The sequence below is a fragment of the Pseudomonas sp. PAMC 25886 genome (assembly GCF_000242655.1).
Taxonomy (GTDB): domain Bacteria; phylum Pseudomonadota; class Gammaproteobacteria; order Pseudomonadales; family Pseudomonadaceae; genus Aquipseudomonas.
In genome coordinates this window covers 1-226,345 of record NZ_AHHC01000050.1, presented here as the reverse complement: position 1 = coordinate 226,345, position 226,345 = coordinate 1, and the positions used below count along the sequence as shown (strand labels likewise).

The window sequence follows — 226,345 nt, the reverse complement described above, 5'->3', positions numbered from 1 at the left end:
GCGAGTTCCAGGATGACCTGGTACTGGTTGACCTCGGTCTGGTACTCGCTGATCTGCCGCTGGCCAAACGCGTCATACAGCGCGTTGTCCAGGTCGCGGGGAGTGAAGCCATAACGTGCGGCCTCGTCGCGGTCCAGGGTAATACGGGTGACGTTTGCGTCCAGTTGCAGGTCATGGGACACGTCGCTGAACAACGGGAGCGTTCTCAGTCGATCAGTCAACCGCGTGGTCCAGGTCGCGAGTTCGCCGCTGTCTTCGGCGCGCAACACATACTGGTATTGCGCTCGTGGCTGGCCGGCGCTCAGGTTGATGTCTTGCACGGCGCGAAGAAATACCTGGATACCGGGCACCTGTGCCAGTTGCGGACGCAAACGGTCGATGACCTGGCTGATGGTTGCATCGCGTTGCCCGGGGTCGTTGAGGACCAGCCACATCCGGCCATTACTGATGGAGTCGGTGATGCTGCCGCCGACGGCATGGTTGAAGTCGGTGACGTCCGGGTCCTGGCTGACGATAGCGGCCAGTTGCTGATGTTTATCCAGCATGTCCTCATAGGAAATATCCGCCGAGGCCTGGGTCACGCCCTGTATGAACGCCGTGTCTTGCAGGGGGAAGAACCCCTTGGGAATCATCACGAAGCTGGCAACGCTGAGCACCACACTCGCAAAAAACACCCCGAGCATGCTGCGCTGATGCCCCAGCGCCCAGGTCAGTGCGCGTGCGTAACCGTTACTCAGCCACGCGAGAAACCCCTTGTCTGGCGGCCGGTGTGCGGGCGCATTCATAAACAGTGATGCCAACGTGGGGGCCAGCGTCAGGCAGAGCACCACGGAAATCAGAATGGCGGCGGTGGCGGTGAGCGCGAACTCGCGAAACAGTCGGCCGATCACCCCACCCATGAACAGCAACGGGATAAATGCGGCAATCAGCGACAGGCTGATGGAGCACACCGTGAAGCCGATTTCGCTGATGCCCTTGAGCGCGGCGGTGCGTCTGTCTTCACCGCGCTCCAGGTGTCGGTGGACGTTTTCGATGACCACGATGGCGTCGTCGACGACGAATCCGACCGCGATGACGATGGCCACCAGGGTCAGGTTGTTCAGGCTGAAACCGGCCACATACATGACCGCACACGTGGCCACCAGCGAGATACCGAGTACGGCGGTGACGATCAGGGTTGCCGACCATTGGCGCAGGAACAACGCCATCACCCCAATCACCAGGACAATTGCGATACCCAGGGTCAGTTGCACTTCCTGCAAGGATGAACGGATGGTACGCGTACGGTCGTTCAGCACGTCGACCGTCACATCGGCCGGCAGTGATGCGCGTAGCCGGGGCAGTGCTTGCCGGATGCTGTCAGCCGTCGCGACGATGTTGGCGCCGGGTTGGCGAAGAACCACCAGCACCACCCCGGACTGTCCGTTGGGCCAGGCACGGGCATAGTCATTTTCAGCGCCCAGTGTGACATCGGCGACGTCACGCACGCGTACGGCCGAGCCGTTGCGATAGCTGACGATAACGTCGCCATACTCGGGGGCCGAAAACAACTGGTCATTGACTTCCAGCGTCGACACACGTGTGTCACCGAACAACGCGCCCTTGGGCAGGTTGACGCTGGATTGCCGCACGGCTTCGCGGATGTCCTGCAGGCTGACGTTGGCTGCCGCCAGCGTCTCGGGGCGCGCCTGGATACGGATCGCCGGGCGGCGCTGGCCGACCACGATGACTTGGCCGACTCCGCCGATCTGGCTGAGTTGGCGCGACAGCACGCTTTCGGCAAGGTCGCTGACATCGATCAACGAACGGCTTTCGGACACCACGCTGATGATCAGCACCGGTCCATCCGCCGGGTTGACCTTGCGCCACACAGGCAAGCTGGGCATGTCACTGGGCAGGCGTGCCGAAGCGGCGTTGATCGCCGCCTGGACTTCCTGGGCAGCGGTGTCGATATCCTTTTCCAGGGTGAATTGCAGGGTCAGCGTCATCTGGCCGAGGGCACTGGTGGACGTCATCTCGGTAATGCCGGGCACTGAACTGAACGCCACTTCCAGAGGCGTTGCGACTGACGAGGCGATGGTCTTGGCACTGGCGCCGGGCAGGCGTGCGGTCACCTGGATTGTCGGGAATTCGGCTTCCGGAAGGGGCGCGATGGAGAGGCGCGGGTAGGCGATCAACCCCAGTAGCAACAGGGCAACACTTAACAAAAGGGTGCCGGTGGGGTGGTCGATGCACCAGGTGTAGACCTTGCGCGCTGCCATCAGAAAGCGGCTCCGCCATCAGACAAACCGGCAGTTTCGGCCGCGTTGAGTATCTGCACCGTGGCGCCGGGACGCAGTCGCGAATAACCATCCTCAACGATCAGGTCGCCGGGTTGCAGGCCTGTGACCACGGCGATAGAAGCATCGGCGTACGTCACCTGCACGGGCTGGGGCGCCGCCTTGTCCTCGGTGATTCTCCAGACAAAGGTGGTTTCCTGGCCCTGGCGCAGTGCGCGTTGTGGCACCACCAGGGCGTTGCTCAACGTGTCGGTTTGCAAGTTGATGACGACTGACTGATCCGGCCAGAGCGCCCCTTGTGGGTTGGCAAAAGTGCCCTTGATACGCACCGTCCCGGTGGCATTGGATACCCGGTTGTCGATCAGTGATAACTGCCCCTCGCTCAACAGGGTGCCGCTGTCGCTTGCATAGGCACGCAAGCTCGCTGCGGTTTGGCTGGCATCACCCAGCAGTGCCTGCAATTGCCCCAGCATGGCCTGGGGCAAGGCGCTTTCTATACCGATGGGGTCCAGTTGCACGACGGAGAACAAGGGCTGGGCATCTCCTGCCCGTACATAGCTGCCGGGGTGAATATTGCGAATGCCGACGTGTCCGTCGGTCGGCGACTGAATCCGCGTATACGACAGCTGCACCTCGTTGGCGGTGACGATCGCGTCGCGGCTGTGCAGGCCGGCGCGTAACTGGGCCACCAGTGCGGTTTGCTGGTCAAGGATTTGCTTCGAAATGGCCTGGCCGCTGGCCAGGGCGCGATAGCGCGCGAGGTCGCCATTGGCAGAGGTCAATTGTGCCTGGGCCATATCCCGTTCCGCCCGGGCTTGTTGCAGGACGGCGAGAATCCCTCGATCGTCGATCTGTGCCAGCAGCTCGCCCTGGCGGACGAACTGGCCTTCGCTGACGGGGACGTCCAGCAGCAGGCCGTCGACTTGAGGCCGGATATCGACACTGCGCAGTGAACGCACATTCCCGATGGCCTGGACGATCACCGGTACGTCGCGCTGCCCCACGCTTGCCGCGCGGACCGGGACGGCGGCAGGGTCGGGAGGCGGCGCGGCGTCCGACATGTCCGGGGATAGCCAGTGCACGGCAAGCCCTATCATCGCGAGGCTGGCAATTGAAAAGACAAGACTGAAAAACGTCGAGGATGTGCGGTGTTTCGGCATAACGGCAACTTCCTGTGCGAGTGGAGTTCACGCCCGAAAAACGCTTTCACCTTGAATGCCAGGTTGGCCCTGCGTAGTACTGCGCGCATTCCCAGGGTGGGGCATTCTGACCCTGGCGGAAAAAAGCGACGACTGGCCATTCGGCTAGGTAGCCGCCTGGATACGCATGGGCCCCACAGGCTTGACTTGACGATAACGACGCTTGAACCACATGCTCCCTGTCCCACGATAAAAGGACCGCTCATGGACAACAGCCCCGTTCGCATCCACACCGAAGAGTTGCTCTCGGATAACTGGTACGTGCTGAAAAAGTACACTTTCGACCTGCGCCGCCGCGACGGCAGTTGGCAGTCCCAGACCCGTGAGATCTATGACCGGGGCAATGGTGCGACCATCCTGCTGTACAACCGCGAGCGGCGCACGGTGTTGCTGATTCGCCAGTTCCGCATGCCGACTTTCGTCAATGGCTACCACGGCTACCTGATCGAATCCGCCGCCGGCCTGCTGGACAATGCCAGCCCCGAGGAACGCATTCGTCTCGAAGCGGAAGAAGAGACGGGCTACCGTGTGGGCCACGTGGAAAAAATCTACTCGGCCTTCATGAGCCCGGGCTCGGTGACCGAGCGCATCCACTTTTTCATCGGCGAATATTCGCCTTCCGACCGGGTCAGCGATGGCGGCGGGCTGGAAGATGAGGGTGAGGATATCGAGGTGCTGGAGCTGGGGTTCGAGGCCGCTCTGTCCATGGTGCAAAGCGGTGAGATCGTCGACGGCAAGACCATCATGCTGCTGCAGTATCTTGAGTTGCGGATGTTGAAAGAGGGCTGGTGATGGCGCGTCGGTTTTCCCTGGCGTTGGCGGTGTTGCTGGCGGGATGCAGCGGCGTGAGTGCGGCGCCGGTGCCCGTCGGCGACGGCGGTGTTCCTGCGTTCTATACCTGGGCCGACAAGGTGCCTGCATCACCCGGGCAGATGCTGCGCAGTGAGCCGTTGACGGCTCGGCAAAGCCTGGCCGATGCCGGGCAGAACCTACGGATCCTGTACACCTCCACCGATGGTCTCGACACCGGCAAACACCTGGTCGTCTCCGGTGCGTTGTTCCTGCCCAAGGGCACGGCGCCGCCGGGTGGCTGGCCGCTGATGGCGTGGGCCCACGGCACGGTGGGCAGCGCTGATGTTTGCGCGCCGTCGTTCGCCGGTCGCAGCCCGCGGGACACGCGCTATCTCAATTATTGGCTGGGGCAGGGTTACGCCATCGTCGCCACGGATTACCAAGGGCTAGGGACGCCTGGGTTGCATCCGTATGGGCTGACCAGCCCGCTGGCCTATGGTGTGCTCGACAGCATCCGTGCGGTGATGGCCGGTGGTTTTGGGCTCTCCAGAAACGTCGTGGTGTTCGGCCAGTCCCAGGGCGGGCGTGCCGCGTTTGCCACGGCGGTCTACGCCAAAGACTACGCGCCTGAGTTGAACATCGTCGGCGTGGTAGCCACCGGTACGCCTTACGCGGCCACCCATAAGACCGGCGACAGTGCCGAGCTGGAAAAAGCCCGCAGCTCGGTGGTGCCGACCTTTGCCTACAACCTGTTGCGGCTGAGTACGGCCACCTTGTTTGATCCGTCGTTTGTCCCTGCCGACTACTTGAGCGAGCGCGCAATGCCAGCGTTTGAGATCAGTCAGCGCGATTGCTTGCATGCCATCGAGCAGCGGGTGGTGGCGGATAAACTTACCTTCAACGACAGCTTCAAGCGCTCGCCCAAAGCAGCCCTCGACAGGGTCTATCGCGAGTCGGCGTATCCAACCCTGAAGACGGACATTCCGGTGTTTGTCGGCACGGGTGGCAACGACCGGGATGTGTTTGTGCCGGGGCAAAAGGCCTTGGTCAGGGACGCCTGCAAGGCAGGCGACCGGATCGAATGGCATTTCTATCCCGAGCTTGATCACTCGGCCACGGTGAATGGCTCGCTGGCGGATTCGACGCCGTTTGTGCGCCGGGCGTTTGCCGGTGAAGTGATCCCCGGCAACTGCGGGTTGTAGCAGCAGGAGCCGCTCGGCTCCTGCGACGGCCTTCAGGCCAGCTTCACGTCCATGGTGATCCGTGCGGTAAACACCAACTTTCCTTCCGCATCGAGCATGTCCACCGGCACCACTTTGTCACCCGCCGTCAGCCAATCAATCCCCTCGCCATTGGCGGTCGCGGTGACGCTGCTTTTGGCCTTGGCCAGGTATTCCACCGTCATCCCCTTGGGAATCCAGCGTGCGCCGGTTGGCACGGACACATCCGTCATTGTCCCGGCCGCCAGTTCCGCGGCGTTGCACATGGCGATCGCATGCACCGTCCCCAGATGGTTGGTGACGGCCTTGCTGAACGGCACCTCCACCGCCGCCAACCCCGGGCGTAGCTGGGTGATCAACGGATTGATGGTGCTGAAGTAGGGCGCCATCTGGCACGCCAGTTTGCTGAATGCTTCGGGGCCGACGCTGTTGAACATACTCAGGTACTGACTCATGAGGTGCCTCACTGAAGGTCTGAATTTACGGAATGTTGTTCCGTTACAGAATAATATTCTGTGACGGAACAGTATTCTGCCCATGGGAAATCTGTCAAGCTGCGCCGACGTGTCCCTCTCAATGAATGAGTTCGTGTTCAGCATGCAAACCCCGGATCTGCTCCAGCGCTGCTTCCCAGGTCGAAGGGCCGAATTGAAGCGCGATATCTTCAAGACTGCCCTCGACCTGTTCAACGAGCAGGGCCTTGAAGCCACCACCATCGAGATGATTCGCGCCGGGTGCGACACCAGCGTTGGCGCGATCTACCATCACTTCGGCAACAAGGAAGGGTTGGTTGCCGCGCTGTTCTTCACTGCACTGGATGACCAGGCCGAATTGCGTGCGCGCTACCTGGAGTCGGCCAGGACGGCGAAGGAGGGCGTGTACGCGCTGGTCCACAGCTATGTGGATTGGGTGGACAGCGAACCGCAGTGGGCGCGTTTCCAGTACCACGCGCGTTTCGCCGTGACCAAGGGGCCGTTCGCCGCCGAACTGGAAAGCCGCAACCAGTCGCGCAATGCAGTGCTCAAGGAGTGGATGGCGCTGCCCGGGCGGGGTGATCAGCTCAAACAATTGCCCGCAGAGCTTTGGCCGTCGCTGATCATCGGGCAGGCCGACAGCTACTGCCGTGCCTGGCTGGCCGGGCGGGCGACCAGCAGCCCGCGGGTTTACCGCGAGGTGCTGGCCGAGGCCGCGTGGCGTTCGGTGGGCGGGGTTTAGCCAGACTCACGCACACGGCACCGGCGTCATCGCCACCTGATAGCGCTCATCAAAATCCTCCGCCAGCTGCGCCAGCGTCACCTCGCCCAGGCGCTGCAGCAGCAACGCCTGGGCGTCATCAAAGGCCTGGTTCAGTGCTGCGTTGACGGCCTGTTCCACCAGGCACTGCGGGTGATCGGTGGACAGGCCGACGGCAAAGATCGACGACGTGCCGAGGGCGTTGTGGATGTCCAGCAGGGTGATCTCACTCAAGGGCTTGCCGAGCATCCAGCCACCCTGATGGCCTTTTTCTGAGCGCACATAGCCCTTTTCCTTGAGCAGGCCGAGGGTACGGCGCACCACCACCGCGTTGGTGCCGAGCATCTGCGCGATGGTGTCCGAGGTGGCGCGTTCCTCGTGGCGGCCCATGTGGATCAGCACGTGGAGCATGCGCGAAAGCCGGGTGTCGTTTCTCATCTGCAAACCTCAGGAATTCCTGCGCGAAAGTATCGTTCGTAACGATTGGAGTTGCGAGACTCTTGACGAAGTATTTTTATGTAACTTATGGTGTGTCGTGACTGCCCGGCAACCGATGCTCGGGCCACCAGAGAGGTCATCTTCATGGTTTACGACGTGATTATCGTGGGCGGCAGCTACGCCGGAATGTCGGCCGGCCTGCAACTGGCGCGGGCCCGGCGCAAGGTGCTGGTGATCGATGCCGGGCAGCGGCGCAACCGCTTTGCAGCCACCTCCCATGGCTTCCTCAGCCAGGATGGCCAGCCGCCGGAGATGATCGCGGCTGAAGGGCGAGGGCAGTTGATGGAGTACCCAACCGTCACTTGGGTGCAGGACACGGCGGTCGAGGCGACTCAGGGCCCGCAGGGTTTTGTGGTGCAAACCCGGTGCAATGGCAGCTTTAACGCTCTGCGGCTGATTCTCGCCTCCGGAGTGGTGGATGAATTGCCCGAGGTTGAAGGCCTGCAAGAGCGCTGGGGCAAGTCCGTATTCCACTGCCCGTATTGCCACGGCTACGAGCTGGACCAAGGCCGCATTGGCGTGCTGGCGACCTCACCGCTGGCGATGCATCACGCCATGCTGCTGCCGGACTGGGGCACCACCACGCTGTTCACCAATGACGTATTTGTGCCGGATGCCGAGCAGCAGGCGCAACTGGATCGGCGCGGGGTTCGCGTCGAAAGCCAGGCGGTGCGGCGGATTGTCGGTGAGCGGGCGGACGTGGAATTGGCAGACGGTCGGGTGATCGCGCTGGACGGCATTTTCACGATGTCCCGCACGCGCATGGCCAGCCCGTTGGCCGAGCAGTTGGGGTGTGAGTTTATCGAAGGACCGACCGGGCCCTATCTGCTCACCCACGAAACCCGCCAGACCTCCGTGCCCGGCGTGTTTGCCTGTGGTGATGCCAACCTGGCCGGCGGTTCGGTCGCGCTGGCGGTGGGCGAGGGCGTGCGCGCCGGGGTGGGCGCGCACTTCTCGATGATCTTCAGCTGAGGTCAGCGCACCAGGCAGGGCCGCTTGTTATCGAACGTCCAGCCCGGAATCATGAACTGCATCGCCACGCTGTCATTGCGCGCACCCAGGCCCATGCCTTTGTACAGTTCATGGGCGTGGGCCACGGCGTCCATGTCGATGTCGACGCCCAGGCCCGGTTTGGCCGGGACCTTGATATGGCCGTCGACAATCTTCAGCGGCGCCTTGGTCAGGCGCTGGCCGTCCTGCCAGATCCAGTGGGTGTCGATGGCGGTGATCTCTCCCGGCGCGGCGGCGGCCACCTGGGTGAACATCGCCAGGGAAATGTCGAAGTGATTGTTGGAGTGTGAGCCCCAGGTCAGGCCCCATTCGTGGCACATCTGCGCCACCCGCACCGAGCCTTGCATGGTCCAGAAGTGCGGGTCGGCGAGGGGAATATCCACCGACTGCAACTGGATGGCGTGACCCATTTCCCGCCAGTCGGTGGCGATCATGTTGGTGGCGGTGGGCAGCCCGGTGGCACGGCGGAATTCGGCCATGACTTCGCGCCCGGAGTAGCCGTTTTCCGCGCCGCACGGGTCTTCGGCGTAGGCCAGTACGTGATGTTGGTCGCGACACAGGGCGATGGCTTCTTTCAGTGACCAGGCGCCGTTGGGGTCCAGGGTGATGCGCGCGTCGGGGAAACGTTCGGCCAGCGCAGTGACCGCCTCGATTTCCTCGGCGCCGCGCAACACGCCGCCCTTGAGCTTGAAGTCATTGAAGCCGTATTGCGCCTTGGCCGCCTCTGCGAGGCGCACGATGGCTTCGGGCGTCATGGCCTGTTCATGCCGCAGGCGGAACCAATCCTCGGCGTGCGCTTCACTGCGATAGGCCAGGTCGGTCTGCTGGCGATCACCGATGTAGAACAGATAGCCAAGCATCTTCACCGCGTCGCGCTGCTGGCCTTCACCCAAGAGCGCGGCGACCGGGACTTCGAGGAATTGGCCGAGCAAATCCAGCAGTGCAGCCTCCATCGCGGTGACGGCATGGATGGTGATGCGCAGGTCAAACGTCTGCAAACCCCGGCCCGCCGAATCCCGCGCGGCGAAGGTCTGGCGCATGGCATTGAGAATGCTCTGGTACTGGCCGATGGGCTTGCCGATCACCAGGCTGCGGGCGTCTTCCAGGGTCTCGCGGATGCGTTCGCCGCCGGGCACTTCACCGACGCCGGTACGCCCGGCGCTGTCGGTGAGGATCACGATATTGCGCGTAAAAAACGGCCCGTGGGCGCCGCTGAGGTTGAGCAGCATGCTGTCGTGGCCGGCCACCGGGATAACCTGCAGGCCGGTGACGACCGGGGCGCCGTTGGCGTGGTGCTGGTGTTCTGTGTTCATGGGGTATTCCTTATTTGCTCAAGACGGGGGCGGGTTGCAGCACGCTGCTGGTGGTCGGGCCGGGCAGGGTTTTGGCGAAAAACACCAGGATCGCCGCGAGGATCGACGTGCCCGCCAGGCCATACAAACCGCCCTGGATCGAACCGGTGGTCTGTTCCAGGAAACCAAAGGTGGTAGGCGCGACAAACCCGCCGAGGTTGCCGATGGAGTTGATCAGCGCGATCACCGCTGCAGCGATCCGCGCATCGAGGTAACCCTGGGGAATCGGCCAGAACAGTGAAGACGCCGACTTGAAGCCGATCGCCGCGAAGCAGATCGCGATAAACGCAAAGATCGGCCCGCCGGTGGTGGAGAGGAACATACCGACCGCAGCGATCAACAGTGCAGCAGCGACCCACGCCTGCTGGAACTTGAACTTGCCCGCCAGCGCGGCAAAAGCGTACATCGCGATGATCGAAATCAGCCACGGGATCGAGTTGTAGAAACCCACCTGGATGTCGCTCAGGTCGCCCATCTTCTTGATGATGCTCGGCAGCCAGAACGTGGCGGCGTAGATCGTCAGCTGGATGCAGAAATACAGGGCGCAGAACAGCATGATCTGGCGGTCCTTGAGCAGTTTGCCCAGGGTTGGCTTGACCGTGGTGGCGGCGTCACGCTCACGTTGTTCGCGGTCGATTTCGCCCACCAGCGCATCCTTCTCTTCAAGGCTCAGCCACTTGGCGTCGTGGGGCTTGGAGTCGAGCCAGAACCACACGAAAAAGCACAGCAGCACCGAGGCCATGCCTTCGATGATGTACATCCATTGCCATCCGTGCAGGCCCAGGCCGGTGATTTGCAGCAACACGCCAGACAAGGGGCCGGAGATCAGCGAGGCGAGGGCCGAGCCGCTGAGGAAAATCGCAATCGCCTTACCGCGTTCGACGCCGGGCAACCAGCGGGTGAAGTAGTAGATCACCCCGGGGAAGAAGCCGGCTTCGGCCACGCCCAGCAGGAAGCGCAGGATGTAGAAGTGGGTTTCGTTCTGGATAAACGCCATCAGCGTGGCGGTGATGCCCCAGGTGAACATGATGCGGGTCAGCCAGATACGCGCGCCGACTTTTTGCAGGAGCATGTTGGAGGGGACTTCGAACAGCGCGTAGCCGATGAAAAACAACCCGGCGCCGAAGCCGTACGCGGCTGCACCAATGCCCAGGTCGTGCTCCATATGGGTACGCACAAAGCCGATGTTGACGCGGTCGATGTAATTGACGATGAACATGATCACGAAGAGCGGGAGCACATGGCTCTTCACTTTCTTGATCGCGCGGGCCAGGACCGGGTCGGTGGCAGGCGCAGCTGTCGCAGGGCTTGAAGGGGTCACGAGGTAAAACTCCCACTGATTATTGTTGTGCGGGGGATAGGCTCGGGTTGCCGGAGTTGTCTGACAACTTGATAGACATCATACAACTGCAATTTCAGAGATAGCAACACTTTGTAGGTGCAAGCTTGCACGCCGTAAACGTTAACGATTACGCGTTTATATTGAAGGATCACGGTGTGGCGGGTTTTTTCGCGAGCCAGCTCGCTGCTACAGGTATTTGTTTGTTGTCATACAAGTAGGTGCGCATAAAAATGCTAGTATCGCCAGGCGCCCCTGAACGGAATTCCTGATGCAAACCCCAACCTCGGCACCTCATCGCAAGCGCTCCCCGGGCCTTGCCCACGACATCGTCACCGCGCTGACCCAGCAGATTCTGTTGGGGCAGATGGCGCCGGGTGAGAAGCTGCCGTCCGAGTCCGCCATCGTCGGCGAGTACGGCGTCAGTCGCACGGTGGTACGGGAAGCGCTCTCCAAATTGCAGGCGGCCGGGCTGGTGGAAACCCGTCACGGTGTCGGCACCTTTGTGCTGGAGCGCGACGAACGCCAGGGCCTGCACCTGACCCACGACACCGCCGCCAGCGTGCGCGGCATTCTTGAGTTGCGCATGGGCCTGGAAACCCAGGCGGCCGCCTTGGCAGCCCTGCGCCGTACCGACGAACAACTGCAGCAGATGCGCCAGGCGCTGGATGATTACCAGGATTCACTGGCGAACAACGACAGTGCCGTTGAGCCGGATGTGCGGTTCCATCGACTGATCGCCCAGGCCACCGGCAATACCTATTTCACCGACGTGATTTATCACCTGGGCAACTCGGTGATCCCGCGCACCCGGATCAATGCCGAAGAGCGCGGGGATGTGGACTTGATGGCGTTGGGGCGTATGGCGAACCTTGAGCACGAAGCGATCCTGAAAGCCATCCGCCGCCAGGACCCGGACGCCGCGAGAGCCGCCATGCTGCTGCACCTGAGCAACAGCCTGGAGCGCATGACTGGGGAGTGAAGGTCAGGCTTGTTCGCCCGGTTCGCCATCCACCAATTGTTGGAACAACGGCGTCAGCAGATTGATCAGAACCTCCGGATCGGCCTTGGCCAGTGCCGACAGCCCGAGCATCTGGCGCATCACCTGAAAGCCCGAGACCAGCGCCATCACCAGGGCGGCGCGCTCTTCGTGGTGCTGGCCCTTGAGTGCGGCGGCCATGGTTGCTTGATGGCCTTTTTCTACTTGTTCCCGACCGATCACCGCTGCCCGCTTGCTCGACGCCGAGTGCAGCATGATCAGGAAGCCTTCCAGCGGCGTACTGCCGCTTTCAGTGATGCTCACCAGGGCGCTGGCGAGGGTGCGGCCGAGGTTTTCCGAGGCCAGGTTATGCTCGGTGAGGATGATCGGGCTGGCCATGGTGTCGGCGATCACTTCGGCAAACAGCTGTTCCTTGGAGCCGAAATAACGGTTGACCAGCATCGCCGTCACGCCCGCGCCGGCCGCGATTTCCCGCACGCCGGCACCGTCGTATCCGGACTCGGCAAACGCCTTGCGCGCCGACAATAAAATGGCTTCGCGGGTAGCGGCTGCGTTGCGGCGTCGGGGCGTCTCGGGGGTGGGCGTCGGCATCGGGATCCTGGGAGGTGTGGGGGCGAACCCCCACAGGGTACAGCGTCTATTTGCTGTCGAGGAAGTCCAGCAGTGCCGCATTGAACAACGTCGGGTCTTGCAGGAACGCAAAGTGGCTGGTGTTCGGCAGAATCAGCAGGCCTGCGCCCGGAATCGTCGTGGCCATGTATTCGGTGTGCTCACGCTTGATCGCCTCATCATGGTCACCGTCGACAATCAGGATCGGCGTCTTGATGGACGCCAGTTGCGCGTCGGTCCAGTTCGGTTGGCTGGCCCACATGTGGCTGATCTGCTCGACAAACGCGTCGTACTCTTTCGGCGTCGGCGATAGCTTGCCGTACTCCTTGCCGGCCCGTTCGATGAAGGCGGCGAAGGTCGGGTTCTTCTCCACGCCATCCTTGACCCCGGCGGTCTGGGTGTTGGCGGCAAAGGCAAATACCTTGTTGATACGGTCGGGATGACGCAGCGCGAGGTCGATGCCGATGATCGCGCCATCGCTCCAGCCGACGATATCGGCGCGAGGGATTTTCAGGGTATCGAGCACGGCGACCACATCGTCGGCCATCAGGTCGTAACCGTAGGGCTTCTCGTCCCGCGAACTGCGCCCGTGGCCACGGCTGTCGAGGCTGATCACCGTGTGCTTGGCCGCCAGCGCTTTCACCTGGTTGCCCCAGTAGTCGGAATTGGACAAGCCGCCATGCAGCAGGATCACCGGCGAGCCGTGGCCGGTTTTGGTGTAGTAGACCTTGATGCCGTTGACCGCCGCATAGCCGGTCTTGGCGCCGGCAATCGGTGCCGGGGTGGGTGGCAGGGTTTCCCAGCGTTCGGCGGCCTGGGCCGCAGAGAAAGACAGCAACAGGCAGGCAGCTGCCAATAAGCGACGTGACATGGCGATTCCTTTTTGCAGTGATCCATCGGGTGGGTAAACGCTGGACTCTAGCACCGGCCAGGCCCGGCCCAAACGCATTTTTGTCTATCGAAAATGCCGCGCTCAAAGAAAAAAATGCAGTTATATCAATGGAATAAAAACGTCTATAGCGCCTTGTAGTGGATCAGGCTGCGGGCGCAGTCGATCACGGTTGTACGGGCGGGGCGGGTTTGCCAGCCGAACAGGTGCCGGGCTTTTTCGGCGCTATGGCGATGGGCCCGGCCCAGGTGCGGGGTGAGGCCGCGCAGCAGCGGGTCGAAGCGTGCCAGCACGCGCAACAGCCAATCCGGAATATCGCGGGTGGGTACCTTGCTCGCCGCCGCGCCCAATTCGGTGCGCAGCAAGCCGGATAGCTGCGCCATCCACAGGAATTCACCCACTGCCAGAAACCGCTGTGAAGCCGCCTCCGGCAGGGTCATGGCGCGGATGTGCAGTTCGGCCAGGTCGCGAACGTCCACCACCTCGAACCCCAGGCGCGGGTTGCCCTTGGCCCGACCCTGCAGCAGGCGGGCAATGACCTGGACTGAGCCGAGGTTGTCGGCGCCCATGATCGGCCCGAACACCGCGCCCGGCAAAATCGTGGTCAGTGTGGTGCTGCCCGACTGCTCGGCGATGAAGTCCCAGGCAGCCCGTTCGGCTTGGCGCTTGGCTTGCCGGTAAGGGGTGACGTTGGTTTCGGCGGGGTCAAACCATACGGACTCGTCGCTCAGGCTGTCGGGGCCTTGCAGCGGCGGGGTGGCAACCGTGGCGGCACTGGTCATCACCACCCGACGCACGCCAGCCCGTGTGGCGGCCCTCAGGATACGCAGGGTGCCGTCGCGGGCCGGGGTGATCATCTCGTCAATGGTTTGCGGCGCGTCCAGGCCCAGGGGGGAGGCCACGTGCAGCACGTAGTCGCAACCGCGCAGAGCGTCGTCCCAGCCGTCGTCACGGGTCAGGTCGGCGGCGAAGCAGCTCAGGTGAGTGGGGTCCACGGCAAGGCGGCTCAAGGCGGCGCGCAACGCCGGTTCCCTGGACAGGCTGCGCACGCTGGCGCGTACGTGATAACCCTGTTGCAACAGGCCCGCGATGCACCAGCCGGCGATATAGCCGGTGCCACCGGTGACCAGGACGGTTTCTGCCATGTGTTTCTCCAGCGTGTGGGAAGGGGTGCCGGACCCACTCTAGGACTGAAAAGGGAATAAGTCTACAGATGTATACAAAATAGTGCGGGCAGGGTTATTTTCTTCAATACCCCAACCGGATCGCGCTTTACCGTAGTCCCGTCGTCACCCATCACAAGAAAAAGGAACCGCAATGAGCTTGATCATTTCCATGGCCGCCTTCGCCCTGGCCACGTCCATCACGCCGGGACCGGTGAATGTGGTGGCCATCAGTTCAGGCGCACGCTTCGGGTTTGCCGCCAGCCAAAAGCATGTGGCCGGGGCGGCGCTGGGGTTCACCTTGCTGCTGGTGCTGATCGGCCTGGGGTTGCATGAGGTGCTGGTGCGCTGGCCGCTGCTGACCCAAGTGATTCAATGGGGCGGGGTGGCGTTCCTGTTGTACATGGCCTGGAAACTGGCGGTCGACGATGGGCGCCTGGAGGCCGACGGCACAGCCACGGCACCGTCGATGCTTTATGGGGCGATCATGCAGTGGCTCAATCCCAAGGCCTGGCTGGCGTGTGTGGCGGGGATGGGCTTGTTCGTGGCCGATGGCGATGCGCAACAGGTCTGGCTGTTTGCGACGATCTACCTGGTGATTTGCTACCTGTCGGTGGCGTGCTGGGCTTACGCCGGGACCTTCCTGCGACGCTACCTGAGCAACCCCCAGGGCATGCGCCTGTTCAATCGCTCGATGGCCGCGTTGCTGGTGGCCAGCGTGGGGTATCTGCTACTGGCCTGAGTCAGCCGCGGTATTGCCCCGGCGTCGCCGCCAGGTGCTGTTTGAACGTGCGCTGGAAATGCGCCTGGTCGGCGAACCCGGCGGCCAGTGCTACGTCGGCGATCAGCTCTCCATTGCGCAACCGGGTGCGGGCAAACTGGATGCGCCGGTTGACCAGGAACGCGTGGGGCGTCATGCCGTAATACTGCTTGAACGCGCGGATCAGGTACGACGGCGACAGTTCGGCGGCTTGGCAAATGTCCTCCAGCTTCAGGGCCTCGGTGCAGTGTTCGCGAATGTACTCGGCGGCCCGTTCCAGCTTGTGATTCACCTCACGTACCGGCGTTGTCGACGGGTTGAGGCGTTGCTGGACCTCGGTGAAAAAACTCACCACGGCGCTCTGCTTGTGCAGGTGTTCGGCCTGCTCGTCGACCAGGACTTCATACAGTTCGATCAAGCCGTCATATAGCACGACGTCACGGGTATGAGTGGCGGTAAAGGCGCGAAAGCCTTCGTCGCTGCTGAAACCGAGCTGGTGCTGCAGGTCCGTCAGCCAGGCCGTGTCGATGTACAGCATGTGATACGACCAGGGCTGATCGTAGAGGGGATTGCAGGCGTGGACATCGCCAGGGTTCATCAGCACCACCGTGCCGGCGCTGATCTGGAAGGTGGACTGGCCATTGATGTACAGGCTTTTGCCAGCGGTGATTGCGCCGATGGAAAAGTGTTCATGGGAATGCCGGGTATAGCAGACCTTGCGCCCATCGGAGATGGTCCGGGCCTCGATAAAAGGCAGGGCCTCATCGCGCCAGAAGCGTGGTGCCCGTGACAGTGGGTCAATGGCGTTCAGCGACATGTCTGCAGCTCCATCCCGAGCAAGATCGAGCGCAGATCATTACACAGCCATGGGCGCAGCCGCCATGGCCGTCAGGTCAGAAATCCCAGCGGGTCGCCAATTGCAGGCTGCGCGGCTCGCCGTAAAAACCGGTGCCGAAGTTGCCAAGGCCGGTGTAGTACTTTTTGTCGAACAGGTTTTTCACGTTCAACGTGGTGCTCAGGTGCTCGTTGAAGCGATAGCGCGCCATGACGTCCACCAGGAAGTAGCTGTCCTGGGTAATGCGTGAGTTGTGGCCGAAATTCACCGCGTCATTGGGATCGGGCTGGAACACGTTGCCGAAGAACTCGCTCTGCCAGTTTACGCCGCCGCCCACGGTGAGGTTCTCCAGGGCGCCGGGCAGGCGATAGGTGTTGAACAGCCGCACCACTTGCTGGGGTGTGGTGGTTTGCAGCACAGAACCGTAGACATAGTCACCGTTGGCGTCACGGGTGTGCTGATAGGTATAGCCCGCCGAGACGTTCCAGCCGTCCAGCACTTCACCGGCCAGTTCGACTTCAAAGCCCTTGGTGGTGGCGCCGGCAATCGGGCGATACACCGAGTCGGTTTCAAACCCGGAGACGTACTGCGCGACGTTGTCCTGTTCGATGCGGAACGCGGCAAAGCTGGCGTTCAGGCGGCCGTCGAAAAACGCCGCCTTGAGCCCGGCTTCATAGGTGTCGCCTTCAATCGGATCAAGCAACTTGCGGTCGGCGTCCTTGCTGTTTTGCGGCTTGTAGATCTTGGTGTAGCTGGTGTAGACCGACCAGATGTCATTGAGGTCGTAGACGATGCCGGCATAGGGCGTGACGATGCCGGTCTGGCGGTAGGTGAGACGGTTGTCAGCCTTGGTCGGGTCATAGAAGTCGGTGTTGTCGGTGCCGCTGAAATTGCTCACACGGGTGCCGAGAATCACAGACAGGTCGTCGGTGGGTTTCAAGCGTGTGGCCAGGTACGCGCCGGTCTGGCGCTGCACGATGTCGTTCTGGCCGCTGCGGGGGATGTCGGGTTTCGGGTATTCACCGCGCCAGTCATAAATGCTGCCGCCCACCGGCGGGTAGACTGAGCCGTATACCGGCACGTCCTGTTTGGCCCGGCTGGCCATGAAGCCCATGATCAACTCGTGCTCCCGACCGAACAGGCTGAAGGGGCCGTTGAGGTTGATGTCCAGGGTGTTTTGCACCTGGTCACCCTTGTACTTGCCCATGAACATGAACATACCGTCGCCGGTGGCCTGGTCCGGGTTGCCGCCGCTGGCGGAGGCGAGCAGGGTGTCGTGCTGGCTGCGCTTGCGGTCCAGGCTGACTTTCAGCGACCAGTCGTTCGCCAGCTTGTGTTGCACCGAGGCAAACAGGGTCTGGTTCTGGAAGTCGCGGCGGCTCCAGTCGGCGGCCGGGTTGAAGGAGCGCGAGAAATCGGTGCGCGAACCGTTGCTGAAGTACATCGGGAAGCCGGTCCAGCTGGCGCCTCGGGAGCGGGTGTCTTGCTGGTCTATGCCGAAGGTCAGCAGGGTGTCGGGCGTCAAGTCGGCTTCGAGGATGCCGTAGGCGATGTCCTTGGTGTTCTGGTAGTGATCCTGGTACGACTGGCGATCCTGGTACACCCCGACAAAGCGCCCGCGCACGTTGCCGGAATCGGTCAGCGGCCCGGAAATATCGCCTTCGGTGCGGTAGTTGTCCCACGAGCCGAACGTTTGGGTGACCGAAGCCTTGAACTCCCGGGTGGGCTTTTTGCGAATCAGGTTGACCGTGGCCGAAGGGTCGCCGGAGCCGGACATCAGGCCCGCCGATCCCTTGATGATTTCCAGGCGGTCATACACCGCCATGTCGGTGCTGGTGGTGCCATAGTCATACACGCCGTCGTAGGTGGAGTTGACGCCGTCGTACTGGAAGTTGGTGATCGGCAGGCCACGGCTGGAAAACTCCCAGCGTTCGCTGTCGTAGTTCTGCACGCTCACACCGGGCGCGCGGCGCAGGGTGTCGGCGATGCTGGTGGAGCCCTGGTCGTCCATTTGCTGGCGGGTGATGACCGTCACCGATTGCGGCGTCTCGCGCATCGACAGGGCAAGGCCGGTGGCCGAGGCCATGGCGCCGGTGGTGTAGGAGTGGGTGTCTTCGGTGGTGGCGCCCAGGCCTTCGCCGGAGATGGTGGTGGCGCCCAGCTCCAGGGCGCCGGTGTTGGCCGGAATCGATTCCAGCACGTATCCGTTGTTGCCCTGGGACAGGGCTTGCAGGCCGCTGCCCTGCAACAGGTGCTGCAAGCCGCTGGCCGGGGTGTAGCTGCCATTCAGGCCCGGGCTGGTCTTGCCGGCTGCCAGGCTGTTGTGACCGACGATGAATATCCCGGACTGCTCGGCGAAGCTGTTCAGCACGTTGACCAAAGAGCCCGCCGCAATGCTGTAGTTGCGGGCGGCTTCCTGGGTGGATGGAGCTTCGGCGGCCTGCACGTTGAGCGCGCCCAGGCACACAAAGGTGGTGGTAACGGCCAGCGCCAGGGGGCGCAAGGCAAAGCGAACGGGTTGCGACATGAACATTCCCTTTGGATCAAATCGATCGGCTGATTGAAAGCATCTGCTGGGTTAACCGAACGAGTTGTGGGAAAGGGAACTGACGGCTGAAAGTTTTTTATGCGGTCGGGTTTTTGGGCCTGACCGTGGCCCACCACGGCATGAGCGTGTCGACCCGAATCGGCAGGGCGGCCTGTAGCAGGCGCAGGGCGTGATCGCTGTCCTTGAGCGGGAACGCGCCCATCACGGGCAAGTGGGCCACGGCCGGATCGCACCCCAGGTGGCCCGGGCGATAGCGGTTGAGTTCGGCGATCAGTTGGCCAAGCGGGAGGTTGTCCGCCAGCAACACGCCACGGCTCCAGGCTTCGCGGGTGGCGGACGCCGGTAAGCGGGCGGTGAACCCGTCACGGGTGAAGGACACTTGTTGCCCGGCCTCGGTGATTTGCACCTGATGGCTCGCGGCGGTGCGCACTTCGACCCGGCCCTCAAACACATTGAGCAGCGTGCTGTCGCCGTCCTGCAGCACGCTGAACCGGGTGCCCAGCGCCCGCAGGCGGCCCTGTTCGGTCTCCACCAGAAACGGACGGCCTGGGTCCCTGGCGGTCTCGATCAGTACTTCGCCAAAGCGCAGGTGCAGCAAGCGCTGCACGCTGTCGAAACGCACATCCAGGGCACTCAACGCGTTCAGCCACAGGCGGCTGCCGTCCTCCAGCACGGCCTCGCGGGTTTCGCCGCCGGCGGTGGCGTAATCGGCACGCCAGCCGCCCACCCGCCGGGGCAGGGTGGTGTTGCGCCAGGCGCCCCATGCCAGTGTCGAGCCGGCGCACAGCACCAGAAGCGTCTTGAGGGTTTGCCGCCGGGAACTGCGCAGGGCGCGGCTGGCGCCATGGGCTTGTTCGGCCAGCGGCGCAAAGCGCTGGCTGACCCGCTCTACATAACCCCAGGCGGCCTGGTGCTCGGGACTTTGTCCAAGCCATGCCTGCCAGTGCTGGGTCGCGTCTGGCTGATCCTGCAGGCGCACGTACCACTGGGCCGCCTGTTCCAGGCTGGCGTGGCTGAGTTTTCCGGGGCCGTTCATTCCACCAGCATCCCGTCCAGCTCCGCTTCCAGCACTGCGCAATGCAGCAGTGCCTGGGCCATGTACTTTTTCACCATGCGTTCGCCCACCCCGAGCTGAATGCCGATCTGCTTGTAGGGCAGGCCCTGCAACTGCGCGAGCAGGAACGCTTCGCGGACCTTGTGAGGCAGGCGCGCGAGCATGGCGTCCACTTCGTACAAGGTTTCGACAATGATTACCCGTTGCTCCGGCGACGGCTGCAACGCCACCGGCCGATCCGCGAGGCTTTGCAGCCACGCGTGTTCCAGTTGGCGACGGCGCCAGTGATCGATGCACAGGCCCCGGGCGATGGTGGCCAGGTAGGAGCGCTCCCGGGTCTCGTCGGCCTCGGCGGGCGGGCGCTTGAGCACCCGGATAAAGGTGTCGTGGGCCAGGTCCGCTGCATCCCAGCGATTGCTCAGGCGCCTGCGCAGCAGCCCCAGCAGCCAGGAATGGTGATTGCCATAGAGGTCGCTGAACGAGGAGGGCGAGGTCGACACAGTATCCATCTGGCGCAAAAGCCTTGGGGTAAATAAGAATTGGTCGCGATTAAACCAAAGGGCCGGGCACGGCGCAAATGATATTGGTTTGCTTTTGCACTGGCTTAGCCAATGCGCTGCTCGGCGACCCAGGCGGTCGCCAGGTCGATAAAGGCCCGCAGTTTCGGCTGGCTCTGGGTTCGGGCGGGAAAATACAGGTACAGCCCGCTGCTGGGGGGCACAAAGGATTGCAGCACTTGCACCAGCGTGCCTGCGGCCAGGTCGTCCAGCACTTCAAAGTCACTCACATAAGCCAGGCCCTGGCCGGCCCGGGCGGCGGCGATCATCAGGTTGCGATCATTGACGATTAGCCCGCCTTGAACGCCGACGGTGAATTCCCGGCCCGCCCGCTCAAATTCCCAGCGGTGCGCGGTACCGGCGGTCAGGAAGCGATAGCCGATGGTTTGATGGGCGGTCAGCTCTTCGGGCGTCGCCGGTTTACCGGCCTTGGCGAAGTAGTCGGGAGCGCCCACCACCGACCAGTTCAGATCCGGTGTGAGGCGCACGGCAACCATGTCCTTGTCGATGGATTCTCCCAGTCGAATCCCGGCATCGAAGCCCTCGGTCACCAGGTCCACGGTGGCGTCGTCCAGGGAAATGTCCAGCACCACATCCGGAAATGCCTCACGAAAGCGTGGGATCAACGGCTCGATCAACAGCTTGCCCGACAGGCGCGGCACCGTCAGGCGCAGGGTGCCCATGGGCCGGTCGCGGTAGCCGCTGAGGGCCGCCAGGGCTTCGTCGATTTCCCCGGCGGCGGGGCGCAAGCGGCTGTAAAGCGTCATCCCGGCTTCGGTCAGCGCCACCCGCCGCGTGGTGCGCTGAAACAACACCACGCCCGTGCGTTTCTCCAGAGTTTTGACCGCATGGCTGACAGCCGTCGGCGTGACCCCGAGGCGCGCCGCGGCCTGGGTGAAGTTCTTCAATTCGGCGACGGCGAGAAATTCGGTCAGGCCATTGAATGGATCAAGGTTCATCGGATTTCCATTATGAAGTTCAGTTTCATAGTGCTTGTAGCACGAGAGGGTTTTTCAGGCTAATGCGGCGGCGTACCTTGGCTTCACATTCACTCCATCAGGTACGGATCATGACAACGGCACATTCCTTCAAGCGTGTTTGGCTGGTGACCGGGGCTTCCCGGGGCATCGGTGCAAAAATCGTCTCGGCAGCGCTGGCCCACGGCGATGCGGTAGTCGCGACCGCCCGTAATGCTCAAGCGGTGATTGAGCGATTTGGCGAGCAGCCCGGCCTGCTGGCGGTGCAGCTGGATGTGACCCACGAATCCCAGGCCGCTGACGTGGCCCGCGCCGCTGTCGAACACTTCGGGCGTATCGATGTGCTGGTCAATAACGCCGGTTTCGGCTTGTTGGGCGCGGTGGAGGAGGCGTCTGCCGATGAGATTCGTCGGCTGTATGAAACCAATGTGTTCGGCCTGCTTAACGTCACACGCGGCGTGTTGCCCTTTATGCGCGAGGCGCGCAGCGGGCATGTGATCAATATCTCGTCGGTGGGCGGCTTCCAGTCGGCGCCGGGGTATGGGGTTTATTGCTCCACCAAGTTTGCCGTCGAAGGCTTGAGCGAAGCATTGCATGGCGAACTCGCGCCGCTGGGCATCAAGGTCACCGTGGTTGAACCGGGGTATTTCCGCACGGACTTCCTCGACAGCAACTCCCTGGTGGAGTCGCCGGCGAGCATCGAGGACTACGCCGCTACCTCGGGCGAGGTGCGCAAACTGGCCAAGGTCTACAACCAGCAGCAGCCCGGCGACCCGGACAAGCTGGCGGTGGCCATGCTCAAGCTGGTGGAGGCTGAACAGCCACCGCTGCGCCTGGCATTGGGCACTGATACCTTGCGGGTGACCGAGGCCAAGCTGGCCTATGTCCAGCAAGAGCTGAGTGCCTGGCGGGGGCTGTCGGCCTCTACGGACTTTTGAGGGCTGAATCAGTCCTGAGTTTCGAACCAACCGGGCGCGGTGGGAGCGTACACACCGCGCTGCGGCCAATACGAATCGGTGCGCAGTACGGTGAGCTCTCCGGCCTGCGCCCAGGTGGAAATGAAAATTTCCAGGGAAAGGTCCCCTGCATTCAGGTCGTTCTGTATCTGACTGGCACTGTCAGGCGATGCGGGGCCCATCATGCCGCCAAATACAAACTCTTCAATGGAGTTGCGTGAGGTGTACTTGATCAAGGCGCCCTCGGTGCTCGCCCAGTAGGCCTCGCTTATATCCAGGCCATAGGCCCTGAGCTGGAAGAAGAACTCAAAGGCCTGCGGGTGGAAAAAAGTGCCGGCGGCCGGGTAGGGCTCCGGCGTTGGAGTGAGATCCGAGTGCCGGGGACGGAAGTAAATCCCTCGCGGCACATAGCCTTGGGGCAGCGCCGGGCGTCGAGATGCCTGCGGGGAAAAGGGCCCGATGTAGCGGTAGTCAAGCGTACTCCCGGACAGTCCGATGCTTGTGACGTAAGTGTCATGTAGCCGGTTCTCTAGAACAATTCCGATGATGGCCAGATCGTAGGCTTCAAGCTCTTGGGTCATGGCGTGCACAGCGTCGTCGGCGTCGATAAAGCGTTGCCGCATGACTGGCGTGAGGGAGCGATCATTGATCAGGGTGGGGGTTGCAGGTGCCCAGTCGGCCGGGATCCGGCCGTGGCGGGTCCATGAGCCATGAGGGTGCAGTACGCGTAATTCGCCCGCCGCTGCCACTTGCCGAATGAACGCTTCGGGGCTCAGGGTGCCATTGGCCAGGGCGCGATGCACCTGGCAGCGGCTGCCGCCGAACGGGATGAGGACGTCGAGAAGGTGTTTTTCTTCTGGGGTGCCCAGGGAGGTGTATTGAAAAAGTGTCGCTTCCTGGGTGTAGAAGTAGGCGGACAGGTCGGGGTGCTGGAGCAGTTTTGACAACAGGGCGAATATCAATTCGGGCGAGACAAACAGACCCTTGCCGTTCAGAGACAGGACGCTGCTGTCGGAGCGGTTGCGCAACGGTGCGAAGTAGACGCCGCTGATGGTGTAGTCCGTTGGCAACTCCACCACTCCCACATCATTGCCCGGCAACAGGCTCTCGATGGCAAAGCCCGGGTCATTGATTGCCAGTGGGTAGGTGGGCACCACATGTTTCTCATGGGTGTGGGTCAGCAACAGGCCCGCGCTGAGTGTATGGGTGGTTGAGTGGGGCAGGTGTTGCAGTAACCAGTTCAGTGCTTCTTCCGGCTTGAGGAAAGACGGCCCCAGGCGCTCGGCATTGATCAAGTCGTTGCCTTGGTGCAGCGGTTGCCATTTGGGCGAAACGTCGCCCACAAAACGCCACAGTTGGCTGGCGCGGATGACTTGCAGGCGTCCGGCGCCGGCCACTTGTTGAACGAAGCTCAACCGGCTGGCCGTCCCGGCAGCCAGCTCCTCGCTCAGGGGGCTGATCTTGCCGTTGGGTTCCTTGGGGGTGACGCGCAGCAGCAGGGCCTGGGTCAGGTCGGAGTCCGTGGGGGTAAACTTGAGCAGCGAACCGTCCGGATTAGACAAGTAACAGGCTGCTCCCGGTGTCTGCTCGTAGAGCTTGATGGCCGCATAAATGTCGCCGGTGGAAAAGGAGTTGATTTCCAGCGGGTCGGTGAGGACGTCGGGGTGGGAATGATAAATGCCCACCAAGTCCAAGTGGCGGGGCCGTGTTGGGTGTCCGGCTGCGGTCCTGGGATAAACCTCGGCCGGTGTGAAACTGAAAGTCGAACCGCTCAAGGGCGTTGTGGCAATAAACCGCTCGCCGCGTTTGAAGATATAGCCGCCATACTCTCGATCTCGCTGCTCGCCAATCAGTGCATGGGCGTAGGCGACGACGTCCTCGTCGCTGATGAATTCCGGCGTGTAGGTTGGGCGAAACGTCGGAGGTGAAACGGGTTCTGGTGGGGGCATGGTGACTTCACTGTGTGATAGATGAAGTCGAGCAGTATCAACAGCGTGAACCGCATGCAGTCGGTACTTATGTAGCCGCGCCCCGGAGCACCCGGGGCACGTGCGAAGAGGTTACTGCGGGGTGGCGGGCACCAGAAACGCCGCCTCCAGCAATTGCCGCGTGTAGGCATGCTGGGGGTTGGCGAAGATCGCAGGTGCATCCCCTTGCTCCACCGCCTGCCCGTGCTTGACCACCATCAACTGGTGACTCAAGGCCTTGACCACCGCCAGGTCGTGGCTGATGAACAGGTAGGTCAGGTTGTACTTGGTTTGCAGGTGGCGCAGCAGCTCTACCACCTGGCGCTGCACGGTGCGGTCGAGGGCCGAGGTGGGCTCATCCAGCAAGATCAGGCGGGGCTTGAGCACCAGGGCCCGGGCGATCGCGATGCGCTGGCGTTGACCTCCAGAGAATTCGTGGGGGTAGCGATGCCGGCTTTCCGGGTCCAGGCCTACTTCCTTGAGCGCGGCGATGATCGCTGCTTCCTGTTCGGCCGCAGTGCCCATCTTGTGGATGCGCAGGCCTTCGCCGACGATCTCGCTCACGCACATGCGCGGGCTCAGGCTGCCGAACGGATCCTGGAACACCACCTGCATTTCCCGGCGCAGCGGGCGCACCTGTTGCTGGCTCAGTTTGTCCATCTGATGGCCTTCGAACCGAATGCCGCCTTTGCTCGCGATCAGCCGCAAAATCGCCAGGCCCAGAGTGGATTTGCCCGAGCCGCTTTCACCGACGATGCCCAGCGTCTGGCCCTGGGGCAGGCTGAAGTTGATGCCGTCCACCGCCTTGACGTAGTCGACGGTGCTGCGCAAGAAGCCTTTCTTGATCGGGAACCAGACTTTCAGGTCCTCGACTTCCAGCAACGGCGGGCCGATTTCATTGGTGGCAGGGCCGCCGCTGGGTTCCGCCGCCAGCAGTTCCTGGGTGTATGGATGTTTGGGCGACTGGAACAGGGTTTCGCACTCGGCCTGTTCGACGATGCAGCCTTTTTGCATCACGCATACCCGGTGGGCAATGCGCCTGACCAGGTTCAGGTCGTGACTGATCAACAGCAAGGCCATGCCCAGGCGCGCCTGCAGTTCCTTGAGCAACTCCAGGATCTTTAACTGCACCGTGACGTCGAGTGCCGTGGTCGGCTCGTCCGCAATCAGCAACTCCGGCTCATTCGCCAGGGCCATCGCAATCATCACCCGCTGGCGTTGGCCGCCGGACAGCTCATGGGGCAGGGCCTTGAGGCGCTTGTGGGGTTCGGGGATGCCCACCAGTTCGAGCAACTCCAGGGTGCGTCGGGTGGCGACCTTGCCGGTCAGCCCCTTGTGCAGGCCGAGCACTTCGTTGATCTGCTTCTCGATGGAATGCAGCGGGTTCAACGAGGTCATCGGCTCCTGGAAAATCATCGCAATGCGGTTGCCGCGAATATGCCGCAGGGTCTTTTCTTTGAGCGTCAGCAAATCGTGGTTGGCGTACTGGATCGTGCCCGAAGGGTGGCGTGCCAGCGGGTAGGGCAGCAGGCGCAGGATCGAGTGCGCCGTCACCGACTTGCCCGAGCCGCTTTCGCCCACCAGCGCCAGGGTTTCGCCGCGCTTGATATCGAAGCTGACGTTGTTCACCACCCGCTGGTGGCTGTTGCCTACGACGAACTCGACAGAGAGGTCGCGGACTTCGATCAGATTGTCCTGATTCATCTCATTTCCTCGGGTCGAAGGCATCGCGAGCGGACTCGCCGATAAACACCAGCAAACTCAACATGATCGCCAGCACGGCAAAGGCACTCATACCCAGCCACGGCGCTTGCAGGTTGGATTTACCCTGGGCCACCAGTTCGCCAAGGGACGGCGAGCCGGCGGGCAGGCCGAAGCCCAGGAAGTCCAGGGCGGTGAGGGTACCGATGGCACCGGTCAGGATGAACGGCATGAAGGTCATGGTCGAAACCATGGCGTTGGGCAGGATATGCCGGAACATGATCGCGCCGTTCTGCATCCCCAGCGCCCGGGCCGCCCGCACGTATTCCAGGTTACGCCCACGCAGGAACTCGGCGCGCACCACGTCTACCAGACTCATCCAGGAAAACAGCAGCATGATCCCCAGCAGCCACCAGAAATTGGGCTGCACGAAACTGGCGAGGATGATCAACAGGTACAGTACCGGCAAGCCGGACCAGATTTCCAGGAACCGCTGGCCGGCCAGGTCGACCCAGCCGCCATAGAAGCCCTGCAACGCGCCGGCGATCACGCCGATGATCGAACTGAGCACGGTGAGCGTCAGCGCAAACAGCACGGAAATCCTGAAGCCGTAGATCACCCGCGCCAGCACATCGCGGCCCTGGTCATCGGTACCCAGCAGGTTGTCCCGCGACGGCGGGGCCGGGGCCGGAACCTTCAGGTCGTAGTTGATGCTCTGGTAGCTGAACGGGATCGGTGCCCACAACGTCCAGGCATCCTTGGCTTTGAGCAGCTCCTGGATATAGGGGCTTTTGTAGTTGGCTTCCAGCGGGAATTCGCCGCCGAAGGTGGTCTCCGGGTAGCGCTTGAGGGCCGGGAAATACCAGTCGCCGTCGTAATGCACCGCCAGTGGCTTGTCGTTGGCGATCAACTCGGCGCCCAGGCTCAGGCCGAACAGGATCAGGAACAGCCACAGCGACCACCAGCCACGTTTGTTGGCCTTGAAGCGCTCGAACCGGCGACGATTGAGGGGGGATAGATTCATCTCAATGCTCCCGGCTGGCGAAGTCGATGCGCGGATCGACCAGGGTGTAGGTGAGGTCGCCGATCAACTTCACCACCAGCCCCAGCAGGGTGAAGATGAACAGCGTGCCGAACACCACCGGATAATCGCGGTTGATCGCCGCTTCAAAGCTCATCAGGCCCAGGCCGTCGAGGGAAAAGATCACTTCCACCAGCAAGGAACCGGTAAAGAAGATGCCGATAAAGGCCGACGGGAAGCCGGCAATCACCAGCAGCATCGCGTTGCGAAACACATGGCCGTACAGCACGCGGTGGTTGGTCAGGCCCTTGGCCTTGGCGGTGACCACGTATTGCTTGTTGATCTCGTCGAGGAAGCTGTTTTTGGTGAGCAGCGTCATGGTGGCGAAGTTGCCGATCACCAGCGCCGTCACCGGCAGCGCAAGGTGCCAGAAGTAATCGAGGACCTTGCCGCCCCAGCTCAACTCGTCAAAGTTGTTGGAGGTGAGCCCGCGTAACGGAAACCAGTCGAAGTAACTGCCGCCGGCGAATACCACGATCAGCAGGATCGCAAACAGGAACGCCGGGATCGCGTAGCCGACGATGATCGCCGAACTGGTCCACACGTCGAAATGGCTGCCGTGTCGCGTGGCCTTGGCGATGCCCAGCGGGATCGACACCAGGTACATGATCAGCGTGCTCCACAGCCCGAGGGAGATGGACACCGGCATCTTTTCCTTGATCAGGTCGATGACCTTGGCGTCACGGAAGAAGCTGTCGCCAAAATCCAGCCGGGCGTAGTTCTTGACCATGATCCACAAGCGTTCCGGCGCCGACTTGTCGAAGCCGTACATCTTCTCGATTTCTTTCACCAGCGCCGGGTCCAGGCCCTGGGCGCCGCGGTAGCTGGAGCCGGCCACCGAGACTTCGGCACCGCCACCGGCGATACGGCTGGTGGCGCCTTCAAAGCCTTCCAGCTTGGCGATCATCTGCTCCACCGGGCCACCGGGGGCGGCCTGGATGATCACAAAGTTGATCAGCAAAATGCCGAACAGGGTCGGGATGATCAGCAGCAGTCGGCGAACAATATAGGCCAGCATCTCAGTCGCCCCCGCTCGCCGGATCGGCGGTCTGGTTGGTGTCCAGGGTTACCGCAGGTTTGGCGTCGGGTTTGCTCCACCAGGTGGCGGTGCCGACGTCATAGCGCGGTGAGACTTTCGGGTGGCCGAGGTGGTCCCAATAGGCCACGCGGAAGGTCTTGATGTGCCAGTTGGGGATCACGTAGTAGCCGAATTGCAGCACACGGTCCAGGGCCTTGGCGTGGGCCACCAGGCTCTTGCGCGAGTCGGAGTCGATGAGTTCTTCCACCAGTTGGTCGATGGCCGGGTCTTTCAGGCCGATGTAGTTGCGACTGCCGGGTTTGTCGGCGCTGGACGACTTCCAGTACTCACGCTGCTCATTACCCGGCGAGGAGGACTGCGGGAAGCCGCCCACCACCATGTCGAAATCCCGCGAGCGGATGCGGTTGATGTACTGGGAGACATCCACCCGGCGAATCACCAGGTCAATCCCCAGGTCGGCCAGGTTGCGCTTGAACGGCAGCAGGATGCGTTCGAACTCGGTCTGGGCCAGCAGGAACTCGATGGTCACCGGTTTTCCGGTGGTGTCGACCATCTTGTCATCGACGATCTTCCAGCCGGCCTCTTGCAGCAACTGATAAGCCTCGCGCTGCTGGGTGCGGATCATGCCGCTGGCGTCGGTCTTCGACGGCTCGAAGGCATCGGTAAACACCTGGGGCGGGATCTTGTCCCGCAGCGGCTCAAGAATTGCCAGCTCGGCCGGGCCGGGCAGGCCGGTCGCGGCCATCTCGGAGTTTTCGAAATAGCTGCGGCTGCGAGTGTAGGCGCCGTTGAACAACTGCTTGTTGCTCCATTCGAAGTCCAGCAGCAGGCTGATGGCCTTGCGTACCCGAACATCCTGGAACATCGGCTTACGGATGTTGAACACGAAGCCCTGCATCCCGGTGGGGTTGCCGTTGGGGATTTCTTCCTTGATCAGGCGGCCCTGGGCGACGGCGGGGGTGTTGTAGGCGTTCGCCCAGTTTTTCGCGCTGATCTCCAGCCAGTAATCGAACTGCCCGGCCTTCAGCGCTTCAAGGGCCACGGTGTTGTCGCGGTAGTAATCGGTGACGCGGTAATCGAAGTTGTAGAAGCCCTTGTTGATCGGCAGGTCCTTGGCCCAGTAATCCTTGACCCGCTCGTAGCGGATCGAACGCCCGGCCTTGACCTCGGCCACCTTGTACGGGCCGCTGCCCAACGGAATCTCCAGGTTGCCCTTGGAAAAGTCCCGGGTCTCCCAGTAATGCTTGGGCAATACCGTGAGTTGCCCGAGGATCAGCGGCAGTTCGCGATTATTGGTGCGCTTGAACTTGAACAACACGCGCAGCGGGTCTTCGGCGACCACTTCATCGACGTCGGCGTAGTAGGTTTTGTAGATCGGCGAGCCGTCTTTCATCAGCGTCTGGAAGCTGAACACCACGTCTTCGGCGCGGATCGGGTGGCCGTCGTGAAAGCGCGCTTCGGGGCGAATGTAGAAGCGCACCCAACTGTTGTCCGGGGCCTTTTCGATCTTGCCGGCTACCAGGCCGTATTCGGTGATGGGTTCGTCCAGGCTTTGCTGGGCGAGGGTGTCGTAGATCAGGCCGATGTTGTCGGCCGGCACGCCTTTGCTGATGAACGGGTTGAGGCTGTCGAAGCCGCCCATGCTTGACTCGCGGAAGGTGCCGCCCTTGGGGGCCTCCGGGTTGACGTAGTCGACATGCTTGAAATCGGCGGGGTACTTGGGTGGTTCGTTGTAGAGGGTTAGGGCATGTTGCGGGGCCGCATTGGCGGCGCCGCACAACAACAGGCTGCCAAGGATCACAGTACGCAAAGGTATCATTGGGCTTTCTCCGAAGCTTTCAGCCACCACGCGCTCAGGCCCAGGCTGTAGGGCGGCGTGGTGACGAAGGCGAACCGGTTGCGGTACGCCAGGCGATGATAGTTGAGGTACCAGTTGGGAATACTGTAGTGCTGCCACAGCAGGACGCGGTCGAGCGCCCGGCCGGCGGCCAATTGTTCTTCGCGGGTTTGCGCCGCCAGCAGTTGGTCCAGCAGATGGTCGACCACCGGGTTGGCGATGCCTGCGTAATTCTTGCTGCCCTTGACCGCCGCCTGGCTGGAGTGGAAATACTGCCACTGCTCAAGGCCGGGGCTGAGGGTCTGGTTGAGGGTCATCAGAATCATGTCGAAGTCGAATTGATCGAGGCGCTGTTTGTACTGTGCGCGGTCTACCGTACGCAAGCGGGCATCGACGCCGATGCTTGTCAGGTTTTCGACATAGGGCTGCAGGATGCGCTCCAGGTTTGGATTCACCAGCAGGATCTCCAGGCGCAGCGGCTGGCCGTCACTGTTGAGCAGGCGTTGCCCGGACAGCTTCCAGCCGGCGTCGGCCAGCAACGCGAGGGCGCGGCGCAGGGTGTCCCGGGGGATGCCGCGACCGTCGGTCTGGGGCAGGCTGAAGGGTTGGGTAAACAGGTTGGCCGGCAGTTGATCGCGATAGGGTGAGAGCATCAGCCACTCATGACCGGTGGGCACGCCGGTGGCGGAGAATTCGCTGTTGGGGTAGTAGCTGAGGGTGCGTTTATAGGCGCCGCTGAACAGGGTGCGGTTGGTCCACTCGAAATCAAACATCAAGCCCAGGGCTTCGCGCACCTTGGCCTGGCTGAAGGTCGGGCGCCGGCTGTTCATGAACAGGCCCTGGCTCTGGGTCGGAATCTGGTGGGCGATCTGCGCCTTGATCACATCGCCACGGTTGACCGCCGGGAAGTTATAGCCATTGGCCCAGTTCTTCGCCTGGTGCTCGATATAGATATCGAACTCGCCGGCCTTGAACGCTTCGAAAGCCACGTCGCTGTCACGGTAAAACTCCACCTCGACCTTGTCGTAGTTATAGAAACCACGGTTGACCGCCAGGTCCTTGCCCCAGTAATCCTTGACCCGTTCGAACACCAGCTGGCGTCCCGGCGAGACCTTTGTGATGCGGTAAGGCCCGCTGCCCAGCGGCGGCTCGAAGGTGGTGGCCTTGAAGTCACGGTTTTTCCAGTAATGCTGGGGCAATACCGGAAGCTCCCCAAGGCGCAGGATCAGCAACGGGTTGCCGGCACGCTTGAACACAAAACGAATGCGATGCCGATTGAGAATATCGACCCGGGCGACTTCCTGCAGGTTGGTGCGGTACTGCGGGTGGCCTTCGGTCAGCAGCGTGCGATAGGAAAACGCCACGTCGTAGGCGGTAATCGGCTTGCCATCGTGGAAGCGTGCTTCAGGGCGCAGGTTGAACACGACCCAACTGCGGTCCTCGCTGTATTCCACCGACTGGGCAATCAGGCCGTAGCTGGACGTCGGTTCATCGCCGGACGGCGCGTACTGGCCGGTGCCGACCATCAGCGGCTCATTGAGCTCGTTGACGCCGTATTGCAGGAAGTTGGCGGTGGAGACCGGGCTTGAGCCCTTGAAGGTATAAGGGTTGAGGGTGTCGAACGTGCCAAACGCCATCACCCGCAGTGTGCCGCCTTTTGGCGCTGCAGGGTTTACCCAGTCGAAGTGGGTGAATTTGGCCGGGTACTTGAGCATGCCGAACTGCGCATAACCGTGGCTCTCGGTAATGGTCGCGTTCGCGGAAAAGCTCAAGGCCAGACTTATTAGTAGAAGGAGGGGACGCTTCAAGTCAGAGATCCGATCCAGGCGGCTTGGGCTTTATGAGCCGTACAGTAACAGCTTGTTCCGATTGGAAAAAGGCTGGTGCCGTGGGAGGAAGACTACAGGCTTGGGGGGTGATAAGGAGGGCGAACAAAAAAGGGGGAACGGTCGCCCGTTCCCCCCTGTATTTGCTGCTTAGCGTGGCCCGGAAACCACCAGCATCTGCCCGGGCTTCAGCGCCTGGCCAGTGCGCGGGTTCCAGCGCTTGAGATGTTGCATCTCGACGTTGAAGCGCTTGGCGACGATGTACAGCGAGTCGCCTTTCTTGACCTTGTATTGCACCGGCTTCTTGCTGTCGGCCTTGGCCACCAGCTTGCGGGTGTCCTGCATCACCAGGGTCTGGCCGACCTTCAGCGCCTGGCCATTGAGCTTGTTCCAGCGCTGCAAATCATGCACATCGACCTTGTTGGCCTTGGCAATCAGCGTCAGGTTATCGCCGCTGCGGACCTTGTAGTTGCGGGTGCGACCGGCAATGGCCTTGTGCTCAACGTCGTCGAACACCGGCTTTTTCGGGCGCATGCTCAGCAATTCTTCCGGCTTCATCGCCGAAAGGCTGCTGGCCAGCAACTGCGCCTTGGAGGTGGGCACCAGCAAATGCTGCGGGCCGTCCAGGGTGGTGCGCTGCTTCAGGGCGGGGTTGAGCTGGAACAGTTCGTCTTCGTCAATCTCGGCCAGCGCGGCGACCCGTGACAGGTCCATGCTCGTTTTGATTTCTACCACTTCAAAGTACGGCGTGTTGGCAATCGGGTTCAGGTTGACACCGTATGCCTCGGGGGCCAGCACCACCTGGGACAGCGCCAGGAACTTCGGTACGTAGTCCTTGGTTTCCTGGGGCAGTGGCAGGTTCCAGTAGTCTGTCGGCAAGCCGAGCTTCTCGTTACGCTCGATGGCCCGGCTGACCGTGCCTTCACCTGCGTTGTAAGCCGCCAGGGCCAGCAGCCAGTCGCCGTTGAACATGTCATGCAGACGTGTCAGGTAGTCCAGGGCGGCGGTGGTGGAGGCGGTGATGTCGCGGCGGCCGTCGTAGGCGCGGGTCTGGCGCAGGTTGAAGTAGCGCCCGGTGGCGGGAACGAACTGCCACAGGCCCACCGCATCGCTGCGGGAATAGGCCATCGGGTTGTAGGCGCTTTCAATCACTGGCAGCAGCGCCAGTTCCAGGGGCATGTTGCGCTCTTCAAGGCGTTCGACGATGTAATGAATGTAGAGGCTGCCGCGTTCGCCGGCGTTTTCAAGAAAGGAAGGGTTGCTGGCAAACCACAATCGTTGCTGTTCAATGCGCGGGTTGACGCCTAACCCGTCCTGCAATTGAAAGCCCCGGCGCATGCGTTCCCAGACATCCTGGGGCACTTCCGGGCTTGGCTTCTCTGATAGCCAAAGGGGTTTTTGCTTGATCTTGGCGGTAAGGTTTGGCTTGGGTTGCACGGTGGATTGTGCGGCAAAATTAGTCGATTGGCAGCCCGCCAGAGTAGCGGACACAGCCACCGCCACGGCTTGAGCCAGGCGGGTCAATGCGTCTGAATGGTTGGTTTTACGAATAGATGACGACATTGGCTGGAAGTAAGTTCCGGGCAAAAATGTCGGGCGATTCTAGAAAGCGCTTGGGTTGCGGTCAACCATTCAGAAATTCCGTACTAAATTCCGCGCGCTTAGAACGTATCTTTCCAAGACCTCAAGCTAGCAAACACCTCGCTCCCGGCCCGGTTATCCCGGCCATTCCGTTCGTCCGCTTTTTCTTTAACGGATGTTTCAGAGGTCCGCAAAAAAGGGTTAGTGAGTTTTTCCAGGGCCAGGTTCGAGGGCAGCGTCATCTCGCCGTTGGCCCGCAGTTGCCGGACGTTCTCCACCCGTTCGGCGATATCCGCGTTATGCGGTTCCACGGCCTGGGCGAATTTCAGGTTGCTTTGTGTGTATTCGTGGGTGCAGTACACCAGCGTGTTCGCCGGCAATGCCGCGAGGCGCTCCAGAGAGGTGTGCATTTGTTGCGGGGTGCCTTCGAACAGGCGGCCACAACCGGCGGCGAACAGGGTGTCACCACAGAACAGCACGCCCTGGTGATAAAAGGCGATATGGCCGAGGGTGTGGCCGGGTACGGCAAACACCTGGAAGTCCCAGCCCAGCACGTCGATCCGGTCGTTATCCTGGAGTGCGACGTCCCGCGCCGGGATCTTTTCATTGGCCGGGCCGTAGACCGTGGCGCCCGAAACACGTTTAAGTTGCTCGACGCCGCCGACATGATCATGGTGATGGTGAGTCACCAGGATGTCGCTGAGGGTCCAGTCGGGGTGCTGCTGGAGCCAGGCCAGCACGGGCGCGGCATCACCGGGGTCGACCACGGCGCAGCGCTTGTTCGGCTGATCCTGTAACAACCAGATGTAGTTATCGGTGAAGGCGGGCAGGGCACTGATCTGTATCATTCTTTGATTCGCCAAGCTGAACACATTGGTGCATCTTAGAACTTCTTGGCGAGTTGGAGAATGCAATGACTGATAAAGCGTTCGCCCAGGCCGATCCCGAGTGGCTGGCACTGATCGGTGCGGCCCGTGAATGGCTGTCCGGGCCTATCGGGCAATTTTTGCTGGATGAGGAGCGGCGCATGCTCGAAGACGAGCTGGGCCGGTTCTTTGGCGGTTACCTGGTGCATTACGGTCCGTCGGCACAAACCCCGCCGTCGGCGCCTCAGGTGCAACGCAATGTGCGCCTGGGGGCGCCGTTGCCGGGTGTTGAAATCGTGTGCGAGGAGCAGGCCTGGCCGTTGAGCGAGCATGCCGCCGACGTGGTGGTGTTGCAGCATGGGCTGGATTTCTGCCTGTCGCCCCACGGTTTGCTGCGTGAAGCGGCCAGCAGTGTGCGCCCAGGTGGCCATTTGCTGATCATCGGTATCAACCCCTGGAGCAGTTGGGGGTTGCGCCACGTGTTCGCCCACGACGGGCTGCGCCAGGCGCGCTGCATCTCGCCGTCGCGGGTGGGTGACTGGTTGAACCTGCTGGGCTTTGCGCTGGAGAAACGCCGCTTCGGGTGCTATCGTCCGCCGCTTGCGTCTGCCAAGTGGCAGGGCCGGCTGGCCGGCTGGGAACGCAGGGCCGGTGCCTGGCAATTGTCCGGTGGTGGTTTCTACCTGTTGGTGGCGCGCAAGATCGTCGTTGGCCTGCGCCCGGTGCGCCAGGTGCGCCGCGAACCGATGGGCAAGCTGGTGCCGATGCCGATGGCCAAGGTCAATCGCAAGCAGAGCGAGCAATAAACATACCTTTTTTGATTTCAGGTCGAGCCTCTCGACCTCGGGCCCTTGTCGGTCGATTATCGGCAACCCGCTTTGATGGATCCCGCTTTGATGGATAGTGAAATGACCGATAGCGTAGAACTCTTCACCGATGGCGCCTGCAAGGGCAACCCCGGTCCCGGCGGATGGGGCGCCTTGCTGGTGTGCAAGGGCGTGGAGAAGGAACTGTGGGGCGGCGAGGCCAACACCACCAACAACCGCATGGAGCTGATGGGCGCGATTCGCGGCCTTGAAGAGCTCAAACGCCGTTGTGACGTGTTGCTGGTGACCGACTCCCAGTACGTGATGAAAGGCATCAACGAGTGGATGGTCAACTGGAAGAAGCGCGGCTGGAAGACCGCCGCCAAGGAACCGGTGAAAAACGCCGACCTGTGGCAGTTGCTTGATGAGCAATGCAACCGCCACAACATCACCTGGAAGTGGGTGCGCGGGCACATCGGCCACCCGGGTAACGAGCGGGCCGACCAGTTGGCCAACCGTGGCGTGGATGACGTGCGCGGCTACAAGCAGAGCTGATGCCGGCTGACGTGTTAAGATCCCGCCCCTTGAAATGTACCAAACCGTTGAGAGCTGAACCCTGATGGCCATCCGATCTGTTGTACTCGATACCGAAACCACCGGCATGCCGGTGACCGACGGCCACCGGATCATTGAAATCGGCTGCGTCGAACTGATGGGCCGCCGCCTCACTGGCCGGCACTTCCACGTCTACCTGCAGCCGGATCGGGAAAGTGATGAAGGCGCCATCGGCGTCCACGGCATCACCAACGAATTCCTGGTGGGCAAGCCGCGGTTTGCCGAAGTGGCCGATGAGTTCTTCGAGTTCATCAACGGCGCGCAGCTGATCATCCATAACGCGGCGTTCGACGTTGGCTTCATCAACAACGAATTTGCGCTGATGGGCCAGACCGATCGGGCTGACATTACCCAGCACTGCTCGATCCTCGATACCCTGATGATGGCGCGTGAGCGTCACCCGGGCCAGCGCAACAGCCTTGATGCATTGTGCAAACGCTACGGGGTCGACAACTCCGGTCGTGAACTCCACGGCGCGTTGCTCGACTCCGAGATTCTCGCCGACGTTTACCTGACCATGACCGGCGGCCAGACCAGCCTGTCCCTGGCCGGCAACGCGTCGGATGGCAACGGCTCGGCAGAAGGCTCGGGCAATCGCCCTTCGGAAATCCGCCGCCTGCCAGCGGATCGCCAGCCCACCACGATCATCCGCGCCAGCGAGCAGGACATGGCCGAGCACGCGGCGCGTCTGGAGGCGATCGCCAAATCTGCCGGCGCCCCGGCGCTGTGGACCCAATTGACCCAGCAATAACCGTCACCCCAGTGCCAGCCCCTGGCTGGCCCTGATCAAGTCATACGCCTTGCGCGCAATCGGGTTCGCCGTGTTCGGGCGGATCCACAGGTAATACGTCACCTCTGGCATCCTCGGCAGCCCATCGTTTTCCCCCAATACCCGCATGTCCGGCCCGAGCATTTCCATGCTCCGTGGGGTCACGCCCAGCCCTGCGCGGGTGGCGGCCTTGATCCCGATCAGGTTCGACGCCAGATACGCCTGGCGCCACGGGATATTCGCCCGTTCCAGCGCCTCCAGGGCATAGCGTCGATAGATACTCGGCTCATCCACCAGAATCAGCGGCAGCGGTTCGCTCGGCGAATGAATGTATTGCGCCGAACAGATCCACCACACCGGCGAAGTACGCAACGCAAAGCCTTCCAGGTTGGCGTCGGCGCGGGTGGAAATCACCATGTCGACCTTGCCCCGGTGCAAGTCATCCATCAGGAACGGGCTGCGGCCCACGTCGATTTCCAGGCGCAGGCGCGGCGCCGAACGGGCGATGTGGCTGAGGATCGGCGGCAGGATGGTGTCGGCGATGTCATGGGGCGAGCCGATGCGTAGCACGCCGCTGAGGCTGCTTTCCCGCAGGGAATTAAGCACCTCGTCATTCAGCGACAGCATCTGCCGCGCATGCCGTAATAACTGCAAGCCGGGTTCCGTCAGCTGTTTTTGCCGGCCGCGTTTCTCAAACAGGCTGACCCCCACTTGCTGTTCGAGGCGCTGCATATGCTGGGTGACGGAGGATTGCGTGCGTGCCAGATGGGTGCCGGCTTCGGCAAAGCTGTGGTGGTCGACCACGGCAATAAAGGTGCGGAGCAGTTCGAGATCGAGGGTCGACATGGCCATTCCAGGGCGTTTTTTATATCAAGGGTGCGAAGATAAACATTACAGATGTTTATGTTTTGTCGCGTCGAATTTTTACGAGAGCTAATGATTTCGAGTATATGGCCAAAAAGCAGCGCGTCCATATACGGGAAGTTATAACGATATTAGATATTTGAATTTCCGTTACCCCGGCACTCTCCCTAGCATGCCCCCACATCAGGTCGGGGTACGCCGATCGCTAATGAGGGGAGTTCCATGGGTTTTGTGCGCGCGGCGGTAAAACGAAGGTTGCCTGTGGTCCTGGGCGCATTGATTGCCCTGGGCGGCAGCGTGGTGGCTCAGGCCGATGCGACCCTGGACAAGATCCAGCAGCGCCATGTGCTGGTGGTCGGCGTGCTGCTCTCCGGCGGGCCGTTTGGCGGTATCGACCCTACTACCCAGAAGCCCAAGGGCTTGAACGTCGACCTGGCCAACGAGCTGGGCCGTCAGTTGGGCGCCGAAGTGCAACTGGTGCCGGTATTGCCGGCCAACCGCGTGCAGTTCCTGCAACAGGGCAAGGTCGACCTGCTGATCGCGAATATGGAGTGGACCGCCGAGCGTGGCGACATCCTCGGTTTCGTGCCGACCCCGTTCTACAAGATCGGCGGCACCGCAGCGGTGCTCAAGGACAGCAAGATCACCCGCTGGGCAGACCTCAAGGACCAGCCGGTGTGCACCTCCCAGGGCAGCAGCTACGTGAAGCCGCTCACCGAGCTCGGCGCGCAGATCAAGGCCTTCAAAAGCTCCTCCGAATCCCTGTTGGCCCTGCGTGGCAACAACTGCGTCGCCGCCGTGCATGACTCCACGCTGGTCAACCCGCTGATCAACGACAGCGCCGAATGGAAGGATTACCGCACCATCAGTCCCGAGTTGAATCCCGCACCGTCGGTGATCTGGACTCGCCGTGGCGAGAGCGACACCCAGGCCAGACTCGACCCGATCGTCAAGGAACTGCACCGCAGCGGCTGGCTGATCGACGCCCAGACCCGCAACCACATCACCCCGGCTTCCCCGGCGCTGGTGGAGTTGCAGAAACAGTTCAAGGGCGCCTGAGCATGCGATTGAAATCCCTGACCGTTCTCGGCCTGGCCCTGTGCGCAAGCCTGGCCCACGCCGACGCCACCCTCGACAAGATCCAGCAACGCCACGCCATCAGCGTCGGCGTGATTCTCAGCGGCCCGCCGTTTGGCACCATCGACCCCAAGACCGGCGAACACCTGGGCTACAACGTGGAGTTGGCCAAGGGCCTCGGCCAGGCGCTGGGTGTGGAGACCAAGACCGTTTCGGTACTGGCCCCCAACCGCGTGCAGTTCCTGCAGCAAGGCAAGGTCGATGTGCTGATTGCCAACATGCAGTACACCGACGAGCGCGCCGAGATTCTCGACTACGTGCCCACGCCCTATGAAGAGGTCGGCGGCGCGGCGTTGATCCGCAAAGGCGCCGGCATCACCCAGTGGGCCGACCTCAAGGACAAGCCGGTGTGCGTGTCCCAGGGCAGCAACTTCATCAAGCCGTTGCAGGAAACCTACGGCGCGCAGATCAAGGCGTTCCGCAGCCAGTCTGAATCCCTGTTGTCGTTGCGTGGCAATGGCTGCGTGGCGGCGGTGCACGTCAGCCCGACCATGCACGCGTTGCTGGACGATGCCGAATGGTCCGGCTATGAGATCCCGTTGCCGGGAGATCTGATCCCTTCCAAATCGGTAATCTGGATCCGCAAGGGCGAACATGATACCCGGGCCAGGCTCGACGCCATCGTGCGCGACTGGCACCGCAGCGGCTGGTTGATTGCGCTCGGCGAACGCACCGGCATGGCTCCGTCCCAAGCCCTGCGTGATTTGCATGAGCAGTACAGCCATGAGTGAACCGCTATTTGCCACCCTGCAACAACTGCTCGGCACCGCCCACGTGCAGCGCAGTGACGAGGCTGCCCAGTACCTCACCGACAAACAGGGCCGCTACACCGGTCAGGTAGTCGCGGTGGTGCACCCGGCCAATACCGAAGAAGTCGCCGCCGTGGTGCGTGCGTGTGTGGCCCTGGAGGCGCCCATTGTCGTCCAGGGCGGCAACACCGGCCTGATGGCAGGCGCCACGCCGGACGCCAGTGGCCGCGCGGTATTGCTGTTGCTCGACCGCATGAACCGGGTCCGCGTGATCGACACTGATAACGACACCCTGACCGTCGAAGCCGGCTGCATCCTGCAAAACGTCCAGGACGTGGCCCGTGAAGCCGGCCGGTTGTTTCCGCTGAGCTTGGGCGCCGAAGGCAGCTGCACCCTTGGCGGCAACCTCGGCACCAATGCCGGCGGTACTGCCGTGCTGCGTTATGGCAATACCCGCGAGCTGACCCTGGGCCTGGAAGTGGTGACCGCCGAAGGCGAAATCTGGAATGGCCTGCGCGGTTTGCGCAAGGACAACACCGGCTATGACCTGCGGGATTTGTACGTCGGCAGCGAAGGCACCCTCGGGATTATCACTGCCGCGACACTGAAGCTGTTCCCGTTGCCCAAGGCCCAGGCTACTGCGCTGCTGGCCTTTGATGAGCTGGCCCAGGCGGTTGCATTCCTGTCCCATGCCCGCGCCGGTTTCGGTGCGAATCTCACTGCGTTCGAACTGCTCAGCGCCGATTGCCTGGCGCTGCTGCGCGAACAGTTTCCCGAAGGCCCGCAACCGTTCCTGAAAGCCAGCCAGCCCTGGTTCGCCTTGTTGGAGCTGTCGGATAACCACGGCGAAGCCCACGCCCGTGAAGCCTTCGAAACCGTCCTCGGTGAAGCCTTCGAACAGTCATTACTGGCCGATGCACTGATCGCCGAAAGCCTGGCGCAAAGCGAAGCCCTGTGGCTGCTGCGCGAAAACATGAGCGAGGCGCAGAAGCGCGCCGGGCGCAATATGAAGCACGACATCTCGGTGCCCATCTCGCAAATCGTCGCCTTCGTCGCCCATACCGATGCGCTGTTGCAGGCGCATTTTCCCGGGGTGCGCAACTTCACCTTCGGGCACCTGGGGGACGGCAACCTGCATTACAACGTTGCCCATCCGCTGGACTCGACGGTGGATGCGCACATGCGCAACTACGCCGAACTGAGCCTGCTGGTGCACGACAGCGCCCACGCCCACGGCGGCTCTATCAGCGCCGAGCACGGGATTGGCCAGCGCAAGGTCGGCATGCTGGGCCGCTACAAAAGCCCGGTGGAGCTGGACCTGATGCGCCGCATCAAACGCGCCCTCGACCCGAAAAACCTGCTCAACCCGGGCAAAGTCCTGGAGGTGCAGCCATGACCGTTCGCCTGTCCAGGCGCGTGCAGCGGGTGTCGCTGTCGGCCAACGCGGCAGCCAAGTCCCGCGCCACGGAACTGCGTGACGCCGGCCGCGACATTCTTGACCTGACCACCGGCGAGCCGGATTTCGATACCCCGGAGCACATCAAGCAAGCTGCCTACGCCGCCATCGCCGCGGGCGCCACCAAATACACGCCGACACCCGGGGTAAAAGCCTTGCGCGTGGCGGTGCAGCGCAAGCTGGCCGAAGAAAATCAGCTCGACTATTCGCTGCCCAACATCGTGATCGCCAACGGCGCGAAACAGATCATCTTCAACGCCTTCGCCGCCACCCTCGACGACGGCGATCAAGTGCTGGTACCCACGCCGTATTGGCCGTCGTTCCCCGACAGCGTGCGCTTCAACGGTGGCGAGCCGGTGTTTATCGAGTGCGGGCTGGAGCAGGGCTGCAAGTTGCTGCCGGCGCAACTCGAGCAGCACATCAACGAGCGCACCCGCTGGCTGATCCTGAACGGCCCGGGCAACCCGAGCGGTGCGGTCTACAGCGAAGCTGAACTGCAAGCGCTGGCCGAGGTGTTGCGTCGTCATCCCCAGGTGCTGGTGCTGCTGGATGAGCTCTACGAACACATCCGCTTCGACGGTCGCCCGGCCCAGAGCCTGCTGAACGTCGCGCCGGATTTGCAGGACCGCTGCCTGTTGGTGGGCGGCGTGTCCAAGACCTACGCCATGACAGGCTGGCGCATCGGTTTCGGCGCCGGGCCGCAAACCCTGACCAACGCCATGGCGGTGGTGCAATCCCAATCCACCTCCGGTGCGTCTTCCGTCGGGCAGGCCGCCGCGTTGGCCGCCTTCACCGGCGGGCTGGGCTTCTTGGCCGAGCAGGTGGCGGCCTATCAACTGCGCCGGGACCTGCTGATGATGGTCCTCGGCACCGTTGACGGCCTGGAAGTGCTTGAGCCTCAAGGCGGGTTCTTCGTGTTTGTGCGCTGCGCCGGCCTGCTCGGCCGCTACCGCCCGGACGGTCAGCCGTTGAAGGATGACGGCGATGTCGTCGCGTACTTGTTGGAGGAGGGCGTCGCCGGTGTGGCGGGCAGTGCTTATGGCCTGTCGCCGTGGTTTCGCCTGTCCATCGCCACGGCGACTGACAGCGTGGCCGAGGCCGGCCGCCGTATCGCGGTCGCCTGCGGCAAGTTGCGGGGCGTCGAATGAGTCATTGGCTGGAGATGTTTGTGCACTGGGCCGCCGGCATCGGCCTCAACTACAACTTCCTGCTGGATGCCTATCAGCGTGGCACCCTGGCGCAGGGCGCGTTGACCACCGTGTTGTTGTGCCTGTTCACCATCGTCGGCAGCCTGCTGGCCGGGATCAGCCTGGCGGCGCTGCTGACCTCGGGCAACCCATGGCTGGCCAAGCCGGCGCGGGTGTTTATCGAAGTCACCCGCAACACCCCGACCCTGGTGCAGCTGTACTGCGCGTTCCTGGTGTTGAACATGCTGCTGACCCAGGCGGTCGGCGCGGCCAACCCGCTGACGCCGTTTGCCTGGGTCGTGATCGTGATCTCCCTGCATAAAGGCGCGTTCCACGCCGAAGCCCTGCGCGCCGGCATCGAGGCGGTGCCCGCGGTGACGCTGGAAGCCGCCAGTTCCCTGGCCTTCAGCAGCCGCCAATTGCTGTGGAATGTGCAGTTGCCGTTGGCCTTGCGCTTTGCGTTGCCGTCGCTGATCAACAACCTGATCGACCTGGTGAAAATGACCGCCGTGGCCTCGGCCATTGCCGTGGGCGATATCACTTACGCCTCGATCATGATCTGGACCCAGAGCGACAACGTGCTGGAACTGATGATTTTGATCCTGAGCTTTTTCGGCTTGCTGAGCTTTACCGTCAATTGTGTGGGGCGCTGGCTGGAAGCGCGCCTGAGGATGCCCGGCTATGGCCATTGATTCATTCCCGGTGCTGTCGGCGTTGCTGCAATGGTCGCCGGCGCTGGTCAGCGGTTTCGGCCAGAACATCCTGATCAGCCTGGTGGCGATCGGACTCGGCTCGCTGCTGGGCCTGATGGTGGGCGCACTGGCCATGTCGCCCTTGCGCCTGCTGCGGTTGCCGGCGCGGGTCTGGGTGCAGGTTTTCCGCAACGCGCCGTGGCTGGTGCTGATCTACTTCACCACCTACGTGTTCCCGTTCGAGATCCATATCGGCAGCAGCTACGTGTCGTTCCCCGACTGGGTCAAGGTGACCATTGGCCTCGCGTTGCCGGCCAGCGCCAACGTGGCGGAGATCTTTCGCGGTGCCATCGGCTCGATCCCCAGTACCCAGTGGGAAGCCGCGCGTTCACTGGCGTTCACCCGTGGCCAGATCTTCCGCTCGATCATCCTGCCCCAGTGCTTCAAGCGCATGTTGCCGCCGTGGATGAACCTCTACGCGGTGGTCACCATGGGCACCGCCCTGGCTTCGCTGGTGGGCGTGCACGACGTGATCGACACCGCGCAGATCGCCAGCAACACCGTGAACATGACCGGCTTTACCGTGGTGATCTACCTCAGCTTGCTGGTGTTGTTCTTCGCCTATTGCTACCCGATTTCCCGTTTGACCCAACGCCTGGAGCGCCGTTATGCCTTCTATTGAACCCCTGGTCAGCCTGCGGGACTTGCAGCTGTCGTTCGCTGACAACCGGGTGCTCAAGGGCATCGACCTTGATGTGCATCGCGGCCAGGCGGTGTCGATCATCGGCCCGTCGGGCTCGGGCAAGTCGACCATCCTGCGTTGCATCACCGGCCTGTTGCAGCCCCAGCGCGGCACCATCCGCGTCGGCGAAACCCGGGTCGATACCCTGACCCAGGAAGCCCAGCGCATCGAGTTGCGCAAGCGCGTCGGTTTTGTGTTCCAGCAGTACAACCTGTTCCCGCATTTGTCGGTGCTGGAAAACCTGGTGATCGCCCCGCGCAAGGTGCTCGGCCGCAACCGCGCCGACGCCGAGAAAGACGCGCGGGCGCTGTTGGCCAAGGTGCGCATGGAGCACAAGGCCGATGCCTATCCCGGCCAACTTTCCGGCGGGCAGCAGCAGCGGGTGGCGATTGCCCGCGCGTTGGCGATGCGCCCGGAACTGATTCTGTTCGATGAAGTGACCTCGGCCCTGGACCCGGAAACCGTCGGCGAAGTGCTGACGGTGATTCGTGAGCTGACCGAAGAGGGCATGACCTGTGTGCTGGTGACCCACGAGATGCGCTTCGCCGAAGAGATCAGCGACATCGTCTACTTCACTGAAAACGGCGTGATCGTCGAGCACGGCAGCGCCGAGCAAATCTTCCAGCGCCCCACCAGTGAGCGCACCCAGGAATTCCTGCGCCATGCCTTGGGCGATCCGGGCCGCCGTCCGCCGATCGCCAACGATCCGTACCTGTTGACCAACCTGAGCCGCTACACCCTGTCTGTCTAATAAGAGGAACCTCGTCATGAGTACCGCAAACCGTGCCGCCGTTATCGAAGACTTCCTGCAGCAGATCCGCGTCATCAACCAGCGTGGCGTAGACCGCGCGGCCCTGGTGGAAATCGTCGGGCTGCTGGAAACCCTGGCCGAGCGCCGGGACCTGTTCAACTTCAGCGAATTCCCCGCACCGGTGCCGGGGCAGGGCAGTACTGCCTTCCGTTATCGCCTGAACGACGATGGCGACACACCGACCCTGTACCTGAACTCGCTGCTGCCGGGCAAAAGCACCATCCCCCACAACCATGAAACCTGGGCGATCATCAGTGCCGTTGAAGGCCAGGAGATCAACTACGTCTATGGCCGCAACGATGAAGGGCGTGACGCAGGCTTCACCACCCTGACCCTTGAGAAAGAAGTCATCGTGCAGCCGGGTACTTCCATCTCGTTCCTCGGTGAAGACCTGCACGGGATTCGCGTCGAGGGTGAGCAGCCGACCTTGCACTTCCACCTGTATGGCTTGCCGCTGGAGTCCCTCAATGGCCGTTATGGCGTTGAAGCCGACGGCCGGATTCTCAACTACAACGCCTCGCAGATGGCCCCGTCGATCAAGGCCTACGCATGATCGACCTGTATTACTGGCCCACCGGCAACGGCCTGAAAGTCGGCATCCTGCTTGAAGAGCTGGAAGCAGAGTACCGCCTGATTCCGGTGAACATCCGTGAAGGCGCGCAGAAACAGGAAAGCTTCCGGCGCATCAGCGCGAATGGGCGGATTCCGGCGATTGTCGACCACACCCTCGACGTGCCCCTGAGCCTGTTCGAGTCCGGGGCGATCCTGAATTACCTGGCCGACCAGGCCGGGCGTTTCCTGCCGCCCGCCGGCACCGCCGAGCGCCAGAAAGTCCAGGAGTGGCTGTTCTGGCAGGTGGGGCACATCACTCCGTACCTGAGCCAGTTGCAGCTGTTCAAGGAGAAGGCGCCGGAACCGATTCCCTTCGCCCTGGACCTGCTGAACGCCGAAGCCACGCGCCTGTATCGGGTGCTGGAGCAACGCTTGGCCGAGGTGCCGTACGTGGCGGGCGAGTATTCGGTGGCCGACATGGCGATCTTCCCGTGGATCCAGCCCCTGCGCCAAGGCCAGGACCTGGCGGACTACCCGAACATCCAGGCCTGGCGCTTGCGGATCAAGGCGCGCCCGGCGGTCCAGCGCGCCTATGCCAAGGGGCGTGAAGTCGCCGCTGGCGAGCGCTCGTTGGCCTTGCAGTAATTCATCTCTTTTTTGCGGGACTTTCATGAGCCAGACCATCACACCCGGGCAATTGCAACAATGGCTGTTCGACGGCCAGGAAATCGCCCTGTTTGACGTACGCGAGCACGGCCAATACGGCGAGGCCCACTTGTTCCACGGGGTGAACCTGCCCTACAGCCGTCTTGAACTGGAGGTGCAGCGCCTGGCGCCGAATCCTCAGGTGCGCCTGGTGATTTACGACCAGGACGGCGGCGAGGTGGCTGCCCGGACAGCGCAGCGCTTGCAGGCGTTGGGTTACCGCCATGTGCATGTGCTGCAAGGTGGCGCGGACGGTTGGCAGGCAGCGGGCCTGCAACTGTTTGCCGGGGTGCATGTGCCGTCAAAAGCTTTTGGCGAATTGGTGGAAGAGGCCAGCCACACGCCCCACGTCACCGCGCAGCAACTGGCGGACTGGCAGGCCAAGGGCGAGCCGCTGGTGGTGCTCGACGGCAGGCCGTTCGATGAATACCGCAAGATGACCATTCCCGGTTCCATCTGCTGCCCCAACGGTGAACTGGGCTACCGCGTGCACGACCTGGTGCCGAATGAGACCACGCCGATCGTGGTCAACTGCGCCGGTCGTACCCGCAGCATTATCGGCGCCCAGACGCTGATCAACCTCGGCGTGAAGAACCCGGTCTATGCACTGGAGAACGGCACTCAGGGGTGGTACCTGGCGGATTTCAAGCTGGAGCATGGCAGCACCCGGCGGTATGCCGATCAGGTCTCCACTGATCTGGTGCAGCAGCGCGAGGCTGCCCGGCAATTGGCCGCGCGGGCAGGGGTGGTCAGTGTGGTGGCGGATCAGGTTCGCCAGTGGGCGCAAGACCCGTCCCGCAGCCTGTTCCTGTGTGATGTGCGCACCGCCGAAGAGTTTGCCGCCGGCAGTTTGCCGGGGGCGCAACATACCCCAGGCGGGCAGTTGATCCAGTCCACCGACCTGTACATCGGCGTGCGTCAGGCGCGGGTGGTGCTGGTAGACAGCGACGGCGTGCGTGCGCCGATTGTCGCCAGCTGGCTGCGGCAATTGGGACATGAGGCTTATGTGCTCAAGGACGGTGTCCAGAGTGGCCTGGCGTTACCGGTCAGGCAGGCTGTGCCGTTCAAGGCGTTGCCATTGATCTCGGTGCAGGCGCTGGCCGATGCCCTGAAAGACGATGCCGTGGACCTGGTGGACCTGCGCCCGAGCATGATCCATCGCAAGGGCCGGATTGCCGGTTCGCGCTGGTCGATTCGCTCGTTGTTGGCCGCCGGTGCGCGGCCGTTGGTGCTGCTGGCGGATGACCCGGCGCTGGCCGCGTTTGCCGCGCTGGGGTTGGGCGAAGAGGTGCACGTGCTCGACGGCGGCTATGCCGCCTGGGTCGCAGCCGGTTTGCCGGTGATCGAGGATGCGCAGACCCCAGCGGATAATCAGTGCATCGACTTCCTGTTCTTCACCCACGACCGCCATAGCGGCAACAAGGATGCCGCCCGCCAATACCTGGCCTGGGAAATCGGCTTGTTGGCGCAGATGAGCGAGGCGGAAATCGCCAGCCTCAAACCATTGGCGCCCGTATCGCGCGTGCGCACCCGGCTGATTCATGCGGCACGTACCGAAGGCGGCAATGGCGGCCGGGCGGTGAACGTCCCCATCACCCGTTTGAGCACCGTGCTGTTCGACAACCTCGCCCAGATGCGTGACGCGCGTTCCCGGCGCGACAGCGAGCGTGTCCTGAGTTACGGCGCGCGTGGCAACCCCACCGCGTTCGCCCTGGAAGATTTGGTCACCGAACTCGAAGGCGGCTATCGCACGCGGCTGTATGGCACCGGCCTCGCCGCTGCGGCGCAGACGTTCCTGGCCTACCTGCGACCCGGCGATCATGTACTGATCACCGACGCGGTGTATTCCCCGGTGCGCAAGCTGGCCCGCGAGTTCCTGCAGCCATTCGGCATCGAAGTCAGCTACTTCACCCCGGACGGCAGCGGTCTGGAAGCGCAGTTACAGGCCAACACCAAAATGGTCTATGCGGAAGTGCCGGGTTCGCTGCTGTATGAACTGTGTGACCTGCCCGCGATAGCCGCACTGTGCAAGCCGCGCGGGATTCTGCTGGCGGTGGACAACACTTGGGGCTCGGCCTACTTGTACCGGCCGCTGGCGTTGGGCGCCGACATCTCGATCATGGCCCTGACCAAATACCTCGGCGGCCACAGTGACGTGATGATGGGCAGTGTCTGCACCAGCGAAGCAGCATGGCCGGCCCTGGCGAAAATGAGCGACACCTTTGGCGATGCGGTGAGTGCCGACGATGCCTACCTAATCCTGCGTGGCGCGCGCACCTTGGCTTCCCGGCTGGACGTGCACGAGCGCCAGGCGCTGGCGATTGCCCAGTGGTTGCAGGCGCAGCCGCAGGTCAAGCGAGTGTTTCATCCGGCCTTGCCCGAGCACCCTGGCCATGCGCTGTGGAGGCGCGACTTCAGCGGCAGTAACGGTTTGCTGTCGTTTGAACTCACCCGCGCGGATGCCGGTTACGTCGAACGGTTTATCGACGGCTTGCAGCTGTTTGGCCTGGGTGCGTCCTGGGGCGGTTTTGAGAGCCTGGTGACCCTGGCCGATACCCAGGACCGCCAGAGCGTCGCTGACCGTGGACTGAACCCGGTGGTGCGTCTGCATGTGGGACTGGAGGATGTGGAGGCGTTGATCGAGGATTTGCAACGGGGGTTCGTGGCGGCGGGGCGTTGAGTCCCGCTCCATGACAATTTGCGTCCGACCATAGGTGCCAATCGAACTTTGTGTTTAACTTCGGCACCTGAAATTCGTTTCACTACCACCACTAGAAGGATTCCGTTCATGGCTCAAGTTACCCATAAAGGCAACCCTATCCAGGTCGACGGCGACTTGCCACAAGTCGGCGCCAAAGCGCCAGCCTTTACCCTGACTGCTGGCGATCTGTCGGACGCGACCCTGGCTACCTTTGCCGGCAAGCGCAAAGTGCTGAACATCTTCCCAAGCATCGATACCCCGACTTGCGCGACTTCGGTTCGCAAGTTCAATGCCCAGGCCAACAGCGTGGACAACACCGTGGTGCTGTGCATTTCCACTGACCTGCCATTTGCCCAGGCACGCTTCTGCGGCGCCGAAGGCCTGGAAAACGTGAAGAACCTGTCGGACTTCCGCGATGCCGGTTTTGCCGTTGACTACGGCGTTGCGATCGCCGCAGGCCCGCTGCGCGGCCTGACCGCCCGTGCCGTCGTGGTGCTGGACGAAAATGACAACGTGCTGCACAGCGAGCTGGTCAGCGAAATCGGCCAAGAGCCGAACTACGAAGCAGCCCTGGCTGTTTTGAAGTAACTGTTACTACGCATTACTGTCGTTTTGCAGTAACACGCGTGATGCAGTATTACGGCCTGGCCTAGTCCAGGCCGTTTTTATTTGTGCTTCAGAGGCTTAGTCAGATAGCGAATGGACTAAGCAAAGAAGTTAAAAGTTGTAATCCAAGGTAAATAGCCGGTAAAGGCGCTTTTCTTAACGCGCCCCAGTGCTTATCTTTCAGCCTCCCAAAGAAGAAGCTCTCGCGCCCAATGGTTGATCACTCCATGCAATCCACCCCTCGTCACTCCCGCCGCTGGCTGTTCGGCCTCCTCGTGCTGCTGGTCATTGCCGGCCTGTGCTGGAAATTCTGGCCTGGCAGCCACAAAGACAGCGCCGAGAAGAAGCCCGCCGGGCATGCCGGCAAGTCGGGCATGATGCGTCCGGGCTTTGGTGGTTCTACCGGCCCGGTGCCGGTGCGCGTGGCGCCTGCGGTGCTGGGTGAGTTCCCGGTGTATTACAAGGCACTGGGCACGGTCACCGCATTGAACACCATCAATGTGCGCAGCCGGGTAGGGGGAGAGCTGGTCAAGATCGCCTTTGAAGAAGGGCAGATGGTCAAGGCCGGTGACCTGCTGGCGGAAATCGACCCGCGCAGTTACCAGAATGCCTTGCTCCAGGCCCAGGGCACGTTGCTGCAAAACCAGGCGCAGCTGAAAAACGCCCAGGTCGATGTGCAGCGTTATCGCGACCTGTACGCCCAGGACAGTATCGCCAAACAAACCCTCGACACCGCCGAAGCGCTGGTGCTGCAGTACCAGGGCACGGTCAAGACCAACCAGGGCGCGGTGGATGACGCCAAGCTCAACCTCGAATTCACCAAGATCCGCGCCCCGATCACCGGGCGTGTCGGCCTGCGTCAGGTGGACGTGGGCAACCTTGTGGCGGCCAACGACACCACCTTCCTGGCAGTGATCACCCAGACCCAACCGATCAGCGTGGTCTTCACGTTGCCGGAAAACACCCTGGAAACCGTACTGGCGCGTTATCACGCCGGCAACAAGCTGCCGGTGGAAGCCTGGGACCGTGGCGATGTGGCCCTCAAGGCCAGTGGCCTGTTGCAGAGCCTGGACAACCAGATCGACGTCACCACCGGCACCCTGAAATTCAAGGCACGGTTCGATAACAAGGACCAGGCACTGTTCCCCAACCAGTTCGTGAACGTGCACCTGCTGGCCGACACCCTGCATAACGTGGTGCTGGCGCCGTCGGCGGCGATTCAGTTCGGCAACACCGGCACCTTTGTCTACGTGCTGGATGGCGACAAGAAGGTCAAGGTACGTCCGCTGGTGATCGGTGATTCCGACGGCGACAACACCGTGATCAAGCAAGGCCTCGCCGCCGGCGACCGCGTGGTGCTGGAAGGCACCGACCGGCTGAAGGACGGCAGTGAAATCGAAGTGGTCAACGACAGCAGTGAAGTGCCGACCACCCCGACCGAACACCTCCAGGGCCAGCCGGCAGCCAAGACGCAGCAAGGCCCGGCTGATGCCGGCAAGGCGCAAAAGGGCGGCGCATGAACCTCTCGCGGCTGTTCATCCTTCGCCCGGTAGCCACTACCCTGAGCATGCTGGCCATTGTTTTGGCCGGCGTGATCGCCTACCGCCTGTTGCCGGTCTCGGCCTTGCCCCAGGTAGACTACCCGACCATCCGGGTGATGACCCTGTACCCCGGCGCCAGCCCGGACGTGATGACCAGCGCGGTGACGGCGCCCCTGGAGCGTCAGTTCGGGCAAATGCCCGGCCTGACCCAGATGGCGTCCACCAGTTCCGGCGGCGCCTCGGTACTGACCCTGCGGTTCAATCTCGACATCAACATGGATGTCGCCGAGCAACAGGTGCAGGCCGCGATCAACGCCGCCACCAACCTGCTGCCCAAGGACCTTCCGGCACCGCCGGTGTACAACAAGGTCAACCCGGCGGATACCCCGGTGCTGACCCTGGCCATCACCTCCAAGACCATGCTGTTGCCCAAGCTCAATGACCTGGTCGACACACGCATGGCGCAAAAGATCGCGCAGATCAGCGGCGTCGGCATGGTCAGCATTGCCGGCGGCCAGCGCCAGGCCGTGCGGATCAAGGTCAACCCCGAGGCCCTCGCGGCCAACGGCTTGAACCTGTCGGACGTGCGTACCCTGATCGCCGCCTCCAACGTCAACCAACCCAAGGGTAACTTCGACGGCCCCACGCGGGTGTCGATGCTCGACGCCAACGACCAGTTGGTCTCGCCCAAGGAATACGCCGAGCTGATCCTGGCCTACAACAACGGTGCGCCGTTGCGGCTCAAGGATGTGGCGCAGATTGTCGACGGTGCCGAAAACGAACGCCTTGCGGCCTGGGCCAACGAAAACCAGGCGGTGTTGCTGAACATCCAGCGCCAGCCCGGGGCCAACGTCATCGAGGTGGTGGACCGGATCAAGGCGCTGTTGCCGAGCATCACCGACAACCTGCCGGCGGGCCTGGACGTGACGGTGCTGACTGACCGTACCCAGACCATCCGTGCCTCGGTCAAGGACGTGCAACACGAATTGCTGATCGCCATTGCCCTGGTAGTGATGGTGACGTTCCTGTTCCTGCGCCGCTTCAGCGCGACCCTCATTCCGTCCATCGCCGTGCCACTGTCCCTGGTGGGCACCTTTGGGGTGATGTACCTGGCCGGCTTCTCCATCAATAACCTGACGCTGATGGCCCTGACCATCGCCACCGGCTTTGTGGTGGACGACGCCATCGTGATGCTGGAGAACATCTCCCGCTATATCGAGGAGGGCGAGACGCCGATGGCGGCGGCGCTCAAGGGCGCCAAGCAGATCGGCTTCACCCTGATTTCCCTGACCCTCTCGCTGATCGCCGTATTGATCCCGCTGCTGTTCATGGCCGATGTGGTCGGGCGCTTGTTCCGTGAATTCGCCATCACCCTGGCGGTGGCGATCCTGATTTCCCTGGTGGTGTCCCTGACCCTGACGCCGATGATGTGCGCGCGGTTGCTCAAGCGTGAACCCAAGGAAGAAGAACAGGGCCGCTTCTACAAGGCCAGCGGCGCCTGGATCGACTGGCTGATCGAAGCCTACGGGCGCAAGTTGCAGTGGGTGCTCAAGCACCAGCCGCTGACCTTGCTGGTGGCCATCGCCACTCTGGGCCTGACCGTGGTGCTGTACCTGGTGGTGCCCAAGGGTTTCTTCCCGGTGCAGGACACCGGTGTGATCCAGGGTATTTCCGAAGCGCCGCAGTCGATCTCCTTCGCGGCCATGAGCCAACGCCAGCAGGAGTTGGCGAAGATCATCCTCGAAGACCCGGCGGTGGAGAGCCTGTCCTCCTATATCGGGGTGGACGGTGATAACGCCACCCTCAACAGTGGCCGCCTGCTGATCAACCTCAAGCCCCACGGCGAACGGGACCTGAGCGCGGCGCAGATCATCACGCGCCTGCAGCCGCAACTGGACAAGCTGGTGGGCATCCGCCTGTTCATGCAGCCGGTGCAGGACCTGACCATTGAAGACCGCGTGAGTCGTACCCAATACCAGTTCAGCATGTCCTCGCCGGACGCCGAGTTGCTGGCCCTGTGGAGCGACAAGCTGGTGCACGCCCTCAGCCAGTTGCCGGAACTCTCCGACGTTGCCAGCGACCTGCAGGACAAAGGCCTGCAGGTGTACCTGGTGATCGACCGCGACGCCGCTTCGCGCCTTGGCGTGACGGTATCGACCATCACCGATGCGCTGTATGACGCCTTCGGCCAGCGGCAGATTTCCACCATCTATACCCAGGCCAGCCAGTACCGCGTGGTGCTGCAGGCCCAGTCGGGCGAAACCCTCGGGCCGGCCGCCCTGAACCAGATCCACGTGAAAACCACCGACGGCGGCCAGGTAAGGCTGTCGAGCCTGGCCCATGTGGAACAGCGCCAGGCACAGTTGGCGATCGCGCATATCGGCCAGTTCCCGGCGGTGATGATGTCGTTCAACCTGGCCCCCGGCGTGGCGCTGGGCAAGGGTGTGGAGCTGATCAACCAGGCCCAGAAAGACATCGGCATGCCAGTGGGTGTGCAGACCCAGTTCCAGGGCGCGGCCCAGGCGTTCGAGGCGTCGCTGTCGAGCACCTTGCTGCTGATCCTGGCGGCGGTGGTGACCATGTACATCGTGCTGGGGGTGCTCTACGAGAGCTACATCCACCCGATCACCATTCTCTCGACCTTGCCGTCGGCAGCGGTAGGGGCCTTGCTGGCCTTGCTGCTCAGTGGCAACGACCTGGGGATGATCGCGATTATCGGCATCATCCTGCTGATCGGCATCGTGAAGAAGAACGCGATCATGATGATCGACTTCGCCCTCGACGCCGAGCGCAACCAGGGCCTGGACCCGCAAACCGCGATCTATCAAGCGGCGCTGTTGCGTTTCCGGCCGATCCTCATGACCACCCTGGCCGCGCTGTTCGGTGCCGTGCCGTTGATGCTCGCCACCGGTTCCGGTGCTGAGTTGCGCCAGCCCCTGGGCCTGGTGATGGTCGGCGGGTTGCTGGTGAGCCAGGTGCTGACCCTGTTCACCACACCGGTGATCTACCTGTATTTCGACCGCCTGGGGCGTCGCTGGCGCAAAGAACCCGTGCGCCTGGAGCCGGTTGAGTCATGAACCTGTCCGGACCTTTCATTCGCCGGCCGGTAGCGACGATGCTGCTGAGCCTGGCGATCATGTTGCTGGGCGGCGTGGCGTTCAACTTGCTGCCGGTGTCGCCGTTGCCGCAGATCAACTTCCCGGTGATCGTGGTCTCGGCCAGCCTGCCCGGGGCCAGCCCCGAGGTCATGGCCTCTACGGTGGCGACGCCGCTGGAACGCTCGTTCGGCGCGATTTCCGGCATCACCACCATGAGCAGTTCGTCGAGCCAGGGTTCGACCCGGGTGATTCTCGCGTTCGACTCCAACCGCGACATCAACGGCGCCGCCCGGGAAGTGCAGGCCGCCATCAACGCCTCGCGCAACCTGCTGCCCAGCGGCATGCGCAGCATGCCCACCTATAAAAAGATCAACCCGTCCCAGGCGCCGATCATGGTGCTGTCCCTGACCTCGGACGTATTGCCCAAGGGCCAGTTGTACGACCTGGCCTCGACCATCCTGTCCCAGAGCCTGTCCCAGGTGCCGGGCGTAGGTGAAGTGCAGATCGGCGGCAGCTCCTTGCCCGCCGTGCGTATCGAACTTGAACCCAAGGCCCTCGACCAGTACGGCGTGGCCCTGGACGATGTGCGCAACACCATTGCCAATGCCAACGTGCGCCGGCCCAAGGGCTCCCTGGAAGACAGCGAGCGCAACTGGCAGATCCAGGCCAACGACCAGCTGGAAAAAGCCAAGGACTATGAGCCGCTGCTGATTCGCTACCAGAACGGCGCGGCCCTGCGCCTGGGGGATGTGGCCAAGATCAGCGACGGCGTGGAAGACCGCTATAACAGCGGCTTCTTCAACAATGATTCGGCGGTGCTGCTGGTGATCAACCGCCAGTCCGACGCCAACATCATCGAGACGGTCAAGCAGATCAAGGCCCAGTTGCCAGCGTTGCAGGCGGTGTTGCCGTCCAGCGTCAAGCTGAACCTGGCCATGGACCGTTCGCCCGTGATCACCGCGACCCTGCACGAAGCCGAGATGACGTTGCTGATCGCGGTGGCGCTGGTGATCCTGGTGGTGTACCTGTTCCTCGGTAACTTCCGTGCTTCGTTGATTCCTACCCTGGCGGTGCCGGTGTCCCTGGTGGGCACGTTTGCCGTGATGTACCTGTTCGGGTTTTCCCTGAACAACCTGTCGCTGATGGCGTTGATCCTTGCCACCGGCCTGGTGGTGGACGATGCCATCGTGGTGCTGGAGAACATTTCCCGGCATATCGACGAGGGTGTGCCGCCGATGAAGGCGGCGTACCTGGGGGCCAAGGAAGTCGGCTTTACCTTGCTGTCGATGAACGTATCGCTGGTGGCCGTGTTCCTCTCCATCCTGTTCATGGGCGGGATCGTCACCAGTTTGTTCCGCGAATTTTCCATCACCCTGGCGGCGGCCATTATCGTCTCGCTGGTGGTGTCGCTGACCTTGACCCCGATGCTCTGTGCCCGGTGGCTCAAGCCCCACGTCCCGGGGCAGGAAACCGGTTTGCAGCGCTGGAGCGAGAAGGCCCACGCGCGCATGGTCGCCGGTTATGCCCGCAGCCTCGACTGGGTGCTGCGCCATCGGCGCCTGACCCTGCTCAGCCTGTTGGTGACCATTGGGGTCAACGTGGCCCTGTATGTCGTAGTGCCGAAAACCTTCATGCCCCAGCAGGACACCGGCCAGTTGATCGGTTTTGTGCGCGGTGATGACGGGCTGTCGTTTGGCGTGATGCAGCCGAAGATGGAGATCTTCCGCCAGGCCGTGCTGAAGGACCCCGCGGTGCTGAGCGTGGCCGGCTTTATCGGCGGCAACAACGGCACCAACAACGCGGTGATGCTGGTGCGGCTCAAGCCCATCAGCGAGCGCAAGATTTCTGCCCAGGGAGTGATCGAGCGTTTGCGTAAAGACGTGCCGCTGGTGCCGGGCGGGCGGCTGTTCCTGATGGCCGACCAGGACCTGCAATTTGGTGGCAGCCGGGACCAGACCACTGCGCAGTATTCCTACATCCTGCAAAGCGGTGACCTGGCCGCCTTGCGCCTGTGGTACCCGAAAGTGGTCGCCGCGTTGCGCGAGTTGCCGGAGCTGACCGCCATCGATGCCCGTGAGGGGCGCGGCGCCGCGCAGGTGACGCTGATTGTCGACCGTGACCAGGCCAAGCGCCTGGGCATCGACATGAGCATGGTCACGGCGGTGCTGAACAACGCCTACAGCCAGCGGCAGATTTCCACGATCTATGACAGCCTCAACCAGTATCAGGTGGTGATGGAGGTCAACCCGAAATACGCCCAGGACCCGATCACCCTCAATCAAGTGCAGGTCATCACCTCCACGGGCGCGCGTGTGCCGCTGTCGACCATTGCGCACTACGAAAACAGCCTGGCCGATGACACCGTGCGCCATGAAGGGCAGTTCGCGTCGGAGAACATTGCCTTCGACATGTCCCCCGGCGTCACGGTAGAGCAGGGCACGGCCGCCATCGAGCGGGCGATTGCCAAGGTCGGCCTGCCGGAAGACGTGATCGCGAAGATGTCCGGTACCGCCGACGCCTTTGCCGCCACGCAAAAAGGCCAGCCGTTCATGATCCTTGGCGCGCTGTTGGCGGTGTATCTGGTGCTGGGGATCCTCTACGAGAGCTACATCCACCCGCTGACCATTCTCTCGACCTTGCCTTCGGCAGGTGTGGGTGCACTGCTGTCGATCTACGTGCTGGGGGGCGAGTTCAGCCTGATCTCGCTGTTGGGGTTGTTCCTGTTGATTGGGGTGGTGAAGAAAAACGCGATCCTGATGATCGACCTCGCGCTGCAACTGGAGCGCCACGACGGCATGAGCCCGCTGGAGTCGATTCGCGCGGCCTGCCTCGTGCGGTTGCGGCCGATCCTGATGACCACCCTGGCCGCGATTCTCGGCGCCTTGCCATTGCTGCTGAGCACCGCCGAAGGCGCGGAAATGCGCCAGCCCCTGGGCCTGACGATTATCGGCGGCCTGGTGGTGAGCCAGATCCTGACCCTTTACACCACGCCTGTGGTTTACCTTTATCTCGACCGCCTGCGCCACCGTTTCAACGGTTGGCGCGGAGTGCGTACCGATGCTGCCCTGGACACTGCGCTATGACCGATTCAACGTTTCCCGCTGTGCAACGCCTGGCCTTGACGCGCGGCTCCAAGCTGCTGAGCCTGGCCCTGTGCGGCGTGATGCTCAGCGCCTGCGCTGTCGGCCCGGATTACAAACGCCCCGAGTTGACCGAGCCGGCCCAGTACAAGGAAGCCCAGGGCTGGCGTCAGGCAGCCCCCAGCGACTCGTTGGCCCGCGGCGCCTGGTGGGAGTTGTACGGCGACCGGCAGTTGAATGAGCTGGTAGAAAAACTCAACAGTTCCAACCAGACCGTAGCCCAGGCCGAGGCGCGCTATCGTCAGGCTGCATCGCAGGTGCGCAGTGCCCGTGGGGCGTTCTTCCCGACCGTCGACCTCAGTGCCACCAAAACCCGGGCCAGCCAGGGCACTGGCAGCAGTAACGCCAGCCTGAGCAGTTCCAGCAGCGGTATCCGCGACACCCTGAACACCCAATTGGGCGTGAGCTGGGAAGCCGATATCTGGGGCAAATTGCGCCGGGGCCTGGAAGCCAATGAAGCCAGTGCCGAAGCCAGCGCCGCGGACCTGGCGGCAATGCGCCTGAGCCAGCAGTCGGAACTGGTGCAGGATTACCTGCAACTGCGGGTCATGGACGAACAGACCCGTTTGCTGCAAGCCACGGTAGACACCTACCAGCGCTCCCTGCAAATGACCCAGAACCAATACCGCGCCGGTGTCTCGGGCAAGGACGCCATCGCCCAGGCCCAGACCCAGCTGAAAAGCACCCAGGCCAGCATGATCGACCTGATCTGGCAGCGCGCGCAGCTGGAAAACGCTATCGCCGTGCTGATCGGTGTGCCGCCGGCCAACTTCAACCTGGCGGTGAGCAAGGACATTCCGGCCCTGCCGCAGATTCCGGTGAGCCTGCCGTCGCAACTCCTGGAGCGCCGCCCGGACATCGCCCAGGCTGAGCGCTCTGTGATTGCCGCCAACGCCAATATCGGCGTGGCCAAGACCGCCTACTACCCGGACCTGACCCTGAGCTTGGCCGGTGGTTATTCCAGCAGCACCTACGCCGACTGGATCAGCCTGCCGAACCGCTTCTGGTCAGTGGGGCCGAAACTCGCCATGACCTTGTTTGACGGTGGCCAGCGTTCGGCCGAAGTCGACCGCGCCGAAGCGTCCTATGACGAAACCGTGGCCAAGTACCGCCAGACCGTACTCGACGGTTTTCGCGAGGTGGAAAACTACATGGTCCAGCTCAAGGTCCTGGAAGACGAGGCGGTGGTCAGTAACGAGGCCCTCGACGCCGCCCGGGAATCCCTGCGCCTGACCCAGAACCAATACAAGGCCGGTTTGATCGCGTATCTCGATGTGGTCACCGTGCAAGCCACGGCCCTGAGCAACGAGCGCACGGTGCTGACCCTGCTGCAAACCCGGCTGGTTGCCAGTGTGCAACTGATCGCTGCATTGGGCGGTGGCTGGGATGGGCAGATGCAGTTGAGCGACAAGAAATAGGCACCGGTCTGGCAGGTGTTCGGGCTTGTGTGGGAGCGGGCTTGATCGCGAAAGCGGTGGGTCGGTTGATACATCGTTGACTGGCACTGCGCCTTCGCGAGAAAGCCCGCTCCCACAGGGTTTTGCGCTGTTTTTGAGCCAGCCGATTGGCGTCAAATTTTGAATGATGGCTATACGACAATATTTCAGGTGTACAAGAATTAATCTCGCTACAATCCCTGACTTTTCAGCCCGGCACGGATGCCGTTCGGCCCATTGGTCACGAGAAGTCCCATGCTCACCGGTAGTTATTCCCCCGCCCTCGTCCTGATTTCCCTGTTTGTCGCGATCCTTGCGTCTTATACCGCGCTGGACCTGACCGGCCGCATTGCCACGGCCAAAGGGCGTGCCGTCTACCTGTGGATGGGCGGTGGCGCGCTGGCGATGGGGGTGGGTATCTGGTCGATGCACTTTATCGGCATGCTCGCCTTTCGCCTGCCGATCAGCCTGGGTTATGACATCGAGATCACGGCGCTGTCATTGCTGATCGCAATCCTTTCCAGCGGTTTTGCCCTGTGGCTGGTCAGTCAACCGCGTTTGCCGGCCTGGCAGCTCGGGTTTGGCGCCTTGATCATGGGCGCCGGCATCAGCGCCATGCACTACACCGGGATGGCCGCCATGCGCATGACGCCCGGTATCGACTACGACCCCACGCTGTTCACCGCCTCATTGCTGATTGCCGTGGGGGCTTCGGCGGCGGCCTTGTGGATTGCCTTCAACCTGCGGCGCAACACGCCTTACGTGCGTTTGGCCCGGGGCGGTGCGGCGATGGTGATGGGCGTGGCGATCGTTGGCATGCACTACACCGGCATGGCGGCTGCGCGTTTCGCCGATGGCAGTTTTTGCGGCGCGGCCCTGAACGGCTTGAGTGGCAAGGGCCTGGACAACCTGGTGCTGGTGACCACCCTGGCGGTATTGATCATTGCGCTGCTGACGTCTCTGCTGGACGCACGCCTGGAAGCCCGCACCGCAGTGTTGGCGGACTCGCTGACCCAAGCCAACCAGGAACTGACCCACCTGGCCCTGCACGACATGCTCACCGGTTTGCCCAACCGCACCTTGCTTGCCGACCGGATTCAACAAGCGATACAGCGGGTGAACGAAGAGGGCGGTTGCTTCGCGCTGATGTTTATCGACCTGGACGGCTTCAAACCGGTCAACGACGCTTTCGGTCACCACATGGGCGACCAGTTGTTGCAGCAAGTGGGCCTGCGTCTGCGGGAAGACTTGCGCAGCCAGGACACCCTGGCCCGTATCGGCGGTGACGAGTTCGTGTTGCTGGTGCAATTGGGTCAGCCTGACGATGCGTTGCGCCTGGCCGAGCGCCAGGTGGGTCTGATCAACCAGGCCTTCCGCGTCGCCGAGCATGAGCTGAAAATTTCCGCGAGCATCGGCATTGCGCTGTTCCCCGGCAACGGCGCCACGCCTCAGGAACTGCTGATGAACGCCGACGCGGCGATGTATCACGCCAAGGGCATGGGCAAGAACGGCTATAGCTTTTTCGACGTCTCGATGAACACCAACGCGCGCAAGCAACTGCAACTGCTGCAGGATTTGCGCAACGCTGTGGAGCACGAGCAGTTCCGGTTGTACTACCAGCCCAAGTTCGACGCCATCAGCGGCCGCCCGGTCGGTGCCGAGGCGCTGCTGCGCTGGGAACACCCGCAACAGGGGCTGTTGTTGCCGGACAAGTTTATCGAACTGGCGGAAAAGACCGGGCTGATCATCCCCATCGGCGAATGGGTGCTCAACGAAGCCTGTCGCCAGATGCAGGTGTGGTACGCCCAGGGCTACCACGACTGGCGCATTGCAGTGAATCTGTCGGCGTTGCAGTTCTGCCATGCCGGGCTGGTGAAGAGCGTTGCCAATGCCCTGGAGCGTCACCGGTTGCCGGCCAACAGCCTGACCCTGGAAATCACCGAAACCACCGCCATGAGCGATGCCGATGCGAGCATGACGGTACTGCAGAAGCTTTCGGACATGGGCGTCGACCTGTCCATCGACGATTTTGGCACCGGCTATTCGAGCCTGATGTACCTCAAGCGCCTGCCGGCCAATGAGCTGAAAATCGACCGGGGGTTTGTCCGCGACCTCGAGCACGACAGCGACGACGCGGCGATTGTCTCGGCCATCGTCGCCCTCGGCCAGGCCCTGGGCCTGCGCATTGTGGCCGAAGGCGTGGAGACTGACGTACAGCAGAATTTCCTCACACGGCTGGGCTGCGATTCGTTGCAGGGGTATCTGCTGGGGCATCCGTTGCCGGCCGAGGGGTTCATGGCCGACATCCAGAGTGCCGAGCAGGTGGTGCGTGCGCATTCGGTGACGTGAGCCCATGCAAAACCTGCGGGGCGCAGGTAGTATTGGATCCATCAGCTCACGTTGAATCAGGAGACCTTACACATGGATAAAGTCGTCGTCATCACCGGCGGCAGTCGTGGGATCGGCGCTGCCACGGCGTTGCTGGCCGCTGCCCAGGGCTACCGCATCTGCATCAACTACCAGGCCGATGAGGACGCTGCCCACCGCGTACTTGAGCAAGTGCGCGCTCTCGGGGCCCAGGCCATTGCGGTACGGGCCGATGTCAGCATCGAAGACGAAGTGATCGGCCTGTTCCACCGGGTCGATACCGAATTGGGCCGGGTGACCGCGCTGGTCAACAACGCCGGTACCGTCGGGCACAAGTCGCGGGTCGATGAGATGTCCGAGTTCCGCATCCTGAAAACCCTCAGAACCAACGTGTTGGGGCCGATCCTGTGTGCCAAGCATGCGCTGCTGCGCATGTCGCCCAAGCATGGCGGGCAGGGCGGCAGTATCGTCAACGTGTCGTCGGCCGCCGCGCGTCTGGGCTCGCCGGGGGAATATGTCGACTACGCCGCATCCAAGGGCGCGCTGGACACCTTCACCCTCGGGCTTTCCAAGGAAGTGGCGGGTGAGGGGATTCGGGTCAATGGTGTACGTCCCGGCTTTATCTACACCGACTTCCATGCCCTGAGCGGCGATCCCGACCGGGTCAGCAAGCTGGAGCCCGGGATTCCCATGGCCCGTGGCGGGCGTGCTGAAGAAGTCGCGGAAGGGATTATCTGGCTGCTGTCGGACAAGGCGTCCTATGCCACCGGGACCTTTATTGACCTGGCGGGCGGTCGCTAGGTCTGTGCTCGTTGTGGCAAGGGGCAAGCCCTTGCCACACGCTCAGTAGCTCAGTAGCCGGCCCAACGCAGCACTGTGTAGCCCCTGTTCGAGAACTCGCTGAGTAGCCTGGCCTCCGAGTTGTCCTGGGTGCTATAGCCTGAGTCAGAAAAGCCATCTACCACCCCGTTTCGAGTGTGACTGGCGTTCAGCTTGCGGTCGTTGAGGTTGTCAATGAACCGCAGCACTTTGTCCAGGTTGTAGGCGGCATCGGCGCGTGAGTCTGGATCCGGATTGGCTTCGGTCCAGTCGCCGACTTGCCGTTTGAGGTCATCGCCTATGGCCAGGTGATCGTAACGCCGAAGGAAACCGCTTAGCACCAGACTCTGTTCGATGATCCTTTCTGCCGAACGAAGGTCGCCGACAGGCAGACCCATTGGGCCGGTCATCTCACGTACCTGGCCTTGTTCTGCGGCACGCATGTAGTTGGGAGGGATCGGTAGCAGCCTCAGGCCGGCTGGAGGGGAGATCTTCATCGATTACCTTTGATTTGAACCAGAGAACGGACATTTCCTGTTCAACGAAATGCCGCGCTCCTGTGTGGTCCGGCACCCTGTTTGGTTCCAAGACTTTAAAACGAACGCACAATCTTCCCCAGCGTTTCCATCGCCTTTTCACACGACTCATCCCAAGGGCTGCCGTAATTCAGACGAATGCAGTTCCTGAAGCGCTGCGTCGGCGAAAAAATCGGCCCCGGCGCGATGCTGATGCCCTGGGCCAACGCCATCTGGAACAACTTCAATGAGTCGGTCTGTTCCGGCAATTCCAGCCACAGGAAGTAACCGCCGGCGGGCTGGCTGACCCGTGTCTGCGCCGGGAAATAACGCGCGATGGCGGCGAGCATGGCGCTTTGCTGTTCTTCCAGCGCATACCGCAACTTGCGCAGGTGCCGGTCGTAGCCGCCGTGTTGCAGGTAATCGGCAATCGCCGCCTGGGCCGGCATCGAGGCGCACAGCGAGGTCATCAGCTTCAGGCGCTCGATCTTCTGCGCATAACGCCCTGCGGCGACCCAGCCAATGCGGTAGCCGGGGGCCAGGCTTTTGGCGAAAGACCCGCAGTGCATCACCAGGCCTTCGGTGTCGAACGCCTTGGCCGGTTTCGGAGCCTGTTGGCCGTAGTACAACTCGGCGTACACATCGTCTTCGATCAGCGGCACCTGATGGCTGCGCAGCAATTCCACCAGTTCCTGTTTTTTTGCCTCGGGCATGGTTGCGCCCATGGGGTTCTGGAAGCTGGTCATGCACCAGCAGGCCTTGATCGGGTAGCGTTCCAGGCTTTGGGCGAGCACCTTGAGGTCAATGCCGTCGCGCGGGTGCACGGGAATTTCCACCGCCTTGAGTTTCAGGCGTTCCAGTATTTGCAGGCTGGCATAGAACGCCGGTGCTTCGATGGCTACCAGGTCGCCCGGTTCGGTCACGGCTTGCAGGCACAGGTTCAGCGCCTCAAGGGCGCCGTTGGTGATCAACAGTTCTTCCATCGGCAGCATCAGCCCGCCGACCATGTAACGCAGGGCGATTTGCCGGCGCAGCTGCGGGTTGCCCGGCGACATGTCGGTGACCACCATGCGTGGGTCCATTTCCCGGCTGGCGCTGGCCAGTGAGCGGGCCAGGCGCTGCAGCGGGAACAGCGTCGGGCTGGGGAACGCCGAGCCGAACGGCACGGTTTGCGGGTCTTTGATGGAGTCGAGCACCGAGAACACCAGTTCGCTGACGTCCACTTCGGTGGTCTCGTGCACGTGGGCACTCACCGCCGGCTCGGAAAACGGGCTTGGCGCATGGGTGTTGACGAAGTACCCGGAGCGTGGCCGGGCGCGGATAAGCCCGCGACGCTCCAGCAGGTAGTAGGCCTGGAACACCGTGGACGGGCTGACGCCATAGGTCTGGCTGGCATAGCGCACCGAAGGCACGCGCTGGCCCGGGCCGAGGACGCCGGAGCGGATCAGTTCTGCGATGTCGTCGGCGAATTTTTCGTAGCGTTTCATTGGGGCCTAGTGCTTTGAACAGATTTTGCTGATTGAACACAGATCAAAAGGTGGGAGTGGGCTTGCTCGCTCCCACATTTGATCTCCAGTGTTTCTGAAACCCGGTTTTTAACGATTCAACGGCGCCACAAACCGGCTATCCGCCGCGCTGTAAACCCATGGCTCATCCACGTCCGTTACCTTGAAACGGATGGTCTGGGAACTGCTGACCGGCTTCTCTGCGGTCATCGCCACCGACACCGGAACATCGGTGATTTCCCCGGGCGCCAGGCTGATGTCGGTCTTGCCCTGCAATTGGAAGCCGTCTGCATCTACCAGCTCCAGGCGGTAATCCTGGCGCTGCTGGGTCTTGTTGATGACCTTGAGGCTGTAGATATTCTCGATCAGGCCTTCACTGTTCTCGCGGAACATCCCGCGGTCCTTGGTGACGTCCAGCGACACCATCGGCCGTACGACCAGGGCCACCACCAACGCCCCGATCATCACCAGCAACACGGCACTGTAGCCGATCAGTCGCGGCCTGAGCAGATGGGTCTTGCCCCCTTGCAACTGATGTTCCGAGGTATAGCTGACCAGGCCGCGGGCATAGCCCATTTTGTCCATGATCGAATCACAGGCGTCGATGCACGCGGCGCAGCCGATGCATTCCATTTGCAGGCCGTCGCGGATGTCGATGCCGGTGGGGCATACCTGCACGCACAGTTGGCAGTCGATGCAGTCACCCAGGCCGACGTCCGCCGGTTGCACATCACGTTTGCGCGGGCCGCGGTGCTCGCCACGGGCCACGTCATAGGAAATGGTCAGGGTGTCCTTGTCGAACATCACACTCTGGAACCGCGCATACGGGCACATGTGCATGCACACTGCTTCGCGCAGCCAGCCGGCGTTGAGGTAGGTGGCGCCGGTAAAAAACAGCACCCAGAACAGGCTCACGCCGCCCATCTGCCAGGTCAGCAGTTCTTCGGCCAAGGGGCGGATCGGCGTGAAGTAGCCGACAAACGTCAGGCCGGTCAGCACGCTGATGCCCAGCCACAGGGTGTGCTTGGCCGAACGCCTGGCCAGCTTGTTCAAGCTCCAGGGCGCGGCTTGCAGCTTGATGCGCTGGTTGCGCTCGCCTTCGGTGACTTTTTCGCACCACATGAACAGCCAGGTAAACGAGCTTTGCGGGCAGGTATAGCCGCACCACACGCGGCCTGCGAACACCGTGATCGCGAACAGGCCGAACGCACAGATGATCAACAGCGCCGACAGCAGGATGAAGTCCTGGGGCCAGAACGTCGCGCCAAAAATGTGGAATTTGCTTTCAGCCAGGTCCCACAGAACGGCCTGGCGTCCGCCCCAGTTCAGCCACACGGTGCCGAAAAACGCCAGGAACAGAAAGCCCGCGCCCACCACGCGCAAGGTTCGGAACAGGCCCGTGAAGCTGCGGGTGTGAATCAGGTTGTCGCTGGAGGTGGCCTTCATCTTCTTTGGATGCGCAGGCTCATACATTTCTACGGTTCGGACGGGGATTCTATCGCTCATGGTCTTTCGCTCATCAGCCTCCATCAGGCAGATGAACTATGACCGGCGCTCTGTTTGCATAACAGGCTCAGGTATGGCGATTAAAAGCGGATCAGATGGGCCTTTGATGCGCGCCTGCGACAATGTGCTGCACCCTGTGGCGCGTGGGGTGCAGCACTTTTGCGGGGGGGATGATCCAGGTCAATCAAATCACCGAATCACCGTCGGTGGCCTTCAGATGCTTACGGCCGTCGGTGGCACCTGCGACGGTCAAAGCGTCGGCTTCTGCTTCGGTGATGTAGACGCGATCGCCGTTCAACTCCACGGCTGACATGGACTTGGCGCTGTCGGTAATCACCGTGACATCGGTGGCGGGGAGGCTTTGTTCGTCGCCGTGCTCATCGACCTTGAAGTAACAAGTCTGGTTTTCGATACGTACGGGCATGGTGCTGTCCTTTTCCAGGGGTATTGAGGGTTAGGCGTTGCCCGTGGATGAATGGTTCTGCGCAACTGACTGACGGTCGGCGTTGTCCATCCCGTATCGACCCTTGAAAGGACACGACCATGGACGCTTGGTGGCATGAAGTCTGGCAAACCCTGCAAGCTGAATTTGCCGACATTGGCGATGCCCGGCAACTGACACAGATCACCGTACGGTTGTTGATTGCGGCCATTCTGGGCGGCATTCTGGGTTTTGAACGTGAACAGAAGGGCAAGGCCGCCGGGGTGCGCACCCATATGCTGGTGGCCATGGGGGCAGCGCTGTTCGTGTTGGTGCCGAATTTGTCCGGCTCCCAGGCCGACGCCATGAGCCGCGTGTTGCAAGGTGTGATTGCGGGCATTGGTTTTCTCGGCGCCGGTACCATCCTCAAGGGCAAGGAAGACGAGGAGGGCCAGCACGTCAAAGGCCTGACCACCGCCGCCGGCCTTTGGATGACCGCTGCCATTGGCGTCGCGGCCGGGATGGGGCGTGAGTCGACGGCGGTGTTGAGTACGGTGCTGGCGCTGATGGTGTTCAGCGTGATGCCAAGGATCGTCAGGTTGCTGGAGAAGGATTAGCTGGAGCCCGGCCTTGCGTTGAGGTTGCTCTGGCTCAATCCGTCGCCTTGGTTCAGGTCACGATATCGCCAGGTTGCAATCGCCCATGGACATGCACCATCAGGCTCTCTCCCGCGTGCTTGCCGCGCACGCGCAATGTGCTGAGGTCTTCTTTCGGGTCGTACGCAATGGAATATTCTCCGGCGTATAAAGTGCCAGCCTGCACTTCCACCTGCCTGAGCGGCAACCCCAGCTCCTGGCGAATGCCCGATATATCCACTTTGTCTTTGCCGCTCTCGAAGTCCATGATCTGGTCGGGGTCCGTGGGCCAACTCGATTCGCTTACGTTGCCATAGACAAAGACATCGGAACCTTTGCCGCCCCATAACGTGTCGGCCCCTTTGCCGCCCGCTATCACGTCATCGCCGGCGCCGCCATGGAGTTCATTGGCAACGTCGTTGCCGAGTATCAAGTCGTTGCCCTGGCCACCTGTGGCATTTTCGATGACCGCGCCGTAAGCGATCCCCACGTTTCGATCCGCCCCGCCTACATTGGAAAAAGTACCTTCGTTGAGGTTGATCTTCTGGTCTGTCTTGTAGCCGGAGAAGTCCAGCGTGTCGTTGCCACCGCCGTCCCAAATGGCGACCCTCATCGTGTCCTTTTCCGAGTTGAGCCTGAAGGCGGCGCGATTGGCATTTGAGTTGAAACCGTAGGTCGTGTCGTCTTTGCGGGTTTCGTAATTGGCGCCGTATTTGCCCTGCATGGCCGCGATGTCGTCAATCATCGGTGTCTGCGGCGGATTGCCGTGGTGATAGGTGCTCATGATGGAGTGGGTTTTTGAATCTTCCTTATAACCGAGCTTTTTCTCCCGGTACTCCTTGCCATAGTTGCCTGGGTGGTCGAGGCCTATTGCGTGACCAATCTCGTGGATCAGGATGGCTTTGCCGGCGGGGCCTTCGGTGTCCTTGGGTTTTGTCCAGATTTGGGCATTCGGGTCGCTGGCATTCGGGTGGACGGTATGGGGGGCAAACGGCTTGAACTCTTTGTTGATTTTCGTCTTGTTAAAACTGCCAAAGGCAATGTGGCCTTCACTGTCCTTGTCTTTGGGCCCTTCGACAAACTTGAGGTTGGTGACATCTGACCAAGTATTCAAAGCATCCCGGGTCTGGGTTTGCTGTTTTTCATCGATGTTGCTAACGCCCTGATAGTTGCCTTGTTCGCCCTGAGGCTTTTTGGATGCAGGCACAAATGAATAAGTGACCCGTGTCGTGCCATCGCTGTTCTTGTCATTAAAGCCCTTATGCGAACGCGTCAACGTCTGGGTCGCTTGCTCCGAGGTCTTGGACTTCAGGCCATTACGCTCTATGTCGCCCCCGCGATCATCCCGGTGCTTAAAGTCTTCGATTTGTTGGTATGCCGTACTGCCGGACGGCTGAGTTGTGCTTATCGACATGGTCTTGTCTCGCGTTAAGGGTTGCCAGGCCGCCAGGTACCGGGGCCATTGCGTGACAAGACTGATGTCCGTAGAGCGGGGGAGCACTAAGAAGTGTCCCTGTGAGGTGTGGGAAGTTTCGTATATCAGGTGAGGTGGGGAGGGTTTGCCATGCTGCCAGCCCTCTGGAGCATGGCGCTCCCCTGTGGTTCATACCAGGGTTTACACAATCACCGGTGGCATGGTCGTCGGCGGTTCCTCCACCGGTGGTGGCTGAGTGCCAGGCGGTTCCTGCTCGGGAATCGGGTCCGGTTCGGTCGGTGGCAGGGTGGGCGTGTCAATGTTCGGGTCCGGGGTTTCAGCCGGGATCGGGATATTCATCGGTGTGGCCTCCTTTGTGCTTTGCTCTATCGGTGGACAATCGGGCGACGGATTTGATTCCCCGCCCGATGGCGGCATATTCACCTGAACTTTTCATCCGCCGGCACGCTCGGAACCTATACGGCCCTGCTCAGGGAGAGCGGTGCCGTTTCAGAATTTGGATCAGGCACAAGAGCGTCCACTGGGCGTTAAGGGGAGATGCTCGATGACTGCTGAAACACTGACGCACGATGATTCAACCTCTACGTTACCGCTGTCCCAGGCACTGTTGCTGCCAAGGATTGCGATTGAAAGCACCACCCCGGTCATCGATGGCGGCGAGTTTGCCGTCAAGGCTGTGGTCGGCCAGCGCGTCCAGGTCGCCAGCAAGGTGTTTGCCGACGGCCACGACAAGCTCGCGGTGCTGATCCGCTGGCGCCCGCGCAGTGAAGAAAGCTGGCACAGCGTGGTAATGACCGATGTTGGCAACAACGGCTGGGAAGGTGCGTTCACCGTGACCACCCAGGGCCCGCATGAGTATTGCATCGAAGCCTGGATCGACACGTTTGCCAGCTTCCGCTACGAATTGAGCAAGAAACACGAGGCCGGTGTGCCCGTCAGCCTGGAATTGCAGGAAGGCCGCAGCCAGGTACTGCAAGCCGCCGAGCGCAGCGACAACGAATTGCGCGACCGCCTGATGCTGCTGCACCACGAACTCTCCGGCCTGCTGGAAACCGAGCAAGTCGCGCTGTTCCTGCACGAAGACAGTGCACACCTGATGACCCAGGCCGACCACCGCGCCTATTTGAGCATCAGTGCGGTATACCCGATTGATGTAGAGCGCGAGGCGGCGCAGTTTGCCAGCTGGTACGAGCTGTTTCCCCGCTCGATCACCGATGATCCTGCGCGCCATGGCACCTTTAACGATGTGCACTCACGGCTGTCGATGATCCATGACATGGGCTTTGACGTGCTGTATTTCCCGCCGATTCATCCCATCGGCCGCAGCCATCGCAAGGGCAAGAACAATTCCCTGACCGCCGGGCCGGATGATCCGGGCAGCCCGTACGCCATCGGCAGCGAAGAAGGCGGCCATGAGGCCATCCATTCGCAGCTGGGCACCCGCGAAGACTTCCGTAACCTGGTCAAGGCCGCAGCCGAACATGGCCTGGAAATCGCCCTGGATTTTGCCATCCAGTGCTCTCAGGACCACCCGTGGCTCAAGCAGCATCCGGGCTGGTTCAACTGGCGGCCCGACGGCACGATCAAATACGCCGAGAACCCGCCGAAGAAGTACCAGGACATCGTCAACGTCGACTTCTACGCCGCGGACGCTATCCCCAGCCTGTGGGTCGAGTTGCGCGACATCGTGGTCGGCTGGGTGGAAGAGGGCGTGAAGACCTTTCGTGTCGACAACCCCCACACCAAGCCACTGCCGTTCTGGCAATGGCTGATCAGCGATGTGCGTTCCAAGTACCCGGAGGTGATCTTCCTCGCCGAAGCCTTCACCACCCCGGCGATGATGGCGCGCCTGGGCAAGGTCGGTTACTCCCAGAGCTACACCTACTTCACCTGGCGCAACACCAAGGCCGAGTTGAGCGAGTACCTGAGCGAGCTGAACGAATCCCCGTGGCGCGAGTGCTTCCGGCCGAACTTCTTCGTCAATACGCCGGACATCAACCCGGGTTTCCTGCATGAGTCCGGCCGCGCCGGCTTCTTGATCCGTGCCGCGCTGGCCACCATGGGTTCCGGCCTGTGGGGCATGTATTCCGGCTTTGAACTGTGCGAAGCGGCCCCGGTGCCAGGCAAGGAAGAGTACCTGGACTCGGAGAAATACGAGATCCGCCCACGGGACTTCACAGCGCCCGGCAACATCATTGCCGAGATCGCCCAGCTCAACCGCATCCGCCGACAAAACCCGGCGCTGCAGACGCACCTCGGGCTGACGCTCTACAACGCGTGGAACGACAACATCCTGTACTTCGGCAAACGCAGCGAGGACGGCAGCAACTTTATTCTGGTTGCCGTGAGCCTCGACCCGTTCAACGCCCAGGAGGCCAATTTCGAGTTGCCGCTGTGGGAGATGGGCTTGCCGGACGACGCCCAGACTCAGGGCGAGGATTTGATGACCGGCCACCGTTGGACCTGGTACGGCAAGACCCAGTGGATGCGGATCGAACCGTGGCACCAGCCGTTTGGTATCTGGCGCATTACCGTTTCCTGAAGCTGATTGAGATCGTTCCCACGCTCCGCGTGGGAATGCAGCCCCGGACGCTCTGCGTCCCCAAGCGTGACGCGGAGCGTCGCAACAGGCATTCCCACGCAGAGCGTGGGAACGATCAGCGACCCCACGAATTTTCCAGGAGTTTCCAATGGCGAAGAAACCCAAGGCTGCCACCTTTATCAAAGACCCGCTCTGGTACAAGGACGCGGTGATTTATCAGGTTCACGTCAAATCCTATTTCGACTCCAACAACGATGGTATCGGTGACTTTCCCGGGCTGATCGCCAAGCTCGACTACATCGCCGACCTCGGCGTGAACACCATCTGGCTGCTGCCGTTTTATCCCTCGCCCCGCCGCGACGACGGCTACGACATCGCCGAATACCGTGGCGTGCACAGCGACTACGGGACCATGGCCGACGCCAAGCGCTTTATCGCCGAAGCCCACAAACGCGGGCTGCGGGTGATCACCGAACTGGTCATCAACCACACCTCGGACCAGCACCCGTGGTTCCAGCGTGCGCGCAAGGCCAAGCCCGGCTCGGCCGCGCGGGACTTCTACGTGTGGTCCGATGACGACCAGAAATACGACGGCACCCGGATCATTTTCCTCGACACCGAAAAGTCCAACTGGACCTGGGACCCGGTCGCCGGCCAGTACTTCTGGCACCGCTTTTATTCCCACCAGCCGGACCTCAACTTCGACAACCCGCAGGTGATGAAAGCCGTGCTGTCGGTGATGCGCTACTGGCTCGACATGGGCATTGACGGCCTGCGCCTGGACGCCATCCCGTACCTGATCGAACGCGACGGCACCAACAACGAAAACCTCCCGGAAACCCACGACGTCCTCAAGCAGATTCGCGCCGAGATCGACGCCAACTACCCGGACCGCATGCTGCTGGCCGAAGCCAACCAGTGGCCGGAAGACACGCAACTGTACTTCGGTGACAAGAAGGGCGATGACGGCGACGAATGCCACATGGCCTTCCACTTCCCGCTGATGCCGCGCATGTACATGGCGCTGGCCCAGGAAGACCGTTTCCCGATCACCGACATTCTGCGCCAGACCCCGGAAATTCCGGCCAATTGCCAGTGGGCAATCTTCCTGCGCAACCACGATGAACTGACCCTGGAAATGGTCACCGACAAAGAACGTGACTACCTCTGGAATTATTACGCCGCCGACCGCCGCGCGCGGATCAACCTGGGGATTCGTCGCCGCCTCGCGCCGTTGATGGAGCGTGACCGCCGACGCATCGAGCTGCTCAATAGCCTGCTGCTGTCGATGCCGGGCACGCCGACCCTGTACTACGGCGATGAAATCGGCATGGGCGACAACATCTACCTTGGCGACCGCGACGGCGTGCGCACCCCGATGCAATGGTCCATCGACCGCAACGGCGGCTTCTCCCGCGCCGACCCGGCGAGCCTGGTGTTGCCGCCGATCATGGACCCGCAATACGGCTACCAATCGGTCAACGTCGAAACCCAGACCCAGGACCCGCACTCGTTGCTGAACTGGACCCGGCGCATGTTGGCCGTGCGCAAACAGTCCAAGGCGTTTGGTCGCGGCAGCCTGAAAATGCTCTCGCCGAGCAATCGCCGCATCCTGGCCTATACCCGTGAATACACGGGCGCCGATGGCAAGAGCGAGATCATCCTCTGCGTGGCCAACGTGTCCCGCAGCGCCCAGGCGGCGGAGCTGGACCTCTCGGCGTTCGCCGGCATGGTCCCGGTAGAGATGCTCGGCGGCAACGCATTCCCGCCCATTGGCCAGCTGAATTTCCTGCTGACCCTGGCGCCGTATGGCTTCTACTGGTTCGTGCTCGCGGCGGAAAACCAGATGCCGAGCTGGCACGTGGAGCCGGCGCAAAGCATCCCGGACTTCACCACCCTGGTGCTGAAAAAGCGCCTGGAAGAACTGCTCGAAGCGCCATGCCGCACCACCCTGGAACAAAATGCCTTGCCGGCGTGGCTGCCCAAGCGCCGCTGGTTTGCCAGCAAGGACACGGCGATTGATAGCGTGCACATCGCCTACGGCGTGCGTTTTGGCGACCCGCAGCACCCGGTGTTGCTCAGTGAGATTGAAGTCACCAGTGCCGGGCAGGTCAGCCGTTATCAGTTGCCATTCGGCTTCCTGGGTGAAGACCAGTTCACCAGCGCCTTGCCGCAACAACTGGCGCTTGCCCGTGTGCGGCGGGTGCGCCAGGTCGGTTTGGTGACGGACGCGTTCAGCCTCGACACCTATATCCGCGCCGTGATCCAGGGCTTGCAGGCCAACACCGTGCTCAGTTCCACCGACGGCGAGATTCGCTTCGAGCCCACGGCGCAGTTGGCCAAACTGGAATTGAACGACGAATCGGAAGTGCGTTACCTCGCCGCCGAACAGTCCAACAGTTCGGTGGTAGTGGGCGGCAGCCTGGTGCTCAAGCTGATCCGCAAAGTCAGCGCGGGTGTGCACCCGGAGCTGGAAATGGGCGCCTACCTGACGGAAGCCGGCTACGAACATATCTCGCCGCTGCTGGGCTCGGTGATACGCCACGACGCCGATGGCCAGGACAACCTGCTGATGATTGCCCAGGGTTACCTGAGCAACCAGGGCGATGCCTGGGGCTGGACCCAGAACAACCTGGAGCGGGCGATTCGCGACGAACTGGCAGAAGCCATGTCCGAGCAGGAGCAGCACTACAACGCTCTTGGCGAACTGGCGGACTTCGCCGGCTTGCTCGGCCAGCGCCTGGGTGAAATGCACCAGGTGCTGGCCGCGCCGACCACTAACAAGGCCTTCAAACCCGAGGTTACTTCCCTCAAGGATAGCCAGGGCTGGGCCAGGCACGTGGGTGCACAAATCGACCGCGCGCTGCAGTTGCTCAAACAGCATCAAACCCAGTTGAACCCTGCTGACCAGGCATTGGTCAGTGCTTTACTGGAGCAGAAAAAGGCGATTGCCAGTCATGTTCAGGACCTGGCGAAAGCCACGGTGGGCGGGTTGCGCATTCGCGTGCATGGCGACCTGCACCTGGGCCAGGTACTGGTGGTCAAGGGCGATGCCTACTTGATTGATTTTGAGGGCGAACCGGCGCGACCGCTGCATGAACGTCGCGGCAAACACAGCCCGTACAAGGACGTGAGCGGGGTGCTGCGCTCGTTTGATTACGCGGCGGCCATGGCGGTGAATGTGCAGGGCGTCGACCAGTCGCCTGAAGCCAATGCGTCCCGGCAGCGGGTCGCGGATCGCTATTTGCATGAGGCCAGACAGGCATTTATCCAGGCCTACCACGCGGCCACGACTACACTGGGCCATGACTGGCAGGATGCCAAAGGCCAGGACGCAGCGCTGGCGTTGTTCAGCCTGGAGAAGGCCGCGTACGAAGTGGCCTACGAAGCAGAGAATCGCCCGAGCTGGTTGCCGGTGCCGTTGCAAGGTTTGCACGGGCTGCTCAGCGGGTTGAAACCAATATCGAAAACTGCACGCGGTGGGGAGACGTCATGAGTTTTACAAGCAAAGAACCGCTGCAGCCAAAGTTGACTGCGATGCCAGCGTCCAAGGACATCGAGGCGCTGGTGCGCGCAGAGCACCATGACCCGTTTTCAATCCTCGGGCCCCATGATGACGAGCAGGGCGGCCAATTCATTCGCGCCTTCCTGCCTGAAGCCTTGAGCGTCCAGGTACTGGCCAAGGACAGCGGCGAGCACATCGGCAGCCTCGACGCGACTCAAGTGCCAGGCCTGTTTGTCGGGCATTTCGGCAGCCGCCAGGCGTACCTGCTGAAGATCCAGTGGGCCGGCGGTGAACAGATCACGGAAGACCCTTACAGCTTCAGCCAGCTGTTGCTGGGCGAGATGGACCTGTACCTGTTCGCCGAAGGCAATCACCGCGACCTCAGCAGTTGCCTCGGTGCACAGGTGACCAGCGTCGACGGCGTCCAGGGCGTGCGCTTTGCGGTGTGGGCACCGAATGCCCGCCGGGTGTCGGTGGTGGGTGACTTCAACGTCTGGGACGGGCGCCGTCATCCGATGCGCCTGCGCCACCCGTCCGGGGTCTGGGAAATCTTTATCCCGCGCCTGCAACCGGGCGCCGCTTACAAATACGAAATCCTCGGGGCTCACGGGATTCTGCCGCTCAAGGCCGACCCGATGGCCCTCGCCACGCAGATGCCGCCGGACACCGCCTCCAAAGTCGCTTCGCCGCTGCAAGTCGACTGGCAGGACCACGACTGGATGCAGTCCCGCGGCGAGCGGCAAAAGCCCAGCGCGCCGTTGTCGATCTACGAGCTGCATCCCGGCTCGTGGCAGTGCGAACTGGATGAAGTCGGCGAAGTGGCCCGCCAGTACACGTGGCGCGAGCTGGCCGAGCGGTTGATTCCCTATGTGCAGCAACTGGGTTTCACCCATATCGAACTGATGCCGATCATGGAGCACCCGTTCGGCGGCTCCTGGGGTTACCAGGCCCTCTCGCAATTTGCCCCGACGGCGCGCTTCGGCTCGCCGGATGATTTCGCGTTTTTCGTCAACGCCTGCCATCAGGCTGATATTGGCGTGATCCTCGATTGGGTGCCGGCGCATTTCCCGACCGATACCCATGGCCTGGCGCAATTCGACGGCACTGCGTTGTACGAATACGCCAACCCGCTGGAAGGCTTCCACCAGGATTGGGACACCCTGATCTACAACCTCGGCCGCACCGAAGTCCACGGCTTCATGCTGGCGTCGGCGTTGCACTGGCTCAAGCATTTCCATATCGACGGCCTGCGGGTGGATGCCGTGGCGTCGATGCTGTATCGCGACTATTCGCGCAAGGCCGGCGAATGGGTACCGAACCGCCATGGCGGGCGGGAGAACCTCGAAGCCATCGACTTCCTGCGTCACCTCAACGACGTGGTGGCCCTGGAAGCCCCCGGCGCGCTGGTGATCGCCGAGGAATCCACCGCCTGGCCGGGCGTGAGCCAGCCAACCCAACAGGGCGGCCTGGGTTTCAACTACAAGTGGAACATGGGCTGGATGCACGATTCGCTGCACTACATCCAGCAAGACCCGGTGTACCGCGCCCATCATCATAACGAGCTGAGTTTCGGTTTGGTGTATGCCTGGTCCGAGCGCTTTATCCTGCCGATTTCCCACGACGAAGTGGTGCACGGCAAACACTCGCTGATCGACAAGATGCCCGGTGACCGCTGGCAGAAATTTGCCAACCTGCGGGCCTACCTGAGCTTCATGTGGATGCACCCGGGCAAGAAGCTGTTGTTCATGGGCTGCGAGTTTGGCCAATGGCGTGAATGGAACCACGATCAGCAACTGGACTGGTACCTGCTGCAATACCCGGAACACCGGGGCGTGCAGAAGCTGGTGGGCGACCTCAACCGCCTGTACCGCGAAGAGCCCGCGCTGCATGACCAGGACGACGCGCCTCAAGGCTTCCAGTGGCTGATCGGGGATGACGCCATCAACAGCGTCTATGCCTGGCTGCGCTGGAGCAAGGACGGCCGGCCGGTGCTGGTGGTGGCCAACTTCACACCGGTGCCGCGCGAGGCCTACAAGGTCGGCGTGCCGTTTGCCGGGCGCTGGAGCGAGGTGATCAACAGCGACGCCGATACCTATGCCGGTTCCAACTTCGGCAATGGTGGCGGGGCGTTTACGGAGGATGAGCCCAAGCATGGGCAGCCGTTGTCGCTGTCGTTGAACCTGCCTCCGTTGGGTGTGTTGATCCTGCGGCCGGAAGGCTGATGCCCAGACGATAAAGGCTAAATTTGGGAGCTGGCTTGTTGTGGTGAGGGGGCTTGTCCCCCGTCGGGCTCACCACAGCAAGCCCGGCTCCCACATAGAGGATTTGTTGTTTCTTAGAAATCGACTTTCAGCCCAATCGTGCCCTCCCGCCCATTGAGCGAAAGGCTGTCCAGGTTCCGGTTGTACCCCACCTCGCCATACACCGTCACTGAACTGCACACCTGCAGCGTCGCCCCGGCGCTCAGGTCCATCGTGGTGGATTGCTGGTCGGTATTGATATCTGTCGACCGATTGAATGTGACGGTGTTGGTGCCCGCGCCGGCATGCCACACATTGGCCCGCACATAAGGTTGCACCGGCATCCCGCCCACCCTGTAGTCGCCCCGCAAGCGAACGCCGACGCGTGTGGTGACGTTCGTGTCGGCCTTGAACGAAATATCCGAAATGCCATCGTTCTGGCTGTCCAGCCAGGTACGGTGAATGATCACCTGGGCCTGCGGTTCCACCTCCCAATGTGCGGACACGGCGAACGGCATGCCGACTTCTGCCGAGCCCGCCACGTTATGCCCCTTGGTCTGCAATTTCACGCCCCGACTGGATTCGTCGTGGCCGTCGAACCAGGTGCCCATCACCACCAGGTCCAGGTAAGCACGGTTGGCGCCCATCAGGGTCCAGTAGGTACCCAGGCTGTCGCCGCGCAGGGTAATGTCGCCGGTGTCGGTGTTCTGGAAGCCACCGGCAAAGCCCTTCACATTCCCGGTCAGGCGGCTGTGGCCGACAAAGAATCCGATGCGCTGGTTCAGACCATTGTCCGAGGTCCAGGCGTAAAGGTCGGTGCCCACCTGGAAGCCCGACAGCGAACTGTCCAGGGTCGGGCTCACGGTACCGGAGAAAGACTGGCGCGTGCTGCTGCCAAATACCCTGGCCCAGCCGGCAGGTGCCGCACCGGTCGGTTGTGGCGGGCCCTGGTCACCCATGCGCTCGTGATACGTACTCAACATGCCCTGGACGATTTGCTGCACGGCGGGGAACAGCACGGAGTAGTCCGCCACTTCCGGGCGGTAGATGGGAATGGGTTCTTCACCCGGGAAAATCCCCGGCGTGTCCGGTGTTCCGTCGGCCGGAACCGGTGGGAAGATACCGACGTCGGGTGGGACTGGTGGAATGATGCCGCCGTCGGGGGGGACCGGTGGAATCACACCCACAGGCCCTTCCGGGGTAGGAAGTGGCGGTGCTTCGATGGCCGAACGCAAGTACCAGTTTTGCGCAGTGCCGGGGGTGACGCCGCCTTTGTACAGGTAGTACTCGTAAGCCCCGGCAGACACTGCACCGCCTCTCAGGGAGAACGCCAGGTCACTGGCCGTCGCCCCGTTGGCCGCCTGGACCACCAGGATGCCGTTCTGCACCGTCATGGCGCCCGGGCCGGCGAGGTTGGTCACGTTGATCGTGGTGCTCCCTTGCATGGCGCCTGTGTTCACCACCAGCTTGTCGCTGGGCGCGTTGTCTCCGGCCAGGACACTTTGCAGGGCCAACTGTCCATGGTTGCCGGTGTAGTTGCCGTTGATGGTCAGGCTGTCGGTGGCGCTGGCGCTGTTGCTGGTCATGTCGATCAGGCCGGCGTTGTTGACGTTGACGAGTTGGCCGGGAGTAAACGGGCTGATGCTGCCCTGGGTGACCAGCAACGTACCGACATTGATGTTGAGGGTGCCGGTGTGGGTGCCGGCGTCGCCGAGGGTGAAGGTGCCGCTGCCCAGGGTAAAAACCGAGGTGTTGTTCAGGGTCACGGTTTCCCAGTTGGCATAACGCGACGGTGTGGCAGCCCGGGTGTTGTCGAACGTCAACGAGTCATCGCCCAGGCCGCCATCCAGCAGGGGCGTGGAGGCAATGATCGGCTCCGTCAGGCTGGTCAGGAATGCCCGGTCGGTACCGCTGCCTGTCACGATGGGGCCGTGAATCAGCCCGGCGTTTTGCCAGGTAAAAATACTGTTGCCATTGCCGGCCTGAACACCGCCGGTGATATCGCCGCCCTTGACGATGATGTCGTTGTCGCCGTTGCCGACGCGGATCTTGCCGCCAATGCTGCCATTGGCAACGGTGATCTCGTTGTTGCCATTTCCGGCCGTCATGTCGCCGTCGATTCGGCCGGTGCTCAGGGTCGCTTTATTGTCGCCGTCGCCCTGGGTCACGGACGCAATGGTCCCGCCACTCATGGCAAAGTTATTGCTGCCCAGTCCCTGAATGACAGCCCCGGCACTGCCCTGGCTGATTTGCACAATCCCGTTGCCGGCGCCCTGGATGATGCTGCCGGTCACCGTGCCGCCGAACAGTTGGAAGATATTCGCACCGTCGCCCATGTTCACCGTGCCATCGACGCTGCCCGAGTTCATGGTCACGAGGTCACGCCCTGGCCCGAATGTCACGTCGCCATTGATCACGCCAGTGCCGGCGGCGGGAAACAGCACGGTGTTGTTGCCGGCGGTGTCGACAACGCCTGCGCTGGTGCCGCTGCTGCAGGTGAAGGTGTCGTCACCGACGGTGGGCACCAGGGTGCAGTCGGCGAGCGAAGCCAGCGGCCATCCCGCCAGCAAGGCTGAAGAGACAATTCCCAGGTGCATCAGGGTAGCAAGCCGTGCGGTCATGATCTGCCCTCGCTGGATGCCGTAGGGGCAGGCGTGGGCTTTCACGTTAGCGCTGCACGGGCAGCGCCGCTACTGTGAAAAGTAACAGGTACAGACGAGTAGGCCGCAGCTACAGGAACACGATCTCGTACGGTTCGCGCATCCGTTCCAGCAGCACCTGCGCGAGGATCGGCGCCAGGCCGATTTCCGGGTCACCGGCCAATTGGCTGGCGTAGGCGTGGGCAGCATGCAGCTTGCGGGCGACGCTCCAGGTGTCGAGCCTGACCTTGCGGGCGCGTTGCCAGGGGATGGCGGCGGTTTCCCGGACCGGCCAGTGCCACGCCCAGATCGGCAGCTCGTGCAGGTGCACGCCCTTGACCGCGCAGGCTTTGGCGGCGGCGCGGCCGACGGCGTCATGGTCGTCGTTGCCGTCGTTGCGCCAGGTAGTGAACACCACGTCGCCGGGTTGCAGGTAGCGCGCAATGAACTGGCTCATTTGCTGTTCCCGCGCGGCCAGGGCGTTGTCGGCAAAGCCGCCGCGAATCCATTTCAGGCTGTGCAGGGGCACACCGAGCCGTCGCAGCGCCTCGACACTTTCCTGGGGGCGGACCACGCTCAGGCGCTTGGCCGGCCACACGGTAGAGCCCGGATGGCTGGCGCTGCCGTCGGTGATGGAGATCAGTTGGAGGGCGTATTCGCGGGTGCTGAGCAATTGCAGCAGGCCGCCACACGCGATCACTTCGTCGCCGGGGTGCGGGGCGATGACGACTACGCGGCTGCCTTCGGGCACCAGGGTTGCGGGGTTGATAGCAGGGATTTGCGCGAGTTGCGGGGCGCTGTTCCAGATTTGCGCGGGGCCCCGGCGGCTGTCGGTTAACGGTGCAGGTTTCATGGGTGTCACGTCCTTGTTCATCGGTGGTGCAGGCCGTACCCCGTTGTCGGGACGGCTCTTGTTGATACACAAGGGTCGGGCAACCGACGCTTGCGGCGCGACGGCGTTCCAACCCTGGATTGCCGTGCAAGGAATACTGATGATAGTTACGAATCGTCGCTTTTACATAGCCGGATGTCGCTATTTTTTCAGGAGGCCTGCATCAGGCTCTTGAGGTAATCCCCAAAGCCGCCCTGGGCGCGGCAATCCAGGCGGGCGCTGGTGATCACCTGGGGCGAGTGGCTCCAGGCAATGGACGCGCCGCAGCGCTCCAGCTGGCGCACCAGCTCGACGTCTTCATGGCACGGCAGGGGTTCGAAACCGCCGGCTCGCACGTACGCACCAGCGCTCACGCCGAGGTTGGCGCCATGAATATGCCGATGCCCGTCCCGCGCCTCATAGGCCTGGTGATAGCGGATCTGTGCCGCCGGGTCGAAGCCTTCGCTCCAGGCGTCCACCGTCACCGTGCCACACACCGCGTCCACCCCCAGGGCCAGTTGCGCCACCAGCCAATCGGGAGCCACGCGGCTGTCGGCGTCCGTGCAGGAAATCCAGCGCGCGCCGTTGTTCAGCAAGTGCCGCGCGCCCACGCCGCGCACGTGTCCCACGTTCCGCGCCTGCACTTCAAGGCTGTGCACCTGGTATTCGCGGGCGATGAGGGCGCTGCGATCGCTGCAGCTGTCGAGCACCGCCAGAATCTGCACCTCTTCACCCAGCAGGCCCGGATGACTGGCCGCGACCATCGCGGCTTTCAGGCATTCAGGCAGTAGTGTTTCTTCGTTGTGCACGGGTATCAGGATGCCGATCATCGCAGCCCCTCCAAGGTTGCAACCGTGGTGCCGTCACGGCTCCACAGGTCCAGTAGAAAATCGCTTTCGTGATGCTGTATCAAAGGCGGCATGCCCAGGCGCTGTCCGAGGCGCGCATGCACCTGATCCGCCGTTTGCGGGCAGCCTTCGATGGGTGGTCGCCAGTGGCAGGCGAGGATTTGTCCGTCAGGCGTCAGCGAGGCGAGGGCGCGATCAATCAGCCCGTCGAAGTCCTTCGGGTCGAGGTAGTAGCACAGCTCGCTGAGCACAATCAGCTCGAACGTCTCGCTGGGCCACTGGTCCGGCAAGCGGCTCTGCTGCACCGTGGCATGGCTGAAACCGAGCAACCGCGCCTGTGCCAGGCTGACGGCGGCCTGCGCGGTGTCACAGCACAGCAGGCGGTCGCAGCGCGTGGCCAGCTCGAAGCTCAGCTCACCGTTGGCGCAGCCGGGTTCAAAGATCGAGGCGTAGCGCGGCCGGGTCAGCGCCGCGAGGGTCAGTGCCCGCTTGCGGCGTTCGTACCAGCGTTGGCGAAAGGCCCAGGGGTCGTCGTTGCCGGCAAACAGCTCATCGAAGTAGGGCGTGGCGACGCTCATACAAACACCACTTCAAAGGGTTGCAGCAGGCGCTCCAGCACGTAGGGTGCGAGCACCGGCGGCAGGCCGATCTGCGGGTCACCTTCCAGCTGGCTGGCAAACGCGTGGATCGCATGGCGTTTGCGGGCCACGGCTTCAGGCGTGAGGAGGATTTTGCGCGCGCGGTGCCAGGGCACCTGGCTGTCTTCGGGGGTCGCCCAGTGCCAGGTCCACACCGGCAGTTCCAGCAAGGTCGCGCCCACGGCCCGGGCCGCCTTGGCACTGGCACGGCCCACGGCTTCATGGTCGCAATGGCCGTCTTCGCGCCAGGTGGTGAAGACCACGTCGCCGGGCTTGAGGTAGCGTTGGATGAATTGCCCAAGGTCCTCTTCGCCAGCCGCGACCTGGCTGTCAGAAAAACCGGCCCGCAGCCACTTCAGGCTGTGCAACGGCAACCCCAGTCGATGCAGCGCCTGGGCCGATTCCTGCGGCCGCACCACGCTCAGGCGCTCCACCGGCCAGCGACGCGAGCCCGGATGGCTGGCGCTGCCGTCGGTGACGGAGATCAACAGCATGGGCCGGTCCAGGGCGGCAAGGCCTTGCAGCAGGCCGCCGCAACCGAGCACTTCATCGTCCGGATGAGGCGCAATGATCACCGCGCGGCTGCCCTCGGGCACCAGCTCGGCAATCTCGACACAGGCCAGTTCGGCCAGCCGCGAGGAGCTTTGCCACAGGTGCAACGGTGTGCCCTGGCCGACGATAGGGTTGGTTTTCATAGTTGCCACTGCCCTGTGGTTTGTTCAGCGATTTGTTGGCCGAGGGCGCCCAGGTCACGCTCGGCGTGGCTTTGGCGGATGTACACCGGCAAGTCCGCCATCAGTTGGGCAAAGTGCGGGTCCTTGCAGTAAGGACCGGCGCCCAGCGCACGGCCGACGTGGCGCACCACCTGGTCGACCGAGTCTTCGATACAGGCCCGCGCCTGCTGAGCCAGCAGTTGCGCATTGGCCTTGGGTTGCCGGTCGATCTGTACCGCACTGTTGCGCAGCACGCAGGCGGCGCTGTGCAGGGCACTGTCGACCGCGCCCAAATGGGCCAGCGCGTGGGGCTCCTTGCTGCGGGCACAGTGTTCGCGCAAGGCTTCTGCCAGGCGTTGGGCGGCGCCGTACCAGCACGCCGCAATACCGATCCCGCCCTGCCAGAAGCCGGGCCGCGCCAGATAATCCCCGGGGCCGCCCACGGCCAGCCCGGTGGCCCGATCGAAAATCACCTCGACACTGCCCGTCGCCGCCATGCCCACGGCCTGCCAGCCGTCATCGGTCACGGTCACCCCAGGCTGGTCCATTTGCACCGCCACCAACTGCTGGCGATCCTCGTCATCCCAGGCTGTCAGCAAACCATGGCTGACCACCGCCGCGCCGGAGCACCAGGCCTTGCGGCCTTCCAGTACGAGCCGATGGCCGTCGCGCCGCACCCGCACCCGGGCCGTGGGCGGCTCGGCCGCCCACATGCCCCACGTACTGCCGATGGGCGGGAGCTCGCTGCCCAATTCGGCGATGATAGCGAGGGCGTCAGTATGCCCCTCGAACAGTTTGCACAGGCCCAAGTCATGGCCCGCCACCTGGGCCAGGCGACTGAACCGTTGCAGGGTATCGCCGCTGCCGGGCCGGGGCAGTTGGTCCAGCCCGGTCTCCACCAGCGTGCTTAGTGCTCGGCCCAGTGCCGCCGTGTCCGGGTAGCCTGGGGTATGTTGCAGGAAATCGTGTAAATCCATTTCACACCTCGTCCTCATGCTGCAGTTCAAACAGCAACAGCGACCGCCCGGTGACCGCGTATTCGTGGTCGAAATCAAAGCGCTCCTGGCCACGCACCGCCGGCTGGTTGGTGTCGAGCATGCAGGTCCAGAAGCCGCCATCCGGTACCGGTGGCAGGCGGAAATTGACCATGTCGTGGTGGGCGTTGACCACCAGCAACAAGGTGGCATCGGCCCCGGGGCGACGAATCCCGGTTTCCTGGGCGCGGCCATCCATCAACATGCCCAGGCAGCGGCCATGGCTGTCCTGCCATTGTTCGGTGGTCATTTCATCGCCGCTTGGCGCCAGCCAGGTCACGTCCTTGACGCCGATGTCTTCGTTGTAGTCGCCTACCAGGAAGCGCCCGCGACGCAGGATCGGGTACGCCAGGCGCAACTTGATCAGGCGCTTGACGAACTTGAGCAGGGCCTTGCCGTCTTCATCCAGTTCCCAGTTGATCCAGCCGATCTCGCTGTCCTGGCAGTAGGCGTTGTTATTACCGTGCTGGGTACGGGCAAATTCGTCACCGGCCACCAGCATCGGCGTGCCCTGGGCCAGCAGCAGGGTGGCGAAGAAATTGCGCATCTGGCGCAGGCGCAGTGCGTTGATTTCCGGGTCGTCGGTGGGACCTTCGACACCGTGGTTCCACGACAGGTTGTTGTTGCTGCCGTCCTGGTTGTTCTCGTCGTTGGCTTCGTTGTGCTTGTCGTTGTAGGACACCAGGTCGTGCAGGGTGAAACCGTCATGGGCGGTGATGAAGTTCACCGAGCTGTAAGGGCGCCGACCACGCTGGTTGAACATCTCGCCCGAGGCGGTCATGCGCCCGGCGAAGTCGGCCAGTTGGCCGTCGTCGCCTTTCCAGAACGAGCGCACGGTGTCGCGGAAACGGTCGTTCCACTCCACCCAGCCCGGCGGGAAGCCGCCGACCTGATAGCCACCGGGGCCGCAGTCCCAGGGCTCGGCGATCATTTTCACCTGGCGCAGCACCGGGTCCTGGCGGCAGGCCACGAGGAAGCTGTGGCGCTCGTCGAAACCGTCGCGGTAGCGGCCGAGGATGGTTGCCAGGTCGAAGCGGAAACCGTCGACGTGCATCTCGGTGGCCCAGTAACGCAGCGAGTCGGTGACCATTTGCAGCACGCACGGGTGACTCAGGTCGAGGGTGTTGCCGGTACCGGAATCGTTGATGTAGAAGCGCTTGTCATCCGGCATCAGGCGGTAGTACGAGGCGTTGTCGATGCCGCGCATGGACAGGGTCGGGCCTTGCTCGTTGCCTTCGGCGGTGTGGTTGTAGACCACGTCCAGAATCACTTCCAGCTTGGCTTCGTGCAGGTGCGCGACCATTTCCTTGAACTCGGCAATCTTGCCGCTGGCCAGGTAGCGCGGGTCTGGCGCGAAGAAGGCAATGCTGTTGTAGCCCCAGTAGTTGGTCATGCCTTTTTGCAGCAGGTGCTGGTCGTTGACGAAGGCATGCACGGGCAGCAGTTCTACCGACGACACGCCCAACTGGCGAATGTGCTTGAGCACGTCATCGACCATCAGCCCGGCGCAGGTACCGCGCACTTCTTCAGGCACCGAAGGGTGGCGCATGGTGATGCCGCGCAGGTGGGTTTCATAAATGATCGTGCGATCCCACGGCGTGCGCACCGGCTGGTCGTTGCCCCAGGTGTGGGCCGGGTCGATGACTTTGCACTTGGGCACGAAGGGCGCGCTGTCGCGTTCGTCGAAACTCAGGTCGGCGTCTGGATGCCCGATGGTGTAGCCGAACAGCGCCTCGGACCATTTGAGCTCGCCCACCAGTTGTTTGGCGTAGGGGTCGATCAGCAATTTGTTGTGGTTGAAGCGATGACCGTTGGCCGGGTCATAAGGACCGTACACGCGATAGCCGTAAATCAGCCCTGGGTGGGCGTCGGGCAGGTAGCCGTGGAAGGTCTCGTCGGTGTATTCCGGCAGTTCGATGCGTTCCAGCTCGACTTCGCCGCTGTCGTCGAAAATGCACAGTTCGACTTTGATGGCGTTGGCCGAGAACAGTGCAAAGTTGACACCCAGACCGTCCCAGGTCGCGCCGAGGGGGAAGGGCAAACCTTCACGAATCCGCGACGGCTCGTTTTCCGGCGTCGAGTTGGGCTTGTTGGGTTTGCTCATTGAGATGCTCCTGCAAGTAGATTTTCCGGGCCGAACGAGGCCGTTCCGGCGTGAAGCCAGTTAAATATCGGTGTCTGGATAGCCTCCTGCGGTGCGGGCGCAGCCGCAGGAGGGGCTTTGGCTCAGGGGGCCTTGGGCTTCTTCGCCGCAGCGGGTTTTTTCGGCGCCGGTGCCGCGCCTGGCTTGGGTGCGGCGGCCGGTTTGGCCGCGGCAGCCGCTGCCGGCTTGGCTTTTGGCTTGGCCTTGGCGGCGGCCTTTGGCGTCTTGGATGGCGTCAGCGCTTCGGCTTCTGCCAGTTTGCGCGCCATCTCCCAGTGTCGCGCGTCCTCGCCGTGGGGTTTACCTTCAGACTCCCAGATCTGATGCGCTAATTCGCGTATGCGTTTGTCTTCAGTACTCATCACAATGCTCCTCGCAGAAAATTTTCAGCTTTCTTGACCATCAGGATTGATAAAGACATTGACCGGGAAATCCCCCAGGGCAGCGCTGATCATGAGCTCCTTGTTTGGTGTGACTGCGCCTGTTCGGAAAAGTCCCTTCCAATTTTGGGTTGGGGCGGCGAACGGTAATCTGACCCGGGTATCGCCCCAAATCTGCGCGTTGATCAGGGGGTACACACCGTTTTCAAGCAGACGGTGCGGCCAGCGTGGCACCACCACCAGCAGCTGTTTGCCCTGGTATTCGCGGTAGAAGGCGACCACCCGTTCAGCGTGTTCGCCGACCACTTCCAGCGGCTCGTAGCTGCCCTGGCGAAACAGTTGCGCATGCGCCTTGCGCAATGTCAGGACCTGGCTGATCACCGCCTGTTTTATACGCCCGTCATGCCAGTTGAACAGCAACTCGCCGATGTCCGGCGGTGTGTGCAGCCCCTGTTGCCGTGCGTGAAAGTCCACGGGCCGGCGGTTATCCGGGTCTACCAGGGTGAAGTCCCAGAACTCATCGCCCTGATACAGATCCGGCACCCCCGGCACCGTGAGGCGAAGCAAGGATTGCGCCAGCCCGTTGAGCGCACCCGCCGGGGCGATGGCCTGGGCGGCGTCGCCGATGGCGTCGCGCAGGGACTTGCCGGAGTCCTCCAGCAGCAGCCGTGACAGGAACGCTTCGACACCTTGTTCATACAGCTCGTTGGGTGCGCTCCAACTGCTGTTCAACTTGGCTTCACGCAAGGCTTTCTGCTGCCACTGCCAGAGACGCCGGTGATAGTCCGCCAGGCCCTCGGCATCGTCGCGGTGCAGGTCCAGGGGCCAACTGCCCAGCAGCACCTGATAGAGGATCAGTTCGTCACCCGCCGAAGGCGTCTGCCCATCGCTGCGCAGGCGGGCGGCGAGGGGGCGCCATTGCTCCACCTGTTCGGCGTACCACTCGGCGCATTCGCTGAGCACGGCCAGGCGCGCGCGGGTGTCTTCGCCGCGCTTGTGGTCGTGGGTGGCGGTGGCCAGCAGGTTGTCGGGGAACGTGCGCAGGCGTTGCTGATTCACGGCATGAAAGTCGTCCAGCGATGCGCTGAATTGCTCGGTGCTGAAGCCCACGTCATTGCGCGACAGCAACACGCCCGAGCGATAGAACGCGGTGTCTTCCACTGCCTTGGCCGCTGCCGGCGATGTCAGTTGCTGGAAGCGTACGCAGGCGTGCTTGAGCATTTTGCGTTCGCGGCCCAATGGGCGGTCGCGCCAGGGTTGGCCGCCGAGCCATTTTTCCAGGTAGTCGAGCACTGGCCAGTCGGCTTCGCTCAAGGTGCTGCGGGCACCGGCCAGGGCTTGCAGGAAAAACACGTCATCCAGTTCGCTGCGGCCCCGGGCGCTGATGTAGGTGCGGTATACCGGGAAGTGCACGATCAGTTCCTGCAACGCCCGGCGAATCGCACCCAGGGTCAGGTCGCGGCTCATCACATCGTCCCGGGCCACTTGCAGCAAGGCCTGGGCCACGCTTTCAAAGTCGCCGGCGAGGGAGCCGTTGAGGATCTGCTGACGGGCGAGCCAGGCTTCTTCGATAAACGAAGAGGGGCGTTCGGTGTGGCGAGTCCATAACTCAGCCAGAGGCTCGAAGCCTTTGGGTTCGTGTTGCAGCAACGACAGCTGGTTCATGAATTCGTAGCCGGTGGTGCCGTCGACCCGCCAGTCTTCGCGCAGGGTCTCGCCTTCGCCGAGGATCTTCTCGACGAAGATCGGCAGGTGCCGCCCACCCGCCAGGGAATCCACCCGGCGCCGCAGTTTGCGGCAGTAACCACGCGGGTCGGCGAGGCCGTCGATATGGTCGATGCGCAGGCCGTCGATCAGGCCTTCGCTGATCAGTTGGAAGATCTTGCCGTGGGTGGCTTCGAACACCGCGCTGCGTTCAACCCGCAGGCCGCCCAGCTCGTTGACGTCGAAGAAGCGCCGCCAGTTGATATCGTCCGCCGCCGTGCGCCAACTGGCCAGGCGGTAGCTTTGTTGTTCCAGCAGGGTATGCAGGCGGGCAAAACCGTCGGGCTGGCGCGCGTCGTAGAGGCCGAGGTTGTCTTCGATAGCCTTCAGGGTCTCGGGATTGCGGGCCGCCTCAGCCAGCTCCCGTTTCAGCGCGACCGCCTGAGGGTAGGCGTCCGGCTGGTAGGCCAGGCTGCTGAAACGGTCGGCCAGGGCCTTGATGGGCACCAGGTCACCGTATTCCCGCGGGCAGATCGGAAAACGGTGTTCGTAATGCTCGACGTAGAAGCTGCCGTGCTGTGGGTCGAAGCGCAGGGGCAGGGCACCGGATTGCAAGGCTTCGCCGTAGTCGCTGCCGAGGAACGGCATCAGCAATTGGCCTTTGAGCAGCGGGTCCGGCGAGTGCCATTGAATGTCGAAGAATTCGCTGTAGGGGCTCAGTCGGCCCCATTCCAGCAGGTCCAGCCACCAGGGATTATCGGCACCGCCGACGGCCATGTGGTTGGAGACGATATCGAGGATCAGCCCCATCTCATGCTCGCGCAGTGCGGCTACCAGACGGCGCAGCGCCGGTTCGCCGCCGAGCTCGGGATTGACGGTGGTCGGGTCGACCACGTCATAGCCGTGCATCGAGCCGGCGCGGGCGCTCAGCAGCGGCGAGGCGTAAAGGTGGCTGATGCCCAGTCCGGCGAAGTACGGCACCAGCGGCACGGCGTCGTCGAGGGTGAAGCCCTTGTGAAATTGCAGGCGTTGGGTAGCCCGCAGGGTCAATGGCTTCATCGGTCACGCTCGTGGGCCTGGAGGCGCGCCACGGCCAGCAGCTCAAGGCGGCGGGCGGCGTTTTCATCGTCGAGCAGGGTGGCTGCATCGCCCGCCAGGCGGCGCCGCCAATTCGGGTGGGTGTCGGTGGTGCCGGGCAGGTTGGCTTGCTCCTCAACCCCCAGGGCATCCTCCAGCGGCAGCAATACCAACGGTGCGCGGGTGTGGCCCAGGTAACGCACGCTGGCGTCGATGATGTGATCGGTTTCGTTGCGCACTTCATCGGTGAAGTTCTGCGGGTCCTGGCTCAAGGCCTGGCGCAGCGCCTGGCGTTCCCGCAGACGGTGGTCGCTCCATTGTTCGACGGTGGGAGCATCGATCAGCCCCAACTGGATATTCCAGTCGATATCGCGGCTGTGCCACCAGCCGTTCAGGGTTGGCAGGTCGTGGGTGCTGGTGGTGGCCAGCGCGTTGTCCGGCCAATCCAGAATCGGCTTGAACTGGCCGTCGTGGTCTTGCTCGAACAGCAGCACGCGCATGCCAAGGATCGAGCGGGCGATAAGTTTTTCCCGCAGGCCGTCGGGCACGGTGCCGAGGTCTTCACCGAGGACGATTGCCTGGTGGCGGCTCGACTCCAGCGCCAGGAGCCGCAGCAGGTCATCCACCGGGTAATACAGATAAGCCCCGTCCCGCGGCGAGGCATCCATCGGGATCACCCACAGGCGTTGCAAACCCATCACATGGTCGATACGCAGGCCGCCGGCATGGGCAAAGTTGGCCCGCAGCATTTCGATAAACGCACGAAAGCCGTTGCGCTTGAGGCCTTCCGGGGAAAACGCGGAGATGCCCCAGCCCTGGCCGGCACGGTTGAGAATGTCGGGTGGTGCACCCACGGTGAGATCTGCCAACAGTTCATCCTGGCGGCTCCAGGCCTGGCTGCCGCCGCCGTCCGCGCCCACCGCGAGGTCGGCGATCAACCCGACGCCCATGCCGCTGCCGCGCGCCGCTTGTTGCGCACGCTCCAGGCAGCGGGCGATCAACCATTGGTTGAACGCATAGAAGCCGATTTCATCCCGATGGGTTTCGGCGAATTGCGCCAGCGCCGGGCTTTGCGGGCTGTGCCAGTCCTCGGGCCAGTGACGCCAGTCGAGGCTCTCGCCATTGGCTGCACGCTCGGCTTGCACAGCTTCAAAGCGGCAGTGGTTTTCCAGGGCTTCGCCGCCGGCCTGGCGGAAGCTCAGGAAGTCGGCGTGCTGCGGGTGGTCGCCCTGGCGAAAGTCTTCATACAGGGTGTGCAACAGGCGCTGCTTGGCTTTGGCGGCGGCCGGCCAGTCGATCAGGCTTTGCTGCTCAAGGTCTTGCAGTTCGTCGGCCAGGCCGCTGGTTTCGATGGCGGTTTGCACCGCACGTTCGCCGAGGATGCAGCCGGGGGAGGCGTACAAACTGTTGAGGAACAGCCGGCTGGACGGGGAATACGGGCTGAAGCGGTCGGTGTCGGCGCTGAACATCGCGTGCATCGGGCTGATGGCCAGGGCATCGGCGCCACGTTCGGCGGCGGAACGGGCCAGTTGCTCCAGTGCCTGGGTGTCACCAAAACCACCGTCGCCTCTGCGGCGCAGGGAATACAGTTGGGCGCTCAGGCCCCAGGCGTGGGCGGTTTCGGTGTCGACCGCTTCAGCGACGGTGTAGCAGTGAGTCGGTGCCACGGCCAGGGTGAAATGCTGGTCGGCGATATGCACCTGCTGGTAGCCGACCGGAATCGACCCGGGCAGCACCGCGTCATCGTCCAGCTTCAGGTCGAGCACGCTGGCGTCTTCGAGGTGAATCTGGCACGGCGTGCCGGGGGCGAAGTAGCGCGCCAGGTCCAGGCCGGCACCGCTGTCGACGGTCATCAGCGGTGGCAGGTGCTTGTCTTGCTGCACGCGTTCCAGGTCCAGCAGGCTGGCTTCGATGGCGGCATCGCTGTCGGCCGGGTGACCCAGGCCTTTGAGCACGGCGCGCAGGGCGTCGGGTTTGACATGTTGCGGGCGGCCATTCGCGTCGATCCAATCGACGGCCAGGCCCGCTCGGCTGGCGAGTATTTCCAATTGCGCGTCGCTCAAGGGTGCTCTCCAACAGGGGAATGGGTGAGGCTGACGCGGGCACTGAAGGGGGCCAGTTGTTGGGCCCCGCTGGCCTGCGTCACAAATAGGAGGTGCTCGGCCGCTGGGTAGTTCAGAGAATCGGCGCTCAGGTTGAGGTCGATCTGCAGCAGGCTGCCATTGCCCAGGCGCCAGCGCGCCGTGACCGCGCCCACCGCCAGTACGTGCGCACCCAGGGCTACGCTGCCCGGCAGGTGCGGCACGATATGTTGGTGGCGCAGGCTCAGCAGTTGGCGATAGAGCTGTGAGTCCCCGCAATCGGCGAGGGCGGGTGCCGAGCGGCGGAAGGTTTGCAGGGAATTGGGATCGGGAATTCGTTCGCGGCGTTTCGGGTCGCTGAACGCGGCAAAGTCGGCAAACTCGTTGCGCCGGCCTTCGCGTACCGCCTCGGCCAGTTCGCCGTGGTGGTCGGTGAAGAACAGGAACGGCTCTTCGGCGTTGACTTCGTCGCCCATGAACATCAACGGAATCATCGGCGACATCAGCAGCAAGGTCGTCGCAGCGCTCAAGGCCTGGGGCGAGCACAGTTGATGCAGGCGTTCGCCCAGGGCCCGGTTGCCGATCTGGTCGTGGTTCTGCAGGAACAGCACAAAGGCACTGGGCGGCAGGTGGCCACTGGGCTCACCGCGTGAGTGGCCGTGGCGGGTGGTGTGGCCCTGATAGATGAACCCTTCGCTCAGGCAGCGGGCCAGCTTGCCGGTGGGGTCTTCGGCAAAGTCGGTGTAGTAGGCGTCGGTTTCGCCGGTGAGCAGCACGTGCAGGGCGTTGTGGCCGTCGTCGTTCCACTGCGCATCGAAGCCGCGCTCCAGCAGGCTGGCTTGGTTGTATTCGTTTTCCAGCACCAGCCACACATGGCGTCCCGCGTCGACTTGCTGGCGCACGCGTTCGGCCAGCTCCTCCAGGAATTCGGGGTCGTTGATGGCATGTACCGCGTCCAGGCGCAGGCCGTCAAAGCGGTACTCCAGCAGCCACATCAGGGCGTTGTCGATGAAGAAATCCCGAACTTCCCGGCGATCAAAGTCAATGCCGGCGCCCCAGGGCGTGTGCACGTCTTCGCGGAAGAAACCTTTGGCGTAGGTGCCGAGGTAATTGCCGTCGGGGCCGAAGTGGTTGTAGACCACATCCAGGATCACCGCGAGGCCGTGGTGGTGGGCGCTGTCGATCAGCTGTTTCAACTGTTCGGGCGAACCGTAGGAAGATTGTGGTGCGTAGGGCAGGACCCCGTCGTAGCCCCAGTTGCGTTCGCCGGGGAACTGGGCGATGGGCATCAGCTCAATGGCGGTGACACCCAGCTCCGCAAGGCGCGGCAGTTGTTTCTCGACCTCGGCGTAGCCCCCCAGCACGCCCACGTGCAGCTCGTAGATCACGGCTTCGTGCCAGGGCCGGCCTTGCCAGTGGCTGTGGCGCCACTGATAGGCCAGAGGGTCGACGACCACGCTGAAGCCGTGAACGTCCGTGGCCTGTGCCCGGGAAGCCGGGTCGGGAACGTCCTGTTCACCGTCGATGCTATAGCGGTAGCGTGTCCCGGCGGGACATTGCAGCTGCACCACAAACCAGCCATCGGCCTGGGGCAGCATCGCTACCGATTTACCTTCTTCAAATTCAACGCTGACATAAAACGCGTCAGGTGCCCACAAGGCGAAACGGGTGTGTTCCGCATCCAGCATGATCGCGCCGTGGGGCCATGTTTCCAGAGTCCTTGACGGCATCTATGAAGACCTCTTTTTTAATTTTTCCCCGATCTTCCCAGTGATTTCGCCACCAGTTGTTCGTAAAGTTCGGCGTAGGGTTCCACCGCCTTGCACCAGTTGAACGGTGCGGCCATGGCCCGGCAACGCATGGCGTTGAGCAGGCCGGGAAATGCGAAGACCTTGAACGCACGGCTCAGCGCCGCTTCGTAGCTCTCGACGGTGGATTCGTTGAACAGGAAACCGGTGACGCCATCCTCGATGGTGTCGGCCAAGCCGCCGGTGTTGCGGGCAACGGGTAGGGAACCGAAGCGCTGGGCGTACATCTGGCTCAGGCCGCAGGGTTCATAACGGGACGGCATCAGCAGGAAGTCGCTGCCGGCGAACATGCGCCGGGCATCGGTCTCGTTGAAGCCGATGCGCACGCCAATCTGGCCTGGAAAGCGCAGGGCTAGGGCGCGCATGGCTTGTTCTTCTTCAGGCTCGCCGCGACCGATGATTGCGATCTGGCCGCCATGTTCGACGATAAAGCTTGAGACCGCTTCGGTGAGGTCCAGGCCTTTTTGGTAGACCAGGCGCGACACCACGGCAAACAGTGGGCCGGTGGACTCTTCCAGGCCGAACAGGTTGCGTACATGGGCGGCGTTCAGCGCCTTGCCTTCCCAGTCACCGATGTTGAAGGGGTGGGTCAGGTGCGGGTCAGTGGAGGCTTCCCAGCTTTCGTCGATGCCGTTGGGAATGCCGCTGAGCAGGCCTTGCTGGGTCTTGCTGGCGAGGAAGCCGTCCAGACCGCAGCCGAATTCGGGGGTGGTGATTTCCTGGGCGTAGGTCGCGCTGACCGTGGTGATATGGCTGGAATACGCCATGCCGGCCTTCAGGAATGACAGCTTGCCGTAGAACTCCATGCCTTCCTGTTGCAAGGCGTGTTCGGGAATTCCCAGTTCCGGGCACGAGGCCAGGCTGACCACACCCTGGTAGGCGAGGTTATGAATGGTGAACAGGGTCGGGGTACGTGACCCGCGCCAGTGCATATAGGCCGGCGCCAGGCCAGCAGGCCAGTCATGGGCGTGCACCAGGTCCGGGCACCAGTGGATCTGCGCCAGGTTAGCGGCAATATCGGCGGCGGCCAGGCCCAGGCGGGCGAAGCGAATATGGTTGTCGGGCCAGTCGCGGCCGTTGTTGGCGCCGTAGGGCGTGCCTTCGCGCTCATACAACTCGGGGCAGATCAGCACGTAGATGACCAGGCCATCCTTGAGGTCCATGCGCCCGATCTTGCACGGTGGCAACGCAGCGTGGCCGCCCAGCTCACCGATGATATGAATGGGGTTGTCGCTATCAAGCACCTGCGGGTAACCAGGGATCAGCACGCGCACATCGTGCAGGTGCGCCATGGCACGGGGCAGGGCGGCGGACACGTCACCCAGGCCGCCGGTTTTCACCAGGTCAGCCAGCTCGGACGTCACGAACAATACTTTCTTGCGATTGGGATTCTGACTTGGGACCGGCCGCAGCGTGTTCGGCAGGTCGGCCAATGAGGTCGGCCCGCCAACCGGCTGACTAAAACGCTCTCCCTGAGTATCTACAGCGGCACTGATCATAGTTCTCTCCCATGTATTGGTCGGCTGATGGCATATGGCAATCAGCGAAGGTTGACCGCATCCTGCGGCCAGGCGCACAAGCGCTACACAGACTGGCAAGGCTTATGCCAGTTGTGTTGGAGTCTTAAATAGAGTGGATGGACGGGCATTCGGCGTGAACCGTCAGCGCTCGCCTTACCTTAAACCTGACCTGCGGCAGAGTTCGAAAGTTTCGATTTTTTGCGGGGTTTTTGTTTTGGAACGGACCCATCGGTCATGAGTCTAGGACAAGATCCCGGAGCCTGCGGGGTCTGTGGGTGATTTTGTAGGACAAATTTTTTTTCATGTACAAAAGCGCCCACTTCCTGGCCACCAGGAAGCGGGCGCTCTTAATTGGTGCGTGGAGTGATCAGGACAGCGGGCGAACGGGCACCCCTTTGGCCCACGCTTGAATGTCTTCAATCATCTGTTCGTAGAACTGGCGGTAATTCTGCTCGCTGACATAACCGACGTGTGGCGTGGCCAAGACATTCGGCAACTGGCGGAACGGGTGCCCGTCCGGCAACGGCTCCTGGGCGTACACATCCAGGGCAGCGCCTGCCAGCCGGCCATGGGTCAAAGCGTCAATCAGGGCCGCCTCATCGACAATCGGCCCGCGCGACGTGTTCACCAGGTGCGCAGCAGGTTTCATCCAGCCCAGCGCCTCGGCGTCCACCAGCCCGCGGCTGCGGTCACTGAGTACCAGGTGAATCGACAGTACATCCGCCTGTTCAAACAGTTCGCGCTTGCTGACCCAGGTTACGCCGGCTTCGGAGGCGCGTTCCGGCGTGAGGTTTTCGCTCCAGGCAATCACCCGCATGCCAAATGCCTGGCCGTATTTGGCGATCTTCTGGCCGATGCTGCCCAGCCCGAGAATCCCCAGGGTCTTGCCGTACAGATCGCCACCCAGGCCCACTTGCCAACCGCCTGCCCGCAGGGAATTGGCTTCGGCCAGCAGGTTGCGGGTGGAGGCCATGATCAGCGCCCAGGTCAGTTCCGGGGCGGCGTGCTTGTAACTGTCGGTGCCGCACACCTGGATGCCCAGGGCCTTGGCGGCGGGAATGTCGAGGGCGGCATTGCGCATGCCGCCGGTCACCAGCAGCTTGAGCCGGGGCAAACCTTGCAGCAGTGCCTGATCGAAGGTGGTGCGTTCGCGCATCACGCAAATCACCTCGAAGCCCTGCAAACGCTCGATCAAGGTGGCGGTGTCCGCCGGATAGTCGTGGAGGAAGTGCACCTGGCCCACCGACGCCAGGACTGACCAGTCCACCACGCCACTGGCCACATTCTGCCAATCATCAATCACTGCGATCTGTACCGACATTCACGCGTGCCTCGAAAAGGTTGGATTAGAGGGCATTCAGCCCTTGCAACAGTGCCTTGTGAAACTGTGCCGGCTCTTCCATTTGCGGCGCATGGCCCAGGCCCGGGAATTCCACCAGGGTGGCGTGGGGGATCAGCTTGGCCACTTGCTTGCCTAACACGGCGTAGTTGCCGATCTTCGCCTTGACCGCCGGTGGCGCGATGTCTTTGCCAATGGCGGTGTTGTCGGCGGTGCCGATCAGCAGCAGGGTGGGCATCTGCAGGTCCTTGAACTCGTAGTACACCGGCTGGGTGAAGATCATGTCGTAAATCAGCGCCGAGTTCCATGCCACCTGGGTGTGGCCGGGGCCCTTGTTCATGCCGGCGAGCATCTGCACCCAGCGCTCGTATTCGGGCTTCCAGTGGCCGGCGTAGTAGGTGTCGCGCTCATAATTGCGGATGCCGTCGGCGGTCAGTTTCAGCTCGCGCTCGTACCATTGGTCAACGCTGCGATAGGGCACGCCAATGGCTTTCCAGTCTTCCAGGCCGATAGGGTTCACCAACGCAAGCTGTTCGGTTTGTTGCGGATAAAGCAGGGCGTAGCGCGTGGCAAGCATGCCACCGGTGGAATGGCCGAGGAGCGTGGCCTTTTGAATGCCGAGTTTTTCCAGGAGTTGGTGGGTGTTGATCGCCAATTGCTGGAAGCTGTACTGGTAATTGTCCGGCTTGCTGGAGGTGCAGAAACCGACCTGGTCGGGAGCGATCACCCGGTAGCCGGCGTCGCTCAGGGCCTTGATCGAGGCATCCCAGGTGGCGCCGCAGAAGTTCTTGCCATGCATCAGCACGATGCTGCGGCCATTGGCTTTGCCCTTGGCCGGCACGTCCATGTAGCCCATTTGCAGGGATTTGCCCTGGGACTGGAAGGTGAAGTGCTCCACCGGATAAGGGTATTGGAAGCCTTGCAGTTCGGGCCCGTAGGTCGGACCCTCGGTGGCGGCGAAGGCGGGAAGGGCGCTGCCGAGCAGCAGGCCGGCGACGCAGAATGAGCGGATGTTGGGCATGGGGACAGGCTCCGGAAACAGTGCCCGGATGCTGTGGCGGGGGGATTAACGGGAGATTAAATCCAGTGCAGGGTCAGCAGGGCCAATACCCCGTAGCGCGCACCTTTGGCCAGGGTCACCAGCAGCAGGAAACGCCAGAACGGTTCGCGCATCACCCCGGCCACCAGCGTCAGCGGGTCACCGATGATCGGCACCCAACTGAGCAACAATGACCAGTGGCCCCAGCGTTGATAGTGGGTCCGGGCCTTTTCCAGGTGTTTCGGGCTCACCGGAAACCAGCGTCGTTCCTTGAAGCGTTCAATCGAACGCCCCAGCAACCAATTGACCAGCGAGCCCAATACGTTGCCCAGTGTTGCAACCCCAAGCAGCAGCCACAGGCTGTAATGCCCGCTGATCAACAGCCCCACCAGCAACGCCTCCGACTGCATCGGCAACAGCGTGGCAGCGCCGAAGGCGGCGAAAAACAGCCCCAGGTAACCGGCGAGCATCAATCAGCGGGCCGGGTAGTCAGCCACGACGACGTCTTTGCCTTCACGGGTCAGGCCGATCACCTGGTAGGCATCGCTGCTGCCGTCCATCTCCATGCCCGGCGAGCCCAGCGGCATGCCCGGCGCCGCAATGCCCAGCAAATCGTCGCGCTTGCGCAGGGCCAGCACCTGATCGGCAGGCACATGGCCTTCGACGAACTTGCCGTCGATCACCCCGGTGTGGCACGACGCCAGGCGCGGCGCCACGCCCAGGCGTTGCTTGACCTCACTCATGTTGGCTTCCACATGGTCATTGACTTTGAACCCGTTGCTTTCCAGGTGGGCAATCCACTTTTTGCAGCAACCGCAGTTGGCATCGCGGTGCACATCAATCGGGATCAGCTCGGCGGCCTGGGCCAGGGGGCTCATGAGCAGGGCCGACAGCGCGGCCAGTCGCAGGGTGGTTTTCATCGTCATCTCATCAGGTAAAGGGCAACAGCCGGGCATTCTCCCTGCTTTTCAGCTAAGGGTTTTCCGGGAGTGTTACGAGGTTTTACGAAAAACCGACAGCACCAGAATAACGGCCTGGTGCTGTCGAAAAACTGAGGGGGAGATGACGGTTTTGTCAGGTAATCGAGGATTCCAGGCGCTGCTTGAGTTGATCAAGGGCCTGGTTGGACAGCGCGACCATGCGTTCATGCAGGGTGGTCAGTTGCAGTTCGGTTTCATAGGTCAGGATGCGCTTGAACAGCGTGCCGCTGCCCCGTGTTTGCAGCAGATAGTGGATACAGCCGTCGACGGCCAGGGACGTGAATGCGGTCTTGAACTCCCGCGGTCGCTGCGCAATCTGCACGCGATAGCTCATCGGCACCCGCACACCCAGCAGGTCGATGGTTTCGGTAAAACGGTGGCCGCTGGGTAATGAACCGGTGGTGCCGGTGTCGGCACCCAGGGACGTCGGATGCCATTCATGCCAGCGATCCGGTTGGGTGACGTAGTCGTAAACCGCTTCGATAGGGACTTGGATAAAGCGTTCCTGACTGATCTGCTCAGTGCGGATCGGGTGCTCAACTGCGTGCATGACACACCTCCTGTGTGGCGAGACTAAGCACTTTGAGCTGTCAGAATAGTCCGGCTCCCGCACATTGCACGGGAGTCGGCAGGCTATTTTTCAACGCACCTTGAAGCGTCCCATCAACGCAATTACCCGGCCATTTGCATCCAGCAGGCTCTGGGTGTTGTGTTCCGTGGCGTGGCCGCTTTGCACCAGTTCTTCGACCATGTGGCGGATGTGCACCATGCTGCGGTTGATTTCCTCGGTCACCGCGCTTTGCTGTTCGGCAGCCGTGGCGATCTGGGTGCTGAGGTTGTTGATATGGCTGACAGAGCCGGCCATCTCGTCCAGGCCCGTGTTGACCCGTGCGGTAGCGTCTGCGGCGGACTGGCAGCTGGCCTGGGTGGCTTCCATGGCGGTCACCGAAGAGCTCACGCCGCTGGTCAGGCGCGCGAGCATCTCGTTGATTTGCGAGGTGCTGGCCTGGGTGCGGGCGGCGAGGGCACGGACTTCGTCGGCGACCACCGCAAACCCCCGGCCCTGTTCGCCGGCGCGGGCGGCTTCGATGGCCGCATTGAGTGCCAGCAGGTTGGTCTGGCCAGCGATGGCGCCGATCACACCGAGGGTTTCGGTAATGCGGGCGGCGTCCTGGCGCATGTTTTCCACGGTGTGAGTGGCGCTGGAAACCTCACCGATCAACGCGCTGACGCTGCGCGAAGCTTCCCCGACCACCACCCGCGAACGGTCGGCGTGCTCGTTGGCGCGCTGGGTGAACGCGGCGGTTTCGGCGGCGTTCTCGGCCACGGTGTCGGCGGTGGAGCTCATCTCGGTGATGGCGGTGACGGTCTGGTCGGTTTCCGAGGCATGGCGCACCAGGATCTGGTTGGTCTGGGCCGACGTCTGCTGCAACTGCGCCAGGCTCGACGACATGGCGCCGGTGGCCTGGGTCACTTCGCCGATCATGTTCTGCAGGTAGACGATAAAACGGTTCACCGAATGCCCGATCGCCCCCAGTTCGTCCTCGGCGCGAATGGTAATGCGCCGGGTCAGGTCGGCATCGCCGTTGGACAGCGCGTCGATATTGGTCTTCAGCGCGGTCATCCGTTTTATCAATTGGCGGATGGCATACACCTGCAACAGCACCAGCAGCAGAATCATCGGGATTTGCAGCATCGCCAGGGTGCCCAACACGTCATCCCGCTGGGCGGTGATCAGTGAAGTCGGGAGTGCCGTGGCCAGGAACCACGGCGTGCCTTCGATCGGGCGCATGAAGAAAGTGCTGGCCACGCCCTGGTTGTCGAACTCACTGCGCTGCAGGGTCTGATCGCGATGGGCCAGGCCCGCGCTGACCTGGGCGGCAAAGGCTGAGGTGCCGACCAGTTCGCTGATGTTTTTCAACACCACCGGGCTGCTGAGGCGCGTGCTGTTGCTGATGATCTTGCCGTCGCCTTCGACGATCAGCATTTGTCCGCCGAGGTCTTTTTCCTTGCTGGCCACCAGGTCGTTGAAGAAGCCCAGGGTCACGTCGATGGTGGCGACGCCGTACGCCGCGCCGTCACGCTGGATCGCCATCGCGCAGTTGGTGCGAGGCTCCTGGCTGGCGTCATCCTTATAGGCTGCCGCCCAGGCGCACTGGCCACGGGGTGAGGCGAGCCCGCCCTTGTACCAGCTCTGGTCGTAATAATTGGGGGCCGCGTCGCTGTTCCAGAAGGTATTCACGGCCAGCTTGCCCGAGGCATCGCGGTGCCAGAAGGTGCTGTGCTTGTTACGCCCCGGCGTGCGCTGGTTGGGCAGCGGCCAGATGCCGCCGCCGAACACTTTCAGTTCGCCGTACTGGTCCACCAGGCCGGGCAGCACCTTGTCGATGGCGTCGCTGTCCAGCAGCGGGATGGTTTGGGTGATGCTGCGTTGCTGGGCCTGAACCTTGTTCAGCTCGCCCTGGATCTGCTCGGCCACTTCGGCAATGCGATTGAGGGCCACCTGTTCTTCGGTGTGGCGCAGCTTGGGGGCCACCAACTGTCCGATGCCCACCACCGTCAATACGAATAACAACAGGACGAACAGCACCAGAAACAGGGTGTAACGGGCTTGGATAGAGCGCAATGAGGGCATGGGGTCGTCCTTACGAAGCGTTTATTGTGCGACGCGGCTTTGTTAGAGCTTCGAAGGGCTATCGGCTTGGGAGGGAGGAGCTTTAGGTACTATGGTGCAAGAAAGTAGTACGAATAAATAAAACCTGTAGGAGGCTTCTATTTTGGGTGGCCGGGGTGTTTGATGCGGGCTTGAATCTGCGACGGATCCCCCGGTAAAACATGGACGAAATCATCTATCAGGTGGTGAATTGGCTGAGCATTGAGCACCACACGCGCAGAGGCACCACCAACAACTACCTGGCGCTTTTATACCTGGCCGTCACAATTGGCGGCGTGGTAGTCGCCAGGGAGCTTGCCGCCAAGCGCAAGGCCCTCAAGGCACGCGCCACTGAGGCGTTAACCACTGCGCCATTGACCGCCACCTCGTTTACCGAGGAAGACGGCCTACCGGTCAAGTGCACGGGCACCCTGCGACAGGACGCCGACGGCTATACCGTCAGCATCACGCGCAACAGTGTGGAGTCCCACAGCGAGCGGTTGCCTTCGCTGGACGAGGTTGATACCTGGCTGAGAGCCCACACGCCCTTCATCCTGTCGGACTTTCGCAAGCACCCTTGAGGGGGGTTATTTGTCGAGCATCTGCATCACGGCTTCCGGGTAACGCAATCCGGCGGTTGCATTGGCCGGGAAGATCGCCTCCAGCGCCGCCAGCTCGGCCGGGCTCAGCTTGACCTCCAGTGCGGCGACGTTCTCTTCGAGGTACTTGCGTTGCTTGGTGCCGGGGATCGGGATCAGGTAATCCCCTTGCGCCAATACCCAGGCCAACGCCAGCTGCCCGGCGGTCACGCCCTTATCGGCGGCCAGTGCCTGCACCTGTTCCACCAGCAACAGGTTCTTCGCAAAGTTCTCGCCCTGAAAACGCGGGCTGAAGCGGCGGTAGTCATCCGCTGCAAAATCGTCCGGGCTTTTCAGGGCGCCGGTGAGGAAGCCCCGGCCCAGCGGGCTGTACGGCACAAACGCAATGCCCAGGCGCTGGCAGGCTGCCAGGCAGCCGTTGTCTTCCTGGTCGCGGCTCCACAACGAATATTCGCTTTGCAGGGCGCTGATGGGATGAACCTTGTGCGCGCGCTCCAGGGTGGCGGCCGACGCCTCGCTCAAGCCCAGGTAACGCACCTTGCCTTGCTTGACCAGCTCGGCCATGGCGCCCACGGTTTCTTCAATCGCCACGTCGGGGTCGATGCGGTGCTGGTAGTACAGGTCGAGGGTTTCCACGCCCAGGCGTTTCAAGGTGCCGTCGATGGCATCCCGAATGTATTCCGGGCGGCCATTCACGCCGCGTATCGTGGGGTTCGACGGGTCGCGCACGATGCCGAATTTGCTGGCAAGGAACACCTGGTCGCGCTTGCCGGCGATGGCCTTGCCGATCAGCGCTTCGTTGGTGTGGGGGCCGTACATGTCGGCGGTGTCCAGCAGGTTGATCCCCAGTTCCAGGGCGCGATGCAGGGTGGAAATGGCTTCGGCGGTGTCGGTGCCCGTGGTGTAGAAATCGGTCATGCCCATGCAGCCGAGGCCGATGGCGGAAACCTGGGGACCGTTTTTGCCGAGTTGACGAGTGTGCATGGGTCCAGCTCCTGTGTGGGGAAGGGCTCCATTGTTGCCCTCGACAAAAGCGGGATAAACCGGCTAAAACCACTATCACTATTATGAAATTCTAAACAATCCTCGAAGGAAACCCGCCAGTGGACCGTTTTAACGCCATGCGTGTGTTTGTGCGGATCGTCGAACTGGGCGGCTTTGCCAAGGCCGCCGACAGCCTGCAGCTGCCGCGCGCTTCGGTGACGATTCTGATCAAGCAACTGGAAGCCCACCTTGGGGTGCAACTGTTGCAGCGCACCACGCGCCAGGTCAGCCCGACCCTGGACGGTGCCGCCTACTACCAGCGCTGTGTGCGGCTGTTGGCCGACCTTGAGGAAACCGAAGCGGTATTCTCCACCAGCCGGCGTAACCCGCGCGGCACGTTGCGCATTGATATGCCGTCGGGGATCGGGCGTTTCCTGGTGATTCCGGCGCTGCCCGAGTTCACCACCCGCTACCCGCAGATCGACCTGGAAATCGGCCTTAACGACCGCCCTGTGGACCTGATTCGCGAAGGCGTGGATTGCGTGTTGCGCGGTGGCCTGGCGCTGGACGAGTCACTGGTGGCCCGGCCGCTGGCAATGATGGATCAGGTGACCTGCGCCAGTCCCGGCTACGTGCAGCAGTTCGGCCTGCCGTCGACACTGGATGATTTGGCCGGCCACCGGGTGGTCGAGTACTTCTCCAGCACCAGCGGCAAGCGCTATGGCCTGGAGTTCCAGTTGGGCAATGACATACGGTTGGTGGACCTGCCCAAGCAAGTCGCCGTAAACAGCGCCGACGGTTACCTGGCGGCCTGTGAAGCGGGTTATGGCTTGGTGCAGACGCCTTACTATCACGCGGTTCGCCAGTTGGAAGCGGGCACCCTGGTGGAGGTGCTGGCGGACCTGCAACCACCGAAGTTGCCATTGACCGCGCTGTACCCGCCGCACCGCCAGTTGTCGCAGCGGGTGCGGGTATTTGTCGATTGGCTGGTGGAACTTTGCGCCCGGCCGGGCAACGGGTTGCAGCGTCAGCCTTGAGCTTTGCGATAGGCGCCGGGCTGAAAGCCGGTGACCTTATGGAAGGCGCGGGTGAAGGCGGCCACCGATTGATAGCCCACGGCCAGGGATACGTCTGCCACGGTCTGGTCCTGCTTGAACAATTGGCAGGCATGGCGCACGCGCATCATCAACAGCACTTGCCCCGGCGACTGGCCGCACAGTTCATTGAAGCGCTTGAAGAACGCCGAGCGCGACAAGCCGGTGCAGGCCGCCATGCTTTCCAGGGTCCAGGGATCCGCCGGCCGTGCGATGAGTTGTTCCAGCAGGCGCGCGAATGCCGGTTGCCGGGCCAGCGCCGCGAGGCCGCCGAGTTCGGTGTTGTCCAGTACCTGTTGGCGCAGCACATACAGAAACAGCAGGTGGCACAGGCGCTCCAGCAAGGCGGGCGAGGGCGCGGGTGTGCGCTCGCATTCCTGCAGGATCAGTTCGAACAGGTTGCGTGCGGCCGTCAGCGAAGGGTCGCCCGCCCGCAGAATGATCCAGGTGGGCAGGGTGTCGACAATCATCGCCGACAGCCCGGATTGAAAATGAAAGAACCCGCACACCAGGCCCACGCCGTCGCTTGCCTGGCTGTCCAGCGGCAGCATTGGCTTGCGCGGGCATTCCTGGGCGCCGTCGGCGGTGCCATCGCTGGACAAGCGATACGCCAGGTCCCGCAGCAGGAACACCGCGTCGCCGTTGTTCAGCGGGTAAGGGGTGGAGTCGCCATCGATGTGCATCCAGCAGTGGCCCTGCACCACCAGATGAAAGCTCGCGCTCGCCAGGCCGTGGGTGCTGGCACGCCAGTCGCCGCAGTAACGCCCGACGTGAAACAGGCTGGTGTTGAGTTCGAGGCTATCTAATAACCAATCGACGAGTGAACTGGACGAATTCATCTAATGGAAAGACTCAAGAGCAAGTAATCGCTACTTTAGACTATTGAGCGGATTTTTTATAACCAACAGACTTGGTACACGAATCCATGAGGAGACCACTCCATGTCCCGCGTACCGATGCTAACCCTGGAAACCGCCCCTGAAGCGGCCAAGCCCTTTCTGGAAAATGCCCTGAAGGGTTCCGGGTTCATCCCCAATCTGCTGGCGGTGCTGGCCAACGCCCCGGCGGCACTGGAAACCTACGTCACCGTGTCCGGCCTAAACGCCAAGTCGGACCTGAGCCTGGCCGACCGTGAAGTGGTGCAGTTGATTGCCGCCACGATCCACGGTTGCGATTTCTGCGTCGCCGGGCACACTGCCGTAGCGCGCAACAAGGCCAAGCTGCCGGAAGACGTGATCGACGCCTTGCGCCAGCGCGGTGAATTGCCCAACGAGCGTTATGAGACACTCGCCGAGTTCACCCGCGAAGTGATCGCCACCCGCGGTGATGTCAGCGACGCCGGTTATGCCGCGTTCCGTGAGGCGGGTTACACGGACGGTCATGCGCTGGAGGTTATCCTGGGCGTCAGCCTGGCGACCCTGTGCAACTTCGCCAACGTGTTCGCCCGTACCCCGCTGAACCCGGAGCTGGCGCAATACCGTTGGGAAAAACCGGCAAGCTGAAGGCGCGCAAGCGTTCGCGATGGTAAACATGCTGTAACAAGGAGAAACATGAATGCTTGACCCAATCTTGAGCCGTTGGCTCGATGTTCAAGCGCAGGCCCTGGATGTGGGCAGTTGCGATCCGCAGGAAGTGCTGCCACGGCTGGCAGAGGCCAATGTATTACGTATCGGTGTGCCCAAGGACCTCGGTGGCCTGGGCGGCGATGTCACGGGCGCAGTGGAAGCCATTGCCGACGTGGCCAGCCATTCCCTGGCGTCGGCGTTTGTCTGCTGGGGCCAACGCTCGTTTATCGAGTACCTGCTGCAAAGCCCGAACCAGCGGCTGCGCGAGCAACTGCTGCCGGACCTGCTGAGCGGCAAGCTCGCCGGGGCGACCGGGCTGTCCAACGCGATGAAGTTTTTGTCTGGCATCGAGACGCTGCAAATCAGCGCCGAGCCGACGGATGACGGTTGGAACCTCAATGGCCGCCTGCACTGGGTGACCAACCTGCGCAAGAACGGGTTTGTGGTGGCAGCTGCCATCGAGCATGCCCAGGGCGGCGCGCCGTTTATCCTGGCGATTCCCGATTCGGTGAGCGGCTTGCAACGCTCCCGTGACCTGGAGCTGTTGGGCCTGCAATCAAGCAACACCGCCGCCCTCGGCTTTGAAGCCGTGGAACTGAGCCGCGACTGGCTGCTGCATGACGATGCGCGCAAGTTCCTGCCGGCGGTGCGCCCGGCGTTTCTCGGGTTGCAGTGCGGCATGTCCATCGGCCTGGCCCGGCGTTCGCTGGCTGAGGTGGCCAATCACTTGGGCTCCAGCCGCACCGTATTGCGCGAAGAACTGGAAGTGCTGCGTACCTCCCTGGAGCAGGCGGTCAACGACCTCAAGAAAGGCCTGCTGAGTGGCCGTTTCGGTACCGAGCCGGTGCCGTTGTTCCGCCTGCGCATTGCCCTCGCCGAAATTGCCGCCAGCGCTGTTCAGCTTGAGTTGCAAGCCAGCGGCGGCAAGGCCTACCTGACCGCCCACGGCAGCGGTTTTGCCCGGCGCTGGCGCGAGTCGGCGTTTGTGCCGATCGTGACCCCGAGCCTGGTGCAGTTGCGCACCGAGCTGAACCGTCAGGCCAATCTATGAGCCAGGCGGTATTGCACGCCCAGGGGATTTGCCTGGGGTACGCGGGCAATTCGGTGCTGGAGGGTTTCGACCTGCAGCTGCAGCCGGGTGAAGTGGTGTCGATCCTGGGCCCCAGCGGTGTTGGCAAGTCCAGCCTGCTGCGGGTGCTCGCCGGTTTGCAGGCGCCCCAGGGCGGCAGCATCAGCCTGCTGGGCGAGCCATTGAACGGCCCGCATCCACGGGTGGCGGTGGCGTTCCAGGACCCCAGCCTGCTGCCGTGGCTGAGCCTGGAAAAGAACGTCGCCTTCGGCCTGGACTTTGCCCGCCAACCGCACCTGAGTCCTGAAGAGCGCCGCCAGCGGGTCGACCACGCAATCAACGCCGTAGGCCTGGAACACGCCCGGCAGCAATTCCCGGCGGCGTTGTCCGGCGGCATGGCCCAGCGCACCGCGTTGGCGCGTTGCCTGGCGCGCCAGCCGCAGGTGTTGCTGCTGGACGAACCCTTCGGCGCCCTGGATGAAGTGACCCGTGCCGACATGCAGCACCTGCTGCTCAAGGTTAACCGCGAGCAAGGCTCGGCGGCGGTGCTGATCACCCACGACATCGACGAAGCGCTGCTGCTGTCCGACCGGATTCTGCTGCTGGGTAACCGCCCGGCGCGGACCCTCGGTGAATGGCGCATCGACCTGCCGCAACCGCGGGAAGAACAGGTAGAAGCCATCGGCATCCTGCGCATCGAGATTCTCAAAACCCTACGGCAGGCGAGCCGCACTAACCCCCAACCCACTGAACTGCTGGAGCCTTGCCATGTGTCTGGATGACCTCACTCACTCGCGCCGTGACTTTCTCAAACTCTCGGCCGTGCTCAGTGCCGCCGGTGCCTTGCCACTGCTCAGCAGTTTGCAGGCCCGGGCGGCCAGTGAGCCGGACGCACCGGTACGTATCGGCTACTTGCCGATCACCGACGCCACGCCGTTGTTGGTGGCCCACAACAATGGCCTGTTCGAAGCCGAGGGCATCAAGGCCGAGCGCCCGGTGCTGTTGCGCAGTTGGGCGCAGGTGATCGAGGCGTTTATCTCGGGCCAGGTCAACGTGATTCACCTGCTGTCGCCGATGACGGTGTGGGCGCGTTATGGCAGCAAGGTCCCGGCCAAGGTCGTGGCCTGGAACCACGTGGGCGGCTCGGGTTTGACCGTGTCCCCGGGCATTACCGATGTGAAGCAACTGGGCGGCAAGTCGGTGGCGATTCCGTTCTGGTACTCGATCCACAACGTGGTGGTGCAGCAGTTGTTCCGCGACAACGGCCTGACCCCGGTGGCGCGTGCCGCTGGCAGCGCGATTGCCGCCAATGAGGTCAACCTGATCGTGTTGCCGCCCTCCGACATGCCGCCGGCGCTGGCCAGCAAGCGCATCGACGGCTACATCGTCGCCGAGCCGTTCAACGCCCTGGCCGAAAACCTCAACGTGGGCCGGGTGCAGCGCTTTACCGGCGACGTGTGGCGCAACCACGCGTGCTGCGTGGTGTTCATGCACGAGCACGACCTGACCAACCGCCCGGAATGGTCGCAGAAGGTGGTGAATGCCATCGTCAAGGCCCAGGTCTGGACCCGTGACAACCGCGAAGAGGCAGTAAAGCTACTGTCCAAGGACGGCGAAAACCGCTACACCCCGCACGCCGAACCGGTGCTGCGCAAAGTCCTCGCGCCGGCGGCCAGCGACCGTGCCGCGTACCTGGCCGATGGTGCGATCCAGCACGCCAACTGGGACGAGCACCGCATTGACTTCCAACCGTATCCATTCCCCAGCTACACCGAGGAACTGGTGCGCCGCTTGAAGGACACGCTGATCGAGGGCGACAAGAAATTCCTCGCCGACCTGGATCCTGCCTTCGTCGCCAAAGACCTGGTGGACGACCGCTTCGTACGCAACGCCATCGCGGCGGTCGGCGGCATGAAAACCTTCGGCCTGCCGGAAGGCTTCGAGAGAAACGAGGAGATTGGCGTTTGAATCACGGCAAAACCTTGGGACTGCCGGGCTGGTTGCTCGGCTTGAGCGGGCTGGCAGGGTTGTTGTTGCTCTGGTGGCTGGGGGTGAAGGTATTTGGCAGTACAGACGGTTTGTCTGCGCGGTTCTCGCTGTCGGCGACCTTCGCCAGCCTGTGGGAATTGTTGGGGCGCAGCGAGCTGTACCTGAACATCGCCGTGAGCCTCAAGCGAATCTTTGTCGGGCTGTTCCTGGCGTTGCTGATAGGTGTGCCGTTGGGCTTGCTGGTGGGCAGTTCGCGCAAGCTGGAAGCGGCGACCACGCCGGCCTTCCAGTTTTTGCGGATGATCTCGCCGCTGTCGTGGATGCCCATCGTGGTGATGTTGATGGGCGTGGGCGACCAGCCGATCTACTTCCTGCTGGCGTTCGCGGCGGTGTGGCCGATTCTGTTGAATACCGCGGCGGGTGTGCGTCAGCTTGACCCGCGCTGGCTGCAACTGAGCAAAAGCCTGAGCGCCACGCGCTGGGAAACCTTGCGCCGGGTAATTATTCCCGGGGTCATGGGGCACGTGCTGACCGGCGTGCGCCTGGCCATCGGCATTCTGTGGATCGTGCTGGTGCCGTGCGAGATGCTCGGGGTCAGTGCGGGGCTGGGTTACTACATCCTCGACACCCGTGACCGGCTGGCTTACTCGGAGCTGATGGCGATGGTGCTGCTGATCGGCTTGCTGGGCTTTGCTCTGGATGCGTTTGCGCGGTGGTTGCACCAGCGTTGGGTGCATGGCGCCAACAGTTAGGCCTGGCCCTTCAAAACAAACCCGACTGGATGTCGGGTTTGTTGTTTATGCAGCGTGATCAGCGATGGTAATACCCCGGTCCGCCGTCGTAGTAGCGATGGTCATGCCACCCGCCACCGCCGTGGGGGAAAATAATGCAGCCGCTCATGCTCAGCATGATCAGCAAGGGAATCAGCAGTGTGATTCGACGAAGCATTTCCAAATCCTCTAGGGTACTCACAGGTTCAATCAGGCGTTGGACAAGCCAAAGTTTTTCATCGCCTGTAACATGAGACCCCGCCGACCCCATTCCATCCCCGCCAAAGGGTATGCGCTTGGTGTGGCAGTCGATACAAAGTGGATACAATTTTTCAGCTTCAGGAACCCGTCATGACCCAAAAGCAACGTTTGAAATACTCGATTCTGATCTCCCTGGTGGTGCTGGGGACGATGTTTGGCCTGTCCTACCTGCAGAACAACGGGGTCATCAGCGAAAAAACGTTCCAGTACATCGCCATTGCCGTGGCGGTGACCGTGGTGGTGATCAACGGTGTGATGCGCCGCAAGGTCAAGCCCAACCTCTGAGTCAGGCCCGGCCTTCCAGGACTTTGGCAGCCTGCTCGTGCAGGCTGTAGCTCTTGTCGGCGTTCAGGGTGATTACGCCTTCGGTGCACAGGCGCTTGAGCACCTCGCGCACGCTGAGAAACGACAACGGGATGCCCAGCTCCAGCAAATGGCTGTGCACACCGCGCACGCCGAGGGTGCGCTGGTTGTCGGCAGCGGTCAGCAGGGCGTCGATGACCTTCAGCCGGATCAGGCTGGTGCGCAGGCCAAAGCACTTGAGCAAATGACGAATGCGCTGGTTGCCATGTTCCGGCGCCTTGCCGAACGCCTGGTTGCCGGAGCCAAAAGCGCCGTCATGCATGGATGAGTGTCCTTCCGTGGGCAGTTGCGAGTTGTACATGCAGAAACTCCTTATCAGAGCCTGATCAGGAAAATGATGGTGCTCTTAACTAATAAGACGTACGAGCAGCCGAAATCATGAAGCGCGGGATGTAGAAATTTTGTCGGTAACATCCCGGAGACATATCGACATGTCTGAATAAACGCCTGCGGCTGCTAAATTATTCCCGGTTTTTACGTCTTAACTGAGGTGTTGGCGAAGCTGTCCCTCGTCACGGTGTTTAATTTGGCTGTGGAGTCTGCGTGATTATTACCAACGGGTTGTTCAGGGTGTGCGTGGCGGGTGCGTTGCTGGGGCTGAGTCTTTCGGCCACGGCGCGGGTGCAGGAGCAGCAGGCCACGGCCGAGATCCGCCGCACCGGTTTTGGTGTCCCCCATATCCGGGCCAGCGACGAGCGCGGGCTGGGGTTTGGCATCGGCTATGCCTATGCCCAGGACAACCTGTGCCTGCTGGCCAATGAGGTGGTGACGGTCAACGGTGAGCGCGCCAGGTACTTCGGCCCCGAGCAGGCGACCCTGGAAGGGCGCAACAACCTCGCCAACGACGTGTTCTTCACCTGGCTCAACACGCCCGAGGCGGTTGCGGCGTTCTGGAAGGCACAAACCCCTGCAATGCAGCAGCGCATTGAAGGCTATGTGGCCGGCTACAACCGTTACCTCAAGGAGCGTACCGCCCAAGGCTTGCCGGCGCAGTGCCAGGCCGCATGGGTACGGCCCATCACGCCGCAAGACCTGGTCAAGCTGACCCGTCGTTTGCTGGTGGAAGGCGGCGTCGGGCAGTTTGCCGAGGCCTTGGTGGGCGCCGCGCCGCCGAATGCTGTCGCTCAAAGGGATGCCAAGGCATTTGAGGTCGCCGCTGCCAACCAGCAGCGTTTCGCCCTGGACCGTGGCAGCAACGCCGTTGCAGTGGGCCGCGACCGATCATTCAACGGCCGTGGCATGTTGCTGGCCAATCCGCATTTTCCGTGGGTTGGTGGCATGCGTTTCTACGAGATGCACCTGACCATTCCCGGCCAACTGGATGTGATGGGCGCCGCCTTGCCGGGCCTGCCGGTGATCAACATCGGCTTCAACCAGCACGTGGCCTGGACCCATACGGTTGATACCTCCAAACACTTCACCCTGTACCGCCTGACCCTGGACCCGAAGGACCCGACCCGTTATCTGCTGGACGGCAAATCCGTGCCCATGGATAAAACCAACCTCAAGGTGACGGTGAAAGCCGCCGACGGCAGTACCCGGGAAGAGTCGCGCACCGTCTACAGCTCGCAATTCGGCCCGATGGTGCAATGGCCGGGCAAGCTGGACTGGGATAAAAAATATGCCTTCAGCCTGCGGGACGCCAACCTGGGCAACGACCGGGTGCTGCAACAGTGGTACGCGATGAACCGCGCCGCGAACCTCAAGGAACTGCAAACCTCGGTGCACACCCTGCAAGGTATCCCGTGGGTCAACACCCTGGCGGCGGACGACCAGGGTCAGAGCCTGTACATGAACCTGTCGGTGGTGCCCAACGTCAGCGCGCAAAAACTCGCGCAGTGCAGCGACCCGCGCGTGGGGCTGCAGTTCATCATGCTCGACGGCTCCCGCAGCGCCTGCGCCTGGGACGTGGACCCGCGTGCCGCCCAGGCCGGGATCTTCCCGGCCGATCAGCAGCCGCAACTTGAGCGCACCGACTACGTGCAGCACTCCAACGACTCGGCATGGATGGTCAACCCCAAGGCCCCGTTGACCGGCTTCTCGCCGGTGATCAGCCAGGAGAACATCGGCCTGGGCCCACGTGCCCGTTTCGCCTTGCAACGCTTGCAGGAACTCGACAAGCAGCCGATCAAGGTCGTCGACTTGCAGAACATGGTCATGGACAACCAGGTGTACCTCGCGAGCCAGGTCATGCCGGACTTGCTGAAATTCTGCGCGGGTGCCGATGCCAGCGTGAAGTCGGTGTGCGACAGCCTGAAAAACTGGGACCAGCGCGCCAACCTAGACAGCGGCCTGGGCCTGGTGCACTTCATCAACCTGGCAGAGCAACTGGCGCAAGCGCCCGACGCGTGGAAGGTCGGCTTCGACCCGGCACACCCCTTGACCACACCGCGTGGGCTGGCCATTGAACGGGCAGGGGTGGCCAAGGCACTGCGCGAGGCGATGCTGGCGTCCGCCGCCGACGTGGCCAAGCGCGGGCTGACCGCCGACAGCCATTGGGGTGATATCCAGGTCTCGGGACAAACACCGATCCATGGCGGCCCGCAGGAACTGGGCGTGTACAACGCCATGCAAAGCGTGCCCCGGGCGGATGGCAAGCGCGAAGTGGTCAGCGGCAGCAGCTACTTGCAAATCGTCACGTTCGACGAGAAGGGGCCGCAAGCGGTTGGCGTACTGGCGTTCTCCTTGTCCAGCGACCCGGCGTCGAAATACTTCAAGGACCAGACCCTGGCGTTCTCCGAGAAAAAACTCGGGCCACTGCCGTTTACCGAACAGCAGATCAAGGCTGATCCGCTGTACCAATTGCAGGTTGTCCGTGACAAGGAAGAAGCCGGACGGTAGGGTAGGCCACCGGCAATGGCCGCCCCTTGAGAGAATATTTTTTGAAATCAAGGGGTTGCAAGCCCTGGCAAATGAGTACATAATTGCGCCCATCGAACGCACTGAAGCATTAAAAACTTCAATGTTTTCAATGAGATAGAGTAGAGGCAAGCTTCACATAGCCCACTCAAGTTTGTATGCGGTGAATGTCGGTTGTAAGGCATTGATCGTTTGAGGCCGAGTAGCAAAATGGTTATGCAGCGGATTGCAAATCCGCCTACGCCGGTTCGATTCCGACCTCGGCCTCCACTCTTAAAACCCCGTAGATCAATGATCTACGGGGTTTTTTATTGCCTGCGATTTATGATCCGTTCCGCAACTTTTGACATGTGTTCCGCAACCTCGATTCAAACGGGGCTCAAAATCAACGGCTCTGGTGCCAAGGGCTCTATACATCAGTACAGAAAATCAGCGATAGTCTGCATCCAGGCTTGCAAATTCCACTGACCAGCCGCCAATCCCCTAAACGAATTGCGTAGTTGTTCTTTAGGTCGTTTATATCTACTAGGGATGAATGATGTATAGCGCTCCAGAAGAGCTAAGTAAGGTTGCTGAACGTGTGAGATCTGAAGGGCCTCAAGAGTACTCCGTTCGTACTCTCCTAAGTTGGTATCGGTACGAGCGTCGCAGTCGCTATATTGTGGACGCTATCAGAAAGAATCTGGAAGAATTAAAATTAACTACCGATCCAGATATTGAGTACGCATACCTTGATGGGCCTCTTGTATTTCATTTGGTAGAAGAACCTGAAATTATCGCCAGCCAGTTTTCAGACCTGCATGAAGAGTCTTTGGGTAAAGTTGTAACTGAGGAGCCTGAGGATCCTACTCAAAGAATTGGGAAGCTACCATCTGCTAACCTCAAACTAATATCTGTTGGGCCGAATGCCACCGTTTCTGAAGCAGTTACGCTGATGCTGCTCTATGACTATTCTCAGCTCCCGGTTATGCAAGGTGATCGATCACTTAAGGGCGTTGTCACCTGGAAGTCTATTGGCTCCATGCTCGCGCTTAACCGTCCGTGCGTAAACGTCAGGGATTGCCTCGACGAGGCGGTAGTTATTAATGCGGACAGCTCACTTTTTTCAGCAATTCCGACAATCGTTGAACGTGCTTTCGTTTTGATCGAAGCTAGCGACAAAACGATATCTGGCATAGTGACGACAACTGATTTAAGCCTTCAATTCCGTCAGCTCGCCGAGCCATTCTTATTGCTCGGCGAGATCGAGATGCACCTTCGTCGCTTAGGTGATGGGAAGTTTACAAGGGATGATCTGTCCTCACTAAAAGACCCAGGAGACATGTCTCGAGATATAAACAGTTTGTCCGATCTTACTTTTGGAGAGCATGTTCGATTACTTGAGAATCCCAGCCGCTGGTCTACCTTGGGGCTGAATATAGATCGCGCAACATTTGTCGAACGCTTGAAGGAGATAAGAGACATTCGTAACGACGTGATGCACTTCGATCCAGATGGTACTGCCCCAACAGAGCTAGAGAAACTGCGGCAATTCGTGCGATTACTGGATGCACTCAGCCCACCACAGTGATTTAGGTACGAGAAAGTAGCGAAATGTTATTTGGTTGGCTTTACGATCTCACCCACTCGTCGATAGACCTTCTTGGTCATCTTTTCGGTGGTGTGCCCAAGTAGGCGGCTGGCGTGTGTCAGCTCGATTTCGCTGGCTGCTTTTGGGCGGATGTCTTTGAACTGGAACTGGCGGATCAGCACTGCCAGGTCAGAGTCACCGTCGGTGCCTGCTTTGATGGCAGCTTTCTCGCGAGCTTCGTCCCAGCGATTGCGCAGCATCTGCTGGCTCATCCGAAGGCCGGATGTGTTGGTGATAAGTCTCGATGTTTTTATGCCGCTGAGGGCCCGGCGTTCCTGCAGGTCATTGATAAAGGCGCTCAGCCCGGACTGTACACCTTCATCCTCCAGCCGTAGACGAAGTTTCTTCGCGGTCTTGCCCTGTTTGACCATCAGGAACTCGGCGTTTAAATCAGTGGTGGCCACTTTCAACACGTCGGCGGGGCGCTGACCGGTCAAGTAGGCGAGGTCCATGGCATCTTTGAGTTCTTGCACGGCTGCGTCATACATGGCATTCCACACGATATCGCCGGCGTAGTAGTCCCGCGGGGTCTCTTTGTTTCGACGCACACCGAAGCAAGGGTTGGCATTGTTGGTCAGCAAATACGACACCGGGCCTCTGGCGGCCAAGCTCGGCAACACCCCGGAAGCTGACGGTGATGGTCAGCGCTACCGTGGCCGTGGGCTGATCCAGATCACCGGTCACAACAACTACCTGCGCTGCAGCCTGGCGCTGTTCGGTGATGAACGATTGCTGCGTACACCGGAGTTGCTGGAGCAGCCGCAATGGGCGGCAGAGTCGGCGGCGTAGTTCTGGTCGGTGAACGGGCTGAACGCGCTCGCGGATCAGGATCAGTTCAACACCATCACCCGCCGCATCAATGGCGGCCTCAACGGCCTGGAGGATCGGCTGCGGCTCTGGGGCCGGGCGAGGGCAGCGTTATGCGTCTCCTCGACCTGATCCCTGCGCAGTTCCGCATCGCTGCCATCGGTGTGTTGTTGCTGATGGTGGCCGCAGGATCTGCAGCATTGGCCTGGACTGCACAGGATTGGCGATATGGCCGCGTGCTGGAGCGCCAAGCCCGGCTGCAGGCGGACACCCTCAGCGATATATCCCAAGCATCTGCTGAGGTGCAGCGTACCGAGCAGGACAAGCGCCTGGCTCTGGAGCTGCGGCTGCAGAACAAAGATGAAACCCACTACAAGGTATTGACCGATGAGCAAACCAAGCAGGCTCGCCTTCGTGATCGCCTGGCTACTACTGAGCTACGGCTGTCAGTCGTACTCGCCGCCACCGAAACCGCCGGCAGCTGTTCAATGCCACCCACCACCGCCACCGGCCGCATGGTTCATGGCACCACAAGAGCCCAACTTGACCCAGCGCATGCTCAACGAATTATTGGAGTCACCGATACCGGCGACCGAGGATTGATCGCCCTGCGGGCCTGTCAGGCTTACGCAAATGAAGTCTCTACACCGAAGGAAAAATGAGCGGCCGGGTAGGATGCGTCAACATCCAACCCGGCCACCTTCCTCGCAGATCGTCCCTGCAAGTCCAGCCAAGGCTCCTGCTTCGTGCACAAAGCGGAGCGAGCCTAGAACTGTTTATCTATACAGCAAAGGTCTTGCTTTTTATGTCTACACCCATCATCCCTTGGATGGGCGGCAAACGCCGCCTGGCCGACCGCCTTATCCCGCTTTCCCCACCCCACGAATGCTACGTTGAAGTCTTTGCCGGCGGCGCCGCGCTCTACTTCATGCGCCCCCAGGCCGCGCCGGTTGAAGTACTCAATGACATCAACGGCGACCTGGTGACGCTCTATCGCGTCGTGCAGAACCACCTGGAGGAATTCGTGCGCCAGTTTAAATGGGCGCTCAGTTCTCGGCAGGTGTTCGAGTGGCAGAAGATGACCCGCCCGGAAACCCTCACTGACATCCAACGCGCCGCTCGATTCTTCTACCTGCAGCACCATGCGTTTGCCGGCAAGGTGACCGGGCAGACGTTTGGTACCGCTACTACCGGCCCTGCGATCAATCTGCTGCGGATTGAGGAAAATTTATCTGCAGCGTGGCAGCGTCTGTCAGGCACCTATGTGGAAAACCTGGGCTGGCTTGAGTGTGCCGAGCGCTACGACCGTGCCCACACCTTCCACTACATGGATCCGCCTTACTGGCAGACGGCCGGTTATGGCGTGGATTTTCCCTTTGAGAATTACGAGCGAATGGCTGACTTTATGAGGCGTTGCAAGGGGAAGGTCATGGTAAGCATCAACGATCACCCGGACATTCGCCGAGTGTTTGAAGGCTTCCATTTTGAAACAGTCGACATCCGCTACAGCACCACAAACCAACGGCAGGGAAAGGCCGATGTCAGCGGAGAATTGGTGATCATGAATTGGGAGCCAGCGGTGTTAGGTGGATTGTTTTAATTCTATAACGCCTCATAGAGGCGTTATTACTTTTACTTAGATAGGGCTTCACCAAACGTGATGGCAACTTTTTTTGCTTCTAGCCTAGCTTCGCTTTTGCTTGGGGCGGAATCTATAGTAGAGAAACTTACGTCGTGACTTAGCATGATTTCAAAGTCTGGGGACGGTTTTTCTTCTTTGATGCGTCCCCATTTTATAAGTTGGTATGTCAGCAGCCAGTAGCGATCCTTGTCATACTCTGTTTCTAAGGAGTTTATGAATTCTATACTTGACCCGTAGTGTTCCTCGAACCCTTCCAGTAGAAGCATGCCAGTGCAATCTTCTGATTCAATTACTCTGGATCTCAGTTCTGGGTAGACTTTTAGATTCAATTTTTTTAGATAGTGGATGGGCCAGCAAATACCGTCAGAACGTCTAGTTCGGCAGTTTTCTATGGCTATCGAGTTTAGATGTTTTTCATAGTTTTCCGGATTGATGTGTGTGCTTTCAAGTAGTGTGTCCAGTAGTGGAAGAAGATGTGGGTATATGAAGGAAAGGTTAAGTAGGTAATGTGTGACTGGTTCGTAAGCATCGGCTTGCAGTCTGTTAATTATTGATTTTGTAGCATATTTTATGATGCTGCCATCTGGGTCTTTTGAGTTGAGGTGTACAGCAAGCTCAAGATGTTTTATTGCTTCGAGTGAGCTATGCTTGATACCGACTACTTCGTCGGTTGCTGTGCTAAAAAAACCGAGAGGACTTCTTGATTGAAGCTCGATTACCCATTCTGAATTGACAGTTGCTGGGAGCTCTCGGATGTGTGTTTTTCTGGTGTTGAGGCTAAGTTTATATTTTCTTAGTTCTGCGTCTAAGTCATTTATGAATTGAATGGCGAGTTGATGGGTTTCGCAGTAGCAAGTGTAATCGTCAATGTATCTATAATATTCGTATTTTTTGGATAGTGTTTCATCTATTCGTGTTAAAATTATTTCAGAAATAAAATTTGATGCTGCGGGGCCGATACCAACACCCTGTGTCTCGCCTCTTCGTATGTTTCTATAGGCAGCATCGATTTTATTAAACCAAAGGCCGCCTGCTTTATTTTTTTTTTGGAGTGATCTAACCCCATAAGTGCCCATGGTATTGCGTGGGTGTAGATACTTGGAAAGCAATTGGTGATATCTGTTTGAACCCTAAATTTCTTTCCGAAGCTCTGATTTATTAGTCGTTCTGATTTTTCAATGGGGTCTTCATAGTCCATGATTATCAACTTCCCGCACTGATGTTCAGTGGGTTTGATAAGGCTATGGGTGTTGTTATAAATGTCAACTTGCTCTATTATGTTTTTTTCGTTTTCCGCGAGTACTTTGCAAAGATGCGAATAGGGGGCCGGGTGTGGAATAGATAATGGCCTGGTGGATAAGTTGTGCCTAGTGAGTCTGAATTCAACTTGGTCGTATCCATCTCTCCTCAGGGGTATGTCGGCGAGTGCTATTGCTACCTCGGGAGTAAATTTGGTTGAGTGTAAGGATGGAATGAACTCGCACTCATCTTTTTGTGTGGGGAAATAGCTCCATCTAGTGAGAGCTTCCAAAAGGTAGCCTTCTGGCAGTTCAGTTTTGTCCATTTTAGAACCCATGTTCTCTGGTTGTGGTGGAAGTGTCGTAGTTAATTATTTGGATTTTGGTCGAGTTGTTGGGGATTGTGCTGTTCGTATAACGTCCTCAGTTTTTCCACCAGGATTGACGGTCGTTGCTGATGGGCCATTGCATGACAATTAGGGCAGAGTGGCACAAGGTCTTTTTTGGGATCAACATCGTACTCGTCAGGTCGAGTGGAAATGTCTACTCTGTGATGAATGTGAATGTAGTCTCTACCAAGTTCGCCGTATCGTTTTAAAAACTCAAGTCCGCAAACAAAGCATTTGCATCCAAAGTGTTCAATGCATTTTTGACGGGCGATCGGGTTCCTTTCGATGGTAGTTGATGTAACGGAATTTCTTAATCCCTCTTTATATATCGATTTTTTGGCAGCAGCAGAGACAGAGCATGCCACCAACGTCCAGCGGATGTTTTGCCCCTTGAGAACTGGGGAGTCTGAACCATTCCATAGGTCATCTGGTTTTATGCTTGTAAGGCATGCTGGCCGCTGATGGCCATAGCCCTTGATTTGTCCTGCCCCAGCCTCATATAAATATGGTCCAATGACTTCAAAAACACAGACTCTTTTGCTTTTTGCATTCACGATAACTAAATCGCCTGCATCCATATTTTTATAAAGATTCCATAGGCTTGGACCACCCAGATGAGAGTTTTCTATAGGGTGATATTCTACTGCAATCAACGAAGCAATTTCAGAGGGGCCAGAAACATCTACGTTTCGTAGATCACCAATTTTGCTCCAGCCAATCGCAATACGATTACGTAGTTTCATTTCTTCTATAGCACCATCTGGATCTTCGTGATGGGCTATTAGTCGCCATACTTTCATCAAGGTTCTCTAGTGGGATTTAACGTTAGATGAAATGGAGCAGAAGCCGTCCGATGGAATTGGTCATATCTCGTGCAAATAGCGCTAGCCATTTGTGTGCATCATCAGAAAAGTGAGACTCGCTAAAGCCGTTTCGCGAGTTAGCCACTGCATTGGTCAAGGTCGGGATGGCATTTACGATTTGCTCTGGGAAGGGCCCGCGTTCCTTCAGCTTTTCGGTGATGTCATCCTTTACTGCCTTGCATAGCGGCATGAGGTCAGAGAGATCTGACTTGGATGGGACATGTTTGCGTACATATGTCTTATAGAGACCTTCAAGACATGTGTAGGCAAGCGTAGTCGCTCGGTTGTAATGCTGAGCATCAATGGCGTGGTCAATATCTCTGAGGCTGTTGTTCAGCTTCTCCGAGTTCCAGAGGTCAAGGGGGACCACGGTGGTGGGCACAGCATAGCCGCCACCAAAGACAATGGCTCTGATGGCATCCACTTCCTCCTTGGCATGGGGCTCTAGGTCATCGATGAAAAGCCGAAATAGCTGGAAACGCTGTTGCTCGTTAAGCCCTTGGATGATGTCCCAGTAGAACGACTTCCGAGAGGTACTTTTGCTTTGGCGCTGCAGCATCGGAATCAATTGCTCGTAGCTAGGTATACCTGGGTCAACCTGCTGAGCCATTCTGAGGAAGCTTGGGCCGCTGCAATAGGTCGGTGTACCGCTCTTATCCAGAAGGATGAAGAGCCGGTTGTAGGCGGCAATCCAATTCACAGAGGATGTGTTCATGCGTCGACCTCTTTTGAGTTTGATCATTGTAGGCATTCCAATAATGATCATCACTCTTTTTGCGAGAATACAAGAACAGAAGCACCTATATCCATGAAAGGTAGCATGAAGACGTTGCTTAAAATTTGCTACGGGTTAAAGAGGTGGAGGGTCGCTAAGTCAATCTAGCTGGGTTTTTTGTTCGCCGCTACGTCCAATCCATCATCGAACCGATCGTTCCTGTGGAGCCTGAAGCGCCGAGCATGCGGCAAAAATGGGGCAACCCGGACGCCAATCTATGCCATCCAATGCCAATTATGCATTTATGCAACCGTTTGCCGGAGGCTCGCAAGACCCGCAGATAGGGCATGAATTCGCGTTGCCAGGCTCTAGTATTAATGATGGCAAGGTGATAGCGTTATCTGAAAGCTGATATGGAGATGGGCTGTGTGTAATCGAATCCTAAAAGATAGTGTCAGTGAATTTTTTGCAAAGGAGTGCGCTTGTCACACTCTTATTTCCATATCGAGTTATTATTTGATAAGAAGTGAGTGAAGTATGGGTTTCATAGATAGCCTAAATAAGAGTTTCAAGGAGATGGAAATTCACTGGCTGAAAATTTTAGGAGCATTGCTCTTGATTTTTGCTGGGGTCTATTTGCCGGTAGTTGCGTCTAATGGTGCGAGTTCTGTAGGTGCTGTGAGTGCAATGCTTTCTGCTGTTGGCGGAGCGTTATTAGCCGATGCATTTGTTACTTCACGTCGTTTCTTGAAGTCCATAGCGCCGAGGCTTGTATCCATAAATCGGTTACTCGCTACGATCACATCACAAATTGGTGCCGTTATCCTAGAGGAAAAGAAAAAAGCAAATGATAACCATGCAATCAATAGACTCTCAGAAATGGTGCCGGGATTAAGAGCAATAATCGCGGATCTAAATGATTTGGCTGAGAAAAAGTTTGATCCAAACGTCCTCAATGAGACGTCATATTCTGTAGGGTTGTTAATTACGCAAATCGAAAGTGGTGAAATCAAGCCGAGTGCAGAAGAGTTCACATCCTTTCTTAAAGGTATTCAGGACGCCTTAGATAAAGGAGTAGCCTTGGATCCTATCGCATCTGTTTCTTGTCCGTATGATACTTGTGAAGGCGAGACTAAGGTTGAGCTTGGAGAATATCCAAGCACAAAAGTCGTACACTGTGTTGAATGTAAGAAGAAGTATCACGCTGTTCGAAAGCCCAATGGTTCAGTCGAGACAAAAGTTTGGGGCGGTAGTGCAAAGATGGCCTAGTCAGGGTTTGAAATTAGCGTTCTTGGGTGGATTAAACCGCTAAGCAGCAGGTTCATCTTTCACGGTTGTGTCTGGCCGACAGGGTGCCGAAGAGTGTGAAAGACAGTTCCTAAACTAAAACCGCACTCCTTATAGAGTGTGGCTTTTAGCCCGGCTGGCGGCTACGAGCAATCGAACGTCCGCCGCCTTCGGGGCCACCGACTGCTTGAGTTTGCATGGCGGTCTTCAAAACCGGCTAGCGGGAGCACGCACCTATTGTAGATCTATGTTTTTCAGCCAGACCGGTCTGTCCATCATTGCGCATTGTAGGGGCGTATGGGGATTAGCGAGGTGCCTAGAAGTAGTTCCGCAACCCAACGCTGCCTGCTTGGCCTGTCTGCGTTACACTCGGTTGAAAATAGCGGTGGTGCGGAATTTACATCGACTCAACCTACTGATTTATATGTAAAATATGGTGGATTGCAAATCCGCCTACGCCGGTTGGATTCCGACCTCGGCCTCCACTCTTAAAAACCCCGTAGATTAACGTCTACGGGGTTTTTTATTGGGCGTGGGAAAGTATCAGGTGCAGGGGGGTGATGTCGGGAATAGTGGTCTGACCCCGAGGGATCCTGGGCGGCGGGCGCTTCTAATCTAATGCCCATTGGGTATTTAGGATCTTTGATCCTGCGTCCTATAGTTGGACTTTTCCAACCCATAGTCCGGACCTTTTTGTGGCCAAATCCAGTTCAGTATTCGACTCGCTACGCGAGGATATCGACGCGTTAGCGAAACAACTCGGTGTCAGTTCCATCCTTGTCATGCGATCACTGCCCCAGCACATGCAAGTAGAGGCTTCTGGCGGCCGTCATGAGGATACCTATCCCATCGGCGCTCAGGGCAAGAAAAGCAGCCTGGCCCACAACGGCCAGGCACTTTATTGTGAGCGGGTTGTGGACACCGACCAGCCGCTCTATGTCAAGGACTCTCGCCTGGAGGCCGACTGGGCTGGCAATGAAGATGAGGTGGAATTTGGGTTGAGCAACTATTTAGGCTATCCAGTGCGTGGCCCTGACGGCGAGGTGTATGGCACCGTCTGCGCCTTGCACGAAGAGGCCAAGGAGTACAGCGCCGAAGAGCGAGCGGCGCTGGATGAGTTTCGCAATAAGGTTGAGTTGGCCATAAAGCGTTCATTCACGGGGCGTTAGGTCGACCAGTAATGCGCGCCATGAACAGGCGCGTCAGGCTGGCGATCTGTTCGGTTTTTTCATCGAGTGCGAAATGGCCCGCCTCCAGGATATGTACCTCGGCACCCGGCACATCATCCTTGTAGCGCAGGGCCCCCGGCACAATGAACGACGGGTCGTATTTTCCCCACATGACCAGCATGGGCGGTTGGTTGTCTTTCAACCATTGCTGCCATTTAGGGTAAGAAGCGACGTTGTTCTGGTAGTCCAGCAACAACGCCGACTGGATGGCCCGCTGGCCCGGACGGGATAAGGCAGCAAACTCGTCTTCCCAGGCATCCGGGTTATAGCGCTCGGGATGGGGGCTGGTGCCCAGGTGACGCTGCTTCGTGCCCTCGTACCCCGTGAACGCATCGACTTGCTCGGGATGTTCGGAAGGGGCCTTCCAATACTTGGCGATGTTTGCCCATTTGGCACCCAGGCCTTCGTTATAGGCATTGGCGTTCTGGATGATGATGCCGTGCAGTTTTTGCGGGGCGTTGAGGATCATCCGAAAGCCTACCGGGCCGCCGTAGTCCTGCATGAACAGGGTGTACTCATCGATTTTCAATTGTGTGAGCAGCTTGCTCATGGTCTCGGCCAGATGGTCGAAGGTGTAGGCGTAGGTCGCAGCGGAGGGCGCGTCGCTTTTGCCGAACCCGGGGTAGTCGGGGGCGATCACGTGATACCGATCGGCAAGCAGCGGTATCAGTGAGTCCCACATGCGCGACGACGAAGGGTAGCCATGCAGCAGCACAAGGGTTGGCGCGTCCCTGGGGCCGGCCTCACGATAGAACACCTTCACGCCGTCCACGCTGGACCAGTGATAGGCAGTGGACTCGCTGGTATAGGGGAGGGAAGGCACAGGTCCGGCCGCTTGCGCCGGTTGGGTCATCGACAGCGTCGTCATAAGTACTCCCAGTGTGCAAAAAGTCGCGATATTCATTGAGGCCTGAGCTCTGAATTGCGCATTTCCCGGTGAAATGCAGCTGAGGTCAGAGTGGACGTATCTCAGTATCGACACCATTGGCCCAATGACCATTTTTCATTAGAATCGGGCCAATCTTGATCAGGTGCGTCTCCGTGAAAAAAAGTGTGAAAGTGGCGGTCATCGCCTTTAACCGAATCAGTCCCTTTCACCTTTCCGTTCCCTGCCTGGTGTTCGGTAAAGACCGCCGGGTAGGGGATTCACCCTGGTTTGAACTGGTGGTCTGTGCTGGCGAGGATGGGGTGCTGATGACCAACGCCGGTTTTGCCGTCCAGTGCGACCATGGTCTGGATCAGGTCGTCGGGGCCGATATTGTCATCGTCCCCAGCTGGCGTGATGTCGCCGAAGCGCCGCCGCATGCACTGGTCGAAACCCTTAAGGCCGCCCATGCAAGCGGCGCGTTGGTGGTGGGGCTGTGCCTGGGGGCGTTCGTACTTGCCCACGCGGGCCTGCTGTGCGACAAGCGGGCAACCACGCACTGGGCCTGGGCGGCGCATCTGGCGCGAGATTTCCCGCGCATCGAAGTGGACCCCAAAGTGCTGTATGTCGAAGCAGAACAGGTGCTGACCTCGGCGGGCGTGGCAGCGGGGCTCGATTGCTGCATCCACATCGTCAGGCGTCTCTACGGGCGGGGGGTTGCCAACGCGTTGGCGCGCCAACTGCTCGTCTCGCCTCATCGCGACGGCGGCCAGGCTCAGTTCATCAGCCAGCCGGTGCCTCAAGGCGCCAGCGACCAGCGTCTCGGCCAGTTGCTCGACTGGCTTCGGGCCAATCTGGGCCAACCGTTGTCAATCGATCACGTCGCGCAGAGGCTGGCGATGAGTCGACGCAGTTTCACCCGGCACTTCAAGCAACTGACCGGCTCGACGTTTGGGCAGTGGCTTACCAACGAGCGAATCAAAGCCGTTCAACTGCACCTCGAAACCACCGACCATAGCGTTGAGGCAATCGCTGACGCCTGCGGGTTTGGTACAAGCCTCTCTTTGCGTCAACACTTCTTGTCGATCGTGGGCGTGAGTCCCACCACCTACCGAAAGGCTTATCACCGGTAGGTTGGCAGAAAAAGCGGGCGGTTTCAGGCTACCAACCGCCGCCGCCCCGACTAGGCCCGGTTGGCCTCGCCAATCAGGATGTCCTCGAAGAACGCCCCGATCGGCAGTGTGGGGTGGCACAGCTGTACCTCCAGTACCCAAACCATCTCGCTCGGTACGATCTCCACTTCAGCCAACTTGTCCTGCCCGAACAGCGCATGCGGGAAGTCGGCGATGCGGTGCCCGGCCAGGTTGCGTTCAAGGCGCCAGCCTTTGGAGAGGGCACTGTGCTCGGCGAAGTCATAGAGCTCGCGCCCGGTCAGCCCGCGGTGCCAGGCGTCGCGGGTTTCGTCGAACACTTGGTGCAGTGCCTTCACGCAAGCGTCATGCAGCGGGTGTTCGCCGAACACGAAGGTGTCGCCATAGTCGCCTTCATAGCCGTCCCACACCGGGCCCAGGTCGACCACGGCGATATCGGTGGCACGCAGCTCGCGTAGCAGGTCGACGCCCTGGCGCGGAGTACGGACGGTGTCGTCGCCAAAACGTATATAGGTGGGGTGCCAGGTGTGAGACGCGCCCATGTCCTGCAATGTCTGGCTGGCCATTTGCAGCGCTTGCGCAGTGGTCATGCCGACTTTCAATTGGTCGGCGATGGCGGCCAGGGCTCTCACCGTTTGCTCGCGGGCCGCGAGCATGCCGTCCAGCGAGTAACGCGGGCCGACTTTTTCCAGCACCGGGTCCAGCGTCTTAAGTGACGACGCCAGGGTCAACGCACCGCTGGGGACGAAGGCTTCGGCGACAAACCGATGCGCCTGCGCACCCGCTGCCAGGCAGGTTTCGCGGACCTGGTTGATCATCGTGCTATTGCCGCAGGCATAGATTTGGCTATCGGCCCAGTTATGGGGCTGTGCCAGTGCGACCTGTTGCACGCGGGCGTCTGCCGCCTGGACGCGATGCCAGTTAAAGCGTGGATGGGCCTCGCTGGCCCATTCGAGAAACTCGGCGTCGTAGAAGTCCGCCGGTGCCGAGTTACCCCAGTACAGGGTGACCTCGGCTTGGCGGGCCAGGGCTGTCAGCAACAACGGTTTGACGCCGGCATAGCCGGTGCCGGTCGCGAACAGCACCACAGGGCGCTCATCTTCGTGTTGCCAGGTGCAGGCGCCCACGGGGCCTTCGAGTTTCAACGCATCGCCCGCTTGCAGGGTCGACAGGATGCGTTCGGAAAACACGCCGCCGCTGACCTGGCGAATATGAAACACCAGCCGGCCGTGCTCCTGCGCGGGCAGATTGGCCACGGAGAAACAGCGGCTGTCGCCATCGTCGAGGCGAAACCTGAGGTACTGGCCGGGTCGCACTTCCAGTGGCTGGGCCGTCTGCAACACCAGCTCGACGATATCGCCGCTCAGTGCGCGCTTGCCGATTACCTGTGCGCTGACTTCCAGCGTTGGCGTGTCCAGTGACCAGCCGGGAATTTCCAGGCGCATGTCGCTGCAGGCATGGCTCTGGCACAGCAACATCTCGTCAGCCGCGAGCGGGTAAGAGGGCGCCGGGGTGTCTGGTGTGCGCGTCTTTTCTCGATATTCGCCTGACACCACCTTGACCTTGCACGACCCGCAGGCGCCGCGCTGGCAGGAAAAGGGCACGGCGAGACCGCTGGCCAGCATGGCGTCGAGCAGCAATTGATCGGCGGCTTCGAAGGACTTGCCCGAGGGCAACAATTCAACGACATGGCGGTTATGCATAAATACCTCGGGGCAATTGAGGTTCGATTATTGCGGTAGACTAGGACCATAAGAACCTCCAGTTTTGGATAATTCACATGGTCCAGCTTCGCAAATGGCGTCCTCTGCTCAAGCTCGACGGGGCGCAGTCGCAGGCGTCGTATCGAAAAATCATTGAGGGCCTGGTGAGCGCGATTGCCGAGGGCCGCCTGCGCCCCGGAACGCTGTTGCCCGGCACGCGGGAAATGGCGCAACTGCTGGACGTCAACCGCAAGACGGTAATCCTTGCCTACGAGGAGGGCGTGACCAAAGGCTGGTTGGTCAGCATTCAGCGGCGTGGCACGTTCGTCAGTACGCAACTGGCGACAGGCACGGTGGCTGCCCCCCGCGCACCAAAGGCATTTGCCCTGACGCTGCGGGAGACGCCGGCGGCGGTCTATTTCACGCCGGGGGAGCAGGTGACTGCGCTGCAACAGCGGCCGGGCGCGCTGTTCTTCGACAATGGCGCCTGTGACCATCGTTTACTGCCGCAAGCCGTCCTGCACCGCTACTACCGCAATGCCTTGCGCTACAGCTTTACCACCAACACCGTGCGCCATGGCAGCGAGGGCAGCGGTCAATACCTGCGCAACGCCCTGGCCGAAATGTTGCGCCATAATCGCGGCCTGATGGTCGACGCGGACCAGATTTGCCTGACCCAAGGTGTCCAGATGTCGCTGTACCTGGCGGCCAGCGTGCTGATCAAACCCGGTGATGTGGTGGTGGTCGAACGCCTGAGTTACCCGCCTGCCTGGGAGATTTTCCGCCAGTTGGGCGCGCAACTGGTCACCGTTGACCTGGACGACGAAGGTTGCCGGGTCGATCAACTCGCCGAGCTGTGCCGGGTACACAACGTCCGCATGATGTATGTCACGCCCCATCACCAGTTTCCGACCACCGTCAGCCTGCGTGCCGGGCGTCGGCAGCAACTTCTGGAATTGGCCCGGCAGCATGACTTCTGCATCATTGAGGAAGATTACGACCACGAGTACCACTTTGCCGGACGGCCCTATTTGCCTCTGGCCAGCGACAGCGCGCAGCGTCATGTGATCTACATCGGTTCGCTGTCCAAATCCCTGGGCAGCACCTTCCGTTGCAGCTACATCGTTGCACCGTCGAATGTCATCGAAGTGCTCGAGCGCAAGGCGGCGGTGAGCCTGGGGCAGGGCGATGCAGTCATGCAACGGATGCTCGCGGACTTGATCAACGATGGCGAGCTGAAGAAGCACCTGCGTCGGGTTTCCAAAGAATACCGTCGGCGTCGGGAAACCCTGCTCAATTGCCTGCTGGAGGCTTTTGGCGAGCAGATATCCGTGCAGGAACCGGAAGGCGGGCTGGCGCTGTGGGTAAGGTTTGCCGACTCAATCGACGTCGATCAACTGGCTGAAAAAGCGCTGGAGCTGGACCTGGTGGTGCGCGGCGGTCGGCTGTTTTCACCCTTTGATCACCCAGAGAACGCCCTGCGCCTGGGATTCGCCTCGCTCAACCAGGAGGAAATCCGCATCGCCACGCAGCGCTTGGCTCAGGCGGCGCAGGCGCTTCCCAAGTTTGATCTGTCTTAAATGCCCTGTGCATCGCCGGTCGACGTGACTTCACCAGACGAAGTCTTACACACCGCGACGTTTCGATTGGCGATAAAAAGCCCGCGATCGCGGGCCTTTCTCACCGGGCATTGCGACTTACTTGAACAGGCCGCCAATGGCGTTGATCGCATCCGCTGCCTTGTTCACGTTTTGCTGGTGTTGGGGGTTGGTGTTCACTTGCGCCTGAGTGTTGTAGGTGCTGTTGCTGCAGCTTTTGTTAGTTTGTGTCAGCGCCGCCTGAAAGGCCGTCGCGCGCAAGGTGTCGCCCTTGGCATTGGCCGCATTGATATTGGCCTGCAGATCACGGACCTGTTGCTGGCAGGAGGCGGTATTGGCGTTGACGGTGTTGATGTTGCTGTTACTGGCGCCACCCAAGGCAGACGACAGGGCTCCCGTGAGGGCAGACAGATCGGCGGCATGGACGGGCAGGGTGAGCAGGCTGAGCAGGGCGGTGGCTGGCGCGAGTGTGGAAAGACGCATGGCAAACCTCAATGTTTAATTGCCTGCGCACGTGTGGGAGCCCGAGCAGGCGCAGAACAATATCCGTATAGAAGTGAGCGCTCGGGTGGAGCCCGATATTATTTGGTCACTTTTTGACCTTCAATATTGGAATTCCATAAATGTGCGTTGTTTCACGTTGTGGGTTCCGGCCCCAGGTTGAGTGATGGCGCACCTCACTTGGCGCAGCGCGCACCCGATAGTTTCATCAGCAGCGTCAACGCAACGATCACCCAGCCAAAGCTGAGCGCAACAAACATCCACTCAGGTGGGTTTGCCCCCAGAAAAATCATCGATGTAATCGTTAAAAAAACAATTAAAAAACCGACAGGCACCCAGAACCATAGATGCTTCTGGCGCGCGCACGCCTGTATCTCCAACGGATTATCTTCATGGAGCGTCATGTTGGGTCGGCCTCGGTAACCTGCTGCTTCCTTGCCGATGTTGAGCTCAAGAACACTATCCTGAGGAATGAGGCAGAGCGATGCAAGGGGAGGCCTTATAGGCTCCTATCCGAATGAATGGACCCTGCTCCTGCACATAAGCGTATGGTGGGTGTTAAACATGCTTATTGAGGTACCCACCATGGACGATCGGCTCGGCGCCCGCCTGAAAGAGGAACGCAAGGCACTCGGGCTCTCCCAGCAGGAATTCGGCGCGATTGGCGGTGTCGCCGCCAATGCCCAGGTGCACTATGAAAGTGGTGCGCGGCTGCCCAAGTCCGATTACCTGATCGCCATCCGGGGCAAGGGCGTGGACGTGCTTTACGTGCTGACGGGGGAACGGGCGGTTATCAGCCAGGACGACTTGAGCGACAAGGAAACGTTGATCATCAACCACTACCGCACGTTGGACCAGATGGATCAGGACGCGATTGCGCAAATCACTTCCTCGTTGTCTGACGGCTAGCAACGAGGAAGTTCCGGATGTGCCTCGCCGCCGGACTAGAAACTGTCGGTCGTTCTGAAACTGCCACCGCCCGTAGTGCCTGACGACGAAAAACTGGCGGTGTTGTTATCACTGTTGCTGTCGACAGTGGCGACGCCATAGGTGAAAGGGCTGATCGATGCGCTGACATAGCCCCGTGTCGCGCCTGCCGCTACCTGGCTGCGGCGCACAATCTTGAGGCCCTGGCTCAGCACATCCACTACCTGCCCGAGTGTCACGTCCCTCGTCATGTAGCCGGCTACCAGCCGTTCGAAGTCAGTCGACAGGTCAAAGTAAACATCGCGGCCGGTAAAGGCGTCATTTCGAACTTTGCGTTCCAGCTCTTTGGCACGCTGGTAGCCGCTCTTGTGCAGCAGGACCTCCTCCTGGGTATCCGTCAGTTGCTGTAACACCGATTTCAAACGCAGGTGCAGGGTTTGCAACTGCTCGACGATCAGGTCGTCGGCGTCGTCCGGGGTCTCGCTGGCCAGATCGATCAATTCGCCGAGGCTGCGGGTTTTCAACTGGTCAGTGAGCAACTGGCGAGCGCGCTGGTACTGCGGGTCTTCGTTGCGCGAGTAGCTGCCCAGTTTTTCCTGGATGGCATTGGCCTGGCGCTTGGCGTTGTCGACCACGCGTTGCAGGGTGTCGAGTTCGGGCTGTATTGAAGCCTGCCCGAGCTGGTCACGTGCCTGAGCCAGTTGCGCATCGACGCTTGCGCTCAAGGTGCTGATCAGGGCGGTGCGTTCGGCCTGCAAGGCCTCGTTTCGCTCACCAAGGGCGATCAGGCTGAGCTCGTTCTTGCGGTTGGCCAGGTAATTCACCTTGGTCGCCAGCCAGCTGTCCATCCAGCGGTTAAGGCGGTTGCGCCGGTATTGGTCGGTGCCGAAGGCGTGTCCGCGCAGGTAGACGTAGGCCAGGTTGCTATCAAAGGTCGGGCGCTTCAGCGCGCACTCCTGGCGAAGGTCTTCATAACCGCTGATGTGTTCGCGGTGGGCGGCCTGGGCCAGGTCCAGCTGCTCGGCCTGGCGGGCGTAGTCGGGGCTCTGTTCCAGGGATTGACGGGCTCGTTGATCGAGGGTGTCGGCTCGCGATTGGAGCTTTTCCTTGCCCGCCAGCGCCTGGGCCACGGCCTGCTCGGCGTCGCGCAGTTGCTGGTGGAGCAAGTCCAGGGACTGTTGGCGCAGGGTCAAGGTGGCGGCGACTTGCTCGTTCTGCGTGGTGCCCTGGTCCAGGTGCAGGGCAGCGATTTTACCCAGGCGCTGGGTAATGTCCTGCTCCAGCGCCAGTTGCTCGCCGAGCAGTTCAGACAGGTGTTGCTCGGCCGTGCGCATCATCAATTCGGCGGTGCGGGAATTACGTTCGGTGAGACCGATCAGGGTGTCAGGCGTCATGTCTTCACCACTCCAATATCGTTTCGAGCGGGTCGGTGGTCCGTTGGCTCAAGTAGGTGACTTCCATCCTGCCGGCTGGCTTGCGGCCGATCACGCGGTTGTTCAGGTGCCCGTCGTCGAGTTTGTCGGCCTTGACCTTCAGGTATTCGGCCTGCGGTACCCGCACAGCGAACTGGCTGGCCCAGGCGCCGGTGCCGGTCTCACTGCTGACGGTGGGCATCAGCACCGGCCTGTCTGACAGGTCGACGGCTTCGACAACCAAATACCAGCTCTTGCCCTGGGTCGACCCGGGGTTGGAATTACACAGCGCCTTGTCGTAGCAGCGCTCGACACCGGACGGTGTGCCGGGCCGGTCGACAACCCGGATGGTCACCTCTTTGGGGATCAGTTCGGTGTTAGCACGCAGGGCCCTGAGTTGGCCGCCGGCTTGTTCGACCTCGAACTTCCCGATGAGGTCTTTGATCAGGACCAATTCGGCCTGCATGCCCCGCGTCGCTTTACTGTCAGCGGCGGGCAGGTGAATCTCGGCGACCTTGCGGGTCAATTCGTTGAGCTGGTCGGTCATCGGCTGGACTGCTTTGACCTTGGCCAAAAACGCCTCCAGCACGCCGATCTGCTCACTGGCGTAATCGACCCCGGAGGTATCGACCATGGCCAGGGCATGCTCTGCCTTGGTATTCAAGCGGGGCAGAGCACTGAACACGTCGCTGCCCTCAAGGTAGGCCGGGTCCTGTTGCACGGCGCTCAGGCGAGCTTTCAGGTTGGCGATGTCCGACTGTTTCCGGGCCGCGTTCGTCTCAACGGCCATGGACGCTCTTTGAGCCTCTTGGATCTCTTGTCTGGCGACCAGCACCCGGCTGCATTGCACCACCAGCAAGGTGATCGCGATGAGCTGAATGATGAGTATGCCGCGATGCCGCCTGAGCAACACATTGCTCCAGAAACGGTCAAGCGCGCTCAGTTCCGGCGCCTCAAACACCAGGCGTTTGGAAAAGAATTCGCGCACGCCCTGGTCGATCTGCGCTTCGGTAAACTGAATGCCGTTGTTCTGGTAATACTCGCGGATGCGCGCCGCCACTTCGGCGCGGCGTTGCGGCAGGCTCAGGTCCTTTTCAACGGCCATCTGCTGATGGCGCAATTGATCCACCAACGCCATCGCGCCGAGTTGTTCGGAGAGGAGAACGTCACTCATCAAGCGGCCTTGGTCAGCAATGCGGCGAACTTGCGTTTGGCCTCTTCGACGGCTTCGGCGATATCACGGGACGCGTTGCTGGACTCGGCGCGGTAGGTTTCGGTCAGGCCATGCATGTCGGTCTGGAAACTCAGGGTGGCATCCGCCAAGGCGCGCACCGAGTCGACCTTGATGGTGGAGCCATAGCTGGCCTTGACCGCCGCTTCCAATTGCGTGTTGCCGCTGCTGCCCAGGGCTTCAAGGCCTTTGCTGATGCCGTCGGTGGTGGCGTTGAGCGTGTTGGTGGCTTCGGCCAGGCCGCTGTTGCTGGTGAACGACACGGCGAGGCCGGTCAGCACCACTTCGTTGGTGGAGAAGAACGAGACCATGCGCTGGTACTGGCGCTCCTTGATCACGTGCACCTGGTTGATCCGGGCGAAGACCATTTCTGCGGTGTTGTAGCCGACCTTGAGGTCATCGGCGATGTCCTTGACGATCTGGTAGCGTTTGTCCTCGTCCTGCAGGGCGCGGACGGCTTCGTCGCGGCGCAGTTCCAGGGCGGCACGCTCGGCGGGCGCCACGGTTTCGGCAGCCGTGACCTGGGCGTTGGCCTCGTTCAAGGCCTGGGTGCGTTGCTCCAGGACTTCGCCTGCCATGGCGAGCACTTGCTGGGCCTCTACCTCTGCCGTTTTCATCGCCATGCGGAAGTCCAGATAGGCCTCCAGGATCACGGTCTCCCGGGCGATCTGGTCGTTGGCTGACTTGCACACTTGCAGATAGTTTTCGCGTATCTCGCTGAAGCGACTGGGGATGGAGCCGCGACGCAGGTTCATCCAGCTAAGCTTGAGTTTTTCCAGCGTGTCCAGACGCCCGTCATCCATCCAGCCGGCCATGGCCGCAGCGTCTTCGCGGATCGAGGTGAAGCTCTGGGTGATGTCCATAAAGCGTGTGGAGATGTCCATGCCGGCGATTTGTTCGCGAACCACACTGTTGAAGGTGGTCGACTGTTGCAGCACGGCGGCGATGGCGGTGACTTTGGCGAGGTCGTACTGGGCCACGCGGTCCAGCAACACCAGCACCGGCGCATCTGGAACCGGTTGCAGGAGGTTGATTCCCAGCGTGCGCAGGCCGGTCAATGCGCGGTCGAGGTAGTTGCTCATCGAGTGTCCTTTCAGGATGTGTTCAGCACAGGGTGCAGAGAAGTGCGCAAGTATACCGATCAGTGAAGGCAAACCAATGGCAGTTTGCAGTCAGACGCTTGCCGGGTTGCTGTAATTTTGTTCGCCATATGCAGTCTGGAATCGTGTATGTCGTTTCCATGTTCGGAGAAGCTTTGATGCTCGTGATCGTCGTCTTGCTGGTGGTGGCTGCAGTGTGGGTGTGGTGGACCTACCCACGGGTCGGGAACCTGTTGTTTACGCTCATTGCGACGGTGGAAGCGAGGCGTGCTCGGCTGAAAGAGGTGCTGGTGTCCATTCAGCGTATGACGTTGGCAACCTATCAAGGTGGCCCTGTCAGTGCGCCGCCGCTGTTATTGATCCACGGTTTCAGCGCCGACAAAGGCGTGTGGTTCGGCTTTGCCCGGCACTTCACCGCTGACTATCGCGTTGTCATCCCTGACCTTGCCGGGCATGGCAAAAACCCTTTCGAGCACGGCGCGGACTACAGCATCGCGGCCCAGGCGCAGAGGTTGATCGAACTGTTGGATGCTTGCCGGATCGATGCCGTCCATGTGGTCGGCAGCTCGATGGGCGGTTATGTCGCCACCTGGCTGGCCGTGCATCACCCCGAGCGTGTGGTGTCACTGGGGTTGATCGGCCCGGTCGGCGTGCTCTTGCCCCAGCCCAATGAAGTGGAAGAGTTGGTGAACCAGGGCGACAACCCTTTCCTGATTCACTCGCGGGCACAATTCGACCGGTTTTTCTCGATGACCATGGCATCTGCGCCGTGGATACCGGAAGTGCTGCTGGCCGCTGAAGCACAGGCTTATATCGAGCGACGCGATGCGCTTGCGGAAATTTTCTCGGATTTTTCCGGCAGCCCGCGACTGGAACCCTGGCTCAAGGATGTGCAGGTTCCCACCTTGCTGCTGTGGGGCCGCGAGGACCGGATGGCGCCAATCGCCAGTGCGCAAACGTGGACCCAGGGCATTGCCCATGCCCGGCTGGAATGTATGGACGGTGTGGGCCACTTGCCGATGGTCGAGCAAACAGCGCAAACGGTGGCGCGCTATCGGGAGTTTTTGAACGCTCAGGCCTGACAAAAAGTGTATGCCTGTATCTCCCCGTAGCTGTACGGGGCGCACACCGGTGCAACGTTCTACTGTCGTGGCCACTGTATTTCGTTTGGATATCGCGCCATGTTCATGTCTTCAAGCCTGTTGTCAGCCTTTGCGCTGTTCGCCTTCGTTTCCTCGATCACGCCCGGCCCCAATAACACGATGTTGTTGGCGTCCGGGGTGAACTTCGGTTTTATCCGTTCGATTCCCCATGCACTGGGCATCAGTATTGGCTTCATGTTGTTGGTGATCGCCGTGGGCCTTGGGCTCGGCGAAGTGTTCAAGGCGCTGCCTTGGGCCTATACCGTATTGCGTTATGTGGGGGCGGCGTATTTGCTGTACCTGGCCTGGAAGATTGCGACCTCCAGCGCGATGTCCGATGACACCGATGACAAGCGCAAACCCATGACCTTTCTCGGCGCAGCGGCGTTCCAGTGGGTCAACCCCAAGGCCTGGGTCATGGCGTTGGGCGCGATCACCACCTACACGCCTGCCGAGGGTTATGTCACCAACGTGCTGTTGATTGCAGCGGTGTTTGCCCTGGTGAACCTGCCCAGCGTTTGTGTATGGGCCGGGTGCGGCAGCGGCTTGCGCAATGTGCTGCGCGAGCCACGCTGGTTGAGGCTGTTCAATTGGTCCATGGCGGGGTTGTTGGTGCTGTCGTTGTATCCGATGTTTTTTGCCGGCTGAAGCACTGCCGAGCATAGCCACAGGCCGCCATTGACGCTTTTTGGCGGCTTATTGCATGCTCTCCGTTGTTTTCAGGCCTGCTACGGGACGTTGCGGCACGAAGCGATTGAACGGGAGGGTGGTTCGATGTATCGCTTCCAAACTTCCTTATCCGAGATGCCCGACCGTGCTCCCAATCCCTGGTCGTTATCAGATACACCTGCGTTTTTCGTTCCTCACGTTTACCCTCGCGATGGCATCTGCCGGCACAGCCGTTGCCGCTCCCCAGGTTGGCATTCGCGCTATTGAAACCACCTACCATCAACTGCTCCAGGCCCTGGACCAAAGCCGTGGCGCCCGACCGGACGACGCCACACGCCAGCGCATCATCGTTGCAGCACAGGCGTTTCAGGACGCGATGAAGCAGGACGGCGGCGCGCGGGAGAACCTGCGTACCGACGTAAAAAACATCGTCGTGTCCCTGAGTGACGGCAGCTACAGCGCCGATGGCAGCATCAATGCACTGCGCCGCGATGCCAAGGGCAGCGTGATCGACGCCGGTCCGTGGAAGCCAACGCTGGGCGGGGCGTTGATCGCAGAGCCGGTCGGCACCCACCTGAATCAGACCCGCGAAGGTGATTGCGTCGGCATTTCGGTAGTCAGGGCGTTCGCCAATACGCGCACGGGGGCGGCGATCCTGCACAAGGGCGTTACCAGGAACGCCGATGGCAGCTTCAATGTCAGCCTGCCGGGCGACCCCACCACGGTCTACCATTTACAGGCGGGCGACCTGGACCAATACGGCAAGGGCGATCCACCTGCCGCTGCAGTGGTTGGCGCGATGTTCCAGTACTTCAAGCTCGACCCGGCCAAGGGCGCATTGCCCACCAATAAAGTCATGGAACTGCTGGCGGGCCAATACGGCGATCACCAGCGCCTGGCCGATTCCGAAAACACACCCCAGGGCATCACCGACTTCCTGCTGAAAAACGCCAGTGCCGTGGGCAGCCAGGCGGCGGTGGTGTTCGGCGGCAAGCCGGCGCGCAATGGGGATTGGTCCAGAGGCGACGGGCACGCCTTTGCGATCATCCAGATCAACCCTGCGACGGGCATGCTGAGCTACACCAACCCGTGGAATGAAGGGGCACAGGTACGCACGATTGCGATCAGTGAACTGGCAAGGCAGTCGGCGGGAACGTCAGCGGACTTTGAGATGGTTACGTTTCGCTGAGTGCGCTGACGGTGAACCCTAGACCGGTGAGATGGTGGCAAGCAGACCAATCGCGATGGTCAGTGCAAGAAAACCGAACAGGAAAAATGCCATCTTAGCCATAAGGCCTCCGAAATGAACGGGCCGGCAGGACGTTTCCTGTCGGGCTCCACGGGCGTGTCGGGAGTGGGAGTATTGTCAGGGCTGGGCGAATTTCGATACAGGGGCAGATGCACAAGAAAAAAGCGTATCAGATGGCTCCAGGAGCCGCAGGAGCTGTAAAGCCGGGGAGGGCGATTTTCGGGTATCAGGGAATAAACAGCGGCTCAGTGGCGTTATGAAAGAGGGTGCGGGCCTATCCCGTTCATTTTTCCATTGAGGTAATCCCATGTTGGGTGTGACTGATTACGGCTCGTTTGTGCTCGCTTTTATCATCCTGTTGCTGATTCCGGGCCCGGGAAACCTGGCGCTGATTACGTCGACGGGCAAGGGCGGATTCCGCGCCGGTATGGCGGCGACCTTTGGCGTGATCCTCGGCGACCAGGTACTGATGTGGCTGGCGGTGGCCGGCGTGGCGGCGATTCTGCAGACCCACCCGGTAGCGTTTCACGCCGTGCAATGGCTGGGGGCGTCGTACCTGATGTGGCTGGGTGTGAGCTTGCTGTTCGCCAAGCCTGGCGCGGCACCGATCCTCGACATCAAGCCGCGGCACTACCTGCGCCAGGGCGCAACCATCGCGCTGCTCAACCCGAAAACCATCGTGTTCTACATGGCTTTTTTCCCGTTGTTCATTGACCCGGCGGCCAACCCTGGCCTTCAGACCTTCGCCTTGATGGGCGCCACGGTGGCGACGTTGACCTTGCTGTACGGCCTGATTGTGGTAACGCTGACCGGCTTTTTCGCGGCGAAACTGCGCGCCAATGCCAAGGTCTCCCAAGGGCTGCAAAAGTTGGCGGGCGTCTTCCTGATCGGCTTCGGGCTGAAACTGGCGGCCTTGCGGGCTGGTTGAGTTTGCTTAGGCAGAACGTGCCAGTTTTGGCTATTCTCACGCGGCGCTGGATAGCACCACGGAGTACCCGGGGAAGGTATAAGGGCGACTCACTGAAGCAATTTTCATCGGGGCGAGTAGGCAAATGGGCAAAACGTTGGCTGCGCTGTCGTTTTTGATGACCCTGGTTTGGGTTTCGGTGGTTATTGCGGTAATGACTTATTTTTCGTAGTACGCCTGGGGGCGAGTGCCGGAGGTGGCGAACCGGTGCGCCTCACCATTGCCCGCTACCGCCGACTAAATCTGTAGATCACTGATCTGGCGAGCTTTTTTTTTTTGCCGGGGTGCAGCTTGTTTGTTTGAAAAAGGCCGCCCCCGACCTTGCATCGAGGGGGCTGGATCTATATATTCCCTAGCCTGCTGCAACGCTCAACGGCTTTAGACGCTGCTTGGCACGCTGTATAGCGCTACCGCCCGAATGGCGAAACTGGTAGACGCATGGGACTTAAAATCCCCCGCTCGTAAGGGCGTGCCGGTTCGATTCCGGCTTCGGGCACCATCTAAAATCAAGGGTTTGCGGGCGAAAGCTGATGCAAGCCCTTGTTTGTTTTCGGTCCGCAATTCCAGCTGTTGCTCCGCAACTTACTTAGTTGGCGTGACCTTTTACCCTATCTGGATGCAGCCATCTGCGATATTTCAGTTGTGATTGTTCGCAGGACTGCTCCGCGCACTAACGGCTTTGCAGTTTCTGAAGATATGGCGAGCGATGTTCGGAAGGGGCGGCTAACTAAGTCTCAGGAACGTTCGCCTGTCAGCAAGACTTTTTGATCGCGCGCCCGTTATCGTGAAGGGTAGGGCTTCCCAAGATCCCATCGCGATTGCCAGTGCGCAATGTACTGGCGTGTCACCTCCGGCCTATCGCGAATGACTACAACATTCTCGGAGTTGGCCGTCTCGGCGGACTGGGCGAAATTGAAGGAGCCGGTTTCGACCGTGTTGCCGTCGACAATGATTGTCTTATCGTGGTGGAGGTGAAATTGGTCGTTGGTCCGCAACTCCACCCCGTTGCGGGTCACGAAGTCCATGGCGGCTTTACTCGTTTTACCCAGGTTGCGCTTCTTGTCGATCACCACCCGTACCTGCACACCTCGGGTCTTCGCGTCTACCAACGCTTGCATGATGTCGGGCGCCTGAAAGGCGTAAGCAAGCATCTGAATGCTGTGCCTGGCACCCTTAATCGTTTCCAGAACGAGTTTCCTGGCGGAGCCTTCCGGGGAAAAACCAACTTGAATAGTGGGTTCCCCATAAGAAAGACAGGGGGCGCCGAGCAGGGCCACCAGGGCTACGTGTCGCAATCTCATCATGCCGAAAGACCTTGCATTCTTGGGCAGGCCCCCCTTTGGACCTGCCACGTCTGAGATTACCTGAGGTGCCGCCCAAGGCAACGTGAATCCTTCAGTGCGGTGCGTACCGCGAAGGTAGTGATCAGCGTTGGGTGATTTGTGTTTGGCCTGCCTCAATAAACCTGAGGCACGATGAGTTCCGGTGGCGTCGGGCTGCGGGAATAGTCCTCCTGCCTGACGCGTTGCGGCAGTTCGATCACCGGTAGCTGCACTTCCTCATAAGGCATCTGCCCGAGCAGGTGATGGATGCAGTTGAGCCGGGCCTTCTTCTTGTCATCGGCCTGCACCACCCACCAGGGAGCTTCGGCGATGTGGGTGCGCTCCAGCATGATTTCCTTGGCCTTTGTGTAGGCTTCCCAGCGCCGGCGCGACTCCAGGTCCATCGGGCTGAGTTTCCACTGTTTGAGCGGGTCGTGAATGCGACTCAGAAAGCGCAGGTGTTGTTCCTGGTCGGAGATGGAGAACCAGTACTTGATCAGCTGGATACCGGAGCGGGCGAGCATGCGTTCGAACTCCGGGACGGTGCGAAAGAACTCCTCGTACTGATCTTCGTTGCAAAACCCCATGACTTGCTCGACGCCTGCACGGTTGTACCAGCTACGGTCGAACAGCACGATTTCACCGGCCGCCGGCAGGTGTGAGACGTAGCGCTGGAAGTACCACTGCGTCTGTTCGCGGTCGTTGGGGGCGGGCAGGGCGGCCACACGACAGACTCGGGGGTTGAGTCGTTGGGTAATTCGCTTGATGACACCGCCCTTGCCGGCTGCATCGCGCCCTTCAAACAGAATCACCACTTTGTGGCCCGTCTTGACCACCCAGCTTTGCAGCTTCACCAGTTCGCCTTGCAGGCGGAACAGTTCGCTGAAGTAGATCCGTCGCGCGGCCTTCTCGCTGCTTTCCTCAACGTGCTCATCGAACAGGGCATTCAGGTCATGCCCGTCTTCGGATAACTCCAGTTCCAGCTCTTCGTCACTGTGATCCAGCAGCTCACGGTGGATGCGTTGTATCAAGGCTTCTTCTGTTGAAAACATGGGAGGCGCTCGCGTCGGGAGGGGAGTGGCTGAGTGTTAGTCGCAACTTGTTACGAAGTAATTACATCGGAAAACCCGGCTATTGAGGTGGCAAATGGGGACAAAAGCGCGTCGCCACCCAATTTTCATAAAACTGTAACAACCCTATTGCAGAGTGCGGAGGCCAATTATCACAAGGAGTTTCCTTAATGAAGAGCTTGATGAAGTCCGCTGCACTCGCCGTTTCGGTATCTCTTTGTGCCAGCTCTATGGCTTTTGCTGCGGAAAGCGTTCGCCTGACCGGTTCCGGTGCGAGCTTCCCGGCGCCGATCTACCTGACCTGGCTCAAGGATTTCAGCAAGAAGACCCCAGGTGTCACGGTGGATTACCAATCCAAGGGCAGCGGCGCGGGTGTGCAGGACTTCCTGAATAAAACCGTCGATTTCGCTGCCAGCGACTCGGCCATGAAAGACGAAGATATCGCCAAGGTTGCCGAAGGCGTGCAGTTGCTGCCGATGACCGCGGGTGAAATCGTGCTGGCCTACAACCTGCCAGGCAACCCAAAAGGGCTGAAATTGCCACGGGACGTCTACTCCAACATCTTCCTGGGCAAGATCACCAAGTGGAACGATCCACAGATCGCCGCTGCCAACCCGGACCTGAAGCTGACCGATACGCCAATCACCGTGGTCGTGCGGGCAGACTCCAGCGGTACCACCGCGGTATTCACCAAGCACCTGGCAGCGATCAACCCGGAGTTCCAGAAGGCGCTGGGTGAAGGCAACACCGTCAACTGGCCAGCCAGTGACAAATTCATCAAATCGCCTAAAAACGACGGTGTGACCGCCACTGTGCGCCAGACCCCGGGCGCCATCGGCTACATCGAATACGGCTTCGCCAAGCTGGCCAAGGTTGACTTCGCCCAGCTGCAGAACAAGGCCGGTCATTACGTAGTGCCGACCGCTGAAAGCGGTGCCGAGGCACTGGCCGCGGTGAAAATGCCGGAAAACCTGGTGGCCTGGCTGCCGGACCCGGACGGCGCCAAGTCCTACCCGATCACTTCCTACACCTGGATGATCTTCCGCAAGGACAACGGTAACCCGGCCAAGGCCAAGGCCATGCGTGAAATGGTCGAATACAGCCTGACCGAGGGGCAGAAAATCGCCGACTCGATGGGTTACATCCCTCTGCCGCAATCGGTTGTCGAACAGGTTCGCAAAGCGTCCGCCAATATCCAGTAATGCGCGTGAGGTCTCTCCCGGTGTGTGCTGTCAGCCATGCCGGGAGCGTTTCCCCCCTGGTCCGGAATTAGCCAATGAACAAACCTTTCGTCGTACCGGTTAACCCGGATTCTGCCTGCCAGCCACCTTCGGCAAAGGATTTCCTGGTGGATCGCACGTTCCGTGCGCTTGCACGAATCGGGGTGGTACTGATTCTGGCATTGGTCGCCGCCTTGGTATTCGAGGTGGGACGCAAGGCCCTTCCCGGCATGGAAAAACACGGTTTTGACGTGATTTTTGGCAGTGTCTGGGACGTTAACCAAGGCAAGTACGGCATCCTGCCGGCCATTTGGGGCACGCTCTACAGCGCCCTGATCGCGCTGCTGATTGCAGGCTTTTTTGGCGTCAGCATGGCGATTTTCCTGACCCAGGATTTTCTGCCGGCAAAGCTGGCAGCCGTGTTTCGCACCATCGTCGAATTGCTCGCAGCCATCCCCAGCGTCGTCTACGGCCTGTGGGGCATCTATGTAGTGATCCCGGCGATTCGTCCACTGACGGCTTGGCTGAACAGCGAGCTGGGTTGGATACCTTTTTTCGGCACGTCCTTGAGTGGGCCTGGGTTACTCCCGGCCGCGCTGGTACTGGCCATCATGATTCTGCCGACGATTGCCGCCGTTTCCCAGGATGCTCTCACCAGCGTCCCGATGAAAACCAAGCAGGCTGCCTACGGCATGGGGACCACCCACTGGGAAGCCATTCTCAAAGTGATGGTGCCGTCCGCCGCCACCGGTATTTTCGGCTCCCTGGTTCTCGGCCTGGGCCGCGCACTGGGTGAAACCATGGCGCTGGCCATGTTGGTGGGCAACGCTAACAACATTTCGCTTTCCCTGTTTGCACCGGCCAACACGCTGGCCGCCTTGTTGGCGCTGAACTTCCCGGAAGCCGGGCCCAACGAGATTGAGGTGTTGATGTATGCCGCCCTGGTGCTGATGTTCATCACGCTGCTGGTGAACGTCATCGGTTCGATGATCATGCTCTACGCCCAGCGGGGTACCAAACAATGACTGACCTTACGTCCCCCCTCAGCGCGGTGCCCAGCCTGCAGCGCAAGTTTGAAGGTCGTGCCCTGCGCAGCCTGGTGCTGACCACGCTGGTGTGGCTTGGCGCACTGGTGGCCAGCGTGCCACTGATTTCCGTGCTCTACATGCTGATCACCCGTGGCGGCGCACGCCTGAGCCTGGAGGTGTTCACCGAACTGCCACCGACGGGCTTCGAGACGGGTGGCGGTTTCGGCAACGCCATGGCCGGCACCTTTGTGATGGTCGGTATCGGTGCCGCCATTGCGGTTCCGGTCGGCATCATGGCCGCCATCTTCCTGGCTGAGCTGGGGCCGGACAGCAAATTGGCGAACGCCTCGCGCTTTGCCGCCAAAATGCTCACCGGCCTGCCTTCCATCCTGGCCGGGGTGTTTGCCTACGCCCTGGTGGTGATGACCACCGGCACCTACTCGGCGCCAGCAGGTGGCGTGGCCCTGGCGGTACTGATGCTGCCCATCGTGGTGCTGACGGCTGAAGAGTCGATGCGCATGGTGCCCAAGATCATGAAGGACGCCGCCTACGGCATGGGTTGCACCCGCTCGCAGGTCATCTGGAAAATCATCCTGCCCACCGGCATGCCGGCGATCCTCACGGGCGTCATGCTCGCCGTGGCACGTGCTGCCGGTGAAACCGCGCCATTGCTGTTTACCGCGCTGTTCAGCAACTACTGGATCTTCCACGACGGCAGCCTGGAGGTCATGAACCCGACGGCATCCCTTGCCGTGCTGATCTACAACTTCTCCGGCATGCCTTTCGACAACCAGCTCGAGCTCGCATGGGCGGCCTCGCTGGTATTGGTGATGATCGTGTTGGTCGTGAATATCGTGAGCCGGATTTTCGGCAAGCCCAAGTATTGAGAACGGGAGCACCTGAATTTTGAACGTATCAACTGCGCAAATAGCCGCTCCGTTTGTCACCCAGGAACCTGTGGTCATGGACTGCAAGCTGGACCGGATTTTCTACGGCAACTTCATGGCGGTGCGTGACAGCCATGTGCCGATCGAGAAAAACAAGATCACCGGTTTCATCGGGCCTTCCGGCTGCGGCAAGAGTACGGTGCTGCGCAGCCTCAACCGCATGAACGACCTGGTGAAGGGCTTTCGCTTCGAGGGCCACGTGCATTTCCTCGGGCAGGACGTGTATGGCAAGGGTGTAGACCCGGTGGTCGTCCGCCGCTACATCGGCATGGTGTTCCAGCAGCCAAACCCGTTTTCGATGAGCATCTTCGACAACGTCGCCTTCGGCCTGCGCCTCAACCGCTACAAGGGCGACCTGGGCGACCGCGTCAAGCACGCCTTGCAAGGCGCTGCGCTGTGGGACGAGGTCAAGGACAAGCTCAAGGTCAGCGGCCTGTCGCTCTCCGGTGGCCAGCAGCAGCGGCTGTGTATTGCCCGCGCCATTGCCACCGAGCCGGAAGTGTTGTTGCTGGATGAGCCCTGTTCCGCACTCGACCCGATCGCGACCCGCCGGGTCGAAGAGCTGATGATCGAGTTGAAGAAGGACTACACGATCGCCCTGGTGACCCACAACATGCAGCAGGCCATTCGTGTGGCTGACACCACCGCGTTTTTCTCGGTGGACATCTCCCAGGGCACACGCACCGGGTACCTGGTTGAAATGGGCCCGACCACCCAGATCTTCGGCAGCCCGCGTGAACAAATGACCGAGGATTACATCAGCGGCAAGTTCAGCTGACCGGCCCCTTTACCGTTTCCCAGGATTGCCAATGTCTGCTCCACGTCGCCTTGATTTAGCTGCGATTGAACGCGCACTGCGTGAGGTACAGCGCCGCTTTGCCGAGCTCAGCCGGCACTTTACCGAGCCGCGCGACCCCTTTACCGACGAAGTGCTGCTCAACGTGCTTGAGGGCTATGCGCTGATTGACGATTATGTCGCACGGGGTGTCGACCTGTTTGACCTTCAGCACCTGGACCTGATGCTGGAAATCAATGCCACCGTGCTCTGCGGCACGGATCCGGCACGTCGCCAGGAGTACAGTCATCACCTGGAGGCGACCGAGCAGCACTTTTTCAACAACGTTGAAGGCGGCATCAAGGACTTGTACAACTGGTACTGCGCGTATCGCAGTGAATCCGTCTGGAAGCGCGCAGCCGGTGTCTATGTACGAATCCTCAGCAAGCCGCAATTGTTCATCGAAGGCAACAACCGCAGCGGGTCGCTGATCGTCAGCTATTTGCTCATGCGCGCAGGTTTGCCGCCGTTCGTGTTGACGCTTGAAAATGCCGAGGGCTACTTCAATCCCTCCTCGGTGATACGCAACTCTGCCAAACATGGAGTCAAGGCGTTGTATGAATTGCCCAAGATCAAGAAAAAATACGCCGCCTTCCTGGAGGAACAGGCTCCTGATCCCGAGGTGTTTTTCTTAAGCGACGCACCGCAGACCCTCTACCAGGGAGGCCATTAATGAGCGGGTATCCAACGCTTGCCAGCAAATGCCGGACCTCCGGCAAGAGCGTCTTGCAAGCCGTCCGGCAGGTCATGCCCATGCGCGTGCTCAAGCGCCCGCGCATCCGTATCTCGTTTGATATCGATGAGACGCTGGCCTGCCAACTCCATCATTCTGCCGTCGAGCCAAGCTGGCTGCCGGACTGTGTTCACCGCTGGCTGGGTGAGCCGTTGCGTATTGGCACACGTTCCCTGACCCGCGAGCTGCGCCGCCAGGGCTGCAGTATCTGGGTCTACACATCGTCCGGTCGAGAGCCGTCCTACATCAGGCGCTGGTTGATGCTCTACGGCATTCGCGTCGACGGGGTGGTTAACAGTGTGCTGCATAACCGCGCCCTGACTGTGCGCGGGCTGTCGAACACGCCCTCGAAATTCCCGCCGGCCTTTGATATCGACTTGCATGTCGATGATTCCGAGGGTGTGCAGCTTGAAGGTCATGATCACGGCTTTCGGGTGGTGGTCGTGAATCCGGAGGATGAGCACTGGGCGCAGAGGGTTCTGGATGCGGTCGCTGTGGTTCAGGCCCAACTGGCTGGTCAGCAACGGCTCAGACGTCCCCTCGCCGTACCACCGCGAGCAGAAGCCCTTTCTCCGGCTGCCTGAAGACACATACCTTTTCGGCAGCAGGATTCGGGGGGCGGTTGACCCTGACTGAGGGTGGGCCCGGCCTGGTGCCGGGCGTGCGCAGCTTGATTGCGTTGCGGCTGTTAATCGCCACTTCCCATGTTATTGCCGGCGACGATCTCCGTCTGAACGACCGGGTTCGGCTTCGCCTCAGGCCTGGATTCTACAAAAGTTGCCTTTACCCTTTTAGAGACGAGCATGTAAGGAATCCATATGGCGGCGGACACTAATCCCCGCATAAATTCTTTTACGGTGTTGACGTCGAATGTGGGTTGACCAGGCATGATAAGTGAGACAAACCAGGCGTCCAAAGGGATGAAAATAACGGCGGCGGTGAGTGTGGCTATATAAATTTTTGGGAATAAGTAGTGCTTTGAGAAAAACAGATAGGCCAGATACAGATACGTCAAGGTCAGCAGGGAGTTGAAGACCGCTTCAAAAATCAACAGCGCGCCCCAGAACGGATTGTAAAACGTTGTTCCAGGGGTTGTGACACTGTCAAATGTGCCGTTTGTGAAAATGGAGTAGTACAACGGGATGAAGAGATAGGCCAGGCGGAAAACGCTAAAGATCAAGCCGATTCCAACTAATATCAGCCAGCCACTCAATCCTTTTAAATCTGTATTGTTTTGCATGTTCATTCCGTAAACAGTTGAGTTACTGACGAGGGGTAGATCACCCGCGGCGCACGACTCTTCGCGCGGAAGATGACGTTCGTTTAGCTTCCAGCAAATGGAGTGGGTGATAAGTCGGCATACTATATCGGATTGACCCGGCATGCCCATCGAGCAATACCTGCCTCCCGCACCAGCCCGGTATCTGCACGCAAATGCCCGGTCCTTATCACCTCTGCACACGCCGCTCGTTGATCCAGGCGAATCAAAGAATTGCGGTCATTCCCGGCTGAGCGGAGACATGGCCGGCGACTTTCCGGATAATCACCGCCGCCCCGGGCATTACCGCGGTTAACGCGTTAAAGTATTGCGCTAAAGCGCCGATGAACCAGGATCTATACCGCAATTGGATATTTGAGATGATCACTAACGTCAGCAGTCTCGCTTCAGTACCCACCAGCCCAACCCCAGCCGGCGTTAGCGACAGCTCCAAGACGGATGACCCTGGCGCCTTGAGCGTAAGCCCGGGCGCAGAGGCCAAGAGTGCGCCGGCTGCAGGTGGCGGCCAGGCGGCATCGACGTCGCAGGAGTCCGACACCGTCAAGGAACTGAAAAAGCAGATTGCGGAGCTGCAAAAGCAGCTTCAAGAGCAGCAGCAAAACATGCAGAAGGCTCAGGCCAGCAATCAAAGCGCCGACGCCAAAGCTGCAGCCGTGGCAGCCGCCCAGACGCAGATTGCCGCCACGGCAGCAGCGTTGCAGTCGGCGTCTTCGGCGTTGTTGCAAGCGGTCACTTCCGAGGGTGGAAGCAGTACCGGTTCAATCGTCAGTACCACCGCCTGAGACGCAGCATAGCGTCGGCTGATTAGCCTCACTTAGTACACCAGAACGTCAACGGAACTGCGTTTATGAAATACAGCTGGATCGCACTTGTCTTACTGCTTTGTGCCTGCACAAGCGGGCCCAACCACCAGGAACAAAGGGCAGAGCAGCGCTTATGGGAATATCAGTTGCTCACCCACCTCAACCGGTTCAAGTCCTACCCTGAAGAAGCTCGCCTGCAAGGGCTGACCGGTCTGGTCAGAGTGGCCTTTGTCGTCGACGCCAAAGGCAACCTGATACGCCACAAAATCGTCAGCCATACCGGCTCGGAGGTGTTCGTGGGGGCAGTGGAGGCATTTATTCCGGCGGCATCGCCAGTGCCTGCGCCTCCACCCTCAATGCTGCTCAAAGGCGAAATTGAAGTGGTGGCCCCGTTTGTATTCTGCCTGGAGCAGACATGCAGCGGTATGCCGCCACGCAGCTCCAGCAATAACGTCATCGCTCGCTAGGGGCAAATCCCGGGCAAAGAAAAGCCCGCGATGGGGAGCGCGGGCTTAAAGGTTTTCACCAGGAGCTGAGGTGACCATAGGCGCCCGACTGTGAAAGAGTTGTGAAAGGGCGCCAGCGTTGCACTGAATTCAGTAAGCGCCCGCAGCCGCCTTTGCGCCGCTGACGATGGCGATCCCGGAACTGCTGCCCAAGCGGGTGGCGCCGGCTTCGATCATCGCCTGGGCCGTCGCCAGGTCGCGCACGCCGCCTGAAGCCTTCACGCCGATCTGCCCACCCACCACGCCGCGCATCAGGCGCACATCCGCCAACGTCGCTCCGCCATGGCCAAAGCCGGTGGAGGTCTTGACGAATGCCACGTTCAGCTCGCGGCAGACGGTGCAGGCTTCGGTCTTCTGTTGGTCATCAAGCAACCCGGTTTCGAGGATGACTTTCAGCGGCACCGCGCCGCAGGCCGCCAGTACCTGGGCAATATCGTCGCGAACCTGATCCAGCAGGCCGTCCTTCAGCCAGCCGATGTTCAGCACCATGTCGATCTCGCCGGCACCGGCCTCGATCGCAAGCTTTGCTTCATACGCCTTGGCTGCACTCAAGCCTGCACCCAGCGGGAAACCCACCACCGCACACACCAGCGGGGCAGCGTCGCGCAGGCATTCAGCGGCCAGCGGCACGTTCGCACTGTTGACGCACACGGACTTGAAGCCATGCTCGCGAGCCTCGTTGCACAGTTGGCGAATGCTCGCCTGGGAGGCATCGGCGGCCAGCAGGGTGTGGTCGATATAGGCCGCGAGCGGCAACGGATCAGTCGGCATGGCAAGTGTCCTGTCAGGATGAGGTGCTGGGAAAAGCCGGTTTGTGTTAAGTTGGATGCATTAAATGTGAAATAAATAACATTGTAAATGGAATTTGTGACTGCCCTGATCAAGGGCGCGCATTCAACGAGGGCTGGAACGCAGTGGATTCAAAGAAAAGCGAAAGATTTCGGGCCATGCACAAGGCCTTGCAGGGCGAGTCGGCGGTTCACCTGCGGGACATGGCCGCATTGCTGGGTGTATCGGAGATGACCCTGCGCCGCGACCTGGCAGACAGCCCGCAGGGCCTGCGTTTGCTGGGCGGTCACGTCACCCGTAGCGGGCCGCCGGAGCCCGACTACCAGGTGGCCGAACAGGATCAGCGCCACGTCGCCGAGAAGCGTCAGATCGGCGCACTGGCCGCCAGCCTGGTAAGGCCCGGCGACACGGTGTTTATCGATTGCGGCACCACCACGCCGTTCATAATCGAGGCGTTGCCGGATGACCTGGAGTTCACCGCGCTGTGCAATTCCCTCAACGTATTGCTCAAGCTCCAGCAAAAGCCCCACTGCACCATCATCCTCTGCGGCGGCACCTTTCACCGGCGCAACATGGTCTTCGAAAGCCATGCCGAGGCGGGCATCCTGGACGGCATTCGCGTGGCCTGGGCCTTTATTTCCGCAGCGGGCGTGAGCGCGGCCCACGGCGTGACCTGCTACAACCTCAATGAAGTGGAGGTCAAGCGCCGGGTCATGGCACGGGCACAAACCTGCGTGCTGGTGGCCGACCACAGCAAGTTCGACGAGGTACGCGCCGCGCACTTTGCCGAGCTGTCGGACTTCCAGCGGGTAATCAGTGACCCCGGCCTTCAGGCGGCACAGCAGCAGGTGATCAAGGACAGCGGGGCGATCCTGCTGATCTGATTCAAATGGCATTGTGATTTTTATTTCATTTGTTTGGAATTTAACAAATTAGCCTTGACACCCTCGGGAGCAAGGCATAGTTTTTCAAATGTGATCGCGGTTCACATTTGTGAGCATGGCCTCGCTGAAGGCCATGCCCGACTCCTGACAACAATAAAAAATAGGAATCACCATGCTCCAGATAGCCCGTAAACCTGTTCATGTGCTGGCCCTTGCACTGGCTGTCGCGGCCTCGGCGCTGGCGCTGAATGCCCAGGCCAAGGATCTGAAGATCGGTTTCAGCCAGGTCACCCTGCAATCTCCCTTCTATGTACAGCTGCGCGATGGCGCCAAGGCCGCCGCGGCCAAGGGCGGCGACGAGCTGATCTTCCTCGATGCCAACGGCGATATCAGCAAGCAGAACAACGACATCCAGGACCTGCTGACCCGCAAGGTCGACATCCTCATCATCAACGCCGTGAACCCCGACGCCGTGGGCGCCGCCCTCGACGCTGCCAAGCGCGCCAAGGTGCCGGTGATTGCCGTCGACCGCGCAATCAATGCCCCGGTGGCTACCACCATCGGCCGCAACAATGCCGAGATGGGCGAGCTGTCCGGCAAAGCCTTGCTCGCCGCCCTCAAGCAGCGCGGCGTGACCAAGGGCAAGATCATCGAGATCCAGGGCGATGCCGGCGGCACGGTGATGAAAGAACGCCGCAAGGGCTTCCACACCGCCCTGGCCGGCACCGACTTCAAGATCATCGACGGCCCTTACAGCGAGTACATGCGCGCCAACGCCGTCACGGCGATGCAGGATTTGCTGCAAGCGCACCCCGACCTCAAGGCCGTGATCGCGCATAACGACGACATGGCCATGGGCGCGCTGCAAGTGCTCACCGAAAGCGGCAAGAAAGACGTGCTGGTGGCCGGGATCGACGGCTTGTCCGAAGCCTTGAATGCCATCCAGAGCGGCGATCAATACGTGGCCACCGCCCTCAACGACCCGCGCTACCTGGGCGAGGTCGCCATTGAAGCCGCGCGGGCCCTGGCCGCCGGCAAATCGGTGCCGAACTTTGTCGACGCCGGCACCCAGGTGGTGACCAAGGCCAACGTGGCCGAGGTCAAGCATGACTCTACCTTCGGCGAATACCGCCCCGGCGCGCTCTGACGGATCTGCGCCGCCACCTTATGGATTTTTGCGGGCACCTCTTGCGAGAGGTGCCTGTTCGAACGCACTCGTCACTCAACAGAGGAATTCACTGTGAAAGCTGCCGTCATGTACCAACCGGGCGATATCCGGGTCGAAGAGGTTCCAAAACCGGCGGTCAAGGCCGGCCATGCGCTGGTCCGGGTCGCAGCCTGCGGCGTGTGCGGCTCGGATATCCCGCGCATGCTGAGCAAGGGCGCCCACGTGATGCCGCTGATTTGCGGCCATGAATTCGCAGGCTTCATCGAAGAGATCGGCAGCGGCGTCGAAGGCTACGTCATCGGCGAGCTGGTGACCGTGCCGCCGATGATCCCGGACGTCAGCAGCGACCAATATGCCCGTGGCTTTCCGTCCCGTTCGGAGCGCTACGATTACTTCGGCAGCCGCCGCGACGGCGCGTATGCCGAGTACGTCAACGTGCCGCTGAGCAACCTGATCAAGGTGCCCCAAGGCATGGACCCGATTGCCGCGTCCCTGGTAGACCCGGCGGCGATTGCCCTGCATGCGATCTGGAAAGCCGACTTCAAGGCCGGGCAGAGCGGGGCGGTGGTGGGCTGCGGGCCGATCGGCCTGTTTGCGATTCAATGGCTGCGGATCATGGGCGCCAAGGACATCGTCGCCATCGACATCGCCGAAGAAAAACTCGCCATGGCCCGCCAGGCCGGCGCCACCCACACCCTGCTCAGCGGCGCGGCGGATGCCGAGCTGCCGCGTTGCCAACTGGTGATTGAAGCCGCAGGCCACCCCAGCTCCATCAACCAGGCCGTGCAACTGACCAAGGCCGGCGGGCACGTGGTGTTTATCGGCATTCCCACCAGCGACGTGGCCCTGAGCACCGCGACGTTCTCGCATTTCCTGCGCCAGGAAATCTCCCTGCACGGCGCCTGGAACTCGTTCTCGGCACCGTTCCCGGGTGACGAGTGGACGGCTTCCATCGACAAACTGGCTTCCGGTGAATTGCAGTGGCAGTTCATGATTACCCACGACTTGCCGCTGGATGAGTTGCCGGCGATGTTCAAGCGGTATGCCGATCGCAGTGAAGTGGCGGCCAAGGTGATTTTCCGTCCCTGAGCCATGCCGTTTGCTGTGTGTCGCCAAGCCCGACAGCGCGGAGCGTTGCCGGGCTTAAAACAAAAAGCGTCGTCGTAAAAAGACGCAGGAGGACTACCGATGACCTTGTTGTTGGGACTGGATTTCGGAACAGGTGGGGTGCGGGCCGGTTTGTATGACCTGTACAGCCACAAACTGGTGCACGTCGCCGAGGCGCCGTATGCCACGCAATACCCGCAGTTGGGCTGGGCCGAACAGGCGCCGGCGGATTGGTGGTCGGCATTGGGCAAAGCCTGCCGGCAGTTGATGGCCCAGGCCGGGCACCCGCAGGTGGCGGCAGTGTGCGTCGCCACCACAGCCTCCACCGTGGTGGTCGCCCAGGCGGACGGCCAACCCCTGGCCCCGGCACTGTTATGGATGGATTGCCGCGCCGCAGCCGAGTCGGCGCGCACCGCCCATGTCAGCCACCCGATGATGAACCAGGGCGGTGACGCCGTGGAGTGGCTGGTGCCCAAGGCCATGTGGCTGGCCGAGCACGAGCCCCAGGTGTACCAGCGCGCCGAGCGCATCTGCGAGGCGGTGGACTGGATCAACTTCCAGCTGACCGGGCGCTGGGTCGCCTCCCAATTGAATGCCAGCTGCAAGTGGAACTACGACACGCTTCAGCAGCGTTTTCCGGTGGAACTGTACGCCGAACTGGGCGTGCCGGAACTGGCGCAAAAACTCCCTCAGGAAGTGATCAAGGTTGGCGGCCGCATTGGCCCGTTGAGCGCCGATGCCGCCAACCATCTGGGTCTGGGCCGCGACACCCTGGTGGCCCAGGGTGGCATCGATGCCCACATGGCAATGCTCAGTGCCGGCACCACCGGCGCCGGCGAGCTGTTATTCATCGGCGGTACGTCGGTGGTGCAACTGATGCACACCCCGCAGCGCATTGACGTGCCGGGCATCTGGGGACCGTACCCCGGTGCTTTGCTCGACGGTCAATGGTTGATGGAAGGCGGGCAAGTCTCCGCCGGTTCGATCCTCAACTGGCTGGCGCAAAAGATGTTCGGCCTCGACGATGCCGGGCACCAACGCCTGATCCGCCAGGCGGCGCAGCTGCAGCCTGGCTCCACCGGTTTGCTGGTGCTCGATTACTGGATGGGCAACCGCACGCCGTACCGTTCGCCGGACATGCGCGGGGCGATCATGGGCCTCTCGCTGAACCATGACCGGCATGACCTGTACCGCGCCTCGGTGGAAGCGATTGCCCTGGGCTCGGCGAACATCTTTCATACCTGGCGCTCCGAAGGCATCGAGATCACCCGTGTGGTCGCGGCAGGCGGCTTCCAGAAAAACCCGTTGTGGTTGCAGGCCACGGTAGACGCCACCGGTGTGCCGTTCGAAATGGTGCCCCACGACAACCTCACCCTGATCGGCACCGCAGCAGCGGCGGCTTGCGCCTTGGGCGAGTTCGGCAACTTGCAGGAGGCCGCCACCGACTTCACCACCATCGGCCGGCTGATCGAGCCCGACCCTTACGCCCACGAGCAATACATCGAGCTGCTGGGCCGCTACCGCGCCGCCACCGACAGCGTCGCGCCCATCAGTTGCAAGCCGCCGGCGAACCGCACGCTCGGCGTAAGGCCGGCAGCATGAGCGCCCATCCTGAAGAATCATTTGCCACGCGGTTGTCGGCGGATTCCCAGCGCGACGACCTGATGGTCCAGGTGGCCAAGCTGTATTACGACCTGGAGAAGACCCAAAGCGATATTTCCCGGGAAACCGGCCTGACCCGCTGGCAGGTCAGCCGCCTGCTGCGCGAGGCGCGGGATTGCGGGGTGGTGCGCATCGATATCGTCGCCCGCTCGGCCCGCCTGCCGCAGCTGGAAGTGGCGTTGCAACGGCGCTTCGGCTTGCGTGAAGCGCTGGTGCTGGATGTAGAGGACGCCGACACCGCGCTGAACGTGGTGACCCAGGCCGCCGCCCGTTACCTGTGCAATTTGCAGCCGATGCCGGCACTGATCGGCGTGTCGTGGGGCCGCACCCTGACCAAAATGGCCCAGTGGCTGGTGCCGCGCTGGAACGAGGGCGTCAATGTGGTGCTGCTGAACGGCGCGATCAATACGCGCTCGATGGGGGAGCCCAGCCATAACGTTGCCGAGCGCTTCGCCCAGGCGGCTCGTGGCCAGGCCACGTTGCTGCCGGTGCCGGCGATCCTGGGGCATGCCCACACCCGCGAAGCGCTGGAGCAAGACCCGGTGATCGCCCAGGTCTTGCGCCTCGGCCAACAGGCGCCGGTGGCGTGTTTCAGCCTGGGGGAGTTGTCTGATCATTCGGTGCTGATGGAGTCGGGTTACATCGACCGCCCGCTGCTCGAAGCGCTGGAGCGCCTGGGCGCCGTCGGCGACATCATGGGCCGTTTTATCGGCATGGATGGCGAGCCGGTGATGCCCGAACTCGACGCCCGCACCCTGGGCCTGCCGTTGGCCGCGTTGCGCGACAAGGCCTGGTCCATTGCCGTGTGCGTCGGCGCGCAGAAGCACCGCATCGTCCACGCCAGCGTCAAGGCCGGCTACGTCAATGTGCTGGCCACCGACGCGGCGACCGCCCGTTATTTGCTGGAGCAGGATCATGAGTGAGTTGGCCCTGGATATCCGTCATGTCAGCAAGCGTTTTCCGCCCAATGTGGTGGCGCTGACTGACGCGTCCCTCGACGTTCGGCCGGGGGAGGTGCATTGCCTGCTGGGTGCCAATGGCGCGGGCAAAAGTACCTTGTTGAAAATCGTCGCCGGCGCTCATCGCCCGGATGGCGGCGAGATGTCGGTGGCCGGGCAGCGTGTGGAGTTGAAGAACCCGCAACAGGCGCGCCAGGCCGGGATCGCGATGATTTATCAGGAACTCGACCTGATCCCGCAGATGACCGTCGAAGAAAACCTGATGCTCGGCTACGCGCCCCAACGCTTCGGGATTATTTCCCGGGGCAAGCGCAGTGCCTTGGCCAAGGCCGCGCTGTTGCGGGTTGGGGCGAATTTTTCGAGTACCGACCGGGTGGGCAGCCTGTCGATTGCCAATCAGCAATTGGCGGCCATTGCCCGGGCACTGACTTGTGAGGCGCGACTGGTGGTGATGGACGAGCCTTCGGCGGCGCTGAATGAGACCGAACTCAAGCGGGTGTTCCAGGTGATCCGCGAGATCACGGCGGCCGGGGTGGCGGTGCTGTATGTCAGCCACCGCCTGAATGAAATCCGCGAGATCGGCGACCGGGTCACGGTGCTGCGCGCCGGGCGAACCCTGCAAACCCATGAGCTGGCGCAGATCGATGACCAGGCGCTGATTGCTGCCGTGGTCGGCGAACACCGCGACCTGCTGGAGCGCAGCCCGCGCCAGGCGCCCCGGGAAAACCTCGCGCTGAACATTCGCCGCTTGCGGGGCGAGCAGGGCCTGGACGTGCAAGGACTGGAAGTGCGCCAGGGCGAAATCGTCGGGCTTGCCGGGCTGAACGGAGCGGGGCGCAGCACCTTGCTCAAGGCCTTGTTTGGCGTGGGCCGCAACGACAGCGATGTCGAGCTGTTCGGCCAACCCTATCACCCGCAAACCTCACGCCAGGCCATCCGCCAGGGTGTCGGGCTGGTACCGGAAAACCGCAAGACCGAAGGCCTGCTGCTGGACGCGCCGATCTACCGCAACGCGTGCCTGGTGCACACCCGACACCTGAACTGGTTTTCCCATCGCCAGGCCAAGGACCGCGCCGGCCCGGTGCTGCAACGCTTACAGACCAAGCTCGACAACCTCGAGCAGCCGGTGCGCCAGCTCTCCGGCGGCAATCAACAGAAAGTGGTCATGGCCAAGTGGGTGATCGACGGCGCGCGCCTGTTGCTGCTGGACGAGCCCAGCCGCGGCCTGGATGTCGGCGCCAAGGCCGACCTCTACGCCCTGGCCCGCAGCCTGGCGCAGGAAGGGGCGGCGGTGCTGGTGGCCAGCAGCGAGCTGGATGAGTTGTACGTCAATTGCGACCGTATCTGGGTGATGCACGAGGGGCGCAATGCGCTGTGTTTCGACCCCTTGAGTGCCAGCCGCGACCAGATCGACCAGGCCATCCTTATCGGTAAAACGAGTGTAGAACCATGACTATTGCGAGCAATCCAAGCCCGGTTTTCGATAAGCCTGTCGCCCTCGCCAGCCGCCGTCGCAGTGCGGTGCTGGAATGGGTGATGCGCTACAACTTCGTGTTCATTTTCCTGTTTGCCGTGGTGGTGGCGACGCTCCTGTCGGATGACTTCCTGACCTTCGGCAACATCGCCAACCTGTTCCAGCAGGGGGCGATTGTCGGGATCATCGCCATCGGCATGACCTTCGTCATCCTCACGGCCAATATCGATCTTTCAGTGGGCAGCCTGTGTGCCTTCGGCGGGATTCTGGTGGCCGTGCTCCTGCAACAGCAGGTCAGCGGTTGGCTGGCGGTGCCGGCCACGTTGCTGGTGGGCCTGGCCATCGGCACCTTGATGGGCAGCCTGACGGTGTTTGGCAAAGTGCCGAGTTTTATCATCACCCTCGCCGGGTTGGTCTCGCTGCGCGGGGCTACGTTCCTGGCGTCCGATGGAGCGCCGATTGGCGGGTTGCCGTCCAGCTTTACGGCGTTCGGCTCGGCGATGATCGACATCTTGCCCAGCGCGGGTATCGCGTTCCCGGTGCTGGGGCTGATCTTTATCCTGATCACCGTCATCGCCTGGCTGGTGCTGCGCTACACGGTGTTTGGCGAGTATGTGCTCGCCACCGGCGGCAACCTGGAGGCTGCGCGGCTGTCCGGGGTGCCGGTGCGTGCGGTGACGATTGCGGTGTTCGCCATCTGCGGCGGCCTGGCGGCGTTTGCCGGCTTGTTGATGACCTCACGCCTGCACGTCGGCCAACCGACCGCTGCCCAAGGCCTGGAACTGGATGCGATTGCCGCCGTGGTGCTGGGCGGCACCAGCCTGTTCGGCGGGCGCGGCAGTGTGGTGGGCACGGCGGTGGCGGTGATGCTGCTGCAGGTGCTGCGCAATATCTTCAACCTGCTGGGGCTGGGCTCGTTCTATCAGATGGCGATCACCGGGGTGATCATCGTGCTGGCGATCTTGCTCAACCGCTTGATCGACCATTACGCCGGCCGTACTTGAGGGCACCTTGATGAATGCACCGCGACCCGCGCCGATCAAGGCTGTGATCTTCGACATGGACGGCCTGCTGCTCGACACCGAAGGCATCTACACCGAAGTCACCCAGATGATTGCCGACCGCTACGGCCTCACGTTTGACTGGAGCATGAAGCAGAACACCATCGGCCTGGGGGCCTATGAGCTTGCCAGCTATATCGTGCAAGCCGTGGGCTTGCCGATGAGCCCCGAGGTGTTCCTGCAGGAACGCACACCGTTGATGAATGCGCGCTTTCCACAAGCGGCGGCGATGGCCGGGGCCCAGGCGCTGGTGCGGCATTTGTCGGCCCACGGTGTGCCGATTGCGGTGGGCACCAGCTCATCGCGGCATTATTTCGAGCTGAAAACCACCTTGCACCGTGAGTGGTTCGCCTTGTTCGACGCCATCGTCACGGCGGATGACCCACAGGTGGGTGCCGCCAAGCCGGCGCCGGACATCTTCCTGGTGGCCGCCGAGCGGCTGGGCGTGGCGCCGGCTGACTGCCTGGTGTTCGAGGATTCGCCATTCGGCATCACGGCGGCCAAGGCGGCGGGGATGTACGCCGTGGCCATCCCGGACCCGGCGATGCCGCAGGAGAAGTTCCTGCATGCCGATGGTCGACTGCTGAGCCTGGAGGCGTTTGACTTGCGGGCTTGGGGTTTGCCGTTACCCGATGCAGGATGAACCTTTTACCGGGCCAAGCGGTGGGACATGACCACCATTGGGATCGCTGTGATGTCGGTGCTGAAAGGGATTTCTGCCAGGCGTTCAAACCCGTAGCGTTGATAAAAGCGTTGGGCGCTTTCGTTGGTCTTGAGTACTTCGAGCCATAACAGCGGTTGCAGGTGGGTGCGTGCGAGCTGGTGTACGTGGTCCAGCAACTGCTGGCCGTAACCATTACCGGCCGCGGACTTCAGGAAATAGATCTTTTGCAGTTCGGCGCCTGCGTTATCGCTGCCCGGAACCTCCCGGTCCCAGTTGACCTTGGCGAACCCGACGGCACGTGCCTGTTCATCCTGGGCGAGTAACCAACAATGTGCCGAGGGACGCTCAAGGGTGTCTTGCAGCGATTCGGGGGAGAAGTCCTTGTCCAGGAAGCCCTGCATGCCCGCCGGGCTCCAGATGGCCGAGAAATGCTCGGTGTAGGTCTGGATGCCAATGTCACGCAGCACTGCAACATCGCTGACCGTCGCCTGTTTGATAGTGATCATCTTCCCTGCTCCATGAAGTGCACGCCTGTGCGACGCCCGGTAGGTTACACCGCTTTACCCGGGTGTATGGTAGACCGGGCAAACACCTGGATTATCTCTGGAGAGAGAGGTGACTATGAGCACTCCCATGCTGAACAAGCTGCATCTCAACGGCTACGACATCGTGCAGGTCAACAGTGGCCCGTGGCGGGTCTGTACCAAGGCTGATCGGCTGGCGTCCTTCGGTTCCCGTGAGCAGGCACTGGCGTATGCTGCTGCACTGCCGGGTTACAAGGCGCGGTCGAGGCCCGTTGCCAATGATGCGTGAACCCTCAACAGCCTCGGTCAGTCCGGGGCTTTTTATTGGGGCCTGATTGGGCAACACATAACCTGTAGCGAGGAGCTGGTTGTGGCGAGGGTGCTTGCTCCCGCTGGACCGGGCTGGCGCTCCAGTGCGAAGCGCTCCCCGGATTTTGGGGCCGCTACGCAGCCCAGCGGGAGCAAGCTCCCTCGCCACGGTGTGGCCTGTACAGCCTAGACGAATGGCTGGCCGCTGAAGCCGCGTGGCAGGCGCTGACGGCCTGGCAGATCGGTCAGGCGTTGGGTCCAGGCGCTGCGCCAGTCACCGGCGGCATGGGCGACTTTGGATCGGCGTGCGGCACGCCGGGCGGCGTTGCGTTGGGTGCGGCGGGCTTCCTTGTAGGCTTCGGTATTACGGCAGGTACGGCATTTGACCCGCTTCAGCTCGGTGCAGGAAGGGAGGTTGTTGCCGTGATGACCGCAGGCAAGATGCCCGGCGACCTTGAAGTGAATGACCATGTAAGCGTCTCCTTCTTGGGGGATGCGTCGCACCGGTAATCTGCTGATGCGCGCGGGCAGGGCGGGCAGCCGTTGGCTGATTTCACCGCTCTGTCTTTTTTATGACAGTTCGCTGCCCCAGGCGTTCGTTTGAGGGTATTGCGCCCACGTCGGCACCCATAGAGCCTGCTGCTGTTCGTGACGCACCCGCTCGTTTATTCTCCGGGCACACACACAATGTGACTGGAGTGGAAGATGAGTAATCAAGAGTCCCAGGAAGGCGGCTGCCGTTGTGATCGGGTGCGGTTTACCGTGACCGAAAAACCGTTGATCACCATGGCGTGCCACTGCACCGGCTGCCAGAAGATGTCGTCCAGCGCGTTCTCCCTGAGCGCGCTGATCCCCAGCAGCGGATTTACCATCACCCAGGGCAACCCGGTGATCGGCGGGCTGCACGGCGTAGACCGCCATTACTGCTGCCCGCACTGCATGAGCTGGATGTTTTCCCGCCCCAACGGTGTCGAGGACTTGATCAACCTGCGGCCCACCATGTTTGATGATGTCAGCGACTATGTGCCGTTCATTGAAACCTGGACCAGTGAAAAGCTGCCGTGGGCGACGACCCCTGCGCAGCACAGCTTTGCGCAGTTGCCGGAGCGAGAGAATTTCCCGGCATTGATACAGGCCTACGCCGAGTTCAACGCCAGTTGAACTAGTCGATCAGCGCCAGCAGGTCGGTGTCGCCCACGTCGCGCCCGGCCTGCGTCAGCAGCGTTGTCACCTGGCCCCGGTGGTGGGTCTGGTGATTGAAGAAATGCACCAGCAGTGCATGAAAATTCTTGTTCATGGCCGTGCCTGCCATGTTGCGGTACTGCAGCAGCTGCTCCAGGTCCGGCTCAGTGATCGATTGCGCCCATTCGATGATGAGTCGGTCGAGCCAGGCTCGGTGGGCCGACAGTTCTCGGATGTCGGCGAACGCCAGTTGGTCCAGGCGTGGCGGCACTTCCAGCGTGCTTAACGGCGCCAGCGCGGTAAATTGCGCCGGATGCTCGGCGAAACGCTTGAGCCAGACGCGATCACCCAGGGCGAGGTGGTTCAGCGTGCCCAGGATCGAGCTGAAGAACGCGCCACGGTCGGCCATTAACGCCTCGTCGCTCAGGCCGCCGGCAGCCTCGTACACCTTGCGGTTCATCCACTGGTTGTAGCTCGCCATCAAGACAATCTGCTCGGTACGGGTCACGTGGTGCGTCCTCCATGGGGGGTTGGCAGCATGATAGTGCGTGCCTGCCGGGCGGTCATGGTGTTCTGGCGCAGCCGGTCTATTGTTGTTGATCTGGAACTCTGCGCCCTGGGAGGGTGACACCATGAATACTGGCGATCTACTGGAACAATTGCTGCGCGCAGGCCAGGCCTCGACGCGTCAGCAGGGCGACGCTGCTCCGGCGTCCCAGGGCGGGCTCGGCGATTTGGGCGGGTTGCTCGGCGGCTTGCTGGGCGGCGGTGGCGCTTCAGCTTCCGGCGGTGGTGGCCTGGGCGGTCTGCTCGGAGGCCTGGGTGGCCTGTTGGGCGGAAGCCGTGCGGCGCCCCAAGGGCGCACCGGCGGCACCAACTATGCGGCGCTGGCCTCCCTGGGGATGATGGCGTTCCAGGCGTATCAGGCCTGGCAGCGGCAACAGGCGTCGGCACCGCAGCAGACCTTGCAAACGGTTGACCAATTGTCCGGCGCTCAGGTCGAGGAACACAGCCACGCCGTGCTGCGTGCGTTGATTGCGGCAGCCAAGGCCGATGGCGAGATTGATCAGCGCGAGCAGCAGATGATCTCGGCCGAGATCGGCAAGCACACCGATGATCCGCAGTTGCAGGCATGGCTGGATGCCGAGGTGGCCAAGCCGCTGAATCCGGCGGACTTTGCCGAGTTTGCCGCAGACCCGGCGGTGGCGGCCGAGGTGTACCTGGTCAGCGTGATGCTGGTGGATGACCAGCAGGACGCGGAGCGCAATTACCTGGATGAGCTGGCGGGGCAGTTGAAGATTGATCCAGCATTGCAGGTGCATCTGGAGCAGCAGGCCAAAGGGCAGGTTTAGCCGCTGCGGCAAGTCTTGCGTCTGACACGTGTGGTGAGGGGGCTGTGGCGAGGGGGCTTGTCCCCCGTTGGGCTGCGAAGCGGCCCTGATTCATCCACCGCTGTATTTCTGAAAGATCGCGGTTGCCTTTCTGGGGCCGCTTCGCAGCCCAGCGGGGGACAAGCCCCCTCACCACAGGTTGTGTGTACTTCCCTTGGTTTTTAGAACCTGAGTGTAGCGCCGGTTGTCAGCCACTGATGCCGATCCCCGATCAAACTGCGCCCCACCACCAGGTCCACATCCACATTTTTACCGATATGCACCCTCGGCCCGGCTTGCCAGGCCTGGTCGCCGCCTTGCTGGCCGTAACGTTCGGCGATCAGCGTCAGTGAGTCGGCCAGGGTGTATTCAAACCCGGTGCCCCAGGTCGGTCGATGGGTTTGGTCGCCGTCGTTATAGGCATGGCTCCAGCCCGCATTGAAGTTCAGCCGCAGGGCGTCCATGGGCTGCCATGTAAGCGGCACATTCAAGTCCGCACCATCAAACGAATGCTGGCGGTTCAGCGCGTAATGCACGCCGGCAGACGCGGCCAGTTCCAGGCCCAGGTCTTCCCGGGCCCACAACTGCGCCTTGAGCTGCGGATTCACCTGGGTTTCGCCCTCGCCATCATGGTTGGCCCGCGACACGGCCGCAGTCCACTGCAACCACGGAATGGCCGTGGAGGTGCACGCCGGCGCCAGGGTTTCGCTGTGGGTTGAGCCGTCGTGCCGATTGGCGGTGAACCAGGCGTCGACATTGCATTCGCCCGGGGCATTGATCGCGCCGTCGTCGACCACGTAGGAGCCACCGGCCGCATAGGCATTTGACATCAGGCTGAGCACCAGCACGACGCCCAGGGTCACGCCAACGAAGATCAGATTACGCCGCACCGCTCGTAGCTTGGAGGCGGGCAGGGGATGGAAGGTAACGTGGGTGCTGCGGTTGCGGTATTTGGTGAAACCGTCAGGGGTGTGTTTCTTGTACATGGTGAACCTCGATCAACAGCCTGAGGCGTGTCCCGGCCGGACTTGGCAGGGACGCGCCGTGATTCAAATAGAAAAGGGTGTGCAATTGGGTACCGCTACAACTGGGTTCTTCGTTCATGTCTGGATGCTCCAGTAAGGGTTGATTCAGCTGTCTACCGTCAGCACATGGATGCCGCAGGCCTTGGCCTGGCTCACCAGTTCCGAGGTGTCGTCGCCACCGGGCAGCGCGATGATCACGTCGGGCCGGCTGTCGGTGAGCATGAACTGGTTGCGATGACGCTCGGCCTGCTTGCCATGGCGTTGCCAGTTGGGTGGGTAACGCACCACATCCACGCCGGTTTCCCGGGCCCAGTCCTCCACGTCGCTGCCCAGGAACTGGCTGCCGCCGTGGATCAATACCTGCACCGGGCGCAGGCGGTGGTAGGCGTCCAGCACCTGGCGGGACATTTTTGTATCGGCGTAATGACGACCTGCACAGATCAAGACGCGCATGGTGATGTTTCCTTGTATTGCGTATTGCCATTTATCGACGCGGGCGCAGCAAGCGGAGGCAGGTGCTGTTCAACGTGCTGGAAAAGCCCAGCATGAAGCGCATTTCCACGGCGCTGAGCAGGTTGCGTACGTAAAGCCGTACGCCCAGCACCATCACCGCCTTGGCGGCTTGGGCGAGGCCGTACACCAAGACCGCGCGTGCGGCGTTGTCGAGGTAGCTCATGAGTCGGTTCATTGTCAGTCTCCGCAGGCGCTGGCTATCCATCGATAGCCAGCGCTTTTCAGGGGCGGTTGATCAGTACCACTGCTTGAAGCGGCGGATGTAGAGGGTTTTCATCAGCTGTGCCACGCAGCAGTAGGCGACCAGGGTGCCCACCAGCCATGGGAAGTACGCCAGTGGCAGCGGCTCCAGGCCCACCATCGCGCCCAGCGGCGAGAACGGTACGTAGATGCCCAGCCCGATCACGATGCACGTCATCATCATCACCGGCCATGCGGCGTTGCTCTGGAAGAACGGGATCTTGCGGGTGCGCAGCATATGCACCACCAGGGTTTGCGAGAGCAGCCCCTCGATGAACCAGCCGGACTGGAACAGGGTCTGCATTTCCACGCTGTTGGCCGAGAACACGTACCACATCAGGGCAAAGGTGGTCATGTCGAAGATCGACGAGGTCGGTCCGATCCAGATCATGAAGCGGCCGATGTTTTTCGCATCCCACTTGCGCGGCTTGGCCAGGTATTCCTTGTCCATCTTGTCCCACGGCAAGGCCAGCTGGGAGATGTCGTACATCAGGTTTTGCAGCAGCAGGTGGATCGACAGCATCGGCAGGAACGGAATGAATGCGCTGGCCACCAGCACCGAGAACACGTTGCCGAAGTTGGAACTGGCGGTCATGTTCAGGTACTTCATGATATTGCCGAAGGTCTCACGGCCTTTCAGCACGCCTTCTTCCAGCACCATCAGGCTCTTTTCCAGCAGGATGATGTCGGCCGATTCCTTGGCGATGTCCGTCGCGCTGTCCACCGAGATACCCACGTCGGCGTCCCGCAGGGCCGGTGCATCGTTGATGCCGTCGCCGAGGAAACCCACGGTGTGGCCGTTGGACTGCAAGGTCTTGAGCACCCGGGACTTTTGCAGCGGCGTCAGCTTGGCAAACACCGTGCGTTCCTCAACCCGCAGCTTGAGGGTGGCGTCGTCCATCGCTTCGATTTCCACGCCCAGCAACGGCACGCCGGGCTCCAGTCCGACCTGGCGGCAGATCTTGCTGGTGACGATAGCGTTGTCGCCGGTGAGCACTTTGACCGCCACACCAATTTCGCGCAGGGCAGCGATGGCCGGGCCTGCGGTTTCCTTTGGCGGATCGAGGAAGGTCAGGAAGCCACGGATCACCAGGTTGCGCTCATCGGCGGTGGTGTACTGGTTGCGCGCCAGCGCTTTTGGAATGTTGCGGGTGGCAACCACCAACACCCGGAAGCCGTCTTCGTTGTAATCCTGGGCAATCGCCAGCAACTCGTTGCGACGACGATCATCCAGCTCGACGGCAACGTCACCCTCCATCACATGGGTGGAAATGCTCAGCATCTCCTCGACCGCGCCCTTGCACACCAGCAGGTGATCGTTTTGCGCGTCCTTGACCACAATCGACAGGCGACGACGGATAAAGTCGAACGGCAATTCATCGACCTTGCTGTAGGCGAACGGCACCTGGAACTTCGGGTTCTGTTCCGAGAACTGTACGACCGCCTGGTCCATCAGGTTCTTCATGCCGCTTTGGTGATGGCTGTTGAGCCAGGCCAGGGTCAGCACCGAGTCATCACGGTTGCCAAAGGCGTTGACGTGGTGCTCGAGGATGATCTTGTCCTGGGTCAGGGTGCCGGTCTTGTCGGTGCACAGCACGTCCATTGAACCGAAGTTCTGGATCGCGTTGAGGCGCTTGACCACCACTTTGCGCTTGGCCATGGCGGTTGCGCCCTTGGCCAGGTTGGCGCTGACGATCATCGGCAGCATTTCCGGGGTCAGGCCTACCGCAACTGCCAGGGCGAACAGCAAGGCATCGCTCCAGTCACCCTTGGAGAACCCGTTGAGGAAAAACACGATCGGCGTCATCACCAGCATGAAGCGGATCAACAGCCAGCTGACGCTGTTCACCCCACGGTCAAACGCGGTTTGTACCCGGGAACCGACAATCGCCTTGGCCAGGGAGCCAAAGTAGGTGCGTGGTCCGGTGGCAACCACCACGGCTTTCGCCCGGCCACTGACCACGTTGGTGCCCATGAAGCAGATGTTCGGCAAGTCCAGCAGGTTGCCCTGGTCTGCCGCCGTGGAGGTGGCGGATTTTTGCGTGACATCGCCCAGGGTGTCGTACTTCTCCACCGGCAAGGCTTCGCCGGTCAGCACGGCCTGGCTGATGAACAGGTCGCGGGACTCGATCAGGCGGATATCGGCCGGGATCATGTCGCCGGCTGACAGTTGCACGATATCGCCGGCCACCAGGTCGCGCATCGGCACTTCCCGCAGGGTCGGCGTGGAGCCCACTTGTTCGCGGCGCAACACCGTGGCAGTGGTGCGCACCATGGCTTTCAAGGCTTCGGCGGACTTGGCCGAGCGGTGTTCCTGCCAGAACCGCAGCAGGCTGCTGAGCATGACCATGGTCATGATAATGATGACCTTGGTCAGGTCGGCTTCTTCACCGGCCTGCAGCGGCAGCCAGTAATCGGTAACGAAGCTGATGCCGCCCAGGGTCAGCAGCACATAGATGAACGGGTTGTTCAGTGCCTGGAGGAATTGCACGATGGCGTGAGGCGGCTTGTCGTGGGCCACCTCGTTGTAGCCTTCACGTTGCAGGCGGGCAGAGGCGTCCAGTTCGGTCAGGCCATCCTTGGTTGCCCGGACATTGGCGAGGGTTGCCGAGAGGCCGTTCTGGGCTTCGCGGGCAGCACGCATCGACAGCTTGGTGTCGGTGTCGGTGCCGTTTTTCTTGTGCAGTTTCGGGTTTTTTACTGCGCTCATTGTGTGTACTCCTGTCGCCAATTTTTCGACAAAACATACCCGGTACTTACCTGATGACAGGCGAGCGAAAGCATGCCGAGTCGCTGACTTCGCGATCGGTTTAAATAAAGTGTTGAGTAACTTTCTAGAGGCCCGCTAACAGCGCGTTAGTTAACTAGCGCGCAGCGGGCTACTACTGGCTTCGTCCATAGAGAACTCCAGCTAAATAATTAACGGATAATCAGGAAGTTGCTGTTTCCAGCCGGCTTACGCCGCGCGAGCGTCCACGTAGAGGCTCAGCATCAGGCTCGCTTGCGCGACCAGGCCGGAAACGTCCCGTCTCTGTGGGTCTTGAGGGTCGGCGTGATCCCATTGCTGGACCAGGTGGCCGGTGGTGGGGCAGATACGCCAGTGGGCCAGGGGAGCCGGGCACACGCGGGGGGATGAGGTCACAAAAGCGCTGCGGGTAGGCGAAAAGCCTACGGGCTCGCGGCACAATTTGGCACGCAGGGCCGACGCCAGCGTACGCAGATCAGGCAAAGCAATCAGTTGAAAGGTCATAACACACCTCGGGACCGGACTGGCATCCGGTGAGGCAGTTACGTTGGAGCGTCAGGCTCTAGCGCAGCTTACTCGGCCGGAAAGGCGAGTCCCGTCATTTTCTCTGGGTTTTGCGCCCGATTCGCCGCATTCACGGTGATCGGACAGCGACTAGATACTGTGTCCATTGGCTTCTTTTGTGAGGTTAAAAAATGGCCCGGAGTTGCAGGCACGGGCAATCTACTCAGGCAGTTGCTGCCTGTCAACATTTAATGACTTAATTTGTTACCGGTTCAGAGTTCGTTCAGACAAAAAGGGAGGGAAGTTATAGTATCCAATGCACTTATTGATAAATGATCTGTACCGGGTGGATAACGCGGAGTCACAATGCCGCAACAACTTCTATGTGTGTGTGCACGAGGCAACTTCCCATGTTCGATGTTCTCGGCAATAGAACCTATCGCCACTTGTTCCTGGCGCAAATCATCGCGCTGATCGGCACCGGCTTGACCACCGTTGCGCTGGGCTTGTTGGCGTTCGACCTGGCGGGTGCCCAGGCGGGCGCGGTGTTGGGCACGGCGCTGGCGATCAAGATGGCCGCCTATATCGGCGTTGCCCCGGTGGCCGCGGCCTTCGCCGAGCGCCTGCCACGTCGGGCGATGCTGGTGACCCTGGACCTGACCCGGGCGCTGGTGGCCCTGGCGCTGCCTTTTGTGACGCAGGTGTGGGAGATCTACCTGTTGATCTTTGTCCTGCAGTCAGCCTCGGCGGCCTTTACCCCGACCTTCCAGGCGACCATCCCGGACATCCTCACCGATGAAAAGCAGTACACCCAGGCGCTGTCCCTGGCTCGTTTGGCCTACGACATGGAAAGCGTAGTGAGCCCGATGCTGGCCGCTGCATTGCTGACGGTGATCAGCTTCCACAGCCTGTTTGCCGGTACGTCAGTGGGGTTTGTGGTGTCGGCGCTGCTGGTGTCTTCGGTGCTGCTGCCTCAGGCCCGGGCGATGGTGCCTCGCAGCATTTATGAACGCACCACCCGGGGCGTACGGATCTTCCTTGCGACACCGCGCCTGCGCGGGTTGTTGGCGTTGAACCTGGCGGTGGCGGCGGCCAGCTCCATGGTGATCGTCAACACCGTGGTGCTGGTGCAGTCGCGCTTTGAATTGCCGCAACGGTTTACTGCGATGGCGCTGGCGGCGTTTGGTGCGGGGTCGATGATTGCCGCATTGGCGTTGCCCGGGCTTCTGAAAAACATCAGTGACCGAGTGGCGATGTTGGCGGGGGGCGGGTTGTTGATAGTGGGGTTGAGCGCCGGTATCCAGTTGTCGGGTTACGGCCAGTTGTGGGTGTTGTGGTGTGTGCTGGGGGTTGGTTACTCGCTGGCGCAAACACCGGGAGGGCGTTTGTTGCGTCGTTCTGCGCACGCTGAAGATCGTCCGGCGTTGTTTGCCGCACAATTTGCGCTGTCTCATGTTTGCTGGTTGATCACTTATCCGCTGGCGGGTTGGTTGAGTGCCAATGCGGGGTTGGTGGCGTCGTTTGCCGCGATGGCGGTGATAGCGGTGTTGGCGCTGATGGCTTGCGTTTTTCTGTGGCGACCGGGTCATGAGCAAATCCAGATGCTCCATCGTCATGATGATCTGCCGGTGGGGCATCCGCACTTGGCGCTTAACCATGGCGGGGTGCACAGGCACGACTATGTTATCGATGATCTGCACCGGCGGTGGCCGGCTTGATCAGAGGCGTGGCTTGATTTTTCCGGGGGGGGGCATATCCGTTTTTTTTGTGATGGCTTCGATTGGTTCCGCTCTTACAGCGGGTCACTTTTGAAAAGAGCCCAAAAGTAACCAAAAGGCTCTTGCCCCACCACTCGGCACCTCGCCTAGGCTCGGTGTTCCCTCACTCCGGCTTTGGACCGTGGGCCGCCGCGATGGGCCATCCTTGGCCCAGCGCGGCTAACCCGGCGTCCTGCCGGGTTACCCACGCTCCAAAGCCTGCGTTCGGCCAGCGTGGTTTAACGGGGCGCCTAAGATCAAGATCAAAAGCAGATCAACAGCACAGCGGCCTACAGGCCGGCTTGAGTGGTGTGAAGCAAAGGCAACATCAAAATCTACCAGCGGGCACGGTCCAACTGTAGGAGCTGGCTTGCCTGCGATAGCATCAACTGGGTGTATCTGAAAAACCGAGTTGTCTGCATCGCAGGCAAGCCAGCTCCCACAGAAAAGCAGAGCTGCATCAGTTTCAGATTTGGCTTTCGCTTTGGCTTTCGCTTTTGATCTGGCTTCTACCACTCAAGCCGGCCTGTAGGCCGCTGTGCTCTTGCTTTTGATCTTGATCTGACTGCCCCAATAAGCCCGAGGCCGAACGCAGGTGGTGCGGAGCGGGTAAACCGGCAGGACGCCGGTTTAGCCGCGCTGGGCCAAGGATGGCCCATCGCGGCGGCCCGCGGAGCATCGCCGGAGTGAGGGAACACCGAGCCTTAGCGAGGTGCCGACAGGCGGGGCAGAGCCTTTTGCTTACTTTGGGGCTTTTCCAAAGTGAGTCGCTGTAAGAGCGAAACCTTAGGAGGCCGTGACCGCAGCAACGGATATGCCCACCGCCCAACCCTCCTTCAAATCGCACGCAAAGCCAGAACCGCCAGATACAGCAACACCCCCCCGCACGCCCCATAACTGACACGCTGCCATAGGGGTGACGCGTTCTGGCGCAGCAGGTTGACGAGTGCCGCAATCAGAAAGCACGAAAGCACCGACGCCACCATAAACCCCGCAAAAAACATCAACGTCTGCCCATGGCTCGGCGCCGCCCCGACTATCCCAGACAACGCACTGCCCAGCGCCCCCCAATAAACAATGTTCTTCGGATTAGCCAACGAAATAGCCGCCCCCACCACCAGCGCATTCTGCCCGGACCCGGCCGGTGCACTTTCGGCCTCTGGCAAGCGCCAGGCGTCCATCAGGCTGCGAACCCCGAGCCAGGCCAGATACAACCCACAAACGGCCGTCAGCGGCACCCGCACCGACTCATGCTGGGTCAACAACGCCATGCCCGTCAGCCCAATCACCGCCCACACGGCATCCCCCACCAGCGATCCAATCTGCACCAGCAGCGCCGGCGTGAACCCATGCAACAGCCCACGGCGCAGCGTCTCCGCCAACACCGCCCCCGGCGACAGGCAAAACACAAAACCAAATACCAGCGCCGAAAAAAAGATCGTCAACATGCCTGCCTTCCTTCAAGTGATGGCCGGCATTTTGCGCGAGGGCAGGTGAGGCGTCTTGAACCAGATTGCGCTTTTCAGCCCTTGAGTACGCTTTGATAGCGCCCCGGTGTGATGCCGTAAGCCGCCCGGAAATGCCGATTGAGATGGCTCTGGTCGGCGAACCCAAGGGCGTGGGCAACCTGCGACGCTGCAACGCCCGAGCGCAGCAGGCCTTTGGCGCGTCGGGTGCGCAGTTGCATCGCCCACTGGCGCGGACTCAGTCCGGTTTCTTTCTGAAAGGCCCGCAGCAGATGGAATTTCGACAGGCCCAGCTCATCACCGAGGGTGTCGAGGGCAACGGCCTGATGCAGGTTTTCGGCGAGCAGCTCCTGGGCCTTGATCACCAGCCCGCGACCCGCTGCGGTGCTACCGGGCAGGCGCACACCGCTGCAACTGACCACCTCGCCGAGCAGCACCACCAGGGCTTCTTCGCTCAGCTCGCGGGCCATTGGATCGGCACTCAACGAGCCTTCGATCGCCCCGGCCAGCTTCATCGCCAATTCCGGCTGGAAGCACAGCGAACGGTCGAACTCCAGGTGCGCCAGGCCCAGGTCGGTCGCCAATTGGTCAGCGGTCGCATACAGGCTGACAAAGCGCCACGGCTGCCCCTCGGCCGCGCCGCCGCCCTGAATTTGCCCCGGGTTGTACAAGGTGATGCTGCCGGGGCCCGCCTCGAAGGTGCGGCGGTCCAGCCACACCTGTTCCTCGCCGAGCAGGTTGACGCCGATCACACATTCATCATGGCTGTGGCGGGCAAACGTCAAGCCGGTGCAGGAGGTACTGCTGACTTCGTAGTTGCCCAGCCAGGCGTGTTGCATGGAACGCATTGAGGTGGCTCGCAGTGACGGTTGCCCGCGAGCATACGCCGGAAAAGGGCTTCAGATCGACCGTTGATTGACCCGTTTCGACAGTGCTTCGCTGCTCTCCTTGCGCTCTGAATAGCGGTCGACCAGGTCCGGGCGATCCCGCAGCAGCAGGGTGAATTTCACCAGCTCTTCCATCACATCCACCACCCGGTCATACAGTGCCGACGGCTTCATGCGGTCCTGATCGTCGAACTCCATATAGGCCTTGGGCACCGACGATTGGTTGGGGATGGTGAACATGCGCATCCAGCGTCCCAGCACCCGCAACTGGTTGACGGTATTGAACGACTGCGAGCCGCCGGATACCTGCATCACTGCCAGGGTTTTACCCTGGGTCGGACGCACCGCGCCGAGGGCCAATGGCACCCAGTCCAGCTGTGCCTTGAACACCGCCGACATCGAGCCGTGACGCTCCGGCGAACACCAGACCTGGCCGTCGGACCACTGCATCAGTTGCAGCAGTTCCTGGACCTTGGGGTGGTCGTTGGGCGCATCGTCCGGCAACGGTAAGCCCGACGGGTTGAAGATGCGTGTCTCGGCGCCAAAGTGCTGCAACAGGCGCGCGGCTTCTTCCACCAGCAGACGGCTGAACGAGCGTGGCCGAGTAGAGCCGTAGAGCAGCAGGATGCGCGGCGGTGGGTCCAGTTGTTGCGGCTTGGACAGGTCGTGGTTCAGGTTGGGCAGGGTACTCATCAGTTGCTCCGGTTACAGCGCCGCGATGCGATCGAGTTCGGCCTTGATTTCGACCGGACCCAGGCTGGCAAACGGAATCTCGAAAAAGTCCCGGCAACGGCGTTCAATTATGTCCAGGGTGGTGTGAAACGCAGCGTCGATCTCAGCTTCATCTCCTTGAACATCTGACGGATCTTCCAGCCCCCAGTGCGCCTTGAGTGCCGGGCCGAAATACACCGGGCACGCTTCCCCGGCAGCCTTGTCGCACACCGTGATCACGATGTCCGGCGGGTTGCCTTCAAAGGCGTCGTTGCCCTTGCTGTACAAACCCTCGGTGCTGATGCCGGCGGCCTTCAGGGTGGTCAGGCTGCGGGGCAGTACCTGGCCCTTGGGAAAACTGCCGGAACTGATGGCCAGGAATCCTTCTGGCGCCAGGTGATTGAACAGCGCTTCCGAAAGGATGCTGCGGCAGCTGTTGGCGGTGCACATGAACAGGACTTTCATTGAGTGGACTCCGTCAGAAACTCAGGCGCAAGGCGAGGGCGGCGAGGGTGATCAACAGCACGGGCAGGGTCAGCACAATGCCGACCTTGAAGTAGTAACCCCAGGTGATGGTGATGCCTTTGCGCGCCAGGATATGCAGCCAGAGCAAGGTGGCCAGGCTGCCGATGGGGGTGATTTTGGGGCCGAGGTCGCTGCCGATCACGTTGGCGTAGATCATCGCGTCCTTGACCACGCCCACGGCATGGCTGGCCTCGATGGACAGTGCACCGATGAGTACGGTCGGCAGGTTGTTCATCGCCGAAGACAGCAGGGCGGTCAGCACGCCAGTGCCCAGGGCGGCGCCCCATACGCCGTAACCGGCGAAGGTGTCGAGCCAGGTGGCGAGGTAGTCGGTCAGCCCGGCGTTGCGCAGGCCGTAGACCACCAGGTACATGCCCAGGGAGAAAATCACGATCTGCCAGGGCGCTTCCTTCAGCACCTTGCGGGTGGAAATCTTGTGGCCCTTGGCGGCGATCACCAGCAGCAAGGTGGCGCAAGCGGCGGAGATGGCGCTGATGGGAATGCCCAGCGGTTCCAGGGCAAAGCAGCCCACCAGCAGGATGCCCAGCACCCACCAGCCGGCCAGGAACGTCGCGCGGTCGTGGATCGCACTGGCGGGATCGTCGAGGTCTGCCGGGTCGTAGGTTTGCGGAATATCGCGTCGGAAAAACCACAGCAATACCGCGAGGGTCGCGGCAACGCTCACCAGGTTTACCGGCACCATCACGGCGGCGTATTCGTTGAAGCCAATCTTGAAGTAGTCGGCCGAGACGATGTTCACCAGGTTGGACACCACCAGCGGCAGGCTCGCGGTGTCGGCGATAAACCCGGCGCCCATGACAAACGCCAGGGTGGCGGCTGGGGAAAAGCGCAACGCCAGCAGCATCGACATCACGATGGGGGTGAGGATCAGCGCCGCACCGTCATTGGCGAACAACGCCGAGACCAGCGCACCCAGCAGTACCATATACGCGAACAATCGCCGGCCGCGCCCACGGCCCCAGCGCGCCACATGCAAGGCGGCCCAGGCGAAAAAGCCGGCCTCATCCAGCAGCAGGCTGATGATGATCAGTGCGACGAACGTGCCGGTGGCGTTCCAGATGATGTGCCACACCACCGGAATATCCGCCAGGCTGATAACGCCAAGCGCCAGGGCCAGGATCGCGCCCATCGTGGCGCTCCAGCCTACGCCCAGGCCCTTGGGCTGCCAGATGACGAGGATGATGGTGAACAGAAAGATAGCAACGGCAACAAGCATGAAAAGCTCTCCGCAGGGTCAGCAGCAGGCGCTGGCCCGTTGTGGTCGGTCGCCCATGGTGTCCAGACGCTGGGCGTCTGTTTTTAACCAGGCTTGGTTGGCTTGCAGGGTGGTGTCGAGCACCGCCGTCACCCACTCAGGCAATGCCGGATTGAGGCGGTAATAAATCCACTGGCCCTGGCGACGGTCCAGCAGCAACCCGCAACTGCGCAGTTGCGCCAGGTGGCGGGAGATTTTTGGCTGGCTGTCGTCCAGAGCATGGATCAACTCGCACACGCAAAGTTCGCCTTCGCGCACAATCAACAGCGTCAGCCGGACGCGGGTGGCGTCGGCCAGGCATTTGAAGACGTTGGGCGGGGAGAAGGGATCGGCCATGTGAGACGCCTTGATACATATGGAAATACGAATATACGTATTTCCATATGTATTGGTCAAACCCTGTTTCGATTGATCTACGTCAACGGCCCGACAATCGACGACAAGTGGTTGAAATTAAACTGAAACACAAATGTCCTAAAGTGCCTGCCCATTGGTGATGAAGGAAGAAAACGTGTGACCCGTGCCACTCGCAACCTGCGCAAGACCCTCGATTCCGTCGCGGACAATAACGAAACCGCGGCCTTTGACCTGATGCGCGCCGTCGAAAAACTCAGTGATGAAGTGCTGCGCCAGCGCCTGCTCAATACCATCCACCGGCTCAACCAGGACGCCCACGAACTGCGCGAAGCCCGGGATGCGGTGGAGCGAGTGTCGGTCAAGCTGGCGTGAGCACGATCGTTCAAGACAATCCCTGACACCGCTGGCATGCTTGTCGACTGACTGTCGATGAGCCCGTTGTGTATGCCTGATGCTCTGCCTCTAAACGCCTTTTCCCGTGGCGCGATTGCGATCATTCCGTTGTCCCTGGCCTGCGCGCCTTGGGGATTGCTGGCCGGTTCCACTGCAATTGACGCCCAATTCACCCCGCTGGAAGCCCAGGGGCTGTCGACCATCGTGTTTGCCGGTGCTGCGCAACTGGTGGCCATCGGCATGGTCAAGAGCGGCGCCAGCCTGATTTCGATCCTGCTGACCACCTTGTTGCTGACCTCCCAGCATTTGCTCTACGGCATGCACATGCGTCCCACGCTGTCGCCGCTCAAGGCCCGGTGGCGCATGAGCCTGGGCTTTCTGCTGACCGACGAATTCTTCGCCCTGGTCAGCCAATATGACCGCCAGACCTTCAACCGCTGGTACGCCCTGGGCGTTGGCCTGACGTTCTATATCATCTGGAACGTGTTTACCTTCGCCGGCATCGTGCTCGGCAAAAGCATTCCCGGGCTCGATCAACTGGGCCTGGAGTTCTCGATCGCCGCAACCTTTATCGCCCTGATCACCCCGGTGGTGCGCGACGTGCCGACCATTGTCTGTGTCGCGGTGTCGTTGCTGTGTTCGGTATGGCTGAGCTACCTGCATTGGGAGTCGGCGGTGGTGGTGTCCGGTGTATTGGGGATGAGTGCGGGGTTTGCCTGCAAGCGGCTGGGAGTGGGGCAACAATGATCTTCGTGATGATTTTTGGCATGGGCCTGATCGTGTTTCTCAACCGCTACCTGTTTATCGAGCCGCGCCTGCCGGTGCGTCTCAATCGCGGGGCGCGGGAGTTTCTCGGCTTTGCCGTACCGGGAATGCTCACCGCCATCTGCGGCCCGATCATTTTCCTCGCCGACCACACACTCAATCTGAGCGTGAGCAACCCCTACCTGCTGGCCGGGATCAGCGCGGTGGCGCTGATGTTCTGGACCCGCAGCGTGTTGATCACCGTGCTGTTGAGCATGGCGCTGTTCTATCTGTTCCGCTGGCTGCTCTGAAAAACAGGCAAAAAAAAGCCCGCGGGAGGGCGAGCTAGAAGGGAGACTTCTTAAAAATGAGCCTGCCGACTATAGGCGGCAAGGTCTCCCTTCACAGTGAAACAAAGTTCATGAATCTGTCAGCTATTCGATAACCGGGGCCGCGGCTTTCTTGTTGGCCTTGGCCTCGGCCGCCAGGCACTCCAGGGCAAACTGCTCGGTGTAGGTCATCTGGATCGGCGTGCTCTCGCCCTTGACGGTGCGCATCCCGTCGAGGATGTAGCGGATGCGCTTGTCGGTCACACCGATGCGTTTGGCGATCCACGAAGGCGTTTGGCCGATGCGGCTGATCAGCTTGTCGGCGTAGTCGGTGGAGGGGTTGTAGCGCTCGGCGTTGGGTGTCATGGGGTTTCCGGGTAAAAGCGGGTTCGTAAGTAGGCGGCAGGGTGACGCAATAATCATTCGGTGTCGCCTGCTAATGGTACAGTCGCGTTTTTTCCAAGGAAGCTACGGTATGCGGATGGTGGTCATTGGCGCATTGGTACTGGCATCGCTGGCCGGTTGCGCGGGCTCTAAGATGAAAGAGGCGCGTACCGGTACGCCCTACAAAACCCTGGCCTCGGACAAGGCGCCGCTGGTGGTTGCCCAGTGCATCCAGTTCGGCTGGCAGGACGAAGCCGTATTCGGCGTGGACGCCGGTGGTTTTATGGAGCCCGCACAGGCCGGCGGCTTCACCATCTACACCACGGCGGGTGATTATTTTGTCGATGTACGCAGCGCTGGCGCTGGCGCCACCGTCAACTATTACGCAGCCCAGGATGACTACCCGGCCAAGCGTCGCCTCGCCGCACTGGCGACTTGCCTGTAATCCCTTACGTTAGAAAAATTCAGAAATGCCCTGCGGACAGCCCCGCGGGCATTGTCTTAGTATTCCCGTGCTCACCCGGCGTGACGGCTCTTTACCGGTACAGGGACGTCGAGGCCGGAGCGCCGGGAGGGCAGTCTTTTTCTAGCGTGGCATATACCCCAGGTGCCAGCGCCGGGGAATCTTCAGCGACACCAGCCCCAGCAGCGCCGACAGCAAACCGCTGACCAGCAGCGCACGAATCCCCATGTGATGCTCCAGCAACGCGCCGATCACCGCACCGGCAAACATCCCGGCCCAGGGGATCAGTTGCACGCGCCAGCCATTGCGCCGTTCACCGAGCATCCAGCGGCCCAGCCCGCGCCCGAATCGCGACAGCGCCCCGGTGACGTAGGTCAGGCCCACCGGTAATCCATTCACTTCTTCGACGGCGGCGTTAAGCATGCCCATGGCGATGATCGCCGCCAGCAACGCTGGCAACTGATCCTCGAACGGCCAGGCCGCGGCCCCGCACAGCAAGGTGGCGATGCACAGCAACAGCGGCAGGGCATGGCGCCGGCTGATGCGGCTGACCATCACGCCCAGCGCGTTACCGGCGATAAAGGTCGCCACCAACAGCGTCAGGCGCCCGGTGAGTCCCAGGTCGCCTTCGCTGATCGCCACGGCGAGGCGCGTGGTGTTGCCGCTCATGAACGAGACAAAATCCCCGCTGGCCATGAAGCCGATGGCGTCGGTCATCCCCGCCAGTACGGAAAGGCTGGCCACCAGCATCAGCCCGACACGCCCGCGCCATTTGTGGCGGTGCAACAGGGCGGCGTTGGTGTAGGGCTTCAGGGATGAAGGCAGCATGGGGCCGGGTTCCTCGGTGAGATTATCCGGCCACTACCGTAGGGCGCTTTGCGTTCGGCTGCAATGACTTGGCGCAGGCCTTTCACACCGGTTCCAGGCGCCAGCCCGCAGGTTGCCATGTCAGGGTGTGGCTGGGGTGGAGTGCGGCGAGAAACTCGGCATCGTGGGACACCGCAACCATCGCCCCGGTAAACCCCTGCAATGCCTGCTCGAAGGCGATCACCGATTGCATGTCCAGATGGTTGGTCGGTTCGTCCAGCAGCAACAGTTGCACCGGGGTTTTGCGCCACAGGGCAATTGCCATCGCGGCCTTCAGTCGCTCGCCGCCGCTGAGCCGCGCCACGGGTTGTGTCACGCGCAAGGCGTCCAGTTGCAGCAAGGCCAGGCGTGCGCGCAGTTCACCCTCGGCCAGCGGGGTGTCCAGCAGGTTGAGCTGTTCGACGATCGAGCGCTGGTCGTCCAGCAGCGCCAGGTGCTGATCAATATAGGCCGTCGGTACATGCACCGTGCAGTCACCGCTGACCGGCCGTAACTGCCCCGCCAGCAATTTGAGCAACGTGGATTTGCCGCAACCGTTCGGCCCGTGGACGGCCACCCGCATCGGCCCCATAAGCTGGGCACTGAGGAAGGTGGTCGGCCGTTGCGGATCCAGCCAAGGCAGTTGCGTGTGCTCCAGGGTCAACACCTGCCGACCGCAAGGCACCGCCGTGCCGGGTAATGCCAGCAGGGTGGGCGTCTCATCCACCACCTGTTCGTAGGCTTTGCGCACCCGCTCATCCAGCGCGTCCTTGTGTTGCTGATGGGCACTGCGCACGGTGCTGACGATTTCGGTGGCGGCGCCTTTCCAGCGCGCTTTGGTGAAACGGTCCACGTTCGCGGTTTCGGCGTGCTTGCGGGAGCGGGCGGCATGGCGCTGGATGTCATCGTTGCTTTGCTTGAGGCGCTTGCGTTCGCGGCTGCGCACCAGGCGCGCATGTTCGAGGGTGGCCTGGGCGGCGTGTTGTTCGGTCTCACGCTGAGCCTGAAACGCCTCGTAGTTACCGCCGTAGACCTGGGTGCCCAAGGGCGACAGCTCAATGATTCGCCGCATGCGGTTGAGCAATTGCCGGTCGTGGCTGACCACGATCAAGCCGCCACGCCACTCGCCCAGTATGCCCAGCAGCCATTCGCGGCCTTGGCTGTCCAGGTGATTGGTGGGTTCATCGAGAATCAGCAGTTGAGGATTGGCCAGCAGGGCGCCGATCACCGCCAGGCGGGCCAGTTGGCCGCCACTCAACTGAGCGGCACGGTCCTCGAAACCGACGTCGGCCAGTCCCGCGGCGTCCAACGCCTGGCGCAGGCGCTCGGCGAGGTCCCAGCGATCATCGATCCGTTCCAGGTCGTCGGTGTGCGCTTCGCCCCGGGCCAACCGGTCCAGGGCGGCCAGTACGTCGGCGGTGCCGGTGGTTTGCGCGACGGTTTGCCCGGGAGAAAGGCTCAGGGTCTGTGGGACATAGGCCAGCCCGGCGCAGGTCTCAAGCGTACCGGAAGAGGGCGCCAGCCTGCCGGCAATCAATTGCGCGAGCACGCTTTTGCCCGCGCCATTACGCCCCACAATCCCGGTGGGCGTGCGATCGAAAGACAGGTTCAGGTCGTCCAGCAGGGTTTCGCCATTGGCGAACTGGAAATACACATGTTGCAGGGAAACAAGCACAGGCAGCCGTTTGACGTCAGTCATCAGCACCTCCAAAACAATGTGGCACAAGCCAACAAGCGCGCCAGGCGGCTCGTTGCGTTTACATGTTGGAAGGCTTAGTGGTTCACGTCAGCGGTCATCCCGGGATCAGAAAGGACGGGCAGGTTAACCCGGTTTGGATTTTTTCTACAAGCGCTCGGCCAGTTGCTCCAGAAACATTGCCAGCCCCACTTCCTCGGCTTTCAGGCCTTTGCGCACCCGTGGCTTGGGCAGTTTTGCCAGCTCGCCAAGGCTGAAATGCTCCAGCACGGCCGGGTGGATATAGCACTTGCGGCACACCGCCGGGGTATTGCCCAACTGCTTGGCGACGTTCTTGACCATTTCCACCACGTGCTTTTTGGCATCGGATTCCGGCTGCCATTCAAGCTCGCGCAACACCGCCAACGCCAGGGCGCTGCCGGCCCAGGTGCGGTAGTCCTTGGCGGTAAAGTCCGCGCCGGTAAGGGTGTGCAGGTAGGCATTCACGTCGGTGGAGCTGACCGTGTGGCGCTCGCCGTTCTCGTCCAGGTACTGGAACAGGTTCTGCCCTGGCAGCTCCAGGCAGCGTTTGATCACTGTGGCCAGCCGCCGGTCCTTGACGGTGATCTGGTGTTCGATGCCGCTCTTGCCGCGAAACTGGAACAGGATCTCGCTGCCCTTGATGTCCACATGGCGCGTGCGCAGGGTGGTCAGGCCGTAGGAACGGTTGTCCCGGGCGTATTGGGTATTGCCGACGCGGATCAGCGTGGCATCGAGCAACAGCACCACCGTGGCCAGCACCTTCTCCCGATTGAAGCCGGGCGCGGCGATCTGCGCTTCCAATTGCTTGCGCAACTTGGGCAGGGCGCTGCCGAACTGTTGCAGTCGGGAGTATTTGTCGGTGTCGCGCACTTCGCGCCAGCGCGGGTGATAGCGGTATTGCTTGCGCCCTCGGGCATCGCGCCCAGTGGCTTGCAGATGGCCGCGCGGGTCGGCGCAGATCCACACATCGGTGTAGGCCGGCGGCACCGCGAGGGCGTTGATGCGCTTGATTTCGTCGGCGTCACTGATGCGTGTGCCATCGGCCTTGAAGTACTGGAATTTGCCCCGCAGCTTTTTCCGGGAAATGCCGGGCTGGGTGTCGTCGACGTAATGCAGGTCGCGGGGCAGGTCGGCAAGCAACGCGGGATCGGGCATGGCGCAAATTCCTTGGCAGGTATTTCTGATTGACCGCAGGTTTTTGCGGTCGTGCCAATGGATTCAGGCCAGTACCGCCACCGCCTTGATCTGCGCCCATAACGTCTGGCCCGGATGCAGTTGCAACTGGTCTTGTGAGTACCGGGTGATGCGCGCCAGCAGTGGTGTACCGGCCGCGTCGAGGCTCACCAGCACGTGGGCGGCGTTGTCTGCAGGAATCTCCTGGGTCACGGTCACCGGCAGGCGATTGAGGATGCTGCTGTGTTCCTCGGCCTGCAGGCTCAGGCTGACGTCCCGGGCCTGGATCTTGAAACGCAGCTGTTTGCCCAGCGCCAGCGGTGCATGGGCCACGCGCATCTGCAATTGGCTGGCGGGCAGTTGCAGGGTCAGTAATTGGTAGTGCTCATCGTAGGCGCAGACGGTGCCGTTGATCACCACGCCGGCGTCGTCACCCAGGGCCATGGGCAGGTCCAGCCGGGCCAGGGTTTCGCCAATGGGGCCGCTGGCCAGGGCCTTGCCGTCGCTGAGCAACACGATGTGATCGGCCAGGCGCGCCACTTCGTCCTGGGCATGGCTGACGTACAGCACCGGAATTTCCAGTTCGTCGTGCAGGCGTTCGAGGTACGGCAGGATTTCGCTTTTGCGTTTGCTGTCCAGCGCCGCCAAGGGTTCGTCCATCAGCAGCAGGCTCGGGCTGGTAAGCAGCGCGCGGGCGATGCCGATGCGCTGGCGTTCGCCGCCGGAAAGGTGCTGCGGATGGCGGTCCAGCAGGTGGCCGATGCCCAACAGTTCGGTGGCGTGGCTCATCTCCACGCGTCGTTGTTGGCGCGGGATGCGCTTGAGGCCGAACTCAAGATTGGCCAGCACCGACAAATGCGGGAACAGGCTGGCTTCCTGAAACACGTAGCCCAGGGCGCGCTTGTGCGGTGGCACGAACAGGCCTTTACGGCTGTCTTGCCAGACTTCGTCGTTGATTTGCACGAAGCCTTCTTCGGCCCGCTCCAACCCGGCAATGCAGCGCAGGCAGGTGGTCTTGCCGGAGCCGGAGTGGCCGTACAACGCCGTCACCCCGCGGCCGGGCAGTTGCAGGTCGACGTCCAGGGCAAACCCGGAGTACTTCAGTTGCAGGCGCACCTCGATCATCGACATCAGCTCCAGCCCGCTTTGGTTTTACGGCTGGAGTAGAGCGCCAGCAACACCAGGAAAGAAAACACCACCATGGAGCCGGCCAGCCAATGGGCCTGCGCGTATTCCATGGCTTCGACATGGTCGTAGATCTGCACCGAGACCACCCGGGTCTTGTTCGGAATATTGCCGCCGATCATCAGCACCACCCCGAACTCGCCGACGGTGTGGGCAAAACCGAGAATCGACGCGGTGATAAACCCCGGGCGCGCCAGGGGCAAGATCACGCTGAAGAAGGTGTCCCAGGGATTGGCCCGCAAGGTCGCGGCCACTTCCAGTGGGCGAGTGCCGATGGCGGAGAACGCGTTTTGCAACGGCTGCACCACGAACGGCATGGAATAGATCACCGAGCCGATCACCAGCCCGGCAAAGCTGAACGTCAGGGTGCCCAGGCCCAGCCATTGGGTGAACTGGCCGAAGTAGCCGTTGGGCCCCATGGTCAACAGCAGGTAGAAGCCGATCACCGTGGGTGGCAACACCAGCGGCAAGGCCACCACCGCGCCAATGGGGCCGCGCCACCACGAACGGGTGCGCGACAGCCACAGGGCGATCGGAGTGCCTATGATCAGCAGGATGACCGTGGTCAGTGACGCCAGCTTCAGGGTCAGCCAGATCGCGGAAAAATCGGCACTCGACAGCGGCATTTACAGCTCGTAACCGTAGGACTTGATCACCGCGGCGGCTTTCGGACCTTTCAGGTATTCGACCAGAGCCTTGGCGGCTGCACTGTCCTTGCCTTTGGTGAGGATCACCGCATCTTGCTTGATCGGGTCATGCATCGAAGAGGGCACGATCCAGGCCGAACCGCTGGTGACTTTGCCGTCCTTGTAGATCTGCGACAGCGCGACAAAACCCAGCTCGGCGTTGCCGGTGGACACGAACTGATAGGCCTGGGTGATGTTCTGGCCTTCAACGATCTTGTCCTTGACCTTCTCGGTCAAGCCTTCCTTCGCCAGTACCTGGGTGGCGGCCAGGCCATACGGCGCGGCTTTCGGGTTGGCGATGGACAGGTGCTGGAATTCATTTTTCTTCAGCACTTCGCCTTTGGCATCTACGTAGCCTTCTTTGGCCGACCACAGCGCCAGGGTGCCGACTGCGTAGGTGAAGCGCGAACCCTTGACGGTGTCGCCTTCGGCTTCCAGCTTCTGCGGGGTGGTATCGTCCGCGCTGAGGAACACTTCAAACGGCGCGCCGTTCTTGATCTGGGTGTAGAACTGGCCGGTGGCGCCGTAGGCCGCGACCAGTTTATGGCCGGTGTCTTTTTCAAAGTCGGCGGCGATCGCCTGGATCGGTGCGGTGAAGTTGGCAGCCACGGCCACCTGTACTTCATCGGCATGCGCCGAGGAGAAGGCAAACGCAGCGATCAGGGTAGCGAGGGCCGTGGGGGCCAGGCGTGAGGCGCGAATCATCATCAAGAAGCTCCTTGGGGTTTGCGGCTTGTTATAGGCAGAGGGAGGCTACCGCTATGTATGGGAATATATAGCGGTTGGCCACTGCCGGTACAGTGCAAAGTTGTCCCGAGAGTTCAGGTTCAGCGTCGGCCGAGTTTTTCCAGGGTTTGCGCGGCCAGTTCCAGTGTCAGGTCATAGGTGGAGATGTCTTTGCCCAGGCGCAGTGCCTGGCCTGACCACAAGTTACTGAAGCCGGCTTCATCCTTGGCCTTGAGCGGCATCAACGCACCACCTGACAGCGGAAACGCCGGTGCCGTCGGGTTGATCGCGCCCAGTTCACGCATCACCCGGTTGACGATGCCCCGTGCCGGGCGCCCGGTGAACAGGTTAGTCAGCGCGGTTTCACTGGCCTGGGCGTTGCGCAAGGCGTGGTGGTGTGACTTCGACACCGTTGCTTCAGGGGTAAACAGGTACGCCGTGCCGATCTGCACCGCCGAGGCGCCGAGGGCAAAGGCGGCGACAATGCCCCGTGCATCACCGATGCCGCCGGCTGCGATCACCGGCACGCTCACCGCGTCGACGATCTGTGGCACCAGGGCCATGGTGCCAATCTGGGTATTGAGGTCGTCGCTGAGGAACATCCCGCGATGGCCGCCGGCTTCGGCGCCCATGGCAATGATTGCGTCGCAGCCGTGCTGCTCCAGCCAGATGGCTTCTTCAACGGTGGTGGCCGACGACAGTACTTTCGCGCCGGTGGCCTTGACCCGGTCCAGCAGGGATTTTTCCGGCAGGCCGAAGTGAAAACTCACGACTTCCGGACGGAACTCTTCCACCACTTCACACGCGGCATTGTTGAACGGTGCACGGTTGGAGACGGGCGTAGGCGCGTCAAAGTCGGCGCCCAGTTCGCGGTAGTAGGTTTCCAGCAGGTTCTTCCACTGAAGGTCGCGGTCAGCATCCGGCGCCGGTGGCTGATGGCAGAAGAAATTGACGTTGAGTGGCCGCGAACTGGCCTGGCGGATAACAGAGATCGCTTCGCGCAATTGCTCGATGCTCAGTGCTGCGGCGGGCATCGAGCCGAGAGCGCCGGCCTGGTTGACGGCAATCACCATCGCCGTGCTGGTGGCATTGGCCATGGGCCCCTGGATGATCGGTAACTCAATGCCCAGCAGGTCAAGAATTCGGGTGTCTGGCCAGGTGCTCATGGGACGCTTCTCCAACGGTGGAATGCTGTTCCGTCGTTTTAGCAGGGCCAGGCAGCACCAGGCCAGTCTGTATTATTCACTGGACGAATCCAGTGTTTCGTGCGCGGCCATCAGTCGATGGCGTGGCCCAATACCTCATGAATCCGCTGAGCAATATGCGCGGCGTGGGTTTCCAGGGCGAAGTGGCCGGTCTCGAGTAATTCCACCACCGCGTTGGCGTTGTCGCGGCTGTAGGCATGGGCGCCCGGCGGGATGAAGAACGGATCGTTCTGCCCCCAGATCACCAGCGCCGGCACTTGCGTGGCCTTGAAAAACGCCTGGAACGCCGGGTACAGCGTCAGGTTGTTGCGGTAGTCGAGGAACAGGTCCAGCTGGATCTCGTCATTGCCGGGACGCTGCATCAAAAGCACGTCGAGCATGTAGGACTCCGGTGCGACCAACTCCGGTTGCGGGACGCCATGCAGGTACTGATAGCGCGTGCCTTCCAGGCTGATGACGGCATTGCGTATCACCTCGCGATTGGCCTGGCTGGGTTCGGCCCAATAGGTACGGATCGGCGCCCAGGCGTCACCCAAGCCTTCCAGGTACGCGTTGCCGTTTTGCGACACCAGCGCGCTGACCCGTTCCGGGTGCGCCACCGCCAGGCGCAGGCCCACCGGCGCACCGTAGTCGAACACATAAAGCGCGTAGCGGCTGAGCTGCAGGGCGTCGACGAAATGGCCGACGGTGAACGCCAGGTTGTCGAAACTGTAGTGGTAATTGCGTTCGGTGGGGACTTCGGTGAAGCCGAAACCAGGCAGGTCTGGCGCGATGACCCGGTAGCGGGTGGCAAGCAGCGGGATCAGGTCGCGGTACATATGGGACGAACTGGGGAAACCATGCAGCAGCAACATCACGGGGGCGGACGGGTCGCCGGCTTCGCGGTAGAAGATGCGCACGCCATCGGCATCAACGTGCTGGTAGCGAACCACTGGGGTTGAAATCGACATGATCGGAGTCCTCTTTGTAACTGGATAAGATTGTTTGTCGGGTTACTGGTTTTTAGGCTGCGCCCGAAAGAGTAACCTGTCAAATTAATTTAAGAGGTTACTTTTATGTTGGCTTGGTAACTATCCAAAAGCCCAGTCAGCGGTTACGATGACCCGGACTTGAAGAGGACTCGCCATGACCGCCATCACCCCATCCCCGTTGGAACCCTACGTTCTGGCCGACCATCCGGTGCTGGACATGCTCAATACCCGGGCGAATGTCGACGGCGTGCCATTTGAATTCTGGCAAGGCGATGGCGATGTCGAGCGCTGGCTGGTGCGGCTGGGCTGGTGCGATGTGGGCACGGTGCCGGTGTTCGAGGAGGGCGCGCTGCTGGGCGCGGCGCGGGGCTTGCGGGAGGTGATCCGGCAGTTGCTCGAACAGCGCAAGGCCGGCGAGCAGGGCGACCCTGGCGCACTCAATGCATTTTTGCGCAAGGCGGTCAGTCACCCGCAGCTGGCTTGGCCGGCACCTGGCGAGTTGCGCCTGGAGCGACAGCGCAAACAGCAAACCGCCGAGCAGTTCCTGGCACCCATTGCCGAAGCCGCTGCGACGTTGCTGGTGGAAGGGGATTTCGGGTTGATCCGCACCTGTGAGCATCCCGAGTGCGTGCTGTGGTTTTACGACCGTACCAAGGGGCACAAGCGCCGCTGGTGCAGCATGGCGCTGTGTGGCAACCGGCATAAGGTGGCGGAGTTTCGCAAACGTAAACTCCACTAACCGTCTTCAGGATTCTGCCGGGCTTTCGCGCTCCAGCAGTTGGCGTTTGCGTTCAACGCCCCAGCGATAGCCCGACAGGTTACCGTCGGCGCGCACGACACGGTGGCAGGGAATCGCCACGGCCAGGCTGTTGGCGCCACACGCTTGAGCCACGGCGCGATAGGCAGTTGGGGCGCCGATGCGCTGGGCGATCTCGGCGTAGCTGGCGGTGCAACCCACCGGGATTTCCCGCAAGGCCTGCCAGACCCGTTCCTGAAACGCGGTGCCACGCAAATCCAGGGGCAAATCCAGGCCCAGGGCCGGCGCTTCGATGAAGCCCACCACCTGGGCGATCAATTGTTCGAAGTCGTGATCGGCGCCCAATAGATTGGCACGGGGAAACTGGTCCTGAAGGTCGCGCACCAGTTTGTCCGGGTCATCTCCCAGCAGGATCGCGCATACGCCACGATTGCTCTGCGCCACCAGGATCGCGCCCAATGAGCATTCGCCGACGGCAAAACGGATGTCTGTGTTGGTGCCGCCGGCTTTGTAGTCGCCAGGCTTCATGCCGAGCAATTGGTCGGCAGCTTCGTAAAAGCGGCTGTTGGAATTGAAGCCCGCGTCGTACAGCGCGTCGGTTACCGAGTGTTGGTCCTTGAGCCCGTCACGCACCTTGCGCGAGCGATGGGCGCTGGCGTACCGCTTGGGCGTCAGGCCGGTCACCGCTTTGAACACCCGATGAAAATGGAACGGGCTCAAGCCGGCGAGGGCGGCCAAGGCTTCAAGGGACGGCAAGGTTTCGGCTTGCTCGATGTGTCGGCAGGCGCCTGCCACCAGTTGCGCATGGCGTGCGGCGACTTGGGTCTGGTCCCCCGAATAGCGTTTGTTGGGTCGGTAGCCCGCGGCTTCGGCCTGTTGCGGGGTGTCGAAGAATTCGACGTTCTCCGGGCGCGGCCGCCGTGCGGAGCTGCTGGGGCGGCAGTACACGCCGGTGGTTTTCACACCGTAGACGAAGGTCAAGTCAGCCTTGGCGTCGCGGGCGACGATGGCGGCCCAGCGTGGATCTTGTTCGGTGGCGTGGCGCGCGGTCATGGTGATGACTCCTGGTTGAGGAATGCCAGGTTAGTCCCGTGCGGCATTCCCATCACTCCGATGCTTGCGGTCAAATTCATCCGGCGGTTCGAAATGTCAGGTTGATACGCTGCGGCCCCATCACCGGATGAGTGCCGGGCTTGATCGGCATCACGCCATGAAAGCGCAGGCGGTCCACGCCGCCCCACACCACCACATCGCCATGGAACAGCGAGACCTTTTGTGGCTTGTCGCTCCGTTCATGGCCGCCGAACAGAAAGATCGCCGGCAAACCCAGGGACACCGAGACCACCGGGGCTGCGTAGTTGCGCTCGTTTTTGTCCTGATGCAGGGACATTTTGGCCCCCGGCACGTAGCGGTTGATCAGGCAGGCATCCGGCTCGAAATCAGCGAAACCCGCATCTGCTGCGACCGTGATCGCCAGTTGGCGCAGTGCCTCGGGCAGTGCTGGCCAGGGTTGTCCGCTGTTGGGGTCAACCGGGGAGTAGCGATAGCCCGTGGGATCGGTTGTCCAGCCCAACTCCCCACAACTGCTCAACGCCGCCGACATGGTAAAACCGCCCGGCGTGACCATTTGCCGGAACGGCGACTGGGCCAATATGCGCCGCAGTTCCGGCAGCAAACGCTCGACCCAGGGCAGGGCGTAGCCCTTGAGCACGCAGGACTGCTCGCCGATTTGCTCGCGCCCCGCGGGTTGCCGCAAGGCCTCGTCGGCAAACAGATCGAGGGTGGGGCCGGGATTGCTCTTACTGCGCATCGTGAAAAATCACTCCCAAGGTATGGCGCATGCCACTGTGCAGAACACTGACCCCATGGCGCAAGGTGACCCGATGAAAGCCCCTCACACTGGGCACGGGTCGCTGATTGACCGCGAAGACCACCGCGTCGCCCTTGTTCAGCGGTACGACATGGGCACGGGATTGCATTCTTGGCTGCTGTTCGGTCAGTACCAGTTCGCCGCCCTGGAAATCCTCTCCCGGCTGCGACAACAGGATGGCCACTTGTAAGGGGAATACATGTTCGCCGTACAGATCCTGGTGCAGGCAGTTGTAGTCACCGGGGCCATATTGCAGCAATAACGGCGTAGGGCGTTGCTGCCCGGCGGCGTGGCAGCGGGCGATGAAGTCGGCATGGTGCGCCGGGTAGGTGATCGGCAGGTTCATCCGTTCGTTCCAGCGATTAGCCTGGGGCGCCAGGTACCCATATAGCTGTTCACGCAGCTCGCTGATCGGCGAGGGCAACGGGTAGCGGAAGTATTTGTACTCGCCACGGCCAAAGCCGTGCCTGGCCATCAGCACCTGGGAGCGAAACAGGTCCTGTCGGGGATAATGGCTGCTGAGTGCTGCGCATTCACAGTGCTCCAGCAGGCCCGGAATCAGCGCGTTACCCTGTTGATCGAGGTCTCGCTCGATCGCGTCCCAGTTCAGGTTGGCCAGGCGTTCTTGCAGTGGAGTAGGAGGCATCGACGAGTTCCTGTGGCAGCGGGTAAAGGCTGCCAGTCTAGGAAGTCGTCAGCGGCGTGACACTCCGATGCTTGCGCTCGAATTACAGGGCCTTGCTCACATTGATATCGGTGATTTCATCGCTGGCGTCGTGGATTTTCGCCAGGGCTTCCTTGGCTTCTTCGAGGCTGCCGGCCTGCAATTGGGCGAATTCGAAGCGGCGCTCACCGTTGAGTTTGTACTTGATCACATATTTGGTGGTAGTCACGGGCATTCCTGTCAGCTCAGTTTCGAATGGGTGCGGCGCACGATGCGGATCTTGTGGGACAAGGTCGGCTTCTTGGTCACGCTGATGGCACGGCGGGTTACGACGTCCAGGGTAATGTTCCAGAACCCGGTGCTCGGAGCGGTGATTTTTGCAGGGAACTTGTCAAATGCGCCGCCGTGGTAGGTATGGCGGCCACCGTTCTTGAAGCTGCGAAAGTTCGCGTCGCTCATCAGGCGGATGTTGCAGGTTTGCGAGCATTCAATGACGACGATATCTCCTTCATTAAGGTGTTCGCGCTGGTGGATGAATTTCATTGGGTGTCTCCAGAAGGGCTTTTTCTGAAAAATCAGAACGATACGTAGGTTAAGATGGAGTTTATCAGCCCCAGCACGTTTATTATCGGACCGTCGTCGACGACTTCGACAATTTAAAACAGTTATTTACCGAGTTATCAGGGATAAATCCAACGTGGGCGGGAGAAAAATACCTTCCTCGCTGTCGTAGGGTCTTTATCGGAGGTTTTTTATATGAAGTGGAGTGTGTTGGTTCTGGCCCTGGCGTTGGGTGGATGTGCTTCGGTGGCGGATATCAAGCAGACCCCACCGACGCTGGCAGTGATCTCGGGCAAAAAGCCGCAGGAATACGCGGCGTGTGTGGTTCAGAAATTGTCCAAAACCCGCAGGCCGTCCCAGATCGAGCCCCACAAGGAGGGTGTTCAAGTGATTGTGCCGCAGAAATTCTCTGCTGATCCGTCGGCTATCTTCGAAATCGAAGAGCGTTCCAGCGGCAGCAGCATCAAGCTCTACGAGAGCATGTCCAATGTGCCGATTCGCCCGGGTGACGTGAAGGCGGCCGGCGAGGCTTGCATTTCCGGTTAATCCGGTAGGTCACCCACTTTCGAATCCGATCAAGAAGCCCGACCTGCCATCGCAGTGTCGGGTTTTTTGTGCGCGATATTCAGCGCCTGGTTTTCCACTCGCCATTGGGTGTTGTGACAGTCCGATCATTACCCTACCATTTGTAGGCTTATACCTGATTCGCCTAAGCATATAACTATAAAAATGGAGTCGTGATGATGTCTCTGGAACGAGTTCTGATGGGTAGCGCGTTGTTGCTGATAGTGGGCAGCGCCCATGCGCTAGAGGGAAAAAACGTGTTTACACAGGGCGGTTCCCAGCCGGGAGCGGCGCCCTGTGTGGCTTGCCACGGGGCTGATGGCCTGGGGCTGGCGGCGGCGGGTTTTCCGCGCTTGGCCGGTTTGCCTGCGGGTTATTTGCGCAAGCAACTGCAGGATTTCAAAAGCGGCGCGCGTAACAGTCCCGTGATGCAACCACTGGCCAGCGCACTGACGGAAGAAGAAATCAACGCCGTGACCGAGGAGCTGGCGGCAATGCCCGCGCCGGCGCCTGTCCCGGTGCACCGCAGCGATATGCCAACTGACGCTGCGCAAAAGATTGCCATGCAAGGCGCGTGGGAGCGCCAGATCCCGGCGTGCGTCAGTTGCCATGGCCCGGCCGGCGTGGGTGTCGGCGAGGCGTTTCCACCCTTGGCCGGGCAATCGGCAGCCTACCTGGCAGCGCAGTTGAACGCCTGGCGCAGCGGTACACGCCATAACGATCCGAACGATCTGATGGGGCATGTCGCCAAATCCCTCAGCGCTGAAGAAGTGCAGGCGGTGGCCACTTATTTCGCGTCGCTGAGCGGCCAGGAGGCCAAGCCATGAAGCGTTTCTTGTGTGCGCCGTTGCTGGGAACCCTGATCAGTGTGCCGGCCCATGCGGCCACCATCGCCATGGAGGACCAGTCACAGTTGCAGCCTGCTGCTCATCCTGCGGCCCAGCAGTTCCAGCCGCCGAAAGAGAGTGAGTTGCCGGACAACGCCTACGGCAAGCTGGTTAAACAGGGTTACGCGCTGTTTGTCGACACCAAGCGCCTGGCGCCGCAGTTTGTCGGCAATGGCCTCAATTGCAGCAACTGCCATCTGGACCAGGGACGCCTGGCCAACTCCGCGCCGCTGTGGGGTGCCTATCCGATGTACCCGGCGTATCGAAAAAAGAACGACAAGGTCAACACCTTCGCCGAGCGCCTGCAGGGTTGCTTCCAGTTCAGCATGAATGGCGGCACGCCACCGGCAGCAGACAGCCCGGAGATTACTGCGTTGTCGGTGTATGCCTACTGGTTGGCGAGCAAGGCTCCCTTGGGCGTCGAACTGCCGGGGCGTGGCTACCCGGACGTGCCGGCCCCCGACAAGGGGTATGACCTGGCCCAGGGCGCTGAAGTCTATAAGGGCCAATGTGCCGTTTGTCATGGTGCTGAAGGCCAGGGCCAGAAAGTCGGCGACAGCTACGTGATGCCGCCACTCTGGGGTAAAGACTCCTACAATTGGGGCGCGGGGATGCACCGGATCAATACGGCGGCGTCCTTCATCAAGCACAACATGCCCCTGGGCAAGGGCGGCAGCCTGACCGACCAACAGGCCTGGGACGTGGCGGCCTACGTCAATCGCCACGAGCGGCCTCAGGACCCGCGCCTGGTGGAAGGCTCCGTGGAGAAAACCCGGGTGAAGTTTCACGCCAATGATGGCATCAATCTTTACGGGCAGACGGTCGATGGCGTGCTGATTGGCCAAGGCATCCGTTAAACTGTCGATCACCCATAAAAAATGCCGCTGAATCAGCGGCATTGTCTTTTCGGATATTCAGTCATGAAGCGTGAGCAAGTCAGAGAGCGACATGCAGGGGGTCATATTTCTGCGACCCATGTGATTCAAAATCCTGCGGATACAGGCGAGTGGATCGTATTCTTCAAGAAGAGCGGCGGTCGCAGCTATTTCCTGGTAGATGACCAAGATGAAGTCGAATCCTTCTCTCGCCTGGACGACTTGATCGAGACCATTCGCGGCCTGGGCATCAAGTTCGCCGAAATTCACATGTAATTACTTACAGACCACGGTCACGCTGCGGGTTTTGTAGTTGCCGACATCCTTGCCCAGGGTCTTGTCGCTTTCTTTCAGGGCTGGCGTACCTTCAGTGCCGACAATCCGGTAACCGGTGCCCGCGCAGGACGCGTCCGCCTTTTCATAGCAACTGGCCCAGGAGTTGGCTTCGCCGGAGCAGTCGATAGCCAGTCCTTGTTCGCCGTTTTTCAGGACGGTGTCGGAGGTGGTGGTGCAACCACCCGTAAGCGCCAGTACCGCAATCAGTGCCAGAATCTTGTTCATGTAGGAGTCGTCATCAGGGTGTTGGAAGGGAGCGCTGACACTGTCTTGTGGTGAGGGGGCTTGCCCCCCGTTGGGCTGCGAAGCAGCCCCTGAAACAGGCCTTACTTGGTCTTGGGACGTTTGCTCGACGCGTGGCCTGCTTCATCCACAAACACTTCGGCCACCGCAATGGCTTGGGCTTCGCTCGCGAATGCCCCGGCAACGCTGTCGCCGTGGAAGTTGATCAAGTGCCAGCCGTCCGCTCGCTTGGTGATCAGGTAGCCGTTCACGCCTTTTGGTTCTGACATCTATCAATCTCGTTGTTTGGTTCAGGCTGCAATGATAGCGCCAAACGGCGTGGGGCGGCGCAAGTTGTTGCAGGTCAGTGCCGATCGCGATAAAGCGTGCTAAAAAGGTTGAAGCCCTTTGAATGACGGGCGCAAGCCGACGATTTTTAACAGCGACGAAGGCACTTGATTGAATGCCGGCGGAACTTACGCCGACATTTTTTCTCTATGTTGACATCGCAACGCCAGCAGGACCCATTGTAAGGTGACTGCGGCCTGATTAGACTGCGCCGAATTTCGTACGCACAGCCCTTTGTAAGGACTCATATGATCAAGAAATGCTTGTTCCCAGCAGCCGGTTACGGCACTCGCTTCCTGCCAGCGACCAAGGCCATGCCCAAAGAGATGCTGCCGGTGGTGAACAAGCCACTGATCCAGTACGGCGTTGAAGAGGCACTGGATGCCGGCCTGAACGAAATCTCGATCGTGACCGGCCGTGGCAAACGCGCCCTGGAAGACCACTTCGACATCAGCTACGAGCTGGAAAACCAGATCAAGGGCACCGACAAGGAAAAATACCTGGTCGGCATCCGTAAACTGCTCGACGAGTGCTCGTTCTCCTACACCCGTCAGACCCAAATGAAAGGCCTGGGCCACGCGATCCTGACCGGTCGCCCGCTGATCGGTGACGAACCGTTCGCCGTGGTACTGGCGGATGACCTTTGCGTAAACCTGGAAGGCGACGGCGTGCTGACCCAGATGGTCAAGCTGTACCAGAAGTACCGTTGCACCATCGTCGCGGTTCAAGAGGTTGACCCTCAGGAAACCAACAAGTACGGCGTGATTGCCGGCGACGATATCGGTGATGGCCTGATCCGCGTACGCGACATGGTTGAAAAACCGGCGCCGGAAGATGCCCCATCGAACCTGGCGATCATCGGCCGCTACATCCTGACCCCGGACATCTTCAAGCTGATCGAAGAGACCGAGCCAGGCAAGGGTGGTGAGATCCAGATCACCGACGCCCTGTTGAAGCAGGCAAAAGACGGTTGCGTGATTGCCTACAAGTTCAAAGGTCGTCGTTTTGACTGCGGTGGCGCTGAAGGCTACATCGAAGCAACCAACTTCTGCTACGAGCACTTCTACAAGACTGGCAAGGCTTACTGATTCACGGTTGCCTGCTTGATCTGGGAAAGCCACCTTCGGGTGGCTTTTTCGTTTTTCGGCCCCATGTAAGCAGGTATGCTGTTGTCCTGCCGAGGAGAGTGAAATGGCCTACGATTTTGACCTTTATGTAATTGGTGCCGGTTCCGGCGGTGTGCGCGCTGCACGATTCGCTGCAGGTTTTGGCGCCAAGGTGGCGGTAGCGGAAAGCCGTTACCTGGGCGGTACCTGCGTGAATGTGGGCTGCGTGCCGAAGAAACTGCTGGTGTACGGCGCACATTTCGCCGAAGACTTCGAGCAAGCCAGCGGTTTTGGCTGGTCCCTGGGTGAAGCCAACTTCGACTGGGCGACCCTGATTGCCAACAAGGATCGCGAGATCAACCGCCTCAATGGCATCTACCGCAACCTGCTGGTCAACAGCGGCGTGACCCTGCACGAAGGACATGCGCGACTGGTGGATCCGCACCAGGTGGAAATCAACGGCGAGCGCTTCACCGCCAAACACATTCTGGTAGCCACCGGCGGCTGGCCGCAGATCCCGGAAATCCCGGGGCGCGAGCACGCCATTGGCTCCAATGAGGCGTTCTTCCTCAAAGAGCTGCCCAAGCGTGTGCTGGTGGTCGGCGGGGGGTATATCGCCGTCGAGTTCGCCGGGATTTTCCACGGCCTGGGCGCACAGACCTCGCTGCTGTATCGCGGCGACCTGTTCTTGCGCGGTTTTGACGGCTCGGTACGCACACACTTGAAGGAAGAACTGACCAAGCGCGGCCTGGACCTGCAATTCAATGCTGACATCGAGCGTATCGACAAGCAGGCCGACGGCAGCCTCAAGGCCACCTTGAAAGACGGTCGCGTGCTGGAAACCGATTGCGTGTTCTACGCCACCGGCCGGCGCCCGATGCTCGATAACCTGGGGCTCGAGAACACCGGCGTCAAGTTGGACAAGCGTGGTTTTGTCGAAGTGGACGACCTGTACCAGACCGCTGAGCCGTCGATCCTGGCGATTGGCGATGTGATCGGTCGTGTGCAACTCACGCCGGTGGCGCTGGCTGAAGGTATGGCCGTGGCGCGTCGATTGTTCAAGCCTGAGCAGTATCGCCCGGTGGATTACGCGATGATCCCGACCGCGGTGTTCAGCCTGCCGAACATTGGCACCGTGGGCCTCAGCGAAGAGCAGGCGCGTGAGGACGGCCACAAAGTGCAGGTTTTCGAAAGCCGCTTCCGGCCGATGAAGCTGACCCTGACCGAGTGCCAGGAAAAGACCCTGATGAAGCTGGTGGTGGACGCCGAGACTGACAAGGTCCTGGGCTGCCACATGGTCGGCCCTGACGCTGGCGAGATCGTGCAGGGCCTGGCGATCGCACTCAAGGCGGGCGCGACCAAGCAGCATTTCGACGAAACCATCGGCGTGCACCCCACGGCGGCGGAAGAATTCGTCACCATGCGCACGCCGGTGGCGCAGTAATCAGCCCTCGGTAGTTGCCTCTGGCACCGTCGCAATGACGGCTGCCAGGCGCAGCGCCTCGATGCTGGCCTGGGCTTTGACCAGGTCCAGCTCCAGGGTCTTGTTGACCTGCTGGTGTTCGGCCAGCGCTTCCTGGCGTGCCTGATTCTCCAACTGTGCAACCCGCAAGCGTTCCTGCAACAGGGTGCGCTCGCTGTCGATCACATTCACCTGTTCGCTCAACTGGCGCTGCTGTTCGCGGTCCTGGCGGGCCTGTTCCTGCAAGGCACTCAGCTCTTTCACCGTCACCCGATGCTCAATCAGCAGGCGCTCGTTATCGCGGTGCAGTTGGGTGATCTCATCCTGGCGCACCATCGCGCTCTGCTGGGCCTGGCGCAGCTCTGCCTGTACCTGCTGCAACTGTCCTTCATGGCGGCGCTGTTCCTGCTCGCGCTGATCCTTGATCGCGTTGCGGTAATGCTCAAGGGCATCCCGGGCATGCAGGTGCTTCTCTTCCAGTGAGCGAATCTGCTCGTCTTTATCGTTGATCCGCAGCTCGTAATCGCTGCACGCCTGGCTCAGCCCGGCGTTGCGGGTTTGCTCGGTTTGCAGGCTGGAGCGGGTGCTTTGCAGGGCCGCGCTTTCATCGGCCAGGGCGGCTGCCTGGATATCGAACTGTTGCTTGAGTTGGCTGTGGTCGGCTTCCAGCGCTTCGGCCTGGGCGAGCAGGGCGGCTTTCTGTTGCTGGAACTGCGCCAGGGCCAGGTCGATAGGCTCCTGCGCCTTCTCCTTGAGGCGCTGGGCCAGGCGTGCCACCAGTTCGCCCAACTCGTCGTCGATGGGCGCTTCAGTGATGGTTTGGCGGGTTTCGCTTTCGTCCAGCTCCTTCAAATAGCGATGAATCGTGGTTTTCGAGCCGGTATTGCCCATCTCGATGCGTACGGCATCGATGCTTGGGTTTTCGCCGCGGGCGAGGATCGCCAGGCGTGCCGTTTGAACTACTGCTTTATTGATGCCGCCGCGAGCCATGGAGTCTCCGTCGATTTGGTACTGTGGTACGTAGTATGTATTTACGTACTATATCACGATTATATTTAAGCTTAAATTGTTGATTTAACAGATGGGATATTGGCGTATTATCCCGTGTGATAAGGGTTTTGAAGTGGATGTCGCCCAATGGCAGTACAGGTATGAGTGAACTGGACCGTTATCTGAATGCGGCCACTCGGGATAACACCCGCCGCAGCTATCGGGCGGCGATCGAGCATTTCGAGGTGAATTGGGGTGGGTTTCTGCCGGCCACCAGCGACAGCGTGGCGCGCTATCTGGTGGCGCATGCGGGCGTGCTGTCGGTCAACACGCTGAAGTTGCGCTTGTCGGCGCTGGCTCAGTGGCACACCAGCCAGGGTTTTCCCGATCCGACCAAGGCGCCGGTGGTGCGCAAAGTCCTGAAAGGCATCCGGGCCGTGCACCCGGCCCAGGAAAAGCAGGCTGAGCCTTTGCAGCTCCAGCACCTGGAACAGGTGATTGATTTCCTTGAGCGGGAAGGCAGCGACGCCCGAAGCGCCGAAGATCATCCGCGCTGGCTTCGGGCCAAGCGTGACGCGGCGTTGATCCTGCTGGGGTTCTGGCGCGGCTTTCGTAGCGACGAGTTATGCCGGTTGACTATCGAGCACGTGCAGGCGGTGCCAGGCTCGGGCATCACCCTGTATTTGCCACGCAGTAAGAGTGATCGGGAAAATATCGGCCGCACCTACCAGACACCGGCGTTGTTACGCCTGTGTCCAGTCCAGGCCTATAGCGAGTGGCTCAGTGCTTCGGCGCTGGTGCGCGGCCCGGTGTTTCGCGGCATTGACCGCTGGGGCAACCTGGGCGAGGAGGGCCTGCACCCCAACAGCGTGATCCCGCTGTTGCGCCAGGCCCTGGAGCGCGCCGGCATTGCGGCCGATCAATACACCAGCCATTCCTTGCGCCGGGGCTTTGCCACCTGGGCCCATCGCAGCGGTTGGGACTTGAAGTCGCTGATGACTTACGTCGGCTGGAAAGACATGAAATCCGCCATGCGCTATGTTGAAGCGACACCCTTTCTCGGCATGACCCGCGCATCCCTCGAGTGATTGAAGGTTTCTTCTATTAATACAGTCCCTTGATAGCGAAAACCAATCGTCAGCATGAGGTTTGCCAATGAGCCATCGGCCAGGAGAGTGGGTAGGATTCACCTCATCAACTTACTAAGCCCTTCTACAAACCCTGACGGAGAGTCAACGATGCCTATCATCAACAGCCAAGTAAAACCGTTCAAAGCTACCGCCTACAAAAACGGCAACTTCGTAGACGTGACTGATGCTGACCTGAAAGGCAAATGGTCTGTCGTCTTCTTCTACCCAGCCGACTTCACCTTCGTCTGCCCAACCGAACTGGAAGACCTGGCTGACAACTACGCCGAATTCCAGAAACTGGGCGTCGAAATCTACAGCGTTTCCACCGACACCCACTTTGCTCACGCTGCCTGGCACAACACTTCGCCAGCCATCGGCAAAATTCAGTACACCATGATCGGCGACCCGACCCTGACCATCTCCCGCAACTTCGACGTACTGATCGAAGAAGCTGGCCTGGCAGACCGTGGCACCTTCGTGATCAACCCTGAAGGCCAGATCAAAATCGTTGAACTGAACGATGGCGGCGTAGGCCGTGACGCTTCCGAGCTGCTGCGCAAAATCAAGGCCGCTCAGTACGTTGCTGCTCACCCGGGCGAAGTGTGCCCAGCCAAGTGGAAAGAAGGCGAGGCCACCCTGGCTCCGTCCCTGGACCTGGTCGGCAAGATCTAAGTCTGTGAAATGCCAAGGGCGGGTTACCGCACCTCAGTAAGCTGCATCCGCCCTCAAAACGCCCGGGCGAGATTCGCTCGGGCGTTTTTTTGTCTGCAATAAACCGAATTAATAGGAAATCGCCCGTATGTTGGACGCCAATCTTAAAGCTCAGTTGAAGTCATACCTGGAACGGGTCACCCAGCCGATCGAGATCGTCGCCTCCCTCGACGACGGTGCGAAATCCCAGGAAATGCTTGCCCTCTTGCAGGACGTAACCAGCCTCACCACGCTGATTACCCTGAAAACCGATGGCAATGATGCGCGCAAGCCATCGTTCTCCATCAACCGCCCGGGTGCCGATATCAGCCTGCGTTTCGCCGGCATCCCCATGGGCCACGAATTCACCTCCCTGGTGTTGGCGCTGCTGCAAGTCGGCGGCCACCCCTCGAAGGCCAGTGTCGAAGTGATTGAACAGATCCGCGCCCTTAAAGGCGAGTTCAGCTTCGAGACTTACTTCTCGCTGTCGTGCCAGAACTGCCCGGACGTGGTCCAGGCGTTGAACCTGATGGCAGTGTTGAACCCGAATATCCGCCACGTCGCCATCGACGGTGCGTTGTTCCAGGCCGAGGTCGATGATCGTCAGATCATGGCGGTGCCGAGCGTGTACCTGAACGGTGTGAACTTCGGCCAGGGCCGTATGGGCCTGGAAGAAATCCTCGCCAAGCTCGACACCAGCGGCATCGAAAAGGCCGCCGAGAAAATCAGCGCCAAAGATGCGTTCGACGTACTTGTCGTCGGCGGCGGCCCAGCGGGCTCGGCAGCCGCCATCTACGCTGCACGTAAAGGCATCCGCACCGGTGTTGCGGCTGAGCGCTTCGGCGGGCAGGTACTGGACACCATGTCGATCGAGAACTTTATCTCGGTACAGGAAACCGAAGGGCCGAAACTGGCCAGCGCCCTGGAAGCCCACGTGCGTCAGTACGACGTGGACATCATGAACCTGCAGCGCGCCACTGCGCTGGTCCCGGCGAAGAACTCGGGTGAACTGCACGAAATCCGTTTTGAAAGCGGTGCGACCCTCAAGTCCAAGACCGTGATCCTGGCCACCGGTGCCCGCTGGCGCGAAATGGGTGTACCGGGCGAGCAGGAATACAAAGCCAAGGGCGTGTGCTTCTGCCCGCACTGCGATGGCCCGTTGTTCAAGGGCAAGCGTGTCGCGGTGATCGGCGGCGGTAACTCCGGCGTTGAAGCGGCCATCGACCTGGCCGGCATCGTCAGCCACGTGACCTTGCTTGAGTTTGACAGCAAGCTGCGCGCCGACGCCGTGTTGCAGCGCAAGCTGTACAGCCTGCCGAACGTTGACGTAATCACCAGCGCGCTGACCAGTGAGGTCAAGGGCGATGGCCAGAAAGTTACCGGCCTGGCCTACAAGGATCGCGACAGCGGTGAGTTCAAGACGATTGACCTGGAAGGCATCTTTGTACAGATCGGTTTGCTGCCCAACACCGACTGGCTCAAAGGCACTGTGGAACTGACTCCACGTGGCGAGATCATCGTCGATGCACGTGGCGAGACGTCACTGCCCGGTGTTTTTGCCGCCGGTGACGTAACGACTGTGCCGTACAAGCAGATCGTGATCGCAGTAGGCGAGGGCGCCAAGGCTTCCCTGAGTGCTTTCGACCACCTGATCCGCACTTCCGCCCCGGCGTAAATTCTGGCCCGGAAATGAAAAACCCCATGAGTGATCATGGGGTTTTTTATTGCCTGCCAAATCTTACAGCGGTGTTGGCTGAATGATCTCAACCCAGTACGCGTCCGGGTCTTTCACGAAGGCCAGGCTTTTCATGCGGCCATCACTCAGGCGCTTCTGGAAGTCGCAACCCAGCTCTTCAAAGCGTGCGCAGGCCGCGACGATGTCCGGTACCGAGATGCAGATATGGCCAAAGCCACGCGGGTCGGTGTTGCCGTTGTGATAGGCAAAGTCTGCGTCGTTTTCGGTGCCGTGGTTGTGGGTCAGTTCCAGGATGCCTGGAATCGACTTCATCCACTGGGTGCGCTCGGCGGCGTCGGCCGGGATCTGGGCCTTGTCGACCAGGGCCAGGAAGTACAGGCTGAATTCGGCTTCCGGGAAGTCACGTTTTTCAACCAGGGAAAAACCCAGGACGCGGGTGTAGAAATCCAGCGACTTGGTGATGTCCTTGACCCGCAGCATGGTGTGGTTGAACACGAAGTTCGAGGTGGCGGTGTCAGGTTGGGCGGTGACGCCCGGGAATGTGTTCAGTTCGTGCAGGCTCATGGGCCCTCCAGAGAAGAATGGGGCAAACGTGGCTCCGGTTGGAGCATCCCTTGGCTTGCGGCTGGCATCCTTGCAGCCGGTCCATGATACGCATCCATGCCTGCTGCGCCAAATGAAAAAGGTCACGCAGCCCTTGCGAGCAGCGGGTGCGGGGGGCCAAACTTTGTCGCTTGAACCTTGAGTGTTTTTCGCAATGATCGGATTTCGCGCACCGCTGTTAACGACCCTGGGCCTGTTGTTGGGCAGCACCGCCGCATCGGCGGCTGACCCGGAAATTCATTGGCCCAGCGGCTGGCAGGTGGAGGAGGTGGTGCCCGACGATCAGGCGCCGGCTCAGCCTTCCACAGTGTCGCGCCAGCGTGCAATAAAGAATGATGAAAATGGTGCGACGTTAATGGTCATGGAGTTGACGGGCACCCCGATCGAAGTGGGGCATACGGTCAACCTGCAAGGTGTGCTGCTGGAAATGCGCAAATCCATCCAGAAGGACTTTGCCCAGGGTGGTTATCAAAGTGTGTGCACCAAGATGCACCCCACAACATTGAGCCGGCTTGAAGCATTGGAAACTACCTGTGTCATCACCGAGAACGGTCGGCACGTGCTGTCGCAAACGTTGGTCGGGGCGGTTGATACCGATAAGGCCTATGTTTTTTCATACGCAGGCCAGGCCGAAGCTTACGAGTCCAGCAAGGATGAAGTCAGTTCGGTGCGCGACAGCCTTAAACTTTGAGTGCTGTAGGCAAGGCAGAAAATATTCGAATTGAACAAAGTGAAATGTTTTTTAAAGTTCGTTTTTGAAAATGCCACGGTACTATTTTGTTTCAATATTGCTGCCCGAAAACAAGAAAGCCCTGCATGTGCAGGGCTTTTCTTAGTGCGTTTGTACTAGCCGCAAGGCATTAGCCGCGAAGCCAGGAATCTACAGTGGCTGCGCCGTACTGTTCTTTCCATGCCTTCAGGCCGCGGTGATTGCCGCCCTTGGTTTCGATCAGTTCGCCAGTGTGCGGGTTGTGGTAAACCTTGACCACACGTGCGCGGCGCTGTTTTGGTGCGGCGGCGACGGAAGCGCCGGACTTGCTCGGGTTAGGATCCAGGATGGAGATGATGTCGCGCAGGCTTTTGCCGTAGGTTTTCATCAGCCCTTGCAGCTTTTCTTCGAATTCGATTTCTTTCTTCAAACCAGCATCGTTCTTCAGGGATTCCAGCTGGGCAAGCTGCTCTTGAAGGGCTTTTTCTGCTGCGCGAAATTCGGCGAGTCTGGACAAAATCTATACTCCAATAGTGTATTTGGCTGATATCTACTGCAAACAAAGCGATAAGCCAAGAGCCTTAAGGCGACTCAATGAAAGTGGCCCTCCTGCCAATTCAGCACAGGCAGGAAAAATTGTAGTAGTTAATCAGCCATGAGTAAATCATGTCTTTTGTATAATTAACAATATTTCCATTGAAGTGGCTGGCTATTCAATGGCCGTTCAGGAATCTAATGAACTCGTCGCAAGGAACAGGCTTGCCAAACAGGTAACCTTGCAAGAAATCCACGCCTTGAGCGGCGAGATAATCGCATTGTTCTTGTGTTTCGACGCCCTCTGCCACGATGCCCAGGTCGAGCTTGGCGGACAGTTCAATGATGCTGTCGAGTATATGCCGCGAGAGTGCATCAACACCGATCATCGCTACAAAGCTTTGATCTATCTTCAAGTAATCGACATTGAAGTTGCGCAAATAACCCAGGCTGGAATGGCCGGTGCCGAAGTCGTCGATCGCGATCATTACCCCCATTTCATGCAGCGCCTGGAACAACTGGCGGGTGATGTCGGTGGGCTCGATCAACTCGCGCTCGGTCAATTCAAGTACCAGGATCACCTTGCCCGGCGGGAAGGCGGCGAGGAATTCGCGGCAGTCCTCCACCAGCTCCAGGTCGTGACAATGGCGGGCGGTGATGTTGATACCTACATGAAAGTTGTCAGCAAATTGCGCGGCGTGGGGCGCCAGTTGTGCGGCGGTCCGGCGCATCAGGGCGCGGGTCATTGGCACGATCAGGCCGGAATGTTCGGCCAGGGGGATGAACAGGTCAGGGCGCACCAGGCCTTCCTTCGGGTGATTCCAACGCATCAGCACTTCGCAGCCGGCCCACTGGCGAATGTTGTCGCCACGCACCACGGGCTGATAATACGGAATGAATTCATTGGCGCCCAAGGCCCGCTGCAGTTCATGGGTCGGTGCTGACGAGCGTTTTTGCAGCCAGTGCGCGAGCAGGCCCGCCAGTACGCCAAAAAACACTACCAGGACGAACAGCGCCGGAAACCGGTCTTTCATGTAGCGCCATGTTTCGCCTTCCGGCATCCCGACTTCCACGCTGTAGGTATACCGCTTGGAATCGAGATGATGCTGGGCCACGGCAAAGGTCGGCAGCGCCGTGTTGTGAACCTTGCCATCTGCCGACAGCCAGTTGGGCCCGACCTGCAGCACCAGGTCGGCAAAACGGCTGATCAGGCGCAGGGCGTTGGTCAGGTGGTAGCCATCGATAGACGCAAACGCGCCCCGGTCACCTTCGGTGAGGCGATACACCAGCAAGGCGGTGTCGGGCGTGACCGGGTTGCCTTTCATCAGCCAGAGGCGGCCATCGACGTAGTCTTCAGGGTTGACCGGCGATTGGTAGTTGCCGCCAAACAATGAGCTGCAATAAATGTTTCTCTGCCAGGACAAAGTCGTGGCGCGCACGAAGGGGCGGCGGGTGACTTGTTCGCGCAGTGCCAGTTGTGTCGGGTTATCACATTCATGCCCAGCCATCGGCAACAGGTCCTGGGCGGCGAGGGCGGTGTTGTCGAGCATCAAGTCGAACTGGCGCACGGCCTCCTGTGCCGTCTGTGCAGTGCTGTACTCCAGGGTGCGCCCGGCTTGCCAATACAGGATAAACACACCCAGTAAAATCGGCAGCGCGCCACTGAGCAGGGTGATCAGGTGGCGAGTGGAGGCTTTTCGTGGGCCTTTGACGGTCAGTGGCATTAGTGCGGCCTGTAACGGGAGGGGGCGATAAGACGCTCAAATGCGGTCGGGACAACCACGGCGGCCTTCCAACAAAGCGTATTGGTATTGGCCATGATAGATGGCGCCACGCGAGCGCGCATGTTCAATCAAGCGGCAAGCGTGTGGCCAGTTCAATAAATGCCAGGGTCGCTGGCGACGACTGTCGCCGATCCAGTACCGCCAGCCCCACCTGACGCTTGACGACGGGCTTGAGGGGCTTGATCAGGTAAGCGGCGTCCGTGGACTCAGGCAGCGACAACTCGGCGACGATGGTCACGCCATCGCCCCGGCGTACGGTGTCCAGGGTGCTGAGCAACTGCGAACAGCGGTAACGCACGTCCGGCTGTAGCCCGGCACCGACGAACAGCCTTGAGACCAGTTCGGACGAGCCGGCCTGGGTCAGGATAAAGGGTTCGCCGCACAGGGCCTTGAGGCTGACACTTGGCAGCGCGCCAAGGGGGTGGCCTGACGGCAGCAGCGCGACCAACTGGTCCTCGATTAACGGGAACGTATCGAAGCGCTCTTCGGGCAGCACCACGAACGCCACGTCGACGCGCCGCTCTTCCAGCCACTGCATTACCTGCCGATCCGGGCCTTCATCCACATGTACCTCAATGCCCGGATGCAATTGGCGAAAGTGCTGCAGAATCCTGGGTAACAATCGAATCGACGAAGTGGGCCCGAACGACCCGATGCGCAACGTCCCGCGCTTCATGCCGCGGGCGTCGGCGGCTTCCTGTTGCAGTGTGTTGGCCAGCCCGAGCATGGCCCGGGCGCGCAACAGCAGTTGTTGGCCGATATCACTGAGTTCGACCTGGGATTGATGGCGGCGAATCAACTCGACCCCCAACTCCTGCTCCAGGGATTTGATCGCGTGGGACACCGCCGACTGGCTGATGCCCAGGCGATTGGCAGCGCTGGTGAAACCTTGCAGCTCGGCCACCAGGGAGAATATTTCCAGTTGGGTAAGGGTCATGAGTATTTACTCATTTTACGATGACAAGGGATTAGCCAAACAATAAGCCAATCCTGAATGTTTGAGTAGAAATCCGATGACACCGACCTCTGACCGTCTCACGTATCTGAAACTGGCGGCCGTGACCATGATCTGGGGCGGCACCTTCGTTGCCGGACGTTATCTGGCCGCTGGCCTGGACCCGCTGCTGGCGGCGACCGTGCGTTTTTTGCTGGCCAGCGTGGCGTTGCTGACCTTCCTGGGCGCGGCGCGAATTCGACTGGTACGCCCGACCACCGCGCAGCTTGCGCAACTGACCGTCCTCGGCTTTTTCGGGATCTTTTTCTACAACCTGTGCTTTTTCTACGGCCTGCATTACATCAACGCGTCCCGGGCGTCGCTGATCGTGGCGCTGAACCCGGCGGTGATTGGCCTGGCTTCGTGGGTGTTGTTCAAGGAGCGCCTGGGGCCGCTCAAACTGCTGGGTATCGCGCTGTGCCTGGGCGGTGCGGGGCTGGTGATCGTCAGTCGCAACCCGCAGCTATTGCAGGGCGCCGCGAACGCCTGGATCGGTGACCTGTTGATCTTTGGCTGTGTGGTGGGGTGGGGCGTGTATTCGCTGTTTTCCCGCCACCTCAACCAGAGCCTGGGCCCCTTGCAAACCGTGACCTGGTCGATCCTGTTGGGCACGCTGATGCTGACACTCACCACGCTGGTGACGGGGCGATTGACGGTGGATGCGTTGGGCGCGATTGATCTGCCCCAACTGACGAGCTTGTTGTACCTCGGCGTGCTGGGCTCGGCGCTGGCCTACATCGGTTACTACGACGGCTTACGTCGCATCGGTGCCACCCGCGCGGGTGTGTTCATCGCCCTCAATCCGCTGACGGCGGTGATCTGCGGTGCATTGCTGCTCGGCGAACAACTCACCGCGCCGATGCTACTGGGAGGGGCCGTGATCCTGCTGGGCATCTACCTGTGCAACAAACCCCTTGCGCGGGTGAGGGCAATGGGGATTTGATAAGAGTACGGACAAATCTGTTTACGCTGTGTAGAATCGATTTACGCATACAAGAATAAGGACTTGCGCTAACGCAAGCCTCGCCCGTCAGAGACTGATGTAACCATGAAGCTACTCGGGTCCGCCCTCATCTTTGGTGACTTCCTCGCCCGCAGCGTGCGGGGTATCTCCTGTGCTCCGCCTGCCCACCTCATCCTTGCTGGCAACTAACGACATCCGTTAATGACAAGAATGATGAGGCACCGAAAATGACAGACCTGTACGAAAACCCAATGGGCCTGATGGGCTTTGAGTTCATCGAATTTGCATCGCCAACCCCGGGCACCCTGGAGCCGATCTTCGAGATCATGGGCTTCACCAAAGTGGCGACCCACCGTTCCAAGAACGTGCACCTGTACCGCCAGGGCGAGATCAACCTGATCCTCAACAACGAACCCAACAGCATCGCTTCCTACTTTGCGGCCGAGCACGGCCCGTCGGTGTGCGGCATGGCGTTTCGTGTCAAGGACTCGCAACAGGCCTACAACCGTGCCCTGGAACTGGGCGCCCAGCCCATCCATATCGAAACCGGCCCGATGGAACTGAACCTGCCGGCGATCAAGGGTATTGGCGGCGCGCCGCTGTACCTGATCGACCGCTTCGGCGAAGGCAGCTCGATCTATGACATCGACTTCGTGTACCTCGAAGGCGTCGAGCGCAACCCGGTGGGCGCCGGCCTGAAAGTCATCGACCACCTGACCCACAACGTGTACCGCGGGCGCATGGTCTACTGGGCGAACTTCTACGAGAAGCTGTTCAACTTCCGTGAGGCGCGTTACTTCGATATCAAGGGCGAATATACCGGCCTGACCTCCAAGGCCATGAGCGCCCCGGACGGCATGATCCGCATCCCGCTGAACGAAGAATCGTCCAAGGGCGCCGGCCAGATCGAAGAGTTCCTGATGCAGTTCAATGGCGAGGGCATCCAGCACGTCGCGTTCCTCACCGACGACTTGGTCAAGACCTGGGATGCGCTGAAGAAGATCGGCATGCGCTTCATGACCGCGCCGCCGGACACCTACTACGAAATGCTCGAAGGCCGCCTGCCGAACCACGGTGAGCCGGTGGACCAACTGCAAGCGCGGGGCATCCTGCTGGACGGTTCGTCAGTGGCGGGCGACAAGCGCCTGCTGCTGCAGATCTTCTCGGAAACCCTGATGGGCCCGGTGTTCTTCGAGTTCATCCAGCGTAAAGGTGATGACGGTTTCGGCGAAGGTAACTTCAAGGCACTGTTCGAATCCATCGAGCGCGACCAGGTACGTCGCGGTGTGCTCACCGCTGACTGATGGCTGATGTAAAAAAGCCCGGTCGTGGATATCCGCGACCGGGCTTTTTTTGCCTGCAATCAGGCTTTGCGCTGGCGAACCAGGTGCTTGAACCCTTCGTACACCATCACCATCACCGCCAGCCAGATGGGTATATAGGTCAGCCACTCACCGGCCTTGATGCTTTCTCCCAGCAGCAACGCCACCCCGAGCAACAGCACCGGCTCCACATAGCTGAGCAGCCCGAACAGGCTGAAGGCCAACAAGCGGCTGGCGACGATGTAACACACCAGTGCCGATGCACTGATCACGCCCAGCATCGGGATCAAGGCGTACAACCCCTTGTGGGCATCGAGCACCGCAAAGCCCTGTTCGCCGCTTTGGACGAACCACAACGCCACTGGCAACATCAGCGCCATATCGAGCCACAGCCCGCCAAGGTGGTCGGTCTTCAGACGTTTGCGCACGATGAAGTAGATCGGGTAACCGATGATCACCACCAGCGTGGCCCAGGAGAAACCGCCTACCTGGTACAACTCGTTAAGCACGCCGCAAGCTGCAAAAAACACCGCGACCTTTTGCAGGCGTGACAGCTGTTCTCCATACACCAGGCGCCCGGTGAGCACCATGGTCAACGGCAGCAGGAAATACCCCAGCGATACATCCAGGCTGCGACCGTTGAGCGGCGCCCACATGAACAGCCACAACTGCACCCCCAGCAAGGCCGAAGACAACACCAGCCCGCCGATCAAACCGGGTTTGGCTGCGGCCAGCCGAACCAACTCCCAGGCGCGGCGCCACTCGCCGCTGACGATCATGAACACGGTCATGCAGGGCACGGTCAGCAACATCCGCCAGCCGAAGATCTCCAGGCCGCTCAAGGGCGTAAGCAGTGACGTGAAGTAATACATCACGGCAAACAACACCGAGGCCAATACCGATAACACAACACCTTTAGACACGCTGTCCTCGCGAAAACCGATGGCTACAAAAGAGGGGAGATTTCAGGGAGGGAATATAGTGCTTTTGCGGTGAGATGGTTGCGCTGTTTTGTGGTGAGGGGACAAGCCCCCTCACCACAGGTCAGGTGTAGGCCGCTCGGCTATCGTGCAATCCGACCCGACACGAAATGGCTCACATCATTGAATCCCGGCGTCGAGGCATGCCCCGGTGTCACCAGCGAATCAATAAACGCCTCATCCTCCGCCGTGATCTTCACCTCCAGCGCGCCGGTGTAGGCGTCCCACTGCGCCTCGGTGCGCGGCCCGACAATCGCCGAGCTGACCGCCGAGTTGTTCAGCACCCAGGCAATCGCGAACTCGACAATCCCCACGCCGCGGCCCTGGGTGTATTGCTGGATCTGCTGGGCGATGCGCAGGGACTCGACGCGCCATTCGGTTTCCAGGATGCGCTTGTCCTGGCGCCCGGCGCGGCTGCCGGCTTCAGGTGTCACGTCCGGCGCATATTTGCCACTGAGCACGCCACGGGCCAGCGGGCTGTAAGGCACCACGCCCAAGCCGTACGCGGCAGCGGCGGTGATCTGCTCCACCTCGGCCTGGCGGTTGACGATGTTGTACAGCGGCTGGCTGATGATCGGCTTGTCCACCCCCAGGCGCTCGGCCACACGGATCACTTCAGCGATGCGCCAGCCGCGGTAGTTGGACAGGCCCCAATGGCGGATCTTACCCTCGTGGATCAAGTCGCCGATGGCCGAAACCGTCACCTCCAGCGGCGTGTTGTGGTCTTCACGGTGCAGGTAGTAGATGTCCAGGTAATCGGTGTCGAGGCGCGTCAGGCTGGCTTCGATCGCATTGAAGATCCGTTTGCGGTTCAAGCCGCTGCGGTTTGGCAGGCCATCCACGGGGCCGATGCCCACCTTGGAGGCCAGCACCCAATCCTGGCGCTGGCGGGCGATGGCTTCACCGACGATTTCCTCGGAGCGCCCGCCGGTGTAGACGTCGGCGGTGTCGATAAAATTGATGCCTTGGTCCCAGGCCTTGTCGATGATGCGCAGCGAATCCTCAGTGTTGGTCTGCTCGCCAAACATCATGCTGCCCAGGGTCAGCGCGCTGACTTTCAACCCGGACTGGCCCAGTGTGCGGTAAATCATCGTGAACACCTCAAAAGGGGGAGACAGTACTTACCCAATACCAGAGAGCAAGGCTCTGGAACAAGCCCTGCGACGGTTATTGCGGTAATAGTTCGGCGCAGCGCTGTTGCAGGAAGCGGTGCAGGACCTTGACCCGTTCCGACACTTGCAGCCGGTGCGGGCACATCAAATTGAACGGCGTCGGCTCGCCTTGCCAATCGGTGAGCAACGGCACCAGGCGTCCGGCCTTGATATCGCGGGCCACATCCAGCCGCGCTTTGTAGGCGATGCCATGGCCGGCCAGCGCCCAGCGCCGCACGATCTCGCCGTCATCGCTCAGGTAGTCCCCTGTCACCTCGACTTCCTGGAGCAGGGCGCCCTGGCGAAAGTACCAGGTGTTGTTCGCACGGCCCTGGCGCATGTAGCGCAGGGTGCTGTGTTGCGCCAAGTCCTGGGGCGTGCGCGGTGTGCCATGGCGTGCCAGATACTCAGGACTGGCACACGCCACGCGCTGGTGATCGGGCACCACCGGCAGTGCCACCAGGCTGGAATCCCGTGGCACGCCAAAGCGCAGGGCAATGTCGACGGTCTCGCGGAACAGGTCGGCATTGCTGTCGTTGAGCAGCAATTGAAGGCGCACGTTCGGGTGTTCGAGCTTGAACTCGTCCAGCCAGCCCAGCAGCACATTGCGCCCGAAATCCGAGGGCGCCGCCAATTGCAGCAAGCCACTCAAGCTCTGGCCTTGCTGCTTGATCGCCTGTTCGCCTTCCGACAACGCCTCCAGGGCCACACGCACGCTGTCGAGGTAGCGCCGGCCTTCTTCGGTCAGCCGCATGCTGCGGGTGGAGCGCGCCAGCAGCCGAATGCCCAGGCGGGTTTCCAGGCGCTTGAGGGCGATACTGGCTGCGGCCGGAGTCAGGCTGAGGCTACGAGCAGCCGCGGACAGGCTGCCCGTATCGGCCGTACGCACGAAGACTTCAAGGTCGAGGATCGAACTCATCTGTAAAAATCCTTTAAATATCTTGTCGTTTTACCGGGATTTTTCAACGATTGCCAAGCTGGGAAGATGAAACCTCATTTTCCCAACCAGGTATTTCTCCATGACTTCTCCCCTCAACGGCAAAACCGTCATCGTCATCGGTGGCAGCAGCGGCATTGGTGCAGCCGTGGCCAAACAGGCTGTGGCACGCGGGGCCCACGTGGTGCTGGCCGGACGGCGCTTGTCTTCAGCCGTGGAGAACGGTGTGCGCAGTGAGCAGGTGGACGTGACCGACGCCGCCTCGTTGCAGCGCCTGTTTGAAGCAGTGGGGCGTTTTGACCATCTGGTTTACACCGCCGGCCCTGCGGTGCAGGCCAAGACGTTGATCGAGACTGACCTGAACCTGGCGCAAGACAACTACAACGTGAAGCTCTGGGGTTCGCTGCGGGCGATCCAGGCGGCGCTGCCATTTCTCGGCGAGCACGGCAGCATCACATTGACCTCGGGCCAACTGGGTCGTCGAGCGGTGGCGGGGCAGTTCATCAAGACCGGGATCAATGCTGCGACTGAAGCGCTGGGCAAGCAGTTGGCCAAGGAGCTGGCGCCACGTCGGGTCAACGTGATCAGCCCGGGCGTAATCGACACCGAGGCGTATGCCGGGTTGTCCGGGGAGCAGCGGCTGGCGATGTTTGCCAAGGCCGGCGGGGCGTTGCCGGTAGGACGAGTGGGGCAGGCCGAAGAAGTGGCTGCCGGGTACGTGCTGGCGATGGAGAACGGGTTTATCACGGGTAGCGTGATTGATGTGGATGGTGGCGGCTTGCTCTAAGCGCAGGTCAATCAAAACAGGTCCCGCTTTCGGGCGGGGCCTGCTGTATCACCCACCGCATCTTGCTTAATAACGCGGCACCGGAGCCGGTTGCGGCGGGTAGTAATAGCCCGGAGGCGGCGCCTGGTAGTACACCGGCGGAGGTTGCTGGATGTACACCGGCTGCGGCTGGACGTAAACCGGCTGTTGCACGTAGACCGGCGGCTGGGAGTTGGCGACGACCGAGCCTACGACGAGCCCGCCGACCACGGCCCCCAGCAACGCCGGGCCACCCCAGCCCCAACCACCACGGTAGCCACCGTGACCCCATCCATAGCCGTACCCGCCACGGGCTTCTGCCTGCCCCGCGATGGCGAGGGTGGCAATCAGCACGAGGGCTACTTTCACTTTTGAGAGTCGACTGATCATGACAAGTCCTCTACTTATGCATCGAACCGGTTTTAATCATATTCCCGGGCATACGTTTCAGACAGTGCTTTTTGAGGGGATTACGCGGCGCCAGAGTAAAGGTTAGGTAAGGTTTGTAGCCTGTTTGTTACCTGGCTCTGGCGTTTAAGTGAATACGGGTGTCCGGCGGTGTTCTGAATATAAAAACACCGGCGCCGCCATGGAGGTCGACAGCGCCGGTTTGCCCTGATGTCAGGCCTTGAGTGTCCGCGTCATTCGCAACGCCAGCACACTGCCCGCCACAATCACCGCCGCCAGCAAGTACAGCGCCATGTCGGTAGACCCGGTGGCATCCTTCACAAACCCGACGATATACGGGCTGAGGAACCCGGCCATCTGGCCCATGGAGTTGATCAGTGCCAAGCCACCCGCCGCAGCGCCTGCGCTGAGCATGGCGGTCGGTACCGGCCAGAACATCGGCAGGCCGGTGAGGGCGCCCATGGTGGCGATGGTCAGGCCGAGGATCGCAATCGCCGGCGTGGTTGCAAAGTTGACCGCAATCACCAACCCGATCGCGCCCATCAGCATCGGTACTACCAAGTGCCAGCGACGCTCCTTGCGCAAGTCGGCAGAGCGGCCCACCAGCAGCATGAACACCGCCGCCAGCAAGTACGGGATTGCACTCAACCAGCCAATCACCAGGTTATCGCTGAAACCCATGTTCTTGATGATCGACGGCAGCCAGAAGTTGATGGCGTACACGCCGCTCTGGATGCAGAAGTAGATCAGGCCGAACGCCCAGATGGCCGGGTTCTTGAACACTTCCAGCAGCGAGTCGCTGGTGGTTTTCGGCTTGTTGGCCAGGTCGGTCGCCTGGTCGGCTTCCAGCACCGCGCGCTCATGGGGCGTGAGCCACTTGGCGTTGGCAAAGCTGTCGCTGAGCAGGAAGTAGGCGAGGGCGCCGAGGATCACCGTCGGGATGCCTTGCAGTAGGAACATCCACTGCCAGCCTGCCAGCCCGCCCTGGCCGGCGGCGAAGTGGTTGAGGATCCAGCCGGAGAACGGGCTGCCGAGCAAGCCGGACACCGGGATCGCTGACATGAACAGCGCCATGATCCGTCCACGGCGGAAGGTCGGGAACCACTGCGAGAGGTACAGCACCACACCCGGGAAGAAACCGGCTTCAGCGGCGCCGGTCAGCAGGCGCAAGCCGTAGAAATGGGTGGGGGTGGTGACGAACAGCAGGCAGGTGGACAGGGTGCCCCAGACGATCATCATCAGCGCAATCCAGCGCCGTGGACCAAACCGGGTCAACGCCAGGTTGCTCGGTACGCCGCACAGCACGTAGCCGATAAAGAAGATCCCGGCACCGAGGCCGTACACGGTCTCGCTGAATTTCAGGTCGTCGAGCATCTGCAACTTGGCAAAGCCGACGTTGACGCGGTCGAGGTAGTTGAACAGGTAGCAGATGAAAATGAAGGGGATCAGGCGCAGGGTAATGCGCTTGTATACGGCGTTTTTATCGTCATCGGTGGCCTGGGTGACAGCGGCGCTCTGTGACATGGCAGTCTCTCTTTATTATGATTTTTCGCGATGCGAGGGTAACGTTGATCGCCCAATGAGTCTCGGCCACCTCAAGGGGTGATGTCTTTGTGCTCGCGCACAGTCAGGCATGGTTTGCGCTGTGCCTATGAACAACCCGTTTTTTCAGGAATTTAGCCCCATGTTCGAGCTGGATCATGACCTGGCGCAGGATATCGTCAATCGCACCATGGCGATCCTGCCCTATAACGTCAACGTCATGGACAGCCAGGGCCTGATTCTGGGCAGTGGCGAACCGGAGCGTATCAACACCCGCCATGAAGGCGCGCAACTGGTGCTGGCGAACGTGCGCGTGGTGGAAATCGACAGCCAGACCGCCAAGCACCTCAAGGGCGTGCAGCCCGGGATCAACCTGCCGTTGTTGCACGATCAGCGCCTGATCGGCGTGCTGGGCATTACCGGCGAGCCGGAAGTGCTGCGTACCTATGCCCAGCTGGTGCGCATGACCGCCGAAATGCTGGTGAGCCAGCGCCATCAGCAAGCCGAGCAGCAATGGCGCCGCCAGCGTTGCGATGATCTGTTGGCGCTGCTGCTGGCCGAGACCGGCGATTCGCCGCGCCTGGTGGACGAAGCGCAGCAACTGGGCCTCAAGCCGCAATTGGCGCGCACGCCGTACCTGTTTGAACTGGGCAGCGGCCAGTCGGCCGAGGCCTTGAGCGCCTGGCTGACCTCGCGCTACCCCGACAGCTGGTGCGTCAGCTCCGCGCAGTTTTCCCTGTTGTGGTGCCGGCCGGCGTCAGTGCAAGTCGACAACCCGCGCCTGCTGGAAAAGCTCGAAGGCCTGGGCTGGAACATCCTGCGGGTTGCCGTCGGCGGCCAGGCGGACGGCCTGGCCGGGCTGCGCCGTTGCTACCGACGCGTCGGCGATCTGCTCGCCTATGGCCGCGATGTGTTGCCCGAATCACGTTTGCTGACCCTGACCCGCTACCGACTGCCGGTGATGCTCTGGCGCCACCGCAACGACGATGCCCTCGACGAACTGCTCAACCCGCTGCGCAAGGTGCTGGCCAAGGACAGCAACGGCCAGTTGCTGGCGACCCTGCGCAGCTGGTGCGACCACGACGGGCAAAGCCAGGCCTGCGCCGATGCCCTGGGCATCCACCGCAACAGCCTGCGCTACCGCATGGAGCGCATTGCCGAGTTGAGCGGCGTTGACCCGCTGACCCTCGACGGCATGCTCGCGTTGTACCTCGGCGTGCAGCTCTTGCCCCAGGCTTTGTCGAAATGAACAACAAACCCCAGCCACTCTTGTGCAATGGACCGGCGTTATTGCCTGAGCCAACTGGCAGCATGGGCGTTATAAAAACCGGAGAAAGCCCATGAAAATCATCATCGCCCCCGACTCGTTCAAGGACAGCCTGAGTGCCGAAGGCGTGGCGAATGCCATTGCCGAGGGGTTGGCCACGGTGTGGCCCGACGCCGAGCTGATCAAGTGCCCGATGGCGGACGGTGGTGAGGGCACGGTGGAGTCGGTACTCGCCGCCTGCCAGGGCGAGCGGCGTACCACCAACGTGCAAGGGCCGTTGGGCGCCCGCATTGATGCGCATTGGGGCTGGTTGGCCGAGAGCCATACCGCAATCATCGAAATGGCCGAGGCCAGCGGGCTGCAATTGGTGCCGCCGGGTAAGCGGGATGCCTGTTCCAGCAGCACGTTTGGCACCGGCGAACTGATCCGCGCGGCACTGGATGCCGGCGCCCGGCGCATCATCCTGGCGATTGGCGGCAGCGCCACCAACGACGGCGGCGCCGGCGCGATGCTGGCCCTCGGTGTGCAATTGTTTGATGCCGAAGGTGCCGCATTGCCCTTGGGCGGACTGGCACTGGCCAATCTGTCGCGCATCAGCCTGGAACAACTGGATCCACGCCTGGCCGAGGTGCGCTTTGAAATCGCTGCCGACGTGAATAACCCTCTGTGCGGCCCCCACGGTGCCTCCGCGATTTTCGGCCCGCAAAAAGGTGCCAATCCCCAACAAGTCGAGCAGTTGGACGCTGCCCTCGGCCATTTCGCCGATCACTGCGCCAAGGTGTTGCCGAAAGACGTGCGTGACGAGCCCGGCAGCGGCGCCGCCGGTGGCTTGGGGTTCGCCGCCAAGGCGTTCCTGGGCGCGCAATTTCGTGCAGGGGTTGAAGTCGTCGCTGAACTGGTAGGACTTGAACACGCGGTACGCGGCGCCGACCTGGTGATCACCGGCGAAGGCCGTTTCGACGCCCAGACCCTGCGGGGCAAAACCCCGTTTGGCGTGGCGCGGATTGCCAAGCAGCACAACGTGCCGGTAATCGTGATCGCCGGCACGTTGGGTGAGGGTTATGAGCAGATGTACGCCCACGGTGTGGATGCCGCGTTCGCCTTGCCGTCCGGCCCGACTACCCTGGAGCAGGCCTGCAGCGAGGCGCCGCGCCTGTTACGCGAACGCGCCTCGGACATCGCCCGGGTCTGGCGCCTGGCGGCCCCGGCGGTTTAAGCCTCAAAGCCCTGCGCCAGTTGATCGACCCACTGGCGCTGAAAGCCCAGCAGCGCGTCCTTGGGCTGCTGCAACTGGACAAACTCCAGCATCGGGTCTTCCACCGCCGTGCGTACCCCGGCCAATTCCTCCAGCGCCGCCAGCCCGCAAAACGGCACGTAGGCCTCGCTGTAGCCGCCTTCATGCACCAGCACCAGGCGGCCCTGGCACAGCCGCTCGGCAGCCTCACGCACCGTGCGGGTCATCAGGCGGAACGACTCGCTGTGCAGCAGCATCCGCGCCAGCGGGTCGACGGCGTTGGCGTCGTAACCGCAGGCGACGATGATCAGTTCGGGCTCGAATCGCTCGAGGGCCGGCACCACGATGCGTTCCATCGCATGCAGGTACGCCGCGTGGCCGCTGCCGGGTGGCAACGGGATATTGATATTCGCCCCCAGGCCCGCGCCGTGGCCACGGTCCTGTTCACCGCTGTAACCCGGCGGATAGCAACCGTCCTGGTGCAGGGAGATCGTCAATACATCGCCGCGTGCTTCGAAGATGGACTGGGTGCCGTTGCCATGGTGCACATCCCAGTCGATCACCGCGACCTTGCCCAGCCCACGGCGCGCCTTGGCCGCCTCGATGGCGATGGCGATGTTTGCCAGGAAGCAAAAGCCCATGGCGCCGTCCGCCAGGCAGTGATGCCCCGGTGGCCGCGACAGCGAGTAGGCATTCCCGACGTGCCCGCTCAGCACCGCGTCCACCGCAGCGATGGTCAACCCTGCGGAGAGTTTGGCGATCTCGTAGCTGCCCGGGCCAATCGGCGCCTGGGGCCCCAGCTCGCCGCCGCCGGCATCGCTCAGGGCCTTGAAGCGTTGCAGGTAGTCGGCGCCGTGTACTCGCTGCAAATCCTCCTCCGTGGCCGGGGCGGCACTGTGCTGTTGCAGGTGACGGCTCAGCCCGGACACGTCCAGCAGGCTTTTCAAACGCCGCTTGGTCTCCGGTGACTCGGCATGCCCGGTGCCGGCAGGCGGCTGCACCCAGCCGCCTACCGGCAAGGTCAGGGCGTGGGGGCCGGCGCTGTGCCAGAGGCTTAGTTCATCAAAGAAAAACGCAGTGGATCGGTTCATCAGAGTCTCCAGTTCAGCGGGTTAAAACAGCGTCAGGCGGGGTGCGGCTGCCGAGCATCAGCGCCAGGGACAACAAGGTGATGGCGGCGCCGCCCACCAGTAGCGAGGTAAACCCGCCGCTGGCCTCGATCAGCCGTCCGGCAATGGCCGGCCCGATGGCCAGGCCGGCGCCGATCACCAGGTTGGAGGTGTTCATCAGCTTGCCGCTGCGGTCGAGGTCAGCCAGGCAGGCGAGAATCAGCGGCAGGATGAAGGTCCAGGTGAACTTGAACAGCAGCGCCGCCAGGGCAAAGCGCATCAGCGTCGGCGTGCCGCTCAGCAACAGCACGGCACCCGCCATCAGGGCGTAGCCGGCCAGCAACAGCAGCAGGCGCGGCAGCCGCGTACCGATGACTGAGGCACACCCGGCGCCGACGATTCCCATCACCGTGGCCAGGGCCAGCACTTCACCGCTGTGTTGTGCGGAGATTCCCGCGCCACTGCCGATGGCGCCGATAAAGGTCCAGACGCCGCCGAGGCTGATATAGAAAGTCAGGATCCCGGCGATGCCCAGCGCAGCCTTCATTCGGGAGCCCGGCAATGGCGCGGCGTCGGTTGGCTGGCGCGGCGGGCTGCCGGATGGAAAGCAGCGGGCCAGGGGCAGCAGCAGCGTCATCAACCCCGCAAGAATCAAGTAGCAGGCGCCGAGCCCATAGCGCGCAAACAACCCGGGCAACACCCCGAGGCCGACGGCGCCGACCACCAGTTGCCCCATCACCCACAAGCCGTAGATCCGGCTGGGGTTGGCGGCAGCGGCCGCGCTGGCCAGGCAGATGATCATCAGCGAACCGCCCGCCAGGGCACTCATAAAGCGTAAGGCAAGCAAGGTGGCGTAGGTGTCGGCGAGCATCGACAGCAGGTTGGCGGCAATGAACGCAATGGCGGCCACCAGCGCTGCCAGGCGCCAGTCCACCCGCTTGAGCCACCAGAACGCAGGCAAGGTGGCCAGGCTCATCGCCCCCAGCTCGGTGGAGAACAGGTCGCCGATGTGTGACGGGCTCAGTTGCCATTGGCTGGCCAGTTGTGCGGCCACCGCCGGTGCGGTCATCAGGATGGTCGGGGTGATGGCGGCGAACAGGATGATCGCCGCCAGCAAGGGCCAGGAACGCGCCGAATAGCCGGCGGTTGCAGAGTGGGTCTGAGTGTTCATGGGCAAGCTCCGGGAAAGTGATTCAGAACACATGGACCAGCCGCAGCAGGGCGTCGGTGCCCGCGTAGCCGTTGGACGCCGCGACGTTTTGCGAAAGGCTGAACATCAGCTGGTTCTGCCGGTCTAGCCAGTGCCCCACCTCGAAACCCACCTGGGTGTAGCGTTTATGGGTGTCGTCGATGCGCTGGTCGTTGATGCGCAGCGCGCCGCCATCGGCATGGATCAGGCGCAGTGCGCCGTAGGTGGCGGGGCTGAAGTCGTAGGAGGCGAAGGCTTGCAGGCGGTACAGCGGGTCTTGCTTGAGGTCGCTGCCGAAATAGTCGTTGTTGGTGCCGTACAACTGGGCTTCGAGGTTGGCTTCCAGCACCCATTTCTCGCCAATGCCCTGGGTGTAGTTGTAAACGAAGGTCGCGCCCCAGCGATTGGCACCGGGGGACACGTCGGGGTTTTTGCTGTGGTACTCGCCCACCGGCACGGTGATCAGGCTCAACAGCCCGCTGTAAGTGCGCGAGGCCGGGTCGTTGATGAAAAACAGTGTGCCGCCGACTTGCGGATCACCAAAGCCGCTCTCGCCGGTGTGTTGGCTGGCGCCGGGCAAGCGTGCGTTGATGTCGGCGAAGGGCAGGATAAATTGCGGGGTGCACAGCGTGCCGCAGACGTCAGTGAAAAACACCTGGCGGTACGCCACGGCGTTGACCTTCAAGTCGGCCTTGCCCGTGGTGTCGGCCGGGCCGTGGAAGTCATCGTAGCGCGAGGCGGGCAAGTACAGCACGCCGAGGCTGGTGCCGGACGGCGCGCCGAAAAAATCCCGGGCGTTGAGGTCGGCAGCCTGGCTGTCGAGGCTCAGCAGGGTACCGCCCAGCAGCATGGCCAGGTGACGCAAGGTAGGGTGATTCATCGCAAGGCATCTCTTATGGACTGTTATGGATGGCAGCGGAAAATGGGCAAAGGGCGCCCGTGGCCGTCAAAACGACAGCGCAAAAAAAGCAATGGATAAAGGGCTGAGATCAGTCGGGCGGGGCGTGCAGCAAGTGCGCGATGCGCGCCTTGTCCTTGACCCCAAGCTTGCTGTAGATGGCGCGGATGTGATGGCGCACGGTGTTCGGCGACAAGCCCAGGTCGCGGGCGACTTCCTTGTAGGTCTTGCCTTCGCCAAAGCCCTGGGCCACGTCGTTTTCCCGCGGGCTCAGTTGGGGCAGGGCGCGGTTGATGCGCGCCGCCAACAGAAACTGGTCACCCACGGCCGAGGCCTCGATGTGGATGTGCTTGCCCTCATGCCCGCGTTCATCCAACGGCAGCGGCAGGGCGGGACCGCTCCATTGCGGCCACTCACTGAGCAACAGGTCGACAAACCCGCGTTCGGCACACTGCAACACCCCGCGCTGGTCGCATACCGCCAGGGCCAGGTTGCGCGGGCTGGTGAGGGTTTCGCGCATGGCCACCAGGGTTCGGATCTGATTCGCCGAGACCGACGCCACCAAGTGCAGCATCAGGTTGTTCAGCAGTTGGCAGTCGTCCTGGTTGTAGCGGGGTGCGCCGGGCTTGCGGTACAGGCTCAAGTGATCGCTGAGGCGGGTTTGCGGGTCAACGTGAATCACGCACAACAACTCGCCAATGCCGTAGCGCTGCCCCAACCAGTTCTGGCCCGGGCCGTTGGCGGGGTCGAGCATGTCGACAATCACCGCCTGGCCGGGCGCCTCGTGCACCAACCCGACCGTCACGTCCACATGGCGGATCGATTGCCAGTCGGCCAGGTAGGTGGCGGGCAGATGATGCAGGTAGCTGCTGTGTTCCTCCGGCAGGCCATCGATGATCGCCGCACGGCCCCACCAGGCGCTGTCGAAGGGCAGTAACTGACTGATACGCGTCAGGGCATGGCCATGAAACTGTTCAATGTCCTGGTGTTGGGCCAGGCGTTGCAGATCAAGCGTCAGGGTGCTGAAAGCCTGTAACAGGCCAGGAAGATCAAGGCGGCTCATGGGCGTTCCTCTGTGGGACTTTTTTATTGTTTTAGTCACAGGGTTTGAAGGCCGAAACGGGGCAGGGCCTGGGTGAAGTATCGGCGCTGCGAGGGGCGATCGCTATCCTACAGATGCACGATGTGCGGCAGGATTTGTGCTCGCCAAAAAGCCGCTGTGCCGCCTACACTGGTCGGCCACGTGTTTTTCACAGGACGAAACACCATGCACACACCTGAACCCAAAATCGTTATCACGCGCTTCACCGAGGCCCACCTTGAAGGCGTCACTGCGCTCTACAACGATCCGGCTGTCTGCCGTCAGGTGCTGCAAATGCCTTTCCAGTCGGTCGAGGCCTGGCGCAAACGCCTGGTGCAGGACAACGAGCGGCGGCTACAGCTGGTGGCGCTGCATGCCGGCGAGGTGATCGGCCAGCTCGGCCTCGAACAGTACTTGCGGGTGCGCCAAAGCCACGTCGGTTCGTTCGGCATGGGCGTGGCCACCGCCTGGCAGGGCAAGGGCGTGGGTTCCCGGTTGCTGGGCGCCGCGCTGGAGGTGGCGGACAACTGGATGAACCTGCACCGGGTGGAACTGACGGTGTACGCCGACAACGAAGCCGCCCACCGGCTGTACCACAAGTTCGGCTTCGAGACCGAAGGCCGGCTGCGGGATTACGCCGTGCGTGACGGCGTATTCGTCGACACCCTGACCATGGCGCGCATCCGCAAGCCTGCCTAGTCGTCCTGCAACGCAAACGCCACCGCAGCCTGCGCATGCAGCTCGGTGGTGTCCAGCAGTGGCAGGTCGCTGTGTTGCGGTTTGATCAACAGGCTGATTTCCGTGCAACCGAGGATGATGGCCTGGGCGCCGCGTGCCGCCAGGGACCCGATCACCCGTTGGTACACCTCGCGCGATGCGTCGCTGATCACCCCGACACACAACTCCTCATAGATGATCCGGTGCACGGCCTGGCGCTCGTCTGCGTCCGGCACCAGCACGGTCAGCCCCTGGGCCGCCAGGCGTGACTTGAGAAATTCCTGTTCCATGGTAAACGCGGTGCCCAGCAGGCCGACGGTGAGGGTGCCGGCCTCTACCGCCGCCGCGCCGGCCGCGTCTGCAATATGCAGAAACGGTATGGACACCGCCGCTTCAATACGCGGTGCCACCAGGTGCATGGTGTTGGTACACAGCACGATGCATTCGGCGCCACCGGCTTGCAGGCGACGGGCGGCGTCTTCGAGGATCAGCGCTGCGTCATCCCAGCGGCCTGCGTGCTGGGCCTGCTCCATCGGGCCGAAGTCGACGCTGTACACCAACAGTTGCGCCGAGCGCAGTGGCCCGAGCTGGTCGCGCACGCTCTGGTTGATGATGCGGTAATACTCGGCGCTGGACTCCCAGCTCATGCCGCCGATAAGGCCGATGGTGCGCATGCGATGCTCCTGAAATGGACGGGCGAGGGCACCACATTACCCAAGCGCGGTGCTTTAGTCATACGCCGGTGTGCCGCATCTGCCATGATCAAGGCTCGCAACCTGGGTCACCCAAGGAACACGGCAATGGACGATGTACAACAACTGGGCGAGATGCTTCGTCATTACGCCGACAGCGAAGCCCACAAGAAGCAGCAGTTCGACGTGCAGTCGGCCCATTGGGCGCAGAAGATCGGCGAGCTGTTCGGCCAGATCGAGCAGTGGCTGGAGCCGGTGAAAACCGTCGGTTTGCTGGAAGTGCAGCGCGAAGCGTATGTGGCTTCCGGCCCGAGCGTACCGGTGGAGACCTCCACCTTTAAAACCGAGAAACTGACCATCCATATTGCCGGCAAACCCGTGGAGTTCGTGCCGGATGTAATGGGCGCCGGCGGCCTGATTTCGCTGTCGGTGATGGGCTTGACCGCCGCCCGCTACGGCAGCATTTCCCTGGTGCTGCTGCCGGGGAAAAACGACTGGTTGTGGAAGAAAACCAACGGCCTGAAAGACCCGGACACCTTTGGCTTCGATGCCAATTTCCTGGCCTTGCAGTTGCAGAGCCTGATTCCCCGCGAACGCGGGTGAGTCATGGCTTCTGTGGGAGCTGGCTTGCCTGCGATAGCATCACCGCGGTGTTTCATAAGCACCGAGTGGCCCGCATCGCAGGCAAGCCAGCTCCTACAGGTGGTGCATTCCTTTCTCAGATATCGACATTGCCCCAACCCGGCTTTGCCTCTTCAGGCGCCACTGCGTTAACCCGCTTGCCCGTAGCCAACTCCACCCGCCGCGCCACTTCCGGGTCGTCGGCAAACGGAATCAGGCTGGCCTCATCCAGGCTCTCCCTCGACTCACCCCGCAAGCAATACTCCACCGCACCATACAGGCCGATCACCGCCGCCAGGTTCAGCACGATCTCCCACATCAGGCGATCTGCGCGTCAAGCTGCGCCACCTTCAAGTCCGCCACCCGCACCGTGCGCCAGGTGTTGTAGGCCATCAGCAACATGCCGCTGAGGAAAAACACCCCGCCGACAAAGCGCACCACAAACCCCGGATGGCTGGCCTGCAAGGCTTCCACAAAGGAATAGGTGAGGGTGCCGTCATCGTTCACCGCCCGCCACATCAGGCCCTGGGTGATGCCGTTGACCCACATCGACGCGATGTACAGCACCGTGCCAATGGTCGCCAGCCAGAAGTGCATATTGATCAGCCCCACGCTGTGCATCTGCGTGCGCCCGAAAACCTTCGGGATCATGTGGTACAGCGAGCCAAACGTGATCATCGCCACCCAGCCCAGCGCCCCGGCGTGGACGTGGCCGATGGTCCAGTCGGTGTAGTGGGAGAGGGCGTTGACGGTCTTGATCGCCATCATCGGCCCTTCAAACGTCGACATGCCGTAGAACGCCAGGGACAGCACCAGGAAACGCAGGATCGGGTCGGTGCGCAATTTATGCCAGGCCCCCGAGAGCGTCATCATGCCGTTGATCATTCCGCCCCAGCTGGGCGCCAGCAGGATCAGCGACATCGCCATGCCCAGCGACTGTGCCCAGTCCGGCAGCGCGGTGTAGTGCAAGTGATGGGGGCCGGCCCAGATATACAGGGTGATCAACGCCCAGAAGTGCACGATGGACAGGCGATAGGAATACACCGGCCGCCCGACTTGCTTGGGCACGAAGTAGTACATCATCCCCAGAAAGCCCGTGGTCAGGAAAAAACCCACGGCGTTGTGCCCGTACCACCACTGCACCATGGCGTCGGTGGCCCCGGAATACACCGGGTAAGACTTGAACCAGTCCACCGGGATCGACAGGTGATTGACCACGTGCAGCATGGCGATCACCACGATAAACGCACCAAAGAACCAGTTGCCGACGTAGATGTGCCGGGTCTTGCGCTGCACCACAGTGGTGAAAAACACGATCGCATAGGCGACCCACACCACGGTCATCCACACGGCGCCGCTGAACTCGATCTCGGCGTATTCCTTGGTGGTGGTGTAGCCCAGCGGCAGGCTGACCAACATGATCACGATCACCGATTGCCAGCCCCAGAATGTGAAGGCTGCGAGCTTGTCCGAGTACAGCCGTACCTGGCAGGTGCGCTGTACTGCGTAGTAGCTGGCGGCGAATTGCGCGCTGCCGGCAAAGCCGAAGATCACAAGGCTGGTGTGCAGCGGGCGCAGGCGCCCGAAGGTGGTCCAGGGCAGGTCGAGGTTCATCTCGGGCCAGACCAGTTGCGAGGCGATCCACACGCCCATGGCCATGCCGACCACGCCCCAAACGATGGTTGCAATGACGAATTGACGCACGACCTTGTAGTTGTAGGCCTGTGCGGTTGATGGTGGTTGCATGCTTAGTCCTCCCACGGTTCCAAGTGGGCGGCACTGTAGGAAGGATGGGCGGAACAATACAGACTCAGACCCGGGTCATTAATACGGATCAGCCACTAACCTGCATTTTTCGCACGTTACCCCCGTCAATAAATCGTTTGTCCAACCCCCGCCCAATGACAAAACTGCAAGTCACTCGCAAAACAACAACGATTGGGCAAAAACCACATGCAAATCGAGCGCAACTTTTTCAACGGCCAGTTTGCCGAACCTGCCACCACCGCCCGGATCGCGGTCTATAACCCTGCAACCGAGGCCCAGGTAGGCCAGGTGTCCGCCGCCACCCCCGACGAGGCCATTGCTGCCGTCGACGCCGCCGCTACCGCACAGAAAACCTGGGGCAAGCTCACCAGCATCCAGCGCGCCGAACACCTGCGGGCTTTCGCCGACGCCCTCGAAACCTGCGCTGAAAGCATAGGCAAGGCGCTGGCCAGCGAGTCCGGCAAGAGCCTCGACGACGCCAGCAACGAAGCCCGCTACGCCGCACAAATCACCCGTTACCACGCCGAATGGGCCCGCCGCATTGAGGGCGAAATCATCCCCAGCGACACCCCGGACGAAAACCTGTTCCTGCAACGCGAGCCGATCGGCGTCGTGGCGTGCCTGATCCCGTTCAACTACCCGGTCTACACCCTGTTGCGCAAAATCGCCCCGGCGCTGATTGCCGGCAACACCGTGGTGGTGCGCCCGAGCAACAACACCCCGTTGTCCGCCTTCGCAATCGCTCGCGCGGTTGAGCAGTCGGGCATGCCGGCCGGCGTGATCAACATCCTGACCATGGACCACGCCACCGCCGCCGCCCTGTGCACCCACAAGGCCGTGGGCTTGATCACGCTGACCGGCAGCGTCAACGCCGGGCGCATCGTGCTGGATTACTGCAAGGCCAACATCGCCAAGCCGTCCCTGGAACTGGGCGGCAAGACCCCGGCAATCATCGAGGCCGACGCCGACCTGGAAAAGGCCGCCAGCGACATCATCGCGTCCAAGACCACTCACTGCGGCCAGTTGTGCACGGCGGTCGAGCGCGTGTACGTGCAGGAAAGCGTCTACGACCGATTCCTGGCCCTGCTCAAGGCCAAGATCAGCGCCGTAAAATTTGGCGATCGTGCCACGGACGCCGGCCTGATGGGCCCGCTGGTCAACGCCAGCTCCCGGCAGAATATTCACGCCATGGTCGAGCGCGCCATCGCCGACGGTGCTGTACTGGAAACAGGCGGCGTACTCCCCGAAGGCCCGGGCCATTTCTACCCGCCGACCCTGCTCAGCGGTTGCCGCCAAGGCATGGAAATCATCCAGGAAGAAATCTTCGGCCCGGTGCTGCCGGTGCTCAAGTACCGCGACATCGACGAAGCCCTGGCCATGGCCAACGACCACCAGTTCGGCCTGTCGTCGGTGCTCTACACCGAGAACTACCGCACGGCCATGAAAGTCGCCAATGCCATTGAGGCCGGCGAGTTGTACGTCAATCGCACCCCGGCGGACCCTTACCAGGGCTTCCACGCCGGCTGGAAACGCTCAGGGCTGGGCGGCGATGACGGCAAGCACGGGATGCTTGAGTTCACCCAGACCCGTTTGGTGGTCATGAAGTACTGAGTCACCGACCACCGGCTTTACCTCAATAAAAACAATTATCGGGGCATCCGCGCATCGGGTGCCCGAGGTCTACAAGATGTCCAAGCCTGCACCCGTTGCCCAGGGTTTCGATGCCGTGTCCGCGGCCAAAAGCGACAAAGCCAGTCGCTACTTCCAATTGATGTTGCTGGTGCTGGCCGCCGGGGCGATCTACCCGATCCTCTACCTGCGCCAGGTCTACCAGACCACCATGCTCGACGTGTTCCAGATCAACCACAGCCAGCTGGGTTATCTGTATTCAATGCTCGGCACGATCTTCCTGCTCAGCTACCTGCCCAGCGGCTGGTTGGCGGATCGCCTGCCACCGCGCTTCCTGATCTTTTTTTCGCTGGTGGCCACCGGTGCCCTGGGCATCTGGTATTCCACGGTGCCGTCGATGACCGGCCTGATGATTATCTTCGGTTGCTGGGGCCTGACCACCGGCCTGACCTTCTGGGCCTCGGTGCTCAAGCGGGTGAAGATGATTGCCCATCACAGTGAGCAAGGCCGGTTCTTCGGCATCCTCGACGGCGGCCGTGGCCTGGTGGAAGCCTTGCTGGCCACCGTGGCCCTGGGGCTGTTCGCCTATGCCACCGAAACCCGCAGCCAAACGGCCGCCGAAGGTTTCAAGCACGTGGTGTACCTGTATTCGTTCGTGTGTATCGCGATTGGTTGTGTGCTGGTGCTGCTCAAGGACCCCAAGTCCATGGCGGAAACCGCGGCGGTGGAGAAGGGCAAGTTCAACCTGATCGCCGACCTCACCACCCTGGTGAAAATCCCCGAGCTGTGGCTGGTGACTGCCATTGTGTTCTGCGGTTATCACATGTTCTGGGCCACCTACAGCTTCTCTGACTACCTGCAAGGCAGCGGCATGACCGCCGTGATGGCCGGCACCATCACCACCATCAAGCTGTGGATGCGGCCTATCGGCGGGATCGGCGGCGGCTGGCTGGGGGACAAGTTTTCGAACATCTCGGTGCTGATCGTCGCGCTGGTGCTGGTGACCCTGGCGATGGTCGGCCTGATCGTGTTCCCGGCCATTGGCAGCCTCGGCTTGCTGATCGGCACGGTGATCTTTATCGGCCTGATGACCTATGCGATTCGCGGCCTGTACTGGGCGATCCTCGACAGCTGCGATATCCCGCTGCGCATCACCGGCCTGGCCATCGGCATTGTCTCGGTGGTGGGTTACCTGCCGGACACCTTTATCCCGCTGATCAATGGCTACCTCACCGACACGTACCCGGGGCAGGTCGGCTACAACCTGTACTTCGGCTACATCGCCTTCATCGGCGTGCTCGGGACCCTCGCGGCCCTGACCTTGCGCGCCCGGATCAATCGTAAAAAATTCAACCAGACAGGTGCCTGAGATGAAAATCGTCGACCTTGAGACCCATATTGTCGCCGTACCGCCACCCCACATTGGCGGCATGTACTGGCTGTTCGTCAAACTCAAAACCGACTGCGGCATCGAAGGCGTGGGCGAGATCTACGCCGCCACCTTCGGCCCCAAAGCCATGCTGCCGATCATCGAGGACGTGTTCGAGCGCTACCTGCTCAACCACGACCCGCACCACATCGAGCGTTTCTTCCGCCAGGCGTATTCCAGCGGGTTCACCCAGCGTCCCGACCTGACCATGATGGGCGTGGTCAGCGGCCTGGAAATGGCCTGCTGGGACATCATCGGCAAGGCCGCCAACAAGCCGGTCTATGAGTTGCTGGGCGGCAAGGTCAACGAGCGCCTGCGCTCCTACACCTACCTGTACCCGGTCAACAGCAAGGGCGAGTACGACTACGACGACCCGGACCTGGCCGCCGAGTGCGCCGTCGAGAACATGAACAAGGGCTTCACCGCGGTCAAATTCGACCCGGCAGGCCCGTACACCGCGTACTCCGGCCACCAGATTTCCCTGGAAGTGCTGGAACGCTGCGAAACCTTCTGCCGCAAGATCCGCGAAGCGGTGGGCGACAAGTGCGACCTGCTGTTCGGCACCCACGGGCAGATGGTGCCGTCGTCGGCCATCCGCCTGGCCAAGCGCCTGGAAAAATACGACCCGCTGTGGTTCGAAGAGCCCGTGCCACCGGGCCAGGAAGACGCCATGGCCCAGGTCGCAGCCAAGACCACCATCCCCATCGCCACCGGCGAGCGGCTGACCACCAAGTACGAGTTCTTCAAGCTCTTGCAGGCCGGTGGTGCATCGATCCTGCAAATGAACGTGGCCCGCTGCGGCGGCCTGCTGGAAGCCAAGAAAATCGCGAGCATGGCCGAGGCTTACTACGCGCAAATCGCCCCGCACCTGTACAACGGGCCGATTGGCGCAGCGGCGAGTTTCCAGCTGGCCACGTGCACGCCGAACTTCCTGATCCAGGAAAGCATCATGACCTGGGGCGGCTTCCACGCCGAAGTGCTGACCAAGCCGCTGCAATGGGAGGACGGCTACATCATCCCGTCCACCGAGCCGGGCCTTGGGGTGGAGCTGAACATGGACGTGGTGCGCAAGCACACGCCGTACACCGGCGAACGCCTGCACCTGCAAATGGCGCCTACGCCGGCTGACGTGAAAGACACTTCGCCCGCCAAGGGCTAAAAAAAACGACTGATGCGGTAACTGTGAATGACATACGACTACATCATCGCCGGCGCCGGCGCCGCAGGTTGCGTCCTGGCCAACCGACTCTCCGCCTCGGGCGAGCATTCGGTGTTGCTGCTGGAAGCCGGCGGCAAGGACAGCTCCTGGTGGTTCAAGATCCCGGTCGGTTTTGCCAAGATGTACTACAACCCGACCTTCAACTGGATGTACTACAGCCAGCCGCAAAAACAGCTGGCCGACCGCGCCATCTATGCCCCACGCGGCAAAGTGCAGGGCGGTTCCGGCTCGATCAACGCCATGATCTACGTGCGCGGCCAGGCCCATGACTTCAATGACTGGGCGGCCAACGGCAACGACGGCTGGGGTTTCCAGGACGTGCTGCCGTACTTCCGAAAATTGGAAAATCACCCGTTGGGCGACACCGAATACCACGGCAGCAGCGGCCCCATCAGCATCACCCCGATGAAAGGCCAGACCCACGCTATCTGTGATGTGTTCCTCAAAGGCTGCGAGCAGCTGGGCTACGGCCTGAGCGATGACTTCAACGGGCCGGACTTCGAAGGTGCGGGCCTCTACGACGTCAACACCCGCAACGGCGAGCGCTGCTCCAGCAGCTTTGCGCACCTGCACCCGGCGTTGGGTCGACCGAACCTGACGGTCGAACTGCATGCGCTGGTAGATCGCGTGCTGTTCGACGACCAACAGCGGGCCACCGGCATCAGCGTGACCCAGCACGGCGTGGTCCGCACCTTCACCGCGCGCAAGGAGGTGATCCTGTGTGCGGGGGCGGTGGATACGCCGAAGATCCTGCAACTGTCGGGGGTGGCGGACAAGCAACTGCTCGCCGAACACAACATCCCGCTGGTCAAGGACCTGCCGGCGGTGGGGCAGAACCTGCAGGATCACCTGTGCGCCAGCTATTACTACAAGGCCAATATCCCGACCCTGAACGACCAGCTCAGCTCGCTGTTCGGCCAGTTCAAGCTGGGCCTCAAATACCTGCTGACCCGCAAGGGCGCGTTGGCCATGAGCGTCAACCAGGCCGGCGGGTTCTTTCGTGGCAACGCGGAACAGGCGCACCCCAACCTGCAGCTGTACTTCAACCCGCTGTCGTACCAGATCCCGAAAAACAACAAGGCCAGCCTCAAGCCCGAGCCGTATTCAGGCTTCCTGCTGTGCTTCAACCCGTGCCGGCCCACCAGCCGCGGGACGATTCGCATCGCCTCGAAAAACCCACGGGATGCGGCCTTGATCGACCCCAACTACCTGAGCACCCAGAAGGACATCGACGAGGTGATCCAGGGCAGCCGGCTGATGCGCACGATCATGCAGGCCCCGGCGCTCAAGGGCGTGACCGTGGCCGAGGTGTTGCCGGGGGCTGCGGTGGAAACCGATGAACAGATGCTGCAGTACTTCCGCGAGAACAGCGGCTCGATCTATCACCTGTGCGGGTCGTGTGCCATGGGCTCGGACCCGTTGGTGTCAGTGGTGGACAAGCGCCTGAAGGTGCACGGGATGCAAGGGTTGCGGATTGTCGATGCGTCGATTTTCCCGAACGTGACGTCAGGGAATACCCATGCGGCAGTGTTGATGGTGGCGGAGAAGGGCGCGGATCTTATCCTGCAGGATGCCTGAACCGATCGTTCCCACGCTCTGCGTGGGAATGCATCCTGTGACGCTACGCGTCACGACGTCACGAACGGACGCGGAGCGTCCAGGGTGGCATTCCCACGCAGAGCGTGGGAACGATCATAGAGAGGCGGTGTTCTGCCACTGAGCAACCGTTTCTGCGCTGATACTCACCCCACCACACACAATCACCACCACATCCTCAACCCCGGCAATCGCCCCATGCTCCAGATACGCCACAGCCAACGAAACCCCGCACGCCGGCTCCACCAACTGCCGTAAATCATCGGCATACCGCGCCACGCCCATCATCGCCTCGGCGTCACTCAGCACCACGCACTGATGGGCAAACTGGCCGATATGTTCAACCGGCCACGCCGCCACCTGGGTCGCCGCCAACGACTTGGCCACGGTGTCGATCTTCGCCAGGCGCACCGGCTTTCCAGCCTCCACAGCGGCCGCAAACGAAGCCGCGCCCGCCGTTTCACAGGCAATCACCTTGCAGTCGAACCGTCCATGACGCTCCAGCCCCGTCAGTACCCCCGCGAGCAAGCCACCGCCGCCCACGGAGGTCACGATGGCGCCCACCTGCGGGCAATCCTCAAGAATCTCATCGATCATGCGGCTGTGACCTTCCCACAACAGCGGGTGATCAAAAGCCGGTACATACAACGCGTCTGGCGCTTCGGCGAGTTGCAGCGCCAGCTCGTTGGATTGATCCCACAGATCACCGTGCACCACCACCTCGGCGCCCGCCTGGCGGATACGCGCGCGGGTGGCTTCGGGGGTGGTGGAGGGCACCACGATCCGCGCCTGCAACCCCAGGCCTCTTGCTGCAAAGGCCGTGGCCAACCCGGCATTGCCGCCGGAAGGGCACACCACTGTGGTCTTGCCCTGGCTGGCCGCGTAGGCGCACAGCGTGGTCATCCCGCGCAACTTGAACGAGCCACAGGGTTGCAGGTTCTCAAGCTTCAGCCAGATGCGCCGGGTAGGGGTGGACAGGCCGGGGTGCAGGATCAACGGGGTGCGGATGGGCAGCATTGCGCAACTTCCTTATTGGGTGGGCTGCCATCCTACCTCAGTGGGCGGCCGCCGCCAGGGGTTCGGCCGGTGTCTTGCGGCGCGTCAAATGGCTGATGCCCATGATGATCAGCGGCGTAAACAGGGCGATGTACGCGTTGTCGATGCCCCACGGATTACCGGCGAGGAACCAGCCCACGGTCGCCAGCAACGAAGCAATGATGCTCAGGAATGCCCCGGCCGCCGTGCCGAATTTCGGCGCGTAGAACACCATCAACACCAGCACGGCCAGGGAGGCGCGTAACGCCTTGCCGAGGAAGGCGATCATCAGCACCTTGTCAGAAGTTAGCGCCAGGGCAATCGGCAACAGGCCGACGGCGATGGTCGCCAGGCGCACGAAGCGCAGGGATTTGGCGTCGCTTTTTTCCGGGTTGAACCAGGGTTCGTAGAAGTCCCGCAGCAACAACGTCGCCGAGCCCATGCTTACCGCCGAGATGGTGCCGAACAGTGAGCCGGCAAGGCCTGCTACCACCAGCCCGGCCGTCAGTTGGTCCATGCTGGCGATCAGAGTCGGGAAGGCTTGCAGCGAATCCACATTGGGAAACAGCACCGCGCTGCACATCCCGATCAATGCCGCGCCGATGCCGAACGGCACCATCAGCACTGCCACATAGAAACACGCACGCTGGGCCTTGCCCGCATGGCTGACGGTGTTCACCGCCTGGATCACGTATTGGGTGGAGAAGATCGAACCGATACCGGCGATCATCCAGGCGACGATCTGGCCCCAGCCGACAGTGGTCCAGTCAAACATGCTGGCGGGCAATTGAGCCTGCAACTGGCCGATGCCGCCCACTTGCTTCAAGCCAAACCACAGGGCCAGGCCGACGCCCAGGTACTTCAAGGCGGCGTGGACGAAGTTGGTGTAGATCACTGAGCGCATGCCGCCGATGCTCACGTACAGCACCGAGACCACGCCGACGATCACGATCGCGAGGGTTCGATCCACTTGCATCACACTGGCCAATACCGCGCCGCCGCTGGCGTAGATCGAGACGGCGACGATCTCCAGGGCAAAGATCGTGATGATCGAGGTGGCGAAGCGGGTGCGTTGGCCGTAGTTGCGCGCGAGTACGCCGGAGATGGTGTTGTCGCCCAGATCCTTGTATTTGCGCGCCAGCAGCCAGGCGAAGAGTACGAAGCCGAGGGCCAGGGCGAACAGGTTCCATGCGGCGGAGATGCCGACCTTGAAACCGGTTTGGGCGGTGCCGATGCTGACTGCGGTGCCGATAAATTCGGAGAGCATCAGGAAGCCGATCAGGAACGCCGGGAAGTGGCCGCCGCCGGTGGTGTAGTTGTTGGCGCTGCGGGAATGGCGGCGGACGCCGTAGCTGATCAGTGCCAGGCTCAGCATGTAGAGGCCGGTGATGGACAGCACGATCCAGGATGAGTGGGTGGGCATTTTTTATACTCTTTAGGTATTTTTGTAATTGTGGGTAGTTTCCTCTGGTGGTTTTGCTTTCGTCTAATATCGGGTTGGTATGGTTTGATACTCTTTTGGTATGGGTGAATATCCGTTGGTTAGGTAACGGCCACTTATGGTTTCGCTCTTACAGCGACTCACTTTGGAAAAGCCCCAAAGTAAGCAAAGGGCTCTGCCCCGCCTGTCGGCACCTCGCTAAGG

The 226,345-nt window shown here is 61.3% G+C and carries 212 protein-coding genes, 2 tRNA genes and 3 pseudogenes (1 of these 217 cut by a window edge); 101 read left to right on the top strand and 116 right to left on the bottom strand.

The genetic code is table 11. The features are described 5' to 3' along the window. Together MUM_RS0116535 and MUM_RS0116530 are read right to left on the bottom strand one after the other, a co-directional pair. Positions 1–2,261: the 5' portion of an efflux RND transporter permease subunit gene (locus tag MUM_RS0116535; RefSeq protein WP_010171721.1), read on the bottom strand. Its footprint begins 799 nt before the window's first position; 2,261 of the gene's 3,060 nt are visible here — the first part of the coding sequence; it begins with the start codon at positions 2,259–2,261; the stop codon falls past the left edge of the window. Then, positions 2,261–3,361 (bottom strand): efflux RND transporter periplasmic adaptor subunit, encoded by a 1,101-nt coding sequence (locus MUM_RS0116530; RefSeq protein WP_238535541.1) that lies wholly within the window; start codon positions 3,359–3,361, stop codon positions 2,261–2,263. Before MUM_RS0116530 ends, MUM_RS0116535 begins: the two co-directional genes overlap by 1 nt. A 321-nt stretch (positions 3,362–3,682) precedes the next feature. Here MUM_RS0116530 and nudK point away from each other — a divergent pair, with 321 nt between their 5' ends. Then, complete coding sequence (gene nudK, locus MUM_RS0116525) at positions 3,683–4,270, top strand: GDP-mannose pyrophosphatase NudK (RefSeq protein WP_010171718.1); 588 nt, start codon at positions 3,683–3,685, stop codon at positions 4,268–4,270. Then, positions 4,270–5,472 carry a lipase family protein gene (locus MUM_RS0116520; RefSeq protein ID WP_010171716.1) on the top strand — a complete coding sequence of 401 codons (1,203 nt, stop codon included), beginning with the start codon at positions 4,270–4,272 and terminating at the stop codon, positions 5,470–5,472. The genes nudK and MUM_RS0116520 overlap by 1 nt, the downstream gene beginning before the upstream one ends. Positions 5,473–5,504: 32 nt before the next feature. Here the strand turns inward: MUM_RS0116520 and MUM_RS0116515 are convergent, their stop codons facing one another. Beyond that, positions 5,505–5,945 carry a hotdog fold domain-containing protein gene (locus MUM_RS0116515; RefSeq protein WP_010171714.1) on the bottom strand — a complete coding sequence of 147 codons (441 nt, stop codon included), beginning with the start codon at positions 5,943–5,945 and terminating at the stop codon, positions 5,505–5,507. A 142-nt stretch (positions 5,946–6,087) separates the two neighbouring features. Between MUM_RS0116515 and MUM_RS0116510 the strand changes: the two genes are divergently transcribed. Then, on the top strand, positions 6,088–6,705 hold the full coding sequence (locus MUM_RS0116510) for a TetR/AcrR family transcriptional regulator (protein WP_029615944.1): 618 nt from the start codon (positions 6,088–6,090) through the stop codon (positions 6,703–6,705). A 6-nt stretch (positions 6,706–6,711) separates the two neighbouring features. On the opposite strand, the gene MUM_RS0116505 is transcribed toward MUM_RS0116510, so the two are convergent. Next, on the bottom strand, positions 6,712–7,161 hold the full coding sequence (locus tag MUM_RS0116505; RefSeq protein WP_010171710.1) for an RrF2 family transcriptional regulator: 450 nt from the start codon (positions 7,159–7,161) through the stop codon (positions 6,712–6,714). A 144-nt stretch (positions 7,162–7,305) separates the two neighbouring features. Between MUM_RS0116505 and MUM_RS0116500 the strand changes: the two genes are divergently transcribed. Then, positions 7,306–8,193, top strand: a complete 888-nt coding sequence (locus MUM_RS0116500; RefSeq protein WP_010171708.1) for an NAD(P)/FAD-dependent oxidoreductase — start codon at positions 7,306–7,308, stop codon at positions 8,191–8,193. Between the two features lie 2 nt (positions 8,194–8,195). Here MUM_RS0116500 and gudD read toward each other — a convergent pair whose 3' ends face one another. Together gudD and MUM_RS0116490 are read right to left on the bottom strand one after the other, a co-directional pair. Continuing rightward, a complete protein-coding gene (gene gudD, locus MUM_RS0116495; protein ID WP_010171706.1) occupies positions 8,196–9,545 on the bottom strand; it encodes a glucarate dehydratase in 1,350 nt (449 codons plus the stop codon). Positions 9,546–9,555: 10 nt separating this feature from the next. After that, on the bottom strand, positions 9,556–10,905 hold the full coding sequence (locus MUM_RS0116490) for an MFS transporter (protein WP_010171704.1): 1,350 nt from the start codon (positions 10,903–10,905) through the stop codon (positions 9,556–9,558). A gap of 289 nt (positions 10,906–11,194) precedes the next feature. On the opposite strand from MUM_RS0116490, the gene MUM_RS0116485 reads away from it, so the two are divergent. Beyond that, positions 11,195–11,905, top strand: coding sequence for a FadR/GntR family transcriptional regulator (locus tag MUM_RS0116485; RefSeq protein WP_010171702.1), 711 nt, complete (start codon positions 11,195–11,197; stop codon positions 11,903–11,905). A gap of 3 nt (positions 11,906–11,908) precedes the next feature. Here MUM_RS0116485 and MUM_RS0116480 read toward each other — a convergent pair whose 3' ends face one another. The 3 genes from MUM_RS0116480 to MUM_RS0116470 all read right to left on the bottom strand — a co-directional run bounded on the left by MUM_RS0116480 (position 11,909) and on the right by MUM_RS0116470 (position 14,566). Continuing rightward, on the bottom strand, positions 11,909–12,514 hold the full coding sequence (locus MUM_RS0116480) for a TetR/AcrR family transcriptional regulator (protein ID WP_010171700.1): 606 nt from the start codon (positions 12,512–12,514) through the stop codon (positions 11,909–11,911). 46 nt (positions 12,515–12,560) lie between these two features. Then, entirely contained in the window at positions 12,561–13,403 is an 843-nt protein-coding gene (locus tag MUM_RS0116475) for an alpha/beta fold hydrolase (protein ID WP_010171698.1), read from the bottom strand. Between the two features lie 143 nt (positions 13,404–13,546). After that, positions 13,547–14,566 (bottom strand): NAD-dependent epimerase/dehydratase family protein, encoded by a 1,020-nt coding sequence (locus MUM_RS0116470; RefSeq protein WP_010171696.1) that lies wholly within the window; start codon positions 14,564–14,566, stop codon positions 13,547–13,549. A 172-nt stretch (positions 14,567–14,738) separates the two neighbouring features. Between MUM_RS0116470 and MUM_RS0116465 the strand changes: the two genes are divergently transcribed. Next, positions 14,739–15,326: a LysE family translocator gene (locus MUM_RS0116465; RefSeq protein ID WP_010171694.1), complete on the top strand. Its 588-nt coding sequence runs from the start codon at positions 14,739–14,741 to the stop codon at positions 15,324–15,326. Position 15,327: 1 nt separating this feature from the next. Here the strand turns inward: MUM_RS0116465 and MUM_RS0116460 are convergent, their stop codons facing one another. From MUM_RS0116460 to MUM_RS0116440, 5 genes are all read right to left on the bottom strand, one after another. After that, the gene (locus MUM_RS0116460; protein WP_010171693.1) at positions 15,328–16,161 is read right to left on the bottom strand and encodes an AraC family transcriptional regulator; all 834 of its coding nucleotides are present in this window, start codon (positions 16,159–16,161) and stop codon (positions 15,328–15,330) included. A 76-nt stretch (positions 16,162–16,237) separates the two neighbouring features. Further along, a complete protein-coding gene (locus MUM_RS0116455) occupies positions 16,238–18,706 on the bottom strand; it encodes a TonB-dependent siderophore receptor (protein WP_029615943.1) in 2,469 nt (822 codons plus the stop codon). A gap of 97 nt (positions 18,707–18,803) precedes the next feature. Further along, positions 18,804–19,763: a FecR domain-containing protein gene (locus tag MUM_RS0116450; protein WP_010171691.1), complete on the bottom strand. Its 960-nt coding sequence runs from the start codon at positions 19,761–19,763 to the stop codon at positions 18,804–18,806. Then, a complete protein-coding gene (locus MUM_RS0116445; protein ID WP_010171690.1) occupies positions 19,760–20,290 on the bottom strand; it encodes a sigma-70 family RNA polymerase sigma factor in 531 nt (176 codons plus the stop codon). The genes MUM_RS0116450 and MUM_RS0116445 overlap by 4 nt, the downstream gene beginning before the upstream one ends. 95 nt (positions 20,291–20,385) lie before the next feature. Beyond that, positions 20,386–21,297 carry a LysR family transcriptional regulator gene (locus tag MUM_RS0116440; protein WP_010171689.1) on the bottom strand — a complete coding sequence of 304 codons (912 nt, stop codon included), beginning with the start codon at positions 21,295–21,297 and terminating at the stop codon, positions 20,386–20,388. Positions 21,298–21,407: 110 nt separating this feature from the next. Between MUM_RS0116440 and MUM_RS0116435 the strand changes: the two genes are divergently transcribed. Beyond that, on the top strand, positions 21,408–22,253 hold the full coding sequence (locus MUM_RS0116435; protein ID WP_010171687.1) for an oxidoreductase: 846 nt from the start codon (positions 21,408–21,410) through the stop codon (positions 22,251–22,253). 8 nt (positions 22,254–22,261) lie between these two features. Here MUM_RS0116435 and MUM_RS0116430 read toward each other — a convergent pair whose 3' ends face one another. The 8 genes from MUM_RS0116430 to gloB form a co-directional block, all read right to left on the bottom strand. After that, complete coding sequence (locus MUM_RS0116430) at positions 22,262–24,220, bottom strand: DUF4329 domain-containing protein (RefSeq protein WP_081480092.1); 1,959 nt, start codon at positions 24,218–24,220, stop codon at positions 22,262–22,264. Positions 24,221–24,331: 111 nt separating this feature from the next. Then, a complete protein-coding gene (locus MUM_RS0116425) occupies positions 24,332–25,942 on the bottom strand; it encodes an ABC transporter ATP-binding protein (protein ID WP_010171683.1) in 1,611 nt (536 codons plus the stop codon). A gap of 1 nt (position 25,943) precedes the next feature. Next, a complete protein-coding gene (locus MUM_RS0116420) occupies positions 25,944–26,963 on the bottom strand; it encodes an ABC transporter permease (protein ID WP_010171680.1) in 1,020 nt (339 codons plus the stop codon). A gap of 1 nt (position 26,964) precedes the next feature. Then, positions 26,965–28,038, bottom strand: coding sequence for a microcin C ABC transporter permease YejB (locus MUM_RS0116415; RefSeq protein ID WP_003207463.1), 1,074 nt, complete (start codon positions 28,036–28,038; stop codon positions 26,965–26,967). Position 28,039: 1 nt separating this feature from the next. Beyond that, complete coding sequence (locus MUM_RS0116410; RefSeq protein WP_010171676.1) at positions 28,040–29,878, bottom strand: extracellular solute-binding protein; 1,839 nt, start codon at positions 29,876–29,878, stop codon at positions 28,040–28,042. Continuing rightward, positions 29,875–31,704, bottom strand: a complete 1,830-nt coding sequence (locus MUM_RS0116405) for an extracellular solute-binding protein (RefSeq protein WP_010171674.1) — start codon at positions 31,702–31,704, stop codon at positions 29,875–29,877. Before MUM_RS0116405 ends, MUM_RS0116410 begins: the two co-directional genes overlap by 4 nt. A gap of 168 nt (positions 31,705–31,872) precedes the next feature. Continuing rightward, positions 31,873–33,285, bottom strand: coding sequence for a lytic transglycosylase domain-containing protein (locus MUM_RS0116400; protein ID WP_010171672.1), 1,413 nt, complete (start codon positions 33,283–33,285; stop codon positions 31,873–31,875). Positions 33,286–33,383: 98 nt separating this feature from the next. Continuing rightward, positions 33,384–34,151 (bottom strand): hydroxyacylglutathione hydrolase, encoded by a 768-nt coding sequence (gene gloB / locus MUM_RS0116395; protein WP_010171670.1) that lies wholly within the window; start codon positions 34,149–34,151, stop codon positions 33,384–33,386. A gap of 65 nt (positions 34,152–34,216) precedes the next feature. Between gloB and MUM_RS0116390 the strand changes: the two genes are divergently transcribed. The 3 genes from MUM_RS0116390 to dnaQ all read left to right on the top strand — a co-directional run bounded on the left by MUM_RS0116390 (position 34,217) and on the right by dnaQ (position 36,341). Next, the gene (locus MUM_RS0116390) at positions 34,217–34,975 is read left to right on the top strand and encodes a class I SAM-dependent methyltransferase (RefSeq protein WP_010171669.1); all 759 of its coding nucleotides are present in this window, start codon (positions 34,217–34,219) and stop codon (positions 34,973–34,975) included. Between the two features lie 102 nt (positions 34,976–35,077). Beyond that, a complete protein-coding gene (rnhA, locus tag MUM_RS0116385) occupies positions 35,078–35,530 on the top strand; it encodes a ribonuclease HI (protein WP_010171667.1) in 453 nt (150 codons plus the stop codon). Positions 35,531–35,600: 70 nt separating this feature from the next. Continuing rightward, positions 35,601–36,341: a DNA polymerase III subunit epsilon gene (dnaQ, locus tag MUM_RS0116380; protein WP_169389386.1), complete on the top strand. Its 741-nt coding sequence runs from the start codon at positions 35,601–35,603 to the stop codon at positions 36,339–36,341. Between the two features lie 3 nt (positions 36,342–36,344). Here dnaQ and MUM_RS0116375 read toward each other — a convergent pair whose 3' ends face one another. Beyond that, the gene (locus MUM_RS0116375; RefSeq protein ID WP_010171662.1) at positions 36,345–37,205 is read right to left on the bottom strand and encodes a LysR substrate-binding domain-containing protein; all 861 of its coding nucleotides are present in this window, start codon (positions 37,203–37,205) and stop codon (positions 36,345–36,347) included. 240 nt (positions 37,206–37,445) lie between these two features. Here MUM_RS0116375 and MUM_RS0116370 point away from each other — a divergent pair, with 240 nt between their 5' ends. From MUM_RS0116370 to MUM_RS0116290, 17 genes are all read left to right on the top strand, one after another. Then, a complete protein-coding gene (locus MUM_RS0116370) occupies positions 37,446–38,282 on the top strand; it encodes a transporter substrate-binding domain-containing protein (protein ID WP_010171660.1) in 837 nt (278 codons plus the stop codon). 2 nt (positions 38,283–38,284) lie between these two features. Then, positions 38,285–39,091, top strand: coding sequence for a transporter substrate-binding domain-containing protein (locus tag MUM_RS0116365; RefSeq protein ID WP_010171659.1), 807 nt, complete (start codon positions 38,285–38,287; stop codon positions 39,089–39,091). Next, a complete protein-coding gene (locus tag MUM_RS0116360) occupies positions 39,084–40,505 on the top strand; it encodes an FAD-binding oxidoreductase (protein WP_010171658.1) in 1,422 nt (473 codons plus the stop codon). The genes MUM_RS0116365 and MUM_RS0116360 overlap by 8 nt, the downstream gene beginning before the upstream one ends. Further along, on the top strand, positions 40,502–41,713 hold the full coding sequence (locus MUM_RS0116355) for an aminotransferase class I/II-fold pyridoxal phosphate-dependent enzyme (RefSeq protein WP_010171657.1): 1,212 nt from the start codon (positions 40,502–40,504) through the stop codon (positions 41,711–41,713). Before MUM_RS0116360 ends, MUM_RS0116355 begins: the two co-directional genes overlap by 4 nt. Then, positions 41,710–42,444, top strand: a complete 735-nt coding sequence (locus tag MUM_RS0116350) for an amino acid ABC transporter permease (protein WP_029615941.1) — start codon at positions 41,710–41,712, stop codon at positions 42,442–42,444. The genes MUM_RS0116355 and MUM_RS0116350 overlap by 4 nt, the downstream gene beginning before the upstream one ends. Continuing rightward, the gene (locus MUM_RS0116345) at positions 42,434–43,126 is read left to right on the top strand and encodes an amino acid ABC transporter permease (protein ID WP_010171655.1); all 693 of its coding nucleotides are present in this window, start codon (positions 42,434–42,436) and stop codon (positions 43,124–43,126) included. The genes MUM_RS0116350 and MUM_RS0116345 overlap by 11 nt, the downstream gene beginning before the upstream one ends. Next, complete coding sequence (locus tag MUM_RS0116340) at positions 43,113–43,937, top strand: amino acid ABC transporter ATP-binding protein (protein ID WP_010171654.1); 825 nt, start codon at positions 43,113–43,115, stop codon at positions 43,935–43,937. Before MUM_RS0116345 ends, MUM_RS0116340 begins: the two co-directional genes overlap by 14 nt. 16 nt (positions 43,938–43,953) lie before the next feature. Continuing rightward, positions 43,954–44,550 (top strand): cysteine dioxygenase, encoded by a 597-nt coding sequence (locus MUM_RS0116335; protein ID WP_010171652.1) that lies wholly within the window; start codon positions 43,954–43,956, stop codon positions 44,548–44,550. Next, positions 44,547–45,194: a glutathione S-transferase family protein gene (locus MUM_RS0116330; RefSeq protein WP_010171650.1), complete on the top strand. Its 648-nt coding sequence runs from the start codon at positions 44,547–44,549 to the stop codon at positions 45,192–45,194. The genes MUM_RS0116335 and MUM_RS0116330 overlap by 4 nt, the downstream gene beginning before the upstream one ends. A 25-nt stretch (positions 45,195–45,219) precedes the next feature. Beyond that, positions 45,220–47,934: a cystathionine beta-lyase gene (gene metC / locus MUM_RS0116325; protein WP_010171648.1), complete on the top strand. Its 2,715-nt coding sequence runs from the start codon at positions 45,220–45,222 to the stop codon at positions 47,932–47,934. Between the two features lie 108 nt (positions 47,935–48,042). Then, on the top strand, positions 48,043–48,543 hold the full coding sequence (gene tpx, locus MUM_RS0116320; RefSeq protein WP_010171646.1) for a thiol peroxidase: 501 nt from the start codon (positions 48,043–48,045) through the stop codon (positions 48,541–48,543). 230 nt (positions 48,544–48,773) lie between these two features. Then, positions 48,774–50,081: an MdtA/MuxA family multidrug efflux RND transporter periplasmic adaptor subunit gene (locus tag MUM_RS0116315; protein ID WP_010171644.1), complete on the top strand. Its 1,308-nt coding sequence runs from the start codon at positions 48,774–48,776 to the stop codon at positions 50,079–50,081. Beyond that, entirely contained in the window at positions 50,078–53,179 is a 3,102-nt protein-coding gene (locus MUM_RS0116310) for an MdtB/MuxB family multidrug efflux RND transporter permease subunit (protein ID WP_010171642.1), read from the top strand. Before MUM_RS0116315 ends, MUM_RS0116310 begins: the two co-directional genes overlap by 4 nt. Beyond that, the gene (locus MUM_RS0116305; RefSeq protein ID WP_010171639.1) at positions 53,176–56,283 is read left to right on the top strand and encodes an efflux RND transporter permease subunit; all 3,108 of its coding nucleotides are present in this window, start codon (positions 53,176–53,178) and stop codon (positions 56,281–56,283) included. Before MUM_RS0116310 ends, MUM_RS0116305 begins: the two co-directional genes overlap by 4 nt. Next, positions 56,280–57,758 (top strand): efflux transporter outer membrane subunit, encoded by a 1,479-nt coding sequence (locus MUM_RS0116300; protein ID WP_010171637.1) that lies wholly within the window; start codon positions 56,280–56,282, stop codon positions 57,756–57,758. The genes MUM_RS0116305 and MUM_RS0116300 overlap by 4 nt, the downstream gene beginning before the upstream one ends. 273 nt (positions 57,759–58,031) lie before the next feature. Beyond that, the gene (locus MUM_RS0116295) at positions 58,032–60,125 is read left to right on the top strand and encodes a putative bifunctional diguanylate cyclase/phosphodiesterase (protein WP_010171634.1); all 2,094 of its coding nucleotides are present in this window, start codon (positions 58,032–58,034) and stop codon (positions 60,123–60,125) included. 72 nt (positions 60,126–60,197) lie between these two features. Then, positions 60,198–60,944, top strand: a complete 747-nt coding sequence (locus tag MUM_RS0116290) for an SDR family oxidoreductase (protein WP_010171632.1) — start codon at positions 60,198–60,200, stop codon at positions 60,942–60,944. Positions 60,945–60,994: 50 nt separating this feature from the next. Here the strand turns inward: MUM_RS0116290 and MUM_RS0116285 are convergent, their stop codons facing one another. The 4 genes from MUM_RS0116285 to MUM_RS0116270 form a co-directional block, all read right to left on the bottom strand. Next, on the bottom strand, positions 60,995–61,459 hold the full coding sequence (locus MUM_RS0116285; protein ID WP_029615940.1) for a hypothetical protein: 465 nt from the start codon (positions 61,457–61,459) through the stop codon (positions 60,995–60,997). Positions 61,460–61,554: 95 nt separating this feature from the next. After that, complete coding sequence (mapR, locus tag MUM_RS0116280) at positions 61,555–62,964, bottom strand: GntR family transcriptional regulator MpaR (protein ID WP_010171629.1); 1,410 nt, start codon at positions 62,962–62,964, stop codon at positions 61,555–61,557. 108 nt (positions 62,965–63,072) lie between these two features. Then, on the bottom strand, positions 63,073–64,488 hold the full coding sequence (gene ccoG / locus MUM_RS0116275; protein WP_029615939.1) for a cytochrome c oxidase accessory protein CcoG: 1,416 nt from the start codon (positions 64,486–64,488) through the stop codon (positions 63,073–63,075). Positions 64,489–64,672: 184 nt separating this feature from the next. Further along, complete coding sequence (locus MUM_RS0116270; RefSeq protein ID WP_010171627.1) at positions 64,673–64,912, bottom strand: DUF3203 family protein; 240 nt, start codon at positions 64,910–64,912, stop codon at positions 64,673–64,675. A 119-nt stretch (positions 64,913–65,031) separates the two neighbouring features. On the opposite strand from MUM_RS0116270, the gene MUM_RS0116265 reads away from it, so the two are divergent. After that, positions 65,032–65,526: an MgtC/SapB family protein gene (locus MUM_RS0116265; protein WP_010171626.1), complete on the top strand. Its 495-nt coding sequence runs from the start codon at positions 65,032–65,034 to the stop codon at positions 65,524–65,526. A 52-nt stretch (positions 65,527–65,578) separates the two neighbouring features. Here MUM_RS0116265 and MUM_RS0116260 read toward each other — a convergent pair whose 3' ends face one another. Together MUM_RS0116260 and MUM_RS1000000134605 are read right to left on the bottom strand one after the other, a co-directional pair. After that, complete coding sequence (locus MUM_RS0116260; protein ID WP_010171625.1) at positions 65,579–66,958, bottom strand: M10 family metallopeptidase C-terminal domain-containing protein; 1,380 nt, start codon at positions 66,956–66,958, stop codon at positions 65,579–65,581. 201 nt (positions 66,959–67,159) lie between these two features. After that, on the bottom strand, positions 67,160–67,318 hold the full coding sequence (locus MUM_RS1000000134605) for a hypothetical protein (protein WP_010171624.1): 159 nt from the start codon (positions 67,316–67,318) through the stop codon (positions 67,160–67,162). 205 nt (positions 67,319–67,523) lie between these two features. On the opposite strand from MUM_RS1000000134605, the gene MUM_RS0116250 reads away from it, so the two are divergent. From MUM_RS0116250 to glgB, 3 genes are all read left to right on the top strand, one after another. Next, positions 67,524–69,521 (top strand): alpha-1,4-glucan--maltose-1-phosphate maltosyltransferase, encoded by a 1,998-nt coding sequence (locus MUM_RS0116250; protein ID WP_010171623.1) that lies wholly within the window; start codon positions 67,524–67,526, stop codon positions 69,519–69,521. Between the two features lie 148 nt (positions 69,522–69,669). Next, positions 69,670–73,017: a maltose alpha-D-glucosyltransferase gene (gene treS, locus MUM_RS0116245; protein WP_010171622.1), complete on the top strand. Its 3,348-nt coding sequence runs from the start codon at positions 69,670–69,672 to the stop codon at positions 73,015–73,017. After that, positions 73,014–75,248 carry a 1,4-alpha-glucan branching protein GlgB gene (gene glgB / locus MUM_RS0116240; protein ID WP_010171620.1) on the top strand — a complete coding sequence of 745 codons (2,235 nt, stop codon included), beginning with the start codon at positions 73,014–73,016 and terminating at the stop codon, positions 75,246–75,248. Before treS ends, glgB begins: the two co-directional genes overlap by 4 nt. Positions 75,249–75,361: 113 nt before the next feature. Here the strand turns inward: glgB and MUM_RS0116235 are convergent, their stop codons facing one another. The 19 genes and pseudogenes from MUM_RS0116235 to MUM_RS1000000135040 form a co-directional block, all read right to left on the bottom strand. Continuing rightward, positions 75,362–77,887: an autotransporter family protein gene (locus tag MUM_RS0116235; protein ID WP_010171618.1), complete on the bottom strand. Its 2,526-nt coding sequence runs from the start codon at positions 77,885–77,887 to the stop codon at positions 75,362–75,364. A gap of 109 nt (positions 77,888–77,996) precedes the next feature. Further along, positions 77,997–78,758 (bottom strand): PIG-L deacetylase family protein, encoded by a 762-nt coding sequence (locus tag MUM_RS0116230; protein ID WP_010171616.1) that lies wholly within the window; start codon positions 78,756–78,758, stop codon positions 77,997–77,999. A gap of 188 nt (positions 78,759–78,946) precedes the next feature. After that, entirely contained in the window at positions 78,947–79,606 is a 660-nt protein-coding gene (locus MUM_RS0116225) for a glycosyltransferase (RefSeq protein WP_010171615.1), read from the bottom strand. Next, entirely contained in the window at positions 79,603–80,202 is a 600-nt protein-coding gene (locus MUM_RS0116220; RefSeq protein WP_010171613.1) for an SAM-dependent methyltransferase, read from the bottom strand. Before MUM_RS0116220 ends, MUM_RS0116225 begins: the two co-directional genes overlap by 4 nt. Further along, positions 80,199–80,957 carry a PIG-L deacetylase family protein gene (locus MUM_RS0116215; RefSeq protein ID WP_010171610.1) on the bottom strand — a complete coding sequence of 253 codons (759 nt, stop codon included), beginning with the start codon at positions 80,955–80,957 and terminating at the stop codon, positions 80,199–80,201. Before MUM_RS0116215 ends, MUM_RS0116220 begins: the two co-directional genes overlap by 4 nt. Further along, on the bottom strand, positions 80,954–81,952 hold the full coding sequence (locus MUM_RS0116210) for an acyl-CoA dehydrogenase family protein (protein ID WP_010171608.1): 999 nt from the start codon (positions 81,950–81,952) through the stop codon (positions 80,954–80,956). The genes MUM_RS0116215 and MUM_RS0116210 overlap by 4 nt, the downstream gene beginning before the upstream one ends. Before the next feature lies 1 nt (position 81,953). Continuing rightward, positions 81,954–84,113: a glycogen debranching protein GlgX gene (gene glgX, locus MUM_RS0116205; RefSeq protein ID WP_010171606.1), complete on the bottom strand. Its 2,160-nt coding sequence runs from the start codon at positions 84,111–84,113 to the stop codon at positions 81,954–81,956. A gap of 122 nt (positions 84,114–84,235) precedes the next feature. Beyond that, on the bottom strand, positions 84,236–84,514 hold the full coding sequence (locus tag MUM_RS0116200) for a DUF2934 domain-containing protein (RefSeq protein WP_010171604.1): 279 nt from the start codon (positions 84,512–84,514) through the stop codon (positions 84,236–84,238). Positions 84,515–84,538: 24 nt separating this feature from the next. Then, positions 84,539–87,295, bottom strand: coding sequence for a malto-oligosyltrehalose synthase (locus MUM_RS0116195; RefSeq protein ID WP_010171602.1), 2,757 nt, complete (start codon positions 87,293–87,295; stop codon positions 84,539–84,541). Further along, positions 87,292–89,376 carry a 4-alpha-glucanotransferase gene (gene malQ, locus MUM_RS0116190; RefSeq protein ID WP_010171601.1) on the bottom strand — a complete coding sequence of 695 codons (2,085 nt, stop codon included), beginning with the start codon at positions 89,374–89,376 and terminating at the stop codon, positions 87,292–87,294. Before malQ ends, MUM_RS0116195 begins: the two co-directional genes overlap by 4 nt. Beyond that, complete coding sequence (treZ, locus tag MUM_RS0116185) at positions 89,373–91,124, bottom strand: malto-oligosyltrehalose trehalohydrolase (protein WP_029615938.1); 1,752 nt, start codon at positions 91,122–91,124, stop codon at positions 89,373–89,375. Before treZ ends, malQ begins: the two co-directional genes overlap by 4 nt. A gap of 17 nt (positions 91,125–91,141) precedes the next feature. After that, positions 91,142–92,701: a glycogen synthase GlgA gene (gene glgA, locus MUM_RS0116180; protein ID WP_029615937.1), complete on the bottom strand. Its 1,560-nt coding sequence runs from the start codon at positions 92,699–92,701 to the stop codon at positions 91,142–91,144. Positions 92,702–93,089: 388 nt separating this feature from the next. Beyond that, on the bottom strand, positions 93,090–94,043 hold the full coding sequence (locus MUM_RS0116175) for a D-2-hydroxyacid dehydrogenase family protein (protein WP_010171594.1): 954 nt from the start codon (positions 94,041–94,043) through the stop codon (positions 93,090–93,092). A 25-nt stretch (positions 94,044–94,068) separates the two neighbouring features. Then, positions 94,069–95,082, bottom strand: coding sequence for an alpha/beta fold hydrolase (locus MUM_RS0116170; protein WP_010171592.1), 1,014 nt, complete (start codon positions 95,080–95,082; stop codon positions 94,069–94,071). A gap of 56 nt (positions 95,083–95,138) precedes the next feature. Then, positions 95,139–95,570 (bottom strand): YqaA family protein, encoded by a 432-nt coding sequence (locus MUM_RS0116165; RefSeq protein WP_010171590.1) that lies wholly within the window; start codon positions 95,568–95,570, stop codon positions 95,139–95,141. 3 nt (positions 95,571–95,573) lie between these two features. Further along, positions 95,574–96,020 (bottom strand): DUF411 domain-containing protein, encoded by a 447-nt coding sequence (locus MUM_RS0116160; protein ID WP_010171588.1) that lies wholly within the window; start codon positions 96,018–96,020, stop codon positions 95,574–95,576. A gap of 154 nt (positions 96,021–96,174) precedes the next feature. Next, a complete protein-coding gene (locus tag MUM_RS0116155) occupies positions 96,175–96,630 on the bottom strand; it encodes an SRPBCC family protein (RefSeq protein WP_010171585.1) in 456 nt (151 codons plus the stop codon). 90 nt (positions 96,631–96,720) lie between these two features. Beyond that, positions 96,721–97,236: pseudogene (locus MUM_RS1000000135045) on the bottom strand (methyl-accepting chemotaxis protein); the annotation flags it as partial. Between the two features lie 345 nt (positions 97,237–97,581). Beyond that, a pseudogene (locus tag MUM_RS1000000135040) lies at positions 97,582–98,715 on the bottom strand (cache domain-containing protein); the annotation flags it as partial. Positions 98,716–98,915: 200 nt separating this feature from the next. On the opposite strand from MUM_RS1000000135040, the gene MUM_RS0116145 reads away from it, so the two are divergent. Continuing rightward, a complete protein-coding gene (locus MUM_RS0116145; protein ID WP_010171582.1) occupies positions 98,916–99,314 on the top strand; it encodes a hypothetical protein in 399 nt (132 codons plus the stop codon). A gap of 6 nt (positions 99,315–99,320) precedes the next feature. Here the strand turns inward: MUM_RS0116145 and MUM_RS0116140 are convergent, their stop codons facing one another. Then, positions 99,321–100,316 (bottom strand): aldo/keto reductase, encoded by a 996-nt coding sequence (locus MUM_RS0116140; RefSeq protein WP_010171580.1) that lies wholly within the window; start codon positions 100,314–100,316, stop codon positions 99,321–99,323. 119 nt (positions 100,317–100,435) lie between these two features. Here MUM_RS0116140 and MUM_RS0116135 point away from each other — a divergent pair, with 119 nt between their 5' ends. Then, positions 100,436–101,353 (top strand): LysR family transcriptional regulator, encoded by a 918-nt coding sequence (locus tag MUM_RS0116135; protein ID WP_010171578.1) that lies wholly within the window; start codon positions 100,436–100,438, stop codon positions 101,351–101,353. On the opposite strand, the gene MUM_RS0116130 is transcribed toward MUM_RS0116135, so the two are convergent. Then, on the bottom strand, positions 101,344–102,249 hold the full coding sequence (locus MUM_RS0116130) for an AraC family transcriptional regulator (protein WP_010171576.1): 906 nt from the start codon (positions 102,247–102,249) through the stop codon (positions 101,344–101,346). The genes MUM_RS0116135 and MUM_RS0116130 overlap by 10 nt on opposite strands. 102 nt (positions 102,250–102,351) lie before the next feature. On the opposite strand from MUM_RS0116130, the gene MUM_RS0116125 reads away from it, so the two are divergent. From MUM_RS0116125 to MUM_RS0116105, 5 genes are read left to right on the top strand one after another with little or no spacing between them, the layout of a single operon-like run. Then, positions 102,352–102,912: a carboxymuconolactone decarboxylase family protein gene (locus MUM_RS0116125; RefSeq protein WP_010171574.1), complete on the top strand. Its 561-nt coding sequence runs from the start codon at positions 102,352–102,354 to the stop codon at positions 102,910–102,912. Positions 102,913–102,964: 52 nt separating this feature from the next. Next, on the top strand, positions 102,965–104,026 hold the full coding sequence (locus MUM_RS0116120; RefSeq protein ID WP_010171572.1) for an acyl-CoA dehydrogenase family protein: 1,062 nt from the start codon (positions 102,965–102,967) through the stop codon (positions 104,024–104,026). Next, complete coding sequence (locus MUM_RS0116115) at positions 104,023–104,826, top strand: ABC transporter ATP-binding protein (protein ID WP_010171570.1); 804 nt, start codon at positions 104,023–104,025, stop codon at positions 104,824–104,826. Before MUM_RS0116120 ends, MUM_RS0116115 begins: the two co-directional genes overlap by 4 nt. Beyond that, positions 104,813–106,012 carry an ABC transporter substrate-binding protein gene (locus tag MUM_RS0116110; protein ID WP_010171568.1) on the top strand — a complete coding sequence of 400 codons (1,200 nt, stop codon included), beginning with the start codon at positions 104,813–104,815 and terminating at the stop codon, positions 106,010–106,012. The genes MUM_RS0116115 and MUM_RS0116110 overlap by 14 nt, the downstream gene beginning before the upstream one ends. A gap of 14 nt (positions 106,013–106,026) precedes the next feature. Further along, positions 106,027–106,785, top strand: coding sequence for an ABC transporter permease (locus tag MUM_RS0116105; RefSeq protein ID WP_177325006.1), 759 nt, complete (start codon positions 106,027–106,029; stop codon positions 106,783–106,785). Positions 106,786–106,843: 58 nt separating this feature from the next. On the opposite strand, the gene MUM_RS1000000134600 is transcribed toward MUM_RS0116105, so the two are convergent. Next, positions 106,844–106,981: a hypothetical protein gene (locus MUM_RS1000000134600; protein ID WP_010171564.1), complete on the bottom strand. Its 138-nt coding sequence runs from the start codon at positions 106,979–106,981 to the stop codon at positions 106,844–106,846. 173 nt (positions 106,982–107,154) lie between these two features. On the opposite strand from MUM_RS1000000134600, the gene MUM_RS0116095 reads away from it, so the two are divergent. Then, the gene (locus tag MUM_RS0116095) at positions 107,155–107,349 is read left to right on the top strand and encodes a hypothetical protein (protein ID WP_010171562.1); all 195 of its coding nucleotides are present in this window, start codon (positions 107,155–107,157) and stop codon (positions 107,347–107,349) included. A gap of 1 nt (position 107,350) precedes the next feature. Here the strand turns inward: MUM_RS0116095 and MUM_RS0116090 are convergent, their stop codons facing one another. Further along, positions 107,351–107,728 carry a hypothetical protein gene (locus tag MUM_RS0116090; RefSeq protein ID WP_010171559.1) on the bottom strand — a complete coding sequence of 126 codons (378 nt, stop codon included), beginning with the start codon at positions 107,726–107,728 and terminating at the stop codon, positions 107,351–107,353. A 242-nt stretch (positions 107,729–107,970) separates the two neighbouring features. Here MUM_RS0116090 and pvdQ point away from each other — a divergent pair, with 242 nt between their 5' ends. The 3 genes from pvdQ (at position 107,971) to MUM_RS0116075 (ending at position 111,856) form a co-directional block, all read left to right on the top strand. Next, positions 107,971–110,268: a bifunctional acylase PvdQ gene (gene pvdQ / locus MUM_RS0116085; RefSeq protein WP_010171558.1), complete on the top strand. Its 2,298-nt coding sequence runs from the start codon at positions 107,971–107,973 to the stop codon at positions 110,266–110,268. A 214-nt stretch (positions 110,269–110,482) separates the two neighbouring features. After that, positions 110,483–110,556, top strand: a tRNA-Cys gene (locus tag MUM_RS0116080). A 268-nt stretch (positions 110,557–110,824) separates the two neighbouring features. Continuing rightward, positions 110,825–111,856 (top strand): CBS domain-containing protein, encoded by a 1,032-nt coding sequence (locus MUM_RS0116075; protein ID WP_050543211.1) that lies wholly within the window; start codon positions 110,825–110,827, stop codon positions 111,854–111,856. 26 nt (positions 111,857–111,882) lie between these two features. Here the strand turns inward: MUM_RS0116075 and MUM_RS01000000132585 are convergent, their stop codons facing one another. Then, positions 111,883–112,506, bottom strand: coding sequence for a tyrosine-type recombinase/integrase (locus MUM_RS01000000132585; protein ID WP_443216237.1), 624 nt, complete (start codon positions 112,504–112,506; stop codon positions 111,883–111,885). Here MUM_RS01000000132585 and MUM_RS01000000132580 point away from each other — a divergent pair. From MUM_RS01000000132580 to MUM_RS0116050, 3 genes and pseudogenes are all read left to right on the top strand, one after another. Then, a pseudogene (locus MUM_RS01000000132580) lies at positions 112,490–112,855 on the top strand (glycoside hydrolase family 19 protein); the annotation flags it as partial. The gene MUM_RS01000000132585 and the pseudogene MUM_RS01000000132580 overlap by 17 nt on opposite strands. After that, entirely contained in the window at positions 112,837–113,385 is a 549-nt protein-coding gene (locus tag MUM_RS0116055) for a lysis system i-spanin subunit Rz (RefSeq protein WP_010171550.1), read from the top strand. The pseudogene MUM_RS01000000132580 and the gene MUM_RS0116055, both read left to right, overlap by 19 nt. A gap of 143 nt (positions 113,386–113,528) precedes the next feature. Then, positions 113,529–114,323 (top strand): DNA adenine methylase, encoded by a 795-nt coding sequence (locus MUM_RS0116050; RefSeq protein WP_010171549.1) that lies wholly within the window; start codon positions 113,529–113,531, stop codon positions 114,321–114,323. A gap of 32 nt (positions 114,324–114,355) precedes the next feature. Here the strand turns inward: MUM_RS0116050 and MUM_RS1000000133295 are convergent, their stop codons facing one another. The 3 genes from MUM_RS1000000133295 to MUM_RS0116030 all read right to left on the bottom strand — a co-directional run bounded on the left by MUM_RS1000000133295 (position 114,356) and on the right by MUM_RS0116030 (position 117,570). Then, positions 114,356–115,441 carry an RNA-directed DNA polymerase gene (locus MUM_RS1000000133295; RefSeq protein WP_081480091.1) on the bottom strand — a complete coding sequence of 362 codons (1,086 nt, stop codon included), beginning with the start codon at positions 115,439–115,441 and terminating at the stop codon, positions 114,356–114,358. 529 nt (positions 115,442–115,970) lie between these two features. After that, positions 115,971–116,792, bottom strand: a complete 822-nt coding sequence (locus tag MUM_RS1000000133290; protein WP_081480090.1) for an HNH endonuclease — start codon at positions 116,790–116,792, stop codon at positions 115,971–115,973. A gap of 25 nt (positions 116,793–116,817) precedes the next feature. Continuing rightward, a complete protein-coding gene (locus MUM_RS0116030) occupies positions 116,818–117,570 on the bottom strand; it encodes a hypothetical protein (protein WP_010171540.1) in 753 nt (250 codons plus the stop codon). 576 nt (positions 117,571–118,146) lie between these two features. Here MUM_RS0116030 and MUM_RS1000000134190 point away from each other — a divergent pair. Together MUM_RS1000000134190 and MUM_RS0116025 are read left to right on the top strand one after the other, a co-directional pair. Then, the gene (locus tag MUM_RS1000000134190) at positions 118,147–118,839 is read left to right on the top strand and encodes a hypothetical protein (protein ID WP_141629511.1); all 693 of its coding nucleotides are present in this window, start codon (positions 118,147–118,149) and stop codon (positions 118,837–118,839) included. Between the two features lie 713 nt (positions 118,840–119,552). Then, positions 119,553–120,026 carry a GAF domain-containing protein gene (locus MUM_RS0116025; protein WP_010171538.1) on the top strand — a complete coding sequence of 158 codons (474 nt, stop codon included), beginning with the start codon at positions 119,553–119,555 and terminating at the stop codon, positions 120,024–120,026. Here MUM_RS0116025 and MUM_RS0116020 read toward each other — a convergent pair. Beyond that, on the bottom strand, positions 120,013–120,954 hold the full coding sequence (locus MUM_RS0116020) for an alpha/beta fold hydrolase (protein WP_010171536.1): 942 nt from the start codon (positions 120,952–120,954) through the stop codon (positions 120,013–120,015). The genes MUM_RS0116025 and MUM_RS0116020 overlap by 14 nt on opposite strands. A gap of 185 nt (positions 120,955–121,139) precedes the next feature. Between MUM_RS0116020 and MUM_RS0116015 the strand changes: the two genes are divergently transcribed. Further along, positions 121,140–122,084 (top strand): GlxA family transcriptional regulator, encoded by a 945-nt coding sequence (locus MUM_RS0116015; protein ID WP_050543212.1) that lies wholly within the window; start codon positions 121,140–121,142, stop codon positions 122,082–122,084. A 50-nt stretch (positions 122,085–122,134) separates the two neighbouring features. Here MUM_RS0116015 and MUM_RS0116010 read toward each other — a convergent pair whose 3' ends face one another. Beyond that, positions 122,135–123,805, bottom strand: coding sequence for a M24 family metallopeptidase (locus MUM_RS0116010; RefSeq protein WP_010171532.1), 1,671 nt, complete (start codon positions 123,803–123,805; stop codon positions 122,135–122,137). Between the two features lie 77 nt (positions 123,806–123,882). On the opposite strand from MUM_RS0116010, the gene pdxR reads away from it, so the two are divergent. Further along, a complete protein-coding gene (gene pdxR, locus MUM_RS0116005) occupies positions 123,883–125,385 on the top strand; it encodes a MocR-like pyridoxine biosynthesis transcription factor PdxR (protein WP_010171530.1) in 1,503 nt (500 codons plus the stop codon). Positions 125,386–125,502: 117 nt separating this feature from the next. Here pdxR and MUM_RS0116000 read toward each other — a convergent pair whose 3' ends face one another. Beyond that, positions 125,503–125,886, bottom strand: coding sequence for a DUF1090 family protein (locus MUM_RS0116000; protein ID WP_010171528.1), 384 nt, complete (start codon positions 125,884–125,886; stop codon positions 125,503–125,505). A 194-nt stretch (positions 125,887–126,080) separates the two neighbouring features. Beyond that, complete coding sequence (locus tag MUM_RS0115995; protein WP_010171526.1) at positions 126,081–126,308, bottom strand: hypothetical protein; 228 nt, start codon at positions 126,306–126,308, stop codon at positions 126,081–126,083. Between the two features lie 181 nt (positions 126,309–126,489). On the opposite strand from MUM_RS0115995, the gene MUM_RS0115990 reads away from it, so the two are divergent. Beyond that, the gene (locus tag MUM_RS0115990; RefSeq protein WP_010171524.1) at positions 126,490–126,813 is read left to right on the top strand and encodes a helix-turn-helix domain-containing protein; all 324 of its coding nucleotides are present in this window, start codon (positions 126,490–126,492) and stop codon (positions 126,811–126,813) included. Positions 126,814–126,848: 35 nt separating this feature from the next. Here the strand turns inward: MUM_RS0115990 and MUM_RS0115985 are convergent, their stop codons facing one another. The 3 genes from MUM_RS0115985 to MUM_RS0115975 are packed head-to-tail and all read right to left on the bottom strand — an operon-like array spanning position 126,849 to position 130,556. Then, the gene (locus MUM_RS0115985; RefSeq protein WP_010171522.1) at positions 126,849–128,225 is read right to left on the bottom strand and encodes a hypothetical protein; all 1,377 of its coding nucleotides are present in this window, start codon (positions 128,223–128,225) and stop codon (positions 126,849–126,851) included. A gap of 4 nt (positions 128,226–128,229) precedes the next feature. Further along, entirely contained in the window at positions 128,230–129,417 is a 1,188-nt protein-coding gene (locus tag MUM_RS0115980) for a DUF6384 family protein (protein WP_010171521.1), read from the bottom strand. Continuing rightward, a complete protein-coding gene (locus MUM_RS0115975; RefSeq protein ID WP_010171519.1) occupies positions 129,417–130,556 on the bottom strand; it encodes a hypothetical protein in 1,140 nt (379 codons plus the stop codon). Before MUM_RS0115975 ends, MUM_RS0115980 begins: the two co-directional genes overlap by 1 nt. Before the next feature lie 176 nt (positions 130,557–130,732). Between MUM_RS0115975 and MUM_RS0115970 the strand changes: the two genes are divergently transcribed. The 5 genes from MUM_RS0115970 to MUM_RS0115945 all read left to right on the top strand — a co-directional run bounded on the left by MUM_RS0115970 (position 130,733) and on the right by MUM_RS0115945 (position 135,100). Continuing rightward, positions 130,733–131,656: an alpha/beta fold hydrolase gene (locus MUM_RS0115970; protein WP_010171517.1), complete on the top strand. Its 924-nt coding sequence runs from the start codon at positions 130,733–130,735 to the stop codon at positions 131,654–131,656. Between the two features lie 99 nt (positions 131,657–131,755). Further along, a complete protein-coding gene (locus MUM_RS0115965; protein WP_010171515.1) occupies positions 131,756–132,364 on the top strand; it encodes a LysE family translocator in 609 nt (202 codons plus the stop codon). A 166-nt stretch (positions 132,365–132,530) separates the two neighbouring features. Next, positions 132,531–133,574, top strand: a complete 1,044-nt coding sequence (locus tag MUM_RS0115960) for a hypothetical protein (protein ID WP_238535540.1) — start codon at positions 132,531–132,533, stop codon at positions 133,572–133,574. A gap of 367 nt (positions 133,575–133,941) precedes the next feature. Next, positions 133,942–134,562: a LysE family transporter gene (locus MUM_RS0115950; protein WP_010171510.1), complete on the top strand. Its 621-nt coding sequence runs from the start codon at positions 133,942–133,944 to the stop codon at positions 134,560–134,562. Between the two features lie 451 nt (positions 134,563–135,013). Beyond that, positions 135,014–135,100: transfer RNA gene (locus MUM_RS0115945), tRNA-Leu, on the top strand. A 280-nt stretch (positions 135,101–135,380) separates the two neighbouring features. Here the strand turns inward: MUM_RS0115945 and MUM_RS0115940 are convergent. Next, entirely contained in the window at positions 135,381–135,905 is a 525-nt protein-coding gene (locus MUM_RS0115940) for a phospholipase D family nuclease (protein ID WP_010171508.1), read from the bottom strand. Between the two features lie 152 nt (positions 135,906–136,057). Continuing rightward, entirely contained in the window at positions 136,058–136,975 is a 918-nt protein-coding gene (gene ppk2, locus MUM_RS0115935; protein ID WP_010171505.1) for a polyphosphate kinase 2, read from the bottom strand. A gap of 188 nt (positions 136,976–137,163) precedes the next feature. On the opposite strand from ppk2, the gene pstS reads away from it, so the two are divergent. From pstS to MUM_RS0115905, 6 genes are all read left to right on the top strand, one after another. Next, complete coding sequence (pstS, locus tag MUM_RS0115930; RefSeq protein WP_029615931.1) at positions 137,164–138,195, top strand: phosphate ABC transporter substrate-binding protein PstS; 1,032 nt, start codon at positions 137,164–137,166, stop codon at positions 138,193–138,195. A 74-nt stretch (positions 138,196–138,269) separates the two neighbouring features. After that, on the top strand, positions 138,270–139,238 hold the full coding sequence (pstC, locus tag MUM_RS0115925; RefSeq protein ID WP_010171502.1) for a phosphate ABC transporter permease subunit PstC: 969 nt from the start codon (positions 138,270–138,272) through the stop codon (positions 139,236–139,238). Beyond that, on the top strand, positions 139,235–140,128 hold the full coding sequence (pstA, locus tag MUM_RS0115920) for a phosphate ABC transporter permease PstA (RefSeq protein WP_010171499.1): 894 nt from the start codon (positions 139,235–139,237) through the stop codon (positions 140,126–140,128). The genes pstC and pstA overlap by 4 nt, the downstream gene beginning before the upstream one ends. Positions 140,129–140,204: 76 nt before the next feature. Beyond that, positions 140,205–140,966, top strand: a complete 762-nt coding sequence (gene pstB / locus MUM_RS0115915) for a phosphate ABC transporter ATP-binding protein PstB (protein ID WP_010171496.1) — start codon at positions 140,205–140,207, stop codon at positions 140,964–140,966. A 31-nt stretch (positions 140,967–140,997) separates the two neighbouring features. Further along, positions 140,998–141,696: a hypothetical protein gene (locus MUM_RS0115910; protein ID WP_010171494.1), complete on the top strand. Its 699-nt coding sequence runs from the start codon at positions 140,998–141,000 to the stop codon at positions 141,694–141,696. Further along, complete coding sequence (locus tag MUM_RS0115905; RefSeq protein ID WP_010171492.1) at positions 141,696–142,340, top strand: hypothetical protein; 645 nt, start codon at positions 141,696–141,698, stop codon at positions 142,338–142,340. Before MUM_RS0115910 ends, MUM_RS0115905 begins: the two co-directional genes overlap by 1 nt. Positions 142,341–142,444: 104 nt before the next feature. On the opposite strand, the gene MUM_RS0115900 is transcribed toward MUM_RS0115905, so the two are convergent. Beyond that, complete coding sequence (locus MUM_RS0115900; RefSeq protein ID WP_010171490.1) at positions 142,445–142,996, bottom strand: DUF2569 domain-containing protein; 552 nt, start codon at positions 142,994–142,996, stop codon at positions 142,445–142,447. A gap of 398 nt (positions 142,997–143,394) precedes the next feature. Here MUM_RS0115900 and MUM_RS0115895 point away from each other — a divergent pair, with 398 nt between their 5' ends. Both MUM_RS0115895 and MUM_RS0115890 read left to right on the top strand, forming a co-directional pair. Continuing rightward, positions 143,395–143,817 (top strand): hypothetical protein, encoded by a 423-nt coding sequence (locus MUM_RS0115895; protein ID WP_029615929.1) that lies wholly within the window; start codon positions 143,395–143,397, stop codon positions 143,815–143,817. 65 nt (positions 143,818–143,882) lie between these two features. Beyond that, positions 143,883–144,305, top strand: coding sequence for a TonB family protein (locus MUM_RS0115890; protein WP_010171484.1), 423 nt, complete (start codon positions 143,883–143,885; stop codon positions 144,303–144,305). Positions 144,306–144,434: 129 nt separating this feature from the next. On the opposite strand, the gene deoC is transcribed toward MUM_RS0115890, so the two are convergent. Beyond that, positions 144,435–145,115 carry a deoxyribose-phosphate aldolase gene (deoC, locus tag MUM_RS0115885; RefSeq protein ID WP_010171482.1) on the bottom strand — a complete coding sequence of 227 codons (681 nt, stop codon included), beginning with the start codon at positions 145,113–145,115 and terminating at the stop codon, positions 144,435–144,437. 143 nt (positions 145,116–145,258) lie between these two features. Between deoC and deoR the strand changes: the two genes are divergently transcribed. The 8 genes from deoR to MUM_RS0115845 all read left to right on the top strand — a co-directional run bounded on the left by deoR (position 145,259) and on the right by MUM_RS0115845 (position 154,091). Further along, on the top strand, positions 145,259–146,017 hold the full coding sequence (gene deoR, locus MUM_RS0115880) for a DNA-binding transcriptional repressor DeoR (protein ID WP_010171480.1): 759 nt from the start codon (positions 145,259–145,261) through the stop codon (positions 146,015–146,017). 172 nt (positions 146,018–146,189) lie between these two features. Then, positions 146,190–147,164 (top strand): substrate-binding domain-containing protein, encoded by a 975-nt coding sequence (locus MUM_RS0115875; RefSeq protein WP_003207745.1) that lies wholly within the window; start codon positions 146,190–146,192, stop codon positions 147,162–147,164. A 93-nt stretch (positions 147,165–147,257) separates the two neighbouring features. Further along, a complete protein-coding gene (locus MUM_RS0115870; protein ID WP_029615928.1) occupies positions 147,258–148,274 on the top strand; it encodes a galactitol-1-phosphate 5-dehydrogenase in 1,017 nt (338 codons plus the stop codon). Between the two features lie 99 nt (positions 148,275–148,373). Continuing rightward, entirely contained in the window at positions 148,374–149,894 is a 1,521-nt protein-coding gene (locus MUM_RS0115865; RefSeq protein ID WP_010171475.1) for an FGGY-family carbohydrate kinase, read from the top strand. Beyond that, positions 149,891–150,877, top strand: coding sequence for a sugar-binding transcriptional regulator (locus MUM_RS0115860; RefSeq protein ID WP_010171473.1), 987 nt, complete (start codon positions 149,891–149,893; stop codon positions 150,875–150,877). Before MUM_RS0115865 ends, MUM_RS0115860 begins: the two co-directional genes overlap by 4 nt. Beyond that, a complete protein-coding gene (locus tag MUM_RS0115855; RefSeq protein WP_010171472.1) occupies positions 150,870–152,366 on the top strand; it encodes a sugar ABC transporter ATP-binding protein in 1,497 nt (498 codons plus the stop codon). The genes MUM_RS0115860 and MUM_RS0115855 overlap by 8 nt, the downstream gene beginning before the upstream one ends. Then, positions 152,363–153,391 carry an ABC transporter permease gene (locus MUM_RS0115850; protein WP_010171470.1) on the top strand — a complete coding sequence of 343 codons (1,029 nt, stop codon included), beginning with the start codon at positions 152,363–152,365 and terminating at the stop codon, positions 153,389–153,391. The genes MUM_RS0115855 and MUM_RS0115850 overlap by 4 nt, the downstream gene beginning before the upstream one ends. Before the next feature lie 10 nt (positions 153,392–153,401). Then, on the top strand, positions 153,402–154,091 hold the full coding sequence (locus MUM_RS0115845) for an HAD-IA family hydrolase (RefSeq protein WP_010171468.1): 690 nt from the start codon (positions 153,402–153,404) through the stop codon (positions 154,089–154,091). Positions 154,092–154,096: 5 nt separating this feature from the next. Here MUM_RS0115845 and MUM_RS0115840 read toward each other — a convergent pair whose 3' ends face one another. Continuing rightward, positions 154,097–154,618, bottom strand: coding sequence for a GNAT family N-acetyltransferase (locus MUM_RS0115840; RefSeq protein WP_010171467.1), 522 nt, complete (start codon positions 154,616–154,618; stop codon positions 154,097–154,099). A 115-nt stretch (positions 154,619–154,733) separates the two neighbouring features. Here MUM_RS0115840 and MUM_RS0115835 point away from each other — a divergent pair, with 115 nt between their 5' ends. Next, a complete protein-coding gene (locus tag MUM_RS0115835; protein ID WP_023658809.1) occupies positions 154,734–154,925 on the top strand; it encodes a hypothetical protein in 192 nt (63 codons plus the stop codon). 206 nt (positions 154,926–155,131) lie between these two features. On the opposite strand, the gene MUM_RS0115830 is transcribed toward MUM_RS0115835, so the two are convergent. Beyond that, positions 155,132–155,416 carry a hypothetical protein gene (locus MUM_RS0115830; protein ID WP_010171466.1) on the bottom strand — a complete coding sequence of 95 codons (285 nt, stop codon included), beginning with the start codon at positions 155,414–155,416 and terminating at the stop codon, positions 155,132–155,134. A gap of 234 nt (positions 155,417–155,650) precedes the next feature. Between MUM_RS0115830 and MUM_RS0115825 the strand changes: the two genes are divergently transcribed. Further along, the gene (locus MUM_RS0115825; RefSeq protein ID WP_010171465.1) at positions 155,651–156,106 is read left to right on the top strand and encodes a GFA family protein; all 456 of its coding nucleotides are present in this window, start codon (positions 155,651–155,653) and stop codon (positions 156,104–156,106) included. Position 156,107: 1 nt separating this feature from the next. Here MUM_RS0115825 and MUM_RS0115820 read toward each other — a convergent pair whose 3' ends face one another. Beyond that, positions 156,108–156,635 (bottom strand): DinB family protein, encoded by a 528-nt coding sequence (locus tag MUM_RS0115820; RefSeq protein ID WP_010171464.1) that lies wholly within the window; start codon positions 156,633–156,635, stop codon positions 156,108–156,110. A 124-nt stretch (positions 156,636–156,759) separates the two neighbouring features. On the opposite strand from MUM_RS0115820, the gene MUM_RS0115815 reads away from it, so the two are divergent. After that, on the top strand, positions 156,760–157,479 hold the full coding sequence (locus MUM_RS0115815; RefSeq protein ID WP_010171463.1) for a tellurite resistance TerB family protein: 720 nt from the start codon (positions 156,760–156,762) through the stop codon (positions 157,477–157,479). Between the two features lie 200 nt (positions 157,480–157,679). Here the strand turns inward: MUM_RS0115815 and MUM_RS0115810 are convergent, their stop codons facing one another. The 5 genes from MUM_RS0115810 to MUM_RS0115790 form a co-directional block, all read right to left on the bottom strand. Then, positions 157,680–158,483 carry a hypothetical protein gene (locus MUM_RS0115810; protein ID WP_010171461.1) on the bottom strand — a complete coding sequence of 268 codons (804 nt, stop codon included), beginning with the start codon at positions 158,481–158,483 and terminating at the stop codon, positions 157,680–157,682. Positions 158,484–158,627: 144 nt separating this feature from the next. Next, positions 158,628–158,975, bottom strand: a complete 348-nt coding sequence (locus MUM_RS0115805) for a DUF2493 domain-containing protein (RefSeq protein WP_010171459.1) — start codon at positions 158,973–158,975, stop codon at positions 158,628–158,630. Positions 158,976–159,006: 31 nt separating this feature from the next. Beyond that, complete coding sequence (locus tag MUM_RS0115800; RefSeq protein ID WP_238535539.1) at positions 159,007–159,210, bottom strand: hypothetical protein; 204 nt, start codon at positions 159,208–159,210, stop codon at positions 159,007–159,009. 60 nt (positions 159,211–159,270) lie between these two features. Next, positions 159,271–161,985, bottom strand: coding sequence for a magnesium-translocating P-type ATPase (gene mgtA, locus MUM_RS0115795; RefSeq protein ID WP_010171455.1), 2,715 nt, complete (start codon positions 161,983–161,985; stop codon positions 159,271–159,273). 246 nt (positions 161,986–162,231) lie between these two features. Next, positions 162,232–162,525: a hypothetical protein gene (locus MUM_RS0115790; RefSeq protein ID WP_010171453.1), complete on the bottom strand. Its 294-nt coding sequence runs from the start codon at positions 162,523–162,525 to the stop codon at positions 162,232–162,234. Positions 162,526–162,935: 410 nt separating this feature from the next. Between MUM_RS0115790 and MUM_RS0115785 the strand changes: the two genes are divergently transcribed. Continuing rightward, complete coding sequence (locus tag MUM_RS0115785; RefSeq protein ID WP_010171451.1) at positions 162,936–164,243, top strand: MFS transporter; 1,308 nt, start codon at positions 162,936–162,938, stop codon at positions 164,241–164,243. An 875-nt stretch (positions 164,244–165,118) separates the two neighbouring features. Here the strand turns inward: MUM_RS0115785 and MUM_RS0115780 are convergent. From MUM_RS0115780 to MUM_RS0115755, 6 genes are all read right to left on the bottom strand, one after another. Then, positions 165,119–165,730, bottom strand: a complete 612-nt coding sequence (locus MUM_RS0115780) for a LysE family transporter (RefSeq protein ID WP_010171449.1) — start codon at positions 165,728–165,730, stop codon at positions 165,119–165,121. A 74-nt stretch (positions 165,731–165,804) separates the two neighbouring features. Continuing rightward, positions 165,805–166,596 carry an AraC family transcriptional regulator gene (locus tag MUM_RS0115775; RefSeq protein ID WP_010171447.1) on the bottom strand — a complete coding sequence of 264 codons (792 nt, stop codon included), beginning with the start codon at positions 166,594–166,596 and terminating at the stop codon, positions 165,805–165,807. 51 nt (positions 166,597–166,647) lie between these two features. Continuing rightward, on the bottom strand, positions 166,648–167,331 hold the full coding sequence (gene arsH / locus MUM_RS0115770) for an arsenical resistance protein ArsH (protein ID WP_443216242.1): 684 nt from the start codon (positions 167,329–167,331) through the stop codon (positions 166,648–166,650). Between the two features lie 9 nt (positions 167,332–167,340). Then, positions 167,341–167,811 (bottom strand): arsenate reductase ArsC, encoded by a 471-nt coding sequence (locus MUM_RS0115765; protein WP_010171442.1) that lies wholly within the window; start codon positions 167,809–167,811, stop codon positions 167,341–167,343. 13 nt (positions 167,812–167,824) lie between these two features. After that, entirely contained in the window at positions 167,825–169,108 is a 1,284-nt protein-coding gene (locus MUM_RS0115760; protein ID WP_010171439.1) for an arsenic transporter, read from the bottom strand. A gap of 18 nt (positions 169,109–169,126) precedes the next feature. Then, a complete protein-coding gene (locus MUM_RS0115755; protein WP_010171437.1) occupies positions 169,127–169,483 on the bottom strand; it encodes a metalloregulator ArsR/SmtB family transcription factor in 357 nt (118 codons plus the stop codon). Positions 169,484–169,660: 177 nt separating this feature from the next. Here MUM_RS0115755 and MUM_RS0115750 point away from each other — a divergent pair, with 177 nt between their 5' ends. From MUM_RS0115750 to MUM_RS0115740, 3 genes are all read left to right on the top strand, one after another. Then, on the top strand, positions 169,661–169,876 hold the full coding sequence (locus MUM_RS0115750) for a hypothetical protein (RefSeq protein WP_003212603.1): 216 nt from the start codon (positions 169,661–169,663) through the stop codon (positions 169,874–169,876). Between the two features lie 72 nt (positions 169,877–169,948). After that, entirely contained in the window at positions 169,949–170,644 is a 696-nt protein-coding gene (locus tag MUM_RS0115745; protein WP_010171435.1) for an AzlC family ABC transporter permease, read from the top strand. Beyond that, the gene (locus tag MUM_RS0115740; RefSeq protein ID WP_010171433.1) at positions 170,641–170,952 is read left to right on the top strand and encodes an AzlD domain-containing protein; all 312 of its coding nucleotides are present in this window, start codon (positions 170,641–170,643) and stop codon (positions 170,950–170,952) included. Before MUM_RS0115745 ends, MUM_RS0115740 begins: the two co-directional genes overlap by 4 nt. A 123-nt stretch (positions 170,953–171,075) precedes the next feature. Here the strand turns inward: MUM_RS0115740 and MUM_RS0115735 are convergent, their stop codons facing one another. Next, a complete protein-coding gene (locus MUM_RS0115735) occupies positions 171,076–171,336 on the bottom strand; it encodes a hypothetical protein (RefSeq protein ID WP_010171431.1) in 261 nt (86 codons plus the stop codon). A 109-nt stretch (positions 171,337–171,445) separates the two neighbouring features. Between MUM_RS0115735 and MUM_RS0115730 the strand changes: the two genes are divergently transcribed. Further along, positions 171,446–171,799, top strand: a complete 354-nt coding sequence (locus tag MUM_RS0115730; RefSeq protein WP_010171430.1) for a hypothetical protein — start codon at positions 171,446–171,448, stop codon at positions 171,797–171,799. A gap of 141 nt (positions 171,800–171,940) precedes the next feature. Here MUM_RS0115730 and MUM_RS0115725 read toward each other — a convergent pair whose 3' ends face one another. The 8 genes from MUM_RS0115725 to MUM_RS0115690 form a co-directional block, all read right to left on the bottom strand. Continuing rightward, complete coding sequence (locus MUM_RS0115725; protein ID WP_010171428.1) at positions 171,941–172,645, bottom strand: YoaK family protein; 705 nt, start codon at positions 172,643–172,645, stop codon at positions 171,941–171,943. A gap of 82 nt (positions 172,646–172,727) precedes the next feature. Continuing rightward, positions 172,728–174,362, bottom strand: coding sequence for an ABC-F family ATP-binding cassette domain-containing protein (locus MUM_RS0115720; protein ID WP_010171425.1), 1,635 nt, complete (start codon positions 174,360–174,362; stop codon positions 172,728–172,730). Positions 174,363–174,506: 144 nt separating this feature from the next. Beyond that, complete coding sequence (locus MUM_RS0115715; protein WP_010171423.1) at positions 174,507–175,535, bottom strand: DNA topoisomerase IB; 1,029 nt, start codon at positions 175,533–175,535, stop codon at positions 174,507–174,509. 63 nt (positions 175,536–175,598) lie between these two features. Continuing rightward, positions 175,599–176,678, bottom strand: coding sequence for a molybdenum ABC transporter ATP-binding protein (gene modC, locus MUM_RS0115710; protein WP_029615926.1), 1,080 nt, complete (start codon positions 176,676–176,678; stop codon positions 175,599–175,601). Positions 176,679–176,683: 5 nt separating this feature from the next. Beyond that, positions 176,684–177,364, bottom strand: coding sequence for a molybdate ABC transporter permease subunit (modB, locus tag MUM_RS0115705; RefSeq protein WP_010171419.1), 681 nt, complete (start codon positions 177,362–177,364; stop codon positions 176,684–176,686). Continuing rightward, complete coding sequence (gene modA, locus MUM_RS0115700; protein WP_010171417.1) at positions 177,365–178,132, bottom strand: molybdate ABC transporter substrate-binding protein; 768 nt, start codon at positions 178,130–178,132, stop codon at positions 177,365–177,367. Between the two features lie 119 nt (positions 178,133–178,251). After that, positions 178,252–179,316, bottom strand: a complete 1,065-nt coding sequence (locus MUM_RS0115695; protein WP_010171415.1) for an NAD(P)H-dependent flavin oxidoreductase — start codon at positions 179,314–179,316, stop codon at positions 178,252–178,254. Between the two features lie 110 nt (positions 179,317–179,426). Further along, a complete protein-coding gene (locus MUM_RS0115690; RefSeq protein WP_010171413.1) occupies positions 179,427–180,305 on the bottom strand; it encodes an alpha/beta fold hydrolase in 879 nt (292 codons plus the stop codon). A 175-nt stretch (positions 180,306–180,480) separates the two neighbouring features. Between MUM_RS0115690 and MUM_RS0115685 the strand changes: the two genes are divergently transcribed. Further along, positions 180,481–181,065 carry a CGNR zinc finger domain-containing protein gene (locus tag MUM_RS0115685; protein WP_010171411.1) on the top strand — a complete coding sequence of 195 codons (585 nt, stop codon included), beginning with the start codon at positions 180,481–180,483 and terminating at the stop codon, positions 181,063–181,065. Between the two features lie 6 nt (positions 181,066–181,071). On the opposite strand, the gene ada is transcribed toward MUM_RS0115685, so the two are convergent. The 5 genes from ada to MUM_RS0115660 all read right to left on the bottom strand — a co-directional run bounded on the left by ada (position 181,072) and on the right by MUM_RS0115660 (position 184,160). Then, entirely contained in the window at positions 181,072–182,136 is a 1,065-nt protein-coding gene (gene ada / locus MUM_RS0115680; RefSeq protein WP_010171409.1) for a bifunctional DNA-binding transcriptional regulator/O6-methylguanine-DNA methyltransferase Ada, read from the bottom strand. 76 nt (positions 182,137–182,212) lie between these two features. Continuing rightward, positions 182,213–182,893 (bottom strand): DNA oxidative demethylase AlkB, encoded by a 681-nt coding sequence (gene alkB, locus MUM_RS0115675; protein ID WP_010171407.1) that lies wholly within the window; start codon positions 182,891–182,893, stop codon positions 182,213–182,215. Then, positions 182,883–183,599 carry a 2OG-Fe(II) oxygenase gene (locus MUM_RS0115670; RefSeq protein WP_010171405.1) on the bottom strand — a complete coding sequence of 239 codons (717 nt, stop codon included), beginning with the start codon at positions 183,597–183,599 and terminating at the stop codon, positions 182,883–182,885. The genes alkB and MUM_RS0115670 overlap by 11 nt, the downstream gene beginning before the upstream one ends. 82 nt (positions 183,600–183,681) lie before the next feature. Continuing rightward, positions 183,682–183,846 (bottom strand): hypothetical protein, encoded by a 165-nt coding sequence (locus tag MUM_RS1000000134595; protein WP_169385834.1) that lies wholly within the window; start codon positions 183,844–183,846, stop codon positions 183,682–183,684. 11 nt (positions 183,847–183,857) lie between these two features. Then, positions 183,858–184,160, bottom strand: coding sequence for a DUF1883 domain-containing protein (locus tag MUM_RS0115660; RefSeq protein WP_010171402.1), 303 nt, complete (start codon positions 184,158–184,160; stop codon positions 183,858–183,860). A 213-nt stretch (positions 184,161–184,373) separates the two neighbouring features. Between MUM_RS0115660 and MUM_RS0115655 the strand changes: the two genes are divergently transcribed. The 4 genes from MUM_RS0115655 (at position 184,374) to MUM_RS0115640 (ending at position 186,780) form a co-directional block, all read left to right on the top strand. Then, the gene (locus MUM_RS0115655) at positions 184,374–184,724 is read left to right on the top strand and encodes a hypothetical protein (RefSeq protein WP_010171399.1); all 351 of its coding nucleotides are present in this window, start codon (positions 184,374–184,376) and stop codon (positions 184,722–184,724) included. A 194-nt stretch (positions 184,725–184,918) separates the two neighbouring features. Continuing rightward, positions 184,919–185,569 (top strand): c-type cytochrome, encoded by a 651-nt coding sequence (locus MUM_RS0115650; RefSeq protein WP_029615925.1) that lies wholly within the window; start codon positions 184,919–184,921, stop codon positions 185,567–185,569. Continuing rightward, on the top strand, positions 185,566–186,486 hold the full coding sequence (locus tag MUM_RS0115645; RefSeq protein ID WP_010171396.1) for a c-type cytochrome: 921 nt from the start codon (positions 185,566–185,568) through the stop codon (positions 186,484–186,486). Before MUM_RS0115650 ends, MUM_RS0115645 begins: the two co-directional genes overlap by 4 nt. A 63-nt stretch (positions 186,487–186,549) precedes the next feature. Then, the gene (locus MUM_RS0115640) at positions 186,550–186,780 is read left to right on the top strand and encodes a hypothetical protein (protein ID WP_010171395.1); all 231 of its coding nucleotides are present in this window, start codon (positions 186,550–186,552) and stop codon (positions 186,778–186,780) included. Here MUM_RS0115640 and MUM_RS0115635 read toward each other — a convergent pair whose 3' ends face one another. Then, positions 186,781–187,065, bottom strand: coding sequence for a hypothetical protein (locus MUM_RS0115635; RefSeq protein ID WP_003212581.1), 285 nt, complete (start codon positions 187,063–187,065; stop codon positions 186,781–186,783). Between the two features lie 101 nt (positions 187,066–187,166). Beyond that, on the bottom strand, positions 187,167–187,352 hold the full coding sequence (locus MUM_RS0115630; protein WP_010171394.1) for a hypothetical protein: 186 nt from the start codon (positions 187,350–187,352) through the stop codon (positions 187,167–187,169). A 306-nt stretch (positions 187,353–187,658) separates the two neighbouring features. On the opposite strand from MUM_RS0115630, the gene galU reads away from it, so the two are divergent. Both galU and gorA read left to right on the top strand, forming a co-directional pair. Beyond that, positions 187,659–188,498, top strand: a complete 840-nt coding sequence (gene galU, locus MUM_RS0115625; protein WP_003212579.1) for a UTP--glucose-1-phosphate uridylyltransferase GalU — start codon at positions 187,659–187,661, stop codon at positions 188,496–188,498. Positions 188,499–188,601: 103 nt separating this feature from the next. After that, positions 188,602–189,960 carry a glutathione-disulfide reductase gene (gene gorA / locus MUM_RS0115620; protein WP_010171393.1) on the top strand — a complete coding sequence of 453 codons (1,359 nt, stop codon included), beginning with the start codon at positions 188,602–188,604 and terminating at the stop codon, positions 189,958–189,960. On the opposite strand, the gene MUM_RS0115615 is transcribed toward gorA, so the two are convergent. Beyond that, entirely contained in the window at positions 189,961–190,968 is a 1,008-nt protein-coding gene (locus MUM_RS0115615) for a DNA-binding protein (RefSeq protein WP_010171392.1), read from the bottom strand. It lies immediately after the preceding gene. A 161-nt stretch (positions 190,969–191,129) separates the two neighbouring features. Between MUM_RS0115615 and MUM_RS0115610 the strand changes: the two genes are divergently transcribed. From MUM_RS0115610 to ahpF, 3 genes are all read left to right on the top strand, one after another. Next, complete coding sequence (locus MUM_RS0115610; RefSeq protein WP_010171391.1) at positions 191,130–192,056, top strand: site-specific integrase; 927 nt, start codon at positions 191,130–191,132, stop codon at positions 192,054–192,056. A 150-nt stretch (positions 192,057–192,206) separates the two neighbouring features. Beyond that, positions 192,207–192,770 carry an alkyl hydroperoxide reductase subunit C gene (gene ahpC / locus MUM_RS0115605; protein ID WP_003173835.1) on the top strand — a complete coding sequence of 188 codons (564 nt, stop codon included), beginning with the start codon at positions 192,207–192,209 and terminating at the stop codon, positions 192,768–192,770. A gap of 127 nt (positions 192,771–192,897) precedes the next feature. Next, positions 192,898–194,463: an alkyl hydroperoxide reductase subunit F gene (ahpF, locus tag MUM_RS0115600; protein WP_010171389.1), complete on the top strand. Its 1,566-nt coding sequence runs from the start codon at positions 192,898–192,900 to the stop codon at positions 194,461–194,463. Positions 194,464–194,526: 63 nt separating this feature from the next. Here ahpF and gloA read toward each other — a convergent pair whose 3' ends face one another. Beyond that, positions 194,527–195,048, bottom strand: a complete 522-nt coding sequence (gene gloA, locus MUM_RS0115595; protein WP_010171387.1) for a lactoylglutathione lyase — start codon at positions 195,046–195,048, stop codon at positions 194,527–194,529. 193 nt (positions 195,049–195,241) lie between these two features. Here gloA and MUM_RS0115590 point away from each other — a divergent pair, with 193 nt between their 5' ends. Further along, entirely contained in the window at positions 195,242–195,778 is a 537-nt protein-coding gene (locus tag MUM_RS0115590; RefSeq protein ID WP_010171385.1) for a DUF4946 domain-containing protein, read from the top strand. A 169-nt stretch (positions 195,779–195,947) separates the two neighbouring features. On the opposite strand, the gene MUM_RS0115585 is transcribed toward MUM_RS0115590, so the two are convergent. From MUM_RS0115585 to MUM_RS0115575, 3 genes are all read right to left on the bottom strand, one after another. After that, the gene (locus MUM_RS0115585) at positions 195,948–196,313 is read right to left on the bottom strand and encodes a histone-like nucleoid-structuring protein, MvaT/MvaU family (protein WP_010171383.1); all 366 of its coding nucleotides are present in this window, start codon (positions 196,311–196,313) and stop codon (positions 195,948–195,950) included. Between the two features lie 196 nt (positions 196,314–196,509). Then, complete coding sequence (locus tag MUM_RS0115580; protein ID WP_010171381.1) at positions 196,510–198,054, bottom strand: EAL domain-containing protein; 1,545 nt, start codon at positions 198,052–198,054, stop codon at positions 196,510–196,512. A 124-nt stretch (positions 198,055–198,178) separates the two neighbouring features. Continuing rightward, complete coding sequence (locus MUM_RS0115575; protein ID WP_010171380.1) at positions 198,179–199,051, bottom strand: LysR family transcriptional regulator; 873 nt, start codon at positions 199,049–199,051, stop codon at positions 198,179–198,181. A gap of 76 nt (positions 199,052–199,127) precedes the next feature. Here MUM_RS0115575 and MUM_RS0115570 point away from each other — a divergent pair, with 76 nt between their 5' ends. Then, on the top strand, positions 199,128–200,051 hold the full coding sequence (locus MUM_RS0115570; RefSeq protein WP_010171378.1) for a DMT family transporter: 924 nt from the start codon (positions 199,128–199,130) through the stop codon (positions 200,049–200,051). Between the two features lie 248 nt (positions 200,052–200,299). Further along, positions 200,300–201,376, top strand: a complete 1,077-nt coding sequence (gene hppD / locus MUM_RS0115565) for a 4-hydroxyphenylpyruvate dioxygenase (RefSeq protein WP_010171376.1) — start codon at positions 200,300–200,302, stop codon at positions 201,374–201,376. 59 nt (positions 201,377–201,435) lie between these two features. On the opposite strand, the gene rarD is transcribed toward hppD, so the two are convergent. The 3 genes from rarD to MUM_RS0115550 form a co-directional block, all read right to left on the bottom strand. After that, a complete protein-coding gene (gene rarD / locus MUM_RS0115560; RefSeq protein ID WP_010171373.1) occupies positions 201,436–202,317 on the bottom strand; it encodes an EamA family transporter RarD in 882 nt (293 codons plus the stop codon). Positions 202,318–202,457: 140 nt separating this feature from the next. Further along, on the bottom strand, positions 202,458–203,465 hold the full coding sequence (locus MUM_RS0115555) for an aldo/keto reductase (protein ID WP_010171371.1): 1,008 nt from the start codon (positions 203,463–203,465) through the stop codon (positions 202,458–202,460). Between the two features lie 76 nt (positions 203,466–203,541). Further along, a complete protein-coding gene (locus MUM_RS0115550) occupies positions 203,542–204,444 on the bottom strand; it encodes a LysR family transcriptional regulator (RefSeq protein WP_010171369.1) in 903 nt (300 codons plus the stop codon). Between the two features lie 100 nt (positions 204,445–204,544). Between MUM_RS0115550 and MUM_RS0115545 the strand changes: the two genes are divergently transcribed. Next, positions 204,545–205,249, top strand: a complete 705-nt coding sequence (locus tag MUM_RS0115545) for an SDR family oxidoreductase (RefSeq protein WP_010171367.1) — start codon at positions 204,545–204,547, stop codon at positions 205,247–205,249. A 66-nt stretch (positions 205,250–205,315) separates the two neighbouring features. Here the strand turns inward: MUM_RS0115545 and MUM_RS0115540 are convergent, their stop codons facing one another. Both MUM_RS0115540 and MUM_RS0115535 read right to left on the bottom strand, forming a co-directional pair. Next, on the bottom strand, positions 205,316–205,657 hold the full coding sequence (locus MUM_RS0115540) for a hypothetical protein (protein WP_010171365.1): 342 nt from the start codon (positions 205,655–205,657) through the stop codon (positions 205,316–205,318). Positions 205,658–205,888: 231 nt separating this feature from the next. Beyond that, complete coding sequence (locus tag MUM_RS0115535; RefSeq protein ID WP_010171363.1) at positions 205,889–207,199, bottom strand: MFS transporter; 1,311 nt, start codon at positions 207,197–207,199, stop codon at positions 205,889–205,891. A 160-nt stretch (positions 207,200–207,359) separates the two neighbouring features. On the opposite strand from MUM_RS0115535, the gene MUM_RS0115530 reads away from it, so the two are divergent. Next, on the top strand, positions 207,360–208,466 hold the full coding sequence (locus MUM_RS0115530; RefSeq protein ID WP_010171361.1) for a sugar diacid recognition domain-containing protein: 1,107 nt from the start codon (positions 207,360–207,362) through the stop codon (positions 208,464–208,466). A 91-nt stretch (positions 208,467–208,557) separates the two neighbouring features. Then, positions 208,558–209,700, top strand: a complete 1,143-nt coding sequence (locus MUM_RS0115525) for a glycerate kinase (protein ID WP_010171358.1) — start codon at positions 208,558–208,560, stop codon at positions 209,698–209,700. Here MUM_RS0115525 and MUM_RS0115520 read toward each other — a convergent pair. From MUM_RS0115520 to MUM_RS0115505, 4 genes are all read right to left on the bottom strand, one after another. Continuing rightward, positions 209,697–210,809 (bottom strand): class II histone deacetylase, encoded by a 1,113-nt coding sequence (locus MUM_RS0115520; protein ID WP_010171357.1) that lies wholly within the window; start codon positions 210,807–210,809, stop codon positions 209,697–209,699. The two genes, MUM_RS0115525 and MUM_RS0115520, sit on opposite strands and share 4 nt — an antisense overlap. 13 nt (positions 210,810–210,822) lie before the next feature. Next, complete coding sequence (locus tag MUM_RS0115515; protein ID WP_010171355.1) at positions 210,823–211,998, bottom strand: MFS transporter; 1,176 nt, start codon at positions 211,996–211,998, stop codon at positions 210,823–210,825. A gap of 22 nt (positions 211,999–212,020) precedes the next feature. After that, on the bottom strand, positions 212,021–212,896 hold the full coding sequence (locus MUM_RS0115510; RefSeq protein ID WP_010171353.1) for a transporter: 876 nt from the start codon (positions 212,894–212,896) through the stop codon (positions 212,021–212,023). A 109-nt stretch (positions 212,897–213,005) separates the two neighbouring features. Further along, positions 213,006–213,977 (bottom strand): helix-turn-helix transcriptional regulator, encoded by a 972-nt coding sequence (locus MUM_RS0115505; protein WP_010171351.1) that lies wholly within the window; start codon positions 213,975–213,977, stop codon positions 213,006–213,008. A gap of 204 nt (positions 213,978–214,181) precedes the next feature. Here MUM_RS0115505 and MUM_RS0115500 point away from each other — a divergent pair, with 204 nt between their 5' ends. After that, entirely contained in the window at positions 214,182–214,694 is a 513-nt protein-coding gene (locus MUM_RS0115500) for a GNAT family N-acetyltransferase (protein ID WP_010171348.1), read from the top strand. Here MUM_RS0115500 and MUM_RS0115495 read toward each other — a convergent pair. Beyond that, the gene (locus MUM_RS0115495) at positions 214,691–215,386 is read right to left on the bottom strand and encodes an aspartate/glutamate racemase family protein (RefSeq protein ID WP_010171345.1); all 696 of its coding nucleotides are present in this window, start codon (positions 215,384–215,386) and stop codon (positions 214,691–214,693) included. The two genes, MUM_RS0115500 and MUM_RS0115495, sit on opposite strands and share 4 nt — an antisense overlap. 126 nt (positions 215,387–215,512) lie before the next feature. Between MUM_RS0115495 and MUM_RS0115490 the strand changes: the two genes are divergently transcribed. Beyond that, a complete protein-coding gene (locus MUM_RS0115490) occupies positions 215,513–216,007 on the top strand; it encodes a hypothetical protein (protein ID WP_010171343.1) in 495 nt (164 codons plus the stop codon). A gap of 115 nt (positions 216,008–216,122) precedes the next feature. On the opposite strand, the gene MUM_RS0115485 is transcribed toward MUM_RS0115490, so the two are convergent. Together MUM_RS0115485 and ccoN are read right to left on the bottom strand one after the other, a co-directional pair. Then, a complete protein-coding gene (locus tag MUM_RS0115485; RefSeq protein WP_010171341.1) occupies positions 216,123–216,344 on the bottom strand; it encodes a cbb3-type cytochrome c oxidase subunit 3 in 222 nt (73 codons plus the stop codon). Beyond that, the gene (gene ccoN, locus MUM_RS0115480) at positions 216,344–217,771 is read right to left on the bottom strand and encodes a cytochrome-c oxidase, cbb3-type subunit I (RefSeq protein ID WP_010171339.1); all 1,428 of its coding nucleotides are present in this window, start codon (positions 217,769–217,771) and stop codon (positions 216,344–216,346) included. Before ccoN ends, MUM_RS0115485 begins: the two co-directional genes overlap by 1 nt. Before the next feature lie 207 nt (positions 217,772–217,978). Between ccoN and aldA the strand changes: the two genes are divergently transcribed. The 4 genes from aldA to MUM_RS0115460 all read left to right on the top strand — a co-directional run bounded on the left by aldA (position 217,979) and on the right by MUM_RS0115460 (position 223,647). Next, positions 217,979–219,403: an aldehyde dehydrogenase gene (gene aldA / locus MUM_RS0115475; protein WP_010171337.1), complete on the top strand. Its 1,425-nt coding sequence runs from the start codon at positions 217,979–217,981 to the stop codon at positions 219,401–219,403. 76 nt (positions 219,404–219,479) lie between these two features. After that, positions 219,480–220,790: an MFS transporter gene (locus tag MUM_RS0115470; RefSeq protein WP_010171335.1), complete on the top strand. Its 1,311-nt coding sequence runs from the start codon at positions 219,480–219,482 to the stop codon at positions 220,788–220,790. A gap of 1 nt (position 220,791) precedes the next feature. Then, positions 220,792–222,009: a mandelate racemase/muconate lactonizing enzyme family protein gene (locus tag MUM_RS0115465; RefSeq protein ID WP_010171334.1), complete on the top strand. Its 1,218-nt coding sequence runs from the start codon at positions 220,792–220,794 to the stop codon at positions 222,007–222,009. Positions 222,010–222,036: 27 nt separating this feature from the next. Continuing rightward, on the top strand, positions 222,037–223,647 hold the full coding sequence (locus tag MUM_RS0115460) for a GMC family oxidoreductase (RefSeq protein ID WP_010171333.1): 1,611 nt from the start codon (positions 222,037–222,039) through the stop codon (positions 223,645–223,647). A gap of 114 nt (positions 223,648–223,761) precedes the next feature. Here the strand turns inward: MUM_RS0115460 and MUM_RS0115455 are convergent, their stop codons facing one another. Beyond that, a complete protein-coding gene (locus tag MUM_RS0115455) occupies positions 223,762–224,682 on the bottom strand; it encodes a pyridoxal-phosphate dependent enzyme (RefSeq protein ID WP_010171332.1) in 921 nt (306 codons plus the stop codon). Positions 224,683–224,719: 37 nt separating this feature from the next. Then, positions 224,720–226,123, bottom strand: a complete 1,404-nt coding sequence (locus tag MUM_RS0115450; protein ID WP_010171331.1) for a sodium:solute symporter family protein — start codon at positions 226,121–226,123, stop codon at positions 224,720–224,722. Between the last annotated feature and the right edge of the window lie 222 nt (positions 226,124–226,345).

Coding starts and splice junctions, on each gene's coding strand:
- nudK (WP_010171718.1), top strand. CDS start 3,683: ATGGACAACAGCCCCGTTCGCATCCACACCGAAGAGTTGCTCTCGGAT.
- MUM_RS0116520 (WP_010171716.1), top strand. CDS start 4,270: ATGGCGCGTCGGTTTTCCCTGGCGTTGGCGGTGTTGCTGGCGGGATGC.
- MUM_RS0116515 (WP_010171714.1), bottom strand. CDS start 5,945: ATGAGTCAGTACCTGAGTATGTTCAACAGCGTCGGCCCCGAAGCATTC.
- MUM_RS0116510 (WP_029615944.1), top strand. CDS start 6,088: ATGCAAACCCCGGATCTGCTCCAGCGCTGCTTCCCAGGTCGAAGGGCC.
- MUM_RS0116505 (WP_010171710.1), bottom strand. CDS start 7,161: ATGAGAAACGACACCCGGCTTTCGCGCATGCTCCACGTGCTGATCCAC.
- MUM_RS0116500 (WP_010171708.1), top strand. CDS start 7,306: ATGGTTTACGACGTGATTATCGTGGGCGGCAGCTACGCCGGAATGTCG.
- gudD (WP_010171706.1), bottom strand. CDS start 9,545: ATGAACACAGAACACCAGCACCACGCCAACGGCGCCCCGGTCGTCACC.
- MUM_RS0116485 (WP_010171702.1), top strand. CDS start 11,195: ATGCAAACCCCAACCTCGGCACCTCATCGCAAGCGCTCCCCGGGCCTT.
- MUM_RS0116480 (WP_010171700.1), bottom strand. CDS start 12,514: ATGCCGACGCCCACCCCCGAGACGCCCCGACGCCGCAACGCAGCCGCT.
- MUM_RS0116475 (WP_010171698.1), bottom strand. CDS start 13,403: ATGTCACGTCGCTTATTGGCAGCTGCCTGCCTGTTGCTGTCTTTCTCT.
- MUM_RS0116470 (WP_010171696.1), bottom strand. CDS start 14,566: ATGGCAGAAACCGTCCTGGTCACCGGTGGCACCGGCTATATCGCCGGC.
- MUM_RS0116465 (WP_010171694.1), top strand. CDS start 14,739: ATGAGCTTGATCATTTCCATGGCCGCCTTCGCCCTGGCCACGTCCATC.
- MUM_RS0116460 (WP_010171693.1), bottom strand. CDS start 16,161: ATGTCGCTGAACGCCATTGACCCACTGTCACGGGCACCACGCTTCTGG.
- MUM_RS0116455 (WP_029615943.1), bottom strand. CDS start 18,706: ATGTCGCAACCCGTTCGCTTTGCCTTGCGCCCCCTGGCGCTGGCCGTT.
- MUM_RS0116450 (WP_010171691.1), bottom strand. CDS start 19,763: ATGAACGGCCCCGGAAAACTCAGCCACGCCAGCCTGGAACAGGCGGCC.
- MUM_RS0116445 (WP_010171690.1), bottom strand. CDS start 20,290: ATGGATACTGTGTCGACCTCGCCCTCCTCGTTCAGCGACCTCTATGGC.
- MUM_RS0116440 (WP_010171689.1), bottom strand. CDS start 21,297: ATGAACCTTGATCCATTCAATGGCCTGACCGAATTTCTCGCCGTCGCC.
- MUM_RS0116435 (WP_010171687.1), top strand. CDS start 21,408: ATGACAACGGCACATTCCTTCAAGCGTGTTTGGCTGGTGACCGGGGCT.
- MUM_RS0116430 (WP_081480092.1), bottom strand. CDS start 24,220: ATGCCCCCACCAGAACCCGTTTCACCTCCGACGTTTCGCCCAACCTAC.
- MUM_RS0116425 (WP_010171683.1), bottom strand. CDS start 25,942: ATGAATCAGGACAATCTGATCGAAGTCCGCGACCTCTCTGTCGAGTTC.
- MUM_RS0116420 (WP_010171680.1), bottom strand. CDS start 26,963: ATGAATCTATCCCCCCTCAATCGTCGCCGGTTCGAGCGCTTCAAGGCC.
- MUM_RS0116415 (WP_003207463.1), bottom strand. CDS start 28,038: ATGCTGGCCTATATTGTTCGCCGACTGCTGCTGATCATCCCGACCCTG.
- MUM_RS0116410 (WP_010171676.1), bottom strand. CDS start 29,878: ATGATACCTTTGCGTACTGTGATCCTTGGCAGCCTGTTGTTGTGCGGC.
- MUM_RS0116400 (WP_010171672.1), bottom strand. CDS start 33,285: ATGTCGTCATCTATTCGTAAAACCAACCATTCAGACGCATTGACCCGC.
- gloB (WP_010171670.1), bottom strand. CDS start 34,151: ATGATACAGATCAGTGCCCTGCCCGCCTTCACCGATAACTACATCTGG.
- MUM_RS0116390 (WP_010171669.1), top strand. CDS start 34,217: ATGACTGATAAAGCGTTCGCCCAGGCCGATCCCGAGTGGCTGGCACTG.
- rnhA (WP_010171667.1), top strand. CDS start 35,078: ATGACCGATAGCGTAGAACTCTTCACCGATGGCGCCTGCAAGGGCAAC.
- MUM_RS0116375 (WP_010171662.1), bottom strand. CDS start 37,205: ATGTCGACCCTCGATCTCGAACTGCTCCGCACCTTTATTGCCGTGGTC.
- MUM_RS0116370 (WP_010171660.1), top strand. CDS start 37,446: ATGGGTTTTGTGCGCGCGGCGGTAAAACGAAGGTTGCCTGTGGTCCTG.
- MUM_RS0116365 (WP_010171659.1), top strand. CDS start 38,285: ATGCGATTGAAATCCCTGACCGTTCTCGGCCTGGCCCTGTGCGCAAGC.
- MUM_RS0116360 (WP_010171658.1), top strand. CDS start 39,084: ATGAGTGAACCGCTATTTGCCACCCTGCAACAACTGCTCGGCACCGCC.
- MUM_RS0116355 (WP_010171657.1), top strand. CDS start 40,502: ATGACCGTTCGCCTGTCCAGGCGCGTGCAGCGGGTGTCGCTGTCGGCC.
- MUM_RS0116350 (WP_029615941.1), top strand. CDS start 41,710: ATGAGTCATTGGCTGGAGATGTTTGTGCACTGGGCCGCCGGCATCGGC.
- MUM_RS0116345 (WP_010171655.1), top strand. CDS start 42,434: ATGGCCATTGATTCATTCCCGGTGCTGTCGGCGTTGCTGCAATGGTCG.
- MUM_RS0116340 (WP_010171654.1), top strand. CDS start 43,113: ATGCCTTCTATTGAACCCCTGGTCAGCCTGCGGGACTTGCAGCTGTCG.
- MUM_RS0116335 (WP_010171652.1), top strand. CDS start 43,954: ATGAGTACCGCAAACCGTGCCGCCGTTATCGAAGACTTCCTGCAGCAG.
- MUM_RS0116330 (WP_010171650.1), top strand. CDS start 44,547: ATGATCGACCTGTATTACTGGCCCACCGGCAACGGCCTGAAAGTCGGC.
- metC (WP_010171648.1), top strand. CDS start 45,220: ATGAGCCAGACCATCACACCCGGGCAATTGCAACAATGGCTGTTCGAC.
- tpx (WP_010171646.1), top strand. CDS start 48,043: ATGGCTCAAGTTACCCATAAAGGCAACCCTATCCAGGTCGACGGCGAC.
- MUM_RS0116315 (WP_010171644.1), top strand. CDS start 48,774: ATGGTTGATCACTCCATGCAATCCACCCCTCGTCACTCCCGCCGCTGG.
- MUM_RS0116310 (WP_010171642.1), top strand. CDS start 50,078: ATGAACCTCTCGCGGCTGTTCATCCTTCGCCCGGTAGCCACTACCCTG.
- MUM_RS0116305 (WP_010171639.1), top strand. CDS start 53,176: ATGAACCTGTCCGGACCTTTCATTCGCCGGCCGGTAGCGACGATGCTG.
- MUM_RS0116300 (WP_010171637.1), top strand. CDS start 56,280: ATGACCGATTCAACGTTTCCCGCTGTGCAACGCCTGGCCTTGACGCGC.
- MUM_RS0116295 (WP_010171634.1), top strand. CDS start 58,032: ATGCTCACCGGTAGTTATTCCCCCGCCCTCGTCCTGATTTCCCTGTTT.
- MUM_RS0116290 (WP_010171632.1), top strand. CDS start 60,198: ATGGATAAAGTCGTCGTCATCACCGGCGGCAGTCGTGGGATCGGCGCT.
- MUM_RS0116285 (WP_029615940.1), bottom strand. CDS start 61,459: ATGAAGATCTCCCCTCCAGCCGGCCTGAGGCTGCTACCGATCCCTCCC.
- mapR (WP_010171629.1), bottom strand. CDS start 62,964: ATGAAACGCTACGAAAAATTCGCCGACGACATCGCAGAACTGATCCGC.
- ccoG (WP_029615939.1), bottom strand. CDS start 64,488: ATGAGCGATAGAATCCCCGTCCGAACCGTAGAAATGTATGAGCCTGCG.
- MUM_RS0116270 (WP_010171627.1), bottom strand. CDS start 64,912: ATGCCCGTACGTATCGAAAACCAGACTTGTTACTTCAAGGTCGATGAG.
- MUM_RS0116265 (WP_010171626.1), top strand. CDS start 65,032: ATGGACGCTTGGTGGCATGAAGTCTGGCAAACCCTGCAAGCTGAATTT.
- MUM_RS0116260 (WP_010171625.1), bottom strand. CDS start 66,958: ATGTCGATAAGCACAACTCAGCCGTCCGGCAGTACGGCATACCAACAA.
- MUM_RS1000000134605 (WP_010171624.1), bottom strand. CDS start 67,318: ATGAATATCCCGATCCCGGCTGAAACCCCGGACCCGAACATTGACACG.
- MUM_RS0116250 (WP_010171623.1), top strand. CDS start 67,524: ATGACTGCTGAAACACTGACGCACGATGATTCAACCTCTACGTTACCG.
- treS (WP_010171622.1), top strand. CDS start 69,670: ATGGCGAAGAAACCCAAGGCTGCCACCTTTATCAAAGACCCGCTCTGG.
- glgB (WP_010171620.1), top strand. CDS start 73,014: ATGAGTTTTACAAGCAAAGAACCGCTGCAGCCAAAGTTGACTGCGATG.
- MUM_RS0116235 (WP_010171618.1), bottom strand. CDS start 77,887: ATGACCGCACGGCTTGCTACCCTGATGCACCTGGGAATTGTCTCTTCA.
- MUM_RS0116230 (WP_010171616.1), bottom strand. CDS start 78,758: ATGAAACCTGCACCGTTAACCGACAGCCGCCGGGGCCCCGCGCAAATC.
- MUM_RS0116225 (WP_010171615.1), bottom strand. CDS start 79,606: ATGATCGGCATCCTGATACCCGTGCACAACGAAGAAACACTACTGCCT.
- MUM_RS0116220 (WP_010171613.1), bottom strand. CDS start 80,202: ATGAGCGTCGCCACGCCCTACTTCGATGAGCTGTTTGCCGGCAACGAC.
- MUM_RS0116215 (WP_010171610.1), bottom strand. CDS start 80,957: ATGAAAACCAACCCTATCGTCGGCCAGGGCACACCGTTGCACCTGTGG.
- MUM_RS0116210 (WP_010171608.1), bottom strand. CDS start 81,952: ATGGATTTACACGATTTCCTGCAACATACCCCAGGCTACCCGGACACG.
- glgX (WP_010171606.1), bottom strand. CDS start 84,113: ATGAGCAAACCCAACAAGCCCAACTCGACGCCGGAAAACGAGCCGTCG.
- MUM_RS0116200 (WP_010171604.1), bottom strand. CDS start 84,514: ATGAGTACTGAAGACAAACGCATACGCGAATTAGCGCATCAGATCTGG.
- MUM_RS0116195 (WP_010171602.1), bottom strand. CDS start 87,295: ATGAAGCCATTGACCCTGCGGGCTACCCAACGCCTGCAATTTCACAAG.
- treZ (WP_029615938.1), bottom strand. CDS start 91,124: ATGCCGTCAAGGACTCTGGAAACATGGCCCCACGGCGCGATCATGCTG.
- glgA (WP_029615937.1), bottom strand. CDS start 92,701: ATGATCAGTGCCGCTGTAGATACTCAGGGAGAGCGTTTTAGTCAGCCG.
- MUM_RS0116175 (WP_010171594.1), bottom strand. CDS start 94,043: ATGTCGGTACAGATCGCAGTGATTGATGATTGGCAGAATGTGGCCAGT.
- MUM_RS0116170 (WP_010171592.1), bottom strand. CDS start 95,082: ATGCCCAACATCCGCTCATTCTGCGTCGCCGGCCTGCTGCTCGGCAGC.
- MUM_RS0116165 (WP_010171590.1), bottom strand. CDS start 95,570: ATGCTCGCCGGTTACCTGGGGCTGTTTTTCGCCGCCTTCGGCGCTGCC.
- MUM_RS0116160 (WP_010171588.1), bottom strand. CDS start 96,020: ATGAAAACCACCCTGCGACTGGCCGCGCTGTCGGCCCTGCTCATGAGC.
- MUM_RS0116155 (WP_010171585.1), bottom strand. CDS start 96,630: ATGCACGCAGTTGAGCACCCGATCCGCACTGAGCAGATCAGTCAGGAA.
- MUM_RS0116145 (WP_010171582.1), top strand. CDS start 98,916: ATGGACGAAATCATCTATCAGGTGGTGAATTGGCTGAGCATTGAGCAC.
- MUM_RS0116140 (WP_010171580.1), bottom strand. CDS start 100,316: ATGCACACTCGTCAACTCGGCAAAAACGGTCCCCAGGTTTCCGCCATC.
- MUM_RS0116130 (WP_010171576.1), bottom strand. CDS start 102,249: ATGAATTCGTCCAGTTCACTCGTCGATTGGTTATTAGATAGCCTCGAA.
- MUM_RS0116125 (WP_010171574.1), top strand. CDS start 102,352: ATGTCCCGCGTACCGATGCTAACCCTGGAAACCGCCCCTGAAGCGGCC.
- MUM_RS0116120 (WP_010171572.1), top strand. CDS start 102,965: ATGCTTGACCCAATCTTGAGCCGTTGGCTCGATGTTCAAGCGCAGGCC.
- MUM_RS0116115 (WP_010171570.1), top strand. CDS start 104,023: ATGAGCCAGGCGGTATTGCACGCCCAGGGGATTTGCCTGGGGTACGCG.
- MUM_RS0116110 (WP_010171568.1), top strand. CDS start 104,813: ATGTGTCTGGATGACCTCACTCACTCGCGCCGTGACTTTCTCAAACTC.
- MUM_RS1000000134600 (WP_010171564.1), bottom strand. CDS start 106,981: ATGCTTCGTCGAATCACACTGCTGATTCCCTTGCTGATCATGCTGAGC.
- MUM_RS0116095 (WP_010171562.1), top strand. CDS start 107,155: ATGACCCAAAAGCAACGTTTGAAATACTCGATTCTGATCTCCCTGGTG.
- MUM_RS0116090 (WP_010171559.1), bottom strand. CDS start 107,728: ATGTACAACTCGCAACTGCCCACGGAAGGACACTCATCCATGCATGAC.
- MUM_RS0116075 (WP_050543211.1), top strand. CDS start 110,825: ATGTATAGCGCTCCAGAAGAGCTAAGTAAGGTTGCTGAACGTGTGAGA.
- MUM_RS0116055 (WP_010171550.1), top strand. CDS start 112,837: ATGCGTCTCCTCGACCTGATCCCTGCGCAGTTCCGCATCGCTGCCATC.
- MUM_RS0116050 (WP_010171549.1), top strand. CDS start 113,529: ATGTCTACACCCATCATCCCTTGGATGGGCGGCAAACGCCGCCTGGCC.
- MUM_RS1000000133295 (WP_081480091.1), bottom strand. CDS start 115,441: ATGGGCACTTATGGGGTTAGATCACTCCAAAAAAAAAATAAAGCAGGC.
- MUM_RS1000000133290 (WP_081480090.1), bottom strand. CDS start 116,792: ATGAAAGTATGGCGACTAATAGCCCATCACGAAGATCCAGATGGTGCT.
- MUM_RS0116030 (WP_010171540.1), bottom strand. CDS start 117,570: ATGAACACATCCTCTGTGAATTGGATTGCCGCCTACAACCGGCTCTTC.
- MUM_RS1000000134190 (WP_141629511.1), top strand. CDS start 118,147: ATGGAAATTCACTGGCTGAAAATTTTAGGAGCATTGCTCTTGATTTTT.
- MUM_RS0116020 (WP_010171536.1), bottom strand. CDS start 120,954: ATGACGACGCTGTCGATGACCCAACCGGCGCAAGCGGCCGGACCTGTG.
- MUM_RS0116010 (WP_010171532.1), bottom strand. CDS start 123,805: ATGCATAACCGCCATGTCGTTGAATTGTTGCCCTCGGGCAAGTCCTTC.
- pdxR (WP_010171530.1), top strand. CDS start 123,883: ATGGTCCAGCTTCGCAAATGGCGTCCTCTGCTCAAGCTCGACGGGGCG.
- MUM_RS0116000 (WP_010171528.1), bottom strand. CDS start 125,886: ATGCGTCTTTCCACACTCGCGCCAGCCACCGCCCTGCTCAGCCTGCTC.
- MUM_RS0115995 (WP_010171526.1), bottom strand. CDS start 126,308: ATGACGCTCCATGAAGATAATCCGTTGGAGATACAGGCGTGCGCGCGC.
- MUM_RS0115990 (WP_010171524.1), top strand. CDS start 126,490: ATGGACGATCGGCTCGGCGCCCGCCTGAAAGAGGAACGCAAGGCACTC.
- MUM_RS0115985 (WP_010171522.1), bottom strand. CDS start 128,225: ATGACGCCTGACACCCTGATCGGTCTCACCGAACGTAATTCCCGCACC.
- MUM_RS0115980 (WP_010171521.1), bottom strand. CDS start 129,417: ATGAGTGACGTTCTCCTCTCCGAACAACTCGGCGCGATGGCGTTGGTG.
- MUM_RS0115975 (WP_010171519.1), bottom strand. CDS start 130,556: ATGAGCAACTACCTCGACCGCGCATTGACCGGCCTGCGCACGCTGGGA.
- MUM_RS0115970 (WP_010171517.1), top strand. CDS start 130,733: ATGCTCGTGATCGTCGTCTTGCTGGTGGTGGCTGCAGTGTGGGTGTGG.
- MUM_RS0115965 (WP_010171515.1), top strand. CDS start 131,756: ATGTTCATGTCTTCAAGCCTGTTGTCAGCCTTTGCGCTGTTCGCCTTC.
- MUM_RS0115950 (WP_010171510.1), top strand. CDS start 133,942: ATGTTGGGTGTGACTGATTACGGCTCGTTTGTGCTCGCTTTTATCATC.
- MUM_RS0115940 (WP_010171508.1), bottom strand. CDS start 135,905: ATGATGAGATTGCGACACGTAGCCCTGGTGGCCCTGCTCGGCGCCCCC.
- ppk2 (WP_010171505.1), bottom strand. CDS start 136,975: ATGTTTTCAACAGAAGAAGCCTTGATACAACGCATCCACCGTGAGCTG.
- pstS (WP_029615931.1), top strand. CDS start 137,164: ATGAAGAGCTTGATGAAGTCCGCTGCACTCGCCGTTTCGGTATCTCTT.
- pstC (WP_010171502.1), top strand. CDS start 138,270: ATGAACAAACCTTTCGTCGTACCGGTTAACCCGGATTCTGCCTGCCAG.
- pstA (WP_010171499.1), top strand. CDS start 139,235: ATGACTGACCTTACGTCCCCCCTCAGCGCGGTGCCCAGCCTGCAGCGC.
- pstB (WP_010171496.1), top strand. CDS start 140,205: ATGGACTGCAAGCTGGACCGGATTTTCTACGGCAACTTCATGGCGGTG.
- MUM_RS0115910 (WP_010171494.1), top strand. CDS start 140,998: ATGTCTGCTCCACGTCGCCTTGATTTAGCTGCGATTGAACGCGCACTG.
- MUM_RS0115905 (WP_010171492.1), top strand. CDS start 141,696: ATGAGCGGGTATCCAACGCTTGCCAGCAAATGCCGGACCTCCGGCAAG.
- MUM_RS0115900 (WP_010171490.1), bottom strand. CDS start 142,996: ATGCAAAACAATACAGATTTAAAAGGATTGAGTGGCTGGCTGATATTA.
- MUM_RS0115895 (WP_029615929.1), top strand. CDS start 143,395: ATGATCACTAACGTCAGCAGTCTCGCTTCAGTACCCACCAGCCCAACC.
- MUM_RS0115890 (WP_010171484.1), top strand. CDS start 143,883: ATGAAATACAGCTGGATCGCACTTGTCTTACTGCTTTGTGCCTGCACA.
- deoC (WP_010171482.1), bottom strand. CDS start 145,115: ATGCCGACTGATCCGTTGCCGCTCGCGGCCTATATCGACCACACCCTG.
- MUM_RS0115875 (WP_003207745.1), top strand. CDS start 146,190: ATGCTCCAGATAGCCCGTAAACCTGTTCATGTGCTGGCCCTTGCACTG.
- MUM_RS0115865 (WP_010171475.1), top strand. CDS start 148,374: ATGACCTTGTTGTTGGGACTGGATTTCGGAACAGGTGGGGTGCGGGCC.
- MUM_RS0115860 (WP_010171473.1), top strand. CDS start 149,891: ATGAGCGCCCATCCTGAAGAATCATTTGCCACGCGGTTGTCGGCGGAT.
- MUM_RS0115855 (WP_010171472.1), top strand. CDS start 150,870: ATGAGTGAGTTGGCCCTGGATATCCGTCATGTCAGCAAGCGTTTTCCG.
- MUM_RS0115850 (WP_010171470.1), top strand. CDS start 152,363: ATGACTATTGCGAGCAATCCAAGCCCGGTTTTCGATAAGCCTGTCGCC.
- MUM_RS0115845 (WP_010171468.1), top strand. CDS start 153,402: ATGAATGCACCGCGACCCGCGCCGATCAAGGCTGTGATCTTCGACATG.
- MUM_RS0115840 (WP_010171467.1), bottom strand. CDS start 154,618: ATGATCACTATCAAACAGGCGACGGTCAGCGATGTTGCAGTGCTGCGT.
- MUM_RS0115835 (WP_023658809.1), top strand. CDS start 154,734: ATGAGCACTCCCATGCTGAACAAGCTGCATCTCAACGGCTACGACATC.
- MUM_RS0115830 (WP_010171466.1), bottom strand. CDS start 155,416: ATGGTCATTCACTTCAAGGTCGCCGGGCATCTTGCCTGCGGTCATCAC.
- MUM_RS0115825 (WP_010171465.1), top strand. CDS start 155,651: ATGAGTAATCAAGAGTCCCAGGAAGGCGGCTGCCGTTGTGATCGGGTG.
- MUM_RS0115815 (WP_010171463.1), top strand. CDS start 156,760: ATGAATACTGGCGATCTACTGGAACAATTGCTGCGCGCAGGCCAGGCC.
- MUM_RS0115810 (WP_010171461.1), bottom strand. CDS start 158,483: ATGTACAAGAAACACACCCCTGACGGTTTCACCAAATACCGCAACCGC.
- MUM_RS0115805 (WP_010171459.1), bottom strand. CDS start 158,975: ATGCGCGTCTTGATCTGTGCAGGTCGTCATTACGCCGATACAAAAATG.
- MUM_RS0115800 (WP_238535539.1), bottom strand. CDS start 159,210: ATGAACCGACTCATGAGCTACCTCGACAACGCCGCACGCGCGGTCTTG.
- mgtA (WP_010171455.1), bottom strand. CDS start 161,985: ATGAGCGCAGTAAAAAACCCGAAACTGCACAAGAAAAACGGCACCGAC.
- MUM_RS0115790 (WP_010171453.1), bottom strand. CDS start 162,525: ATGACCTTTCAACTGATTGCTTTGCCTGATCTGCGTACGCTGGCGTCG.
- MUM_RS0115785 (WP_010171451.1), top strand. CDS start 162,936: ATGTTCGATGTTCTCGGCAATAGAACCTATCGCCACTTGTTCCTGGCG.
- MUM_RS0115780 (WP_010171449.1), bottom strand. CDS start 165,730: ATGTTGACGATCTTTTTTTCGGCGCTGGTATTTGGTTTTGTGTTTTGC.
- MUM_RS0115775 (WP_010171447.1), bottom strand. CDS start 166,596: ATGCGTTCCATGCAACACGCCTGGCTGGGCAACTACGAAGTCAGCAGT.
- MUM_RS0115765 (WP_010171442.1), bottom strand. CDS start 167,811: ATGAAAGTCCTGTTCATGTGCACCGCCAACAGCTGCCGCAGCATCCTT.
- MUM_RS0115760 (WP_010171439.1), bottom strand. CDS start 169,108: ATGCTTGTTGCCGTTGCTATCTTTCTGTTCACCATCATCCTCGTCATC.
- MUM_RS0115755 (WP_010171437.1), bottom strand. CDS start 169,483: ATGGCCGATCCCTTCTCCCCGCCCAACGTCTTCAAATGCCTGGCCGAC.
- MUM_RS0115745 (WP_010171435.1), top strand. CDS start 169,949: ATGCCTGATGCTCTGCCTCTAAACGCCTTTTCCCGTGGCGCGATTGCG.
- MUM_RS0115740 (WP_010171433.1), top strand. CDS start 170,641: ATGATCTTCGTGATGATTTTTGGCATGGGCCTGATCGTGTTTCTCAAC.
- MUM_RS0115735 (WP_010171431.1), bottom strand. CDS start 171,336: ATGACACCCAACGCCGAGCGCTACAACCCCTCCACCGACTACGCCGAC.
- MUM_RS0115730 (WP_010171430.1), top strand. CDS start 171,446: ATGCGGATGGTGGTCATTGGCGCATTGGTACTGGCATCGCTGGCCGGT.
- MUM_RS0115725 (WP_010171428.1), bottom strand. CDS start 172,645: ATGCTGCCTTCATCCCTGAAGCCCTACACCAACGCCGCCCTGTTGCAC.
- MUM_RS0115720 (WP_010171425.1), bottom strand. CDS start 174,362: ATGACTGACGTCAAACGGCTGCCTGTGCTTGTTTCCCTGCAACATGTG.
- MUM_RS0115715 (WP_010171423.1), bottom strand. CDS start 175,535: ATGCCCGATCCCGCGTTGCTTGCCGACCTGCCCCGCGACCTGCATTAC.
- modC (WP_029615926.1), bottom strand. CDS start 176,678: ATGATCGAGGTGCGCCTGCAACTGAAGTACTCCGGGTTTGCCCTGGAC.
- modB (WP_010171419.1), bottom strand. CDS start 177,364: ATGCCGCTGTCGAGTGCCGATTTTTCCGCGATCTGGCTGACCCTGAAG.
- modA (WP_010171417.1), bottom strand. CDS start 178,132: ATGATGATTCGCGCCTCACGCCTGGCCCCCACGGCCCTCGCTACCCTG.
- MUM_RS0115695 (WP_010171415.1), bottom strand. CDS start 179,316: ATGAGCACCTGGCCAGACACCCGAATTCTTGACCTGCTGGGCATTGAG.
- MUM_RS0115690 (WP_010171413.1), bottom strand. CDS start 180,305: ATGTCGATTTCAACCCCAGTGGTTCGCTACCAGCACGTTGATGCCGAT.
- MUM_RS0115685 (WP_010171411.1), top strand. CDS start 180,481: ATGACCGCCATCACCCCATCCCCGTTGGAACCCTACGTTCTGGCCGAC.
- ada (WP_010171409.1), bottom strand. CDS start 182,136: ATGACCGCGCGCCACGCCACCGAACAAGATCCACGCTGGGCCGCCATC.
- alkB (WP_010171407.1), bottom strand. CDS start 182,893: ATGCGCAGTAAGAGCAATCCCGGCCCCACCCTCGATCTGTTTGCCGAC.
- MUM_RS0115670 (WP_010171405.1), bottom strand. CDS start 183,599: ATGCCTCCTACTCCACTGCAAGAACGCCTGGCCAACCTGAACTGGGAC.
- MUM_RS0115660 (WP_010171402.1), bottom strand. CDS start 184,160: ATGAAATTCATCCACCAGCGCGAACACCTTAATGAAGGAGATATCGTC.
- MUM_RS0115655 (WP_010171399.1), top strand. CDS start 184,374: ATGAAGTGGAGTGTGTTGGTTCTGGCCCTGGCGTTGGGTGGATGTGCT.
- MUM_RS0115650 (WP_029615925.1), top strand. CDS start 184,919: ATGATGTCTCTGGAACGAGTTCTGATGGGTAGCGCGTTGTTGCTGATA.
- MUM_RS0115645 (WP_010171396.1), top strand. CDS start 185,566: ATGAAGCGTTTCTTGTGTGCGCCGTTGCTGGGAACCCTGATCAGTGTG.
- MUM_RS0115640 (WP_010171395.1), top strand. CDS start 186,550: ATGAAGCGTGAGCAAGTCAGAGAGCGACATGCAGGGGGTCATATTTCT.
- MUM_RS0115635 (WP_003212581.1), bottom strand. CDS start 187,065: ATGAACAAGATTCTGGCACTGATTGCGGTACTGGCGCTTACGGGTGGT.
- MUM_RS0115630 (WP_010171394.1), bottom strand. CDS start 187,352: ATGTCAGAACCAAAAGGCGTGAACGGCTACCTGATCACCAAGCGAGCG.
- galU (WP_003212579.1), top strand. CDS start 187,659: ATGATCAAGAAATGCTTGTTCCCAGCAGCCGGTTACGGCACTCGCTTC.
- gorA (WP_010171393.1), top strand. CDS start 188,602: ATGGCCTACGATTTTGACCTTTATGTAATTGGTGCCGGTTCCGGCGGT.
- MUM_RS0115615 (WP_010171392.1), bottom strand. CDS start 190,968: ATGGCTCGCGGCGGCATCAATAAAGCAGTAGTTCAAACGGCACGCCTG.
- MUM_RS0115610 (WP_010171391.1), top strand. CDS start 191,130: ATGAGTGAACTGGACCGTTATCTGAATGCGGCCACTCGGGATAACACC.
- ahpC (WP_003173835.1), top strand. CDS start 192,207: ATGCCTATCATCAACAGCCAAGTAAAACCGTTCAAAGCTACCGCCTAC.
- ahpF (WP_010171389.1), top strand. CDS start 192,898: ATGTTGGACGCCAATCTTAAAGCTCAGTTGAAGTCATACCTGGAACGG.
- gloA (WP_010171387.1), bottom strand. CDS start 195,048: ATGAGCCTGCACGAACTGAACACATTCCCGGGCGTCACCGCCCAACCT.
- MUM_RS0115590 (WP_010171385.1), top strand. CDS start 195,242: ATGATCGGATTTCGCGCACCGCTGTTAACGACCCTGGGCCTGTTGTTG.
- MUM_RS0115580 (WP_010171381.1), bottom strand. CDS start 198,054: ATGCCACTGACCGTCAAAGGCCCACGAAAAGCCTCCACTCGCCACCTG.
- MUM_RS0115575 (WP_010171380.1), bottom strand. CDS start 199,051: ATGACCCTTACCCAACTGGAAATATTCTCCCTGGTGGCCGAGCTGCAA.
- MUM_RS0115570 (WP_010171378.1), top strand. CDS start 199,128: ATGACACCGACCTCTGACCGTCTCACGTATCTGAAACTGGCGGCCGTG.
- hppD (WP_010171376.1), top strand. CDS start 200,300: ATGACAGACCTGTACGAAAACCCAATGGGCCTGATGGGCTTTGAGTTC.
- MUM_RS0115555 (WP_010171371.1), bottom strand. CDS start 203,465: ATGATTTACCGCACACTGGGCCAGTCCGGGTTGAAAGTCAGCGCGCTG.
- MUM_RS0115550 (WP_010171369.1), bottom strand. CDS start 204,444: ATGAGTTCGATCCTCGACCTTGAAGTCTTCGTGCGTACGGCCGATACG.
- MUM_RS0115545 (WP_010171367.1), top strand. CDS start 204,545: ATGACTTCTCCCCTCAACGGCAAAACCGTCATCGTCATCGGTGGCAGC.
- MUM_RS0115540 (WP_010171365.1), bottom strand. CDS start 205,657: ATGATCAGTCGACTCTCAAAAGTGAAAGTAGCCCTCGTGCTGATTGCC.
- MUM_RS0115535 (WP_010171363.1), bottom strand. CDS start 207,199: ATGTCACAGAGCGCCGCTGTCACCCAGGCCACCGATGACGATAAAAAC.
- MUM_RS0115530 (WP_010171361.1), top strand. CDS start 207,360: ATGTTCGAGCTGGATCATGACCTGGCGCAGGATATCGTCAATCGCACC.
- MUM_RS0115525 (WP_010171358.1), top strand. CDS start 208,558: ATGAAAATCATCATCGCCCCCGACTCGTTCAAGGACAGCCTGAGTGCC.
- MUM_RS0115520 (WP_010171357.1), bottom strand. CDS start 210,809: ATGAACCGATCCACTGCGTTTTTCTTTGATGAACTAAGCCTCTGGCAC.
- MUM_RS0115515 (WP_010171355.1), bottom strand. CDS start 211,998: ATGAACACTCAGACCCACTCTGCAACCGCCGGCTATTCGGCGCGTTCC.
- MUM_RS0115510 (WP_010171353.1), bottom strand. CDS start 212,896: ATGAATCACCCTACCTTGCGTCACCTGGCCATGCTGCTGGGCGGTACC.
- MUM_RS0115505 (WP_010171351.1), bottom strand. CDS start 213,977: ATGAGCCGCCTTGATCTTCCTGGCCTGTTACAGGCTTTCAGCACCCTG.
- MUM_RS0115500 (WP_010171348.1), top strand. CDS start 214,182: ATGCACACACCTGAACCCAAAATCGTTATCACGCGCTTCACCGAGGCC.
- MUM_RS0115495 (WP_010171345.1), bottom strand. CDS start 215,386: ATGCGCACCATCGGCCTTATCGGCGGCATGAGCTGGGAGTCCAGCGCC.
- MUM_RS0115490 (WP_010171343.1), top strand. CDS start 215,513: ATGGACGATGTACAACAACTGGGCGAGATGCTTCGTCATTACGCCGAC.
- MUM_RS0115485 (WP_010171341.1), bottom strand. CDS start 216,344: ATGTGGGAGATCGTGCTGAACCTGGCGGCGGTGATCGGCCTGTATGGT.
- ccoN (WP_010171339.1), bottom strand. CDS start 217,771: ATGCAACCACCATCAACCGCACAGGCCTACAACTACAAGGTCGTGCGT.
- aldA (WP_010171337.1), top strand. CDS start 217,979: ATGCAAATCGAGCGCAACTTTTTCAACGGCCAGTTTGCCGAACCTGCC.
- MUM_RS0115470 (WP_010171335.1), top strand. CDS start 219,480: ATGTCCAAGCCTGCACCCGTTGCCCAGGGTTTCGATGCCGTGTCCGCG.
- MUM_RS0115465 (WP_010171334.1), top strand. CDS start 220,792: ATGAAAATCGTCGACCTTGAGACCCATATTGTCGCCGTACCGCCACCC.
- MUM_RS0115460 (WP_010171333.1), top strand. CDS start 222,037: ATGACATACGACTACATCATCGCCGGCGCCGGCGCCGCAGGTTGCGTC.
- MUM_RS0115455 (WP_010171332.1), bottom strand. CDS start 224,682: ATGCTGCCCATCCGCACCCCGTTGATCCTGCACCCCGGCCTGTCCACC.
- MUM_RS0115450 (WP_010171331.1), bottom strand. CDS start 226,123: ATGCCCACCCACTCATCCTGGATCGTGCTGTCCATCACCGGCCTCTAC.